This window comes from Hymenobacter sedentarius, from assembly GCF_001507645.1.
Taxonomy (GTDB): domain Bacteria; phylum Bacteroidota; class Bacteroidia; order Cytophagales; family Hymenobacteraceae; genus Hymenobacter; species Hymenobacter sedentarius.
The window spans coordinates 4,017,089-4,247,774 of sequence record NZ_CP013909.1 but is presented as its reverse complement, the minus strand read 5'-3'; the positions used below and the strand labels follow the sequence as shown (position 1 = coordinate 4,247,774).

Genomic DNA, 230,686 nt, shown 5'->3' with positions numbered 1-230,686 from the left:
GGCGTGTCTTGCTCAACTTGTTCACGAATGCTTTCTACGCCGTGCGCCAACGCCAACTCAGCGGCGAGCCCGGCTACCAGCCGCAGGTGGGTGTGCGCACCGTGCTGCTCCACCAGCAAGTCCAGATTCAGGTCACCGACAACGGCACGGGCATGAGCCCGGCCGTGCAACAGAAAATCTTCCAGCCCTTTTTTACGACCAAGCCCACGGGCGAGGGCACGGGCCTGGGGCTCTCCCTAAGCCACGACATCATCGCCCAAGGCCACGACGGAAGCCTCAGCGTGGACAGCCAGGAGGGCCAGGGCAGCATCTTCTCCGTGGCCTTGCCCCTGAACGGGGCAACTCCCCAGTCCGCAACCTAAACCCTCCGGTGGCGAATAGGACCGTGGCTGTTGCAGAACTCGGGTTCGTAGAGGGAAGATGCAAGGCAAAAAGCAATACCTCGACAAGGAGGTGGTCCGCTTTCGACTTTCCGAGCGGGTCCCGCCCCATAATCTGTACCGGCGGCTGGCCGAGCTGGTGGATTGGTCCTTCCTCTACGACGAGACGCGGGGCCTTTACAGCCACACCGGGCAGCCCTCGCTCGACCCGGTCGTGTTCTTCAAGCTCGTGCTCGTCGGCCGGCTGGAAAACCTCATCAGCGACCGCCGCTTGGTCGAGCACTGCGCCCTGCGGCTCGACATTCTCTTGTTTTTGGGCTACGAGGTGGACGAGGAGTTGCCCTGGCACTCGACCGTGAGCCGCACCCGCCAGCTGTTTCCGGCCGCCGTCTTCGAGCGCCTGTTCGACCACGTCTTTGCCCAGTGCGTGGCCCGGGGCCTGGTCGCCGGCGACACGCAGGCCGTCGATTCGGCCCCCGTCAAGGCCAACGCGGCGCTGGAAGCGGTGCTGGAAAAACAAGCCGCCGGGCCTGCCGGGCCCCACCTGAGCGGCCGCGAGGAGACACCCGCCGCGGGCTCGGTGGTGACGGCTCCGGCCCACCAGCTGCGCCAGCTGGCCACGGGGCAGCGCCGGCGGCAGGGCGCGCAGACCGGCGCGCTGGGCGCGCGGCACGAACAGGCGCGGCTGCTGAGCAACAAGACCCACTACAGCCCCACCGACCCCGACGCGCGCATCTCCGTTAAGCCCGGCAAAGCCCGGGCCTTGAACTACCTCTGCAGCCTGGCCGTGGACACGGCCAAGGGCGTCATCAGCCATGCGCAAGCGGACCTGGCTGACAAGCGCGACAGCCTGCACTTGCCCCGGCTGCTCACCGGCCTGCAGCGGCGCTTGCGCGCGAACGACTTGCCCCTGCGCGCGCTGCTGGCCGATGCCGGCTACGCCAACGGCCCGAACTACGCCTTGCTCGAAGCCGCCCACATCACGGCCTGGATTCCCGTCTTCGGTCAATACAAACCCGAAATCGAGGGCTTCGTGTACGACCGCCGCACGGACGCCTTTACCTGCCCCAAAGGCCAGGCGCTGCCCTTTCAGAAATACGACACCAACCAAGACGGGGGCTGGCATAAGATTTACTGGGGCCCGTGCCGCACCTGCCAGCAGTGCCCGCGCAAGCCCACGTGCGCCCCGCGGGCCAAGCGCAAGCAGATCAACCGCACCATTTACGACGCCGCGTACCGCCGGGCCTGGGAGCGGCAGCACACCCGGCGCGGGCAACGGAAACGCCGGGTCCGCCAGGGCACGGTCGAGCCCGTGTTTGGCAACCTGCTGCACCACTACGGCCTGCGGCGCGTGAACGTGCGCGGCCACGCGGGGGCCCACAAGACCAGGCTGCTCACCGCCATCGCCTTCAACCTCAAAAAGCTGCTCAAGCACCGCCCCAACCGGCACGTAAGCCTGGCCGTGGCCCTGCCACGGCCCGTGTTAGCGGCCAATAGGCGCGCCAGGCGGCGGAACAGGCGCCTCGAAGCGCCCACTCGAGCACGCGCCCAGCCGCTAACCGGAAAGGGAACTCCCTAACCCGGGTTCTGCAACAGCCACGACCGTTATCGTGAATAGCGGCGGTTTGAACCAGATGTGGATGGCAAAGAAATGCGGCTGCGGTGGTAGCCATGCTAATGGGCTGGCTTTGGGAGGATGAGCTATTCGTCCGAAACGGGTGTAGCTTGCTTCACCGGCCCAGCACCCGCTGCCCCAATTCCTTTATGCGCTACCTGCTTGCCCTCTTCTGCTGCTTCGTACTTGTCCCTCACCCGCAAGCGCGGGCACAGGGCGTCACCCGCCCAGCCCGCCCTGTAGCCGTCGACACGGCTTTTTTACTGCCCGTCAACGGGGTGAAGCAATACCTGGAAATCAAGGGCGCCTCCCGAACCAAACCGGTGCTGCTCTTCATTCACGGGGGGCCGGCGTGGCCGGCGACGCCGATGAATCGCAAATACAGCCAGGACCTGGCCAACGACTTTATTTTCGTTTCCTGGGACCAGCGCAATTGCGGCAAGTCGCAAACCGACACGACCGTGGCCTTGACGCCGGACCTCTATATCGAGGACGCGCATCAGGTCACGCGCTTTTTACAGCAGACGTTCCACCAGCGAAAAATTTTCGTCGTTGGCCATAGTTGGGGCAGCTTTGTGGGGGCGCAATTGGTGCAACGCTACCCCCAGGATTACGCCGCGTACATCGGGGTGAGCCAATTCATCGACGCCGGCCAGTCGGCGCTGCTCACCCGCACGCACGTGCAACAGCAGGCAGCTTTGCACCACGACACGGCCACCGTGCACGCGCTGGCCCGCATCCCGCTGTCGGAAGCGAAGGGGTTCGCGCGGGGCGTCAACGACTGGTTCGCCTTCCTGACGCTGACGGGTCCCTACCGCTCCAGCCCCGACGCACCGGAGTTGTCTAACCCCATGCAGCTCTACGGCGATTATCCGCCGCAGCAGTGGATGGCCCCGGTGATGCGCACCCTGCCCCCGCTCTTCCCGTACTTAAATGGCGGAAAAACGAAGGTCTTGCAGCACTCTGTATTCAAATTGCCGGTGTACTTTTTTGTCGGCAAATACGACCACAACACCGAGCCGGAACTCGCCCGCCACTACTTTGCAGAGCTCAAGGCCCCCAAAAAGCAGTGGTTTGAGTTTGCGCACAGCGGCCACGCGCCCAACTGGGAAGAACCCGCCCTGTTCCACCGCCGGCTCGTGCAAATAGCGGCCGAGAACAAATCGAAATAACGACGGCCACAACCGTTCCCATCCCTAGAGGGGCGACGCAAGGGTAATCGGCAGCCCGTACGTACCGACTAGGGTGTCTACCTAGTGCTCGTTTTATGATTCGGACCGTTTTCTTAAACGTTTCTTGCTCCCAAAAAACAGCCCTCTGCGGAGCGTGGTTATTGGGCGCTCGCTTTCGGAGCGGCCGGCCGCACCGTGGGGTAGGCAATGCCCAACTGCTCCAGGTAAGTTTTATACTTGGCCGGGTTGTAGTAGAATTTCGTCATCTGTGGCCGGTACTGGGCCATGATGCCTTGGTTAAGGGTGATGGCGGGCTTGTCGGTGTCCGAAATCAAGGGGGTGTACTTGGTGTTCTTGGTTTGCACGTCGTTGAAGTATGCCCAGGCCTCTTTAATGATTTCGGGTTTCACCAGTAGGTCGAGCAGGGTCAAGGCCTCGGCCTTGGCGCCGGCCGTCACCCCTTTGTGGGCAATGGGGGTGGCCATGGCAATGGCGTTGGCCCAGTGGTGACCGGGCAGGCCGGGGATGTTGGCCGGGTAGTGCAGCACCACCGTGGGCACGCTCCAGGAAATGTCGCCGATGTCATCCGAGCCCCCGTAAGTCGAAGTCGCGGGTCCCACGAGCGTATCGAGGCGGGTGGCCAGGCCGTCAAGGGGACGGTTGAGGCGGTCGGTTTTGGGGGCGTTGGTTTCGGCCTGCGCGGCGCGGGCCAGCACCTGGTCGGCCGCGCTCCACTGGGGCAGGCCCACGCGCCGGATGTTCTGGTACATGGCCTGGGCGATGGCCTTGTTCAGGTGGATGGGCCAGGCGCTGCCCAGCACTTCGTGGGTCACGGTGGTTTTGGTCATCAGCGTGGCCCCTTCGGCCATTTTCAGGGCGTCGGCGTACATCTCCCGGATTTTGGGGTAGGTGCGTTCGCGAAAGTAGTACCACACGGCCGCCTTCGACGGCACCACGTTGGGCTGGTCGCCGCCGTCGGTGATGACGGAGTGCGAGCGTTGGCTCACGTCCATGTGCTCGCGGTGGAAATTCCAGCCCACGTCCATCAGCTCCACGGCGTCCAGTGCGCTGCGGCCGCGCCAGGGAGCCGCCCCTGCGTGCGCCGCTTGCCCCTCGAAGGTGAACTTGACCGACATCAGGCCCGTGTAGCCATTGTCGCCCCACGACACCTTGAGGTTGTCGCTCACATGGGTAAAAATGCAGGCATCGACGTTCTTGAAATAGCCGTCGCGCACGAAGTAGGCCTTGGTGGCAACTAACTCCTCGGCAGCGCCGGGCCAGAGCATGAGCGTGCCCGGCAGCTTCTCGCGCTCCATGATTTTCTTGAGCGCCAGCACCGCCGTGATGTTGAGCGGCACGCCCGAGTTGTGGCCCTCGCCGTGGCCCGGCGCGCCCTCCACAATGGGGTCGTGGTAAGCCACGCCAGGCTTTTGGGAGGCCTTGGGAATGCAGTCGATGTCGCTGCCAATGGCAATAACCGGCTTGCCCGACCCCCACGTAGCCGTCCAGGCAGTGGGCACACCCGCAATGCCGGTTTGAATCACAAAGCCGTTTTTCTTCAGAATGCCCGTTAGGTAGCGCGACGTCTCGGTTTCCTGAAAGCCCAGTTCCCCGAAGCTGAACACCATGTCCACCATTTGCTGGGTGGCCTTTTGCTGCTGGTCGATTTCCCCGATGAGCTCCCGCTTCAGGGCTTCGAGCTTGGCGGGTGGCAGCGGGGTTTGGGCCGGGGCGACCCGCGGCGTCAGGGCGAGGCCGCCCAAAAGTCCCAAGAGAGTAGAAATACGAGTCATGCAACAGAAAAAAGGGAAAGGTGCGGAAATGCGCCGGTGCGTACGGGCAGCAACTTCGATGTTCAGAGCCGGAAATATACACTGTTTGGACGCCCGCTTGCTACCCTGATACCCCGGATGGAATGGCAAATGCGTGGTGCGGCATCAGTCGCCGAAACGTATCCCTCGTTTTGGAATTCGGATCCTTTCGATGGACAGCTTTGGTGAGGACCGAGCGCTTGGGCAGGAATGATCATTTGTTCTCCACACGCGGAGGCGGAGTGGGGTAGGAGTGGTTTTTACCTGGTTAAAACCACGACCGAAATGGCATTAACCTGGTTAAAACCACCCCTTAAATGGCGTTTACCTGGTTTTAACCAGGTTAAAACCAGGTAAACGCCAGGGTTAACGCCACCAGGAAGCGAAAAAAGCGTGCTAAAAAGGCCCATGGAAGCCGCGTTTGGGGCCGGAAGCTGCAGCAGATGGTCTTATTTGCACGCGAAAGCCCTGACGAACCGATTCAGGACAGCACCCATTTTCGCTTGCGATTCGGACCCTTTTCTTGAACTTAAAGCTTCCGTTTTAGGCAGTCTGTTCGAGGGCTGTCGGTCCAGCTGTTTTCCAGCTTTCATCCGGTGGGCAAGGACCTCGGTCGCCGGCGTCCCGGTGCCTTACTTCCCCGGAGGCGTTTCGGGCGCCCGTTGCAAATCCAGGTCTTGAAAGATGTTGCGGGGCCCGGCAATATTGTTCAGCTTGATGGCGGTGGCCCGGCCTTGCGCACCGAGGGTGAACAGGGCAAAGGCGGCGGGGATGCTGCGGTCGTTCCAGCGCACCACGAAGGTGTGGTCCCGGTAGGGCAGCAACTGCCCCATCAGGCGCCGGGAGCGCGCGGCCTTCACCCAAAGCTGAGCGCCCTGCTCATAGACGCTCATGTCCCCGAACAACGCGTCGTGGTAGCGGCCGCGGTACGGCGCATAGTCCGGCCGCTTAAGTACCGATTTTTGAGTAGTCGCCACTTGCTGCCACACGGCCGTGGTGCGCTGGGCCTCCGCGGCCGCCAGCACGTTGGCCGGATCGCGCAGTTCCTGCACCCGGTCCCGGCCGCTTACGCCCATGTAATGGTCTTCAATCTGGTTGGTCACGGCCGTGTAAGCGTCCCGGCTGGCTTGGTTGGTGAGCACGACGATGCCCAGATGTAGCTCGGGCAGCAACGTGATTTGGCTCACCATGCCTGGATTGCCCCCGGTGTGCCACACCTGCTGATAGCCGCGCACGTCGTTCAGCCGCCAGCCCAGGCCGTAGGCCGCGAAGTGGGTGGGGTAAGGCGTCGGCCACGCGCTGACGGGTACCAGGGTTTGCGGCGTCCACAGCTCGCGTTGGGTCGCGGGCTTCAGCAAGGGCGCCGGCCCCCCCGGCCCGCCCAGCAACATCCGGACCCACTGGCTTAGGTCGTTCGCGCTGCTGTAGATGCCGCCGGCGCTCAACAGGGCCCCCGTCGGGTCGGTGGTGCTCTCCAAATCGCGCCGCAGGACCTGCACCCGGCCCTCGACCGGCGTGTGCGCCTCCGCGACGTTGGTCGGGTCGGGAAGCCGGGCAAAGCTGGCGGCACTGCGGCGCATGCCCAGCGGCTGGAGCAGACGGGTTTCGACAAATGTGGTCCAGGGCTGCTTCGCCACCCGCGCCACTACCTCGCCCGCCACGAGGTACAGGCTGTTGTTGTAGGCGTACTGGCTGCGAAACGACGACACCGGTTTAATATAGCGCAGGTTATGCAGCACCTCTTGGATGGAGAAGTTCGTCGAGTCGGGGTACCGCAGCAGCAGGTCGCCCGCGCCCGCGCCCAAACCGCTGCGGTGGGTGAGCAGGTCGCGCACGGTGAATTCTGCTGTCACGTTGGCATCGTAGAGCTGGAATTCCGGGATGTAGGCGGTTACCTTGTCGTCCCAGCGCAGCTTACCCTCGTCCACGAGCAGCCCCAGTGCCGCCGCGGTAAGGGCCTTCGTGTTGGAGGCAATGCCGAACAGGGTGTTGGCATCCACCGGCGCCCGAGTTTTGAGCGAACTGACGCCGTAGCCCTTGCTGAGCACGACTTGTCCGTCCTTGACCACGGCCACAGCCATGCCGGGCACGTCAAAGGCGGTGAGGGTGCGGGCCACCACGGCGTCCAAGGCCGCCACGTCGAGCGGGGCTGTAACGGGGGGGGCGGTTTGGGCCAGCGCAGGTAGCGAAATAAGGCAGGCCAACAACCGACACCAGGAGTGGGAAAGGAGCATACGAACAAGAAGTGGTCTAAGCAGGTGGGTAAAGCTAGGCGCTTTAAGCCTCAACCCGCCTAAGCTGTGATCAACTGGTGGCCCAATAGACTCTCCGCCATTCAAAGGCTCCTTCAACTGAACAGAACTCGTTTACCTTGCTACCGTTAAAATGAACTAGCGCTGCCCGTTACCGCACAGATTTCAGAAATGTTGAGTGCCAATCGGCTAGCTGAGGAAAAGAGCCGGGTTGGGTCGTAGCTTGCCTGCCCATCGCCCAACTTTTGCTTTAATTAATTCCACCCCCGCGCAGGGCTTGCGGCGTGGCCCCGGTTTGTATGCGCTTCTTTATTTTGCTGGCCCTGCTGGGGCTGTCGGCCGTTTCGGCGGCGCTGGCCCAAACGACGGCCCAACGCCTGGTCCGCTACCGCTACTACGAAGCCAACCCCGACTCACTGCGCCGGGTGCTGGCCACCCAACGCACCGACACAGCCCGCCTGCGCCTGTTGCAGCACCTGGGGGATGGGGACAACTTCGCCTCCCCGGCGGAGGAACGCGCGGAGCACGGGGAACTCGCTCGGCTGGCCCACCGGCTCCGGCGGCCCGAGGCTCCGGCCTACCGGCTGTACGCGGCCGGTTTGACCCTGGCCGAGGCAAAGGCGCCCCCGGCCCAACAACTCGACACGGCGCGGGCGGCGCTGGCCGCGTTTGACCGGCTGGGACGACCCGCGCCCGGGGTGCTTGACCTAATCGGGGGGCTGCTCGGGCTGCTCGAACCCCCCGAGGCGCGCCGGGCGTTCTACCAGGCCAAGGCGGCCTACTACCGCCGGCGCGAAATGCCGCAGAATCTGTACGTGTGCTACCGGATGCTGGGGGGCTATTACACGTCGCGGGGGGATTACAACCAAGGCATCAGCTACATCCTGCGGGCGGCCGACCAAGGCCGCGCCTACAACCGGTACCACCAGTTTAACGAGCTAGGCGTAGCCGGCTCCTACTACGCGGAATGGGGCAACCCGGCCAAGGCCCTGCACTACCTGCGCCAAGGGCTGGCCCTGCAACACGCGCTGCCGCACCTGAACGGCTATACCTGGGACGCCTACCCGAACTGGGCCATCGCCCAGGCCTACCGCCAGCTGGGCGACTACCCCGCCGCCCTGCGCCACGCCAACTTGTCCATGGTGGACACCCCCACCGACACGACCCGCAGCTATGCGGCCTTGGTGCCGCGGGTGCAGGCCTACGGACGGGTGGTCAAAAGCGCCGTGTTGCTCGACCTGGGACGCGTGGCCGAGGCCGGGCCCCTGCTGGCGTACGCCCAGCACCTAGCCGATTCGCTCCACCTGGGCCTGAAAAACCCCTCCCTCCGCTACATGGAGCTGGACGCCACCTGGGCGCGCTACTACGCCGCCCGCGGCGAGCCCGCCCGGGCCGAAACGGCCTGGCTCGCGGCCTACGGCCAGGCCCGCGCCACTAAGGTGGTGCCGCTGCGCCTGGCCTACCTGCGCGCGCTGGCCGACTTTTACGCCCAACAGGGACAAACGGCGCCGGCCGGCCGCTACGCCCGCACCGCCCTGGCCCTGAGCGACTCGCTCGGTGCCCGGCAAGGCGCCTTTCACGTGGCCCAGTACGAAGCCGAGCAGGCTACCGAAGCCCAGAACGCGCGCATCGCCGCCCTGCGCGAAACCCAGCTGCTCGAGGCCGCCCGCGCCCGCCGCCAGCGCCTGCTGCTCGGCGTCACGCTCGCCGGGCTGGCCCTGCTGGCGGGCCTGGGGTTCGTGCTCTGGCGCAGCAACCGGCTCAAGCAGCGCGCCAACGACCAATTGAACCGGCTGCACGCGGCGGTCACGGCCCAGAAAGGCGAGCTGGAAGCCCAACGCGACCAGCTCGACGCTTCCCTCACCGACCTGCGCGCCACCCAAGCCCAGCTCATTCAAAAGGAAAAGATGGCGAGCCTGGGCGAGCTGACGGCCGGCATTGCCCACGAAATCCAGAACCCGTTGAACTTCGTCAACAACTTCTCGGAAGTGAGTGCCGAGCTGTGCGAGGAAGCCCGGGAGCTGCTGGCCGCCACGAGCCTGCCCGCCCCCGAAAAAGAAGAGTTGACCGAGCTGCTGGCCGACCTGGGCCAGAACCAGGCGAAAATCAGCCAGCACGGGCAGCGGGCGGCCGGCATTGTCAGGGGCATGCTCGAGCACAGCCGCACGAGCGCCGGCGAACGCGCGCCCACGGACCTCAACCGCTTGTGCGAGGAGTACCTGCGCTTGGCCTACCAGGGCCTGCGCGTCAAAGACAACAGCTTCCACCCCGAGCTCACGACCGACTTGGCGCCGGACCTGCCGCTGGTCAGCGTGGTGAGCGGCGACGTGGGCCGGGTACTGCTGAACCTGTTCAGCAACGCCTTCTACGCCGTGCAGCAGCGCCAGCAGACCGGCGAGGACGGCTACCGGCCCACGGTAAGCCTGACGACCGCGCGCGTGAACGGGCACGTCAAAATCCGGGTAGGGGACAACGGCACGGGCATGTCCGAGGCGGTGCAGGCGAAAATCTTCCAACCCTTCTTCACCACCAAGCCCACGGGCGAGGGCACGGGCCTGGGCCTATCCCTCTCCCACGACATCATCGCCCAAGGCCACGGCGGCTCTTTGACGGTCGACAGCCAGGAAGGCCAGGGCACCACCATCCACGTGGGCCTGCCCTTGAGCGGACCGGCCTAACGGGGGCACGCTTGAGGCTTCTTTCGCCACGTGAGGAGAGGTTGTCTGGCAGCGTCTGTCGTGCTCTTTGGAAGTGCGAAGGGACTGAAGACGCGGCTTCGAAAAGAGTTCACGAAACTCATCTCCCTTTTGAGTTTCGTGAACTTTGATTAGTGAAAGAGTTTCTTAAACTCCATCTGGACCGTAGGGCCCCTCCGCTAGGCCAGTAGGCACCCACAGGCAGCGGTTCAGGGAAAGGAGGGTTCAGCGGAACGGTCGGAATTAGATAACGAGGGTTCAGCGGAACGGTCGGAATTAGATAACGAGGGTATAAGTAAGTAATGGTATGGCGTGATGGAATACGGACCCCATCAGCCTACCTTTCCGGATGCGAAATTTCTTCCGTCTTCTCCGCACCAGCCGCACTGCCGGCGTGTGCGGGCTGCTGGCCCTGGCAGGCCCCCGGCTCGCGGCAGCCCAAACCACCAACTCGGGCACCGACAAGTTTGCGCAGCTCGAAACGCTGCTGCCCACGCCCAACTCCTACCGCACGGCCAGCGGGGCCCCGGGCAAGGACTACTGGCAGCAGCGCGCCGACTACGACATCCACGTCACGCTCGACGACGCCAAGCAGGCCATCCGCGGCCGCGAAACCATTACCTACACCAACCGCTCGCCCGACGTGCTGCCCTACCTCTGGCTGCAGCTCGACCAGAACCTCTTCGCGAAAAACTCCATTACCAAAGCTACCCAGGTGGGCCAACTGCAGGAGAAGGTGTCTTTCCAGACGCTGGAATTGCTGCTGAACGATTTCGACGGCGGCTTCAAGATTGAAAGCGTGACCGGCGCGGGCGGCAAAGCGCTCCAGACGGTGACCAACTACACCATGATGCGCATCGACCTGCCCACGCCCCTGCGCCCGGGCCAGTCGTTTTCCTTCCACGTGAAGTGGCACTACAACGTCAACGGCTACCGGACCAACCGCGAAGGCTACGAGTACTTCCCCGAGGACAAGAACTACATCTACGAAATCGCGTGTTTCTACCCGCGCATGGCCGTGTACTCCGACAACCAGGGCTGGCAACACAAGCAATTTCTGGGCAACGGCGAGTTCACCCTGCCTTTCGGCGACTACCGCGTGAGCATCACCGCCCCGGCCGACCACGTGGTGGCCGCCACCGGCACGCTCCAGAATGCCAGTCAGGTGCTGACCGTGGCCCAGCAGAAGCGCTTAGAGCAGGCCAAAAAGGCCACGAAGCCCGTGCTGATTGTCAGCCAGCAGGAAGCGGTGAAAGCCGAAGCCGGCCGCGCCACCGGCACCAAGACCTGGACGTATGCCGCCAAAAATGTGCGCGACTTTGCCTGGGCCAGCTCGCGCAAGTTCCTCTGGGACGCCATGCAAATCCGGCAGAACGGCCAGCCGGTCATGTGCATGAGCTACTACCCCAAGGAAGGCAACCCGCTCTGGGGCCAGTACTCAACGGAAGCCGTGGCCCACGCCATCAAGACGTACTCGAAGTTCACCATTCCCTACGCCTACCCGGTGGCCATTTCGGTGCACGGCCCCGTCAACCCCGGCGGCATGGAATACCCGATGATTAGCTTCAACGAAGGCCGCCCCGAGAAAGACGGCACGTATTCGGCCCAAACCAAGTACAGCATGATTTCGGTGATTATCCACGAAGTGGGGCACAACTTCTTCCCCATGATTGTAAACTCCGACGAGCGCCAGTGGACGTGGATGGACGAAGGGTTAAACAGCTTCGTGCAGTTGCTGACCGAGCAAGAATGGGAGCGCGACTTCCCGTCCCCGCGCTGCGGGCCCGGCGTCGCGGCGGCCTACATGCGCACGGATAAGAGCCTGCAAACGCCCATTATGACCAACTCGGAGTCAGTGCTGCAGTTTTTCAACAACGCGTACCTTAAGCCGGCTACGGCCCTGAACATCCTGCGCGAGACAGTGATGGGCCGCGAACTCTTCGACCACGCCTTCAAGACCTACGCCCAGCGCTGGGCCTACAAGCACCCCACACCGGCCGACTTCTTCCGCACCATGGAAGACGCCTCGGCCGTGGACCTGGACTGGTTCTGGCGCGGCTGGTTCTACACCACCGACCACTGCGACATCAGCCTCGAGGGGGTGAAGGCCTACCAGGCAAGCACCGCCGACCCGGCCGTGGAAAAGGCCCGCGCCCAGCAGCTGCTGGCCACCGCCGCGCCGTCTCTCTCGGCCCAACGCAACGCCACCGATATCAAGTCCACGGCAATCGACGAGAAGCCCGAGCTTAAAGACTTCTACAACAGCTACAACCCGCTGGCCGTGACGGACGCCGACCAGCAGCGCTACACCACCTACCTGGGCACGCTCACGGACGAGCAGCGCCAGCGACTCGGCGACTCGCAGAATTTCTACGAGCTGAGCCTGCGCAACGTGGGCGGCCTCGTGATGCCCGTGATTGTGCAAATGACCTACGCCGACAACACGACCGAAGTGCAGACCATCCCGGCCGAAATCTGGCGCAAGAACAACGCGCAGGTCACCAAAATCATCGTGACCAAGCAGCCCGTGGTCAGCTTCGTGCTCGACCCCTTCCAGCAGACGGTCGATACGGATGTGAGCAACAACGCCTTCCCCCGGCAGCCGGCCTATTCCCGCTTCGAGCTGTTCGAGCAGCAGCAAGCCGCCGCGCCCAACCCCATGCAGTCGGCGGCCCAAACGCTGGGCAGCCCCCGGCAAACGCCAGAGCCGAAGCCCGTGGGCGGAACCCGTTAAATGCCCTCCGGGGTCCTTTCCGTTCACGAAAACGGTGGTGCCGTAAACGTGCTATGTTCAGCTGAAGGAGGCATTATATTGCGCACGTTTCCATTTCAACTACCTGGTAATGAAAATATTTGCCGTACTGCTCTTCTTTGGGTGGCTCCTTGGGAGTGCCGGCGCTGTTTCCGGGCAAGGAACGGGCTTCAGTGCCGGGCAAAGCAGCGGGACGCACGTCGTACACCCCGCCACCCTGCGCTTTTATTGCACCCCCGCCAATACGCAGTGCCAGCAGTTGGACGCGGACGGGGACGGCGTGGTTGATTTTGACCTGCTGGTGCAATACGGGGGAAGTATTTACACCCTGGCGCGTTCGTTGTTCCCCGCGGCCTGGCAGGTGCTGGCCGACAGCACCGGCGCCCCGGCCGCCTACGCGCCGGCCGCGCCGCTCCCGTACGGCGAACCCATCGGCCCGCGCACGGCGCGGCGCACCTGGACGGGCGAGGGCCAGTTGGTGCAGGTAACGACCTACGCGGGCCAGTTCCGCGAGAGCGGCAACTGGGCGCAGGACACGCTCACCCGCTACCTGGGCATCCGGCAGTGGCAGGGCGGCGCCTGGCGCTACGGCTACCTGCAGACCCGGCGGCAGGCGGCAACGCCCCTGAGCCCCATCTACGTCACGGCCTACGCGATGCAAACGGTGGTAACGGCGACGGCGCCGCCTTCGCTGGCCGGATTCGAGGCCTATCCCAATCCGGCGAGCGACGTGCTGACGGTGGGCCTGCCCGCGCTCGCCGCCGCGGAAGTGCAGCTGCGGGACCTGACCGGCTGGTCGGTCTACCGGCAAGTGGTGAGCCAGCAACGAACGGTGCGGGTGCCGCTGGCCGGGCTGCCACCGGGGATTTATCTCGTGCAGCTGCAAACGGCCGCCGGCATCGCCACCCGACGCATCGCAAAGGAATAATTGCTACTTCTGGAAGTGGTCCAGCTCAGCTGGGCAGAACCAAGACGTTGTTTGGCGTTGCGCATTGCGCAGTAGTCCACCACGCCGTAGCGTTCAGGAAAACGGTCCGAGAAACAACAAGAGCACTTGAAGCCCGTGTGCTTCGGTGCCCGGCGGGCGTACCTTTCCCCGGAAGGCGGCCTAGTTTCGTGCCCGCTTCCCCGTGGTTGTTTTCGCCCAAAGCCCCTGCTGTGCCCATGAATGCGCCCATCTCCCCAGACCTGTTTGTGCATCACGTGCTGTTTTACGTGCCCGCGACCGCCAGCGAATCCGACCAGGCCCGCCTGCTCGAAGGCCTTCGCACCTTGCGCGGCATTCCCGCCATCCACTGGTCGCACATTGGCACGCCGGCCGCGACGGACCGCGCCGTGATTGAGCGGACGTACGCCTATTCCTGGCTGTGCCTCTTCCAGAGCGCGGCCGACGAGGAGCACTACCAGCGGCACCCCATCCACGACGCATTTCGGGACACGTACGCCCGCTACTGGGAGAAAGTAGTGATCTACGACGCGATTGGCCCCATGTCTTGAGGCCCGTCGGCGAGCCGGGGCGACGGCCACCGCCGGGCCACTCCCTGTGCCCATGCCCTGAAGGACCGTTCACTTAACCGGTCCGAATCGCACAAGGAGCGAATTACTGGTGTATTTCGGAACGGGCCGAACGACTTGTGGTGCGCTGCGCTCTTTCCGCTTGATCGGGAGCCGGGAAACCAGCGCCGCATTGGGAGGTCAACCTTCCTCCTGTGGATGCTTGAGCTGAGCGGGTAGGCCGGTTCACGCAGCGGTCACCCCAGCAAGACGGGCGCGTCCTAGAGCGCCGCGGCGATGCGGCGCACGGAGGCCCGCTGCTTATAGTCCGGGTTGAAGTACACGTACCGGATGCGCCCGTTGCGGCCGATGACGTACGTGGCCGGCACCGGCAGCACGTCCTCCGGCGCGCCGTTGGCCTGCCGTAGGTCCACGCCGAAGCCGCGATATTTCTGCGCCGTGGCCGCGTCCACGGTAAAGGCCGTGTGGTAGGCCGTCATGATGGCGAAGCCCCGGTCGTGCACAATGGGAAACGCCGCCTGGGTCTTGGCCACCGTTTTGCCGATGTTCTCCGGGGTTTCGGGCGTGATCACCACCACCTGCGCCCCTTTGGCCGTGAGCAGCTGCAACGAGTCCTGCAGCTGGCTGAGCTGCTTGCTGCAGTACGGGCACCACTGGCCGCGGTAGAAATAGAGGACCACCGGGCCCTTTTTCAGCAGCTGCGGCAGCTCCACGGGGCGGCCGGTTGCATCCTTTGCTTTGAACGACGGGGCCGCCGTGCCCACCGCCAGGGGCTGCGCGGCGCGGGCCGGCGCGGTCTGGCCCCAGGCCGGCGCAACCGCCAGGACAAAAAGGCTGATAACCAGCGGGAAGAAGGAGTTTTTCATGGGATGAAAGGAAATTAACAAGCGGGCGCCGCGCCGGGGGCGGGGGGTGAGGTTCTGCCCCGTGCCCGGTGCCTGGAAAAGCGCGTTACCCGAGCAGTTGTTTGGCCACGGCTTCCAACGTGGGCCCCACCAGGCTGGGCACCGGGGCCAGCGGGTACTGCGCCTGCCCGGGCCGGGCGATGAAGGCGGCCTGGAGCCCCGCGTGCCGGGCGCCGGCCACGTCCCAGCCGTGGGCCGCCAGCAGCATGGTGTCCGCGGGGGCCACCCGCAGCTGCCGGCAAGCGGCGGTGTAGGTGTCCGGGTGGGGCTTGTAGTGCTTTTGCGGGTCGATGCTCAGTAACTGCTCAAAAAAGGGCGTCAGCTGGGCGTAGGCCATCTGCTGCTGTAGAGTGGGGCCGGGCGAGTTGGTGAGCGTCACCATCCGGAAGCCGGCGTGTTGCAGGGCCGTGAGGCCCGGGATGACGTCGGGATGGGGCGGCAGTTCGGCCAGGAGGCGCAGTAGTTCCTGTTTGCGGGCGGCGGGCCGGGCGGACTGGCCCAGGGCCTGGGCCAGCATGTCGAAGCCGGCGGCGCCAATGGCGGGAAAGTCGTGGTAGTGGCCCGTCACCGTGTCCACCAGGGAATACTGCAGCAAGAGGGCAAACCACTGCTGGAAGGCGAACGCGGACCGGAACTCCTGGTTGACGGCCTGCTGCAGTTTGCTGAGGTCGAGCAGGGTTTCGTTGACGTCGAAAATCAACAGCTGGGGGCGAGCGGGCGCAAAGGCGGCCATGGCGGCGGGGGAATGGGGCAGGGCCGCGACCGCAGCGGCCCGTGCCAGGGTGGAAACGACCGTGCGGCGGGTTGGCACCTGCGTGCTTACGTAGGTGCGCGGCCCCCGGTCCACGGTTCGGCTATCACTAAAATGATCGTTCTAGTTTAACGTAACGGTGGGCTGGCTAGCCGAAGTCTACTTTTTCTCGTTGAAGAAGGCAACCTCATTCCTGTTCCTGCTTCATGGCCATCAATCCAAAAACCACGGGCCTGGCCCACGTCGCGCTGCGCACCACCGACTTTGCCCGCGCCAAGGCCTTTTACCACGACCTGCTGGGCTTGCCCATCGCGCTGGACACGCCCGAAATACTCGGCTTCCTGGTCGGGGCCACCTTCATTGGCTTTAAGCAAGCGCAGCCCACCCACCCCGGGGGCGGCACCTTCACGCCTTTCAACGTGGGCCTCGACCACCTCGCCATTGCCTGCACCGACGAGGCCGAGCTGCACCGCGTGGCCGACGCCCTGCAGGCGGCCGGCGTGGAGAACACGGGCGTCAAACAGGACACGGTGGGACCGATGAAGTACGTGGCCTTCAAAGACCCCGACCGCATCGCCTGGGAATTTTACATGATTCAGGGGTAAGGCCGTCCTGGCGCTGCGACCCAGCTGCGCGGGGTAAAGCCAGTTACCTCGTTCACTTTAACGGTAGCAAGGTAAACGAGCTCTGTTCAGTTGAAGGAGGGTTCTGGCGAAGGCCATACGGGTGACCAATTGACGCACACCCGCTCCGCCCGCGGGCAAACCATGATAACTGCCAGTTGTGTGATAACGCGAATTACCGCTACTTGCGTCTCGTGAGAAGCGCGACCATGCAAGCGGTGCAAGCCGGGCGACACCCAGCTCCTCGCATTCACCAACACCTTCAATCCATGGCACCGCTTCCGTTCCTGCTCTTATTTGCCCTGACACTGGCGTCAACCGTGTTGGGACAAAGCCGAACCACGAAAACAAAAGCCCCGCTACACACCATCGTGGGCACTTGGCGCTTACTGGAGTTCACTGACCTAGACGCCAACAGCGGCAAATGGGTGTTTCGCTACGGCAAGCACCCCAAAGGGTACTTTACCTACACCAAAAGTGGCGTGGTGAACCTCAACATTTCCCGGGAAAATCCGCCGAAAATCTCCGAGGACTCGGCCAAAAAAACGGCGGTCAATTTGTTTGATTTCACCAATACGAACGCCGTGGGGTATTTCGGCACCTATACGGTGGACGTCAAAAAATCAATTGTAACGCACCACATAACCGGGGGCTCGTTGCCTTGGTACCTCGATACGGACCAAGAAAGGCCCTTTCGGTTGAAAGGCGACACGTTAATCATTGGCAATCACAAAAGTTGGCGAAGAGTTCTGGTCAGAGCAGACTAATGCTCAACCAACTGCCGTGCCTATCCCGAGTATTTGCGCTTGCCAAGTTTAAGAAAACGGTCGAGCTGTAAACGCACGCCGTTTAGCTGAAGGAAGGCCACGTGAAATAGAGCACCGCTCCTTGCAGCAGCGTTAGCCCCAGGGTCACGCCCCAGAAAGCCGCTTTGCGGTTTTTATGGTGCAGCAGCAAGATCGCCGCCCACGCGCCGGGCGCCGCGCCCGGCAGCGTCGCCCAGTGCAGCGTTGTTTCGGCAATGCGCCGCTGACCGCGTTGGGCTTTGCGTTTGTCCCAGGCGAAGAGCAGGAAACACAGCAGATTGAACAACAACAGGCCACTCAAGACTATTTTCATCGTGCCCGCAAGTTAGAGAGCTGCGTTCAGCGAAAGTGTCGGAATCACAAAGGAGCGTTTCCTTGCCCACTCAACGTGCGTCCCTTGATCTTCCTTCTGCTGTACCCATGCCCCGCCGAAACTTCTTAGGCTCTTGGCTCCTGCTTCTTGGGTCTGGCGCCGCTGTTACGCTGATGATCCTCCTGTTGGTGGGCTTTTTTGTCCGGGGGACGTGGTTGGACGCTTTGGAGCAACGGCCCCTGGTGCACGCCCTACAGCTATGGGGTAGCCCCGTGGTGCTATTACTATGCGGCCTGGGCCTCGCTTTACGGCCCCAAAAGGCGGCCCAGGGTCTCGCCCTCACCGCCTATCTATTCGGGGCTTTGTGGTTTGCGCTGGTGCTGTTCCACTATTCTGGCGGGACTTTTTGACCCCAGGCCAGCTGCCACACGCGTTCGACGACACTTAAGCGAGGGTGGATGCTGATTTAAGACACCGGGGAAGTGAAATCAAAAGTGCTGCCGGGAGCTGAGCACCAGCTCAGCGAAACGATCGTGGCCTAAACGCGCCCCGTTCAAAAATAGGAGGAATACGACAGACGATTGGTCGCACTGACGCTACCTTCGCTCTGGCCTCAACGTAGAGGCTAACCAGCTCTTTCTATGGGGGTAACCTTTTACTATTCCGCTGTTGTGGCCTTGCTGGCACTGGCCGCCCCGGCCCGCGCCCAAATGCCCGTGCTGCCGCCCGATACCTTACACGTAAGCGAGGCCGCGTTGCGCGCTCAGTTGTTGGCCGACACGGTCTACGCCCGCGCGCATTACCACAAGCAGGAGTTTCGCATACCGATGCGCGACGGGGCCCGGCTCCACACCGTCGTGTACGTGCCCAAGGACGCCGACCGGGTGCGCTACCCCATCCTGCTAAAACGCACGCCCTACTCGGTGGGTCCCTACGGGCCAAGTAAGTACAAGGCGAGCATCAGTCCGAGCAGCGCCATGCTGCGCGAGGGCTACATTTTCGCCCTGCAGGACGTGCGTGGCCGCTATATGTCGGAAGGTGTGTTCGAGGACGTGCGCCCGCAGCGAACGAACTATGCCGGCAAACAAGACACCGATGAGAGCACCGATGCCTTCGACACGATGGAGTATCTGCTCAAGAAAGGCCCTCCGAACAACGGCCGCTTGGGGCTGTGGGGCCTTTCCTACGACGGCTTCTACACGACGGCAGGTCTGCTCAGCCGCCACCCGGCCCTGAAGGCGGCCAGCCCGCAAGCGCCCGTCACCGACATGTTCTGGGACGACGACCACCAGAACGGCGCCTATTCTCTCCCCATGGTGGGCTTTTGGTCGGCCTTTGGCCAACCCCGGCCGCAGCCTACGGCGCAACGGAACGAGCGCTTGCAGGTGCCCGGCAACGACGGCTACGCGTTCTACCACCGCCTAGGCCCGCTCAAAAACGTTAACCCGCAACTCTTTCACGGTCGGGTCAAGCACTGGAACGACCTGGTGGCGCACCCCAACTACGACGCCTTCTGGCAGGTCCGCAACCCGCGTCCGCACCTAAAAAACATCAAAACCGCCGTGCTCACCGTCGGCGGCTTCAACGACGCCAGTGACCTGTTCGGCACCCTGCACACCTACGCAGCCATCGAGCAGCAAAACCCCGGCCTGGCCAACCGCCTCGTGATGGGCCCCTGGCGGCACGTCGGCTGGTCAAACGGCGCTGGCACCGGGGAGATGCTCGGCAACGTGGCGTACACCCCCTCGCCCTCGCTGTGGTACCAGCAGTACGTGGAGGCGCCCTTCTTCAAGGCGTATCTGAAAGACGCGTCGCCCACGGCCGCCGCCCTGCTGCCCGAGGCCCTCGTGTTTGAAGGCGGCACGAACCGGTGGCGCACCTTCGACGCCTGGCCGCCCAAGGCCGCGCAGGCACGCACGCTCTACTTCCAGCCCGGCGGCAAAATTGGGTTTGAGAAGCCAACCGCGGCCCCGGCAGGCACCGGCTTCGACCAATTTCTGAGCGACCCGGCCCGGCCCGTGCCGTACACCGAAGCCACGGTCCCGGGCAAGGTTGCCGCGTACATGACCGACGACCAACGCTTTGCCAGCCGCCGCCCCGACGTGCTCACCTACCAAAGCGACGTGCTCGCCGAGGACCTGACGTTGGCTGGCCCCATCCAGGCGCTGCTGCAGGTGGCCACCACCGGTACCGACGCCGACTGGGTGGTGAAACTCATCGACGTGTACCCCGACAATACGCCCGACGACCCGCGCACCGCGCCGGGCGTGCACCTGGGCGGCTACCAGCAACTGGTGCGCGCCGAGGTGATGCGCGGCCGTTTCCGCGACAGCTTCAGCCAGCCCAAGCCCTTCGTGGCGGGCCAGGTCACGGCCGTGCCCTTCACGGTGCAGGACCTAATGCACACGTTTAAAAAAGGCCACCGGCTGATGGTGCAGGTGCAAAGCACGTGGTTTCCGCTCTTCGACCGCAACCCGCAGCAGTACGTCGAGAACATCTTCGAGGCCAACGAGTCGGATTTCCAGGCCGCCACGCACCGCCTCTACTTCAGCCCCGAGCACGTCTCGCAGCTGACGGTGAAGGTGCTCTGACGGCCACCCGCAACGGTTTATTCGGAAGAAATGAAAAAGCAAAGAGGCGAGCGAAAGGCCGCCTCTTTGCTTTTCTAAGCATACCCCTGCTCGCGTGGAATTATGTTCTCACACGCATGCGCCGTGGTACTCCTGTCTGCTAACAGAATTTGTGTTCAATAAAACGGTCGGAATCGATTACAGAACGGTTCGTTAAGCGTTTGCAAACGGGTCGGAAAGGCAAAGGAGAGGTTTGCTAATAGATGAGACACAGTTGACGTTATTTGCTGGCATGAGACACGGTTATCTTACCATCGATCCCACGGCGGTGCGGCCTGCAGCCGGCACTTTCCTATTGGGTGCCAACCGTGCGCTTATGCGCAGTGGAAAGAAACTGGGCTTGCTTAGCCTGCTGGTCCTGCGATCCGTGTTCAGCCACGGCCAGCAAGCCACGACGCTGACCCGCCCGAATCTCTTCGTGGAGTACCTCACGACGTTCGAGGTGTCGGAAAAAATACAGCAGGGGTACACCACCGTGCTCGTTTACAGCGGGGGACAAGAAGCCACCGGCCCCCACGTGGCCCTGGGCAAACACAACTTTCGGGTGCCGGGCTACGCCCAGCGCATTGCGGCCCGGTTGGGCCACACGCTGATAGCACCCATCATTCCATTTGCCCCGAACTCGCCGGCGCTCCAAAAGTGGGCGGGCACCGTCACTCTCGACAGCCTCACGTTTTCCAAGGTCAACGAAGCCCTGGCCACCAGCATGATTACCAGTGGCTTTACGCGCATCATCTTGCTGGGTGACCACGGCCCCAGCCAAGCCCCCCTGGCGGCCTTGGCCCGAAAAATGGAGGCCCGGTACCGGGGACAAGGCATTGATGTCTACTACGCCGCGGACGGCTACACCACCGCTCGGAAGCAAATCGAGGCCTCCCTCAAACGCCAGGGCCTGGTGGGCGGCGGCCACGGCGGGAACTGGGACGTGTCGGAAACGATGGTGGTTTCCCGCCGTTTGGTGCGGCCCCGGCTGTTTGCCGCCGGGGACACGGCCCGAAACGGCAACACGCCCATGAATGCCCGGGGCCTTTCCGGCGACCCGACCCGGGCCAGCAAAAAGCGGGGAAAGCAATTTGGTGAGGTACGGGTCGGCGCGTATGTGGACGAAATAAAACGCCATTTAGCCGCGCTTGGCGCAGGCAGTGTAGAGAGCAAGTAGGCGGACCGTGCTGCACCGACGTAACCCGTTCGGTGCTGCTCGAACGACCGGGACGAGTGAATAAGGCAGATTAAACGTTACACCCGAACCGCGTTCGCCTTGGTTCGCATTCCTTTGCAGCGAAAGGGCGGTGTGGGGTACACAAAGCCCCGGGTACCGGCTAATGGAGCTACACCTAAGCGTTCAGCCAAACGGTGATTTCTGTCATCGGGGCCAAATTATGCCCAGCGCAAACTACACCCGTCGTCAGTGTGCTAGGGCCGGTATCGCTTTCGCTTGAAAGAACTCGTCCACCTTTCGATTGAACTCGTCGGCCTGATCCCGGAGCGTGGCGTGGCCGCTGTTGGGCACGATCCACAGCCAGGCGCGGCGCAGGTGGCGGTAGATAGCCACCGTATGGGCGTGCGTAATCATATCCCGGTCGCCAGCGATGATGAAGGCGGGCGCCGTAATCCGCCGCAGCGTCGCCAGCGGAATGTTGGGCTGCAACACATCCAGCGTGAACACCTTCCATTGATTGCGCTTCCCCGGGTCGGGCAAGGCCTTGCCCTTATTCGCTTGGTAGTACCGCTGTTGCGCTTTCCACACCGCCGGCACGAGGGCCGCGGAGTCGGGCGAGAGGTTGGCCCCTGTGGACGCTAGGCGCCGCACTTTGCTGGGGTGCCGGAGCGCGAGCACCAGGGCGTTGATGCCGCCGTCACTCCAGCCCAGCACATTCACCGAATCCAGGTGCAAGGCGGTGAGCAGGCCAGCAAAGTCATCGGCCATCATCTCAAAGCTCAGCGAGTCGCCCGGGTCCACCGACTTGCCGTGCGCCCGGCTGTCCACGGCAATCACCTGGTAGTGTTGGGCGAAGTAAGGAATATTGGCCTTGAACTTTTCGATGCTGCCGGCATTGCCGTGAATCAGCAGCAGGGGTTGGCCTTTGCCGTACACCTCGTAGTAGAGCTTGACGCCCCGCACCAGTTGGTAGTGGCCCGCGGCCGCGTTATTTCCGTACGGCACGGGTTGGCCCACGGCGAGCAACCCGGAGAATAGCAAACAGAATAGGAGTAGGAAAGGGCGCATGGGTGGGGTGGTAAGAGCGGGTTCACGTTTGGCACCCCAAATATGACGGGAGAATACGGCGATTAAGCCCTGCGTTGCTTTGTTTACGAAAAGGGTCCGACTAGCAAAACCACATTATTTAGGGTTTAAGGGGGAGGGATGGGTAAACAGGGCGGCGGGCCAGATGCTAAGTATTTACCTGGTTGAAACGTGTCCCCAACCCCGTGCGGGGCACCTGCCCTTCATCCATTCCTCAGCCGCCCACCCGAAGTTGGCGCCATGAAAACCCTTCTCTTCTGGTGCGCCTGCTTCGTGGGGTGGGCCGCTGGCCCGGCCCAGGGGCAAACCACCTCCCCGGCGGTGGTGGTCGTCCGCCTATTTGACAATGGCAACAACTTGATTATGGACATTGCGCGGCCAACGGGCGCGCCTGAACACCGCGAGTTTAAGCCGCGGGACTTACGCGCGCCGGGCGCGGCAGCCGAGCGGACCCGTCAACTCCTGGCCCAGCTCTACCAAGAAGGGTATGGCCTGACCAGCACCTACGGGGGCGGCGACCACCTGGGCAGTACGACCACGCTAGTGTTCACCAAACGAATGTAAGCGGCCGGCCCTGCCGGGCGCCCCCGCTCGCTGGCCAGGCAGGCACGCTAGCGGGCCAAGACCGGAGATGAATGACTCGCACAGAGCTACCCTAAACGGTCCGGACAGTAAAAGGAGCGTCCAACGCTACCGGCAGCACCTGCTGAGTGCGCTCACGCAACAGCACGATTGACCGGGTGGGCTGGGCATGGTTTTATGCTTGCGCTGCTAGCTAGCAGACCTCTTCGCCAGTACCTTTCACCCAGCAAAAAGACTGTTTTCACCTCTATTATCTGCAAAGCCTGTGCACAAGTCTTTACTTTCGCTTCCTCTTGCTAGCATTGGACTCCTGACGGCGGCATCCGCCCAGCAGTTGCCCGCCCTTACAGCGCAGGACTACGCCCGGGCCGAGCGCTTCATGGGGTACAACACGCTGCCGCTGGTTGACCGCAGCATGAGCCCACCCACCTGGCTGGCAGGCGACCGCTTCTGGTACCGGGTGCTCACGCCGCAGGGCAGTGAGTTTGTTCTGGTGGACCCGGTTCGCAAGACCAAAACGGCCGCCTTCGACCCGGCCAAGCTGGCGGCGGCCTTGGGCACGGCCGGCGGCAAACGCTACGAGGCGACCCGCCTGCCGTTCCGCACCTTTACCTTCTCGCCCGATGGGAAACAGGTCCGCTTCGCGGCCGAGGACAAGAACTGGCAATACGACGCGGCCAGCGGCCACGTCAGCGCCGACCCGATTCCGGCCCTCAGCCCGAGCGCCGCGGCCAGCGCCCAGAACGAAGTCGAGTCGCCCGATGGCCGGCGGGTGGCGTTTCTGCGCGACTACAACCTGTGGGTGCGCGATACCAAAACCAAGGCCGAAACCGCGCTGACCACCGACGGGATTAAGGATTTTGGCTATGCCACCGACAACGCCGGTTATGCGACCACCGACAAGCCCGTGCTGCGCTGGTCCCCCGATTCGCGTAAAATCGCGACTTTCCGGCAGGACCAGCGGCGGGTGGGCGACATGTACCTGGTGACCACCAACGTCGGCCGGCCGACGCTAAAAACCTGGAAGTACCCGCTCCCCGGCGACCCGGACGTCATCGCCATCGAGCGGGTCATTCTGGAAGTGGACCAGCCCAAGATGATCCGGCTGGCGCTGGCGCCCGACCCGCGCCGCAGCTCGAGCTGCTCCAACCTGGCGTGCGAGGGCCGGGGCATGGGCGACGTGGAGTGGAGCCCCGATGCCACCCAATTGGCCTTTGTGTCGAGCTCGCGCGACCGCAAACAGGTAACCTTCCGCGTGGCCGACGCCGCGACCGGCCGCGTGCGGGACGTCTTTTCCGAAACGGTGGCGACCTTTTTTGAATCGGGCCGCGAAGCCATGAACTGGCACTACCTGCCCAACACCAACGAAGTACTCTGGTGCTCGTCCCGCGACAACTGGGCCCACTTTTACCTCTACGACGCCACCACCGGCCGGCCCAAGCACCGGATCACCGCCGGCAAGTGGGCGGTGCGGCAGCTGGTGCACGTGGACGAGAAAGCGCGCCAGCTCTACTTTCTGGCAGGGGGGCGGGAGCCGGGCAATCCCTATTTCACCTACCTGTACCGGATGGGGATGGACGGTAAGCACCTGACCCTGCTCACGCCCGAGGCCGGCCACCACCTGGTCACGTTTGCGCCCTCTGGCCGCTATTTTGTCGACAGCTATTCGCAGCACGACGCGCCGCCCGTAAGCCAGTTGCGCACCCGCGCCGGCCAGGTGGTGCTGCCCCTGGAAAAAACGGACATTTCGCGGCTCGCCGCCACCGGCTGGAAGCCGCCCACGGCCATCACCGTCAAGGCACAGGACGGGCAATTCACCCTCTACGGCCTGATGTACACGCCCACCCACTTAGACCCGACCAAGAAGTACCCGGTGATCAACTACATCTACCCCGGCCCCCAGACCGGCCCCCTGTCGGCCAACACGGGCGCTGGCTGGTCGTTTAACGCGGGGCGGGGCGACCACCAGGCGCTGGCCGAACTGGGCTTTGTGGTGGTGCTGATTGAAGGCAGCTGCAACCCCTTTCGCTCCAAGGGTTTTCAGGACGCGTGCTACGGCAACATTGCCGAAAATACCCTGTCCGACCAGGTGAGCGGCCTGCGGCAGCTGGCCCAGCGCTACCCTTACCTCGACCTAAATCGGGTGGGCGTTTGGGGGCATTCCGGCGGCGGGTACGCGGCCGCGGCGGCCCTGTTCCGCTACCCGGATTTCTACCAAGTGGGCATCGCCGAATCGGGCGACCACGACGTGCGCAGCTACCAAGACGCCTGGGGCGAGCGCTACCTCGGCCTGCTCACGCCGCAAGCCGATGGCGCGTCCAACTACAGCTCGCAGGCCAACGCGCCGTTTGCCAAAAACCTCAAAGGCAAGCTGCTGCTGGCCCATGGCTTAATGGACAACAACGTGCCGCCTACCAATACGATGCTGGTGGTAGACGCCTTAATCAAAGCGAATAAAACCTTCGACCTGGTGGTGTTTCCAAACGCGCAGCACGCTTACGGCCCGGATGCGCCCTACATGACCCGCCGCCGCTGGGATTACTTCGTACGCCACCTGGCGGGCATCGAGCCGCCGCAGGACTATCTGATGAATGCCAAGACCGACCCGCGCGACGGGGTGCTCTAAAAAAAAGCGAGGCAACTGGCCACTCTTTGAACGTCCCTCAGAAAGAAAACGATGCTACATAACGTCTCGGCCCTTTGTTCAAGAAAACGGTTCCGAACAGCGAAAGGAGCGAATCGCAAGAAGGTGCCCCAGACGGTTTTGCCCATCGCCACGTGTGCCCCTCCGAGTGGTCGAAGAAGTTGCCCCGATAAGTGAAATGCCTTTGTTAACTTGGGCCGTCGCCGGCTCTTTTTCCGACCACACTCGCACAACGGCCTTCCTCCACTTTTCCTTACCGTCCCATGACTGGTTTTCCTTTCCTCCGCCGCGCACTGGGCCTGGTTGGCAGTGCGTTGTTGCTGACCATTCGCGCGGTTAACTGGGTTTTTCTCAGTCAATCGCCCGACAATCACTAATTACCGGGGCCCTCGCGCTGCGGGCCGATTAGCACCAGGTGCTGGACACGTCCTGGCGCAGGTAGAATAAAAAAATCCCCGGCATCAAGGAGTACTGGGAGGTTGAAAAAGAAGTAGACCGTTCCGTTCACTCTAACGGTAGTGGCTTGAACGCGCTCCGTTCATTCACAGGAGGGTATAAATATGTGTGGGCGTGGCAGCATACGGACATCCTTGGACTACCTTTCCGGATGCGAACTCCCTTCTGTCTTCTCACTAACTGCCTGACCGCCGTCGCATGCGCGTTGCTGGTCCTGGCCGCCACCGGACACGCCCCGGCGGCTCCCGCCCCCAGCCCAGATACCCGGTTCGACGCCTTCAAGCGCCAGTTTCTGCTGGCGCTGTGGCGCCAGGACCCGGAACTGGCAACCACCAAGGGCTACCACAAGTACGACTCGCTGCTGGTAATTCCCGACGCGGCCCAGCGCCAGCGCGACGCCGCATTTGCCAAGAAGAACCTGGCCACGCTCGGCACGTTTGAGCTGGCCCGCCTCTCGCCCGCCAACCAGATTGACCTGCGCCTGCTGCGCAACGAGCTACGCGCCCGGCGCTGGTACGCCGACACGCTGCGGGAATGGCAGTGGAACCCCGCCACCTACAACCTGGGCAGCGTCGTGGCCCCGCTGCTTAACGGCCGCTACTACCGCCTCGACCGGCGCCTGCGCAACATTTCCGACAAAATCAGCCACGCCGCTGACTACTACGCCGCGGCCCGCGCCAACATCAGCACCCCCACCAAGGAGCATACCGAATTGGCGCTGCAACAGCTGGCGGGCGGACTGGCCGTATTTGGCCCGGCCCTGGCCGACTCGGTGCAGCGGTCGGGCCTGCGTGCGGCCGAAAAGCAAGCCTTCATGGCCCGTGTGGCCGCCACCCGGCAAGCCATGCAAGGGTACCTGGATTTTCTGAAAAACGAGGTCTTGCCGGCGGGCCAGTTCCGCTCGTTCCGCATTGGCCAGAAGCTCTACGACCAGAAGTTTGCCTACGACATTCAGTCGCCGTTCCCCGCCGAGGCGGTGTACCGGCAAGCCCAGCAGCACAAAACCGACTTGCTGCACGACATGGGCCGGCGCGCCGCCCGCCTCTACCCCACGTACCTGCCCGGCCAGAAGGCCCCCGCCGACACGCTGGCCCTGATTGCGGCCGTCCTCGACCAGCTCAGCCGGAAACATGCCTCACGCGAGGGATTGGTCGACGCCGCCCGGGCCCAGATTCCCACGCTGGTGGCGTTTGTGAACGAGAAGAAGTTGCTGACGCAAGACCCCACGAAGCCGCTGGTCGTGCGCGAAACGCCGCCCTACCTGCGCGGAAGCGGCGTGGTCGCCGGGGTGTTGCCCCCGGGTCCGTACGACCCGGCCGCCGCCACCTATTACTACATCACGCCGATTCCGGGGGAGTGGACGGCAACCCAGGCCGAAAGCTTCTTACGCGAGTACAACGACTACACGCTGCAAATTGTGAACATTCACGAGGCCATTCCCGGCCATTACACCCAGCTGATGTACGCCAACCGCTCGCCCTCGCTCGTCAAAAGCTTGTTTTGGAACGGCGCCATGGCGGAGGGCTGGGCCGTGTACGCCGAGCGCATGATGCTGGAGAATGGTTACGGCAACAACGCCGACGAAATGTGGCTGATTGAGGACAAGAACAACATGCGTGTAACGCTGAACACCATTATTGACCGCGCCATTCAAGTCAATAACATGAGCGAGAACCAGGTTGTGGCCATGCTGCGCCGCGAGGGCTTTCAGGAAGAAGCCGAAGCCCGCGGCAAGTGGCGGCGCGCTACCCTGAGCCAGGTGCAGCTCAGCAGCTACTTTGCCGGCTACTCCGCCATTCTGACCCTGCGCGACGAGCTAAAGCGGCAGCAAGGCCCGGCCTTTGGCCTCAAGGCCTTCCACGAACAATTCCTGAGCTACGGCACCGCGCCCGTGAAATACATCCGCGAACTCATGCTGGCCCCGAGCGGGTCTCGGCCCTGAGCGGCTGGTGGCCGACCGGTACAGCGAAACTGTCCAAAGGGTAACGCGCTCCGTTAATTAAAACGAGGGTTAAATAAAAGAAGGCCCTCATGCTGAGCTTGTCGCAGCATGAGGGCCTTCTTCCAATTAAAAGGGCTTTGGCCGTGCCCGGGGCATGATGTAATCTACTTCACCAGATTATCCCGCAGAAACAGCATCATGGCGCCGTAGGTGTAGTCGCGGTTGGCCTTTTTGGCCAAACTGTGGCCTTCGTCTTTGGCCATAATGTACCAGACCGTATTCCCCTGCTTTTTCAGCCCGGCCACCATTTGCTCGGATTCCGAGAGGGGCACGCGGGGGTCGTTTTTGCCCTGGTACACCAGCATGGGCTTGGTGATGTTCTGGATTTTGTTGATGGGCGAGATGGTCTCAAACGCCTTCATCATGGCCGGGTCGCGCTCGTCGCCGTACTCCACGCGGCGCAGGTCGGCGCGGTAAGAGCTGGTGTTTTTGAGGAAGGTGGCGAAGTTGCTGATGCCGAACAAGTCGACGCCGCAGCGCATCCGGGCGTTGTAGTTGGTCATGGTGGCCAGGCACATGTAGCCGCCGTAGGAGCCGCCGTACACGGCCACGCGGGAGGCGTCGAGGTTGGGCTGGGTGGCAATCCAGTCGAGCAGGGCGCCGATGTCCTTCACGGAGTCTTCGCGCTTGGGGCCGTTGTCGAGGGCCACGTAGGTCTTGCCATAGCCGATCGAGCCGCGCACGTTGGGCACGAGGATGCTGATGCCCAGCTCGTTGGCCAGCAGGGCGTAAAGCGGGACGAAGCTGGGGAGGGACTGCCCCTCCGGCCCGCCGTGAATGCTGAGCAGCACCGGGGTTTTGCCGGTGGCGTTCTTGGGCCGGTACACAAAGGCGGGAATCAGGCGCGGCTTGCCGTTCACCTGGTCGAAGGTGGGGTACTGAATCAGGGTCGGCTCGGGAAAGGTGGCGGGGTTGAGGCCACCGGTTTCACTGGTGGTCCAGCGCGTGAGCCGGTTGCCGGTCAGGTCCAGCACGTAGGCGTCGGCGGCGCTCGTGCCCGTGCTCAGGGTCAGGGCCAGGCGGCGGCCGTCGTCGTTCATCTTTAGTGCGCCGATGAGGCCCTTTGGCAGGTTGGGCACGGGCTTGTAGGCGCGGGTTTTGGTGTCGAGCACGTACAGCTTGGAGAAGCCGCCCTCGTTGGTGGTGAAGACCAGCTTGGAGCCGTCCTTGCTGCGCTCCATCCCGGTCACGTTCCAGGGAATCTGGGCCGTGAGCGGGGTAAGTTTGCCGCTCGCCAAATCCAGGTGGCGCAGGGTTTGAAATTCGCTTGCCTCGTCAGAGGTCAGAAACAGGCTTTTGCCATCGGCGCCGAACGTGATGCGACTAGCAAAGTCGCCGTAGGCCACGGGCTTCTTGGTTGGGTGCAGCAGCTCCAGCTTGCGGCGGGCCACGTCGAGGTGGAACAGCTCGCTCTCGTTTACGGACTTGAAGTTCTGTAAAATCATCTGCCGGCCGTCGTCCGACCACGCCACCACGCCCCAGCCGCCGCCCTTCAGCTCCAGCAGGGCCGTGGGCTTGGTGGTGCCTGCGGCGGCGAAGTCTTGCACAAACAGGTCGACATCGGTGCCGTTGCGCTGGTTGCTCATGTAGGCCAACTGGGCGCCAGCCGTATTCCAGCCCATAAATTTGTTGCGGCTTTTGCCGTCGGTGAGCAAGCGGGAGCTGCCGGTGCCCAGGTCGTAGAAATAAACCTGGAAGTTTTCGTTGCCGCCCTCGTCGCGGCTGTAGATGAAGCCGTTGTGCTTCTTGTCGGGGCTGACGGCCACGCTGGCCAGCGGCTCCTTGAAGGCGGTGATTTGCCGCCGTTCGGCGCCCGGCGCGGCCACGTGGTGAATCTGGGGCACCTCGCCGGCGCGGGTGCTGATGAACAAGCCCTTGCCCTCGCGGTCCCAGTCGGCCACACTCGCGCTGCCCACGTTCTGGTACTGGTCTACCCGCGCCAGCAGGGCGGCGGGCAGGGCGAGGATGTTTTCCACCGTCAGGTTGCCGATGTCGCGGCGGGCACTTGCGTCCGTGGGGGTTTGGGCCAGTGTAGGCACACCCGTCACGGCCATTAGGATAGTGAATAGAAAGTTTTTCATTAAAAGTTGAACAGGAATGAGTCTACAAGATAGGCGCGTTTAAGAGTACCTAACAAAACCGGTTGACGGCCTTCCAGGTGATGAGCGCACACCCGAGCAGGGTGAAGGCCAAGTGGATGTCGCTGCGTTGTTCGTAGCGCACGCGCAGGCGGCGGAAACGGTTGAGCCAGGCGAACGTGCGCTCGACCACCCAGCGGTGGCGGCCCAGCCGTTCGCTCGACTCGATGCCGCGCCGCGCGATGCGGGATTGAATGCCGCGTTGGCGTAGGGCCAGGCGGCATTTGCGGTAATCGTAGCCTTTATCAGCGTGCAGCTTGCCGGGCCGTTTGCGCGGGCGGCCGCGGGCCTGCCGCACGGGCGGGACCGCGTCGAGCAGGGTGCCGAACACGGTGGAATCGTGGCAATTGGCCGCGCTCAACTGTACCGCCAGCGGGGTGCCGCGCCGGTCGACCAGCACATGGCGCTTCGTGCCCGGTTTGCCGCGGTCCGTCGGGTTTGGGCCCGTATGTGCCCCCCTTTTGCGGCCGGGATGCTTTGCGCGTCCACGCTGGCCCGCGACCAGTCCAGTTGCCCGGCCCGGCCCAGGCGGTCAAGCAACACCTGGTGCAGCCGCTGCCACACGCCCGCCGCGTGCCAGTCCCGCAACCGACGCCAGCACGTCATGCCCGAACCACACCCCATTTCCGCCGGCAGCATTTCCCACGGCAGGCCGCTGCGCAACACGAACAGAATGCCCGTCAGCGCAGCCCGGTCCGCCACCCGCGGCCGGCCCCCTTTCGGGTGCGCCGGAGCCGGCGGCAGCAAGGCCGCTATCACCGCCCACAACTCGTCTGTAACCAACTGCTTTGCCATGCCTCTTGCATACGAAACCCGGTTTTGTTAGGTGCTCTAAGCAAACGGTCCGAAAAGTAAAACACGGGAAAGGCTAGAAAGACAGAAAGGAAGCCATGCACTGGCTCAGGAAAATGCGGATTTGCTGGCAGTTAAGTGATTGGCCGCGTTTTGGAAAAGGATGCGCAACATGTCAAACACAAGCCGGGTCAGCAGGACGGCATGGGAACCAAAGCCCATGAAGTTGCCGGACAGCCCGAGCGTAGTAGGGTTCAAGGGGTGTGACATATTTGGGCTACATAGGTTGGTAAACCCCCATGCTCCTCCCGGGGCTCCCCCTGACTAAGGCTCCATTATGTCGCCCAAATGTGTCACGCTTTGCTGGGCTTTGTACAGTTATCAGGGGCGGACGAAACTAAATTACTGCAGGTACCAGAAGGGGGAAAGGATGAAGTAGTTTAATAAAGACCAACTGCTCAGGGCAGCCGCGCCCCAGCGTATTTCAAGGCCGTGGCTGGCTTTCGTATTAGTGGGGGAAGCAGGTGATACCACCTTCTTGGCAACGAAAACCTAGCTACCCAGTGCACCCCGTAAACAACATCCTGCCAGAATTCATACGCCACCGCGATGGCCGTCTACTTCCCCTCGCTCATGATGGAAGCCTACGGCTGTCCGACGAACAAAAACACCTCTACAATTCAAAGGCCGCTCGTGCCCGCCAGCGGCAGGCTAAGTCGCGAGCTGCGCGCAAGGCAGCAAAACCCGACTTCTTTATCGTTCCTACCGAGGCCATCGCTCGATTAGCCGAGTTGGGCATCATGGGTAAGGCCCTGCTCAAGCACTACCTATTCCTCCACCTTATCTACCAGGCTCACCACAAGCACGAACTCGACCAGAGCGAGTACATGGAGCTGAGTTCTGATATTCTACGCGTTCACCTTGGCAAGACTGGTAGGGTGACGTACGTGACCTTTCGGACTACCCTGGTGGCCTGGGGCATGATTGAGGTCAACAACTCGTATCTGACCGGGGCTAGCGCTAAGGAAGCTCAGGAGAGCAACCCTGGCGTGACGGCCGAAGCCTTTTGTAAATCTTACCGGTTGAGCGCATCATGCCGCAGCGGAGGTTTTGAGGTTGTTTCGGGCATCGGGCTTAATTTTTACAAGAAGGCCCAGGCTGATAAGGCCAAGCGTCACCAACTCGAGGGCGGTGGCCAGCATATCGATGCCTCCCTGCCTCATTTCTCTTGGCTGGAAAACTGCCTGAAGCGGCTTACAATTTCCCAGGAAGCCTACGCCTGGATTGATGAGCAGGAGCGCCAGCAGGCCCCGTTGAAAGATAAACGGGTGAAGACCAAAGCAGGATACGAGTCCAGGACCAACCGGAAATTCACCCGCGAAATAGCTCAAGGCTATAAGCTCACGGTGGATGAAATCAACGCCCGGCAAAGGGCCGGTGCTCCCACCTTTACCTTCAGCCCCACCAACGGCCGGCTCAACAATGCCTTCTCCTCGTTGGCCACAGGGCTGCGCCAATTCCCCGAAATCGACGGAGTTCCCACAACGCTCTCCGGCCTAGACCTGTCCTGCAGCCAGGTTTACCTGCTGCTTCCGCTACTTCAGAAAACCAACGCTGCCCAGAATGCAAGGGAGGATTTCTACCGATTTTTCAATTTGGTCTTCACCGGTTCTTTTTATGAGGAAGTAGCCAAGCTTGTGACCGCACGAGATAAGACTTTACTTCTGGAAGGCGAGGAGAAGCAGGCTTTTTTTATGCACGTTCTTTTCTCGACCATTCACGCTGCTTATGGCTATCGCCGGGCCTTCAACAAGGAATTTCCTACCGTCAACAGGGCCATCCTCGAATTGGTAACCAGCGAAGTAGTGGACCCGGCCACGGGCGAAGTACGAAGAGTAATAGATTCACTGGCTGTGCGTCTCCAGCGGCAAGAGTCGCACTTGTTCTTGGAGCGCATCGCGGCCCAGCTACACCATGAACTCGGCGACACCGCTTTCGTGGTGACCCTTCACGACAGCATCTACTTCGAAAAACATCACTACCAGGTGGTCCACCGCGTCATGACCGACATCCTTTTTGAGGCTACCGGCTACGTTCCAAACCTTAAGTCTACCAACCCCATAAACCACGACAAGTGGCTAGTAGCGGTCATCGAACACAAAGCCACGCTTGCTCACGTAATCGAGCTCTTCGAGGAATCAGAAAACGCGGTGGCCGAAACCCAGCGCGAAGTTCATGCCCTTCTTTTCGCAGGGCTCACACCGGCTGCTGTCATATCCAGCGTTATGCCCAACTCCCAGCTGTCGGGCGATAGTTGGAAACTTCGACAAAAGCCAGTTCCGGAATACCTCGCCATGGGGGCCCTGGCTTCCGCCCAGGAACTGGCGCTTTTCGAACGGGGTCCCTGCCTGAACTAAGTTGGGGTGGCCCGCAACTACAGCCGGTCGGCGGCGGACTGGCTGATGAGGAAGCCGGCATCGCGCAGTTCGCGCACGAGCTTTTGTTGCCAGTTAATGTTGCCTGGCTGGTAGATGATGCCGGCTAGGTCGCTGGGTTGCTCGATGTTGCCGGTGTGCAGCATGAAAACCTTGTCGCGCCCGAGGCGGCCAAGGAAGTAGCCGAGCTCGAGGACGACGTTTTGGCGGGCGCGCGGACGCGGGCTATCGGCGGCAGCGGCCGTTTTGCGGCCCTTGGTGCGCAGGCGGCCTTCATCGTCGGGTGAGCAAAGGATGATGGCGTATTCGCACCGGGCAGCCTCGCGCTCAAATTTCTGAATGACGGTTTGGCCGGCGTCGCCTTCTTTCTCGAGCACGATGGTGGGGATGCTCAACGAGTGCAGCACGCGCTGCACCTCGTTGCGGGTGTCGTGGTCGCGGCCATGGACAATGAAGATGTTGCGGCACTCGGTGTCAACCTTTTTAACCAGGCCGAGGAATTTGGTTAGGGCTTTCTTGTAGTCGGCAAGGATGAGTGTCGGGGCAGCCCGGCGCCCGAAACTGGGCTGCTTGGAAGGGAGCTGGGCACGGGTGGCCTGCAGCGCTTTCTGGTAGGAGGCGCCTTTGGCCAAGGGGTAGCTATTGAGCCACTTTTCGAGGGTGCCGCAGGCAGCGGCAAGCGCGGTGACTGGGAAATCCTTGTAGGTGTTGTGGGCAAGTTCGTCGTCGCGGAGGACGAGGAGGGCGGCTTCGGTTTGCTGGCGGAGCTTGCGCAGCGGGGCTTTGTCGTAGGGCTTCATCCGGGCAGGCTAGGCGGTGAGGAGCTGCTGCTCGGCGGGGGTGAGGCCGTAGAGGGCGGCCACGAGGGTATCAATCTGCTGCTCCAGCTCGGCGGTGTCGGCCGTGGCGTCCGCGGCTTTGGCGGCCAGAACCTGTTCGACTAGGGCAGCTATTTCGGCTTGCTGCGCGGGTGTGGCGATGGGGATGGGAAGTTGGGACACCTGTGAAAGCTGCATGGCCATAGCATTATCCTTCATCTTGGTAGTAATCTGCTGCAGGACATAGAAAATAGGGGCTGAATTGAGCACCCCAAGCAGGTATAAATCTTTGCCAGGAACAAAGAAGGTCTTGTTGTTGGCATAAGTGCCTTTGATATCAAGAGTAAACTCCTGGTAAACGGCTATCTCCTTCCACATTATTTTATCCTCAGCAAACAAATCATAGTAGTCGCAAGCACGCAACTCCCACCAGTACTGCCCTTTGTCGGAACGTTTAGAGGCGGCTGCTTCGAAGGTCAGCAAATACCTAGCAATTGCAGGATACCGGGTTTCCAGTGCCTCCCAAGGGGAAGCATGTGCGGGTGTGGCCGGCGGCACGGCGTAGGAACCTCGCTTGTCTTTCTGCCAACCCAACTGACGCCGCGTCCAGCCGCTGGGCAGCAGAATCAGGTAATTTTTGCTATTAGGTATTTGGTAACGCTTCAGGTCGCGGCCTGCCAGAAAAGGCTTCAGAATTTCCTCCGAAGCGGGGTCTTCCGCTATAAGCTGCTCGCGCGTCGAAGCATCTACTACAAAAGCTTCATTGAGACCAGTCTTGATGCCGTAAAAAAAATTGCCCTTTACATATTCCTTCAAGGGTATCCCAGCTGCCATCAATGCATCAACCCGCTTTTGCTTGGGTGCTTCAGACAGGCTCCAGCCAGTTTCGCGGAGGGTGCTTTGCAGTACGAGGCGGACGTGCTCATCAACGAGCTCATCAAGGGAAGATTCGGGCAGCGTGGGAATTAAAGCTGTGCGAAAAGTCGTGCTGGTGACTGGCGGTTGCCGTTTAAATGAAAGGATGGCGGGATAGGCTTTGACCTGTGGAAACACGTACAGGTCGCCAAAATCAATGAATTCTACTAAGGTGTGCGAAGCGGGTAGCCAGCGCCGTAGTGGTTCTCCAAAGCCAGTGTTCAGCCATTTGTTGGATGTGATGAACGATAATTCGCCTCCCGGAGCCAGCAGCTTAGCTCCTAATTCCATGAAGTAGATGTAAAGGTCAGCACCGCTGGAACCGGTTTCGTAGTGGTCCTTCAGGTGCTTTTTAGCGGCCGGTACCAGCTCTTCCTGCCGGATATAGGGTGGGTTGCCCACCACCACGTCGAAGCCCCGAAACTGGCCCTGGTCGTCGAGGATTTCGGGAAACTCGAAGCGCCACTCGAAGGCTTCGCGGAAGAGAGCGCCCTGCTCGTGGGCAGCAATTTCTTTTTCAAGCTGGTCACCGTACAGCTCCAGGCGGCGCATCTCGACTTGGCGGGCCTCGCGCTGCTTGGGCGTTTCGGGGATGAGGAAGTGCTGGGTGTCGAGGGCGGCAAACTGGCCGCGGAAGCGGCGCAGGGCTTCGCGCTTCTTGTCCTTCTTGTGCAGCACGGCGGTGAACTGCTGCTTGATTTGCTGGAGGTAGCCCTGCAGGTCTTCTTTGGCTTCGCGGCCGCGACTGTTGAAGTAGGTGTGAACCGTTTCGCGGTAGGTCTTAAGCGAAAACTTGCCCTGCTTGAACACGTCGGAGAGGTCGGCATCGAGCGGGAAGCGGCTGAGCAGGGAGTTGCCGGGCTTGATGTTGAGGTCGAGGTTGGGCAGGGTTTCAAGCTCCTGGTACCCGGTGTCGGGGCGGTAGTAGGCGTGCTTGAGCAGCTCAATCCAGAGGCGCAGGCGGCAGATGCGTACGGAGTTGGGGTTGAGGTCGACGCCGAACAGGGCGTGCTCCATGAGGTGGCGCTTCTCACGGAACAGGGCGCTTTGCAGGCGGGTGTGCTCGAGAGGCACGGTGCGGCTGCCGTCGGAGCCCAGGGTGGCGCGGTACTGCACCAAGCGCTCGTCTTCGTCTTTCACCACCAGCTCGTCTCGGGCCACCACGAGGGAGTAGCGCAGGCGGCGGCCTTCGTCGTCGAGCAGCAGCGACAGCTCGCTCTTGATGGCCAGCAGCTCGTTAAGGGCCGAGACCAGGAAGTGGCCCGAGCCCACGGCCGGGTCGCAGACGGTGAGCTGGTTGAAGTGCTCGCTGTAGGCGGGGCGCTGCTTGCCGTCGAGGGCATCGGCGAGTTGGGCAATAGTGTCGGCCCCGAAGCTGTACTGCTTGTTGAAGTGTTGCACCACGGCCCGCCGCAGGGTCTGGCGGCAGATGTACATGGTGATGAACCCCGGGGTGTAGAAGGAGCCGTCCTTGTAGCCGTTGAGCTTCTCGAAGATGAGGCCGAGCACGGCGGCCGAAATCAGGGTCTTGCCGTCTTCCTGCACCTGCTCTTCGCCTTCGGAGGCGAAATCGTAGGCGTCGAGGAAACGCAGCAGGTAGGCCAGGGCATCGGGGGCGGGGCCGGTGGTGCGCAGCACCGACTTGCGGAGCAGCGGTAGCGGCAGGTGGTCCTCGAGGGCGCTGACCTTGATGGTTTTGTTTTCGAGCAGCGATGGCTCGTACAGCGAGGAGTTGAGGTAGGGGATGTGGGCGTACTGCGTTTTGACTGGCTCTTTGCGCTCGGCGGGCGGCGTGTTGAGCACGCGGAAAAAGAGCTTGTTGAGGGTGTCGTACTCGGGGATGAGTTCCGGGGTAAGGAAGCGGAAGCGCGCGTCGTGGCCCGGGTGGTAGCGGCGAAGCTGGCCTTCGAGGAGCTTGAGGAAGAGCAGGCGGTTGACCCAGGTGAGGCAGAGCTCGAGGGCCACCCCGGTCAGGCGCTCGTCGGCGGTGGTGCCGTAGCCTGCGGCCTCGGCAGGGGTGAGGTTGGTCAGCTCGTTTTCGCTGTCGAGGATGAGCCGGGTGTTTTCGAGCAGGGAGCCGGGCTGCTGGCGCTCGGCGGCGCAGCGCTGGATGAGCTTGCGCCCCTTGTCCTTGATTTCCTCCAGGCCGATGAGGTAAAGCAGCTCTTCGTAGAAGGCCCGGTTAAGGGTGTTGGCGTCCTGGGCGAAGGGCTCCTTGAGCAGGTGGGGCGGCGAGAGGACCTTCGAAATCAGAATCTGGTCGCGCTCCGGGGCAGGGGTGGTGAGGTCGAAATAGGTGAAGGGAATTTCTGCTTCCAGTGCCGCGAGGAAGGGCGCGGCGATGTCGTCGTAGAAGAAGCTGGTTTTCTTAGAGGAAGCAGCCTTGCGCTCAAACTCACGAAACTGGCTTTTCAGGACTGCATTGGACCAGAAGAGGCGGTCGAAGTCGAGGGCATCGAAGAGGTACCACTCGTAGCCGTTGGTGATAACGAGGCGCTTGAGGCTTTTGCTGTCGGTGTCGGCGCGCTTGTCGCGGTCCTGCAGGTAGTAGTAGAGTAGCTCGTGGAAGGCCCGCCGGTTGAGGTTGGCGGGCGTCACCATCTCGCCGGCCGACTGGGGCCGCTTCAGCTCCAGAATGACGCCGACGGGGTCCTGGGGGCGGGAACCGGTGCGGATGACGAGGTCGCGCTTTTGGCGCACGTTTACGTCGTAGCCGCCAAAGTTGGTGTTGGTGAGGAAGCGCACCACCAGGTTTTTGACGTACTCCTCAGTCTCGTTCTGCTCTACGGCGTGGCGAATGTCGTTGAGCAGGGCCGTGCGACCCGCTTCAAATTTGTCGAGCTGTTCGCGGGTGGGCTTCTGGCGGCGGTAAGCGAGGTCGAGGGACTGGGCGGGGGTGAGCAGCTTCGAAAGCAAGAGGGAGCGGGTAGATGGGCGAATCAAAAAGCTCGGCAAGCTATATAGAACGAGGGTAAAAAGGTGTTTGGGATAACCTTAAGCACAGAAAAGCCCCGAACGCCGTGGTCGAGGCTTTTTGTTTTTGCAGAAACGATGAGGTGCAAGAGGCTGGTGAACCACGAAACGGGTCGGGCAACCAGCTTTAGTTAGGTAAAGCCTTCACCTTCGTTTACGGCGCGCCGCTCGGTTATTGTAGAGTTGGAGCTCAACCAAATACCGAATCCCAATCTGCGTCAGTCCAAATCACGGGTGAGCTTGACGGCTCCAGGGCGTTGCTCAGGCACTGGTCACCAAGAGGCTTATCGACGTGGATGTGCTGGCAGGCGCATGATTCAAATTGAGCAACGACTGGCACGTTTAACTCAGGCTTAGCACTACTGGTGGATGGAGCGGTGTAGTTGGGCTCAGATAGTTGGTGCTTTGCTCGCTTGGGCTTAGGGTCCACTTCCAGCAGTTCCGTGTGGGTAAACTGCTGGTGCGCATTCCTCCCGTAAAGCACCCCAAACCGGCCGTAGGTACGCTTATGCGTAACATGCACAGCGTAGAGTTCCCTCGCGGTAAGCGTTTGAAATAGCTCTGGGGCCGTGCCCTTGGTTATGTAGCCCACGGCCCCGTTCACCGCTCGAATGAATTGAGCGGACCCATGGCCTAACCCATGCACGTACTCGTGTTTTATCTTGCCTTCCTTCCAGTAAATGGGCTCCAAGCAGACGCCTCGTTCGTTGGCTCCGGTTCGGCGCGCCCACTCGTCGCGGAGCTGCTGCGTGAAGGATGAATGGCTGCTTCCGACATCCCTGCTAAGGTCTTGCTCGGCCAGGAGTAGGCAGTGGATGTGGACGTGTAAGGAGGTGTCAAGAAAGTCTTTCCTGTTCGCAGCAGGGGGAAGGATTTCGACGGCGTAAATGCCCCCGGTAATGTGGTTGTTCCACCACTTTTGTTGGCGCCTGTCGCCGTTGCTGCCTCGGGTTTCGCTGAAAGCTTCCAGCAACTGTCGAACACAGCCGCTAGTGTCCTTCCCTAACTCGTGAGCGTGCGGCACCGTCAAGGTCAAGAAGTAGATGCGCTGTCCGCGAAGAGCAATTTCATTGACCTTGAAAAAGGTTACAATGTTGTTTCGAAGGCGAACAGCACGAATATGTTGGCACCGGGGGCAGAGCCAACTTTTGCACCGCAACGCATGACGTGCTTTTGAATCGGGCGGGGACTCGTTGCGATATGGATACTCGCACTGGCGCAACCTGCTGGCGAGTTTTAACAAGGAGTGTTGCACCTCGTTGGCGGCTCCGTTGTAGGCTAACCACTCTAAGTGGTCATCCATGCTCCGTGTGTTTTTCAGACCGCGCCTAGAATAGGGCACCCGGGGGATGTTTCCGAGGCAGGGGGGCCTGCAGGGGATAACCCTAAATAACCTAGTAGTACCGAGTTATTAGCGGGTATATTCTTGAGAGGCTGGGATTTGGAGAAAAATTTTTTAATTGAAGAAATCATGAAAAAGGGCAATAGAGTGCTTGGCCTGCTAAGAAGCGGGCAGCGAGTTTTGCTCGCGCACTGTGGCGAGGGATAGTAAGGAGGGGGGATGGTGTAAACACACCTATGTTCATGTACCCAGCCCGGTGCACCAGGCTGGGGGCACGTGACCCGGTGCACCGAGCCAACGAACCATGAACAAGAAAAAAACGAGAAAAAGGTACTCGGGTAACTGAAGCACAGCGGCGCCTGCCCTGCATGAAAAGCAGGGTAAAAACGTAGCTGCCGTGCTGCGGGGCCGCAGACGAGAACTACATTACTTAAGCCAATCTAGTTGGCTCTAAGCGTCGAAGGGTCTATGCCGACTCGGCCCCTAGTCGGCTATCGGGACTGACCGTGTCTCCGAATCCAATATTTCACCTTCAGGTCGTATTGACTTAATTGGTAGCCTTTAAGGCTATATCATTAAGCTAACTCTGCATACAGACTAGATGCGGTTGAAGAATACCGTATTGGTAATCAAATTTACAGGATAAAAAGTCATTCCGGTAGGGCATAAATGCCCCTCAGGATGCTCATCCGGGGACTTCTGAGGGCTCGGGGGAGATGGTTGTTTTGTAATTGAAAAATGAAGTATTATGAGGGAAATGCGCCGGGCCCTCGAATAATTTTTTTTTTAAAATTTCAACTGCATTGAAGAAACGCCACGGCAGTCTACTTGTATACTAAGCCACCGTTGTGCTAAAAATATTTCTGGAAAAATTTGACCCGCACCCATTACATAAAAAGGGGGGAGAGGGCCCCGGGGAAGGGGGGGATGTGTAGGCAGGGGGGAGGGGTTTCCAGGAATCAACTTTCTGCTGAACTCCCGTCAGGGCATGCGCCTGGTTTATCGTCTCACCTGCAGTTGGGATGAAAATGGACTGCGAAAAGCCCGCGTTCCGGTACCACTTTCAGCGCTAAAACGTTGGTATTACCTCGTTAACTTAGCTTTTAGTACTATTAACTTTTGTACTTAGAGGCGGGATAGGCAAGAGAAAATCGGAGCACAACAGAACCTCGACGCCCGACTTTCCTTTCCACCTAGGCAATTTCGTCGGACCTGCAACCGCTGCTGTTCGTGACATCAAGAGATATCTATAAAAGAACGGCCATAATAAATTCGATTCGAGCCATTAACCTTCGACCCATGACGGGCTCTAAGACGAAAGCTTTGCGGCATATCGTGAGCCAAAGTCAGCCCCTGCGTCTTCGTGTAAATCGGTCAGGCCGATATAGCGAGAGAAGGCCGCCAGGGTTCGGTGGCCGCTCCACTGCATGGTGTCCTTGATGGAATAGCGGAGTTCCAGGCACAGCGTGCAAAAACTTCGCCGACTGCTGTGGCTTGAAATCAGCTCCCACTTAGGTGTTTCGATGGTGACAGTCTTATCCCGCTTCTTGGCCTCGATGACTACTGGTTCCCGTAGAGCTGGAATAAGCTGACAGAGCTCCTTGATGTATTCGTTAAATTTTTGATTGCTCAAATTGGGCAATAGCAAGGCTCCGCTTTCGCTGTCGGTGTATTTGTCAAGAACTTCCTGCAAAGGTTGGAAAATGGGAACACGCACCAGCATATCTGTTTTTTGCATGCGCATGACGATGTGCCCTTTCTGGATGTTGTCCTTGCGGAGCCTAATGAGGTCAGAGAAACGCAGGCCGGAAAAGATTTGCGCTATCATTAAGTCCCGGATGCGTTCCAGTTTGCGGCTGAAGTGCAGGTCGAGGTTGCGTAAAGCTTCGATTTCATGCTGATGTAGAACCACGGGGGGCGCCAGCCTTTGAGCATACAAGGGTTTGACTTTGCCCAATTTCACGTTCGGCGCTTCCTTTTCGCGTAGCAGTTGCCGAAGCAGGCGTACCCGCTTTCCCAAGGTGGCGTTGTTGTAGTCGTAGGTTTTCAAAAGCCAGTGCTGCCACTTGGTGAGTTCTTCGTTGGTCAGAGTGGGGAGCAGCCAAGTGGTTTTATTGTCGACCTGATATCGGGTTATGTTATTAATCAGTGTGCCAAACCCCTTGCGCGTGGCAGGGGCCCAGTCCGGGTGTTCTTCGATGAAGCTCCTCAACGCCTCAACTAAGGTCTCCGGGGTTTTCGGAGCTTCATCTGCTTGTTGAAGCGCCTTGGCATCCTCGTTGTAGCCAGCGTTGAGCTGGTCGATGGTTGGGTATAGCTGGCCGTTTTTAACATAGAGCTGGCTAACCCGGTCGTTCAGGCCGGTTAAAACAAACTTCAGGTGTTTGTTATCCTTGCCCACGTCGGGCGTGCCATTGGCCCGAATAAGTTTCTTTTCGTGGTCCCAGTACTTCTCCTGAATCTTGATGCCCGTGGCTACACGCTTGCACTTGCCTAAGTGACGGTACTCGGCGTAGACCGTGACCTCTTTGGTTCTCGGGTTTGGGTTTCGGATTACAAGTTGAGCTTTCACAAGAAGTAATTGGTTGCGAAGGCAAGTTTACGGATTAATACCGCTGTAGTACCAGATTCCAGGGAGCAGGAAGGAATAATTTGAGACAGGGGTGTTATAAAGCGCCTTGAAATGTAATCAGAGGGCATTCTATAGAACGTTAGATGAAAAAGGTGTTATTCCAGTTGGGCCCACCAAAAGCCCCTAGCGATACCGCTAGGGGCTTTTTTTGTCGTGTCTCCGCGGCCGGGCCTCCTCTATCCCTCAGTTGACTGGCCGCCGGGCCTTTGGAGCACCATGTTGGGCTAAAGAACCCCAGGGTCCCTTGTAAAAAACGTCACCCGTCAGGAACTCGAAGCCAATAATAATGCCAGCTTCAAAAGCCGGGGCCAATGACCCCGCTGCTCGACGAATTGAGGAGAATATCCAAACTGGACTTTGAAAACAGGAACTGGGCCGTATTGATAATGTTCAAAATACGGATGAGGTCTGTCGGTGGCAGGTGTTTGCCGGCCAGCAAATATTTTATGGTCGTAATTAATTGAACTTTTTGTCTTTATAAGAACAATAATATTAAATTTCTTATTTAGTCTAAGTGGTTGAGATTAAAATTAATGTTTATTTTCCAGTAAAAAATTATAAACTATGGTGTTTAGTCTGCGTATCTTCGGGTAAGCAGCTGCCTAAATAATCCATTCTCACACTTAATTTTTATAGTTATGCTTACGTTAGAAAATCTTGTGGCCGACCTGCAAGCGCAAAAGGTCGAGTTAATCGTTGCTGGTGGTGGTAGCTATTGTGGCTCTCAGAGCTCTAATAGCTACTCCTGCTCCAGCCAAAGCGGATCAAATAACAACTGTCATCCCACGCCGCCGTGTCATCCCACGCCGCCGTGTCATCCCACGCCTTGCCACTAAACCAGCGCACGCACTAGTTGAATAAGGGCACATATTTCAGTGTTGCGTGAATGCTTAAGTAAAAGCTGGGGAAACAGGAGTCTGTTGTTTCCCCAGCTATTATTTAGCATCGGCTGGGCCACTTTTGCGCGCCGCTACGGAGCGCGGGCATATGCCGGCCGCTCGGCCAACACCACCCCTCACTAGCAGGCACGAAGCGCCTCCTGCCCAAACGCTTGGCTGGGTGGGAGGACCTGGTATGCTGGGGCTGCCCAGCAATGCATGACGGCCGTTTCAGTAGGGGCCGCGCCATATTTTCCGTCATTCTTTTCCCGCTCATCCGGGGTGCCCTTATGCCCGCCATACGATACTACCTTTCGCAAGGGGTACGCGTGCACGAGCGCGCGGAGGACTTCTATATTGCAACCGTCAGGGACGAGTTCAAAGTCAATCGCACGATTGCCACTTTCATCGGCCTGCTCAACGAACCCAAAACGGCTCAAGAGCTAACCATTGGGCTCCAGCAGCTAATCCGCGATGCCAGCGAGGCCGTGGTTAAGCCGTTGGTAGACCAGTTTCTCCAAGACCTGCACCGGCTGCAGGTGGTGCGCCAGGAAGGCGAACCCGACATCGTGCCCATCACCCCGGCTTACCAGGCCGGCGCCCGCCTCGGGCCTTACCGCATCACCGATTTATTGTCGCAGCACAACCACCTGGTGCAGCTCTACCGGGCCACGGAGGGCGAATCCGGCCCGATGGTGGTGCTGAAAATCTTTGCCCAGGCGCCCGAGCACATCGGCGCGAATCCGCGCCTGGCCAGCGCCTTGCGGCAGTTTGAGCAGGAGTTCGACATCATGCGCGCGCTTTCGCCGCATCCCTGCCTGGGGGTGCTGCGGGCGTATCATACCCAGCCGCACCCGTACGCGGTGCTGGAGTACCTGCCGGGCGGTTCGCTGTCGGAGTGCCTGCGCAACGGCTCGTTGCCCGCCGACGGCAAAGCGCACGTCGCCACACAGATACTGTCGGCGCTGGCCCACCTGCACGCCAACGGCGTGGTGCACGGCGACATTCACGCCAGCAACTTCATGGTGAGCGGCGACCGGGTGGCCATGATAGATTTCGGCTTTTCGTACCGCGTAGGGGTTTCTGCCGCCGAGCAAAACATCGACGGCGGGGGCGTGCCCACTTATCTGGCGCCCGAGCGCATCCGGGAGCACAGCTACGAGTTTAGCCAGCGGCCCGCCGATTTTCGGGCCGAGGTATATCAGATTGCCCTGGTGCTTTTTAAGCTCTACCACGGGCAGCTGCCTTTTGTGGGCAACACCTGGCGCGAACGGGCCGCCTCGATTGCTGCTTACGATTTTGGCCAGCACCTGAGCCCGGCGGTGCCCCACGAGCGGGTGCTGCTGCACGCCCTCCAGAAAGACCCGCTGGCGCGCTACGCCGACGCCCGGGAGCTGCTGGCCGCCTGGCAGCAAGCCTTGCTGGTCGAGAACCAGGCGGAATACGCACCCGCTTCTTAGCGAAAGCGCCGCCTGGCCAGCACCCACGCCTGCTCGCAAGCCATTCTTTTTCCGAATTTTATGGTAGACTGCCAGCTCAAAAACAACGACTGCGGGGTAAGCGCGGTGAAGACCATCTTCAATATTTTCGACCAAGACGTGAGCCGAAAATATATCCAGCAGCACATCTTTCTGGATGAGCAAGGCTCCAGCCTCACCGACTTGCAGGCCTTCCTGGAGCAGCACGAGTTCACGACCCGCCTGCGCGTCCTCGACTTTCATTACCTGCAAGCCACGCCCGTGGCCTGGGAATACCTCATGCCCTTTATCATGCCCATTGTGCACCCCAACGGGCTGCACTACGTGGTGGTAGACAAGGTGAAGGGCGACAAGCTGCGGGTGCTGGACCCCGCCAAAGCCAACGAGTACTACGCCACGCCATCCGAGCTGAAGAACATGGCGTACTTCAGCAAGAGCTACTGGGACCTGGTGCAAATGGAGCAAAAGCTTATGCTGCTCTGCAACCAGGAGCTGGCGCAGTACGACGTGAAGCTGGAACAGGCCCTGACCACCAACGACGCCGGGACGCTGTTTAACAAGCTCACGTACTTCTCCTATATCAAAACCAACTTTGGGCTGAAGGACCGCGAGGCCGAGCAGAAGTTCCTGCACGACCTGCTCTTCAACCAGGAGATTGGGGCCCTGCCCAAGCATTTCCGGGCGCTGAAAAACGACGAGTCCCGCATGATGATGCGGGCCCCGCTGGTGCTCACCGTGGCCCCACCCCCGGCCCGGCCGCAGGCCGAGGCCGGCGCCCCCCAAGCCGCCCACCCCGAGGCCTCTGTGCCCGAACCGAGCCCTTACCTGACCCTGCTGCAGGAGCTGGGCACGAACCGCCGCATCTGGTACATCTACATTTTCGCAGCCCTGTTTTCGGCCATGACCACCCAGCTGGCCGTGTTCGTCAACCAGGTGCTGATTGACTACGTGCTGCCTTCTTATCAGCTCAATACGCTGGTGGTGTTTGCCATTGGGCTGGGGGTATTCAAGCTGTTTGACCTGGCCACCAGCCTCAACGTGTCGTTTGTGGGCATCCACATGGGCAACATCCTGGACAAGTACTTTCTGACCCGGTTCGACGAAAAGCTCAACCAATATTCCCTGCCGTTTATCCAGTCGTTCAAGCGCGGCGACCTGACCGAACGCCTCAGCGACGCCTTCAAGCTCAAGGGCTTCTTCCTGCGCTTTTTCACCCGGATTCTGGTCGACGTGTTTGTGTCGCTGTACTCGCTGGCCATCCTCTTCTACATCGATGCCCGGCTCACGCTGGTTATCTGCGGGGTGATGGTGGCGTTCTACGGCTGGTTTCGGCTGGTTACGCCCACGCTCAAGCGCAACGAGCGGCTGCGCTTTCTGCGCAAGTCCGAGTTCTTCACCAAGATGATTGAGAAGCTCGACGGCATCCAGGTGCTGAAGTCCTTCCGCATCGAAGAAGCCTACTCCCGCAAGCTGCTGCAGGTGGTGACGCAGCTGCTCAACGTGCAGCTCAAGAACCGGTACGTCGACTTGCTGAACGGCGCGGTGGTGTCGGTTATCAGCATGCTGGCGTCGCTGCTCATCATTGTGGCGCTCACCAAAAAGGCCATCGTGGGCAATGCCATTTCGTTGGGCCAAATCGTCACGTTCATTGCCTTGTCGGAGCGGGTGTTTTCGTCGCTGCGCGGCATCCTGTCCGAGAACCTGGTGCTGCAGGAAAACGAGGTGGTGCTCCGGCGCTACCTCGACTTTGAGGAAGCGGCGCCCGCGGCCGGGCCCCGCGGCGGCATCGAGGATTTTGCCATCGAGAGCCTCGCGCTGCACGAGCTCGGCTTTGGCTACAACCCCCAGCAGCTGGTGCTGCGCAACCTGTCGCTGGATGCCGAGCGGGGCGACAAAATCCGCATCGAAGGCCAGAACGGCTCCGGCAAAACCACCCTGAGCAAGGTGCTCACCGGCCTCTACGAGCCCGCCGCGGGCCGCATGCTGATAAACGACACCGACCGCCGCTTTTTCGACCCCGAAAAGCTGAAGGAAAAGCTGGTGCTCGTGACCAACGAAGACATCCTGTTCAACGACACCATCGAGTTCAACATCGCCTTCGGCCGCAAAGTCTCGCCAGCGCGCATCATGCAGATGGCCAAGAAGATTGGCTTGTATGAATTCATTGCCTCGAAAGAGGACGGGCTGGCGTTTCTCATCAATGAAAACGGCCGCAACCTCTCCACGGGCCAGCGCAAGAAGATACTGCTGATGCGGGGGCTGTTCTCCACGGCCGACGTGCTGATACTCGACGAAGTGCTGTCCGGCATCGACGCCGCTTCGCGCATTCAGATTGAAGGCCTGCTCAACGAATTCACCAACAAAATCCTGATTGTGATTTCGCACGAGGCCATCGACTACCTCTGTTTCACCAAGCATTATTCGCTCGAGCATGGAACCCTTATCGTACCGGCATAGCACGGCCATCTGGCTCATTCAGGTGTTTTGCGGCCTGTTGGTGGGCTTTTTGGTCCTCGGCATTGGGCTGCTGTGCTTCCTGCACATTAACGAGACCGTCGATTTTCGGGAAGGCGAAATCTACTCCCGCAACCCGCAAACGGTTATCCGCACGCCCACCGATGTGCGCGTGCTGAAGGTGCTGGCCCGCGAGGGCGACGCCGTGCGGCAGGGCGACACCCTGTTTGTGCTGGAAAACAAGCGCGTGCAGTACGACTACGCCACCACCCGGCAGGAAGTGGGGCTCACCCAAAACAAAATTGCGGTGGCCGAGCGCATGCTGGCCTACACCCGCGAGCGCCGGGCTGCCATGGAGCGGCAGCGCACACTCTACGAGCAGATGTACGCCGCCGACCGCCAGCAAAACCAGCGCGAGCTGCGCACCCTGGCCGCCGCCCGCCGCTACGCCGAGGAGCAAAGTGCCATCAGCCGAGAGCAGTACCGCACCGATTCCATTCTGCATGCCCGGCAGGCGCTGTCCCGCCTGGAGGCGGCCGAATCGAAGAGCCGCAGCCTGCTCAAGCGCAAGGAGGCCATCGAAACCCGCGCCGCCTACGAGGAAAAGCGCGCCCGGCAAACCACGCTGCTCCAGACCCTGCACCAGCAGATTGCCAGCCTGGACATCGACCTGAACACGCTGAAGCAGGACGAACAGGCCAAGCAGCGCGAGCTGCTGGACTTGCGCTCCCAGCTGGGCAGCACGCGCAACTCGGCCGTGGTGCTCGGCGATGCCGCCAACCAGCTCATTGTGCGGGCCCCCGTGGCCGGCACCGTCCTCAACCTCTACAACGACCGCCAGGCCACCGAGCTGCTGGAGCGCAACCAGCCCCTGGCCGTCATTGCCCCCAAACAGGGCCAGTTCTACGCCAAGGTGATTCTGCCCGAGCGCGAGCTGGCCTACGTGCGCCTGGGCCAGCCGGCCAATCTGAAGATAAACGCCTACTACCACTACAAGTTCGGGCCCATCAAGGGCCGCGTGTCCTTTATCTCGTCGGCGAATGTCAACGACCAGTTTTTCACCATCGTGCAGATCACGGGCAAGCCCCGCTTCCCGCTCAAAGCCGGATACAAGCTTAAGGGCGAAATAATTACGGGCAAGTACACCTTGCTGCGGTACGCCATGAAAAAGCTGTTCGATAAAATCGATGCGACCAATGAAACAACATAGTTGTTGGGCTGCGGTGTTCGGGGTGGGGCTGCTGCTGGGAGTGGGGAGGCCCGCCCGGGGGCAGGAGCGGCTTTCGTACGAAGCCTGCTTGGAGCGCGCGTTTCAGCAGAACCTGCAGCTCAAGCGCGCGCTGCTCGACCTGGAAGTGGCCACGGCCCAGCTCAAGCTGCAAAAAGCCGACCGGCTGCCCACGCTCAACGGCGTGGTGCGCAACAACAACTCGGTGGGCCGCAGCGTGGACCCGCTCACGAACGGCTTCATCAACCGCCAGTTCAACTCAGTAGGCGGAACGGTAAACTCCTCGGTTTATCTGTTCGAAGGGCTCAAAACCGTCAACGCTATCAAGGCGGCCAAGCAGCAGGTGGAGCAGAATTCCAGCCAGGTGCAGGCCGTGAAAAACGACATCATGGTGGAAGTGGCGCTGGTGTACATCCGCATCAACTACCTGCTCGAGCTCATCAAGAGCCGGCAGCAGCAAGTGGAGGCCAGTGCCCAGCTCGTGAGCCTGACCCGGCTCAAGCTCAGCGCGGGCCGGGTGGCGGCGAGTGCGCTGTTTAAAATGATGGCCCAGCAGGCCACCGAGCAGGTTGGGCTGGTGAGCAGCCAAAACGAGCTGACCCTGGCCTACCTCGACCTGCGGCAAATCCTAAACGCGAAGCCCACCGAGAACCTGCAGATTGCCCCGCTGGCAAACAGCGGGGGGCTGGCGGATTTTGACATGCACGCCTCGTTTCGGGAAAACCTGGAGCTGGCCGTGGAAGCGCAGCCGGCGCTGGCAGCCAAACGGCACAATGCCTACCGGCTCTACAACCAGATAGACGTGGCCCGCGCGGGCAAGCTCCCCTCGGTGCAGCTTACGGGCGCCCTGGGCTCCAACTACAGCAACACCAACCAGCAGTTTGACTTTGGGAGCCAGCTCAACAACAACATGTACTACGGCACCGGCATCGTGCTGTCCTTGCCCTTGTTCAATAGCTTTCGCAACAACATGGTAATCCGGGAAAGCCGGCTGCGCTACGAGCAGGGGCTGCTGGACGCCGATATCGAGCGCAACCGGCTTTCCCGCGTAATTCAGCAAGCCATTACAGATGCCGAAGCCGCCCGCCAAAGCTGGGAAGCCGCGGTAAAAGCCGAAGAGTATGCGCGCAAAAGCTTCGAAGCCGATAACCTCAAGTACCAGTACGGCACCATCTCCGTGTTTGAGCTCAACCAAACGAAGGCGGTGTTCCTGAATGCCCAAACCGACTTGTTTAAAGCCAAGTACGAGCTGATTTTGCGCTCGAAGCTGGTTGGATTCTACCAGGGCCTGCCGCTGATGCTTTAGGCCCCCGGGCCAGCTGGCAGCCAGCATACGCGCGGGCCAGCCGGCCCGCGGCAGCAAGCGCGCCAACGCCCGGAATAGGACGGGAAAAGAAAAATGGGTTGGCAGGTGGGCTATGGGTACTGCATTGGCCGTAAGAAACTTAGCGGCTGGCGCCACGGCCGTGCTTCGTTCATTTCTATTCTTCGCACCCATGAAAAACCTCCTGGTCCCCACCGATTTTTCGACGGAGTCGCACAATGCCTACGAGGTGGCCTTGCAGCTGGCCAAGCAAACCGGCGGCCGCGTGACCCTGCTGCACGTGCTGGAAACGCCCGAAATGGCAACGGCCAACTTCAGCACCTACGGCGGGCCCGTGAACGGCGTGGACCTGCCCAACTACAATGCCATCGCCGATGAGGAGTTCATCATCCGGCTCATGCAGATGACCAAGCTCCGCATGCACGCCTACAAGGACGAGGCCGCCCGCCTGGCCCCCGGCGTGCCGGTGCAGGACACGGTGGAAATAGCGCGCATCGGCGACGGCATCCTGGCCGCCATCGAAAAGCACGGCATCGACCTGGTGGTGATGGGCGCCCAGGGCCACGGGGCCATGGAGCACTTCTTTGTGGGCTCCAACACCGAGCGCATGATTCGGCTGGCGTCGTGCCCAGTGCTCACGGTCAAGCACCAGCAGCCGGAGTTCAACGTGCGCACCATGGTGTTCCCGTCCGACTTTTCTCCCGAAGCCAGCCGGGCCGTCGCCGGCCTGCAGCGCGTGCGGGTCGCCTTCCCCAATGCCACGCTGCACCTGCTGCACGTGGCCACCCACGACCACGATGCCGTGGACCAGCACCAGCTGCAGGCCTTTGCTACCCGGCACCACCTCACGCATTACAAAACGGCCGTCGTGAAAGCCGAGCGCCTGAGCAGCGGCATCGAGGCGTATGCGCAGCAGGTGCAGGCCGATTTGGTGCTCCTGCCCACCCACGCCCACTCCGGCCTGAGCACCCTGCTGCGCACCAGCATTGCCGAGGCCGTGGCCACCCACGCCTTTCCGCCGGTGCTCACCTACCATTTTCAGTAGCCAGCGCCTGCAGTGGCCGGAGCGTTGCGTGAGGGGAGAGCCTGGTCTGGGTCAGCTCAAGGAGCGAATGCTGCCCGGCCGCCTACTGCGCGGTACCTGTAGATGCGGTTAACGTTAGTGCTGCTGGTTTGGCGTTGTTCCCTGCAAGAGCGGCGATATAGGTTGAAAAAAGTTCGCAGCCTCCGGCGGCCGTCTCCGATAGCCAAAGTGTGAGAATTACGGCCACCAGCCCGGCCCGCGTGGGCCACGACGCGGGCGTGTGGCATCCGGGCGCCCGACAATGCCTCTTAGTGCCTATTTTTTTAATAATGGTTAGCCACAACACTTATAAAATCAACTATAAAATACTTAGCTCGTCATTAAAATAAGATAAAAAATTATTGAAAAAATTTATTATTCATGAAGTTTTGTTGTATATTAGGGTAGATGGTAGCCATGGTTCATAGCCATTAACTCGGCTATGAAGCTTTAGTGTTGCGAGCTTGTGTGTCGCCTCCTGTGAGAGGTGGAGAATCTGGTGAAATTGCCAACGATGGCACCGGCTAGGCCGGTTTTAGAACTGTGCTGTTGAGTCTTTGCAACCTTTGCCTGACTACGATTCAGCTCAATTGTAAGTAGACACCCAATCAAAATTATTCTGGGTTTTTCCCTGGCCTCTGACTAGGGAACGGGATGCTTTTGCCCCGCGAATTCTGGTCTACCTGTACCACGGCCCCTTGTGCTTGGCCTTGGTCGGCTGCTGCCTCAGCAGCCACTCCCGACGAGAATGAATGCCAAATCCTTTCCATCAAATGTCATGAATACAACTTTTAAGACACCCAATTTTATATATGCTGAACTATGTACACGTGCAGTAGCTTCAACCTCTTTTGCAAGGCGAGCCACTGCTAGTTGGCTACACTTTCTGCTGCTATTAGTGGCGGGATTTCTGTTTTCCGGAACTGCATTAGCGCAAGTAACCCCAGCGCACTTGCCTGTGTGCACCAAGGGACAACCGCACTGTGTAGCGCAGGACTTAGAGGTAACCGGGGCTTTTCTTACAACAACTAATGGCCAGTGTGCCTGTACTTCTGGGACTCCAACAACAGCAACGTTGAATTTTAAGTTGTACAACAAAACGGGCTCAGAGCGGACGTCATTCACTGTTTATGCTGTTTTAAATCAGTATGACGCAAGCGGTACGCTAACCTCAAGTCAAGTTTATGCTAGTTGCACTAGTCCAGTCGCTCCAGGTGAAAGATCCACAATTTCATTTCCCCAAACTATTTCGTTCACCTGCGGGTCCAGCTTAACGCTAACAGAGGCCTATATAGCCTATACCGATGCATCCGATGGCACAAGCCGCCAATGCCCATCGGGAACCTCAGCACAGGTGCAAGCTGCGTTGTTGGCAAGGTTCTGTGACATTGCGCCTAAATGCGGAGGCCCGCAGACTATACAAATTGCACCCCTACTGTCAGCTTCGGTCGCTAGCTTCATCAACCCCTGCGCAGGCCAAACGGGTAGCATCACGGTGCGTGCCACTGGGGGCACAGGCCCTTACACCTACACCGTGAACGGCACAGCGACCACGCCTACCTCAACTACGGCAACTACGGCAACTTTTGGTGGCCTTACGGCAACCGCTACCGGCACTCCCTATACCATCATTGTTACGGATGCCGCTAATTGCCAAACCACCGTTTCCCAGACCTTGACTACAAGCCCCGCGCCGACGAGCTTTACGCTCGCGGCTGGCACGTACTGTGCCGGGTCCACGCCGGCTACGGCGGCGGTGACGCTGAGCGGCTCGGAGACGGGCGTCAATTACCAGCTGCAGCGCCTCAACACTGACGGTACCACCTACTCCAACGTGGGCACGGCCGTAGCTGGTACCGGCGCTGCGCTCAATTTTGGCGCGCAATCAAACGGTACATACCGGGTGGTGGCTACTAACACAACCACGACGTGCTCTTCTACCTTTGGCTCGGCCACTGTAGCCGCAACTAGCCTGCCGCAGAGCTTTACACTCGGAGGTGGCGTTTGTAACACGACCACTGGCGTTTCCGGCGCCGTGACGCTGAGTGGCTCGGAGACAGGCGTCAGCTACCAGCTGCAGCGCCTCAACACTGACGGTACCACCTACTCCAATGTGGGCACGGCCGTAGCTGGTACCGGCGCTGCGCTCAATTTTGGCGCGCAGACACCCGGTACCTACCGCATACTGGCCACCGGCACGAACCCAATCACGTGCTCTTCAACTTTTGGCTCGCTGGTGGTGACCACATGTGTTGCACCATGTACCCCGCCGCTGGCGTACTCGCTCTCGGGCGGCACGTGCACCAACGGCGTACGGTCGGCCCTGGTGCTGAGCGGCTCGCAGACGGGCGTGAGCTACCAGCTGCAGATTCTTAACACGACCACCAACGCCTACGACAACGTGGGCACGGCCGTGGCCGGCACGGGCTCGCCGCTGAGCTTCACCGCCACCACGGCCGGGACCTACCGCGTGCTGGCTACTAGCCAGGGAACGGGCACCAACTGCACGATTTACTGCAACGTCGTGATTGTGCCCATCTGCCCCCCCGTCTGCACCCCGTGCATTACGCCCTGCATCCCGCCGCTGGCGTACTCGCTCTCGGGCGGCACGTGCACCAACGGCGTACGGTCGGCCCTGGTGCTGAGCGGCTCGCAGACGGGCGTGAGCTACCAGCTGCAGATTCTTAACACGACCACCAACGCCTACGACAACGTGGGCACGGCCGTGGCCGGCACGGGCTCGCCGCTGAGCTTCACCGCCACCACGGCCGGGACCTACCGCGTGCTGGCTACTAGCCAGGGAACGGGCACCAACTGCACGATTTACTGCAACGTCGTGATTGTGGGCGAGTGCTCCGCAGCGAATGGCTGCACCTTGGGCTACTATAAGAACCATACCGGCAGCGACAGTTGGGGTTGTGGATATACACCAACTACCCTCTACACCACTGTGTTTGGGTCTACCAATGGTCTGCTGGACCCCAACCTTACCTTGCTGGGGGCGCTTCAGCTCGGTGGCGGCAAGCAGTTCAATCTGGCTCGTCAATCAGTAGCAGCGCTTCTCAATATTTGCAGCCCACTGGTAAACTACTCCATCTACGAAGGAAATATTGCAGGCTTTATTGCAGCAGTTCATAATGCCTTCTCAAGCGCTGATGCTGCTGGTGCGTATGCGTCTATACTCGACGGGTATAACAATACCGGCGAATGCCCATTGAGTGGAACGAATACTACAGCCGGGGGGAATCACAATAGTGACTTGACCTCAGCCTCCGGTATTATCTCCGGTACCACTCACGGGGATAAGCTGATGGAGATTTACCCGAACCCCTTCACGGATAAAGCTTCGGTCGAGTTTACCCTTGTCAAGGCGCAGCACTACACGGTGCAACTGTTCGACATGAATGGCCGACTGGTGAGCCGGATTGCGACTGGCATCGCTGATGGCGGCAAGCTCATCCGCCTCCAGATTGCCGGCCACGACTTGCCGGCTGGTATCTACACGCTGCGGCTGACAACCGATTCGTTTACGCAAATGCGTCGTCTGGTTATGAATAAGTAACCCGGTAGAGCACGCATAAAAAAGGCCGGCAACAGACGTTGCCGGCCTTTTTTGCTTCCGGGGCAACATGGGTAGCGGGGTGGGTTTGTGCTCTAGGAATCCAAAGCAAGCTGCATGCCTGCATGCCTGGCTTTCGTTACTACCCAAGGCGCCGCAGCCCGATTACACCAATGATTATCAGGCTGGTGTAGAAGAGGTGGAGCAGCGAAAACGACTGCTTAAGCACGAACACGTCGATAAGCTTCAGCCCAACTACGGCCAGGGCCATCCAGGCGGCATAGGCCGTGGCGGTGGGGATATGGCGCATGGCCATCGACAGGAACATGACGTTGCCGAGCCCAAAGGCCACGTAGGCCACCAGTGGTATCACGGGCGTGAGGTGGGCGGGCTGGGACAGCGAATGCATCCAGTCCACCTCCCGGATTTTCTGCACATTCAGGGCTTTCAGGCTGTAGGTCCAGCAGACCTCTAAAAGGGAAGCCACGAATAAGTAAAACCAGGGCATTGTCGAGGGAGATTAGGAAAGAAAAATGTCGTTTTTCGAGGGCGTTCAGGCCGCGCTGCTATCGGCCAATACCGAGGGGGCTTGGGCTGCGGAGCGCCGTTTTGCCAGGCCCCGCAGGCGCCGCCACAATATCGGGCGCAGCAGGTTGTAGCGCCGCAGCAGGGGAAAGCGTCGCCCCAGCTGGCGCTCGTCGAAGCGCTTCACGGAGAAGACGTGTTGAAGAAAATAGTCTTTGGGAAATGCATAATACAGGCCCCATTTCCGGGGTTTGTGGCCGGGAAAATAGGCGGTCCCGAAGAGCCAATCCCAAACGGCGAACTTGGTGGAGAAGTTCGCGTGAAACACCTCCTGGTGGTCGGCGTGGTGCCAGAGGTGCATTTCGGGCCCGTTGAAGAAATACTGCAGGCGGCCCGATTTCACATCGATATTGGCGTGAATGTAGATGCCCCACACGGCATCAATCAGCGCCTTGATGGGCACCACCACGGGGTCGGCCCCGAGCAGCACGATGGGGGCAAACTCGATGGTCTGGTTGATGAGAATCTCGACGGCGTGGGAGCGCGAGCCCGCCAGCCAGTCTACCTGCTTGCCCGAGTGGTGCGCCTCGTGGGTGCGCCACAGCACGGGGCTGTGGTGCTGCCAGCGGTGAAACCAGTAGATGTAGAAGTCGTGGGTGACCAGGAAAAACAGCACCTGCACCCACACCGGCCAGGCCGTGACGAGGTGCAGCCGGGACAGGGCAAAGTGCTGGTCGAGCGGCTGAATGATGTAATCAAAAATGATAATCTTCAGCAGGTAGCTCTGCACGAAGGTGTAGAGCACGAGGTCGGTCCAGAAGCCTTCCCGGAAAAAGGGCAGCCCCTTGCGGTACGGAAAGCGCCGTTCCAGCAAGATGACCACGGCCACCCAGCCCAGCAGCATGGCCGTGGTGATGATTTCGACCTGTTTCATATCCTCGGCGTGCTAATCGCGGAAACATCCCCCGTAGCAGACGCGGCCAGCCGGCTTTTGTTTGGTCAATGCCGCAATCTTTTGCGTGTTGGGCTAAGCACCCACCGGGCTTTGCTCCCGGCGCAGGCGGCGGCGGGGCTCCAGCTCGCTTTCGTACACGCACTTGATGCCGTCGCCGAAGGCCACTTCTGCGTCGCGGATGTCGCGCACGAGCTTGGCCATGCCGCCCGGCTCCACCGAGGCGGCGTGGTCGGAGCCCCACATGGCGCGGTCGAGGGTGAAGTGGCGCTCTACGAAGCTGGCGCCCAGGGCCACGGCCGCCACGGTGGTAGCAAGCCCGGTTTCGTGGCCGGAGTAGCCGATGGGCGTGGTGGGGAACAGCGCTTGCAGGGCCGGAATCATGCGCAAGTTGAGCTCCTGGGGCGGGCAGGGGTACGACGACGTGGAGTGCGCCACCATTAGGTTATCAAGCCCAACCCAACTCACGGCCTGCGTGATTTCGTTGAGGGTCGACATGCCGGTGCTCAACATCAGGGGCCGGCCGGTGGCGCGCACGCGGTTGAGCAGGGGCCGGTCGGTGAGGGAAGCGGAGGCCATTTTGTAGAGCACGGGCTGAAACTGCTCCATAAAGTCAACCGAGGGCTCGTCCCAGCACGAGGCAAACCAGTCGATGCCCAGGGCGCGGCAGTAGTCGTCGATGGCGGTGTATTCGGCCTGCCCAAACTCGGTGCGGCGCTTGTAGTCGATGTACGTCATGCGGCCCCACGGCGTGTCGCGCTCCTTCTCCCACTGGTCCTTGGGCACGCACAACTCGGGCGTGCGCTTCTGAAACTTCACCGCATCGCACCCGGCGCGCACCGCTTCGGCGATGAGCTGCTTGGCTAGGTCCAAGGACCCGTTGTGGTTGATGCCGATTTCGGCGATGATGTAGGCGGGATGACCGGCCCCAATGAACCGGTTTTTACCGATGGCGACTGCATTCATACGGTGTGGAGTTAGCGCGTTCAAAAAGGTGTGGAGAATGGAGCTAGCCGGCGGGGCGGCTAGGGCAGGCTGCGCAGCATTTGCCGCTCAAGAAATACCCGCTGGCGGCCGGTAGATTCGGGGCTTTGGCTGGCGATGATGAGCTCGGCTAGCTCCCGAAAGCAGCCGTGGCCGCCGGAGGTGGTGCAGTGGTAGTCGGCTACGTGGCGGGCAAAGCGCGTGGCATCGGCCGGGCAGGCCGCCAGCCCCACCAGCTTCATGACTTCCACGTCGTTGGTGTCGTCACCGATGAAGGCGACTTCGTCGGCCTGCAGCTGCAGGCGCGTCAGAATTTCTTGGAGCTTGGCGGCTTTGTCCTTCACGCCAAGGTGCAGCTCGGTGATGTGCAGCTTGAGCGCCCGCTTCACCACCGAGGGCGACGTTTCGCCCGTAACGATGCCCGTGGCAATGCCGCAGTTGCGCAGGCGTTCCACCCCCATGCCGTCGCGGATGGAGAACTGCTTCATCTCTTCTCCCTGGGCCGAATAATACACGCCGTTGTCGGTGAGTACGCCGTCGGAATCGGTGAGTACCAGCTTCACGCGGCGGGCCTTGGCATTGAGGTGGGCAGTCTCCATAGTGGCAGTTGAATAGGTGAACAATAAAGATTATAAAATCGGTGAGGATACCTCTAGATGTAAGTTTATGAAATAGTTATGAAATAAGGAAGGCCGTTTGGGCCGGAAAAATCATATGGCCGTCCAGCCGCCGTCCACAACCAGATTGGCGCCCGTCATGTAAGCGGAAGCATCCGAAGCCAGAAATACCACAGCCCCTTGATAATCCGTGGCGGTGGCCATGCGGCCCAGGGGCGTCTTGGCGCTGTACTGCTGAATAAAAAACCCATCCTGATTATTTTCCACCCCGCCCGGCGACAGCGTGTTGACGCGCACGCCGCGCTTGCCCCAATACGCCGCCAGGTAGCGCGTAAAGCTGATGACGGCCCCCTTGGTGGCCGGGTAGGAGGGCGACTTAAAGAAGGTCTGCTCGCCCTGCGCATTCACGTAAATGCTCTGGTCGGGCCCCACCAGGCCGTAGGTGCTGGCCACGTTGATAATGCTGCCGTGGCCCTGCACCGCCATGGGCGTGCCGAACACCTGCGCCGCCAGAAAAACCCCGGTCACGTTCACCTCCAGCGACTGCTGCCAGGTGCTCAGCGGGAAGTTTTCGAACTTGGACAAGTCCGCCGCCAAAGCCGGGTTCTCAAACATGTCGTTGATGGCCGCGTTGTTCACCAGCACGTCGATGTGCCCAAATTGAGCTAAAATCTGGTCGCGCGCCGTCGCCAGGGAGTCTGGGCTGATGACGTTCACGGCCAGTGGCATGTGGTGGCCGCCCGGCAGTTCCGCAGCCACGGCCGCACAGGCCGCAAGGTCGAGGTCAGCCACTACCACGTTGGCACCAGCCAGCGCCAGGGCGGCGCAATGCTGCCGGCCGATGAGCCCACAAGCACCGGTGACAATAGCGGTTTTATCGAGTAGAGAAAAGAGGTTAACCATAAGGTCCCTAAAAGGCTATCGATGAGAGTTTCTCGTCATGCAGAGCGCAGCGAAGCATCTTTACAGCTTCGTTGAATCGTCTGTCATGCTGACGCAGGAAGCATCTTATCGCCGCTGAACGAATTGAGCTAACCTGAGTAGATACTTCGCTGCGCTCTGCATGACAAACGGCGCTCGGCATGACGTTCTGAAGCTTGAGTTACTTCGCTTTAACCGGCGCGGCGTTGGTCACCTTGCGGAACACGGCTTCCACCGGCTCTCCCAGCAGGCGGGAGGCTACGTCCCCGGCCTCAATGGCGGCTTTCAGCAGCGGTAGCACGTCGCGGTAGGCGGCCAGGGTGTAGGCCACGTCCTCATCCGAATGCGAGTAGCACATGTTGTGAAAGCCGCCCCACAGGATGCCGCGCTTGAACAGCTCCTGCTGCATGAAGGCCTTTAGCTCCATGGGGTTGCCGGCCTGCGGGTCGAAGGTGACGATGGTGCGGCAGTCGTAGCCGTAGCACTTAGTGTACTGGCTTAGGCCCAGGTCGGCGGCTATCAGGTTATAGCCGTCCTTAAGCTTTTTGCCTTGCTGGGCGAGGCGGGCGGGTACGTTATTTTCGCGCATCTCGGCGATGGTGGCCATGGCGGCGGCCATGCTCAGGGCCTCGCCACCGAAAGTGGTGAAGAAGAATACGTCCTGCTCAAACAGCTCCATCACGTCGCGGCGGCCGGTGAGCAAGGCAATGGGCATGCCGTTGGCAAAAGCCTTGGAATACACCGCCAGGTCGGGCGTGATGCCGAAAAACTCCTGCGCGCCGCCCACCGCAATGCGGAAGCCGGTCCACATCTCATCAAAAATCAGCAGCGTGCCGTTGGCCTTGCAGAGCGCAGCCAGCTCGTGCAGGAAGTTGTCTTTGGGCGCATCAAAAATGAACGGCTCCAGAATCACGCAGGCCACGTCCTCGTCCAGCAGCGCTTTCACCGAATCCAGGTTGTTGTATTCGAAAGCGGCCGTCAGGTCCTTTATTTCCTGTGGAATGCCTTTGTCGCGGCTGGTGGTGCCGATGTACCAATCGTGCCAGCCGTGGTAGCCGCAGCACAGCAGCTTGTTGCGGCCCGTGAAGGCGCGGGCTACGCGCACGGCGGCCGAGCACACATCGGCCCCGGTCTTGCTGATGCGGATGCTCTCGGCGTTGGGGATGATTTCGTGAATCAGCTCGGCCAGCTCAACTTCCAATTCGTGCATCATCGAGAAGGTGATACCATCCTGCAGCTGGGCCCGAATGGCATCGTCCACTCGCGGGTAAGCGTAGCCAAGCGAAATCGGCCCAATTCCCATCTGGTAATCGATGAATTCGTTGCCGTCGACGTCCCAGATGTGCGAGCCGGCCCCGCGCTTCACGTACTTCGGCGAGACGCCCTTGGTGTATTGCCCGGGCCCTTTGGCCAGCGTCTGAGTCACGGGCGTCATGATTTTCTGAGCGCGGGCATACAGCTCATCCGACTTCGTGATTTCGGGATAATTCTCGTTGAAGGAAACGGTGTTTGGCATGGGAAAGGATATTTAACTGTTAAACTAGAGCGTCATGCTGAGCGTAGCCGAAGCATCTCGCTCGCATCGTTGCACGATTGGTTTAGTGACAGCACGCGAGATGCTTCGGCTCCGCTCAGCATGACGGTCTATTGATTGTGCCAGGGCGGATTATTCGGCAAACTGATTTTCCAGCACGGCCGGGCCGGCGGAAATAGTTGAGCCATTTTCTCCCAGCGCCGTGGCGATGCGATGGGCAATGTGCTGGCCCGTAAAGCCTTCGTGCTCCAGCACGGCGCTCAGGCGGCCGGGCCGGTACCATCGCTCCTCCAGGGCCAGCGGCAGCACCCGCGCCGTGAGCTGGTTGCGCAGCAGCACTTCGGCCAGAATGGAATAGAGGCCGCCCGTAATAAAATGGTCTTCCACCGTGACGAGGAGGGAGCCGCGGCGCGCGACGTTGAGCAGGGCCGCTTCGTCAATCGGCTTGAGGCTGCGCAGGTTGATAAGGCCCACCGACTTGCCCTGGGCCTGCAGCAGCTCGCGGGCCACCAGCGTCTGCTCGAACAGCATGCCGTAGGTGAGGATGGTAACGTCGGTGCCCTCGGCCACGATTTCGGCTTTGCCCATCTCGAAGGGCGCGTGCTCATAGGTGGCGGGCCGGGTGTTGATGCGCACGTACGCCGGCGCCGGCGAGGCCCAAATGGCGGGCAGCATGGCGAGCATGTCGGCTTCGTCGGCGGGCGCGAAAACGGTCATGCCCGGGATGCCACGCATCAAGCTCACGTCTTCGATGGCCTGATGGGTGGGGCCGTTGCCATCGGATAGGAAGCCGGGCACGAAGCCGCTCAGCTTCACCGGCAGCCCGGCAATGCCCACGTCGGTGCGCACGAATTCGAACGCCCGCAGCGTGAGGAAGGTGGCCAGCGCGTGCACCACCGGAATACGGCCGCGAAGCGCCAGCCCGGCCGCCGCCCCAATCAGCGTTTGCTCCGTGATGCCGGTATCGATGAAGCGCGGGCCCAGCACCGCGGGCAGGTTGCGGATGAGGGCGCGGTTTTCGGCCGTCATCACCACCAGGCGGTCATCGGCCAGGGCAGTTTGCTTGATTAACTCTTCGTAGGTCATAAGTCTGTCCTTTGCAATTCCTTGTCCGTCATGCTGAGCGCAGCCGAAGCATCTCTACTGCGCAAGTAATCATAGTTAGTGGAGTGGTAGAGATGCTTCGGCTGCGCTCAGCATGACGGCCTTTTAGGTTATTTATTATCGTACGGTCAGCGTTTCGGAGCGCAGGGCTACGGGCGTTTCGCCGTGCAGCTCCCGCAGCAATGCCTCCACTTCCTCCGCCGAAAAATTGCAGAACCAACGGTCGGCCCGCGCTTCGATGCTGGGGAGGCCGCGGCCGCGCACCGTGTCGCAGATGATGACGCTGGGTTTCGTGTCCGAAAAGGGCAATGCCGAAAAAGCTTCCTCTAGCTGGTTGAAATTGTGGCCATTGATGCGGCGCACGGCGCAGCCGAAGGCTTCGAACTTGGGCCCCAGGGGCTCCAGCGGTATCAGGTCTTCGGTGGCCACATTGGCCTGAAACTGGTTGCGGTCGACCACCAGCGTGAGGTTGTTGACCTGGTGGGCACTGGCCACGAGCAGCGCCTCCCATACTGAGCCCTCGTTCAACTCGCCGTCGCCGGTGATTACAATGACCTTGTTGTCTTGGCCGCGCATCCGGCAGTCGAGGGCCACGCCCAGGGCCACGCTGGGCAAGTGGCCCAGCGAGCCCGAGTGGAATTCCACGCCCGGCACATTGCGGTTGGGGTGCCAGTAAATGTGGTCGTCGGTGCAGAGGTGCCGGGCCAGGCGTTCCTTGTCCAGGAAGCCCAGCTCCACGAAGGTGCCATAGAGCGCCGGCACGTCGTGGCCTTTCGAGAGGAACAGGTAGTCGCGCGTGGGGTCCTGCAGGTTGTCGGGGTGCACGTTGAGGCAGTCGGCGTAGAGATAGACCAGCAGGTCGGCGCAGGAGAGGGAGGCACCCGTGAAACAGCCGCCGTCGGTGCTCAGGCGCACGATGTGCTCGCGCACGCGCAGGGCCAGGGCTTCGAGTTCTTGGCGTTTTTGGTCGGTCATAAAGTAGGGTGCGGGGCTGGCCCCCGCCCGTCGTTGAACAAATAATGTCGGGGTAACTACTATCAGTATAGGCGTAGGGGCGGGGGCAAGCCCCGCCCCTACAAGGTTCTGGTTTGCGATGCGTCCACGGTTTTTAGCTCGTCGAGGTGGTTGCGGTACCAGTTCACGCCCGCCAGGTGGGCGTTGAGCTGAGCTATTTCGGGGCGCTTGGAAATCAGATTCAGGATGTCATCCAGCCCAAAGGCGGGAATGGTGGGGTACAAGGCGTCGTAGACGGCGCTGATAAAGGCGTAGTCTTCCGGGTAGTCGATGGTCCACCGGTGCGTCATTGAGAAGTCCTGGCCAGTATCCCAGGCCACGTTGCCCACCCGAAACCGGTCGGGGTTTTCCCAGAAAAAGGGCGTGGTGTGCTCGCGCTCCAGCGGCCGTTGGGCCTCACGCCAGGCTGTTTCCAGCGCGGCAAAGGGCATTACTTCCACGTCGTTGCCATCGGGAAAGGTGGCAGGGTGGAGGTTGCTCACAAAGTCGTAGCGGTCGGAGAAATGCAGGTAAAACCCCACCACCTCATCAATAATGGCCGGGTCGATGAGCGGGCAGTCGGAGGGGATTTTTAGTACCACGTCGGCGCCGTAGTGGCGGGCCGCCTGGTAGTGGCGGTCGAGCAAATCGAGGGCGTCGCCGCGGAAACAGGCCAGGCCGTGCGTGGCGCAGCATTCGGCCACGGCGTCATCGGTGGCTTCGGTGGTGGTGGCCACTACCACGGTGCCAGCCAGTTGGGCGCGCTGCACCCGCGCTACCATGCGCGCCAGCAGCGGCTGGCCGGCTAGCGGCAGCAGCACCTTGCCGGGTAGGCGCGAGGAGCCCATGCGGGCTTGCACTACAGTGACGATTTTGGGCAACGACATGGTATAGAGGTGGATATCTGGAGAATTGGTATTAAGCGGTAAACATTTGGTACAAGGAAGTTCTAAAGCAGAAAAAGCGGGACGGTTTTATAGTCTCGTCGTCGTTAATGGACCGCCAGCGAGCCGTCGGCTGGGGCGGAAGAAGAGAGTTCTTCGGGCTGGTACTGGCGGAGGAAGGCCGGTCCACTGCCCTCGAAGCGGCTGAAGCCCCGGCAGATGGCCGCAATGCGCCGGGCCGAGGTGCCGCCGTTTTGCCACGGCTGCTTGCGCTTGAGGTCTTCCACGTCGAAGTAGGAGTGCACGGGTTTGCCCAAAGCCAGCCCCACGTACACCACCGTCGAATACTGCGTGATGAGCTCCACGCAGTTGGCAATCATGTGGTCGGTGTTGCCTTCGGTGTACACCAGGGTGCCGGGCGGGGCATACCGCTTGATTTCGGCCACGGCGCGGTCTACTTGCTCGTTGGGGTGGAGCTTGAAAATCATCGGCCGGCCCGCGGCAATGCGCGTGCAGTGGGCAATGAACTTCTGGCGGTTGTCGGGGGTGAAGGTTTCGCGCAAGTCGGAGGTGGCCACCAGCACGTAGCCGTGGTGCGGGAAGTCGTTGTGGCGCAGCTTTTCGGCGTCGTCAAAGTTGGGAATGCCGGTTACCACCAGCTTGTCGCGGTCGACGCCCACGTAGGCGAAATGCGCTTTGTAGCCTTCCGAGGCCACGCAGTAGATGTCGCAGCAGTTGGCCAGGCCGTTGAGAGCCGTGCCGATGGCCAGAATCGGCATCCAGTTGAGCTTGCGGATAAGGCGCGCCCACCAGTTGAGCGGGTCGGTCATGCCTTCCTGCACGAAGATGGTTTTGGTGCGGCGCACCAGCGGCCAGGGCACTATCACGTCGGAACAGCACACCAGCAGGTCGTAGGTGTTGCCGTATTGGCGGGCTTCGAAGTCGTTGGCGAGGCCGTGCTGGGCCAGGTACTTATCGGCCTTGGCCTTGATGGCCCCGGTCACAATGGTTTTGTCGAGCCCCCCGGTTTTGAGCAGAAACCGGTAGAAGCCGCGCTGCCAGCCGTCGTAGTAGAGCTGGCTGAAGTAAGGGTCAAATTCATCTGCCAGCAGCTGCGCAATCTGGTGCATCTGCGTGGTTTGGTTGGGCGAGCCAATGAGAAAGAGGACCTTTTTTCGGGACATGCAGGAGGATACAATGACGCAACCGGACCACAAACGCACCGCCTCGTTTCACCGCTTACGCATCAGCTCCACCGCTTGCACAGCGGCCGCCGTAGGAAACCAGGCTCGTGGCCAAGGTACTGAAGAAAGGCGAAGTAACCACACCGCCATGTCCCGTCCGAGAAGAGGGAATTAACTAATGGTGAGGATTTCACGCCCTTAGCCAGTCGCAAGGACGGGCCTATTAATCTGATTATTCAGGTTAATGGCTATTCCGCGGGCGTGGGGGCCTCCCCGGCCGCTTCCGAAACCGTGGGCTCGGGCATTTCTTCCACCACCGGCAGCGTGATAGTGGCAATGGTGCCGCGTCCCCGGCGCGATACCAGCTCAAACTGCCCGCCCAGCAGCGCGGCGCGGTTGTAGAGGCTGGTGAGCCCAATGCCCTTGCCCATGCCCACGGTGGTGGCCACGTCGAAACCAGACCCGTTGTCCTCCATGCTGATGTTGACCTGGTGGTTCTCGTGCACCACGTGCAGGGTGGCTTCTTCGGCGCGGGCGTGCTTCATCACGTTGCTCAGCAGCTCCTGCACCATGCGGTAGATGGCCACGGTGAGCACCAGCGGCAGGGGCTGCTCCAGGCCGGAAAGGTAGAGATGCAGGCGCAGCTTGTCGGGCGGAATGTTTTTGCACAGCTTTTGCAGCGCCACAGCCAGCCCAAAATCTTCCAGAATGCTCGGGGTGAGCTCAAACGACACGCTGCGCGTGGCTTTAATGGCCTCTTCCAGCAGGGCGAGGGCGGCACCGGTAGCCGAGGGCGCATCGGCGCTTTCCTCCAGGTGTAGCTTGGTGGCGTAGAGCAACTGGCCCACGCCGTTGTGCAGGGCTTCGGAAATGCGCTTGCGCTCGATTTCCTGCGCCAGCAGCACCATCCGGAAGGTTTCGCGCTGCTGCTGGGACCGGAAATTGGCGGCGGCCGCGTGCAGGCGGTTGCGCTCGGTCACGTCGTGCAGCATGAGCAGGCCGCCCCCGTCGGGGTTCAGCGAGATGGCCGTCAGCTCAAAGTCACGGTCGGGCGCGGTCTGCTTGAAGGGCTGGTGGAAGTGCGGGCGGTGCGCCCCGTGCAGCAAATGGTCGACGATGCGGCCCGGCGCCGAGCTGCGGTCAAACGGCAGGCAGGCAAATACGTCCTGGCCGATGGCGTCGGCTTCGGCCCGGCCGGTGAGGGCTTCCATGGCGCGGTTCCAGGCCGTGAGGCGGCCGGCGGGGTCGAAGGCCGCCACCCCGTCCAGGGAGTGGTTGAGCAGGCTTTTGGTGAATTGCTGCTCCTCGAGCAGTTGCTTCTTCATTTGCTCCGACTCCGTTACGTCGATGGCGAAGAGGACGGCCTGGCGGCGCTGCTGGTCAAAAAAGCCGTAGTTCTGGAAATACAGCTGCTCGCCCTTGACCTCGACGTTGCCCACGAAGTTGACCGGCTCGCCCGCCAGCAGGCGCCGTAGGGGTTCGGAGAGCGTGGGAGAGGTCTTGAAGACGGACTGGCCCACCAGGTCCTTGCTTTCGACCCCGATGCGCCGCAGGCCGGCGCCGGCCACCTCCAGGTACTCGCCCGCGGGCGAGAGGCGCGCAAACAGCATGGGCAGGTTGTCGAGCAGCTGCTGCACCTGGCGGTTGCGGTAGTCCAGCTCTTCTTCCACGGCGCACCGGCCGGTCTCGTCGCGCACCAGCCCCACGAGGCTTTCGGGTTTGCCCTGAGCGTCGTACTGCACCTTGCCGTGGGCCGACAGGTAGTGCACAGTGGCGTCAGGCCAGTTCACGCGCAGCTGCAGGTCGAGCGGGTGGCCGTGTTGCACGGTGGCTTGCAGGGCCCGCTGCACGGCCACCACATCGTCGGGGTGCACGGCGCTTTGCAGCACCGAAAACGAAGTGGGCGCCGGGTCGTGGGGCCGGCCAAAGCAGCGCTGGGCCCGGGCGTCCCACTCCAGCAGGTTGGTGGCCAGCGTCCAGACCCAGACGCCGGTGCCGGAGGCGGCCAGGGCCAGCTGCAGCTGCTCGTCGCTGCGCTGCCGCCGCTCCACCGCCTGGCTCAGGGCCGTCACGTCTACCACGGCGAGCTGCGCAATGGGCCCGCCCGCGGCCGAGGTGGCGGCCGTGCCTTCCAAGTGCGCCACAAAGTCGGCCCCGGCCGAGGTTTGCAGGTGCAGCTCGGCGGTGTGCCGCTGCCGGTTTTGCAAGACGTTATCAAAGAAAGCCCGGAAGTCGTCGCGGCTTTTCGGGCTCACAAACAGCAGGAAGCGCCGGTCGGTGAGGCGCGCGGCCGTGGTGCCCAGCAGGCGACATGCGCGGTCGTTGAGCTGCGCAATGCGGCCATCGGGCCGCAGCGAAAACAGCGCGGCCGGCGCAAAGTCGTAGAGCTCGGCGTATTGCGCCCGCGACGCCTCGGCGGCCAGCCGCGCGGTTTCGGCGGCGGCCTGGGCGGCCAGCAGCTCCTCGTTCTGCATTTCCAGCTCAATCTGGTGCACTTGCAGCTCCTGCACCAGGCGCTGCACTTCGGGCGATGTTCCGGCGTCCTTGAGCTTGGCGGTTAGTTCCTCCACGCGGGGCTGGGCGGCCCAGTTGCGCAGGCGCTGTTGGGCCTGGGTTGCCAGCGTGGGGTCGGGTAGTTTTGGCATTGGGACACAAACAACAGCGGCGGCTCCTACTCTACTTAACTCTTACTTAATCAAGCCATCGGCCAGGGCTATTTTCACAAGCGCGGCCGTATTCTTCGCTTGCGTCTTTTCCAGAATGTTTTGGCGGTGGGTTTCCACGGTGCGCTTGCTGGTGAAGAGCTGGTCGGCAATCTCGGCGTTGGTCAGGCCTTCGGCAATCAGCTGGAGCACCTCCATTTCGCGTTTCGACAGCAGCTGGGATTTCTGGGCGGCGGCCGGCGGGGCGCCGCTGGCGTTCCAGTCCAGCACCTTGTGCAGCATGGCCAGCCCCACTTCCGAGCACAGGAACTGCTTGCCGTCCATCACCATCCGAATGGCGTGGATTATCTCTTCCTTGCCTGTGCTCTTGAGCAGGTAGCCGCTGGCGCCGGCCTCCAGCATGCGCCCAATGTAGAGCTCCTCCACCAGCATGGACAGGGCGAGGATGCGCACGTCGGGGTATTCCTCGCGCAGGCGCAGCGTGGTGGCGTAGCCGTCCATCACGGGCATGTTGATGTCGATGAGCACCAGGTCGGTGGGGATGTTGGGGAGCTGGTCGAGCAGCTCCTGGCCATTGCCGGCCGTGCCTACTACCTCCAGGGCAGGTTCGCGCTCCAGCAACGACCGGATGCCATCCCGAACAATGGGGTGGTCATCAACTAAAAAGACGCGAATCATGGCAGTAGCAGCTTATAAAGTGAGGGGGTGCCAGCAGTGGTTCGGGTAGGGGCCGACTTGCTGTTTGCTATTGCGCAAATTGGTAGAAAGGGTTTGATATTAGTCAATATACGATGATTTTTCAGGAATAAATCTGGTTCAACCAGCTTAATTATGTCCTTTCGTCGGAATCGTCAGTATGGTTGGCGTTAAGCCGGGGCCTGGTTGAGCTATAATATCCTCCGGCCTGGTGCGGGCGCGGGGAGTAAAGCACAAAAGCAACTGGTGACCGAGAAGCTAAAAACTCAGCCCAAGCAGCAGCGCACCCGACTAAGGTATACGCTGCCGCTTGGGCTGAGTTTAAATAACTTTATATAAATCACTTACATAGACACAAGCGATGAGTTGAGCGGGGTAGACGCTCGCGCTCAAACCTTCTTATAGAATAGTGTAACTGACCGCGTGGAAAGGAAGGCAGTGACTAGGGAGAGGGAAACCGGGAGTTATTATGGGAAAGCCAAGCACAGGCTGGCCGGGGCTATTCGTCCTCGTCGGGCAGGGCCTGCCAAAACTCTAGGACCGAAGGGGAAAGCCGGGCGGCTAAAAAGTCGACCAGGGAGTGGCCGCGCTTTTCCAATAAAAAGCGCTTGAAGTCGGGAATGGCGCGGGCCGATGCCAGGCCGCGGGATTCGGCGTGGGCCCGGCGCGAAGCCGGGAGCGTGGCCAGCCAGGCCGCGAAGTCGGCGGGGGTAGCTTCTACCTTGCGGGCTTCGCGGTAATAGAGGTAAGTAGTGAATGCGATGTCGCCGAGGGCCCCTTGGGGCATTGCAAAACTGATATTAGGTGTCATTTTAGCGGGGAAACATTGGCGTTTTCCTAGCCCGCTCCTTGGGCTGGAAAGTCCCACCGTGGAACTATTACAAAGTTGAGTTGGGATTTTCCGAGTTTTATCCCCCTAAATACGGGTTGTCGGTAGGCGTCATACTTAAAAAAGCTACGCACTAATCGCGGCGCGGCCGGCTACATAGGCTGCGCAAAGCCGCAATTGAGCCTACTTCTTCACGACCCGGATACTGACCTGCCGGTTGAGGGCGCGGCCGATGGGCGTATTGTTGGGCATCACAAAGTACTTGGGGCCATAGCCCTTGGCTTGCAGGCGGTCGGGGCTCACGCCCCGCCGGACCAGGGCCAGCATGGCGGCACGGGCGCGGTCGTCGCTGAGCTGGTAGTTCAAATCGGCGCTTCCCGTGCTGTCGGTATAGCCGCCGATTTTGACCACGGCATTGGGAAACGATTTGATGATGCGGGCAATGTTGTCCAGCTGCGGTGCCGACTCGGGGGTCAGCGTGGCCTTGCCGGTCTCGAAGTTGACGCGGTCGAAGTTGATCCAGCCCTTGGTCCGGTTTACCGAATCTACCTCCACCGGAGACGCTAGAAAGGTATAGAGGCGGTTTTCGGTGGAATTAGCGCCCACCTTCAGGGTCGTTCCATTGGCCAGGGTCAGCTTAATGGGGCGGCCGATGTCGTAGATGTATGTGTCGCGGTCCTTGTCGTAGCGGCCCGGCGAGGCCCCGCTGTTGTTAGCAGAAGCGTTAGGGTTGTTGCCGGTGGCCGTAGCCTGGCTGCCGGGAACCAACGAAGCCGATTCCTGGCCCTCGCTCTTGCTGCCATTGCCGGAAAGGGGCCGCGAAAAATAGCCGCTTCCGAAAATGAACCCCAAGCAAACGGCCAGTAGCAACAAGGCGCCCCATTGCCAGCGCAGCCCGGTAGCATCAGGAGCGCCGGTAGTTGCGAAGCCCGGGCCCGCAAGCGGCTGCCCGAGCCAGGGGGCGGGCGAGTGTGCGGAAACCGCCTCATAAGGTGATTTGGGCCAGAGGGGAGGCGCCGACAGGGCCTGCATATTGGCTTCGGGCTGCCGCGATAAGTTGCGTTCGGTTTCGGCAAGCGGGCGGGGGGGCGGCGGGGGCAGCTGCGCCGTTTCGGCGGCATTCTTGAGCAGCGCCAAATCAATGGCATGTTTTTGCGCCCGCAACCAGTCCGAAAGCCCGGCAGCCGAAAAGTTATTCTTGACAACGACTTTCCCCAACGCTCCCAGCACGGCCATGGCTACAACTTGCATAAGCGTGCCGTAAGTAGCGGGCCGCAATCCGGCGCCCTCCGCCATCTGGTTGACCGTGCTGCCATACGCATCGCCCAGTAGCGAATACGGCAGGTTGGTGGTGGGCTCGTGCCATTCGGAAGGCTTCTGGCTCAGCGTCTGCTTCAAGGCCTTGGTGTAGTCCGTGGCGTGCACCAGTTCAAGTAGCGTTTCGGGCGGGTACCCTTGTTCTAGCCGGTTTTGGAGCCCTTTGAGCACAATGGGTACCGATTTAAAAATGGCTTTGCCCACGCTGGCATCGGGTTCACCTAATGCAGCACTAAGATGCGCAATGGCGGGACTGGTAAAATAGGAGTTTGCGGATTCGACTACATTATTTTTCATAATCGTAAAAGGAATATAGGTAGCTGATTATGAGGCTTGTGCTAACAAGCGCCATGCTGCATAAACGACGGCTAGACGCTGATGTGCATTCCTGAGTGCGACGATAGAAATCAATGCCTTCGACCGCTGGAAATATATTGATACTCAGGTAGTAGGCGCCAAGCCATTGTGTGCCCATTCCCCCATTCTTTGCCGCTCACTTGAAGTGGAATCCTGGCTAAACTCTACAATAAGTTTTTAATAAAAAAAGATACGGAATTTTATCAAAAAAATCGTTATTATTAATAAGGAACGTGACGTAGATATAGCTGATAACAAACGGGTTAACCTTAACCTTGCCACCCAAAACTACCTTTGTTATCAACGGAATTATAGGAAAAAGAAAAGAGCAAATAATGCCTAAAAAAGCTTGATTTAATAAGCCTGATAAGCCCATTATTGCGGCGAGCTTTACCCGGATAGCTGCTTGGGTATGTTCGAGGCTGGCCGAGTAACCCCCGGTTTTAGCTGCACAGCGTTAAAGTCACGCGTTTTTGGTGGCGTGGCATTCTGCGCGGTCCAATGTGGAGCTAATTTTGGGGCTGCCATGAACGACCCGGAAATCCGCGCCCTGCTCTACCCGCTGCTCACGGGCGGCGTGTACGTCGACGAGCTGCCCACCGGCACCACCCGCGCCGACGTGGTGCACATCACGCCCGCCTTCATGCACGGCTACGAGGTGAAGGGCGACGGCGACACCCTGCAGCGCGTGGCCAACCAGCTGCGCTGCTACGGCGAGGTCTACGATTTCGTGACCTTCGTGGTGACCGAAAAGCACCTGCTCAAGCTGCTGCCCCTGCTGCCCGACTGGGTGGGCGTGCTGGTGGCCTCGGCCGGGGGCCTGCGCCCCCACCGCGCCGCCGGCTACAACGCCACCGTGGAGCGCGCGCCCATTGCGGGCCTGCTGCTGCTGGAAGAAGTAAAGCAGTTTCTGATGGCCCGGGGCCTGGCCGGCGCGAGCACGCTGCGGAGCCGGGAAGTGGGCCACTACCTGCGCACCACCCACACGGTGCCGCTGTCCTGCCTGGCCCAGTACGTGCGCGACCGGCTCATTGCCCGCCTGCCCGAGCGCCTACTCATGCGGGCCGAGCGCAAGGCCGAGCGGGAACGGCTGCCGCCGCGCAAGAAAAAGGCCAAGCGCAAGAAGCCGGCCCCGCGCAAAAAAGCCCTGGCCGCGTAGCAGCCGGGGCTTTTTAGCTCAATTCAGGGGCTACTTCTTTTTTAAAGCGGCAGCCACGGCTTGGTTCAAGAGCGGCTCCATCACGCGGTAGCCGGCCAGGTTAGGGTGCACGCCATCTTCGCCGTAGGCCTTTTTCAGGCCCTGCTGCTCATCGGCCAGGGCCGAGTGGTAGTCGAGGTACACGCAGCCAGTCTTTGCCGCGTAGGCTTTGATTTGCTGGTTGAGGGCCAAGATTTTGGGGGCGGGGTTCAGGCCTTTGCGCCACGAGAAGTCGGCCGCGGGCGTCACCGAGCTTAGCACCACCCGGATGCCGTGGGCCTGGGCCAGCTCCACCATCGACATAATGTTGCCGAGGGTGGTCTGCGGGTTGTAGGGGCCGTTGTTCTCGGCCACGTCGTTGATGCCGATGAGCAGCACCACCACGGCCGGGCGCAGGTCAATGACGTCCTGCCGGAAGCGCAGCACGGTCTGCCCCGACGTCTGCCCGCTGATGCCGCGCCCAATGTAGCCATAGGGCTTGCCGGCAAAAAAGGCCGAGTCGGCCTTGGGCCAGTTCTCGGTGATGGAATTGCCGAGCAGCACCACCCGGGGCACGCCGGGCTGCGGCGCGGGCAGCCGTCGGTTGGCCGCGGCGTAGCGCTGCAGGTTGGGCCAGTCGTTGTGCAGCAGGTATTCCCGCTGCCGGGTGTAGGCTTCGTCGGCTGCTTTTTTGGCCTCGGCGGCGGTGGGCTGCTGCGCCAGCGCCACGATGGGGGCGAGGAAGGCTCCGCAGAGGAGGAGTGCGACTCTGAATGATTTCGGAAACGTCATAGCAAGGGTATAAACGCTGTCATAAAACAAACGTCTGTTCTGCAGCGCGCCATTTGTCCTGCTGAGCGTAGCGAAGCATCTTATCACGTTTGGACGACTCGTTCGACGGCGATAAGATGCTTCGCTACGCTCGGCAGGACAGGCGATGGCAGGCGATTGACGGGCGAAAGGCCAGCCGGCAGCCAGAGAAAATCAATTTACCACCAGCGTCATAATGGAGTGCGCAGCCGACGTGGTTTTGGCCCCTTGGCCCGCCAGCCACAGCTGGAAATCCAGGGGCTTGTCGGTCTGATTTATTACCACCACGGCTACGCTGCCATCGGGGTTGCGGAAGGCGGTGGTTTGCAGCACGTCGCGGTTAGCGGAGCTCACGATGCGCTTGGCGCCGGGCCGGATGAACTTCGAAAAGTGGCCGATGTAGTAGTAGGCGTTGGTGTAGAGGAGCTTGCCGGCTTTGGTATCGGCGATGATGGGGGCGTAGCAGAAGTTGCCCACGTGGTTGGGGCCGCCGGTTTCGTCGAGCAGCACGTTCCAGTCGGTCCAGCCCACGGTGCCGGCGTTGAAGTCGCCTATCATCGACTGGCCGTATTTCTCGCCCAGGTCCCAGCGGTCGATTTTGGCCAGCTCAAACTTTTCGAGACAGCCTTCGGTGAACAGCAGGTTTTTGTCGGGGTAGGTTTCGTGCACGCGCTTCACGTTGTCGAAGAGCATGCCGCTGCCGGTCCAGGTTTCGTACCAGTGGTAGCCGATGCCCCACACGTACTTGGCGGCCTGCGGGTCGTCGAGCACGGTGCTGGTGCGCTGGTAGAGCAGGTCGCGGTTGTGGTCCCAGGCAATGAGCTTTTTGTTGCCCAGGCCGCCCTTTTGCAGGGTGGGGCCGAGGTAGCTTTTGATAAAGTCCCGCTCGTCCTCGCCGGTGAAAATGCACGACTCCCAGGTTTGGGTGGCCATGGGCTCGTTCTGCACCGTGAGGCCCCACACCGGGATGCCCCGCTGCTCGTAGGCCTGGATGAACTTCACGTAGTAGTCGGCCCAGGCCTGGCGGTACTGGGGCAGCAGCTTGCCGCCGTGCAGCATCTCGCCGTTGGTTTTCATCCAGCCCGGCGGGCTCCAGGGGCTCACGTAGAGGGTGAGCTTTCCGCCGGCCGCCGCCAGGGCCTGCTTGATGAACGGAATGCGAAACTGCTCGTCGTGCTGCACGCTAAAGGTTTTCAGCGCCGCGTCCTGGTCGGTCACGTAGGTGTAGCTCCCGCTCGAAAAGTCCGAGCTGTGGATGCTGGTGCGCGCCAGCGTGTAGCCAATGCCGGCCGTGGGGCTGTAGTAGGCCTGCAGCAACTCCTGCTGCTGGGCCTTGGGCAGTTTGGCGAAGGTTTCGGCCGAGGCATCGGTGAGCGCCCCGCCAATACCGAGCATGGTCTGAAACGTGTGCCCGGGGTCCACAAATACGCACACCTGGGTTTCCAGGGGCTGCCCGGCGGGCTGAAAGGCGAGGGCGTCGCCGGCCGCGAGGCGCTGGGTGGTATTGGCCGCCGTGGTGTAGACCTTGGCCTTTTTGCCGGCCGCCGAATAAGGCGCGCCAGGGGTGGGTTTGCTGGTCTTTTGAGCCGCAGCGCTGCCCACGCTCAGCGCCGACAGTACCAGGAGAGGAAGGAGTTTTTGTGGCATAGGCAGCAAGGTAGGCAAACCGCTATATACACGGTATCCTACCACACGTAAGTGCCCACGGCGCCGGGCGCCAGCTCAGAAGGTAGCCGTTTGCCCTGGTGCCGAATGTTGAAATGTTGGGCTGCTGAAAGGGGGCGAGCAGAAACCCAAGTGGCTTAAAAGCAAAAAGTCCCGGCGCGCATGCGACCGGGACTGTTGCTGTAGAGAGAGGACTCGAACCTCTAATTTTACTAGCGAGATAGGCTAGCGCGTCTGCCAGTTCCGCCACCCCACAAGGTATTTATGTAAAGGTAGACAAACTTTTCGCCGATGTAAAGGAAATGGTCAATATTATTTTTGCGTTAACATCCTGTATATGAGATATATCACCGCAATCGATTGCAGTGGAGAAGGAAGCCCTACCTACCCTGATTTGCTGCAAACGCAGATTCGTCGCTCCGCCCCCGCCGATTTATCTTTGAAGAATAAACAGTAAGAATAGTGAGTGAGAATTTCATTCGCAAAATCATCCATTTGGACATGGATGCATTTTATGCTTCTGTGGAGCAGCGAGATAACCCCGACTTGCGCGGGCGGCCCGTGGCGGTGGGCGGCGCCCGGGAGCGGGGCGTGGTAGCGGCAGCCAGCTACGAGGCCCGCGAATACGGCGTGCGGTCGGCCATGCCGTCGACTACGGCGCTGCGCAAGTGCCCGGAGCTCGTGTTTGTCTCGCCGCGCTTCGACGTGTACAAGGACGTGTCGCGGCAGATTCGGGCCATTTTTGCCGAGTACACGCCACTTATTGAGCCGGTGTCGCTGGACGAGGCCTACCTCGACGTCACCCACAACCTCAAGGAACTGGCCTCGGCCACTCAAATTGCGCGAGAAATCCGGGCCAAAATCCTGGCCGAAACCCAGCTCACGGCCTCGGCGGGCATCTCCTACAATAAGTTTCTGGCCAAGCTGGCTTCCGACTACCGCAAGCCCAACGGCCAGTTTGTGGTGCGGCCCGAGCAGGGGCTGGCGTTTGTGGAGGGCCTGGCCGTAGGGCAGTTCCACGGCGTGGGGCCGGTCACGGCGGCCAAGATGAACCAGCTGGGCATCTTTACCGGAGCCGATTTACGGGAGCAGACCGCTGAGTTTCTGCAGCAGCAGTTTGGCAAGGCCGGGCACTACTACTTTGCCATTGCCCGCGCCCAGGACCACCGCCCCGTGGTGGCCGACCGCCTGCGCAAGTCGGTGGGCTCCGAGACCACCTTTGCCCAGGACCTGACCCTGTTTCCGGACTTGCTGGATGGGCTGCGGCCTTCCCTCGAAGAAGTGTGGGAGTACTGCCAGCGCACCGGCATCCTGGGCCGTACCATCACACTGAAGGTGAAGTACGCCGACTTCCAGCAGATAACCCGCAGCCGCAGCACGGTGAGCTCCATTCCCAGCCAGGCAGCGCTCGAACGGCTGTGCAAAGAGTTGGTCGAGTCCTTGTTTCCGCTGCCCAAAGGCGTGCGCCTGCTCGGGGTATCGCTCTCCAACCTGAGCAACGGCCAGCACGCCGCCGGCCGCCAGCTCACGTTGAGTTTTTAGGAGAGGAGTGCTGCCGTGGAACCTCACCCCCGGCCCCTCTCCAAAAGAGAGGGAAGCCGGACGTTATTCAATCAAACAGAAAACGCCCTGGCTCAAGTGAGCGGGGACTTTTCTATTCAAAATTTAGCTGATTCTTGTGCCGTGGCACCCCTCTCTTTTGGAGAGGGGCCGGGGGTGAGGTTCCACGGGGCGCGTTTCTTCCAGCCCAACGCAACCCTCCTTCAGGAATTTCTGCCTTTCATTTATTGTTTATTTAAATATGCTTCTAGCGTGGTGCCACCCTGCCAAGCCGGAATTGCACTGCTTGTCGATAAGACGTGGTGGATTTAAGATTGTGAATGGGTACTTTTCGCAACCTTATTGGTAGGGTTTTGACTTTAATGGCATACTTGGTGCGATTGTAGCACCGTCGCTGTCACCTTTTGCCCTCAAAGTAGCTCATTCACGTAGCGCGGCCCCAGGCCGGTGCTCTGTTTTTCTCGCTCTGAAATTCTTCTTCGCATGCAAGCTTCCCGTTTGAAAGTAGGATTGTTGTCGACGCTGGCCTTGGTTGGGCTGGCCTCTTATTCCGTTTACCAGGGCACGCCGCCGCGCGACCAGGTGGTGCTGGGCACCATGCTGCAGGGCCTGGGCGTGCTTCACTACCAGCCCGAAAAGCTCGACGACCAGTTCTCGCAGCGCGTGTTCGACCTTTACCTCAAGCGGGTAGACGTGAACAAGCAGCTGCTTCTGGCTCCCGAAGTGGCCCAGCTGCGGCAGTACCAAACCAAGATTGACGACGAGCTGAAGGGCGGCACCCACGAGTTTCTGGACGTGACTAGCAAGCTGCTGAGCAAGCGCACCCTGGAAATTCAGGCGCTGTACCGCCAGATTCTGGCCAAGCCCTTCGACTTCACGGTGCAGGAAAGCCTGGAAACCAGCCCCGATAAAGCAGCCTTCGCGCCCACCGCCGCAGTCCAGCGCGAAAAGTGGCGCAAGCTGCTGAAGTACCAGACCCTGGCCCAGCTCTCGGAGCTGATGGACGAGGAAGCCCGCAAGAAAGACAAGCCGCTGGCGGCCGCTACGCCGGGCACCTCACCTGCCGTAACGTCGGAGCGGCAGCGCACGCCGGCCGAGCTAGAGGCCGCCGCCCGCAAGCGCGTGCTGAAGTACTATGACGAATACTTCGCCGACCAGCTGCAAAACGACGACAACGACCACCTGGCCGAGTTTGCCAACGTCATTGCCAACACCTACGACCCGCACACCGAATACTTTGCGCCCATTGCCCGCGACAACTTCGACATTGCGATGTCGGGCCGGTTGGAAGGCACCGGCGCGCAGCTGCAGGAAGACGAAGGCCACCTCAAGGTAACCGACATTGTGGCCGGGTCGGCCTCGTTCCGGCAGGGCGAGCTGAAGGTGGGCGATATCATCCTGCGCGTGGCCCAAGGCGCGGCCGAGCCCGTGAGCGTGGAAGGCATGCGCTTTGAGAAAGCCGTGAAGCTGATTCGCGGCCCCAAGGGCACCGAAGTGCGCCTGACGGTGCGCAAGCCCGACGGCGCCGTCGTGGTCATCCCCATCATCCGCGACGTGGTGGTGATTGAGGAAACCTACGCGCAGTCGGCCATCATCAAGCAGGGGGGCAAAAACTACGGCTACATTCACCTGCCGGGCTTCTATGCCGACTTTGGCGGCAAAGGGGGCCGCAGCAGCGCCGCTGACGTGAAAACGGAGCTGGCCAAGCTGAGCAAGGAAAACGTGGCCGGCGTGATTCTCGACCTGCGCTACAACGGCGGCGGCTCGCTGCAGGACGCCGTGGAAATGGGTGGCCTTTTCGTGCCCAGCGGCCCCATGGTGCAGGTGAAAGCCGGCCGCGGCCGCCCCACCGCCCTCGACGACAAAGACCCCCAGGTGCAGTACGCCGGCCCGCTCGTGGTGATGGTGAACAAGTACAGCGCTTCGGCATCGGAGATTCTGGCCGCCGCTATGCAGGACTACCGCCGCGCCATCATCGTGGGCAGCACCACCTACGGCAAGGGCACCGTGCAGCAGCTTATTGACCTCGACAACGCGGTGTCGCCCGAGGCCAAGGCCCTGAAGCCCCTAGGCTCGCTCAAGCTCACCATCCAGAAGTTTTACCGGGTGAATGGCGGCTCCACACAGTTCAAAGGCGTGGTGCCGGACATTACCCTGCCCGATGCCCTCACCTCGTTTGCCAAGGGCGAGCAGGAGTCAGAGTACCCCTTGCTGTGGGATGAGATTTCGCCCGCCGCCTACCAGCCCAGCAACACGGTGCCGGCCATTGATAAGCTGCGCGCCGCCAGTGCGGCCCGGGTAGCGGCCAGCCCCGGCTTCCGCCTGATTACCGATGCTACCCAGCGCGCCACCATCCGCCGCAAACAAACCAACCTCTCGCTGAACCTGGCCGCCTACCGCGCCACCCAGCAGCAGGTGCGCGACGCCAACAAGCAGCAGACGGCCGCGCAAAATGCCCTGCCTTCTCTGGACGTAGCCCAACTGACGGCCGATGCCAGCGTAGCTGGCTCCGACTCGACGGCTTCCAAGCGGGCCGCCCGTTTCCTCAAGCCCCTGCGCAAAGACGCGGCCCTGGCCGAAGCCGTCGCCGTAATTGGCGACGAGCTGAAGTAAGCCGTCGGTTTAAGCTCAACTTGGATACCCACGCCCCCGTTGCGGCCCGCAGCGGGGGCGTGTGCGTTCCGGGCGGGCCGCTCTCTGAACGCAGCGCCGGAAGGGGGCCTGGGCTAAAATTGAAGCAGACTTGCTTTCAGCAGGTTCCCGCCATCGAAGCCGCCAGTTCTGCGTATGAATCAGCTCAACATTCCGGTTGTGTTTACCTTCGCCGCATGCCCGATTCTGCCTCCGCGTCTATCCCCGCCGAACTCCGCGACGCTTTTCCGCTTGGCGACTTACTGGAGGGCTTGCTGGATACCTCGCTGCAGGGCGTGGCGCTCTACTCGCCCGTGCGGGCGGCCAGCGGCGAAATCGTCGATTTCACCATCGATTACTTTAACCCCACCGCCCAGCGCATGCTGCAGCAGCCGGCCCGGCCGGCCGGCACGTACCTGGAGTACTACCCACACACCGTCGCGACCGGCGTTTTTGCCTTTCACCGCGAGGCCTTCGAATCCGACGCGCCGACGCGGATGGACATCAACTACCAGGGCGACGGTCTCGACAACTACTTCCGGCTGTCGGCCCGGCGGGTGGGGCGGGGGCTGCTGGTAAGCTTCAGCGACACGGCCCACCATACCCGCACGGCCGTGGAGTTGGCCCTGCGCGAAAGCCAGGCCCGCGAGCGCGCCGCCCTGGCCGAAGCCGAACGCCAGCGCGCCGCCCTGCACGAGACCTTTATGCAGGCGCCGGCCATGATTTGCATCTTCGCGGGCCCCGAGCACGTGTTTGAGCTGGCCAACCCGCTCTACCAGCAGCTGGTGGGCAACCGGCCGCTGCTGGGCCGGCCCGTTCGCGAGGCCATGCCCGAACTGGCGGGGCAGCCCATTTTTGGCCTGCTCGACGAGGTGTACCGGACCGGCCAGACCTTTCGGGCCAACGAGATGCTCATCCAGCTCGACCACGCCAATGCGGGCAATTCGGAGCTGGAAAATCGGTATTACAACTTCAGCTACCAGGCCCGGTACGACACCAGCGGCGCCATCGACGGCATTATTGTGTTTGCCTTTGAGGTGACGCCGCAGGTGCAGGCCCGGCAGCAGCTGGCCACCACCGAGCGGCAAAGCGCCGAGCTAAACGAAGAGCTGGCCGCCGCCAACGAAGAGCTGCAGGCGGCCAACGAGGAAATTCGGTCCAGCAACGACGACCTGTTTCGGGCGCAACTCCGGCTCAACGAGCTGAACCAGGAGCTGGAGGTGCGGGTGGCCGACCGCACCGCCCGCCTGCTGCGCGCCCAGACCGACGCCGAGCGCCAGCGCGCCCGGCTGGAGCGGTTCTTTATGCAGGCGCCGGCCGCTATCTGCATTCTCGACGGCCCCGAGCTGGTGTATGAGCTGGTGAACCCGGGCTACCAGGCGCTGTTTCCGGGCCGGCAGCTGCTGGGCCGGCCGATTCTGGCGGCCCTGCCCGAAATCGAGGGCCACGAAGTGCACCGCACCCTTCAGCGCGTGTTCGAAACGGGCCTCACCAACGAGGAAAACGGCATTCTCATTCCCATTGCCCGGCCCGAAGACGGGGTGCTGGAAGACCGGTACTTTAACTACATCCAGCAGGCCCGCTACGACGAAACCGGGCGCATCGACGGCGTGCTCGTGTTTGCCTTTGAGGTAACGGAGCAGGTGCAGGCGCGCCGGCGCGCCGATGCCCTGCAAGCCGCCACCCTCGAAGCCTCGAAGCAGCTGGTGCAGCAGCGCGAAACCCTTTACCAGGTGTTTGAGCAAACGCCGGCCAGCGTGGCCATCCTGCGCGGCCCCGAGCACCGGTTCGATTACGTGAACCCGGGCTACCAGGCCCTGTTTCCGGGCCGGCCGCTGCTGGGCCGGCCGCTGGCCGAGGCCTTGCCCGAGACGGTGGACTTTGGCTTCCTGGGCCTACTCGACCAGGTGTACACCACCGGCGAGGCGTTTTTTGGCACCGAACTGCCTTTGCAGGTGCGCGATACCGCGGGCAACCTGCTGCCCGAGGTCTACTTCACGTTCACCTACCAGGCGTACCACGACGGCGGCGCCGTGGTGGGCGTGTCCATTTTCGCCTTCGACGTGACCGAGCAGGTACTGGCCCGCCAGCAGGCCGCCGTGCTACAGGAAGAAATGCAGCAGCGCGACGCCCAGCTGCAGGCGCTGTTTGAGCAAGCCCCGGTGGCCATTGCGGTGCTCCGCGGGCCCGAACTGGTGGTGGAGCTGGCCAACCCCGGCATGTGCGCCATATGGGGCCACACGCTGGAAGAAGTACTCGGCAAGCCGCTGATGGACGGCATGTTCGAGCTGCGCGGCCAAGGCTTTGACCTGCTGCTGCAAGACGTGCTGACCACGGGGCAGGCGTATGTGGCCCAAGGGCAAGCCGTGGAACTGCCGCGCCACGGCCGGCTCGAAACCGTATACGCGAACTTCGTGTACCAGCCCCTGCGCGACAGCAACGGCCAGATTACGGGCATAGCTGCCGTGGCCACCGACGTAAGCGAGCAAGTGGCGGCCCGCCAGCTGTTGGCCCGCGCCAACGAGGAAATGACCGCCGCCCACCTGGCCGTGAGCGCCCGCAACCAAGAGCTGGCCCAGGCCAACCTGCAGCTGACCCGCACCAACCAGGACCTGGACAACTTCGTGTACGCGGCCAGCCACGACCTCAAGCAGCCCGTCAACAACCTGGCGGGCCTGTTCGAGGAGTTGCGGCGGTCCACCGTGTTCCAGGACCCCGAGGAAAAGGACCTGCTCGAACCCATGGTGGAAGATGCCCTGCGCCAGCTGGGCACCACCATCGACGACCTGGCCGTGGTGGGGCAGGTGCAGCGACTCCCGGAGCTGGCCGCCGAAACCGTGCTCATGGACGAGTTGACCCAGGAGGTGCTCCAAACCCTGCAGCCCCAGGTGCAGGCGGCCCGGGCGCGCATCACCACCGACTTCTCGGCCCGGCCCACGCTGTCCTACGCCCGCGCCAACCTGCGCACCATCGTGCTCAACCTGCTCAGCAACTCGCTGAAATACGCCGACCCCGCCCGGCGCTGCCGCGTGCACCTCTCCATGTGGGTGCAGGAGGACCGGCCCGTGCTCATGGTGGAAGACAACGGCCTGGGCTTCGACGTGCAGCGGCACCGCGGCGAGCTGTTTCACCTCTTCCGTCGCTTCCACGACCACACCGAAGGTACCGGCGTGGGCCTCTACCTCGTCAACCGCATCGTGCAGAGCAACGGCGGCCATGTGGAGGTGGAGAGCGAAGTAGGGGAGGGTACCACGTTCCGGGTGTATTTGTAAAGGGTGGTTGGGCCAGAACGGTACGTCCTGCCGCGCCTCTTGTCATGCAGAGCGTAGCATCTTTACCCCAGTTGCAATCCAATCGTCCGTCATGCAGAGCGCAGCGAAGCATCTTGTCACCCTTGCACGACCCGTTGAGGAGTGATAAGATGCTTCGCTGCGCTCTGCATGACAAGAGGCGCGACATGACAGGCGATTTCAGCCTATTTCCCTGCTAAAGGCTAAGTCCTGGCCTTAATAGGTATCCAGATTTCCTCTTCTGATTCGGGGGCGTTGTTCTTATACTTTTCTCCCAGCAGTTCGAAGTGGGGCCGGTCGTCTAGCAAGTAGCCCGAGGCAGGCAGCCAGGTTTCGAAGATGTACCGAAACGTTTGGTCGGGGGTGCTGTCGTCGGCGCGGTGTAGGAATACGGCATAGAGGCCGCCGGGCAGCGTGATGGTTTCCATGCCCTGCGGCACGTTGTCAAAGTCCGTTACCGCCACCGTAGCCCATTTCTCAAATTCGGTAATTGGGCTAAAATCCTGGAAATACCCCGGGCCATAAAGTTGCATAGAGTAGAACTCGGGGCCCAGTGGATTAAGAATTTCCCGGCGCCGGGGCATGAAGCTTTGCCACAGCTCGCGCGTTTTATTCTGCGCCAATGACATGGTCATGCGCTTGCCAATTAATTTCTTTTCGGCCAGTTGCTCGATTCTTGGTTTCATGTCGAAAGCTAAAGGAAGGAGCAGAAATTGAGCTGGCCCTGCGCCCGACTTGAGCCTACCGCCACGGAAAAGCGCGAGCTTTGCCCTACGCAACTGCCCGGATTGCCCCGGTTTCGCTTAGCTCAATGTTTCTATGAAAGCCTTTGTTTTCGACCTCAACGGTACCATGATTCACGACATGGAATACCACACCCGCGCCTGGCAATACCTGTTCAATTACGACCTGGGCGGCCAGTTTACCTGGGATGAAGTGAAGCCGCAGATGTACGGCAAAAACCAGGAGGTACTGGTGCGCATGTTTGGCCCCGACCGGTTTAGCGCGGCCGAAATGGACCGACTCTCCCTCGAAAAGGAGCGGCGCTACCAGCAGGAGTTTCTGCCGCACCTGCAGCTGCTGCCGGGCCTGCCCGCGTTTCTGGAAGCGGCCCACCAACGGGGCATACCCATGGCCATCGGCTCAGCTGCTATCCCGTTCAACATCGACTTCGTGCTCGATAACCTGAACATCCGGCACTACTTCCAAACCATTGTCAGCGCCGATGACGTGGTCCTGAGCAAGCCCAACCCCGAAACCTTCCTCAAAGCCGCCGCGCAGCTGGGCGTGGCGCCGGTTGGCTGCATCGTGTTCGAAGACGTGCCCAAAGGCGCCGAAGCCGCGCACAACGCCGGCATGAACGCTGTGGTGCTCACCACCACGCACGAGGAAACCGAATTTGCCCACCTCCCCAATGTGCTGCACTTTGCGCCGGATTTTACCGACGAGTTTATGCAGGCCTTAGTCTAGCATGGTCTGGTTCGGGCGGCCAGTGCTAGAGCGGTTTCTGAGTGAGTGTATGGCAGTAGCGCGGACTTTTAGTCCGCGAGGCCGTAGCGCCAACTGGCTCGCGGACTAAAAGTCCGCGCTACTGTACACCGACTCCGAAACTGCTTTTAATAGTCGAAGGCGGCGCGGTGCTTTTCGATGAACTGCCGCCACCGCACCGGCTCCTGCCCGGCAATGCCGGGAAAGTTGTCGAACACGTCGTCGGCACCCGGCAGGGTGTGGGCGGCGTAGCGCTTGTAGTGGTCGTACACGCAGTGCATGTAGGCCATTTCGGCGCCGGCGGCGCGCATGTTTTCCAGAAATACCTCCGGCGCTACGGGCTCGTAGCGGAAGGGCTTGCCCAGCACCTCGGCCATGACGGCCGCGATTTCGTGGTAGGATTTGGCGTCGTAGCCCAGCCGGTAGGTGTAGCCGGCGTGGCGCTCGGGGTGCAGCAGGGCCTGCGCAGCGGCCAGGGCCACGTCTTCGGCATCGACCCAGCTCAGGCGGGCATCGCCCACAAACTGCCGGATGAGGCCCGCCTGCACCACCTGGGTACCGCCGTAGCTGAGCAGGTTTTGCATGAAGGTTTCGGGCCGCAGGTGGGTGAAGGAGAAGCCGCGCCACTCGATGTAGCGCTCCACCAGTTGGTGCCAGGCCCAGTGGGCCACGGTGGTGTCGTCGGGGCCGCAGGCACCCAGGTGCACCACATGGCGCACGCCGGCCAGGTGGGCCTGGTCGAGAAAAGCCTTGCTCTGGCGCAGCATATCCACGGTGTAGCCGGTTACGAGCAAGGCGCGGTCGATGCCGGCCAAAGCGGGCGCCAGGGTTTCTTCGCGGTCAAAATCGAGCAGCACGCTGCGAACGCCCTGCGCCTCGAAGGCCGCTGCCTGGGCCGGGGAGCGCACGGCTGCTACCAAGGTTATGGTGTCGTCGGCGCGGAGGCGGCGGAGCGTGTCGCCGCCAATCTGGCCGGTGGCGCCGGTAATGAGAACGGTGGGTTTGGAGCTAGGCATTGGGCTGGAAAAGGGAGAGCCCATAACGGAGGAAGCAGGCGGCATGTTTTAGCCCAACCCCGCTCCGGGGCGTGAAGCTAGGGTGCTACCACCTGCACCCGGACCGCCGAAGCCTGCTTGGCATCGTGGTAGAGCCGGATGGTGGCTTTCTGGAAATCCTTGGCCTCGGCCTTGGCAATGGGCACAAATTTCTGTGGGTTGCGGTCTACCAGCGGAAACCAAGTGCTTTGCACCTGCACCATGAGGCGGTGGCCTTTCCGGAAGGTGTGGAGCACGTCGGGCAGCTCATATTTTACTTCGGTGGGCTGGTTGGGCTTGAACGCCTCGGGCTGGGTGAAGCTGTTGCGGAAGCGGCCGCGCATTACCTCGGCGCGCACCAGGCGCTGGTAGCCGGCCGTGGGTTTTTTGCCGGGCGCAAAACCGGTGGCATTGGCGGGCAGCACGTCGATGACCTTCACAATAAAGTCGGCATCGGTGCCGGAAGTGCTCACAAACAGGTCGGCGGTGAGCGGGCCAGCAAGGGTGAGGTCCTCGGTCAGGGGCTCGGTTTGGAAGGTGAGCACGTCGGGGCGCTTGGCGGCGAAGCGCTGGTCTTCAATCATGTACTCGTTTTTACGCTCGGCGTGCACGCCCTCGGTGTAAGGCACGGGGTTGGCCGGGTCGCTGACATATTGAGCTGGTTTAGAGGCCGCAGGAGGCGCCGTAAACCCGAGGCGGCCGGCTTCCTGGAAGTAGAGCGTGCGCGTTTTGGTAGCCGCCGGGGGCCAGGCGGCGTAGGTTTTCCACTCGTTGGTGCCGGTGTTGAAGACCGTGGCTTCGGCCGGGTTGAAGCTGCCTTTGTCCTTGAGGTAGAAGTTGAAAAACGGCGTTTCCAGCGTTTCGCGGAAGGTCTGGGAGACGTTGCTGCCGAAGCTCAGCGGGCCGAAGGTGCTCCAGTCGGGCCGAGCCCAGGCGCCGTGAGTCCAGGGGCCCATCACGAGGCGGTTGGTGGCGCCGGGATTCTGCTTTTCGATGGCCTTGTAGGTGTTGAGCGCGCCGAACAGGTCCTCGGCATCAAACCAGCCGCCCACCACCAGCACCGCGGGCTTCACGCCGGTGAGGGCCGTGCGGATGTTGCGGGCCTGCCAGTAAGCGTCGTAGGTTTCGTGCTGCAGGTACTCGTTCCAGATGCGGGCGCGGTTGTTAAAGTACTTGCTGCTGTTGGCGTTTTTGATGGGCCCCAATTTGAGGTAAAACTTGTACGCGTCTTTGGGCTCAAACTTGAACAGCTCCTCGTATTGGGCCACCGGCTTGGGGCGCGGCACGTCGAAGGAGTTGGTGAAGTCGAAGTTGTCGAGCAGGAAAAACGCGCCTTTGTGGCGGGCATCGTCGCCCATAAACTCATCCGTGACCGGGGCCTGCGGCGACACCGATTTCAGGGCCGGGTGGGCGTTGGGCAGGGCCGCCGTGGCGTAGAATCCGGGGTAGGAAATGCCCACCATGCCCACGCGGCCGTTGTTGCCAGGCACGTTCTTCAGCAGCCATTCGATGGTGTCGAAGGTGTCGGTGCTTTCGTCGTGCGGGGTGGCGGGGCCTTGCACTACTGCCGCTTTAATGCCCTTCAGCGCCGGTGTCATTTCCTCAAACTGGCCCTGGCTCAGGTAGCGCCCGCGCACGTCCTGGTACACGAAAATGTACTTTTCCTGCGATAATTCCCGGCTGGGCCCGGGGCCGCGCAAGCGGTACTTCTGCTCCCCATACGGCCCGGCCGAGTAGGGCGTGCGCGTCATCAAAAACGGGTAGGGAGTGCCGGCCGAAGCATCCTTGGGCACATAAATCACCGTGTATAGCTTCACGCCGTCGCGCATCACAATCTGGCGGTCGAGCTTGGTGTAGTTCTGCCGCACGAAGGCCGAATCCTGGGCGCGGGTAGGGGCTTGGGCCTGAGCTGAAGCGGCTATGCCAGCGGCCAGTAAAGTGGTGGTGATAACGGTGCGAAGCATGCAGGGAAGGGTATAAGCAGAAGAGGTGAGGGTTGGCAGCCCGCAAAGAACGGCAGGATGTTAGGATAGAAGTTTTGGTAGGAATATGATGCTGGTAGACTGTTGCGAAGCTTCCCCTCGCGTGGAACCTCACCCCAGGCCCCTCTCCAAATGAGAGGGGAGCCTCACGTTAAAAAGTGAAAGGCGCGGCTCAATTGAGCCGCGCCTTTTAACTTAAAATTGACCTGAGTCTTGTGCCGTGGCACCCCTCTCTTTTGGAGAGGGGCCGGGGGTGAGGTTCCACGGGAGGTGCTTCGCGGCGTTCTGCATGACGGAAACTATACACACTCACATCAGCGCAGCAGGCGCACGGTGGTATCCAGGCGCTGGGTGAGCAGGAAGTCGCGGTACTGCTGGCGGAGGCTGGCTTCCTCGCGGCGCTGCTCTTCCTTCTGAAACAGGCGAACCTTGTACTTCTCCTTGGGTTCGGTGCGCCGCAGGTTGATGTAGGTGAGCTTGCGGTCGGCATTGCGCTTGGGTTCGCCGTCCTGGATGCGCTCGATGCGCTCGATGCGCTTGTCGTTGTTGCCAAACAGGGCCTGCAAGGGCTTGAGGCCGACGAAGAGGTTGCTGCGGCCATCCAGGCCGTAGCGGCCGCTTACCTGCAGGCTGCTAAGGTTGCTGTTCAGGCGCAGGCCGGGGATGAGCAGCTGCCCATTGGCCAGGATAAACTCGCTGCTCACCGGCTCAAAATACAGGTGACTGGTTCGCTCGGACTTCATGAATTTAAGTGCCTCCATCAGGGCCTCCACATTCAGCAGCTCCAGGTCTCGGAAATCGGCTTTCACGTAGCCCACCGTTTGCGGCAGGCTGGGCAGGAAGGTGCTGCCGAGGTCGGTGCGCAGGTCTACCAAGCCGCGCAGGCTCCCGCGGATATTGTCGCCGCCCAGCACGTTGAGGCCCATGGCCGTGGCAGTACTGAACAGGGCAGGCAGCTGCACATCTTCCAGCCGCAGCTGCGCCTGGGCAGGGTGGTGCTCGCGGTCACCGGTGCTCAGCATGAGGCCGCGCAGGCTGATGTGGCCCTGCAGCGCGTCCAGCGAACAATCGTCGAGCCGGGCCTCGCCCTCCAGCAGGTGCGATACCAGCCGGAACCGGGTGCCCTTGATGGCGGCGTAACGCACCTCATTGGCCTCCACGCGCAGCACCGCGCTCAGCACGCCGCTCGACACCATGGAGGTGCTCTTGGGCGACTGTAGCCGCAGGGCCCGGCGCGTGGCGCGGGCTATGGTGCGGGCCGTGGGCACGGTGTCGACGGGAGTGGTCATGCTGGCAATCCAAGCCAGTAGGCGCTGCACGTCGAGGGTCGCGTAGCGCAGCTTTATCTCGGCATCGGCTGCCTGCAGGCGCATGTTGGCTACCTGGGCGGTGCCGGTGGCTTCTCCCTGGCCGCCCGCGGGTGTGGTAAAGCGTAGAAAGGGCACCTGGAGGAGGGGGCCGGTTTTCTGTAGGCGAAGCTGCACCTGGCTCAGGATTTCGCCGGCGGGAAGCTGCACGTGGTCGATGTCGACGTTCAGCCGGCCATTGGCGGTCAGCAGCAAGTCGCGCAGGGCCGGCATGGCGGCGCCTTTGCCCTTGGCAGGCCGGGGCGTATCGGGTAGGGGGCGGGTGAGGTGGGCCATAAACTGGCGGTAGTTGATGGTGCCAAAACGCACGCCCAGCTGGTATTGCACGGGCGCCACCTCGTTTTGGGGGTCGGTGGGCCATTCCACGTTGCCGCGCACGGCGCCGCCCCACACCTGGCCCGCCAGGTTGCGCAGCTGCACCCGCTGGCCGTCGTGCCGCACGGTCACGGCCAGGTCGTTGAGGGTGTCGCTGGCCAGCAGCAGGCGCTGGCAGCGCAGGCCCACATCCAGCAGCAGGCCTGGCGGAATCAGCTCGCTGCCCAGCGTGGCGGCGAGCTGGGCCTTGTCGCGGGGTGTCCGGCGCTGCCGGTGCCGGCGGCCGGCCGAAGGCACGGCCCCGGCGGTGCGGGGCATGGGCCGCATCAGGGCCCGCAGCCGGTCGATGCGCAGCTCATCCACCGCAAAATTGCCGCTGATGCTAGCCGTGGCGTGCTCGCCAATGAAGTAGTCGTACAGGTAGATGGTGCGGGCCGTGGCCTGAAACCGCATGCCACTCAGCATCCCCGTGGCATTGGAGAGGCGCCAGAGGCTGTCCTGCAGGCCCACCAGCACGTTGAGTTTCGATATGTCGGCCTCGCGCCCCGGCAGGCCCAGGGTGGCATTGCGCAGCGCCATGGTACCGCGCAGCGAGAGGCCTTTGGGCAGCTCTTTGGGGCGGGCGGAGCCGCCGGGGGAGTGCAACAGGCCGCGCACCCGCACGTCGAGGTCGGCTATGCCCTGGCGGGCGCGCCACCGCCCGGGGGCTACCAGCTCCGCCAGCTCGGGCAGTTGGGTACTGCCCCGGAGGTTGGCATTCAGGTAGGGGCGGCTGAAATCGTTCAGGGTCAGGGCCACGTCGAGGCGGCCGGCGGCGGAGTAGATGTGGCAGCGCCGCAAGGTGAGTTGGGTTGATTTGATGCTGTGGGCCCGGCCGTTGTCGTAGGTGCCCTGCAGGTCCCAGCGGCTGATGTGGCGGTTGGCCTCGGGCCACTGCATACTGGCGCCGCGCAAACTAAAGGTCAGCACGTTGCGCGGGCTCACGGTGGGCCCGCTCAGGCCCGTGATGGTGTAGTGAATGTGGGCTTTGCTGGGGCTGGTGGCGCCGGCCAGGTAGGGCTCCAGACGCGGGGGCAGGGCCGCGCGCAGCGTTTCGGTGAGGGGCTGGTTGCCCACAAAACGCAGCTTGAGCATGGTGCCCACCGGCTGCCTTGGGTCCACGGTGTGGGTGCCGCTCACCCGGATGGTGTCGCCGTGGAGGGTGGCGCGGGTGTTCCAGAGCAGGCCCTGGCGGTTTTGGAACGTGTACTTGTAGTGCACCCGGGCATGCACCGGCTCCCGCTCGAAGAGGGTGCCGGCGCGGGTGCGCAGGTAGCTCAACTGCCCATCCAGGGTGCCAGCCACGCGCAGCACCCCGCGCTGCAGCCGCGCCGTGAGCCGGGCCTGCTGCACCTGGGCCCCAAACGCACTGCGCGAATACCCATTGTGCGAGCTAAAGCGAAAGTTGTTCACCAGCAGCTCGTCCAGCTCAAGGTTGAGGGTGGGCGGGGCGCCGGTGCCCTTGCGGCGCTTGCCGCGCAGGCCCCAGGACCGGCCCAATGAATCGACTCGCTCCCGAAAGTCCGCGTCGGTAAGCGCCAGCCGCGTGACCCGAGTTCGGCCGCGCAGCAGGCTGGCCAGCTCCAGGCGCAGGTCGGCTCGCGCAATGCGCAGCACCGGCACCCGCTGCTTAAAAGAAGTGTCAATCAGGGCGATGTGGTGAATGGACGCCGTCAGGTGCGGAAAGTCGCGCCACGGCGACAGCTCCACTTCGAAGGGCGCCAGCACCAGCTCCGAATTGTGCGTGAGCCCGCGCCGCACGGCCTGGGCAATGCGCTTGCGCCCGTATTCGCTGCCCAGCAGCCACACCGCCACCCCCGTCCCCAGCACGCCCAGCAGCAGCAGCGAAGCCAGGAGCCGACGGACGGGGAATGATTTCATAGAAAGAAGCGGCAGGGCAAGATACCAGTGCGCACCAGCAACACCAAAACAAATGAAGGTAGCCGTAATTGCGCCAAAGCCCCTAAAATAATCTCAGCCGTTGGCGAAGTTCCCCTAAGCAAAAGCCCTGAGCTGGACTGCTCAGGGCTTTAGAAAAAGACATATCGGCGTCAGCGAAATAATGGGCGGGGCCAGCAAAGGGTGCCTGGCCGGCGCACTACTTCCCGCCGCTAGCGCCGCTGGTAGGGTTCTTGAGTTGGCCGAGGAGTTCCTGCACAGCGGTATCCAGCTGCACGTCGCGGCCAGTGTAGCTCTCGCCGATGGGCCGGGTCACGGCCACGTCTACCGGGCGGGGGTTCATCTCCATCACCTTGCCATCGCGGGCCGACCGAATGGTGACGAACGGCAGGCGCAAGCTCGAGCCATCGAGCAGCGAGACGTTGGCGGTAAAGATTATCCAGCCGCCGGTGGGCTCGCCCACTATTTTGCCCAGCTTTTCGGCCCGGTAGCCCTCGCTAAAATCTTCGGCATCGGAGAGGGAGTGCTGGTTGGTCACGAGCACCGTGGGCAGCTCCAGGGAGCGCTGGCCCAGGTAGGAGCGGATGGGCTGGAAAGTGGGCTGGCTGCGGTTGGCAAAGGTGAGGTAGCTGCGGCGGGCCAGCACGTCGATGGCGTACACATTCACGAAGCCGCCGTTGTTGTTGCGCACATCCACCACCACGCCTTCGCGGCCCATGTTCTCGGCGTCGAGGTCGAGGTGCAGCTGGGACAGCGCCCCGGCCGACATGTCGAACATGTGCACGTAGCCCAGGCGGCCGCCGCTGGCTTTGGCTACGTAGGCCCGCCGTTCTTCCACCCACTGCTGGTAGTCGAGGCCTTTTTCGGTGTCGCGGCTCAGGGGGCGCACCACCACGTCGCGCTCGGCTGCCGCGGAAGGAGTGGCCACCGTTTTGGTTTTGGATTTCCGTTTGCCGGTCGCGGCCGTTGGGTTGGCCTGGCCGCTGGCAATGCGCAACGTCACGCGGCGGCCCACTTTGTATTGCAGCAGCTCGTCGAGGTTGGTGGTAGGGGTGAGGGCCTGGCCGTCCACCGCCCGGACTACGTCGCCGGGCCGGATGCCGGCTAGCGCGGCGGCGCTTAGCGGCAGCACGGTGCTTACGCGCAGGCGCCCGTTTTGCTCGTATTCGGGGGCGTCGAAGCGCAGGCCCAGGCGGCCGGTGGCCGCGGGCACCACCGTGCCGGCGGCCAGGGCTGGGTTCAGGCCGGAGTGCGAGGCGTTGAGCTCGCCAATCATCAGGTTGATGAGGCGGCGGGCTTCGTCCACGGTGCGGGCGCCGGCAATGAGCGGAGCGTAGATATCGTGCTGGGCTGCCCAGTTCACGCCATTATAAGTGGGGTCGTTGAAAAAGTCGCGCAGCAGGCTCCACGACTGCTCAAACACAGCCACCTTTTCTTTTTCGAAGTCTACATCCATCTCGGCCGATACGGCCACGCTATGCGCCGCACCCTTGCCCACTTCCACCGGCACCACCTTGATGACGCCCTGGTCGAGGTAGTAGATTTCCTTGCTGTCGCGCGAGAACTGCGCGTCGCGCTTGGCCCCCACGGTAGACGTGAGCTGCCGCACCACGGCCGGCTCCTTGCTCAATTCGTCGAGCGGGTACACGTACAGGTTCGATTGGTTGGCCGAATATGCCGTCAGCAGTAGCCATTTGCCGTCGGGGCTGATGCTGTGCGGGCCCACGTTCACGCCCACTGGCAGCAGACTCAAGCGGCGGCGAATGTCTTCAAACACGATGTTGACGGGCGGCTTTCCGGCTTTGGCGGGTGCGGTGCCGGCCGGGGCAGATTTTCCGTTTTGGGCTGAGCGGGTGCCCAGCGAATCGGTGGGGCCGCCGGGCAGCACCGCGGGCCGCGCTGTAGCGGCGGGCTTCACGGGCGGGGCCGTGTTTTTATCGAGCGTGGTGGGGCTGGGCGCGGGCTGCTCCTTAAACAAGTCGCGGAACTGGTCTTCGCGGAATCGCGGGGTGCGGGGTAGCAAGTCGATGCGGGCCAATTGGGCGTCTTCGGTGCGCTGGCCCGTATCGAAAAGCAGAAACTTGCCATCGGGGCTCCACGAAACCGAATTGGTGTTCGTGTTGGCCACGAAGCTCACCGCCCGCGCAGTCCCGCTGGCCGCGGGTACCACGTTGACGTTGGTAAAGCCGCGGGCGCCGCGGGGCGTGAAGGCCACCCAGCGCCCATCGGGCGACCACACAAAGCTGCGCCGGGCCCGGATGGGCGCCCGGCCAAAAACGCCCTTGGCCAGTACTTTTTCCTGCTGTTGGGCTACGTCCAGCACGCGCAGTTCGGCGGCATCGCGTTCAAAGGCCAGCTGCTTGCCATCAGGAGAAAACGTGGGCGCGGCATCGTTGAGCGGGCTGTTGGTCAGGCGGGTTTCCAGGCCAGTGGCAAAGGCGTAGCTGTAGACGTGCGAAGGCCCGTCGCGCTCCGACACGTATACCAAGCGGCGGCTGTCCGGCGACCAGGCAATGTCGGACTCAGCAGTGGGCGTTTGCGAAATGCGGGTGGCTTCGCCGCCATCGGCCGCCGATGCTGCGAACACTTCGCCGTGCACCACAAAGGCCATTTTGGTGCCATCGGGCGACAGCGCTAGCTCCTGCAGGCGGTCGGTGAAGCGCAGCCGCTCCGTGGCCGGGCCGGCGGGGGCGCCGCGCCGCTGCACCGCTATTTCGCGCACCTGCCCATTGTCGGTGTCCAGGGTCCAGAGCTTGAAGTTGCGCTCGAAGGCAATCAGCTTGCCGTCGTAGGAAATGCTGGGCCAGAGCACGCGCCCGTCCTTAAATGAGGTCACGGCGCGGGCCGGCGCCTTGTCGCCGTTCAGGCCCAGCACCCAGATGTTTTCCTGGCCATTTTGGTCCGAAACGTAGAATAGGCGCTGCCCGCCCTGTCCCCACATGGGCCACAGGGCCTTGCTGCCCGCGGCCGTAATGGCCTCGTAGGTGGGTACGCCGTTGGCCCCCACGCGGCGCAGGGTGATTTCCGATTCGTCGAGGTGGCTGTGGCCGTGGCGCCACCACTGGTTGCTGGCAATGCCCCGGGCGCTGAAGGCCAGGGTTTTGCCGTCGGGGCTGGGCGCGGCAAAGAATTCGTTGGCGTAGCGGTCGGCGCTCACGGCGGTGGGCGTGCCCCCGGTGGCCGGCACCCGGTAGATGTCGTTCATGCCCGCGATGTCGCGGCTGGTCGAGGAAAAGTACAGCCATTTCCCATCGGCCGACCAGCTGTCGAGCTGGTCCGGGGCATCGTCGAAGGTGACGCGGCGCAGCTCGCCGGTTTCCAGGGCCAGCACGTACACGTCGCCGTTGCCGGTGCGGGTCGAGACGAAGGCCAGGGAGCGGCCATCGGGGGAGTACAGCGGGCGGCTTTCGGTGGCGAGGTGGGCCACCAGCAGGCGGGCCTCGCCGCCGGACACGGGACTGGTCCAAATGTCGCCGCCCGACACAAAGGCTAGCTCGGTGCGGTTGGGTGAGATGGCCGGTTCCGAGAAGTACGGCACAGGTGCCGGGGCCGCCAGGGCCGCAGCCGGCAACCCAATGGTGGCCAGCAGTCCCCCTGCCAGCACAGGGGTAAACCATCCCCTCCGGGCAAGAGCGGAAAACGCGTAAGCAAGCATCAGCAAGAAGCGGTTAGGTAAGGGTAATTTCAAATAGTAGGGCGTTTGCCATTATTGGGCTAAGGTATGGGCGTAATGAACATATCTAACATTTTATAGCAATTTATTTTGTAGTCATTTGGGATTGGCCGCCAGCAGAACGGCCCCGCGGTGCTAAACACCACGGGGCCGTTCTGTTTTGAGATGGCTTGCGCCCAGCTATTAGCAAGGGTTATTCCGCTTCTTCGCTCACGGCATCGGCGTGCGTGGTGGCCTCGTAGGTGTCGGCGTATTTGAAATCCTCGAGCCAGTAGGCGGAGCTCACCACGTCAAATGTCACCGAATTGGCTTCGGTTTTTACCGTCTTTAATTCCCAAAGCATGGACTCGGCTTCCTCAAATTTCGGTCCTTCCAATTGCGTCGAGAACAGCCGATTAATTAAGGCTTTATCGGACAGGCCCGGCGCCAGGAGCCGCATGAGCGGAGCCGCCGGCGAATCCGTGAGCATAGCCAGGTCCTCAGGGTTTTCAGCCGTGCATTTTACCTGGAACTGCACGGCCTGGGTGCGCGGAAAAGTGCCGTTGTAGGCCGTGTGCAGCAATTCAGTGGCTTTGTAAAAGCCTTTGTGCAGCGCTAATTCGGGGTTTTCTTCCCAGAGTTTTTCGGTGAGCATCTGGTGGCCCAGGTTCTCAATTTGGCCGGCATTTAATTCCTCTGGAAATAAATAGCCCAACACGATTTCGGCGGCTTCGCGCGGCTCCATATCGGTGAAGGACATGAGGCACATGTCTTTTAATTCGGCTTCCTTTATTTCATCCGGATTATCATAGTTCATCTTCTTCAGAAGCTCTTTGTAATCCGCGTTCTGCCAGGAGTTGGGCAGCTCAGTAAGGGAGGTAAAGGATAAACGCTCGACGGTGAATTTCGACATGGTATTGACTTATGGTAATATCTCGGGGAATGCGCTGATTTGCTGAGGGAAAGCACCAGCGGTAGTCGGGTTTACGCGCAAAGCCTGTAAACAACCGGAAAGTATGGCTTTTTGAAATTAAACCGCCTGTTACGGTCAACGCAGCCTCTCGCTTCGTTGTCATGCAGAGCGCAGCGAAGCATCTTATCGCCGCGGAACGACTCGTTCGAACGTGAGAAGATGCTTCGCTGCGCTCTGCATGACAGGCGATTAATGGAAAGGCGATTGAGTTAGCACTGAGGTAGAGATGCTTCGGCTGCGCTCAGCATGACTGTTCTTCTGTATCAGCATGACCGTTACTTTTTATTCGCCTGAGCGGCCCCGTTTATTTAAAAACAACTTACCTATCCCGCTATAGGCAAGGTGAATAGAAAGCGGCTGCCTATTTCTGGCTGGCTTTCTACCCACAGCTGGCCGCCCTGCGCGCCAATAAACTCCCGGGAGATGCTGAGCCCCAGGCCCGAGCTGCCGGCCTTCTGCGCGGTTTGGCCCGGCACGCCTGCAAACCGTTCGAAGATGCGCTTGTGGTAGGCGGCGGGGATGCCCGGGCCGCGGTCTTCCACGCTCACGCGCACCATTTCGCCCCACTGCACCACCCGGATGGTGAGCGGCGCGGCCACCGGCGAGTACCGGATGGCGTTGGAAAGCAGGTTGATGAGCACCCAGGTGGTTTTTTCCACGTCGCCGTGCACGTCGGGCAGGGCGTCGGATACGTGTACGTCGAGCTGCAGCTGCTTGTCGTTGAGCTGCGGGCGCACGGTTTGGGTGGCGAAGCAGATGACCTCGGCCAGCTTCATGGGCTGGGCGTTGAGTTTGATGCCGGCGCCGGCATCGAGGCGGGCCACGTCGATGAGCTGGCCCACCATGTTGAGCAGGCGCTGGGTTTCTTCGCCGATGCCCGTGGCCAGGCGCTGGCGTTCGGCGGCGTCGGTGCGCTCGTGCTGCAGCAGCATCAGGCTGAGCTTGATGCTGGCCAGGGGCGTTTTGAGCTCGTGCGAAATGGTGGCCAGGAAGCCCGACTTTACTTCGTCGAGCTTCTTGAAGTCGGACACGTTGCGGAGGCAGAAGATGTGCCCGCCGGTCTTGGCATTCGTGCGGTCGAAGGCCGAAATTGGGCTGATGCTGAGCTGGTAGTGGGGCGCCTCGCCTTTGTGCGGAAAGGTGAACACGGGGTCGGGCACGGCGTCGCCGGCCAGGTTGGCTTCGGCCAGGGGCACCAGCATCTCGCGCAGCAAGCCATTAGTGGCCGCCACGGCATCGGCCGATTTTCCGAGCAGGTCGGTGGGGGCGAGGCCCAGCAGGTCGCAGGCCACGGGGTTGGCCAGCACGATGGTGTTTTGCTCGTCGAGCAGCAGCAGGCCTTCGTCCAGGCTGCGTACCAGGCTGTCCATGCGGTTGCGCTCGGTGAAGAGTTCGGCTAGGGTGGCGCGGCGCTGGTCCTGGGCCTGGCTCAGCACGCGGTTGACGGCGGCGGCCACGCTGCCTACTTCGTCGTGCCGGCCCACGGCCACGCGGGTGGCGGGGCCGGGGCCGGCCACCCGCTCCATGTCCACGGCCAGGCGGTGCAGGGGGCGCACCACCATGCGCGGCAGTCGCACCATCATGGTGATGCCCACCACCGTGCCGGCCGCCAGAAAGGCCAGCACCGCCAGCCGCGCCGCGTTGAAATCGGCCTGCTCAATGCCGTGGGCGCCGTGCTCCAGGTAGCTGATGGTGAAGAAGGCATACCCGCCCAGCCCCAGCAGCAACAGCAGCAGCAGGAAGACGCTGAGGCGGATTTTAAGTTTGAGGGACATGGTTTCAGTTAACAATTAACAGTGAGCAGTTATCAGTTGCTCGTTGTCCGGTGTCAGTGCTTAAAAAGGCCGTCATGCTGAGCGCAGCCGAAGCATCTCGCTCGCATCGTTGAACCGAAGGTCAGCGCAACTAACGATTGATTTACTACCACACGCGAGATGCTTCGGCTGCGCTCAGCATGACGTTCAGGGAAGTTGACTACGCCTCCAGCCCGTACTCCTGCAGCTTGCGGTAGAGCGTGGTCAGCCCAATTCCCAGGCGTTTGGCTACGTCGGGCTTATTGCCTTCCAGCTCGCTCATCAGCTTGGCTATGTGGCGGGCTTCCATGGCGCGCAGGCTTTCGTCGGCGGCATTGGCGCCGGGCTTCACGGGGCGGCCCAGGGCGTGGAATTCGTCGGGCAGGAAGTCGGCGGCCAGGGGCTCGCCGGCGGGGGAGAGGATGGCGGCGCGCTCCAGCACGTTTTTCAGCTCGCGCACATTGCCGGGCCAGGGGTAGCGCTGCAGCAGCGCCAGGCACTCGGGCTCGAGGCCGGGGAGGCGCTTGCTGAGCTTGGCGGCGAAGTATTGCAGGAAGTGGTGGGCCAGGGGCGGCACGTCGGCGGGCCGGTCTTTGAGGGGCGGCACGTTGATGACGAACACCGAGAGGCGGTAGTACAAATCGGGGCGGAAGCGGCCTTCGTCGGCTTCCTGCTTGAGGTTGCGGTTGGTGGCGGCCACCAAGCGCACGTTCACCTTGGTGGGCTTGGTGTCGCCGAGCTTGGTGAACTGCTGCATCTCGAGCACCCGCAGGAACTTGGCCTGCACGTTGAGCTCCAGCTCGCCGATTTCGTCCAGAAACAGGGTGCCGCCGTTGGCTTCTTCCAGCAGGCCTTTCTTGTCGGTGAGAGCGCCGGTGAAGGCACCTTTCTTGTAGCCAAACAGCTCCGATTCGAGTAAATCCTTGGGGAAGGCGCTGCAGTTGACGGCCACGAAGGCCTTGCCCTTGCGCCCGCTGGCCTGGTGAATGGCCTGGGCAAAGAGCTCCTTGCCGCTGCCGGTGGGCCCTTCCAGCAGCACCGTAGAGTCGGTGGGCGCTACTTGCTGGGCCAGTTTCTGCACCCGCTTCAGCTCCGCGGAGTCGCCTATCATGGACTCGAAGCGGTACTGCTGGCCCACGCGGCGCTCCAGCTCGGCCACGCGCTTGCGGAGGCGGGCTTTTTCGGCGGCGCGGTCCACCACCACCACCAGCTGCTGCTCAAAATCGCCCTTGGTGAGGTAGTCGAACGCGCCGAGCTTCATGGCCTTCACGCCATCGGGGATGGTGCCGAAGGCGGTGAGCAGCACCACTTCGGCATCGGGGGCGGCGGCTTTGTAGCGGGGCAGCAGGTCCACGCCGTGGCCGTCGGGCAGCTTCACGTCGGATATCACCAGGAGCACGTCGTCGGCGTGTTGCTGCAGCAGCTCCAGACCGCGGTGGGCGTCGGGTGCTTGCAGCACAGTGTAGCCTTCCAGCTCCAGTACCTGGGCCAGCAGCTGGCGCAAGCGCGCTTCGTCGTCGATGATGAGCAGGGTACCGGTGGGCATTGGTTGCGTTAGAAGGTTGAATTGAGCGCTCAAAGAACGCCTGACTCTAATGAGGCAGCAAGGGAAACTGGAGTGACTAAGAGCAACCCATTGTCATGCCTAGTTTTGATGACGCCAATTATCCATTCTGCTGTATGTCTGATGTTGCTTTGAAGCTTGCTGAAGCTGTTGAATTATTAAACAACTCAATAGCTCTTAAAAGAGAGTCAGGAGCAAAGCGACTCCGTAAATTAGGCTTGCCCGAATCAGGGGAAGCACTATTAGATGCTTTAAAAAAGGAGGTTAAAGACAAACGAACCTGGTCTGCTCGATACCATTTAATTGCGGCTTTGGGTGTAGTTAAATATCAGCCAGCATTGCCTTTTCTATGGGAATTAACGCACCAAGATTTTGACGCGACAATGACTTATTTAGGGCTTGGCGATGCAGTCTTACGCTTATCTGTTTTAGAGAAGCCCCTTGCGGAAGTTTGGGCTGAAGTTTTGAAAACGCAAAATGCAATGTTCATAGACGGTGCGTTGCGAGCAATTGCTTTACTTAAACTAGTGCCTGACGATGAAACGATTCAAAGCATCATTGCCGTAGCGAGACAACCGAAGTTTATAGATGGCGTCCGTGGATATCCAGGTGACCAATCCGGGCTTAGGTACTGGGTTGCGGCTGCTAGTGGAGGCTGGAAGAAATCATTGACACATGAGTTTCTTTTAGAGTGTCAACTCATCAAGGACACCAGTTTAAAATTTGCTGCTGAACAGGCGTTGAAAGCAAGTACATCAAGTGGGATTATTAACTCCCCCGAATCTCATTCTTGATGTGCTCCACGAACTGGGCGAATTCCGGTTCGGCTTCGACGTTTTCGTGCCAGGCGAGGCCCATTTCGGCCAGGTTGTATTGGTGCTGGGGGCTGATGGTGGCGCCCGGCACGAGGGCCCCGGCCGCATCGTGCTCGTAGCCGAGAAGCCAGAGGCGGTCGGCCAGGGCGGTGGTGGTCACGATGTCGTGCGAGACGATGATGACGGTGTTTAGCTCGTCCATGGTCGTCACTTCGACGATAATGCGTTTCACCTCGTCAATCATCGCTACGTCGAGGCCGGAGAAAGGCTCATCGAGCAGGATGAGGTGGTCGGAGCAGAGCAGCTGTTGGGCGATGGCCGCCCGCTGACGCTGCCCGCCCGAGAGGTGGGCCGGGTACTTTTTGCGGTGCGGCGCGAGGCAGAACCGCTCCAGGTAGATTTCGACGTGCTGGCGGGCCACTTCGGGGGCGTGCTTGCGCTCGGCGGCCACCAGCAGGTTGTCGAGCAGCGTGCGGTGGTCGAACAGCGGGTATCGCTGCTGCACGAAGCCCACCATGCCGGGTGTCACGGGCTGTTGGGCCTGGCCCACTTCCACGGTGCCGGCGGTGGGCGCAATCAGCCCGGCCATGATGCGGCACAGCACCGACTTGCCGATGCCCGAGCGGCCGTAGAAGCCCACCACCTGACCTTGGTTCATGCCGGGGCGCGTCACGTCGAGGACCTGGGCGTTGATGTCGCGCAGGACTTTTTCCCCGTTGAAGGAAATGGAGACGCCATTCAGAGTGAGGATGGGGTCTTTGTAGGAGTAGGCGTGAGCAGTCATGGCGGATTGTAGCGTGGACTCTGCGAGTCCGCGTATGTAAGGGTTGTTGGGATTGCGCGGTAGGGCGCGGACTCGCAGAGTCCACGCTACATTGCGGGCGTGTCGGACTTGATTCATTATGAGCGGAACCTGCCGCACCGGTTGCCGCCGGGTGAAGTGGTGTTTCTCACCTTTAGGTTGGCGGGGTCGCTGCCGCGCACGGTGGTGGAGCACCTACAGGCCGAAATTGAGCTGGCCCGGCAACGCTTTGAGGTAGAACCTGCGCAGCTTTATGCGGCGCAGAAACGGTACTTTGGTCGCTTCGATGCCCAACTAAACAAAGGCGAGTACGGCCCTACATATTTGCGGCAGCCCGCCGTCGCGGCCTTGATAGCGGAGTCCTTGCGCTATTTCGATGGCATGGGCTACGACCTGCGGTGCTACTGCCTGATGCCAAACCCTGTGCATCTGGTGATGCGGGTGCTAGAAGAAGCTCCACCGCTTGTGAAAACGCTGCAGCGACTGAAAAGCTATACCGCAACACAGGCGAACAAACTACTTGGGCGAATAGGCACTTTCTGGCAGGCAGAGAGCTACGACCATGTGGTACGCAAAGGAGAATTGGAGCGGGTGTTGGCTTATGTGGTGGAAAATCCGGTGCAAGCGGGACTGGTAGAAGACTGGGAGCAATGGCCATACACGTATCAGGCCCCGCTGTAGCGTGGACTCTGCGAGTCCGCGCCTGGCAGGATGGTGGCTGTCGTTCGCCCCGGCGCGGACTCGCAGAGTCCACGCTACTTCGCGGTAGTTAGCGCCGAGTAAGGGAAAAACACCCGTCGCAGCAGCACAAACACGTAGTCCTGCACCGCCCCGGTCGCCAGAATCACTAGCTGAATAGCCAGCACGCCATCGAGGTGCAAGTAACGGTTTTGCTTGTAGAGCAACAGCCCAATTCCGCCCTCGCTCTGGTACAGCGTTTCGACCAGCGTAATCATGGTCCAGATGATGGCGAAGTTCTGGCGCACCACTTCCAGCATCTCATCGAGCTTGCCCAGCACCACCACTTCCCAGAAGCTACGCCACTCGCCCATGCCCAGGGTGCGGGCGTGGTCCATTTCCTCCTGCGTGGTGGTCAGAATCACGCTCGTCATGCCCGTGACCAGGTACACCGTGGCGCCGAAAATGAGCACCGAGAGCTTCACCTGGTGGCCGGAGCTCATCATCAGGGCCATGAAAAACGTGAGGCCCGTGAGGGTGAGATAGCGCATCTTGCTAGCCGCGTAGGCAATGGGCCGGAAGAAGGGCAGTGCCGTGAGGTAGGAGATGCCCAGTGCCAGCAACGTGGCCACGGCCAGGGCTTGCAGGGCCGTGGTCATGCTGGCCCACAGCTCCTGAATGAGGCCCTGCGTGGTGATGAGGTCGCCCAGTGAGCGAACCACTTCGCCCAGGCTGGGGAACAGCTGCATGGGGTAGAACAGCCATATTAACAGCAGCAGAGCCACTTGAGCTACCACCATGGTGGTGAACACTAGGCGGTGCGGCTGGGCGTTGGGGGCGAATAGAGTTTTCATTTTTGGGGAGAGAAAAAACCAGAACGTCATGCTGAGCGCAGCCGAAGCATCTCGCGTGTATTGCTAATTAAATCGTTGTGGCGGTATTGATTACTGCCTCACGCGAGATGCTTCGGCTGCGCTCAGCATGACGTTCTTTTATGGTTCGGGCATAGAGCTTAATTGCCCAGCACGATTTCCACGCGGCGGTTTTTGGCTTTGCCGTCGGGGGTGGCGTTGCTGGCTACCGGCTCGGTGGCGCCGTGGGCGTACACCTGCACCCGGCCGTCGGGGAAGGCACTGCGGCTTTTGGCTTGCAGCCAGTGCTGCACGGCCATGGCGCGGTCTTCGGAGAGCTGCTGGTTGCGGCTGGGGTCGCCGGTGTTGTCGGTGTGGCCGTGCACGGCCACTTTCAGGCGGCCGGCCACCACGAGGTCGTTGAAGAGCTGGTTGAGGTCGCGCTCGGCGGCGGGGGTGAAGGTGCTCTGGCCCGAGTTGAAGGCGATGTTCCAGGCCCGCTTGCTCACGCTCTGGCGGATTTCGTCGTCGGCGGCAAACTGCTGGGTTTCGGCTGGGGCCACGGTTTTGCCTTTGTATTGAGCCTGCAGCTTCTTGAGAGGTGTCAGGTCCAGCATGTCGGCCAGGGGCACGTAGCTGGGCAGCTCTTTGGGGTAGAGCTTGCTTTGCACGTCGCCGAAGGTTTTGTACACGGCGGCGTAGATGTTGGTGCCGCCTTCGTCGAGGCCGAACAGGTTCAGGTTGTCGCTGAAGTTGAAGGCTTTGCTGCCGCCCAGCTCCACTACGTCGCCGTTGCGGTCGGCTTCGCTCACGCTTTTGTAATACTTTAGCCAGTAGGCGCCGGGCTTGTCCTGGTCGCCGTACACGGTGGCCGAAATGTCGGCGGCACGGGCCAGGGCTTCGGGGTGGCTTTTCACCTGGTCGCCGGCCACGGCGAAGGCCGTCATCAGGCCCAGCACTTCCTTGGGGTGGGCATCGTACCAGCGCTTGGTGGTCACCATGATGTTGGGCATCTGGTTGGAGTAGTCCTTCGTGCTCACGATGTTGACGAGGCCGCCGCGCTGCTTGGCGATGTTCACGTCGCCGGGCGTCCAGGTGGCTACGGCGTCGGCCACCACGTCCACTATCACGCCGGTGTTCTTGCCGTTCACCACTTTGGTGCGGGCTTCCGGCTTGCCGAGGATGTACTTTTCAGCGGCTACCAGGAAGTCGGAGGCGGCCATGAAGTTCACTGCTTCGGGGTCGTAGGTGGTTTCGTCGGGGTTCACTTTCAGGCCGTTGTCGGCGCACCATTTCAGGGCAATGTTCTGGTCGCCGTCGCGCAGGTAGCAGGCAATGGTTTTACCCAGGGCCGATTTCGGGCTGTCTAGCCATTCTTTCGGGCCCATCAGCTTGTCTTCGCCAAAGCTCTTGCCCACCGAATAGGGGATGATTTGCAGGCTGGTGCCGGCCTTCTGCAGCTGCGTTTGCACGGCCGAGAAAGCAGGCAGGCCGTCACCCATGATGCTCACAATCAGGCCCGGCATGGCGGGTTTGTTTTGCAGGTCGAGGGCGTTTTTCACGAGGTCTGCCTGCATTTTGCTCACGTCGTCCTGCCGCACAATCTGCAGGTCGAGGCCGTTGGCGGCCATGCTGGAGCCCATGGTGCTGCGCGGGCCGCCGTTGGCCAGCATGCCGGCCATCTGGCTGTTCCAGGCCATCACCTCCCACACCACGGGAGTACCCTTGTCGGCCGGGGCCGTGCCCGGCAGCGGCGCCAGCGGCACCACAATGGTGGCCCGGCTGCCGCCCGTGGCGGCCGGCAGCTCAATCGAGTTGAGCATTACCGACTGCGTTTCGGCTTTCTTGAACACGGCACCGCTGGAAACCAGCTTATTGATACCGAAGTAAAGGGCCGCTACCAGGAGCAGGCCGATTACGATTTTACCACGTGTTGTCATTTTAGTAAAGGCAAAAGAGGAGTGGGGCGCCCGTTTCGGGCGCAAGTGTTTTGAGTTGCTTTGGTAGGGGTGGTGGCTGCTCCTGGCCTATCAGTTGGTCCTATCAGTTGGTCATGCCGAGCGTAGCCGAGGCATCTCGCTTGGGCGACCCAGAACAGTCATGCTGAGCTTGTCGAAGCATCTCTACCGCTTCGTTGTAGCGGCATTGATTACTACCGCACGCGAGATGCTTCGGCTCCGCTCAGCATGACGTTCTTTTTGTGTGGGGTGATGTTGCGCCACCAGAGTCGGTTGGCTCAGCAAGCTCACCAGGCAGGCAGCCAGCAAAAAGCTAATCAAGCAGGCTAGAATAGGCATCATCGGAGGCTTTTTTGGTGGTGGCGAAGGATTGTTGGGCTTGCGGTTTTTCGTTGAGCACGGCGTTGAAATCGCCGTTTTGGTACTTGGTGAGCAGGCGCTGGCCCTTCTCGCTCATCACGCCATTCTGGATGTCCATCTCCTTCACGAACTCCTGCGAGTAGCGCATGGCCTGCTTGATTTGGCCGAGCTGCTGGGCCATGTCCTGGGCCACGCGGTCGGTGGCCAGGTCGAAGAAGTACTTCTTGTCGGGGTCGCCGCGCAGGATGTTCATGGCGGCGCGCATGCCCGAGCTGGTGCGTTTTACTAGCTCGTACTCGTCTTTCAAGAGGTTGACCTTGAACTTGCTGCCGTCAATCTGGCGCAGGGCGGCTTTCAGAATCTGACGCATCACTACCGAGACGTTGGCCGTGGTGGTGGCCATGGGCTGCAGGCGCTTGTTGTAGTCTTCCAGCTGCGCGGCGCGGCTGGCGTAGCTCTCGGCCATGTCCTTTTCGCCCTGGCGGGTGGCGGAATTGGCCAAGGCCAGGTACTCCTTCATCTGGGTGGTGTTGGCGGCCAGCTTGCGCTTCACCAGCTCGTGGGCACCTTCAATGTTGGTTACTTCGGCGTCCATCTTGCGGGCTTCCTGCTCGGTGTTCTTGATGTAGTCCTGCATGATGCCGATGGGGTCGGTGTTGACGAAAATCCCGGCCAACGTGCGCAGAATGCGCTGCCCAGCATACCACAGCCCGGCGTGAATGCGCTTGTTCGTGACCAGCAAAAACAGCACGAACAGCACGCCCAGCCCAATTCCCAGCTTCACGCTGTTGAAGACGACGTCGACGAGAAAGGGCAGTATTTTGCCCCAGTAGTACACGGCTGCGCCCGCCAGCCCGAGGAGCACCACGCGGCCGGCAATCTTTTCCGGCTTTTGCCACTTGGGCAGGCCGGTATCGGTGTCTGAGGAAGTTGTTAGTAGCGTGTTCATCGCTGAAATAGTGAAATGGTGAGGTGTGATGCGTTAAAGAGTGCGAAGGGGCGAAGCGGCGGAAATAGGCGTGAGCGCATGGCGACTCACCATCTCACTATTTCGCCACCTCACCGCTGAGGAAGTTTTGCGCGGCCTGGCGGTGTGCCTGCAGCTCAGCGGCGGCCGCGGCATTGGCCAGCTCGTAGGAGGCCAGTGCGGCCTGCGTTTTCTGCTTTTCTGCCTGCGCCTGCTGCTGGATGTCGCGTAGCTGCTGGCTCTTTTCGGTGAGCTGCTGGGTGAGCGCGGCTACATCGGCTTGCAGCTGAGATTCGCGCTGTTGCAGCAGTGCCAAGGGGCCGGGCGCGGCTTTCGAGGTGGCTTCGCCCAGCTTTTCGCGGTGGCGCTGCAGCACCCGGGCCCGGTCGTCGGCCAGCCTGTGGGTGAGCTGCTCGGCCGAGGCCAGTAGGGCGGGGCGGTCCACGCCGGTGAGGGCGGAGAAGGCGTTGAAGGCCGTTTGGTAGAGCAGCGGGCCCGTGAGGCCGCTGCTGGCCATACTGCTCACCATCTTGGTGTAGGCGCCGAAGTCTTTGCCGTCGCCTACCAGCAAGCTGGCGATGTGGTCGAGGTGGCGCTGCTCGGCTTGGGTGACGAGCGGCGCCGGGCCGGCGGCTCCAGTGGTAGCCGGTGTGGCCAGCGCCGGGGCTACTGGTGCAGGAGTTGCAGCGGAGGCCTGTTCATCTTCTTCGATGAAAAAGCCCTTGGCGGCTTTGGTGAGGTTATCAAGAATGGCCATGGCAGCGGGTGGTTAGTGACTTCCACCCTATGCCAATACCAGTGCCGTTTCGATAATTAATTTTCGGAATTGCCGTCTGTCGATTGATATTGAGCTGATTAAATGAAAAATCCCCGCCGAGCATTTAGCTCAACGGGGAGATATTTTTCCAAAATGGAAAGGCTATTTTTTCAAATCAGCAATGGTAGACTGTTAACCTAGCTTATTGCCTAGGGCATTAACTCAACCGTCTGTCATGCAGAGCGCAGCGAAGCATCTTCTCCCGGCTCAACGATTCGTTCCGCGGTGATAAGATGCTTCGCTGCGCTCTGCATGACGACCATTTACCAAGCACTAAAAAAATGCCTGTATTAAATACTCAGACTAAACGAGTCGCCCTTACCTTTCAATGAGGAGCCGCGAATAACCAAATCGCCGGAGATGACGAAGGTGCGGGGCTGGAAATCCTCCTTTTCGCGCACCTGCTCCAGGAACAGCCGGGCGGCCTGCTGGCCGATGCGGTAGGGGTGGAGGTTGACGGTGGTGAGGCCCGGCTCTATCATGGAGGCCATGAATTCGTCGCCGAAGCCCACCACGGCAATGTCGTCGGGCACGCGCAGGTGGCGCTTTTTTAGGGCCACCAGCAGGTCGAAGGCGTTGGTGTAGTTGATGGCGAAAATGGCATCGGGGGGCTCGGGTAGGGCCAGCCAGTTGTCGAGCGCGGCCACGGCCTCTTCCGTCTGGAACTCGATGTGCACCTCATACTCCGGGCGCAGGTCGAGGTTGTAGCGCTTCAGGGCGTGCTGGTAGCCGGCCAGGCGGTTGCGGCTGATGAGCAGCGTCTCGGGCCCCGCCAGAATGGCGATGCGGCGCGCGCCCTGCTGAATGAGGTGCTCGGTGACGTTGAAGGCGCCGTTCCAGTCGTCCAGAATCACCTTGGCGCTGTCTACTTCGTCGCTCACGCGGTCGAAGTGCACCACGGGCACGCCCCGGCACGCCTCGGGCTTCACGTGGTCGAAGTTCCTGGTTTCGCGCGAGTGGCAAATGAGCAGGCCGTCGACCCGGCTGGCCACCAGGGCCTGCACGTTGCTCACCTCCGTTTGGTACGATTCTTTTGACTGGCAAATCATTACCCGGTAGCCGGCCTCGGAGGCCACGTCCTGAATGCCGCTGACTACGGTGGCAAAAAACGGCCGCTCAATGTCCGGAATGATAACGCCGAGGGTGTGGGTTTCGCGGCTTTTTAGGCTCTGGGCCAGCAGGTTGGGGTGGTAGTCCAGCTGCCGGGCCGCGTCCAGAATGGCCTGGCGGGTGGTGGGGCTGATGTCGGTGTGCCCGTTCAGGGCCCGCGACACCGTGGAGGAGGCCACGCCCACGGCCTTGGCCACGTCGCCGATGGTGGTTTGGCGGCGGCGGCGCTCGGTGAGCTGGCCGGCGGGCTTCTCCTCCGTGAAGTGGTAGTCGCAGGCCTTGCACAAAAAGCGCTGACGGCCCCGCACGAAGCCGGCTTTCAAGACCGAGCTACTCTGTTTGCATTTGACGCAGGTTATCATCTTAGTTTGTACTTTTTGTGGAAAAGGACGAGTTTAGATACGGCCGGTTGCTCCTGCTTTGTCTTGTTATTCAAAGGTAAGACACAAAATATTTTTTTTGCTACCGCACAGCCAAGATAGCTATCGGCAACGATTCCGGAATCGTTGCCGATAGTTTTTCCCTGAAAACAAGTTGTTTAAGCTGTTTTTCGGGTATTGACTATAGGTAATCATTATGTACTTTCGGTAAGTAGTCCAGCAAATAGGTTTCCGGTAGCTTTTTGAGACTCGAGCGTTACCCGCCGGATTAGTGTATGGATAAATTGTATTCTGAAGAAGCGTCTTATGCTACACACCATGCGTTGGTTCGGTCCGCACGACCCGGTTTCGCTTTTTGATATTCGGCAGGCTGGGTGCGCGGGCGTGGTTACGGCGCTGCACCAGATACCAGTAGGAGCGGAGTGGCCCGTTACGGATATTCGGGCCCGCCAGCAACTCATCGAAGCCGACAACGCCACCCACTCCCCCCTGCACTGGGAAGTGGTGGAGAGCCTGCCGGTGCACGAAGACATTAAGAAAGGCCGCCCCTCGCGCGAGCAGTACATAGAGAATTACAAGGAGTCGCTGCGCAACTTGGCGGCCTGCGGCATTCGCACCGTGTGCTACAACTTCATGCCGGTGCTGGACTGGTCGCGCACCGACCTGAGCTACGAAATGCCCGACGGCTCGCGCGCCCTGCGGTTTGTGTGGCAGGATTTCGCCGTATTCGACCTCTTTATTCTTAAGCGGCCCGGCGCCGCAAACGATTACGAACCCGCCGTGGCCGAAGCCGCTCGGCAGCAGTTCGCCGCCATGAGCCCCGAGGCCATTGCCAGCCTCACCAATACCGTGCTGCTGGGCCTGCCCGGCTCCGAAGAAGCGTTTGAACTGGCCGGCTTTCAAAGCTTGCTCGATGAGTACGCCGCTATCGATGCGCAGGCCTTGCGCGAAAACCTGCACTACTTCATTCAAGAAGTAGCTCCGGTAGCTCAGGAACTCGGCATCGGCCTCTGCATTCACCCCGACGACCCGCCGTTTCCCTTGCTGGGCCTGCCCCGCGTGATGAGCACCGAAGCCGACATTGCCCAGCTGATGGCGGCCTGCGACGTGCCAGCCAACGGCCTCACGTTCTGCACCGGCTCCCTGGGCGTGCGGCCCGACAACGACCCCGCCGCCATTGCGCGCCGCTTCGGGCCCCGCATCCATTTCATCCACCTGCGGACTACTAAGCGCGAAGACAATCCGCGCAACTTCCACGAAGCTGACCACTTGGCGGGCGACGTGGACATGTACGCCGTGGTGCGCGAGCTGGTGCTGGAGGAGCTGCGCCGCGCCGAGCACGGCGGCCGCGCCATCCCCATGCGCCCTGACCACGGCCACCAGATGCTCGACGACCTCAAGAAGAAAACCTACCCCGGCTACTCCGCCATCGGCCGCCTACGCGGGCTAGCCGAGCTGCGCGGCCTGGAATACGGCATCCGCCGCAGTCTGGAAGCCGAGGACGCGCCGCCCAGCGTGCGCGCCGAAGCCCAGCAATACTCCTAACCTCCTCCCCCAAATCCCACCCACATGTCGCTCCGGTCTTTATTGCTCCTGTTGGTATTCGTTGCCGCCGCGCACCGCGGCTTGGCCGACGATGGCTACCGGCTGTGGCTCAAGTACGACCCGATTACGGATGTGGCCCAACGCAACGCCTACCGGCAAGCAGCCCAGTACATTGCCGCCGATGGCAGCTCAATAGTGCTTAAGACAGCCGCGAAGGAACTACAGCGCGGCCTGCAAGGGCTATTGGGCCAGCCGGTGCCGGTGGTGGCAAAGGTGGAGTCAGGTAGTACAAAACGCGGGATTCTTTTAATAGTAAGCCCGACCGCAAACGTTTCCGTAACCGGGCACAGCCAGGACGGCTACCGCATTTTAGCCCAAGGCCGCAACCTGGTGGTGACGGGTAGGAGCGGAGCCGGCGTACTCTACGGTGTGTTTGCTCTGCTGCGGGAACTACAGACCGGGCAGCCAGTTTCTAACCTGGCTCAGGCCAGCAGTCCGCGCATTCAGTACCGCCTGCTCAACCATTGGGACAACCCGAACGGCACGGTGGAGCGGGGCTACGCGGGCTCGTCCATCTGGAAATGGTACGAGCTGCCCAACAACCTCGACCCGCGCTATACCGACTATGCCCGCGCCAATGCCTCGATTGGCATAAACGGCGTGGCTATTAATAACGTGAACGCCAGCGCGCGCTACCTCACGCCCGAGTACCTGCAGAAGGTGAAGGCCCTGGCCGGCGTGTTTCGGCCCTATGGCATCCGGGTATACTTGTCGGTGTTTTGGGCCGCGCCCAAGGTGATAGGCGGCCTGAAAACCTCCGACCCGCTCGACCCGCAAGTGAAGCAGTGGTGGGCCGCCAAGACCGAGGAGATTTATAAGGTAATTCCCGACTTCGGCGGCTTTCTGGTGAAGGCCAACTCCGAGGGCGAGCCCGGCCCGCAGGACTACGGCCGCAACCACGCCGACGGCGCCAACATGCTGGCCGACGCCTTGGGCCAGCACGACGGCATCGTGATGTGGCGCGCCTTTGTGTACAAGGCCAACAGCAACGGCGACCGATTTAAGGAAGCCTACGAGGAGTTTAAGCCGCTCGATGGCAAGTTCTTGCCCAAAGTGCTGGTGCAGGTGAAGAACGGGCCCATTGACTTCCAGGCCCGCGAGCCGTTCCACCCGCTGTTTGGGGCCATGCCCAAGACGCCGCTGGTGCTCGAAGTGCAGATTACCCAGGAGTACCTGGGCTTTGCCACGCACCTGGTGTATCTGGCGCCGCTTTTCAAAGAGTGCCTCGATTCGGATACCCAAACCAAGGGCCCCGGCTCCATGGTGGCGAAGGTGGTGGACGGCAGCCTCGACCAGCACCGTATCAGCGGCATTGCGGGCGTGGCCAACATCGGTTCCGACCGCAACTGGACCGGCCACCCCATGGGCCAGGCCAACTGGTACGCCTTCGGCCGCCTGGCCTGGGACTACCACCTGACCTCGGCCGCCATTGCCACCGAATGGGCCAAGATGACCCTGACCCGCGAGCCCAAAGCCGTGGCCACCATCGTGGATATGATGGATAAGTCGCGCGACATCTACGTGCGCTACACCACACCGCTGGGCCTGCACCACATCATGGGCGAGAGCATTCACTACGGCCCCCAGCCCTGGCTGGCCAAGGCCGGCCGCCCCGACTGGACGGCCGTGTACTACCACAAAGCCGACTCCCTGGGGCTGGGCTTCAACCGCACCGCCACCGGCTCCAACGCCCTGGCGCTGTACTCCCCCGGCGTGCAGAAGCAGTGGGGCGACCCCAAAACCTGCCCGCTCAACTACCTGCTCTGGTTCCATCACGTGGGCTGGAAGCAGCCGCTGCCCACCGGCCGCACCCTCTGGAACGAGCTGGTGACCCGCTACTACACCGGCGCCGACTCCGTGACCTGGATGCAGCAGCGCTGGGCCAGCGTGAAACCCGCCGTGGACCCCGCCGTGCACGCCGACGTCACGGCCCGCCTGCAAATCCAGCGGCAGGAAGCCCTGTGGTGGCGCGATGCCTGCGTGCTCTACTTCCAGACCTATTCGCGCCAGCCCATTCCGGCGCCTTTTGCCCCGCCCACCCGCACGCTGGCCGAAGTCAAAAGCCTGGTGGACCTCTATCAGCTCAAGTAATTCTTTCCCTGCCAATCTCATCGAAATCAACACTATGCCGATTTCTATTAATCTCGCTCCCAACGGCCAGCCCGAACCTGTGGGGGTAGCTGTGGCCCAGCCCCAGCCCGAAAACGTGTTTTCGCTGGACGGCAAGCTGGCCCTCATCACCGGCGGCGGCACGGGCATTGGGCTCGAAATCGCGCGCTGCATGACTGCGGCCGGGGCCACGGTGGTCATCACGGGCCGGCGCGAAGAAGTGCTGCGCGACGCCGCGGAGGGCCTGGGCCGGTCGGCTCAATACATCGTCAACGATATCAACGACCTCTCCTCCATCGAAGGGCTGGTGGCGCAGGTTGAAGCCAGCTACGGCCCCCTGGACATTCTGGTCAACAACGCCGGCATCAACATGAAGAAGCCGGCGCTGGAAGTCACGGACGAGGAATTCAGCCGCATTCTGCACACCAACCTGCACTCCGTGTTTGCCCTCACCCGGGAGTGCGCCCGGGGCATGGTGGCCCGCAAGAAGGGTGTCATCCTCATGATTTCGTCGATGGCTGCCTACTACGGCATCGACCGCGTGGTGGCTTATGCAGCATCCAAGTCGGCGGTGGAGGGCATGGTGAAGGTGCTGGCCTCGGAGTTCTCGGGCCAGGGCGTGCGCGTGAACGCCATTGCGCCGGGCTTCATCGAAACCGAGATGAGCCGCAAGGCCATGAACTCCGACCCCGAGCGCCGCGACCGGGCCATGCGGCGCACGCCCATGGGCGCCTTCGGCCAGCCCGCCGACATCGGCCACGCGGCCGTGTTCCTGGCCTCGCCGGCCGCACGCTACATCACGGGCGTGTCGCTACCCGTGGACGGCGGCAATTCCATTGGCTTTTAAGTACCTGCCTTATAAAACAACATTCTCACCAAACCACAAAAAACCCACTGAATATCATGCGAGTACATTTATTGAAATCCGCACTGTGCCAGGTCCGGCTCTGTGCGCAACTCATGGGGGCCGGCTTCCTGCTGGCGGGGGGGCTGGTGCCCACCAGTGCGTGGGCCCAGGTTGGGCGCACGGTGACGGGCAAGATTACGTCGGACAAAGGCGAAGCCCTGCCCGGCGTAACGGTGCTGGTGAAGGGTACCACCAACGGGGCCACCACCAACGCGGACGGGGTGTATACCCTGACCGTGCCGGAAGGCCAAAACACGCTCGTTATCAGCTCCATTGGTTTCGAGCGCAAAGAAGTGCCCATCGGCGCTTCCGGCCCCACGGATGTTCGCCTGGCTCCTGAGGCCCAGACGCTGAATGAGGTGCAGGTGGTGGGCTACGGCGTGCAGAAGAAAAGCCAAGTGACGGGCGCCATCTCGTCGGTGAGCGAGGAGCAGCTGCGCGACGTGCCGGTGGCCAACGTGGGCCAGGCCCTGCAAGGCCGCGCCGCGGGCGTGACCATCGCCAGCTCGAGCACCACGCCGGGCCAGGCGCCGGTGATTCGCATCCGGGGCAACCGCTCGTTTTCGGGCAGCAACGACCCGCTGCTGGTGGTGGACGGCGTGCCCTTCGACGGTAGCCTCAACGACCTGAACCCCGACGACCTGACGTCGGTGGAAGTGCTGAAAGACGCTTCCTCGACGGCCATCTACGGAGCGCGCGGCGCCAACGGCGTAATCCTCATCACCACCCGCCGCGGCAAAGCCGGCGCCCCCAAAGCCACCTATAGCGGCTACTACGGCGTGAAAAAAGCCTACGGCCTCTACGACGTGCAAAACGGGCAGCAGTACTACAACTACCGCCTCGAAGCCTACCGCGCCCAGAACCCGGGCTACGACCCCAACACGGCCACGTCGTTCCTGACGGCCGACGAGCGGGCCAACTACGCCGCCGGCAAATCAACCGATTACCAAAGCCTGATGTACCGCAACGGCCACATTCAGAACCACGTGCTGGGGCTGAGCGGCGGCACCGAGCAGACCCAGTACTCGGCCTCGCTGGGCTACTACGACGAAACCGGCATTGTGCCGGTGCAGCGCTTCCAGCGCTATTCGCTGCGCGGCACCCTCGACCAGAAAATTGGCGGCCGGGTGAAAGTCGGGCTCAACACGCTCAATACCTTCAACCGGGCCGATGACCCCAACATCAACATCCTGTACAGCATCATCACAACCAGCCCCTTGGCCTCGCCCTACGACGCCAACGGCATTCCGATTCTCTACCCCAACACCGACACCGGGATGTCGAACCCGCTGACGCTGTACACCACCGACGCCCACAAAGACCAGAACCGCCGGGTGCGCACCTTCAACAGCCTCTACGGGCAGGTGAACATCCTGAAAGGACTGGACTACCGGCTCAACCTGGGCCTGGACGTGCGCTCGGAAAACAACGGCAACTTCTTCGCTTCGCTGACGCCGCAGAACGGCGGCGGCCCCGCCACGGCCGGCCGCTCCACCAGCCTGGCCTTCAACCTGCTGGCTGAAAACATCCTGACGTATAACCGCACCTTTGGCCAGCACGACCTGAACTTCACGGGCTTGTACAGCGCCCAGGAGTTCCGCACCGACAACTTCGGCACCGGCGTGCGCAACCTGCCCACCAACTACCAGCTCGACAACAACTTGGGCGCCGGCTCGCCCACCAACGCCTTCAGCGGGCAGCAGCAGTGGGACATCGTTTCCTTTATGGGCCGCGTCAACTACGCCTTCGCCAACAAGTACTCGGCCACGCTGACCCTGCGCACCGACGGCTCGTCGCGCCTGGCGCCCGGCAACAAGTACAAATCCTTCCCCTCGGCCGCCGTGGCCTGGAACGTTGCCAACGAGGATTTCCTGAAAGACTACTCGTGGGTGAACACCCTGAAGCTGCGCGCCAGCTACGGCCGCGTGGGCAGCACCGCCGTCAACCCCTACCAAACGCTTGGCTCGCTGCAGTCGGGCATCGGCGCGGGCTATTACAACTTCGGGCCTACCGGCGCCGTGGGCGTGGTGCCGTCCAGCATCCCGAACCCCAACCTGGGCTGGGAATACACCGCCACCACCAACTTCGGCCTCGACTTCGGCTTCCTGGAAAACCGCCTGTCGGGTAGCGTAGAGGTGTACCAGCAGCGCACCAGCGACCTGCTGCTGCCCGATGCCCTGCCCACCTCCAGCGGCTACGGCTCGTTTGTGCGCAACGCCGGCGAGACCCAGAACCGCGGCCTGGAGGTGTCGCTGAGCACGGCCAACGTGCGCTCCAAACAGGAGGGCGGCTTTGAGTGGAGCACCGACTGGAACTTCACCGTGAACCGCGAGAAAGTGCTGTCGCTGGCCCGGGGCAAAGACGCCCAAGGCAACGAGCGGAGCGACGTGGGCAACCAGCGTTTCATCGGCCAGCCGCTCTACGTAATCTACGACTACAAGAAAATCGGCATCTGGCAGACCTCGGAGGCCGATGAAGCCAAGAAGTACGGCTCGAAGCCCGGACAAATCAAGGTGGAAGACCTGGACAAAAACGGCGTCATCAACGCCAACGACCGCCAGATTATCGGCTCGCGCCAGCCCAAGTTTGAGGCCGGCCTCACCAACCGCTTCCGCTTCAAAGGCTTCGACCTGAACGTGGTGGCCCTGACCCGCGTGGGCGCCACCGTGGTAGACCCCACGTTGTTTGGCCCGGCTTACTTCGCCACCAACACCGGCCGCCGCAACCAGGTAAACCTGAACTACTGGACGGCCAGCAACCCCACCAACGACTACCCGCAGCCCGACCAGAGCGCCCGCGCCACCGAGTGGCCCACCTACGGCCAGACCTTGGCCTACCTCAGCGGCACGTTCGTGAAAGTGCGCAGCATCGACCTGGGCTACACCATCCCTTCGGCCTGGGCCACCAAGGCCTTCATGAGCTCGGCCCGCATTTACCTGCAGGTGCAAAACCCGCTCATCTGGGCCAAGGCGCAGTACTTCAAGGACAACAAAGCCATTGACCCCGATGCCTTGTCGTACTCCAGCCGCTTTAACGCGGGCAACCCCGGCGGCATCGAGTTCACGGGCGGCAACCCCAACAGCTCCAGCGCGGGTCTGGCCGGCGTGGGCGTCAACTACCCCGTTACGCGGGCCTTCATCGCCGGCATCAACGTGGGCTTTTAATCTCACTGCGTGACTTAGCGACTGAGTAGCTGAGTGATTGAGGGAAGCAAATCCAGCTCAACGCCAAAGCAACCCGCTTTCACTCAGCTACTCGGTCACTCTCCCCATCAACCTCAACTTTCCAGCGCATCGCGCTACGCACATATGAAAAAGATAGTATTAGTCACGTTAGGAACTGCCGTGCTACTGGGTGCTGGCAGCTGCAGCAAGACCATTCTCGACGAAAACCCGCAGTCCATCCTTACGCCGGGCTTCCTGGCCACGCCGCAGGGCGTAGAGGCCGGCGTAACGGGCGTGTACTCGGGCCTGCGCCAGCTCTACGGCAACGACTCCGGCTTTTTCACCACCGAAGCCGGTACCGACCTGTGGACCAACGGCATCACCTCGAGCAGCGGCCTCAACGATTACAACACCTCGGACCTGACCCCGGTCAATGCCGGCGCCACTTCCTTTATCTGGAGCCTGAGCTACCAGTACATCAACACCGCCAACGGCGTGCTGAAGTACGCGCCCACCGTGCAGGGCCTGAGCGCCGCCCGCATTCAGCAGCTGATAGCCGAAACCAAGCTGCTGCGGGCCCAATATTACTTCGTGCTGGTGCAGCACTTCGGCGACGTGCCCCTGATGCAGAGCTTCGTGGATGTGCCCACCAAGGACATCACCCGTGCCCCGCAGGCCGACGTGTATAAGGCCATCATCGCCGACCTCACCGACGCCATGAACACCATTGCCGACAAGCCCGCCCAGCCCGGCCGCGTGACACGCGCCACGGCCCTGCACCTGCTGGCCAAAGTGTACCTGACACGCGCCACCTCCTCGGCCAAGGACGCCAGCGACTACGCCAACGCCGCCAAGTACGCCAAGGAGCTCATCGACAACCAAAGCCGCTACGGCCTGGGCCTGGAAGCCGACCCCGCAAAGGTATTTGAAGAAGGCAACGAGAACGGCAAAGAGGTTATCATGAACGCGCAGTTCAACGGCGACGCCACCTTCTCCCGCGTCGACGGCTTCACCTTTGGGGGCGAAAACGTGGCGGGCTTCAACTTCCGCAGCCGCTACGACCTGCTGCCCAACATGGTGCGCGACATCAACAACGGCCGCCCCTTCGCCCGCCACTCGGTGACGCACTACCTGGAAGACTCCTACATCCTGCGCAACGCCAGCGGCGCGCCACAGGAATCGGGCAAGTCGCTGCGCACCACCGACACGCGCTACGGCAAGTGGTTCACGACGGTGTACCGGGTGAACGCGCCGGGCAACAACAGCGGCAGCGCCAAGGCCGTAATCGGCGACACGGCGGTCTGGTACCCCGGCCGCGAGCTGTCGGCCGCCGAGCTGGCCCGCATTGCCAACCGCCAGCCAGTGGCCTACCGCGTGATTCAGCCCAGCCAGTACACCACCGAATACTTCCCCACCCTCAACAAGTTTGACTCGCGCAACCGCGCGTCGGTCAACGGGTTCTCGACCCGGCCCAACATCGTGTACCGCCTGGCCGAAACCTACCTGATTGCGGCCGAGGCCTATTTCTACCTGGGCGATGCCGCGCAGGCCGCCAAATACCTCAACGTAGTGCGGGAGCGCGCCGCTGCTGCCGGCAAGACCACGCAGATGGACATCACGGCCAGCCAGGTAAACATCGACTTTATCCTGGACGAGCGGGCCCGCGAGCTGGCCGGCGAATTCACGCGCTGGTACGACCTCAAGCGCACCGGGAAGCTCCTGGACCGTGTGAAAGCCTACAACCCGCCGCTGACGCGCCTCGCCACCGGCATCTACGGTTCCAACGCGGCCATCAACATCCAGCCCTACCATGTGCTGCGGCCCATCCCGCAAACGGAAATTGACCGCACCAGCGGCAAAATCACGCAGAACCCCGGGTACTAGTAATTGCTAGATAATCCGGAAGAGACCATAAGAACGTCCTGCTGAGCGCAGTCGAAGCATCTCTACCGCTTCGTTGAGCTAGCATTGATTACTCCCGAGGTAGAGATGCTTCGGCTGCGCTCAGCATGACGTTCTTTTTTATTCTGTCGCCCTTCTTTCTGCCACCATTTCCACCATATCTAACCGAACCTTTTGTTACACAGAACTCTCCTGTTTTTCCTGCTCGTAGCAGCGGCTTTCCCGGCGCAAGCCCAAGGAACGGCCAGCGGCATACCGCGCTTGGTGAAAACCGGCTCAAGCACCCAACTTCTGGTAGATGGCAAGCCCTACTTTGTGCTGGGCGGCGAACTGGGTAACTCCACCGCCTCCAGCACGAAGTACATGCAGCCCGTGTGGCCCAAACTCAAGGCCATGCACCTGAACACGGTGATTGCGCCGGTGTACTGGGAGCTGATGGAGCCCGCCGAAGGCAAGTTCGACTTCACGCTGGTGGACGACCTGCTGCACGACGCCCGCAAGCATCAGATGAAGCTGGTGCTGCTTTGGTTCGGTGCCTGGAAAAACAGCATGTCGTGCTACGCCCCGGCCTGGGTAAAAACCGACCTGAAACGCTTCCCCCGCGTGGAAGACGACAAGGGCGTACCGCAGGAAATCATGACCCCGTTCAGCCCCGCCAACCTGGAGGCCGACCGCAAGGCGTTCGTGCAGCTCATGCAGCACCTCAAAGCCACCGACGACAAGCAGCACACCGTGATAACGGTGCAGGTAGAAAACGAAATCGGCATGCTGCCCACGGCCCGCAGCTACGACGACCGCGCCAATGCCGCCTTCAAGCAGCCCGTGCCTGCCCCGCTGCTCACGTACCTGCAGCGCGAGCGCAAAAACCTAAAGCCCGAGTTTGCGGCCATCTGGCAGCGCCAGGGCGCCAAAACCAAAGGCACCTGGGAAGAGGTGTTCGGCAAAAGCCTGGCCACCGATGAAATCTTCATGGCCTGGTACTACGCCACGTTTACCAACGCCCTAACCGTTGCCGGCAAAGCCGCTTACCCCTTGCCCATGTACGTGAACGCCGCCTTGAACCGGCCGGGCGTGGCGCCGGGCAAATACCCCAGCGCCGGCCCGCTGCCCCACCTGATGGACGTATGGCAAGCCGGAGCCCCGGCCATCGATATTCTGGCGCCCGACTTCTACAACCCCAATTTTGAGCACTGGTGCAACCTGTACACCCGTGGCGGCAACCCGTTGTTCATCCCCGAGCACCGCTTTGAAGAGGGCGTGGATGCCAAAGCTTTTTTCGCGTTTGGCAACTATAACTGCCTCTCGTTTTCGCCCTTCGCCATCGAGGGCAGCGACACACTGAAGGCGGCGCCAATTGGCAAGGCTTACGAGCTGCTGCAGCAAGTGAGCTTCTTGTTGGGCAAGCACCAGCCTACTGGCCAGGTGCGGGGCTTTCTGCTGCAGAAGGACTCGGCCGCCCGCACCGCCACGCTTGGCAATTACCGCTTCACGGCCAAGCACGAGTACACCCTGGGCTGGTCGCTGGGCGCGAAAAAAGCGGAGTGGGCGCCGGGTGGCGGCCTCGTCATCGCGGTGGCGCCCGACGAGTTTTACGTGGTGGGCACCGGCCTAGTCCTCACCTGGGAGCCCACCGCCAAGGACAAGCGCGCCGGCTACGTGAGCGTGGACGAAGGCAGTTTTGAAGGCGAGAAATGGGTGCCCGTCCGCCGCATGAACGGCGACCAAAACCACCAGGGGCGCCACGTGCGCGTGTCCGGCGGCGAGTACAGCATTCAGCGGGTTAAACTCTACACCTACTAAAATCTGGTCCATGACCTGTATACTTTCCCTTGGTGCGTTCCGGCCACAGCCCTCCATCGCAGGTTGGCGGGGCCTGCTGTGCACCTTAGTAGTGGGCAGTGCGCTGTTAGCGCCGGCCCGTGCCGTGGCCACCGTGCGCCTGCCGCGCTTGGTGAGCGACGGCATGGTGCTGCAGCGCGACGCCAACGTGAACGTGTGGGGATGGGCCGCGCCCCAGGAAGCCGTCAGCGTGACCTTCCTTAGCAAAACCCACCGCACCACCACCGGCGCCGATGGCAAGTGGAGCATCAAGCTGCCGCGCCTGAAGGCCGGCGGGCCTTTTGAGATGACCATCGCGGCCAGCAATAAGCTGGTCATCAAAAATATCCTGGTGGGTGACGTGTGGCTGTGCTCGGGCCAGTCGAACATGGAAACGCCCATGAGCCGCCTGCGCGACAAGTACCCCGAGGTAATTGCCCAAGCTACTAACCCGCGCATCCGGCAGTTTGACGTGCCCCTGACCTATGCGTTCGACAAGCCGCGCGCCGACTTCACGGGCGGCAAATGGATGGAGGCCAATCCCCAAACGGTGCTTCAGTTTTCGGGCGTCGCCTACTTCTTTGCGAAGGAAATCAACGCCAAGTACCAGGTGCCGGTAGGCATTATCAAGGACGCCGTCGGCGGCTCGCCCGCCGAAGCGTGGCTGAGTGGCGACGCGTTGAAGCAATTTCCAACCTACGAACAGCAGGCCGCCAAGTACAAAGACAGCACGCTGGTAGCCAGCATCAAGCAAAAGGAGCAAGCTGCCACCGCGGCCTGGTACCGCCAGCTCTACCAGGCCGATAAAGGTGAAGCGCCCGGCCAAACGCCCTGGTACGCGCCCACGTTTGATGCCTCCGGCTGGAAAACCATGCAGGTGCCGGGCTATTGGGCTGACCAGGGCCTGGGCCCGGTGAACGGGGTGGTGTGGTTCCGCAAGGAGTTCGACGCGCCGGCCGCCATGGTGGGCCCGCCGGCCCGAATTGAGCTGGGCACCATCGTCGATGCCGACTCGGTGTACCTGAACGGCAAGCTGGTGGGCACCACCGGTTACCAGTACCCGCCCCGCAAGTACGAGCTGCCCGCGGGCGTGCTAAAACCCGGTAAAAACGTGCTGGTAGTGCGCGTGATAAACAGCAGCGGCAAGGGCGGCTTCACGCCTGAGAAAAAATACGAACTCCGGGCCGGTGGCCAGACGGTGGATTTGCGCGGGCCCTGGCAGTACCAATTGGGTGCCACCGCGGCGCCGGCGCCGGGCACGACCACCTTCCAATACACGCCCGGCAGTTTGTTTAACGGCATGATTGCGCCGGTGCGGCCGTATGCCATCAAGGGCGTTCTGTGGTACCAGGGCGAGTCGAACGCCGGCCGCCCGGCCGATTACCAGGCGCTGCTCACGGCCCTGATTGCCGACTGGCGCAAGCACTTTCAGCAGCCCAACTTGCCGTTTATCTACGCGCAGCTGCCCAATTTTATGGCGGCGAAAAAAGAGCCGGGGGAAAGCGGCTGGGCCGTGATGCGCGACATCCAGCGCCGCGGGCTGGCCGTGCCCCACACCGGCATGGCCGTGATTCTAGACGCCGGCGAGTGGAACGACATTCACCCGCTCGACAAGCAGACACCAGGCCACCGTCTGGCGCTGGCCGCTCAAAAGGTGGCTTATGGAGAGAAAAACTTGGTGGCCTCGGGCCCCCTGTACCAATCCATGCAGGTGGCCGGCAACAAGGTCACACTCAGCTTCGCTAGTGCCGGCAGCGGCCTGGTAGCCAAAGGCGGCGGGCCGCTGATGGGGTTTGCTGTGGCCGGGACCGATAAGAAATTTGTGTGGGCGCAGGCCAAGATTGAGGGCAACAAGGTGGTGGTGTGGAGCGACCAGGTGACAGCCCCGGTGGCCGTGCGCTACGCCTGGGCCGACAACCCCGAGGGCGCCAACCTCTACAACAAAGAAGGCCTGCCGGCTTCCACCTTCACCACCGAGCCCGAAGTGCCCCTGGCCACTAGCCGCCTCTGATTCAGCCCAACTTCAGCTCAATTTTAGCACCTCTAGCCGCACCATTCCCATGTCACGCCCCTTCGCCCGCCTGCGCCGCCAAAGCCTGTTGAGTGCCGCCCTATTTCTGGGGTTGCAGGGGGCGGTCCACGCACAGGCCACGGCTGCTTCGGCGGTATTTCTTGACCCCAAGCAGCCCATCAATGCCCGCATCAAGGACCTGATTTCGAAGCTCACGCTGGAGGAGAAGGCCGACCAGATGATGTACAACAGCAAGGCCATCGAGCGGCTGGGTATCCCGGCCTACAACTGGTGGAACGAGGCCCTGCACGGCGTGGGCCGGGCCGGCGCGGCCACGGTGTTTCCGCAGGCCATAGGGCTGGGCGCCACCTTCGACGACGACCTGGCCAAGCGCGTGGCCACCGCCATTTCCGACGAAGCCCGCGCCTCCTACAACGCGGCCGTGGCCAAGGGCTACCGCCAGCAGTACAGCGGCCTCACGTTCTGGACGCCTAACATCAACATCTTCCGCGACCCGCGCTGGGGCCGCGGCCAGGAAACCTACGGCGAAGACCCCACGCTCACCGGCCGCATGGGGGTGGCCTTCGTGCAGGGCCTGCAGGGCGACGACCCCCAGCACCTCAAGACTGCTGCCTGCGCCAAGCACTTCGCCGTGCACAGCGGCCCCGAGCGCCTGCGCCACGAATTCAACGCCGTGGCCACGCCCCAGGACCTGCAGGAAACCTACCTGCCCGCCTTTCATAAGCTAGTCGATGCCAAAGTGGAAGCCGTGATGTGCGCCTACAATGCCACCAACGGCGAGCCCTGCTGCGCCAATACCTACCTGCTGCAGGACGTGCTGCGCAAGCAGTGGGGCTTCAAGGGCCACATCGTGAGCGACTGCTGGGCGCTTGTCGACTTCTACCAGGGCCACAAAGTGGTGAAAACCCCCGCCGAAGCCGCCGCCCTGGCCCTGGACCGCGGCGTGAACCTGAACTGCGGCAGCGTGTACCCATCCCTGCCCGAGGCCGTGAAAAAAGGCCTCACCACCGAGGCCAAGATGGACAGCTCTCTGGCCGTGCTGCTGCGCACCAAGTTCAAGCTGGGTTTGCTCGACCCCAAGGGCAGCAGCCCCTACGACAAGCTTGGGCCCGAAGTCATTAATAGTACCGAGCACCGCGCCCTGGCCCGCGAGGCAGCCCAGAAGTCCATTGTGCTGCTGAAAAACAACGGCGTGCTCCCCCTGCGCAACGACTTGCCCAAGTACTTTGTGTGCGGCCCCAACGCCGCCAACCTCGACGCGCTGCTGGGCAACTACTACGGCGTGAACCCGGAGATGAAAACCATCCTGGAAGGCCTGGTGGGCGGCGTGCAGCCCGGCAGTCAGATGCAGTACCGCCAGGGCGCCATGCTCGACCGGCCCAACGCCAATACCATCGACTGGGTGAGCGCCACGGCCCGCACCGTCGATGCCACCTTCGTGGTGTTGGGCATCACCGGCCTGCTGGAAGGGGAGGAGGGCGAGTCCATCGCCTCGCCCACCTTCGGCGACCGGCTCGATTACAACCTGCCCAAGAACCAGATTGACTTCCTGAAAAAGCTGCGCGAAAACAACAAGCAGCCCCTCATCGCCATCATCACCGGCGGCAGCCCCATGAACCTGGCCGAAGTACACGAGCTGGCCGACGCCGTGGTGCTGGCCTGGTACCCCGGCCAGGAAGGCGGCAACGCCGTCGCCGACGTGGTGTTTGGCAAAGTCTCGCCCTCCGGCAAGCTGCCCATCACTTTCCCCAAATCCCTGGACCAGCTGCCCGCCTACGAAGACTACCACATGGCCGGCCGCACCTACCGCTACCTGGCCGCCGAGCCGATGTACCCCTTCGGCTACGGCCTGAGCTACGCCAAATTCACGTATCCCTCGGTGAAGCTGGCCAGCAGGCGCGTGGCCAAAAACAAGCCCGTCGATGTGACGGCCACCGTCACCAACACCGGCAAAACGGAAGGCGAAGAAGTGGTGCAGCTTTACGTGACGCACGCCGCCAAAAAGGGCACCCAGACCCCGCTGTATTCGCTGAAAAACTTCCGGCGCGTAAAGCTGGCACCGGGCGCCAGCACCACCGTCAACTTCACGCTCACGCCCGATATGCTGGCTTTGGTGAACGACAAAGGGCAGTCGGTAGCGGCCAGCGGCCCGGTAACGGTGTGGGTGGGCGGCTCGCTGCCCAGCGCCCGCAGCGTGACGTTGGGCGCCAGTCCGGCCGCCTCGGCCGTCCTTACCATTAAGTAAAATTCTAGAACGTCATTGTAAAAACGATTAAAAGACCATCATGCTGAGCGCAGTCGAAGCATCTCGCTCGCGCAACTAATCAATGCCATTGCAACGAAACACGCGAGATGCTTCGACTGCGCTCAGCATGACGGTCTTCTTTAACATGACGACTTCTATCAATCTGTATCAACTATGAAATACCTCCTCGGCTACGACATCGGTAGCTCTTCCATCAAAGCCTCCTTGCTCGACATTCATACCGGCAAGTGCGTGGCCGCGGCCATCTCGCCCAAGCAGGAGATGGAAATCACCGTGCCCCAGCCCAACTGGGCCGAGCAGCGCCCCGAGCGCTGGTGGCAGGAAGTCGTGAACGCCACCGCCCAACTCAAGGCCGACTACGGCTTCGATACGGACCTGGTGGCCGGCATCGGCATCACGTACCAGATGCACGGGCTGGTCTTGATTGACAAGGACGGCAAGGTGCTGCGCCCGGCCATCATCTGGTGCGATAGCCGGGCCGTGGAATACGGTGATAAGGCATTTGAGGAGCTGGGGGAAGAGTATTGCCTGAGCAACTTCTTGAATTCGCCCGGCAACTTCACGGCTTCTAAACTGAAATGGGTGCGGGAAAACGAGCCCGAGATTTACGCCCAGATTCACAAAATTCAGCTGCCCGGCGACTACATTGCCTTCAAGCTGAGCGGGCGGCTGCAAACCACGGTGTCAGGCTTGTCGGAAGGCGTGTTCTGGAATTTTAAGAAGCAGGCCATTGCCCAGGATTTGCTGGACTACTACGGCATCAGCGCCGACCTGCTGCCCGAGGTGGTGAACACCTTTTCGGTGCAGGGCCACTTAAGCCCCGAGGCGGCGCAGGAACTGGGCCTCACGGCCGGTACGCCCATCAGCTACCGGGCCGGCGACCAGCCCAACAATGCCTTCTCGCTCAACGTGCTGCACCCCGGCGAGGTAGCGGCCACGGGCGGCACGAGCGGCGTGGTGTATGGCATCAACGAAACCAACACGCCCGACCCGCGCTCCCGCGTGAACTCTTTCGTGCACGTAAACAGCACGGCTGCGCAGCCCCGCAACGGCGTGCTCATGTGCCTGAACGGCACGGGCATTCTCAACAGCTGGCTGCGCAAAATCGTGGGCGAGCTGCCCTACGACCAGATGAACCAGCTGGCCGCCCAGGCGCCGGTAGGAGCGGAGGGCCTCGTATTCCTGCCCTTCGGCAACGGCGTGGAGCGCATCCTCGAAAACCGCCCGGCCGACGCCGCGCTGCGCGGGCTCAACTTCAACATTCACCACCAGAAGCACGTGCTGCGCGCCGCCCAGGAGGGCATCGTGTTCGCCCTGAACTACGGCATGGACATCATGCGGGCCTCCGGGGTGCAGGTGCGCCAGGTGCGCGCCGGCAACGCCAACATGTTCCTGAGCCCGGTGTTCCGCGAAGCCTTCGTGAACAGCGGCAACGTGGAGCTGGAGCTCTACAACACCGACGCGGCCCAGGGCGCGGCGCGCGGCGCGGGCGTCGGGGCCGGCGTGTACGCCAGCCCCACCGAAGCCTTCATTGGGCTCGAACGCATCCTGACCGTGGAGCCCACCGACCGGCTGCGCGAACAATACCACGCCGCGTACGGCCGCTGGCAACACGCTTTAGCTCAACTTATTCCTAACCCAACCACTCCTTCCCATGTCAAGCAGCACGCTTTCTAAAACCGAATTTTTCACGGGCATCGACACCATTCGCTTCGAAGGGCGCGAGTCGGACAACCCGCTGGCCTTTAAGTGGTACGACGAAAACCGCATGGTGGGCGGCAAGTCCATGAAGGAGCACTTGCGCTTCGCCGTCTCGTACTGGCACACCTTCACCGGCACGGGCGGCGACCCGTTCGGGCCCGGCACCAAGCAATTTGCCTGGGATACGCACCACGAAATCATCGGCCGTGCCAAGGACAAGATGGACGCTGCCTTCGAGTTTTTCACCAAGCTCGGCACGCCTTACTACTGCTTCCACGACATTGATTTGGTGGAGGAAGGCGACTCGCTGGCCGAGTACGAGCGCAACCTGCAAACCATCGTCGACTATGCGAAACAGCACCAGCAGGAGACCGGCGTGAAGCTGCTCTGGGGCACGGCCAACGTGTTTTCGAACCCGCGCTACATGAACGGGGCCAGCACGAATCCCGATTTCCAGGTGGTGGCCCACGCGGCCACGCAGGTCAAGAATGCCATCGACGCCACTATTGCGCTCAACGGCGAGAACTACGTGTTCTGGGGCGGCCGCGAGGGCTACATGACCCTGCTCAACACCGACATGAAGCGCGAGCAGGCGCACATGGGCCGCTTCCTGACCATGGCCCGCGACTACGCCCGCAAACAAGGCTTTAAAGGCAAGTTCTTCATCGAGCCCAAGCCGGCCGAGCCCACCAAGCACCAGTACGACTTCGACGCCGCTACCGTCATCGGCTTCCTGAAGGAGCACGGCCTGGAAAACGACTTCATGCTGAACCTGGAAGTGAACCACGCCACCTTGGCCGGCCACACCTTCCAGCACGAGCTACAGGTAGCGGCCGACGCCAACATGCTGGGCAGCATGGACGCCAACCGCGGCGACTACCAGAACGGCTGGGACACCGACCAGTTTCCTAACAACCTCAACGAACTGACCGAGTCGATGCTCATCATCCTGGAGCACGGCGGTATAAAGCCCGGTGGCATCAATTTCGACGCCAAAACCCGCCGCAATTCCACCGATTTGGAGGATATTTTCATCGCCCACATCTCGGGCATGGACACCTTCGCCCGCGCCCTGGTGGTGGCCAATGACATCCTGGAAAAGTCGCCCTACCGCAAGTTTCGCCAGGAGCGCTACGCCTCGTTTGATTCGGGCGAAGGCGCGGCCTACGAGCGCGGCGAATTGAGCCTGGAAGACCTGCGCACCATCGCCATGAAGAGCGGCGAACCCACGCCCCGCAGCGGCAAACAGGAGTGGCTGGAAGCTATTATCAATCAGTACATCTAGGGCTTATAAAAGTAACGTCATGCTGGGCGAAGCCGAAGCATCTCGACTCCTTCGTCTGTCATCCTGAGCAGCGCGAAGGACCTTCTCACGGCTGAACAAATTGCTCGGACGTGAGAAGATGCTTCCTTCGTCAGCATGACAAAAGGCGCACGCGAGATGCTTCGGCTTCGCTCAGCATGACGTTCATCTGCAAAAAACTGAACCAGCCGGCCGCCAGGTGGTGGGAACAGCAAGGCGGCTGGCTGGGGAGGTTGGTGCCGACTGCGACAGGCCTGCAAGAGCTCGCCTGCCAGTAGGCGGCTTCGGCGTTCCGGCACGAAGCACAGGTCCGTTCGTGAGCGGGGCTGGGCTTCACGCAGGCCATTGGCCTGCAGGCCGGAACGCCGCTTTGCCGGCTGGTTCGTTTGCGGCTTCTTTTGGGCCATTCGTTCACATATGGTGCATTTCTACTTTTTATGACCTTCTCCAAGCGCCTGGCCGCTTTTGCCACTACCCTGAGCCTCGTTGCTTCTACCGGAGCCGCGGGCCAAACCGTTCAAATGGTCGTGCAGGCCGGCGACCCCAAGCTGCAAATCAGCAAGCACATCTACGGGCATTTTGCCGAGCACCTGGGCCGCTGCATCTACGGCGGATTTTGGGTCGATGAAAAGCTGGACGTGCCCAAGCAGGGCCGCATCCGGATGGACGTGGTGGAGGCGCTCAGAAAAATCAAGGTTCCCAACCTGCGCTGGCCCGGCGGCTGCTTCGCCGACACCTACCACTGGCGCGACGGCGTAGGCCCTACAGCCCAACGCCCCAAAATGCTGAACATGTGGTGGGGCAATAATTTGGAGGATAACAGCTTCGGTACCCACGAATTTCTGGAGCTGTGCAGCCTGCTCGGCACCGAGCCTTATCTGGCCGCCAACGTGGGCAGTGGCACGGTGCAGGAAATGGCCAGCTGGATGGAGTACCTCAACTCCAACGACGACACCCCGCTGGTGCTCGAGCGCCGCAAAAACGGCCATTCCGAACCTTATAAAGTGAGCTGGTGGGGTATCGGCAACGAGAGCTGGGGCTGCGGCGGCAACATGACGGCCCAGTACTACACCGACGTGTACAAGCGCTACGCCACCTTCGCCCACAGCTACCCGGCCTCGCCGCCGCTCAAGAAAATCGTGAGCGGCGCCAACGGCGACGACGCCAACTGGACGGAGACGTGCATGAAAAACATCCCGCTCAACCAGATGTGGGGCCTCACCCTGCATCAGTACACGCTGCCCACCGGCAGCTGGAGCGGCAGCAAAGGCTCGGCCACAAACTTCGACGAAGCCCAGTACTTCAACACCCTGAAAAACTGCCTGAAAATGGAGGCCGTCGTGACCAAGCACGCCGCCATCATGAACAAGTACGACAAGGATAAAAAGGTGGCGCTGCTGGTAGACGAGTGGGGCGTGTGGACCGACGTGGAGCCCGGCACCAACCCGGGCTTCTTGTACCAGCAAAACTCTTTGCGCGACGCCCTAGTGGCCGGCACCACGCTCAACATCTTCAATAACCACTGCGACCGGGTGCGCGGCGCCAACCTAGCCCAGGCCGTGAACGTGCTGCAGGCCGTCATCCTCACCGACAAGGAGAAGATGCTGCTCACGCCTACCTACCACGTGTTTGACCTCTACCAGGTGCACCAAGACTCGCAATATCTGCCCCTGCAATTCACCAGCCCCGACTATGCTGTGGGCAGCGACAAAATCCCAGCGCTGAATGCTTCAGCCTCTAAAGACGCTAAAGGCGCGGTGCACATCTCTCTAGTGAACCTGGACCCGCATAAGATGCTCAAATTGGAAACAGCGCTGGCGGGTGTGAGCTGGAAAAACGTGACCGGTCGCATTCTGACCTCTGGCAAAATCAACGATTACAACACCTTCGACAAGCCCAATACAGTGAAGCTGGCCAGCTTCGCGGGCGCCAAAAAGCGCGGCGATAAGCTGGCCGTGGAACTGCCGCCGAAGTCGGTGGTGATGCTGGAGCTGAAGTAAACCGCTTTCTGCCCAACCGGACGTTGAAATCAACAGCACGTCATGCTGAGCGGAGCCGAAGCATCTCTACTGCAACACTAATCCAACGGACCCAACGAAGCGGTAGAGATGCTTCGGCTCCGCTCAGCATGACGTTCTTTTTCAATAATATGAAGTCAAATAACTTTTCACAAAAGGCTATTAACAGGTTAGTTGCTGCCAGCCTAGTAGTAGGCGGCGCTGCCTTGCTTACAAGTCAGGCGCCCGCTCCCCAAAAAGGCCTAAAGGACTATTACAAAGACTATTTCCCCATCGGCGTGGCGGTGTCGCCCCAGGGCCTGAAAGGGGCGGAAGGCGAGCTGATTAAGCAGCAGTTCAACAGCATCACGCCGGAGAATGCCATGAAAATGGGTCCGATTCACCCGGAGGAAAACCGCTACTTCTGGAAGGATGCCGACGAAATCGTGCAGTTTGCCCAGACCAGCAAGCTGCGCGTGCGCGGGCACAACCTGCTCTGGCACGAGCAGACGCCGAAGTGGCTGTTCAAGAACGCCGACGGCACCACCGTGAGCAAAAAGGTGCTGCTCAAGCGTCTCAAGAGCCACATCGATACCGTGGTAAAGCGCTACAAAGGCAAAATCTACGCCTGGGACGTGGTCAACGAAGCCATTGCCGACGACAGCACGCAGTTTTTGCGCAACTCGGAGTGGTACAAAATCTGCGGCGAGGACTTCATTGCCAAAGCCTTCGAATATGCCCACGCGGCCGACCCCAAGGCCCAGCTGTTTTACAATGACTACAACACCGAGCGGCCCGAGAAGCGCGAGCGCATCTACAAGCTGCTCAAGCAGCTGAAGGACGCCAAGGTGCCGATTGATGGCGTGGGCCTGCAGGGCCACTGGTCACTGCAGGAGCCCACCGAAAAGGAGCTGCGCGCGGCCCTAGACCGGTATAAGTCCCTGGGTTTGAAAATCCAGATAACCGAGCTGGACGTGTCGATTTACCCCTGGGAAAAGAACCGCCGCGAAAAGCGGCCCGGCGAGTCGGACGCCTACACGCCCGAGCTGGAGCAGAAGCAGGCGGACCATTACAGGATGTTTTTCAAGGTGTTCCGCGACTACAAGAACGTCATCACCGGCGTCACCTTCTGGAACATCTCCGACAAATACACCTGGCTGGATACCTACCCCGTGGCCGGCCGCAAAAACTACCCGCTGCTCTTCGACCAGAATCAGAAGCCCAAGAAGGCCTTCTACGAGGTGGTGAAGTTTTAGCAAGTAAAAGCTATTTGAATCCAATGTTCTATGGCCATTATATAAAACGTCATGCTGAGCGCAGCCGAAGCATCTCGCGTGCAGCAGTAACCCTGATGATTACAACGAAGCGAGCGAGATGCTTCGGCTGCGCTCAGCATGACAGCCTTTGTTAACTACATTAATTGTTGGTGAATCTTATGAAGACACTATCCCTCAAATTTCACCTGCTATTGCTCCCCTTGGCCGTGCTGTTTGCCTTCAGCAATGCGCTGGCCCAGACGCTGCCCGTGGGTACTTTAACCGTATCAGCTACGAAAGGCAAAGGCGACTTCACGCTGGCCGCCAACGGCAAAGGCGCCGCCATCTACGCCAGCGCCAGTGACTGGCCCGGCGTGTTGCGCGCTGCCAAGGACTTGCAGGCCGACGTGCAGCGCGTGACGAAAATTGAGCCGCGCTTTGGCACGGCCAAGCCGGCCGGGGCAGAGGTCGTGCTCATCGGGACTATCGGCAAAAGCCCGCTTATCGACCAACTGGTGCAGCAAAAGAAGCTCGATGTGAAGGCGGTGGCCGGGCGCTGGGAAGTCTTTGTGCGGCAGGTGGTGGAGAACCCCATGCCCGGTGTGGAGCGGGCGTTGGTGATTGCTGGCAGTGACAAGCGCGGCACCATTTTCGGGATTTATGATTTGTCGCAGCAGATAGGGGTGTCGCCCTGGTACTGGTGGGCCGATGTGCCCGTGAAGCCGCAAAACGCGCTGTACGTGAGCCCGGCTCGGTACACCTTGGGCGAGCCGGCGGTGAAGTACCGCGGTATTTTCCTCAACGACGAAGCGCCCGCGCTTTCGGGTTGGGCCAAGGAGAAGTTCGGCGGCATTAATTCCAAGATGTATGTCCACGTGTTTGAGCTGATTTTGCGGCTCAAGGGCAACTACCTGTGGCCCGCCATGTGGGGCAACGCCTTCAACGACGACGACAAGCAAAGCCCCGTGCTTGCCGATGAATACGGCATCGTGATGGGCACCTCGCACCACGAGCCCATGCTGCGCGCCCAGCAGGAGTGGAAGCGCTACGGCAAAGGCCCGTGGAACTACCAAACCAACGACAGCACCTTGCGCGAGTTCTGGCGCCAGGGCATCAAGAACATGGGCACCCACGAAAGCATCGTGACCGTGGGCATGCGCGGCGACGGCGACGAGCCCATGAGCGAGGGCAGCAACATTGCCCTGCTCGAAAAAATAGTGGCCGACCAGCGCAAAATTCTGGCTCAAGAAACCCACAAGCCCGCCGCCCAAACGCCCCAGCTCTGGGCCCTCTACAAGGAGGTGCAGGACTACTACGACAAGGGCATGCGCGTGCCGGACGACGTGACCCTGCTGCTATGCGACGACAACTGGGGCGACATCCGCAAGCTGCCCAAGGCGGGCGAGAAGCCCCGCAAGGGCGGCTACGGCATCTACTACCACTTCGACTACGTGGGCGGCCCGCGCAACTACAAGTGGGTAAACACCAACCCGCTGCCCCGCATCTGGGAGCAGATGCACCTGGCCAAAGCCTATGGCGCCGACCAAATTTGGATTGTGAACGTGGGCGACCTCAAGCCCATGGAACTGCCAATCAGCTTCTTCCTCGACTACGCCTGGAACCCCGAGCGCATTCCCGCCAGCGGCGTGGCGGCCTACACCCAGCGCTGGGCCGCCCAGCAGTTTGGCCCAACCCGTGCTTCCGAAATAGGCGACATCCTGGCCAAATACGCCAAGTACAATGCCCGCCGCAAGCCCGAGCTGCTGACCCCCGAAACCTACAGCCTGGCTTCCGGCGAGTGGGCCACCGTGGTGAGCGACTACAACCAGCTGCTGGCCCGCGCCGAGGCCATCAACCAGAAAATACCAGCTGGCAGCCGCGATGCTTACTATGAGCTGGTGCTACACCCGGTGCAGGCCTGCGCCAACCTCAACGAGCTCTATTACACTGTAGCCCTGAACCGCCAGGCCGTTCAGAAAAGCCAGCCCAACACCAACGAGCTGGCCGAAAAAGCCAAAGCGCTGTTTGCAAAAGACGCGGAAATCATGCGCCGCTACCACGCCGTGGCCGGTGGCAAGTGGAACCACATGATGGACCAGACCCACATAGGCTACACCAACTGGCAGCAGCCCCCGGTAGACAAAATGCCCGAGGTGCAAACCCTGGCCGGACCCGCCACGGCCGCAGCTTCCGCGGCGCCAGTGGCCCCGGCCACCACCGCTAAGCCAGCCGTTTCGGGCGGGCCCGGAGCTGGCTTTGTGGAGAACGACGGCTATGTATCCATGGAAGCCGAGCATTTTACGAAAGCGGTGGGTGCCGGCCCCGTGACCTGGCAGCGTCTGCCGGACCTGGGCCGGACGCTGGGTGCGGTAACTACTTTTCCGGTCACGGCCGCGCCGCAGGCCGCGCCTGGTGGCCAGTCGCCTCACCTCGAATACCAAGTAACCCTGAAGCAAGGCAGGCCTGTCACCGTGCGCGCCTACTTCGCCCCAACCCTTGACTTCACCAATACCCAAGGCCTGCGCTACGCTGTTTCTATTGACGACGAAGCGCCGCAAATTATCAACCTGCACACCGGCCTGAAGCCCGACAACGGCAACCGCCCCTGGGAGCAGGCCGTGGCCGATAACATCATCATCAAAACCTCGCAGCACAACATTGCGGGGGCAGGCCCGCACGTGCTCAAGTTCTGGCGCATAGACCCCGGCGTGGTGCTGGAAAAGCTGGTGATGCACCGCGGCGAACTGCCCGCCAGCTACCTCGGTCCACCCGAAAGCCCCCAAAGCCCGGCACCCGCGCCGGCCACCGGCAAAGGCAGTGTGGGCCGCCGGTAGCTTTTACGTGGATTGGGCCCTGCCCAATTACTGAACGGATGGCCGGTAAAACAGCGGACTTCAAAAACGCTACTGCCAACCCATAATGCAGGGCGCAGCTTCAAAATAAGGCGATTGTCAGCGCGGCTACATAGTGAAATGCCGAGAAGCGGCGGCGTCCGGCCTTGCAAGCACCACACTATAATAGGGTTGGCATGTTGCTTTTATCCGAGAAATCGGTGTAACCTTGCTTTGCTCAATTCTCAGCAAAGCCCAAGCAATATGAAGATTTATACCTTTTTACTGGTCGGCGTACTAGCCTCGCGTGCGGACTGCTATGGCCAGGCGGCCAAGCCTGCCGCCAAGGCCGCTGCGATGTCCCAACCGGCTGCCTCGCTGGCCTCCATGACCAAAGGCCTGCAGAAATTCGATGGCTACTTCCCCTTTTACTATGACCCGAAAACGGGCAAGGTGCTGCTGGAAGTCAGCCGCTTGAACGAAGACTTTTTGTACTTCGGGTCGTTGGCCAGCGGCGTGGGCAACGGCATTGAGCGGGGGCAAAGCTCGTCGGCCATTGCCCGGTTTGTGCAGGTGGGGGGAAAGGTGCTGCTGATTGAGCCCAACCTCGATTACCGGGCCTCGTCGGGCAATGCCGATGAGCAGCGGGCCGTCGACAATGCCTTTGCCAAGTCGGTGATTTGGGGATTTGTGCCGGTGGCCACGGAGGGCAGCAAAGTGCTGCTGGACCTGACGCCGTTTTTGGTGCGCGACAGCCAGAAAATCGGCGAGCGCCTGAGCAGCAGCGGGTTTCAGGGCCCCGGCGCGGGCCTGATGAGCCCGGGCGGAGCCAGGCCGTCGGTGAGCTACCGGTTCGATGAATCCCGCTCGGCTGTGTACCTGGAAAACACCCGCAACTTCCCCAAGAACAGCGAGTTCGAGGCCATGATAACCTTCACTGGCGGGGCCAGCAGTGGCGGCTACGACGAGTCGTTGGCGCCGGACCCCAGCGCGGTGACGGTGCAGATGCATCAGGCCTTTATTGAGCTGCCCGACAACAAGTTTCGGGCCCGCAAATTCGACCCTCGTTCGGGCTTCAATCAGTTCAGCTTCGTCGATTTTTCCGCACCCATCAATCAGCCCCTGGCGCAGCGCTTTACCGTTCGCCACCGGCTGGAGAAGAAGGATCCGACGGCTGCCACAAGCGAGGCCGTGAAGCCCATCGTGTACTACGTGGACCGGGGCGCCCCGGTGGCCATTAAAAAGGCGCTGATTGAAGGCGGCTCGTGGTGGAACCAGGCGTTTGAGGCCGCCGGCTACATCAATGCCTTTCAGGTGAAAGAGCTGCCGGAAGGGGCCGACCCCATGGACATCCGGTACAACGTGGTGAACTGGATAAACCGCTCCGGCAGCCCCCGGGCCTTCTCGTATGGCGCCTCCTACGTGGACCCGCGCACCGGCGAAATCCTGAAAGGGGTGGTGTCGCTCGGCGCCGACCGCCACCGCCAGGACTACCTCATTGCCGAAGGCCTGCTGCAGCCCTACGAAGACGGCAAACCCGTGAGCGACCAAATGGAGCAACTGGCCCTGGCGCGCATCCGGCAGCTGTCGGCGCACGAAATCGGCCACACCCTGGGCTTGTACCACAACTTCACGGCCAGCACCAAGGAGCGGGCGTCGGTGATGGACTACCCGTTTCCGCGGTTCAGCCTGCAGCCCGACGGCCACATTGATGTCTCGGACGCCTATGCCACCGGCATAGGCTCCTGGGACAAGCGCGCCATCCTGTGGGGCTACTCCGCATTCGCCAAGGGCACCGATGAAAACACGGCCCTCGACAATATCATGAAGGAAACCCTGCAGCAGGGCTTCCGCTTCATCCCCGACATTGGGGGCTACGTGCACCCGGCCGCCAACCAGTGGGACGAAGGCGCCGACCCCGTGGCCCAGCTCACCAAGCTGATGGCCGTGCGGCGGCACGTGCTCGATGGCTTCTCGGAGAAAGCGATTCGGGCAAACGCGCCCATGGCTACCCTGGAGGAAGTGCTGGTGCCCATCTATCTGCTCCAGCGCTACCAGATTGAAGCCGTGGCCAAATCCATCGGCGGGCAGTATTTCACCCACGCCCTCAAAAACGACGGCCAGGCGCCCACCAAGATGGTGGAGCCCGCCGTGCAGCAGCAGGCCCTGGATGCGCTGCTCGCCACCATCACCCCGGCCGCCTTGCAGTTGCCGGAGGCGCTGATTGCTAAGGTTCCGCCCCGCCCTTCGGGGTACCCGGGGTCGCTGGAAACCTTCTCGGGCTTTACCGGGCCCACGTTTGACCCGCTGGCTGCGGCCGAGGTGGCGGCCGGCCCCACCATTGCGTCCATCCTGAATCCGGAGCGCGCCGCCCGCTTAATTGAGTACCAGGCCCGCGACAGCAAGCAGCCCGGCTTTGGGCCGGTAGTGGAGCAGCTGCTGGCGCACACCTGGCGCGCTCGGCCTGAGACCGGCTACGCCGGGGCTCTACAAACCGTAGTGAACAACCTCACCCTGAAATACCTGCTGCAGCTGGCAGCCGATTACCGCGCCGCCGCTAGTGTGCGCGGCCAGGCGCTGCTGGAAGTGGAGGGCTTGCAGAAATGGATGCAAACGCAAGCCAAACGAGCCCATCCGACACAAAAAGCCAACCTGTTGTTCGGCTTGTCGCAAATTGACCGCTTCAAGGCCGACCCGAGCAAATTCACGACTCCGCCAGCCGTGAACATGCCGCCCGGAGCCCCCATCGGCATGCCCAACATGGATTTTATGGACTAGGGAAAGGTTGAGCTGCGCCAGGCAAAGCGGAAAAGAAACCATCCATTTTGCCTCGTTTAATTCCAGCCAAATTTATTCAAACCGCTTCACTAAGAGCCTCATGCAGCATCCTGCATGAGGCTATTTTTCATTTGGTTAACTCTTAGTTTCAGCTCAATGAACGGGCGCGAGGAGCGGCATGGTCTGGAGCAGCCACTGGTACAGCCGCTCGGCATCGCGGGCGTGAAACAGCTCGGTGCCGGAGTTCATGGTTGCGGCCGAGCCGCAGGCCACGCCCATGCGCACGGCCTCGCGCACGGGGCGGCCCTGGCACAGCGCGTACACCATGCCCGCCACCATGCTGTCGCCGGCGCCCACGGTGCTACGTTTCTTAACGGCCGGGGCCGCAATGTGCTCTTCTACCTCGCGGGTGACGAAGCAGGCTCCCGCCGCGCCCAGCGAAACCACAACGATTTCGCACTTGCCGGCTTCCACGATGGACCGGGCCGCCGCGGCCGCCGACTCGCTGTCGAGCGCATCGGTGCCGGCCAGCATGGCCAGCTCGCCCAGGTTGGGCTTGAGCAGGTACACGCCTTCGTGCACTGCGCACCGCAGGGCCTCGCCCGACGTGTCGACGATTAGCTTGGCCCCGACGCTGCTGGCCCACCGGGCAATTTCGCCCATAAATTCGGGGGCCACGCCGGGCGGCAGGCTGCCGCTGGCCACCAGCACATCGGGCACCGGGCTAAGGCCGGCCAGGGTGGCCAGCACCTGCGCCTGCTCCGAGGCAATGAGCTCGGTGCCGGGCATGCCAAAGCGGTACTGCTGGTTGTTGGACGCATCCACTACGGTGAAGTTTTCGCGGGTCCAGGCCTCGGTGGGCACGGGGTGCTGCTCGATGCCTTCGCGTGCCACCAACTGCTTCAGGACTTCGCCGGGAGGGCCACCGGCCACAAACACGGCCTGGCAATCCAACCCCAGCCGCTTCAGAGCCCGGGCCACGTTGATGCCGCCGCCGCCGGGCTCTACTTTGGGCTGTTCGCAGCGAAGCTTTTGCTCGGGCACCAGCTGGGGCACCGACGTGCTCTTGTCGATGGCCGGGCTTAGCGTAAGGGTGACAACATGTTTCATGGCGAAGGCGGATAATAAGGCTTTGGGTATAACGCAGGGTGTGAGTTCTTTGATGTGCTTTTCTGGCTTTTCCCAAAGCCTGGCTACGAATCCGAGGGTAGCTCAGCTGCTTCGCGTTGCCTTGAGCTTATCTCGGGCAAGGTTCGTTGGCAAGGCTATGCCGCAAATCGGGTACACAATCCAGACGCTAACACCACATGGAAGCGGGGAGTGCCGGCCGCCGCTTCCAGCCAACACCAGCTGCTCCGGCTGCTGTCGGCTCCTACGCGTCGCAGCCTTATTGCACCAGAATCATGGCCGTGCTGGCGGGCAGCTGCAGCGCGGCGCCGGCCTGCTCCACTTTGCCCAGGCCCTTCTCGTTGAGCTGGTCGCCGCGCAAAATCACTGTGTATTTGCCATCCGGAATCGGCATGTTTACTGCCGTGCGGTTGCCATTAAACAGCACCACAATATTCTGCCATTTATCGCCGCCGGCGTGGTCTTTCAGGCGGTAGGCAATGGTGCCGGCGGGCAGGTTGGGCAGAAACTCCAGGTGCTCCTGAATCAGCTCCGCGGTGGGCAGGCGAAAGGCAGGGTGAGCGCTGCGCAAGGCAATGAGGCGGCGGTAGAACTCAAACACCGCCTGGTACTTGGCCTTCCGGCCCCAGTCGAGCTGATTGACGCTATCCGGCTGATTATAAGAATTGTGTGAGCCGCCTTTGGTGCGCAAAAACTCATCGCCAACTGGCAAAAACGGCACTCCCTGCGAGGTAAACACAATGGTGTTGCTCAGCAAATCCATCTTGATGAGCTCCGCTTCGGAGGCGCCGGGGTTCGATACGGTGAGCTTGTCCCAGAGCACCCGGTCGTCGTGGCAGGCCACATAGTTGATGGCCTGGGCCGGCGACGATGCCCAGGGCGCTTTGGAGTAGTTCACCTTGGCATAATTGAGCTGCGGGTGCTGGGTGGCGGCCACGATGCCGAACTTCACGCTTTCCTCCAGCCCAGGCTGGCCGCTGGCAAAGCCCGGCTCGTTTTGGCGGGCGTAGTGGCCCTTCACGCCGTCGCGCAGCTCGTCGCCAAAGGCTGCGATGCGGGGTAGCTTGGGCATGTTGGCTTTCACGGCGCGGCGGGCTTCGGGCAGGGGCGAGGGGCCGGCGGTCCAGCCTTCGCCGTACACGAAAATGCTGTGGTCCTGCAGGTCGAGGGCCACGCGTAAGGCGCGCATGGTTTCAATGTCGAGCACGCCCATCAGGTCGAACCGGAAGCCGTCGGCGTGGTATTCGCGGGCCCAGTACGCCACCGATTCCACGATAAGCTTGCGCACCATGGGCCGCTCGGAGGCCACTTCGTTGCCGCAGGCGGTGGCGTTGCTCAGGCTGCCGTCGGGGTTGTGGCGGTAGTAGTAGCCGGGTACCAGCTGCTCGAAGGCGCTGCGGGCAGCGTTAGACGTGTGGTTGTACACCACGTCGAGTACCACGCGCAGGCCCTGGCTGTGCAGGTTCCCCACCAGCTGCTTGAACTCGCGGATGCGCACGGCGGGGTCGGCGGCATCGGTGGCGTAGGTACCTTCGGATACGGTGTAGTTCAGCGGGTCATAGCCCCAGTTGTAGCGGTTGGCACTGGCGGGCGCGGCTTCGTCGATGGAGGCAAAGTCGTTAGTCGGCAGCAGGTGCACGTGGGTTAGGCCCAGCTCCACGAGGTGGTCGAGGCCGGTGGTCACGCCATTCGGGCCGCGGGTGCCGAGTTGGGCCACGCCCAGAAACTTGCCCTTCTCCCGGATGCCCGACTGCGGGTGCATGCTCAAATCGCGCACGTGCACTTCGCCAATCACAATGTCGGTGGGCTGCTTCAGGGCCGGGCGTAGGTCGTCGGACCAGCCGGGGGGCTGCGCGGAGGCGGGGTTGAGCACGGCGCCGCGCTGCCCGTTCAGGCCCACGGCGTGGGCGTACGGGTCGGCCACTTCGGCCATGGCCTTTCCCTTAATGGTGGCCTGCACCGAGTAGAAGCCGGTGGTGCCGGCGGGCAGGGTGCAGGTCCAGGTGCCGCCTTCGGCCTTGCGCATGAGATGGTCGGCTGTGGGGGCACCGCCCGTGCCCGCGGTGTAGAGGCGCAGGTGCAGCGCCTCGGCGGTCGGCGCCCACACGCGGAGGGTGGCCTGGCCGGCTCGCCAGGTCAGGCCCAGGTCGGGGCCGTTGTAGGTGGGGTACTTCGCGTAGTCGGGGAGGGACTGGGCCGGAGCGGTGGGAGCGGCAAAAAGTAGCACAAGCAGCAGGAACTGACGAATCATGGCCGCAAGTTCGGGGTTTCTGTGTTGGACTTTGCCCCACACTCCCCTCCTTACTAAGGAGGGGATGTTCAGCCGCAGGTTCGGACGGGGGTGGTTGGATTCGTTGCACGATACCCGAACGACTCCAGCCCAAGTCGTTCTGCTATTATGCTTCCATCGTGCAACGCCCACAACCACCCCAGCTCAACTTGGCAGTTGAGCGTCCCCTCCTTGGTAAGGAGGGGAGTGTGAGGGCTGGGCTGAACGGTAAAACCTTACCCGCGGTCGATAGATTACCGCTTGCGGTCGGTTTGGCCAGGCGTTGGGTTCGGGCCTTTGGTATGTTTGCTTCGATTCTTTGCTTTCCTATGGCCGTTCTCACTCCCCGACGTTTCCTCACCCCGCTGATTCACGTGCTGGTGTGGGGGCTGTTCGGGCTCACGTTTTTGTTGTTTCAGCCCCTTACGGGCCGGCTCACCATGCCTCCGCAGTTTTGGCTGAAGCAGGGGCTGATGTTCTGCGTCTGGATTGCCACGTTCTACTTCACTGCCAAGGTGAGCGTGCCCCGGTTTCTGTTTCAGGGGCGCACCGAGTTATTTGTGCTGGCGCTGGTGGCCACCACGGTGGCGGTGCTGTTTTTCAGCAAGTTTCTGGAGTCGGCCCTGAACCTGCCCGAGCTGATGGACAAGGCGTTTCGGGCCGCCGCGGGCCGGCCCCGGCTGGGCCGCAACGGCCCGCGCATCGACACGATGGGCCTGCTCACCACCATGTTTGTGCTGGGCATCAGCACCAGTACCACAGTGGTTCAGAAGTGGCAGAAAGACGCTCAAATCCGCCAGATGCTGGAGCAGCAGCGGGTTAGCTCCGAGCTGTCGGTGCTGAAGGCTCAGATCAACCCGCACTTCTTCTTCAACACCCTCAACAACATCTACGCCCTCACGCTGCTCGACGGCGAGCAGGCCCGTACGGCCATTCACCGGCTCTCGCGCATGATGCGCTACGTGCTCTACGACACCGCCGGCGGCTTCACGTTGTTGAGCCAGGAAATTGCCTTCGTGCAGGACTACATCACGCTAATGCAGCTACGGCTCGACGACCGGGTGACCGTCACCTTCGAGCGCCCCGAGCCCGTGCGCGACGTGCCCGTGGCGCCCATGCTGCTGCTACCGTTCCTCGAAAATGCCTTCAAGCACGGCGTGGCCGCTACGCAATCCAGCTCCATTTACATTGCCCTGCGCCAGCCTGCGCCCGACGTAGTGGAGCTGGAAGTGCGCAACACCCGCCTCACGTTGCCCTCCACCGACTTGTCGGGCAGCAACGGAATTGGGCTGGCCAACACCCGCCGCCGCCTCGATTTGCTGTATCCCGGCCAGTTCAACCTGCTGGTCGACGACCACACGGCCACCAACGAGTTTCGGGTTCACTTAACCTTACACGTCGCATGAGCAGCCTGCCGCCCCTCAAATGCATCGCCGTCGACGACGAGCCGCTGGCCCTGGGCCTGGTCGCGTCGTTTATCGAAAAAACGCCGTTTTTAGACCTGGTTGGGCGGTTTGGCAGCGCGGTAGAAGCCCTGAAGTACCTGCACGAAAACCCCGGCGTGGTGGAGCTGGCGTTTCTCGACATCCAAATGCAGGAGCTCAACGGCCTGGAGCTGGCCCGCGTGCTGGGCCCCACCGGCCCGCGTGTCATCTTCACCACCGCCTACAGCCAGTACGCCCTCGACGGCTACCGCGTCGACGCCCTCGACTACCTCGTGAAGCCATTCAACTACGAGGAATTTCTGCGGGCCGCTGGCAAAGCCCGCGCCTACGCCGAGCTCACGGCCCAGCACGCCACCGGCGCCCCTACGGCCGGCCCTGAGGAAGAAGAATACCTCTTTCTCAAAGCCGAATACCAACTGGTACGCGTGGCCCTGAGCGACATTCTCTACGTCGAAGGCCTGAAGGACTACGTCAAAGTGCACCTCAAAAGCACCCCCCGTGCCCTGCTCTCCCTCATGAGCCTCAAGGCGATGGAAGAGAAACTGCCCGCCCGGCGCTTCATGCGCATCCACCGCTCGTTCATCGTCGCCCTGGACAAAATCGAGGCCGTGCGGCGCCTCACCGTCCAGATTGGAGCGGTTACCATCCCGGTGGGAGACCAATACAAAGACGCGTTTCTGCAGTTCCTGAGCCGCTGGAGCTGATTTCCTGAGCTACTGTTACCGCGTGCCTGCCACGCCCCATTGCGGCCCGTTTGGGCCGCAATGGGGCGCTGCTTTGCCCAATTCTACCGGGTGCTACCGGCCCGGCACCCGCGCTCTACTCGTTCTCTCCTGCCTTTCCTATGAAATACCAAACGGAATTCGAAAGCTTACTTGGCCAACATGCCGAGCACGAAGCCACGCCGCAACTGGCCGTACTCTGCCTCTCCGGAAGCTTGGGCGGGCTGGAACTGAATAGCTTAAAATTTGCGGGTTGGATGCAGGAGCGCGGCTGGCGCATCACCTTTTTTGCGCCGCCCGCTACGCCCTTGGCCAAGTTGTCCGAAGAATGGTTTGTGCCGATGGAAATATTGGCCGTGCGCCGCGGCTTGAAGCTGCCGCTCACCGCCTGGGCCCTAAAGGAGCAGCTTGAGCGCCTGCACATTGAGGTGCTGGTCGTGACGCAGAACAAGGACCTCGCGCTCGCCACCTTGGTCAAAACCTTAATGGGTGGCCGGCTGCGGGTGATATACCAGCAGCACATGCAATTGGGGCGACCCAAGCGCAGCCTGGTGCACACGCTGCGCTTTCGTCTGGTCGATGCCTGGCTGACGCCTTTGCCGGGCCTGGCGCAGGAAGTAGCCCGCCTCACCCGCTTCGAAACCCAACGCCTGCACATTGTGCCGCTGGGGCTGCCGCTGGAGCAGTTTGCCGCGCCCACCCGCACCACGGCCCAGGCCCGCCAGGAACTGGACCTGCCCGAGCACGGCCGCCTGCTGGGCATCCTAGGGCGCCTCGACGCCGGCAAAGGGCAGGCCTTTGTCATTGAGGTGTTGCACCACTTGCGCACCCAACTCAACCACGACGCGAGCCTGCTCATCATGGGAGAATCTACGCGCAACGAGGGCGAAGCTTACTATGAGCAGCTCAAGCAGCAAGTGGTCCGGTTGGGGCTGCAAGACCGGGTGCATTTCCGGGGCTTCCGCGCCAACCCCAGTGTTTTTTATAAAGCCATTGATGTGTTCGTGCTGGCCTCCGAAAACGAAACCTACGGCATGGTCACCCTCGAAGCCATGGCCGCCGGCGTGCCTGTAGTGGCCACCGCCACCGGCGGCACCGTAGAGCTGGTGCAGCACGGCAAAACCGGCCTGCTGTACCTGCGCGGCGACGTGGCCGCCTGCGCCCGCGCCGTGCGGCGCTGCAGCGACGAGCCGGCGCCCACCCGCGCCCGCGTAGAGCTAGCCCAACTCGAGCGCTGGCGCTACTCGCACCACCGCCAGTGTGCCCTTACCGAGGATATCATCCGGGCGCTCAGTCCCGTCCCCGCCGCAGCGGCCCCAGCCTTGCCCCGGCTGAAACTGCCAATAGCCATCAATGCGGCCTTTAGTAAAGTGGCTGCGGGCGGTCAAAAACCTTTAATCTTACGCCATTCCTGACCTAAGTCTTGTCATTCTTACCCGGTTTAAGCGAACTGGTTGTGGCCATCCACCCAGCAGGGTTCGCCCGCTGGTAGCAGCACCCAGCCCCCGCTACCGATGCGGAATGACAGGCACTAATTTTTCGGAGACTTGAGCTGGCGTAAGAATACCTACAGTCCTGACCGAATATTTTTTAGGCTGAAAGTTCAGATTCTGCTTGCGGATCTAAACGCCACAGTTGCAGCTCAGCATCGGAGCATGTACTCGCACTTGCAGGCCAGTGCGACAAGTGGTTTTCTAGTTGTTAAAAGACAGAGAAATAAGAGGTTTTCTTCTTTAAAATAGCATCGTTGCTCAATAATTTTCACTTTCCTTAGGAGCCTCCGGGTATTGCCTCTTCGTAACCTGCAAACTGATTAAAATGCTGCAGTGAACAAGCAGTGCGGTGCTGGATGGTCGTATCGCTATATGGCTTGCTTCGGAACTTTTCATAACCATATAATAATTGCACTATCACAAATAAAAGACTCAAGTGCCTGTTGTAATTCAAGGTGTTTGCCTGCCGGTGTCCTTTTAAAAACATTAAACGCTTTCTATGCAGAGTACGTCAACCACTTTATTTAGCCAGGCCGGCCGATGCGTCGTGCTGTACTTCGGTATTCTATTTCCACTTTTGGCTTGGTCGTCGCCAATTGAAACAGAGTCGCCATTCAGCTCAAGCATTAGCAATGCTACTTTAACTACCTCAACTACTACTTACACCTGGACTGGCGCCACTGCTGATGGCTCATGGGCTACGCCTGGGAATTGGCAACCAGCCCGTAGCGCGCCCCAAGCCACAGATATATTAGTGTTTGACGGTGCTGTGACACCGGCCGCCAAAGTCACATTAGACTTTGTCTCGCCCGAAACCGTTGGGCAACTGCAGTTCATTAGTAATGTGAACGCAACGTTCAGTATCGATGCTGACCGTACGCTGAACATCAACAACATTGCTTCGGGTGCTGATTTCATTATTGCCGCCGGTTCCTCTCTGACGGTGACAAACATCGGTGTTGCCGCAGCAGGCGCCGTAATGCTATTGAATGCTGGTGCCACGGCTACGATTGCTGGTAAATTGGTTTTTGAGGGGGTGAATAACGTTAATGCAGCGCATCATCTGCAGGGCAGTGGTACCAACAGCATCGAATTTGTAAGCGGCAGTGTGTTCACCGGCGGGCAGAACTTTTCTGGTTATGCTTTTGGGAATTCAACTGCTCTGCAAAATTCCGTAGTGTTTCACAATGGCTCACGTTACGAGCAATATTCCGGTTCGGCGCCCTTCGCGTTAGGTCAGCCCAGTAGCGTTACGACCTTCGAGCCAGCTAGCTATTATTTATTTGCTCCAACCGGGTACACCCAGGCAGGATTCAGCGGCCGTACGTATGGCTCGTTCGAATACAATATCGCCAACACGAATACCGCAACTATATCATTTCCTGTGACTTTTACGGGCAACCTAATTGTTGCAAAAGGCACTATTGCCATCAATGCGACCGGCGGCGTTAACATCAAGGGCAATGTGCTGGTAAACGGCACCAGCACCCTTACATTCGGTCCAGCTAGCGCTACGGTGGTCCAGTTCAATGGCACCACCGCGCAGACAATTGGTGGCACCGCTGGGGCAGCAGCCCTTACACTCGGCGATTTTGCCCAAGTGACAATTGACAACCCAGCTGGTGTGGTGCTTCAACGGCCTATTACCCTGAAAAATCAGCTCACCCTTGCCAATGGCAAAGTGACCACGGATGCAACTAACCTGTTGACGCTGAGTAGCACCGCCTTGCTAAGTGGCGGCAATGATAACAGCTTTGTGAACGGCCCGTTAGCCCGTGTCATTGGTGTAGTAAGTACAAACACCGATTTCCTGATGCCAATCGGTAAAGGGAATGCCTACCGCCCGCTAACGTTCCGGCTTACGCAAACGGCCGAAAGCACTTACACCGCCGAGCAGATGGAGGGGAGCCCCGGAGGGGCAATGTCCGGATTTAGCCTTATAAATCTTACGCCCCTCAAACGCGTTTCCCGGGTGCGGTGGTACCGGCTCACCTCATCGAACCAAGCTAACAGCAACACCAGTGGCAAAATCACGCTCTCCTTCGGGCCCGACGATGGGGTAAACGACCCCACTGACCCAGGTTTTGTGGTGGCGTCCCGTTCCTCCATTTCTTCTAACTCCTGGATTAATCTCACCAATACTGCTGATACCGGTTCCCCTAGTTCCCCCTTTGGCTCGTTTGTATCGGGCACCGTGTCGTCTAAGTTTTTTGATGTTCTGACAAGTCCTGCGGATTTTGCTCTTGGCTCCACCAGCAGTAACACCAACCTCGGGACTGCTATAAATCCACTACCGGTGGAGCTCACCAGTTTCACGGCCCGGCGCCAAGCAAACGCCGTTGCCGTGCGCTGGGCTACGGCTAGTGAGAAGAACAGCGCCTACTTCGAGTTGCAGCGCAGCCTTACCGGCAGTGAGTTCGTCACGGTTGGCAAGGTGGAAGCTCATGGTAACAGTACGGTACCAAACACCTACGCTTTCCACGATGAAAAGGCCCCGGTCGGTGTGCTCTATTACCGCTTGCGGCAGGTGGATAACGATGGCAAAGTGGCATTTTCGCCAATTGTTACCGTGAGTTCGCCCGGCGTCAGCACTGAGGTGGTTCTTTACCCCAACCCAGCAAAGAGCCTGGTTAGCTTCATGGCAACCACTACCACTCCTTACCACGTACTCAACCAAGTAGGGCAAGTGCAGATGAGGGGCATTGCCGAAGCCGGCACCGCTGTTGTGGAAGTAAGCAAACTACTGCCTGGCGTCTATTTGCTCGAACTGCAAACTGCCCAAGGGCGGGTGGTGCGCAAATTCATTAAAGAATAGACCAGCTTACCTCAAAACAAAACGGCCCCGTGCATCATGCACGGGGCCGTTTTGTTTTGAGGTAAGCTAGCTCTTATGCGGAGGCCGCGAGGCTTAAACCGAGAAACTCTCGCCGCAGCCACACTCGCGCGAGGCGTTGGGGTTGTTGAACTGGAAGCCCTTGCCGTTGAGGCCGTCGGAGAAATCCAGCTCGGTGCCGGCCAGGTAGAGGAAGCTCTTCATGTCCACTACCACGCGTACGCCTTTGTCTTCGAACTCCTGATCCATGGGCCGCACTTCGTTGTCGAAATCCAGCTTGTAGCTCAGGCCCGAGCAGCCGCCACCGGCCACGGAGGCGCGCAGGCGATAGGTAGCGTCAAGGTGCGCGTCTTGAATCAGGCGCGTCACTTTCTCTTTGGCTTTATCAGAAACGGTAATCATGGCGGTAGCAGTAGCGCAAGGCTCAACTCACTGGTAAGTCAAACGGAGGCGCAATTTAGACACATTATAAACAAGCTCCCGCATTTCTTTGTTCACTGGCCCGTCAAAGAAGTGATTTAGGCGCTTAGGAACTCGGGTTCAAGACCACGCTGAATACGGTGATGGTATTCAGGTCGCGGCCGAAATAGAGCTTGTCCAGTGCTTCATACGCATTGTGTGCCCGGAAGTAGGAGGTGTGCAGCTCCTTGTCGCCGCGAGCCCGCCACTGGAGCGTGTAGGAGCTTTCGTTGTCGCGAAAATTGCGCACGTAGTCCTGCATTTTTTGGAGGCATTCCACCTCGTCGCGCCCGGTTTCGTAGCGAAACAGAAAACTTTGGTGGTGCCGTGGGTTCACGGTAATCAGGTCAAGGCGCGTTTGCCCGTCTACTTCCCGGAACTCAAACCGCAAGTTACCGGGCTCCATGCCCAGATGCTGTTCAATTTCGCGCTGTAGGCGGGCAACTTCGAATTCGTCGGTCATGCTATAAAAAATGAGGAATGAAGAATGCGGAGTAAAGAATTGGCCCAACCGACCAATTCTTTACTCCGCATTCTTCATTCCTCACTTAAAACTAGTGGTGGGCGAGCTCCAGTGCAGGCAGACCGTTTTTCACACGGTAGTCCGAGATAGCCGACTTAATGGCATCCTCGGCCAGTACCGAGCAGTGAATTTTTACGGGCGGCAGGGCCAGCTCTTCCACAATCTCCATGTTGTCGATGGCCAGGGCCTCGTCGATGGATTTGCCTTTCAGCCACTCCGTAGCGAGCGACGAAGAAGCAATGGCCGAGCCGCAGCCGAAGGTCTTAAACTTGGCGTCGGTGATGGTATTAGTGGCTTCGTCTACCTCAATTTGCAGGCGCATTACGTCGCCGCACTCAGGAGCACCCACCAGGCCGGTGCCTACGTTCTTTTTGCTTTTGTCCAGCGTGCCCACGTTGCGGGGGTTGCTGTAGTGGTCAATTACTTTATCGGAGTAAGCCATGGCTTTTTATTTCAATTAACAGTTAACAATTATCATTTAACACTCAACGGTTCAGAAACAATTGCTAATTAACACCTTCAGCCAAGAACAACTGATAAATGTTAATTGCTAATTGTTAAATGACCTAGTGTTCCGCCCACTCGATTTTGCTCAAGTCGACACCTTCCTTGAACATCTCCCACAGGGGCGACATCTCGCGGAGCTTAGTTACGGCCTCTTTTACGTGGTTGATGGCGTAGTCGATTTGCTCGTCGGTGGTGAAGCGGCTCAGGCCGAAGCGCAGCGAGGAGTGGGCCAGGTCGTCGCTCAGGCCCAGGGCCTTGAGCACGTAGCTGGGCTCCAGGGAGGCCGAAGTACAGGCCGAACCCGAAGATACGGCCAAGTCTTTCACGCCCATCATCAGGCCTTCGCCTTCCACGTACTTGAAGCTGATGTTGGTAACGTGTGGGAGGCGGTGCTCAATTGAACCATTCACGTAGCTTTCTTCCAGCGTGGTCAGTTCCTTTTCGAGGCGGTCGCGCATGGCGCTCAGGCGAGCGGTGTCGGCAACCATTTCGTGCATGGCCAACTCACAAGCCTTGCCCAGGCCCACGATGCCGGGTACGTTGAGCGTGCCCGAACGCATGCCGCGCTCGTGGCCGCCACCGTCCATCTGGGCGGTCACTTTTACCCGGGGGTTCTTACGACGCACGTACAGCGCGCCTACGCCCTTGGGGCCGTACATCTTGTGAGCCGTGAAAGCCATGATATCGATGCCGTCGGCCATCACGTCGACCGGAATTTTACCTACTGCCTGGGTGCCGTCCGTCATAAACAGGGCGCCGTGCTTGTGGGCAATCTTGGCGATTTCGCGGATGGGCTGAATGGTGCCCGTCTCGTTGTTGCCGTACATGATGGTGACCAGGACAGTCTCCGGCGTCATAGCGGCTTCAAGCTCTTCGAGGCTGATGAGGCCCTGCTCGTTCACGGGCAGGTAGGTCACGCGGCCGCCGAGCTTCTCGATGTGCTTGCAGGTGTCGAGCACGGCTTTGTGCTCGGTGGTGGCGGTGATGACGTGGTTGCCTTTCTGGCTGTACATCTCAAACACGCCCTTAATGCCCAGGTTGTCCGACTCGGTAGCGCCCGAAGTGAAGATAATCTCCTTGGGGTCGCAGTTGATGAGCTTGGCAATCTGTTCGCGCGAGTAGTCCACGGCTTCTTCAGCAGCCCAACCAAAGGGGTGGTTGCGCGAAGCCGCGTTGCCGAACACTTCGGTCAGGTAAGGCATCATGGCCTCCAGTACCCGCGGGTCGAGGGGCGTGGTGGCGTTGTTATCGAGGTAAATAGGGAGCTTAAGCATTGCGCGCAGCGGTAAAGCAGAGTGTTAGGCCAGCGAATAACTGGACCCTTGTAGAACACGGTTACAAGGCAATCAGTTTTCTTTGGTCCTACAAAAGTAGATACAATCTAAATAAGGAATTGCGCGGACTTTCGGCAGTGGCGCAAAAAGCTCGGTAAAACTGCGTTATTTCCATGGCCAGCGGCTTTTGCCTCCGCATTTTCGTTTCCATTTTCTTCTATGTTCACCAACCTCGAACATCTCGGCTTTGCCGTAACCAACCTGGAGGCTGCCACCGACCTCTACACCACGCTGCTCGGCGTGGCTCCTTATAAGATGGAACACGTGGCCAGCGAGGCGGTCGATACGGTTTTCTTTAAGGTGGGCGGCTCCAAAATTGAACTGCTGGCCGGCACGTCGCCGGATAGTGCCATCACGAAGTTTCTGGCGAAGAAACCGGAGGGCATTCACCACGTCGCTTTCGAGGTGGATGACATCCGGGCCGAGATGGCGCGGCTGAAAACGGAGGGCTTCGTGCTGCTAAATGAAAAGCCCAAGCGCGGCGCCGACAATAAGCTTGTTTGCTTTGTGCATCCGAAGAGCGCCGCCGGCGTATTGGTCGAACTATGCCAAACCATTCACCCATGAAATATTTCCAGCAAGAAGTAGATGCTGCCGTCGATGCCCTGCTGCTCCAACAGGTCATTCTGTACCCCACCGATACCGTGTGGGGCCTGGGCTGCGACGCCGAGTCGCCCCCAGCCGTGAAGCAGCTCTACAAGCTGAAGGGCCGGCCCGAGGGAAAGCCCAGCATTGTGCTGGTGGCCGATATGGCCATGCTGCAGCGCTACGCCGCCCAAGTGCCGGAAGAACTGGAGCAGCTGCTGGCGGCCGATACCCGGCCCACTACCTACATCCTGCCGGCCAGCCGCGCCGTGGCGCCCGAGCTGGTAGGCCCCGATGGCACGGTGGGACTGCGCATCACGAAAGACGAATTTTGCCACAAGGTGGTGCGGCGGCTGGGGCACGGGCTGGTGTCCACGTCGGCCAACAAGGCGGGGGAGCCGGCCCCGGCCGTGTATTCCGAAATCGATGCCACAATCCTGCGCGGGGTCGACTATGTAGTGAACTGGCGGCAGGACGATGAAACCCGCGTGGCACCTTCGCGGGTGGTGCGCCTGGGCGAGGGTGGCAAGCTGGAAGTGGTGCGGGAGTAGAATCTTTGATACTGTCATTGCGAGGAGGCACGACATTCCAGGTATCAAGCAGCGTCAATCCGTCCTGGTCTCAGCGACCAGCCCTTCTAATGTGAAAAGCCCTGGCTCTGTGCAGAGTCGGGGCTTTTTGCTTTAAAAAGGTTTATCACAACTCTAGGTTGGTCGCAGGGAGAGGACGGATTGCCGCGTTCCGCTGCGCTTCACTCGCAATGACACCAGCCTTGCTGTACAACGCACAGCACCGAACTTTGCGGCCATGAAGACGCCCCAACTGCCCGAATTGCCCATCTTTCGCACCATTGCCGAAGCAGTTGCTGAGCTCCAGCAGCCGGCTTATGTTATAGGGGGCTACGTGCGGGACTTGGCCTTGGGCCGGGAAAGCAAGGACATTGACGTGGTGACGGTGGGCGACGGCATTGCGCTGGCCCAGGCCGTGGGCGCCAAGCTGCCGGGCCGCGGCCGGGTCACGGTGTTCAAGAACTTCGGCACGGCCATGCTGCCTACCAAGGAGGCCGGCGAAATCGAATTTGTAGGGGCCCGGAAGGAAAGCTACCGCGCCGACTCGCGCAAGCCCGAGGTGGAAGCCGGCACGTTGGAAGAAGACCTCGCCCGGCGCGACTTCACCATCAACGCCATGGGTCTGAGCCTGAACCCCGAGGACTTTGGCGCGCTGGTGGACCGCTACGAGGGCATGAAGGACCTAGCTAGCAAAACCATCCGCACGCCGCTGGGGCCCGACGTGACGTTTTCCGACGACCCACTGCGCATGATGCGCGCCATTCGGTTTGCCAGCCAGCTCAATTTCGATATTGAGCCGGATACGTTCGACGCCATCATCCGGAATAAAGACCGGATTAAGATTGTGTCGCAGGAGCGGATTACGGTGGAGCTGAACAAGATTATCGAGTCGCCCACGCCGAGCTACGGCTTCAAGCTGCTGTTCCAGACCGGGCTGCTGCAGCTCATCTTTCCGAAGATGGCGCTGCTGCACGGCGTGGAAAAAGTGGGCACGCACGCCCATAAAGACAATTTCTACCACACCCTTCAGGTGCTGGACAACGTGGCCGCGGCCGGCGGCGACCTCTGGCTGCGCTGGGCCGCCGTGCTCCACGACATCGCCAAGCCCGCCACCAAGCGCTACGACCAGCGCGTGGGCTGGACCTTCCACGGCCACGAGGACAAGGGCGCCCGCTGGGTCCCGGGCATCTTCGCCGAGCTCAAGCTGCCCCAGGGCGAGGAGATGCGCATGGTGCAAAAGCTGGTGCGGCTGCACCTGCGCCCCATTGCGCTGGTGAAGGAAACCGTGACTGACTCGGCTGTGCGCCGCCTGCTGTTCGAAGCCGGCGAGGACATCGACCGGCTGATGCTGCTGTGCCGGGCCGACATCACCAGCAAGGACCACACGCGCAAGGAGCGGTACCTGCGCAATTTCGGGCAGGTGGAGGAGAAGCTCAAGGAAGTGGAAGAGAAGGACCACCTGCGCAGCTTCCGCCCGGTTATCACCGGCGAAATCATTATGGAAACCTTTGGCCTGAAGCCTTCGCGGCAAGTGGGCGAGCTGAAGGAAGCCGTGATGGAAGCCATTCTGGAAGGCACCATTAAAAACGAAATGGAGCCAGCCCTGGCCTTCCTGTTGCAGCAGGGGGCGACCATGGGACTGGCTCCGGAAGGAGGCGTGATTCACTCACCAAACCAAGCCTAACTTCTTTATTCAGGATATAGAGGTAATCATACGGCGAAAGTTGCGTGAAGGCTGGTTAAATACCTGAAAATTAGTGATGCGCCTCCCGGATTGGGCCAGCCAGCCCACTGGTAGCAGCTGGCCGGCCAGGGGGTTGCCACGCTCTACAGTCGCTTGATGCTGGAGGGGCCGGTGGCGTCTACTTTCACGCTGTTGGGCTTGCCGCTGTAGGCAATTTCGCTGGCACCCACGGCGTCGCCGCGCAGGCTTTCGCTCACGTTGAGGCGCGCTTTGCACACGCCGGCCAGGTCCACGGTGGCGGTGCGGGTTTGCAGGTTGGCACCGGCCAGCTCGCAGGCACCGGCGGCGTCGAGGTCGAGCACATCGGCCCGGCCGGTGGCGGTGGTGCGGCAGGCCCCGGCCTGCTCAATTTTCAGGGTGCCGTAGTTGCCGTTGAGGCGCAGGTGGCTGGCGCCAGCCTGCTGCACATGCAGCCGGTCTTGCCGGTCGAAGCCGCCGAGGTCGGCCTCCACGCCACCGTTCAGCTCCAGGTTTTCCACGTTGGGCATGTCGATGCGGATTAGCACCTTTTGTTCGCGCCGGTTCCAGTTGCGGCCAAAAAAGGAAACGCTAGTGCGGGGCTTGATTTTTATGGTGTTGCCGTCGCGCTCCACCCGCATGTCGTTGAGCACGCCTTCTTCGCCGCCGGCTTCTACTTTAAAGCCATTGCTGTGGCGCACCACCACCCGGTAGCCGCCGGCCACATCCACTCGCGTGAAGCCGGCTTCTGAGAACGTGCGGCGGCCGCTGCCGTAGCTGTTCAGGTCGGTGTCGAAGGAGGGAGCGCCGCCGTAGTTGAGTGTGGTGCCGCTGTTGTTGGCGTCGGAGTCGCCGTCGTTGTCATTGTCGTCGTCATCATCGGAGTCAATGTTGATGTCGGAATCATCCTCGTTATCCGTGCGGCCCAATTCCTTTTCGGTGCAGCCAACGCACTCCAGGCGGTTGCCGCGCAGGCGGTAGCGGTAGTTTTCGGGGTCGTTGGGCCGGCGGTCGTTCACAAAGTTCTCGTCGTTGAGCATGTTGTGGGCAAAGCGGGAGCTGATGCGGAACGTGCGGTCGCGGGGCAGGCGGATGGTGAGGGCCAGCTCCTGCTTGCGGTACTTGGCACCGGGCAGGAAGGAAAAATGGTCGTCGAACACCAGCGAGGAGTCGCCGCTGGCGCGCACCGTGTAGTCGATGGACGAGAGGGCGTTGCGGCGGGCCGTTTCTTCGTTGGGGCCTTTGGCGCTCAAGGTGCGGAGTACTTCCACGGCGCGGCCGCTATCGGCGGCGGCGAGACGCACGTCTACGTGCTGCTCCCACTCGCGGTCCACGTTGCGGGCGTCCAGCATCACGACCGGGGTGCTGATGGCGGGGTAACGCTCCAGCTGCTCTACTTCGGCGTCGTACTGAAACTGGCGGCTTTGCTGGGCAATGGCCATCGTGACGCCCACCACGCTGAGCAGCCACAGCCCCAGCAGCGACAAGCTCACGGTACGGGACATCAGGGAGCGGCGCAGCAGCAGGTTCAGGCCGGCGAGCAGCAGCGCCAGGGCCGGAATGGCGGCGGCAAAGAAGCCGGCCAGCAGGCCCCAGGTGGGCACGCCGTTCAGCAGCACGTGGGCGGGCACGTCGCCGGCCACAATATTCTCGGAGTTCGGAATCAGCCCAATGCCGGCACCCAGCATGATGGCCAGCGCGAGCAGCAGCGAGAAGCCGCCAATGGTGAGGAGCACGCCGGCAACAATGCGAATGGCCGAGCCAATAAAGTCAACCAACGGGCGCAGGCTGCGGGCAGCGTCTTCCACGAAAGCCCCCACGGGGCGGTTAGTGGTTACGGGGTCGTCGGCGGCCAGGGCATTGTTGCGCAGGCTGCTGTCGTAGCCTTCCAGGGTCACGGCGTCGCCGCGCATGCGCATCTTGTCCGAAACCGTTTTGGCTTCGGGCAAGACAATCCACATGATGATATAGAGCAGGAAGGTGAAGCCGCCCGCAAACAGGCCGGCCAGGAGAATCACCCGCACCAGGGTCACGTCAATGTTGAAGTAGGCGGCCAGGCCACTGGCCACGCCGGCAATTTTTGCGGTGCTGGTGTCGCGAAACAACCGGCGGCCGGCCAGCGGGCCGCTGTTCACCATGGTGTCAGTCGGGGTGGGAGCATCGTAGCGCTTGGGCAGCGCAATCCACAGCACGATGTAGGTCAGGAAGGCAAAGCCCGACAAGCCGTCGTTGTGGCTCATGTGCACGGTGCCGAAGCTGATGGTGCTCACCACCGGGCGGAAGAGCAGCAAGGCCAGGAAGCCCAGACGCACCCACAGGGGGTTGATGAGGAAGTACTGGGCAATGCCGGCGCACACCCCCGCGATTTTGCGGTGGGCCATGTCGCGGTACAGGCGCTTGGGTTCGGTAGCGGCCGGTGCGGCGGTAGCGGTGCCGTAGGCACTGGTCTGGCCATACGTGCTGCCGGTGGTGTAGCCGCCGGCGCCCAGGGGGCTGCTGGTGGTTTCGGTGGCTTCGTCGTCCTCGTCGGCGTCGGGAGCAAAGTCGCTCACTCGGCCCATTTTGGCGGTCATGGCCTCCACGTCGTCCAGGCTGATGACCTGCTTGATGGGGGAGAGGCGCGCCGAAAAAATCTCTGCAATCCGCCCTTCGATGTCGGCCACAATGTCTTCGTGGCCTCGGTAGTTGGCGAAGTGCGCTTTCACCTCAGCCAGGTAGCGGCTCAGCACTTCGTAGCCGTCTTCCTCGATGTGAAAGATAATCCCTTGCAGGTTAATACTGATGTTCTTTTTCATGGTAAAAGGCTGAAAAAAAGCCGTTTAAATCTTGGTGAGTGAAGAAGGAAAAAGAAGGCGATAATCAAGCAACGGGCTTCGGCGGAGCGCTGTGCCGGATGATGCCCACCGAGGTGGCCATTTCCTCCCAGGTGTCGCGCAGCTCGGCCAGAAACTGGCGGCCGGAGTCCGTGAGGGTGTAGTATTTGCGGGGTGGGCCGCTGGTGCTTTCCTTCCAGACATAGTCCAGCAGCGAAGCGTTTTTAAGGCGGGTGAGCAGCGGGTAGAGCGTGCCCTCCACCACTATCATGCGGGCCGAAGTCAACTCCTCCAGCATGTCGGAGGCGTAGGCTTCGCCGCGGGCGATAATTTCCAGGATGCAGAATTCAAGGATTCCCTTGCGCATCTGAACCTGGGTGTTCTCGAGTTTCATGGGCGTTGCGATTAGCTAGTGGGTGAGAAACAGTACAAATGTATGGTAGGTACTTTGTAACGCAAGGTACTGGATAAATAATTCCAGCATAATCGCGGATAAATTTCGTTAATAATTGATAATCAGCAAGAAAATTTTAAGATAGAGAAAGCTGAATATCTCTTATTGCCCTCTGAAATTTTATTGAGCCACGCTTTGGTCGGTCGATTTCATCCGAGAAGAGGCCCGGCAACAGAAGGCTATTGGCCCAACCCGGTCCGGGCCACGGCCCGCGCAAAGCCCGGCTGCCGCCAGCAGAATGCTGGCCGGCACCGCCGGTTTGGGGCGGGGCCCGGTATTTGCGGGCGCGGGCCACTTTAGTGCCGCACGATAATGAAGTAACTTGCGTTCCGTCGGCGCTATTCTAACCCGCCGTCTTGCATATGCTCCAACTTTCCTCTACCGCCCGTAGGCTGCTTTTTATGGGCGCTACGGCCGCGCTGGCAGTCCCGGCCGCCGCGCAATCCACCAAAACGCCCAAGTACAGCAATGAATTTCTGAACATTGGGGTGGGGGCCCGGGCACTGGGCATGGGCAAAGTGCAGGTGAGCCTGGCCGATAATGCCACCGCCGGCTACTGGAACCCCGCGGGCCTGGTGAACCAAACCCACAAGTACGACGGCGTGCTGATGCATTCCGAGCTGTTTTCGGGCGTGGTGAAAAACGATTATGCGGCGTTTTCCATGCCCCTGGACGACAAAAGTGCCATCGGCGCGAGCGTGATGCGCCTTGGCGTCGACAACATTGCCGACACCCGCAACCTCATCAACGAGTACGGCTACGTCGACTACAGCAAGATTGAGTTCTTCTCGGTGGCCGACTACGCCCTGCTGCTCTCGTACGCCCGCAAGCTGGGCAACGTGGAAGGCCTGAGCCTGGGGGCCAACGGCAAAATCATCTATCGCAACATCGGCAAGTTTGCCCACGGCTACGGCTTTGGCATCGACGCCGGCCTGCAGTACAACCACAAGGGCTGGAACCTGGGCCTGATGGCGCGCGACATCACCACCACCTTTACCCAGTGGAACATCAACGCCGACGAATACCAGAAGGGCGTGAGCAGCACCATTGCCAATGGCAATGACCCCACGCCCAAGAACAGCGCCGAAATCACGCTGCCGCGCTTTGTGCTCGGGGCGGGCCGCCGCTTTGCGCTCCCCAAGGAGTTTTCGGCCCTGGTAGCCGTCGACCTGGAAACTACCACCGACGGCCAGCGCAACACGCCCATCTCGACCAGCGCCGTGAGCGTGGACCCCCGCATCGGCCTGGAATTGGGCTACAAAGACCTGGTGTTTTTGCGCGGCGGGGCCGGCAACTACCAGAAGATTCAGGATTTCACCGCCAATGCCGGCGGCACCTATGGCAGCAGCTGGAAGGGCCAGTACAGCCTCGGCGCGGGGGTGGCCGTAAGCGGCTTACGCATCGACCTGGCGTTGTCGCGCCTGGCGGTCGAAAAGCTCGGCAGCGCCTCACAAACCAACTCGCTTATCGTGTCGTTGGGCTACGGCCTCAAATAATAATTACCCGAGCTGGCCTGCTTGCGCATGGGTGCCAAGCTGGTTGATATGCGCTCTAAAAAAGACTATATAGTTAAGAATGGAAAACATACCTACTACTAAAAAAAAGGGGTTGGGGTGGTTGATTTGGTTACTGGTGTTGGCCCTGAGCGGGCCGGCGGCGCTGGCGCAGTCGGGGCCCTACGGCAACGAATGGATAGTGCCCAGCCAGCAGTACTACAAGGTGCGCGTGACGCAGGACGGCATTCACCGCCTGAGCTACCAGTACCTGACCCAGGCTGGCCTGAGCAACATTGACCCCAGCCGCCTGCAACTCTGGCGCCGGGGCCGCGAAGTGGCCGTGTACCAAGGCGGTGCCCGCACCGTGTTCGATGCCAATACCTACCTGGAGTTTTACGGCCAGCGCAACGACGGCCAGCTCGACCGCGACCTGTACAAGAACGCCTCCGACCAGCCCCACAAGCTCTACAGCTTTTACACCGATACCGCCGCTTACTTCCTAACCTACCCCGGGCCCACCGCCCCCGCAGCCAAGCGCATGGCCGAGCCGGTGACCGCCGGCGGCACGCCGCACGCCTGGCGCCTGGCCAGCAGCCTGAAGCTGGAAACCGAAGCCTTTGGCGACGCCCCGCGCGACGTGACGTTTCTGCCGTGGGTAGAAGCCGGCGAAGGCTATTTCTCGAGCCAGCTCAACGGGGTGGCCACCACTTCCACCGACACTGTACTGCGGGCCGTGCCCGCCACGGGCCCCGCCCCCGCGCCCAGCCTGGAGTTGCGAATAGTAGGGGCCACCAACGCGCCGCACAACGTGGAAGTGCTGGTGCTCAACACCGCCACGAATACGTACCGCTCCCTGGCCCGACTAGTGTTTAACAGCTACGCCCACGCCGGCGGCAAGTACGCGCTCCAACGCGCCGAAATTGGGCCAAATGGACTGGTCACCGTCCGGCTTTCGGGCAGCACGGCGGGCACGGGCACCTCGGCTGATAAGTTCCGCCGGGCCTTCATCCGGGTGGTGGCGCCCCAGGCCAACCGCTGGCTGGGGCCCCGCCGGCAGCTGGCCTTCGCCAACGATTCGCTGCTGGGCGGCCCGGCCACGTTTGAGGTCGACAGCATTCCGGCCTCGGTGGTGGGCTACGACATTCAGGACCCTTGGAACGTGCAGCGCATTGCGCCCACTGCCGCCCAGACCCTCGGGCCGCTGGGCCGTCGGTTTGTGTTTCCAAGTGCCACGCAGGCTCAGTCGCGCCGGCTGCTGCTGGCCGATGCGCAGCGTCCGTTTGTGCCCCCGGCCGCTACCAAGGTGCGGTTTCGGATTATCAACCAAGCCACGGTCAACTTCGCCATTGTATCGCACCGCCAGCTCTACGGCCCGGCTACCGATGGCGGCACCAGCGTGGCCAACGCGGCCAAAGAATACGCCAAATACCGCGCCTCCACGGCCGGCGGGGGCTACGATACCCTGCTGATTACCACCGCGCAGCTCTACGACCAGTTCCACTACGGCGAACGGTCGTGGCTGGCCATGCGCCACTTTGGCCTCTGGCTGGCCGCCGGCGCCCCCGCCAATGCTAACCGTTACCTGCTGCTGCTGGGCAAAGGCATTGTGCCGTCGGAGCCGCTGATTGGCGGCAGCAACCGCAACGAAACTTATACGCGCACGACAGCCCGCGGCACCGGCGAACGGGGCCTGGACCTGGTGCCCACCAGCTCGCGGGCGGTGTCTGATAACCTGATTACGGCCAATTTCCAGGCCAACGATTTTGTACCCAAGCTGCGCACCGGCCGCCTCACCGTGACTACGCCCCAGCAGATAATCAACTACTTGGGCAAGCTGCGCACCCACGAAGCCCTGGGCCCGGAGCCCTGGCGCAAAAACGTGCTGCACCTGATTGGGGGAAAGGATGCGAGCGAGACCGCCTATTTCACGAGCATAATGGACCGGAATAAGCACCGGGTAGAGCGTCCTTTTTTTGGTGGCCGGGTAACCACCATATCCCGGCAGTCAACCCTGCCGGTAAGCGTTAATATTTCTAACGAACTGAACGCCGGCATCTCCCTGATGACGTATTTTGGCCACGGCTCCAACAACACCTTCGCGCTGAATTTCGGCACTCCGGCGGACCCCTCTTACAATAACCCCGGCAAGTACCCCTTCTTCTTCATGAACGGCTGTGCTGCCAACCACACCTTTACCGCGGCGCCCACCATCATCGAAGACTGGCTGTTTGCGGACCGGAAAGGGGCGTTGGGCTCGTTAGGCGAGTACGGGTTCAGCTACCCCGACCGGCTCGAAATTGCCTTGGATACCATGTACACGCTGCTGTTCAACAACCCGCAGTGGTACGGCAAGCCCATTACGGCGGTGCACAATGAGGCGGTGCGCCGCCTGCAGAACACCCCGTATTTTAGCGACGACATCGGCATTGAGCAGCTGCTGGCCACCGGCTGGCAGGGCGACCCGGCCCTGGCGCTGTTTGCGCCCGAGCGGCCCGACTTTATTGCCAGTGCCGCCACGCTGTCCATCACGCCTTCGCCAGGGCAAGGGCCCGTTAAGGGCTCCTCCACCGATTTTATTCTGAACGTGGGGGTGTCGAACCCCGGCAAGATTACCTACGACCCGGTGGAGATAAAGGTGACCCGCAAAATAGCCGGCCGTCCCTCACTGGTTTACCAGTTCTCGCGCCGGCAAGCCTGGGTTCGCGATACCACGTATGCCCTCACGCTGCCCAATACGCTGGCCGACGCCGGCAACAGCACCTTCCTGGTGGAGCTGGACCCCAACAACCGGGTAGCTGAAATCAGTGAAACCAACAACTCGGCGCAGATTGACTTCACCTTCCTGCAGGGTGGCCTCACGGTGCTCAAGCCCTACGAATTTGCGATTGTAACCACTAATCAGCCCAAGCTGCTGGTGCAAAGCAACGACCGCAATGGTCCGCAGCGCGGCTACGATTTTGAGCTGGATACCGTGCCCACTTTCAACAGCGGCCTGGTGCAGCGCGCCCCCCTCATCACGGCGGGCGTGGTAGCTGAATGGCAGCCCACGCTGCCCGCGGTGGCCCCGCGCGACAGTGTGGTGTGGTACTGGCGCGCCCGCTTTCATACGCCGGCCCCCGGCGAAGACGGCAGCTGGGTTACTTCTTCGTTCCGCGTTATTCCCAGCAGCCCGGGTGGGTGGTCGCAGAGCCACTACGGCCAGTTTCAGCGCACCACCCGCACCGGGGTGGATGTGACTGTGCCCTCGGGCGCCTGGACGTTTGTGCCCAACCAAATACCCCTCCTGATGCGCACCCGGGGTGGGGGCGTGCCCCGCAGCGCACCCACGTTCACGGCCCAAAACACTTCGCAGAACGCCTCTGGCATCTACCTGCAAACGGCGGGAGCGGCCATGCCGGCGGTAGTAGGATGCGGCGTAAACTCGCCCAACCTGCTGCTGGCGGTGTACGAAGCGGGCAGCCTGCGCTCCGTGACGATGCCCAGCACGTACCAGCGTTGCGGGCAGGCGCCCAATTACTTCTACTATTTCTCCGCCAGCGACCCCACCGGCACCACGCCACTTGATACGCTGGATAACCTAAACTACAGCGCCACGCGCCAGCAGCAGCTGGCCAGCTTCCTGGCGGCAGTGCCAGCTGGCTCGTATGTGGCCTTGGTATCGGCCAACCGCCTGCGCTATTCGCTGCTGCCGGCTTCACTGAAAGCCACCCTGCAAACCCTGCTGGGCTCGCGGCTAATTGCCCAGCTGGCCGATGGCGAGCCGCTGGCTCTGGTGGGCCAGAAGCTTACCGCTACGTCGGGCCGCCTCATCAGTGAAGTGGGGCCGGACCGCAGCCTGGCCACCCCGACCTACAATCAACTTATTGAGCTGCGCGGTTTGCTGCAGCAGCCCGCATCAGCCGGCCGCATCGTGTCGCCCCGCATCGGGCCGGCCAAAGACTGGCTGAATCTGTACTCCACCATTCGCAATGCTACGCCCAGCGGCTACCACACCCTGAGCGTGGTGGCCATTGACCCGCTCGGCCGCGAAACGGTGGTGCTGCCCAATGTCACGTCGTCGGCCCAGCCGCTGGCGGTTTCGGCCGCTCAATACCCGTACCTGCGGCTTGAGCTGGCCCTCGGCGACTCCGTGACGCGCATCCCGCCACAGCTGCGCCAGTGGCTGGTTACCTACCGCGGCCTGCCCGAAGGCATCGTGCGGCGCGACCTGGAGCCGGCCATCAGCTATGCCCCCGCCACGCTGGCCCAGCAAGCGGTCGATAAGGGCATCATTACCTTCAACGTGAAGTTTCAGAACGTGTCGGATGTGGATTTCTTGGCCCCGCTCAAGGCCCAGGTAAACCTGCGCAACACCACCACCGGAGCAGTAGTGAAAACCCTCGACGTAACCTTCCCGGGCGTGCTGGCCGCCGGCGCCACCGCCACCATTCCCGTGAGCTTGGATGTGAAAAAGCAGTATGGCACCTTCGTTATCGAGGTATTTGTGAACCCGCGCACTCAGCCCGAGCAGCTGTACACCAACAACGAACTGATACTGGACCCCTTCACGGTGGGCGACAACAACGTGCCGCCCACCCTGGACGTGGCGTTTGACGGCCGCCACATCCTCAACGGCGAGCTGGTTTCTTCGACCCCGGTTATCAACATTCAGCTCAACGACGAAGACAAGCTTAACCCGTTCACCGACCGCACCGTGTTCACCGTTACGCTGCTTAAGCCCGGCTCCAATACTCCGGTAGTAGTGGACCTGAACGGCCCGGAAATAAACTTCAGCGTAGACGCCACCCAAGGCAGTGTGGCTAAGCTGGAGTACCGCCCTGGTGCGGGCAAGCCGCTCGATGACGGCATGTACACGCTGCGCGTGCAGGGCCGCGACCCCCGCAATGCCAACGCCGGCTCGCAGGATTTCCAGGTGAAGTTTGAGGTAGTGAAGGCGTCGAAAATCACCAACGTTTACCCGTATCCCAACCCGGTTATCAGCAAGGCCCGCTTCGTATTTACCGTGACCGGCAATGAGCTGCCGCGCAATATGAAGATTCAGATTATGACCCTGACGGGCCGGGTGGTGCGCGAGATTTATAAGGAAGAATTGGGCCCCCTGCACATCGGCAACAACATCACCGACTTTGCCTGGGACGGCACCGACACCTACGGCGACCGGTTGGCCAACGGCACCTACCTCTACCGGGTGTCACTGGATGACCCGGCCGGGCAGTTTGGCCGCCGCGAAACCGCCGGAGACCAAGCCTTCAAGAACGATTGGGGCAAGCTGGTGCTGATGCGCTAGCGCCCAGGTTCAGGACCCGTTTTCGCAAACGCGGCCATCGGCAACGATGGCCGCGTTTATTTTGCACGATACCCAAGGGCGGTACACCTTCTTTTTCCAGCTTTACTATGCCTATTAATGCCGCTCCCGATACCATGCACGCCCTCTATTTCTCTGAATTCGGAGGCCCGGAAGTGCTGCAATACGGCACGGTGCCGCGGCCCGAAGTGCTGCCTGGCACGGTCCTGCTGCGCACCCGCGCCATCGGCCTGAACTACGCCGACGTGTACCGGCGCCGCGGCAACTACCACCTCGTGGGCCAGCCGCCCTACCTGCTGGGCTACGAAGCAGCCGGCGAAGTAGTAGCCGTGGGCCCCGGCGTGACCGGCGCCCACATGGGCCAGCGCGCCGCCTTTGCCGACGTGCCGCACGCCAACGCCGAATTTGTGCGAGTGCCCCAGGAGCACCTCATTCCCCTGCCCAATGACGTGAGCTTTGAGCAGGCCGCGGCCGTGCTGCTGCAGGGCCTCACCGCCCAATACCTGACCGCCGACAGCTACCGCCTGCAGCCCAACGACCTGGCCGTGGTGCACGCCGTGGCCGGTGGGGTAGGCCTAATGCTCACGCAGCTAATCCGGGCCAAAGGCGGGCGCGTCATTGGCCTGACTTCGAGCGAAGCCAAGCGGCAGGAGGCTCTGCGCGCCGGGGCCGAAGCCGTGTTCCTGTATACTGAGTCCTGGGAACAGCTGGTGCTGGAATACCGGCCCGAGCGGCCTGGGGCTGATGTGGTGTACGAATCGGTGGGCAGCACCCTGCCCCAGAGCCTGGCCGCCACCCGCGTGGGCGGCACGGTGGTATTCTTCGGCATGGCCGGCGGCGACCCTGCTCCGGTAGACCCGCGCTACCTCATGGACACCTCCAAGACACTGACCGGCGGCGACCTGTGGAGTTACCTCACTTCCCGCGAGGAGCGCACTGCCCGGGCCAACGTGCTGTTCGACTTAATACGCAACGGCCAGCTCACGGCCAGCATCGGTGCCGCCTTCCCGCTGGCTGATGGAGCAGCTGCGCACCGCCTGCTCGAAAGCCGCAAGAGCACGGGCAAAATCCTGCTGCTGCCTTAAACAGCAATTGGAATTGGTATCTGCAGTCTCCAGCACGCTGTAGAGACGCGACACTTCGCGTCTCGGCGTTGAACGATGCGCGGCTCAATAAGCGCTATGCAACGCGGACGCCGAGACGCGAAGTGTCGCGTCTCTACAGCGTGCTGGCATCCCTATAAATAATCTCAACAGATTCTTAAGCCCGACTTAGCGGCGGCGCAACGTTACGAAGCTGAACGGGTAGGCGTGCTGCTCGTCGGCTTCGTGGCGCTCACGGCTTTCTTCGCGCCACTCGGAGGGGTTGAGGGCGGGGAAGAAGGCATCGCCTTCGAAGGGGTGGTGCACTTCGGTGAGGTAAATGACGTCGGCGTAGGGCAGGGCTTCGCGGTAGATTTCGCCGCCGCCAATAACGCACACTTCCTCATCCAGCTCGCGGGCCCGGTCCAGCGCGGCGCTTACCGAAGGGGCGGTTTCGCACCCGGGCGCGGTCCAGTTGGGCTGGCGCGTGACTACAATATTGGGACGCTTGGGCAGGGCGCGGCCCAGGCTGTCGTAGGTGCGGCGGCCCATCACCACGGGGTGGCCCAGGGTGAGGCGCTTGAAGTGCTGAAGGTCGGCCGGCAGGCGGCCCCAGGGCAGCTCGCCTTTCAGCCCAATTGCGCCATTTTCGGCCACGGCCACAACGAAAGAAACCATACGGATACTAAAAAATTCAGCTAAAATAGACGGGGACAAAAGGCTCCGCTGTCAGTTGTGTTATAAAACCAGTGACCGGCGCAGATGTCCTAGCCTTCCTTTCTACTGCAGCTTAAAGCCGAGCAGTAGCTCTTTTACGGGCAGCCGTTTCTTGCCTTCGAGCTGCACATCCAGCAGGTCGAGCCAGGCATCGGCGGCGGCTACGCGCAGGTAGTGCCGGCCATCCGACGCCCAGGTGCCGGGTGCGGCCAGCGGTTGAGCCACCGGGTCGGGGGCTACGGCCTGGGCCCGGAAAATCTTGATGGTGCGGTCGTCGGGCAGGGTGGCGAAGGCGGTGGGAACGGGCGAGAGGCCCCGCACCCAATTCACCAACTCGGCGGCGGGCCGGGTAAAATCGAGCCGGCCCGTTTCCTTTTGAATTTTGGGAGCGGCGCGCAAATCGTCGCGCTGCTCCTGGGGCGTGCTGGGCGCGTTGCCGGCAGCAATGGCTTCGACGGAGCGCCGTGCCAGAGCTGCGCCGGCAACCTTCAGCTTGTTGTATAAGCTGCCGAAATCGTCCTCCGGCGCAATAGCTACCCGGTCCTGCAAAATGAGGTCGCCTGTATCAATCTCATGGCGCAGAAAAAAGGAGGTAACGCCGGTTTCGGTGTCGCCGTGCATTAGGGCCCAGTTAATGGGCGCGGCGCCCCGGTACTGCGGCAGCAGCGACGCGTGGATGTTGATTGAGCCCAGGCGCGGCATGTTCCACACCGCCTCAGGCAGCATGCGGAAGGCCACCACCACCTGCAAATCTGCCCCGTAGGCTTTCAGCTCTGCCTGAAACTCCGGCGACTTCAGGTTGGTGGGCTGCAGCACGGACAAGCCGTGGGCCTCGGCCGCCACCTTCACGGCCGAAGCCTGCAGCTGGCGCCCCCGCCCCGCGGGCCGGTCGGGCGCCGTCACCACGGCGACCACGCGGCCGCCCGGCCAGGCCAGTAAGCTTTCCAGGGTGGGCACTGCAAAATCGGGCGTACCCATGAAGACGATGTTCAGCATGAAAGAGAAGTCAGGAGAATCTTTATTTATAAATAAGGTGTGTCATGCAGAGCGCCGCGAAGCATCTTGCCCGCGCCTTTTGTCATGCTGACGAAGGAAGCATCTTATCACGTTGAAACGATTCGTCCGAACCTGATAAGATGCTTCCTTCGTCAGCATGACAGCCGATTAATTAGCACGACAAGCGGAGTTATGCTACCGCTCCGGGTACAGCAGATACTTGCGGCGCAGAGTTTTGAATTTATCCAGGCCCGGCTGCCAGGAACTGCGGATTTCCGCTTCGCTTTTGCCGGTAATAATTTGCTGGCGCAGCGCCGGCGTGCCCGTAAGCTGTTCGAAGTACTTGCCGAAGAAATTCGCCTTGTCGGTGCTTTGCTGGTAGAAATCGAGCAGGTATTTAAGCACGAGGCCCGACGATTCGCGCGCGGGCGCATCTGCCAGATTCAGGCCGTAGCAAAGCTGGCCGTTGAGGGGCGGCGCGGGCGAGCCGGCGTTGGGCTTGGGGGTGAACGAAAACGGCCGCGTGGCCGGCTGCGACGGGCTGCCGATGACTTCAAACGGTGTGCTGGTACCCCGGCCCACGCTCACGTTGGTGCCCTCAAACAGGCAAATGCTGGGGTACAGCCGTATCGATTGGTCGGTAGGTAGGTTGGGGGAGGGGCGCACGGGCAGGTGGTAGGCCGTGGCGTGGGTGTAGCCCGCCGCTACGGGCACCACCGTGAGGCGGCAGCGCTGGCCGCCCGCCAGCCATTTTTCGCCGTTTATCATATTGGCCAACTCACCCACCGTCAGGCCATGGGCAATGGGCAGCGGGTCGAGGCCGACGAAGGATTTGTGGGCCGGCTCCAGAATGGGCCCATCCACCAGGTCGCCGTTGGGGTTGGGGCGGTCGAGCACCAGCACCGGCTTGTTTTGCTCGGCCGCGGCCTCCATCACATAGTGCAGCGTGCTGATGAAGGTGTAGAACCGGGCGCCCACGTCCTGAATATCGAATACCAGCACGTCGACATCGGCCAGCATCTCGGGGGTGGGCTTTTTGGTTTTGCCGTACACCGAGCGCACGGGCACGCCGCTGCGGGCATCGCGCCCGTCCTTAATGGTGGCCCCGTCGGCTTCTTCGCCGCGGAAGCCGTGCTCAGGGGCGAAAATGGCCGTCACGTTGACGCCCCGTGCCCGCAGCGTATCGACCAAAAAGGCATTGCCCACCCGCGAAGTCTGATTGATAACCAGCCCAACGCGCTTGTTTTTCAGCTGCGGCAGGTATTTCTCCAGGCGCTCGGCCCCTACCACGATGCGCGAAGCGGCGGGCGGCGTTCTCCCGGGCGTAACTACCGGCTGAGCAGCAGGTGCTTCCGGAGAAACAGCTGCCGTAGCAGCGGGCCGCGTGGTGCCGCAAGCCGGCAGAGCCAGCAGCAACGACAAGGTGATTTTAACTGAAATACTGAGCATATAGGGGGTGGGAAGGGCTAAAAATACGGCGCAGCTTGACGCCGCGCCGGGCTAGCAGGACAGTAGCGTGGCCGGTACGCGTTCAAAACGTAGCTTTACAGTCGAATAATGAACGTCGCCCGCTACATTTCGCACAAGATTGACGGAGGAGCCGATTCCGGTTCGTTCACGTCTTCGGTCACAAAAATAGCCATCATCAGCATTGCCATGGGCTTGGCGGTGATGGTGGTGTCGTTTGCCATCCTCCAGGGGTTTCGCAACGAGATTCAGAATAAGATTTTCTCGTTTGGGGCGCACCTGCAAATCACGCGCTACGACACCAACAACTCCCTGGAAGTGGCGCCCATTGCCGGGCCGCGGCTGGTGGCCGAGCTGCATGGGTTTCCGGAGGTTAAGGCCACGCAGGCCTTCGCGGTGAAGACGGCCATCATCAAAACCAAGGAAGAGGTGCTGGGGGTGGTGCTGAAAGGCATTTCGGAAAGCGACGGAAAGTCGCCGATGCGCGCCAACCTGGTGGCGGGCAAGTTCCTCAGCTTTCCCGACTCGGCGGCCAGCGACGACGTGCTGATTTCGCGCAAAGTGGCCGACAAGCTGCGCCTGGGGGTGGGCGACAAGGCCTTGTTTTACTTTATTCAGAACCCGCCCCGCATTCGGCAATTCCGGGTCAGCGGCATTTATTCCACTGGCCTCGACGAGTTTGACGAGGTGTACGTGATTGGCGACATCCGCCAGATTCGGGAGCTCAATTCCCCCGCCTGGCCCGACTCGCTGGTGGGCGGCATGGAAGTGGTGCTGAAGGACTTCAAAACCCTGGACAAAACCGCCGATAAATTCTACGAGCGGCTGCCCTATGACCTTAAGATTGATAAAATCACGGACCAGTACGCCCAGCTTTTCGACTGGCTGCAGCTGCTCAACCGCAACGTTATTATCTTCTTGATACTGATAATTTTCGTGGCCACGTTCAACATGGTGGCCACCATTTTTATCATGATTCTGGAGCGCACCAACATGATTGGGGTCCTCAAGGCCCTGGGCGCGACCGACAACCAGATACGCCGAATGTTCTTCTACCGCGGCCTGTCGCTCACGGTGCGCGGCATGCTCATTGGCAACGTGATAGCCGTGGGCTTCTGCGCCCTGCAGTATTACTTCCACGTCATTCCCCTCGACCCCGAGAACTACTACATGGACCGGGTGCCGATTTCCTGGGACCCGCGCATGCTCCTGATGATGAACCTGGCCACCTTCGTCGCCTCGCTGCTGGCCGTGCTGATTCCGACTTATTTGATTTCGCGGATTAAGCCGGTGGTGGCTATTAAGTTCGACTAAGGATTTTCAGCTCGTTTTGCTGGGGAACCTCACCCCCGGCCCCTCTCCCGCGGAGAGGGGAGCCACGGCGGCTCAGGTTTTAGCTCAAGTTCATCGAATGGAAAGCCCCAGCTCAAAATTGAGTTGGGGCTTTTGATTGGTTAACGTTCGGCTCCCCTCTCCGCGGGAGAGGGGCCGGGGGTGAGGTTCCGCCGGATTGAGCTAGCTCAGCAGAACAGCAGGCCTAGGCCAACACGCTACTCTGCAGCACCAGATTTGGGTCGGGGCACAGCGCGGCCCACGCCTCCCGCTCCGAGGGCCGGGCCACGCCCGGGAAGTCGCCTACCCGGCCCTGCAGGTCGGCCATTATCTGGAAGTGGAGGTGCGGGGGCCAGTCGCCGTTTTCGGGATACGGGCCAACGGAGGCGAAGGCCTGGCCTTGCTCAAGGCGCTGGCCCACGCGCAGCGCCGTCCACTCCAGGCGGCTGAGGTGGCCGTAGAGGGTATAAAAAATGGTGCCTTCCAACTCGTGCTGGAGGATGACGGTGATGCCGTAATCCCCGAAGCCGGCGTTGTCGGCCAGGCTGTGGACCTGGGCGGGCAAGGGCGCCAGCAAGGGCGTGCCCGCCGGAATCCAGACATCGACGCCCAGGTGCAGGGAGCGGGCTTCTTCGGCCTGGCCGGGGCCGAAATGCTGGCTGCGCCGATAAATAACCCGGTTTTCGAGGTAGCCGCCGATGCCGATGGTGGCGCCAGCCTGGGCCAGCATGGTGTTTACCAACTGCTCGAAGGCGGCCGTGTCGCGCAGGTCGGCTTGGGCTAACAGCGGGTTGTTATCTGTGAAATCGAGGCGGGTGACAGCGGGGCCGCTGAGGTCGACGGGCAGTACGGGACCGAAGCTGGCCTGGTGGCGCAGTAGGAGGGAGGCGAGGGACAAGGGCGCGGAGTGGAGTGAGTGGAAACGTTGCGGAAGCCCATCAACAGTTTCCAGGAGATGACTGTTAATCGGCAGCCGCGTGGCAAGTTACCTTTGCGGCCGAAGTTGGGCTGCCGGTGCCGTGGCCTGCGCTTGTTTTTTGTCATTTATAAAGTTCGGGAGCCTGCCGGCTGCGTACATACGTAGACTCCTCAATACCTCCATCTCTTCCCCGCATGAGTTACCAAAACCTGACTGTTGTTGCGCTGACCCAGGAAACCGCCGATTCTATCACCATTCACTTGGAGCGGCCCGACCGCCAGCCCATTGCCAGCCGGCCCGGCCAATTTCTGACGCTGATTGTACCCTGCGGGGCCGGCGGTAAAAAAGAGCGCCGCGCCTACTCCCTGAGCAGCACGCCGCACGAGGCCCCACGCCTGTCGGTCACGGTGAAGCGCGTACCGGGCGGTTTGGTGAGCAACTATTTGCTTGATACCGTGGAGGTGGGCCAGCAAATCGAAGTGATGGAGCCGCTGGGCAACTTCACCCTCAGCCCCAGCCCCAAGGCGGCCCGCTCGTTGGTACTCATTGGGGCGGGTTCAGGCATCACGCCGCTCATGTCCATCCTCAAGGCGGTGGTGAATACGGAGCCCAACAGCCACGTGCTGCTCATCTACGGCAACCGCAACGAGGAATCGGTGATTTTTCAGAAGCAGCTCGATGACCTGGAAGCCAGCACCAAGGGCCGCGTGCAGGTAGAGCACGTGTACAGCCAGCCCCTGAAGCCCGGCGGGGCCCACCGCCACACCGGCCGGCTCAATCGCACCATGATACTGCGCATTCTGGAGCAGCGCCACCAGTTTCCGGCCGAGCAGGCCGAATACTTCATGTGCGGTCCCGAAGGCCTGATGGCCGAAGCCCGCGCCGCCCTCGACCTGCTCAACGTGCCCGAGGCCCGCATCCGCCGCGAAAGCTTTGTGGCCAGTGCCGATACCGCCGAGGCCGCGGCCGGCCAGCCCAACGGCCACGGCGACGTCTCCGACAGCCCCGGCGACGACACCAAGAGCACCCGCTCCGTCACGATTCAGTACGAAGGCAGCGAGTACGTTATCGAAGTGCCCGCCGGCAAAACCATCCTCGAAACCGCCCTCGACCAGGACATCGACCTGCCGTATTCCTGCCAGGCCGGCCTGTGCACGGCTTGCCGCGGCAAGTGCTTGAGCGGCAAAGTGCATTTGGACGAGCGCGAAGGCCTGTCCGATTCGGAGATGAAGCAGGGCTACGTGCTGACCTGTGTGGGCCATCCCATGACGGACGACGTTGTGATTGAAATTGGTTAATTTAATAGCCTTAAAAAGCTCGGCCGGCCCGGGTGTTTTTACGCCCGCGCCCCAATCCATGAGGGAAAACTTTCGTCCGGTGCGTTAATTGTTTCGTAAGGTAAAGGCTATGGCCTCGGCACTCCCCGCCCGGGTCCATTCTACTACTATTGTATCATGATGCTACTTGCTGAACCTACCGCTGCGTCGGCTACTGACACGAGCCGGCCGCCGCGCCAATACTTGCCCGAGGATTTTCTGGTAACCGATTGGGCTGCCATTGAGCCTTTTTTCCAGGAGCTGCAGGACCGGCCGATTCACACCCCGGCGGAGCTTGAGCGCTGGCTGCTCGACCGCTCGGAGCTGGAATCCGTGCTTAGCGAAGACCTGGCCTGGCGCTACATCCGCATGACCTGCGACACGCAGGATGCCACCCGGGCCGAAGCCTTCCAGTATTTTGTGAACGAGGTGGAGCCCCAGGTGGCGCCCTTCGACCACGCCCTGAACGAGAAGATGCTGGCCTCGCCGCACCTGGCCGGGCTCGACGAGCGCCGCTACGGCGTGTTTCTGCGCTCGGTGCGCCGGGCCTCGGAAATCTACCGGGTCGAGAACATTCCGCTCAAAACCGAAATCAGCACCAAGCAGCAGCAGTACGCGGCCACGGTGGGCGCAATGAACGTGACGCTGGATGGCGAAGAACTTACCTTGCCCCAGGCCGCCGACCGGCTGAAAAGCCCCGACCGCAACGTGCGCGAAACCGCCTGGCGCGCCATTCAGGCCCGCCGCGTGCAGGATGCCGAGCCCCTCGACCAGCTCTTTACCGAGCTGGTGGGCCTGCGCCACCAGGTGGCCCTGAATGCGGGTTTTGCCAACTTTCGCGACTACATGTTTGCCGCCCTGGGCCGGTTCGACTACACGCCGCAGGACTGTTTTGATTTCCACCGGGCCATCCGCGAGACGGTGGTGCCACTCATCGACGACTTTGACCTCGAGCGGCGCCAGGACCTAAACCTGCCAGCGCTCCGGCCCTGGGACCTCGACGTGGACCCCAGCGGCCAACCGCCACTGCGCCCCTTCGGCACCGGCGAAGAACTGCTGGAAAAAACCATCACAGTTTTTCAGAACCTCGACTCCTACCTCGGCGACTGCCTGCGCACTATGCGCCACATGGGTCACCTCGACCTGGAAAGCCGCAAGGGCAAAGCCCCCGGCGGCTACAATTACCCGCTGGACGAAACCGGCGTGCCCTTCATCTTCATGAACGCCACCAGCTCCCTGCGCGACGTGGTGACCATGCTGCACGAAGGCGGCCACGCCGTGCACTCCTTCCTCACCCGCGGCCTGCCGCTGGGCGCCGACAAGCACCCGCCGTCGGAAGTAGCCGAGCTGGCCTCAATGAGCATGGAGCTGATGAGCATGGACCAGTGGCACGTGTTTTTCCCCGACGCCGAGGACCTGCGCCGGGCCAAGAAAACCCACCTCGAAAGCGTGCTCGAAACCTTCCCCTGGGTGGCCACCATCGATAAATTCCAGCACTGGATTTACGAAAACCCCGCCCACACCGAAACTGAGCGCCATAACCGCTGGGTGGAAGTGTTCGACGAGTTCAACCAACGTACTGTGGATTGGACGGGGCTGGAAGACTTCAAGCCCTACCTCTGGCAGAAGCAGCTGCACCTCTACGAAGTGCCGTTCTACTATATCGAGTACGCCATGGCGCAGCTCGGGGCCATTGCCGTGTGGCGCAACTACCGCCAGAACCCGGCCGAAGGCCTGGCCGCCTACAAGCGTGCCCTGGCACTGGGCTACACCGCGCCTATCGGCCAGATTTATGCGGCCGCCGGCATTCGCTTCGATTTCAGCACCGATTACCTGCGCACCCTGGCGGACTTTGTGCGCGAGGAAATGGCAGCGTTGTAAGCAGATGATTTTTCGCTAAACGCAAGAAGGCCGGCAAATTTGCCGGCCTTCTTGTTGTTGGGCTAATTGGTGAAACGGGTCTGCTGAAACCCGGCTCAATTAAGAATTCCCGGCTGGGGGCGTCGTAGTGGGCGCGGCGGTTCCGCACTTGCGCTTGGGCTTGGGGTCGCAGTCTTTGCGGTGCTCACAGGAGCTGAGGGCAAGGCCAGCCAGCAGCAGTGCAGGCATCAGCCGACGAAAAAGAGAAGCGGTGGGCATAGCGGTTGAGGTTATGTGGCTGATTATTTAGTAGCTGATACTGGAATATACGTAATAGTTGCATCCCGTTATTATCCAGCTCAATTTTCAATATCCTTCATCCAAAATGCTCACGCGCAGGCTCACCAGTATCCCGTAATCGTCAAGAATGCATTGAAGTGAGTGTTTGCAATTACCAATCAGGGTGTAGAGACGCGACACTTCGCGTCTCCTGGTTGAGCGAAGCCTGGACAGCACGCATGCGAGGAGACGCGAACCGAAGGTCGGCGTAGCCAAGTGTCGCGTCTCTACACCCTGATTGTATCCCAATAATTAATGCAAATAGCTGCTTAGTGCTGCAGTTCAAACAGCGGCAGCGGCTTCAGTTTCGCATATTTGCCGCCCAGCGACTCCAACTCGGCCTGGTGGAGCTTGAGGTAGTCGTTGTATTGGCGGGCGGCCTGGTCGTACTGCACGCGGTAGCCAATCACGCCGGCGTCGAGCTGCTGCAGGCCTTCCACGTAGTTGCGGGCGGCCTCGGTTGGAGCGGTTCCGTTGGGAGCCGCTACGGGCATAAGTGCCCGCATTAGGGAGTCCTGAGCGGTGTCGTACTGGTCAATCAGGTCCGAGCTGGCCATGGTTTGCTGGCTGTAGCGGCGGGTTTTGAGCTTGGCGTTGGCGCTTTCCAGGCCTTTCAGTTGGGCGGCGTCCATGCCGGCGCGGCCCTTTAGCTCGTGCAGCAGCATCCGCGTGACGCCAATGCGCTGGTCGTCGCTGGCCGTCATGGTGTTCCACTTCACGTTCACGGAGTCGCGCAGCACGTCGAACTGCGTTTTCACGGCCGCGGCCGAAGCCGGGTTGAGCACGACGGCTTCAGAGCCTGCCCGCTTGCACGAGGCCGCGCAGCCCGTGAGTATCAGGATGCAAAAAATTGCTGATTTCACCGGAGAAACTAGGGGAGTAGGCATTGCAAAAACAGAATGGGGTAAACAGCCAGTTGGGCAAAGCTACACCGGCTTAAATTGCTCAAACAGCTGGCGGCAGTCGTGGCAGTAGTGCACGGCGCGGCACAGCGTAGCCCCAAACGGCGTACGCAGCTCCGTATTGTTGCCGTGGCAGTTCGGGCACTCCGCATACTCCAGAAAATCCAGGTCGAGCACCTGGTTGCCGAGCACTGGCGGCGGCGAGAGCTTGTGCTGGCGCAGGGCCTGCCGGCCGGCTTCGGTGAGCATGTCGGAGGTCCAGGCTTCGCGCATGCTGATGTCGACTTCCACGGCGGGCACGCCGTGCGCCAGCAGCGTGCGCTCCACGTCGCGCTTCATGTAGTCCATGGCCGGGCAGCCCGCAAACGTAGGCGTGAGGTGCACCGATACCTTGCCCGTGGCCTCGTCGACCTCCACGCCGCGCACCACGCCCAGGTCAATCAGTGAAATCGTCGGAATCTCCGGGTCATTCACAGCTTGCAGCCAGTCGAGAATTTGGGCTTTATCAGGAGCGGTAACGGGCATGAAATCAGGGTTTACCAATCGGCAGTGGGGTCGAGGCGAAACACCTCGGCCATTTCATCCAGCAGCGGCTGCAGAAACTCGGTGTGCTGGCCGTGGCGCCCACCAAACACGGGTGTTAGGGTGTTTACATCGGGCATGTCTAGGGCAGTTTGGCCCAGTACTTTGCTGATGCTTTCCAGCCACCGGTTTTTCAGCTCATCCTCCCCAACAAACAGCCCGGAGCTAATAATTTCCGGCTCGGTTTCCGTCTTTTCAAAAATGCCCAAGGCATAGGGCAGCGTGAAGTTCAGCGAGCGCTGCATGCGCTCAATGGCCTCTTCCGTGGCCGTGCCCAAGCGTTTCATCCACGTGTTGGCGTGCAGGGCGTGGTACTTGAGCTCGCCGCGTAGTTTGCGGGCTACCTGGGCCAGCGGCTCGTAGCTGCTGCTGGCCAGCGCCTCGAAGCGCAGCAGCTCGGCGTGGTCGAAAAGGAAGTGGCGGGTGAGGCTGAAATCGTATTCGCCAATGGGCAGCTCCACCAGCTGGCAGCAGTGAAACTGCGGCGCGTTGCGCGTGAAGGCTACCGTGTCGGGCTCGGGCTCGCCCAGCGCGTGCAGCATGGAATACATTTGCAGGCTATGACCAAGCTTGTCCTGGGCCATGCTCGAAAAGGCAATGTCTTCCTCCAGAATGGGGCCCAGGCCGTTCCATTCCGAGTTGCGGTGGCCCAGAATAAGCTGGTCGTCGGCGAGGCGATACAGCAGGTCGATTCTCGGGTCTTGGAAAGTCAGCGACATAGGGGTTAACTAATGATTCGGAGAGGGCAAGGAAGTAGAAGAGGTACAACAAGCAACTGCCAGTTGCTTACGCTTCCGCCTGCCTGAGCCCTTCTTGCTTAAACTTTTCGATGCGGTCCTGCACCTTGTACGAAATGGCGTCGCGGTACTTTTTTTCCGGAGTGGTGGCCCAGATGTCGCGGTCCTCGTCGTCGGAACGCAGAAAGTCAGCGGAGCGCGCCACCCAGACGTTCACCACGGGCCGCTGCTCGCCAAAAACCGCCTTGGCTACTTGCAGCGCGTCGGCTGGGGAACTGGCCCGCACCTTACCCACGTGCTGGTGGGCCTTGCCGCGCTTCTTGAGGTGGAAAACGTCGTAGTCCTCCTCGCCAGCCGCGTAGGCAGCTTCCTCTTCGGCGGTGTCGTCGATGGGAGGAGTGGTAGGCGCCTGGCTGGTGGGCAGCAGTGGCAGCGTGTCATACGCCGATTCCTGGTCGCCTACATAAGCCGTCACGGTGATGGCCGAGGTGGGAACTACCCACAGGCCGGTGCAAGCAAAACGCCGGCTGTACTGCTCCTTCGCAAACAGAAAGGCCACGTCGGCAGAGGGCGCGTGCACCGGCCCCACGTACACATACGGCGTGCCTTCCTTCTTCTGGTGAAACACCTCATAGGTGCCAAACTGGTCGAGGGCCTCTTTGGCAGCGGCCGTGGCGGGCGCATCGGGCAGCCCCAGCCGGTTCATGCGGGGGTCGAGGGAGTGTATCATTCCAGGCAGGGTTGAGTGTTGAGGGGGTGAGTGTTGAGTTAGGATGCTGAACCAGGCATTCAACATTCACCCCTCAACATTCAAAACTTCATTAAGCCAGCGGGCGCACGTACTGCGTTTTGGGTGTGAGCAGGGCGCGGCGCACCCAGGCGCCGTTTTCCTCGGCGGCGCGGCGCACGGCAATGCGCTCGGCGTTGCAGGGGCCGTCGCCGTTAATCACGCGTTTAAAGTCTTCCCAATCAGGCTCGGTGAATTCCCACTGGCCGGTTACCTCGTTTTTGCGCAGGTTGGGGTCGGGCAAAGTCAGCCCAATTTCCCAGATTTTGGGCACGTACATGTCCAGGAACTGGTTACGGCACTCGTCGTTCGAGGCCATCTTCACCTTCCAGCGCATCAGGATTTCGGTGTGCACGCTCATCTTGTCCGAGGGGCCGAAAAAGGTCATGATGGCGGGCCACCAGCGGTTGAGGGCCTCCTGCATCATCTTGCGCTGAATGGGCGTGCCGGTGGCCATGTGTACCACGGCGTCGTGCCCATACTTCAGGTGGAAGGCTTCCTCGGCGCAAATCCGGTCGAGGGCGCGGCAGTAGGGGCCGTAGCTGCCCTTGGCGTTGGCGAGCTGGTTTACGATGGCGCCGGCGTCAATCAGCCAGGAAATAACGTTGGAGTCAGCCCAAGTCGGCGTGGGGTAGTTGAAGACGTTGGAGTACTTGCTCTTGCCGTTAATCAGGTCGATGAGCATCTGCTCGCGGGTCTTGCCCAAGGTTTCGGCCGCCGAGTACAGTAGCTGCGCGTGGCCCACTTCGTCCTGCACTTTGGCCATTTGGGCCATTTTGCGGCGGAAGCCGGGCGCCCGCGTAATCCAGGTGCCTTCAGGCAGCGAGCCGATGATTTCGGAGTGCGCGTGCTGCTCAATCATGCGGGTGAGCTGCTTGCGGTAGAGGGCCGGCATCCAGTCGCTTGGCTCAATTTTCTCGCCCCGCGCAATGCGAGCCTCAAACTCGGCCAGCAGGATGGGGTCTTCGTTTTCCAAGCCGGTAGTGGCGGTAGTCGGCTGGTCGTGGGTGCTGGCGGAACCGTACATTTTTAATGAAGAATTAAGAATGAGGAATTATGAGAACAGGAAAGAGAAAAAAATGAAGGGTGAAATCGAAAGTAATTCCTCACTCTTCATTCATAACTCCTCATTCCATTGAGCAACTGCTCAGCTAGGCGGTGGGCAATTTCATCGGGCGACAATTTTCCGTCGGGCCGGTACCAGGCCGGGAGCCAGTTGAGGCTGGCCAGCAGGGTGAGCGCAGCAAAAGCCGCATCGGGTGCGTGCAACTCGCCAGCGGCAATGCCCTGCTGAATCAGCCCGCGAAAGGCAGCTTCGTACCGGTCGCGCAAGGCCAGGAATTCGGTGCGGGCGGGCTCGCTCAGGTGGCGCCACTCCTGCAAAAACACCGCCGAGGCCGCGCTGTCGCGGGTAAGCACCCGCACGTGGGCTTCGATGGCCAGCCGCAGCTGCGTTGCAATGGGCGCCGCCGAGTCGAGAGTAGCCGCGGCAAAGCCCGCGAAAAACTCCTCGGCCAGTCCAAAGCACACGCGGTGCAGGATTTCCTCCTTCGACTTGATGTGCGAATACAGGCTGCCGGCCTCCAGGCCGAGCTCTGTGGCCAGCTCGCGCATGCTGGTGGCCGCAAAGCCGCGCGCCCGGAACAGGGCCGTAGCAGTGCGGTCTATCTGGGCTTTGCGCGAACGAGTGGGAGCGGTAGTAGACATCAGCAGGAACAAAGGTATACTTGCTAACGCTCGTTAGCAAACGAAAGTTGCTTTTAGCGTCCTATTTTGTCCAGTGCTGGAGAGCTGAATGTCATTATATTGAGCTTAAATAAGCTGTTGGTGGTAAGCAGATTTTAAGCTCGGCAATCACCCTTAACGCGCATGTCTTTGCCGATGCTGATGGCTTTTTACCGCAACTTTTTATGAAAAACATTACTATCTGCTTTCGGCCGCATTGCCGTTTTGCGGTGCTGCTCACGCACAACAGGGTACCGAGCTATTCTTTTTCGAATACGACGAAGGCGCCCACCAGACGGGCGTGAACTACGGCGGCGCTACTACTTCGACCGGCAGCGAGCGCGCCATCGAAATCTTCAACCCGACCAATAACGTGGTCAGCCTCAATCCTTATTCCATCCGCCGGTACTCCAATGGGGGCACCTCCGTGGCCGAAGAGGAGCGCCTGCTGCGCAGCGATGCGTCGCAGCAGCCTGTGGGCGCAAACAGCATGAACGCCCACACCACGTTCGTGATTGCCAGCGGCGAGGCCATCCTGCCCGATATCCGCAATGCGGCCAACCAGTTCAGCGTAGGCCATTCGCCCGTGAGCGGCCCCACGGTAATCACAGGCGGCGGCACGGTGCACATCAACGGCAACGATGCCATGGCCCTGGTGCGCTACATCAGTGGCACGGTCGGCGTAGGCCCGGGCGTCGTTGTTGACCTGATTGGCGTAATCGGGGAAGACCCCCTGCTGCAGTCGTGCACCACCACCAGCAGCGGCAACTGGAGCGGCACCAACCTGCTCGACGGTACCGGCGCCAATGCTATTTACGTGTCGTCGACCAACCAGTCGCTGGTTCGTCGGCCTACTGTATCGGGCGGCGTGCGCTACAACCCACAGTTTCAGAATACGGTGGGTTCCTGCCCGCCTGTGCGCCAGACCGGCGGCTACAACATCGCCGATAAGTGGATGATGTACTCCACCGCGTTCAACGGCCCCATCATTGCGCCGGCTACTACGCCCAGCAGCAACCCCGGCGGCCAGTCGTATAAGCAGCTCGGCCAGCACATCGACTACACCGGTCCTTTTGGGGCTTATCAAGCCACCATTACCGGCACGCTGGCTAAGTTCGACGCCAACATCAGCGTGTACCCCAACCCGGCCCATGGCACCGCCACGGTCGAAATCAAGGACGCCAAGGTGGCCAGCGTAACGGTGATGAACAACCTGGGCCAGCGCATCAGCGCCCAGGCCAAAGGCCAGGGCCAGGAGAAACTTATCCTCGACATATCGCGCCTGAAAGCCGGCCTGTACTTCGTGCAGATTGTGAGCACCGACGGCCAGACCAAAATCTATAAGGAGCTGGTGGTGCAATAAGCACGCATCGGTTTCAATAGTAAAAGGAGGGAAGCAATTCCCTCCTTTTTTTGTGGGTGTACTTTTGTGGCCCCGCCGGGCGCTGCCCGGCGGCTTTGTTTTCCTGATTTCGAAGTTATGTCCGAACTGACGCCCCTCACCGCCATTGGCGAATTTGCCCTCATCCGCCGCTTACAGCAAGGCATTAGCACGCGCCAGCCCAGCACGGTGCTGGGCATCGGCGACGACGCGGCCATCATTGCGCCCACCCCGGGCACCGAGCTTGTGATGACCACCGACCTGCTGGTGGAAGGCATTCATTTCGATTTGGCGTTTTGCCCGTTGCGGCACCTAGGCTACAAGGCCATTGCGGTGAACGTATCCGACGTGGCCGCCATGAATGCCCTGCCCACACAGCTGGTGGTGGGCGTGTCGGCGGGTCCGCGCTTCACCGTGGAAGCCATTGAGGAGCTGTACGCCGGCATGCGCCTGGCCTGTGAGGCCTACAACGTGGACCTGGTGGGCGGCGACACCACCGCCAGCCGGGGCGGCCTCACGCTGGCCGTGACGGCCCTGGGCGAAGCCCCCGCCGGCGATGTGGTGCGCCGCAGCGGCGGCAAGCCCACCGATTTGCTGTGCGTGAGCGGCGACCTGGGCGCGGCCTTTCTGGGCCTGCAGGTGCTGGAGCGCGAAAAGCAAGCCTTCCTGGCCGACCCGGAAACGCAGCCCGAGCTGGCCAACTACGAGTACGTGGTGCAGCGCCAGCTGCGGCCCGAAGCTCGGCTCGACATCATTCACGAGCTGCGCGAGCTGGGCGTGCGGCCCACTAGCATGATTGATATTTCCGATGGGCTGGCCTCGGAGGTGCTGCACCTATGTGAGGCCAGCGGCACGGGCGCCCGCATCTTCACCGAGTTCCTGCCCATCGCCAACCCCACGCTGGAGGCTGCGGCCGAGTTCAACCTCGACCCCATTACCTGCGCCCTGAACGGCGGCGAGGACTACGAGCTGCTGTTCACAGTGCCCGTAACCGACCACGAAAAGCTCAAAAACCATCCCGATATCACCATTATCGGGCACCTTGCCGCGAAAGAAGAAGGCGCCAACCTCGTAACCAAAGCCGGACAGGCTGTGCCGCTCCAGGCACAGGGTTGGACGAGTTTTTAGCCCAATTCATCGTGCGTTAGCCAACTTGACGGCATTTCGGCCGTTAAAACCGCCATTGGGGAAGCTCGAGTGGCACGCTAATTGTCTTCCTGTTCTCAAACGTGAGCATTTTCCCTTCAATTTTAAATCTCTTGTCATGAATAAGCTTCCCTATTTCTTCGCTCTGATTGTGCTGCTGAGCACTGTATTTGGCTCCCGTTCGGCCCAGGCTCAGTGGAGCCCGCAGGCCAAAGGCGCCGTTATTGGTGGCCTGGGTGGTGCCGCTGCGGGTGCCCTAATCAATAAGCGCAACCGTGCTGTAGGTGGGGTAGTAGGCGGCGTGGCCGGTGGTGCTATCGGCTACGGTGTAGGCAAGCACATCGACAACAAGCGGAAAGAGCGGGCCCGTATTGCCGCTGCCAACCGCGCTGCGGCCATTCGCGAACAGGAATACCGCAACTCGCTGCGTCGCTCGGAGTCCCGCCGCGAAACGCTGGTGGCTTCCCGCACGCAGACCACCGCTGTACCGGTTAACAGCCTGACGGCTTCGACCGTGAGCATGACTCCTGCCATGCAGCTCAATGCACAGCCTACTGCTACGAATGTCAACTACCTGCCCAACGATGCTTACGGCAACCCGTCGAACCCATATTCGACCTCGGAGTACCGTCGTAAGAGCTGGTAATAGCCCAACTTATCTGATTTCTAAACCCCGGGCGTACCTGCCTGGGGTTTAGCCATTATAGCCCGTTGTAGTGAGGGGTCATTGTGGCTGTTACATTTACTTTTTCTTCACCAACTCCTCTTTCACTTTATGAAAGCCATTCTGTGTAGTTTGCTCCTGGCGGCAACGCTTACCTCTTGCACCAAAACGGACGAAGCGGTAAACATTCAAAGCCTGAACCAAGAATTTATCAGCGCTTGGAATAACAAGGACTCGGGCAAGATTACCGGTTTCCTGGCCGACGACGTGAGCTTTGTGCAGGGCAATGCCCGCTGGAAAGGCAAAGGAGAAGTCTCCCAGAAATGGGTGAGCGAAACCCTGCCCACCATCAGCGATTTGAAGACCAGCGTGGTGAGCTCTTCTACCGATGTCAATACTGCCTACGAAGCCGGTACGTTCTCGGTAGACGTGCTGCCGGCCGGCCCCAACCAGCCCCACGGCTTTGGCGAAGGCAATTACATTTTCCTCTGGAAAAAAGGCCCCGATAAGACCTGGAAACTGAGCTACGCCCAACTGGAAGACTTGCCGGTGCAGCGCCGGAATTAGTAGCTGCTGAGGTAGCGCTGCCGGGCGCAAAACCAGAACGTCCTGCTGAGCGAAGCCGAAGCATCTCTACCGTGGAAGTAAATAATTACTCTCGCGGTAGAGATGCTTCGGCTTCGCTCAGCAGGACGTTTTTTTGTTCAGTTTTCTCTCTGCGGGTTAATCCTCCGGATACGGCACGAAGACGAAGTTCGTGAACTCCTCATCGAGCACGAAGAGGCAGCAGAATTCGTCAGGGTCTTTGTAGGTAGCCTGGAAGGCTTCGACGCCGTCGACATCAATGATGCCTTGCTGCACAAACAACTCCATGTAGCTGGCGAAAACGTGCCACTCCAGGTTCAGCTCATCGGCATTTACAAGGAGGCCGCCGAGCGGCACTTCCTGCTTGGCAAACACGAAGATGGGGTATTTGCTGAAGTCACCCTTACGGATTTGGGAAGAGGCTTCGAGCAGGGTATCGCACACGACGACGAAATCCTTGGTGATGGTGCCAAGGTATTTGCCGTTGAGTTCGGGGTCGTTGAAGTAGTCCATTTTTGGGTTATGATATTCTGCCGTTTTTCTTCAAAAAATATGAAACGGCAATGACGGACAAGCAAAGGCCAATTATGTAGTAGCCTATGGTGTTTTGCTTTCCCCGGATAAAATAAGGCTTGCCATCCTTATCAATAAAATGGGCCAAGCGCGAAACCTCGGCATCGCCGCCTAAACTAGTTTCGTCATAATAAACGGTAATGGTGTCATCGACTTTAAGCTTGTCAATTTGCTGAAAAGTTGGCTTAGAGCCGTCTATATCTTCGCCAATAAGCAGTTTAAAGTATTTCGGGTAGTCCTCAATCTTTAGGTAACGAATTGGCTCATTATTAGGGTTTAAATGACCTTGTATATCTAATGAGTTAGATATGCTGGTGATTTTGCTTGTCAGATGAAAGAAGTTATCTTTTGGCTTTTGGTTTCGATATAACGTGATAAAGCAGAGAAGCAATGTGAACAGCATTGCGGAAATGAGTTTCCAGAAAACAGGTGCTTTATCAGCCATAAAATGTTCCGAAACCTACTTCAGCTCCAGCGCCACCACATTCTCTACGTGATGCGTGTGCGGAAACATATCTACCGGCTGCACGCGGGTGACTTTGTAAGCAGCGTCGAGCAGCTCTAAGTCGCGGGCCTGGGTGGCGGGGTTGCAGCTGATGTACACGATGCGGGGGGCGCGCAGCTCTAGTAGGCGGGCCACTACGTCGGGGTGCATGCCGGCGCGGGGCGGGTCAGTGATGAGGACGTCGGGGCGGCCATGGCGGGCGGTGAACTCGGCGGTGAGGATGTCCTTCATGTCGCCGGCGTAGAATTCCGTGTTGGTGATGTTGTTGATTTCGGCGTTCACGTGGGCGTCGGCCACGGCCTGCTCCACGTACTCTACGCCGATGACTTTGCGTGCCTGGTGGGCCACGAAGCTGGCGATGGTGCCGGCGCCGGTATAGAGGTCATACACCAATTCATCGCCTTTCAGCTCGGCGAAGTCGCGGGCCACTTTGTAGAGCTGGTGGGCGCCTTCGGAGTTCGTTTGGTAGAACGACTTGGGGCCGATGCGGAAGCGCAGGCCTTCCATTTCTTCCTCGATGTAGGGCTTGCCCTTATAGGTCACCACTTCCAGGTCGTGGAAGGTTTCGTTGCCCTTGCTGTTGAGCACGTAGTTGAGGGAGGTGATGCCGGGGAACTTGGCGTACAGGGCGTCGAGCAGCGGCACAATGGCCTCGTCGGCGTGGTAGCATTGCAGAATCACCATTAGCTCGCCGGTGCTTTGGGCAATGCGGATGATGAGGTTGCGCAGCAGGCCGGTTTGGCGCACCAGGTTGTTGAAGGCCAGGCCGTGCTGGTGGGCGTAGTCGCGCACAAACAGACGGATTTCGTTGCTAGGCTCGGGCTGCAGCCAGCAGTGCTCCACGTCGATAATCTTGTCGAAGCGGGTGGGGGTGTGGAAGCCCAGCACCTCGCGGTTGTAGGTGCGCGAGTCGTCGTTTATCTGCTCGGTGGTGAGCCAGCCGTTGTCGCTGAAGGTGTATTCGAGCTTGTTGCGGTAGTAGGTGCGCTGCGGCGAGGAGAGGATGAAGGGAATCTCGGGCAGCTCAACTTTGCCGATGCGGGTGAGTTGGTCGACCACCTGCTGCTGCTTGTAATGCAGCTGCGAGTCGTAGGTGAGGTGCTGCCACTTGCAGCCGCCGCACACGCCGAAGTGCTGGCAAAACGGCGTGGTGCGCAGCTCCGAATACTCGTGGAACTTAACCGGAACGGCCTCGAGGAAGCTCTTCTTGGCCTTGGTCACTTTGAGGTCCACCACGTCGCCCGGGGCGACCTGCGACACGAAGATGACCAGGTTCTCGACGCGGACGAGGCACTTGCCCTCGGCCACCATGTCCTGAATTTTGACGTTGCGAAGTAGTTCCGCGGGGATATTTTTAGCTCTGCTCATAAGTAGCCGCAAAGGTAGACCACGGATTGGCCCGGATTTAAGCGGATTATCCGGATTTTGTAGTAGGTGGCAACCGGCGTGTTTTGGAAAAAGAAAAAGGCCTACCAAGTGGCAAGCCTTTTTCTTTTTGAAAGCGAATCGGCTACAAAAGCCGGGCAATCCGTGGTCTATTTTACCACTTCAAACCAGTTTTTGAGGCTGCTGCCGTTGGGCAGCTTCAACAGGTAGAAGTAGGTGCCAGCCGCGGTGTTGGCGTCGCCGCCCCAGTTGTTCTGGTAGTTGGTGGTGCTGTACACTTCGCGGCCCCAGCGGTTGAAAACAGTGAACGTATTGCCGGGGTAGAGCTGAATGTTGTCAATCACCAGCACGTCGTTCTGGCCGTCGCGGTTGGGGGTGATGATGTTGTAGGTCCGGAGGGCGTTGGCAAAGTTTACGCTGGCCTCATTCGAGTTGGAGAGAATAGAGCCTGGGCTCACGGCCACCACCCGGAAGTTCTGGGTAAATCCTGCCCCGGTCACGGAGCCGGCATCTGCGTTGGGCACCGTGGCCTGCAGCGTGCTGCCGGGCACCGTGGTGATGAGAACCGGGGCGCCAGCATCGGCGCGGCGGTAGATGCGGTATTCCGTTACCGGGAAGCCCACGTAAGCGTTCCAGCTGAGGGTGGTGCTGCCCTGGTTGCGGCCCCCCGTGCCGGGAGTGGCCGAGTTGCTCGCCACCAGGCGGATGGTTTGCGCCACGGTGCTGAGCACCGGCGTGCCGCAGCCATTGGTGAGGCTCAGCTGGTACTCATACGAATTGGCCGAGGCGTCCAGCGCGGTGTTGTCGGTGTAGGTGATGGCCGAGGAGGCCACCGTGCCCACCTGGGCAAAGGTGCTCGAGCCCGCCACCCGCCGCAGAATGCGCACCGGGTTGAGGGTATTGGTGCTGTTGGGCGAGGTGAAGGTGAGGATAACACGGTTGTTGCTGGTGGCATCCACCGAGGCGGCGGTCAGTGTCAGGCCGGGGTTATCGAAGGTGATGGTGCGGGTGGCGGCGGGGCCGGCGCAGGAGGCCGGGCTGGCGCTGGTTTCCACGGCGCTCACGCTATACGGGCCGGTGCTGTTGAAGAGCACCGTGACCTGGCTGCTGTTGCCGCCGGCCGTGATAGTGCCGCCCACCACCGTCCACTGGAACGTGGCGCCGGCAGTGGGATTGGCAATGGTGTATTGCTGCGGCGTGGCCGTATTGCACACGAAAGCCGAGCCCGAAATGGTGGGCGCTACCGGAAGCGGGTTCACCGTGAAGGGAGTGCTGAGCAGTGGCCCAACGCAGCCCCCCGCCGTGGTTTCCTGTACCGTGAGCGAGTAGGTGCCGGGCGCGGGCAAGGTGTTCAGCACGCGGGTGCTGCCGGTGCCGGCCAGGGTGCTGCCATTAAGCTGGAATACATAAGTGGAGCCGGTGAAACCGCCGGGCACCGAGAACGTGACGGGGCCGCTGTTCTGGCACACCCGTACCGGGCTCACAATGGCCAGCGTGCGAGGCGAGGGGTTAATCAGCATCTTCAGCGTATCCGAAACGCCACGGCAGATGCCGCCAGCGGGGTTGCTGGTTTCGGTAGCCACAATTTTGCCGATGGTGGGCACCGAGACCGGCGCCCAGTTCACGGTCACGGTGTTTTGCGCGGTGCTTACCTGCGTGCCGCCGATTATCTGCCAGGAGTAGCTGGAGCCATTGGCAAATGCCCCGCTGCTGTAGGTAAAAGGGCCGTCGGCCTGGCACACGGCGCGCGGCAGGGGCGCCGCGGCGAGGATGTCGCCGGGGCCGGTGGGCCGCACCGTTTGCAGGCGCGGGTTGATGATGACAGGCAGCGTGGTGGTGTCGGAAGAGCAGCCTTGGGCATTCAGGCGGAATACCTTGAGGTAGGCGCCGCTGCTGGCTCCGCCCCAATCGATGGTCACGGCCGGTGTGCCCTGGCCGCTGGCAATGGTGCCGCCGCTAACCAGCCATGTGTAGGCCGTGGCAACTGGAGTGGGCACCGAGTAAGCAATGCCCGTGACGGTGGGGCACACCGAAACCGGTCCGATAATGTCCTCGGCAGCCGGACGGGGGTTTACCGTCACGGTCACGGCGTCGGTCTTCACGCAGCCATCGGCCGAAGTAGCCGTTAGGGTATAGGTAACGGTCAGAGGCGCTGCGGTGGTGTTGATGCCTCTCAGCACGGGCTGCGCTACGGTGCTGCTGCTCAGGCCAGTGGCCGGGCTCCAGCTATAGGTGTAGCCGGCTTGGGCGGGCGTACCCAGCGTGGTGGGCTGGCCCGCACACGCGGCCCGGGCCGGTCCTGCGTTGGCAATGGCTTCCGGGTTAACGGTCACGCGCACGGAGCCGTTACTGGAACAGCTGGCGCCCGAAACCACAGTGAGCACATACGTCTGGATGATGGGGGCGCCGGTAGTGTTGGTGAGCGTGACGGTGGGCTGCGCTACGGTGCTGCTGCTCAGGCCGGTGGCCGGGCTCCAGCTGTAGGTGTAGCCGGCTTGGGCGGGGGCGCCCAATACAGTGGCGGTGCCGGAGCAAACGCTCCGGTCGGCTCCAGTAGAGGCAATGGGCGGGGGCGTTACGGTCACGGTCACGTTGGCCGAGATGGTGCAGGTACCGTCGGTACCCGTCACGGTGTAAGTTGTGGTGGCAGTGGGCGATACTGTGAAGGTGGGGCTGGTAGATGTCTGCCCGCCGCCTGACCAAGTATAGCTCAAGCCGGGCTGGCCATTCACTCTCAGAATAGTGGAACTGCCCTGGCAGATACTGGCCGAGCTGGCCGTAGCCGTGAGTTGGGACAGGGGCCGAATGTCCACGGTTTTCACAACCGAGTCGGTGGGGCAGCCCTGCGCCGAAACACCCTTGAGGACCAGGGTGCCAGTAGTGTTGGCATTGGCCCATACCACTTGCACGGCACCCGTGCCCTGGCCCCCGGTGATGGTGCCGCCCACGGCGCGCCACTTGTAGGAAGCCGGCACGGGGCCGCTGGCCGTGTAGGTGCGCACCGTGGCGGGGTCGCACACGGTGGCGGGGCCGTTGATGGCGTTAGGGCCGGCGGCGCGGGTCACGGTGATGCGGAAAATATCGGAAGCCAGGCGGCCGCCACAGCCGTTGTCTTTCACGGTTACGCCGAGGTCATAGGCCGTAGCCCGCGCAGTTCCGCAGGCCGACTTGAAGACAAACGTGCCACTCACCAAGCCCGTGCCCGAGGCCGTGGCCGTACCGGTCAGGTTGCCGGGCTGCACCGTGCCGGTGCTGCCGTTGAAGGTGGTGTTGAAGGGGCCGCTGCCGTCGAGCAGGGCGCTGTTCACAGTGAGCACCAGCGGGTGGTTGCTGGCTTGGGTGGCCGTAATCGGGATGCTTAAGGACTGGCCTTCCTCAATGGTGTAGTTGCGCGGGGTGGTCAGGGTGGGCGGCAGCACGGGCGGCGGCGTGGGCGGGCAGGTAGACACTACCAGCTGCAGGTCGCGCCGCGTGGTGCCAATGAGCACCTCCCGGCCGTTGATGGTGCGGTATTCCGATACGTCGACTGCAATTACATACAAGCCGTTGTTTTTGGCGCCGTACTTCGCCACGCCAGTGCTGGCGTTGATGGTGGCAAAGTTGCCAGTGCCCTGGCCAAACGGGTTGGTGGCGCTGTAGCCAGAGAAGTAGGGCACGGCCTGAGGCAGGGGCGGAAAAGTGGCCGTAGAGGTGCGCTGGCCGTAGGGGCTGCCAAAGGAGTACACGAGGCGGTCGCCGTCGGCGTCGAAGGCGTTGTTCAGCGTGATGGTGGTATCGTTCTGGCATACAATGGCCACGGCCGTGTCGGAAAATACCGGCGAGCGGTTGGGTATTAGCGGCGGGGCCATGCTAACGTACAGCGTCAGCGGCTGGCCGTTGCTGGCTGGGGCGTTGAGGTTGGTGAGGGTGTAGTTGCGGGCAGCCAGCGAGAACACCGCGTAGTAGCCATCGAACGACACCGGCAGGTTTACTGTCTGCACGTATTTCAACAGGTAAAACGGCTGGTTGGGCCCCACTACCGCGCAGCCCTGCGGCACCGAGGGCCGGATGGGCTGCGGGTTGAAAACCCCCTGCCGGGGCGCCGAAACGGCGGTGATGCGCGCGCCGCTGGTCTGGTTATACAGCTCAATCGTGACGTTGTTGGGGTACATGGCCACGCTTGGGTCGGTGGGGTACAGGCCGTTGCTGTACAGCGTCACCGTTATTTCGTAGCGAAAGGGAGTCGCCGCCGGGCCGTTGGCGTCGAGGTAGCGGTAGTTCATCTCACCGCCCAGCAAGTGCGATGCCTGCGCCGGGCGGGCCCCCAGCACAAGCAGCATCAGCAGTAGTATCGACCCAAGAAAACGCTGTAGTATGGTTGTGGACATATAAAAAAGTAAAGAGAAGCAAAAGGGAAGCACCGGGCCCGCGCCCGCTGGCAGGCCCCGGTTTGGTTAAGCACCAGGGGCGCGGCTGACTGCTGCGCGGCAGCTTACTCCCGCACCACGCGGCGCAGGGCGGTTTGGCCGTGGGCGTCGCGCAGGCGCAGCACGTACACGCCCGGAGCCAGGCGGCTCAGGTTCAGGGCCGCGTCGGCGGTTGCGCTCAGGCGCAGGGCCGCGGTGAGCACGGTGGCGCCCAGTAGGTTCTGCACTTCGGCGGAATAGGCGCCGGCGGCGTTGGCGTCGGTCAGGCGCAGCCGCATCTGGCCGGTAAGGGTGGGGTTGGGGTAGAGGCTGAGCGAGGGCAGGGCCAGAGCGTCGCGGGTGGCCAGCAGGGGCGTCACGCGCAGCTGGTAGTCTTCCACCTCCGCATTAAACTGGTTTATCTGGCAAGGAGAGGGCGTATTGGTATTCACCACGCTGAGCACCCGCATGCGGGTATTGAGCACGGTGGTGCGAATTGGGGCCGCAAAGCTTGCTGTAAACGTGTTGGCGCCGGCGCCGGTTTGCGTTATGCCGATAGCCACCAGCTCAGTAGATTCGAATGTGCCGTTGGCGTTTAAATCCACCCACACGGCGGTGCGATGCACCACGGCCAAGTTCGTAACTACGGTGAGGTTGACCAGGCTGCCGGAGGTTACGTTAATCGGCTGCGCCGTGTAGTTGGCGTAGCCGCCGGGGGCATTGCCGGTTGCATTGCTGTAGGCCGGCTGCGCGTTAGAAACGCTCACCAGCGTCATCCAGAACTGGCTGGGCAACTGGGTGCCCCCTGGGCCACCTCCGCCCGAGCCATTGGAGGGGCAATAAGTGAAGCACGGCACCGACACTGCTATCGCGTCAGGGCGCGTAATGCTGGCTGACCCGAACGAGTTGGTGGCCGTGAGCGAGACGGTGTAGGTGCCGGTAGCGGCGTACTGGTGCGAGGGGTTCTGGGCCGTGCTGGTGGTGCCATCGCCAAAGTTCCAGAGCCAGGAAGTAGGCAGGTTCTGGCTGGCATCGGTGAACTGAATGGGGTTCACGCAGCCCCCGGGCACGTAGTTGCTCGTGAAGTCGATGCTGGGCGGCGAAGTGTTGGGCCGCGCTATCACCGTATAGTCTTCCACCTGACCGCTGATGGGGCTGGTGCAGGGCCCCGGGTTGTTGCCCACGGCATCGGCCATCACGCGCAGGCGCAGCGGCTGGTTGAGGGGGGTGCTGGCGGGCAGGTTGAGCCGGGCCGTCACGCCGGGAGTGGGAGTGTTCAGGCTCTGAAACACCTGCTCGGCGGTGGTGAGAACGCCGTCGTTGTTGGAATCGAGGTACACCCGGATATCGTGCGCATTCACGCCGCCGGTAGTGATGGTCATCGAGTTATTAACGCTCACCGTAAGCTGCGTGCGCTTGGCGCAGGTGAAATCCTGGTAGCCGGCGCTGCCATCGGCCGAGGCATTGTCGATGGTGCCGAGCTGGAAGCGGGTGATGCCGTATTTGGCGAAGTAATTGATGGTTTGGGGCGAGCAGTTGGCCGGGAGCGGTATCTGCGTGTTGTACTCGATGCTGGTGGCCGCGCTGGTGTTGGCGCCCGCCGAATTGGTGGCTTGCAGCGTCACGGCGTAGGTGCCGGCCGCGGCGTAGCAGTGGCTGGGGTTTTGGGCGGTGCTGGTGGTGCCGTCGCCGAAGGTCCACAGCCAGGACGTGGGCAGGTTCTGGCTGGCATCGGTGAACTGCACGCAGCCCGAGCACGTGATGGTGCTGCTGGCGCTGAAGCTGGCTACCGGCGCGCTCACGTTCCCGGTCAGGGTCACGCTATAGTCTTCATCCTGCGAGTATTCGGGGGTGGAGCAGGGGGTGGGGATGGTGCCGTTGGCGTAGTCGGCCGCTACGCGCATCCGCAGGCGGGTGCCCAGGGTAGCCACGGCGGGCGGCGTAATGGTGCCCGTGTGCAGCGTGGCGCTGTTGGAGCTGAATACCAGCTCGTTGTTGCCGGTGAAGGCCCCGTCGTTGTTGTAGTCAATCCAAACCCGCACGTTTTCGGCCGCGTTGGTGCCCGTCCGCACGCTGATGGCGTAGCTCTGGCCCACTACCAGGGCCGCATTCTGCGTGCAGCTGTAGTCCTTGTAGCCATCCAGCTGCCCGGGTGTGGTATTGTTAATGAGGTTGTTCCCCAGCGTTACGTTGAGGATGCCCATATTGTAGGTAGCGGCCTGGGGGCTGCTGGCCCGGCCCGGCGTGCACGTGGCCGCAATGGGGCAGGTGGTGCTCTGGGCCAGAACCGGAAACGTGCCCAGCGCCACCAAAACGGCCACAATTCCGGGGGCAATGCGGGACCAAGAACGTAAGAGTGGGATCATAGGGTATGCTAAGAGAAAACCATAGAATTCAGTGGATAAATGTAAGCAAGAAAAGGCACGAAGCCGCCAAAATAGCCCACTTTCGCGCAGCAATTGGCCAGTTACCAGAGCGTTCAGCTCAACCCGCGGTTCCGGCTCTCACGGCTGAGCCCACGAGGGCGTGCCTGGCACCTGCTGGCCCTGCGGAAAAGGTCACGCAGAAGTCGCTCAGCGCGGCCGTAAGTTTGTTGCCTCAATAACTGGTCTCAAGCTTTTCAGTGGCGCTGCGGTGCCATTATTTCCACTGCTATGCCTTCTCATTCAGTTCTTATCACAGGTGGTACCTCGGGCATCGGCCGGGCCTGTGCCCTGGCCTTTGGTCGCGCCGGCTACCAGGTGGCGTTTACGGGCCGCGACGAAGCCAAGCTCGCCGATACCGCCCAGGCCCTGGCTGCGGCCGGCATTGCTCACCTGGCTGTGCGCGCCGATGTGGGCGACGAAGCCGCCGCCGAACGGGCCGTGCGCGAAACCGTAGCTCAATTTGGCGGCCTCAACGTGCTGATTAACAACGCGGGCATTTCCATGCGCGCCCGCTTCCAGGACGCCGACCTGGATGTCATCAAGCGGCTCATGCAAACCAACTTCTTCGGCACCGTCTTCACCACCAAGTTTGCCCTGCCCAGCCTGCTGGCCAGCAAAGGTACCATTGTGGGCATTAGCAGCATAGCGGGATACCGGGGCCTGCCGGGCCGCACCGGGTACTCGGCTTCCAAGTTTGCCATGAACGGCTTTCTCGAAGCCTTACGCACCGAGCTGCTCGACCAGGGCGTGAACGTGCTCACGGCCGCCCCGGGCTTCACGGCCTCCAACATCCGGCAGGTGGCGCTCGCGGCCGACGGCTCCGCCCAAGGCGAATCGCCGCGCGACGAAGGCGCCATGATGAGCAGCGAAGCCGTGGCCGATGAAATCCTAAAAGCCGTGCAGCAACGCCGCCGCTCCCTCGTGCTCACCAGCCAGGGCAAACTCACGGTCTTCCTCAACAAGTGGCTGCCGGGCCTAACGGATAAGCTCGTGCTCAACCACTTCCGCAAGGAAGAAAAAGGAGTTGTGGTGGGGTAGGGGTTGTGTTATAGCCTCACGGCTATAACCTCACCCCCGGCCCCTCTCCCGCGGAGAGGGGAGCCATTCGTCGCCTGTCATTGCGAGCGCAGCGCAGCAATCTTTCCTCTGTCTGCACTTACCCCTGAGAAGTAACAACGTCTTTCATCGCAAAAGCCCCGACTCGTAGCAGAACCGGGGCTTTTCACATTAGAGGGCTGGTCGCATTGTCAGGACGGATTGCCACGGCCTGCGGCCTCGCAATGACAGGCGACGAATGGCTCCCCTCTCCGCGGGAGAGGGGCCGGGGGTGAGGTCCCCGCCGTGAGGCTACAGCGACGCCTTCTGCGCCAGCCGCACCGCCTCGTACAAATCCACCACGCCGCCCGTGACGGAGAGCGTGGAGAAGTCAACCATTTTATCGGTGCCGGGCACCTGCACTTTGGTATGGTGCACCCGGGCCGATTGCATGATGATGCGCTTCAAATCGGCAGCGGTGAGCTTGGGGAAGTACGATTTGAGCACCGCGGCCACGCCGGCCGTGACAGGCGAGGCCATGCTGGTGCCGCTTTCGTTGCCAAACTTGCTGCCGGGCAGGGTGCTGAAGATGCTCATGCCGGGGGCAAACACATCGACGGCGCGCTTGCTGTAGTTCGAGAAATTGGCGGGCAGCTGGGCGTTGTCGCGCGGGCCGGAGGCGCCTACGGTGAGCAGGTTGGGCACCGTGGTTTTGTTGATGTAGAACGAAGCCGGATAGTTGCTCGTCACGTCGAGGTTGGCGTTCTCGTTGCCGGCGGCGTGCACCAGCAGCACGTTTTTGCTGGCGGCGTATTTAAAGGCGGCTTCCACGGCCTGGCGCTGGGGCGAGAATTCTTTGCCGAAGCTCATGTTGATAATCTGGGCGCCGTTGTCCACGGCGTAGCGGATGGCGTTGGCCACGTCCTTGTCGCGCTCGTCGCCGTCGGGCACGGCCCGCACCACCATGATGCGCACCGGGTTGGGCGCAATGCCCTGCACCCCCAGCTGGTTGTCGCGCACGGCCGCGATGATGCCCGACACGTGGGTGCCGTGCATGGGGTCGGGGCCGTGGAGGTCGTTGTTGCCGTAGTAGCGCTCGGTCACGTCGTTGGGGTTGTCCTTTACGATGTCGGCGCGCGGATTAAACTTCAGGTTGAGCGAGTTATCCAGCATGCTGCGCTCCTGCTTGGCGCCTTCGCTCAGTTCCTTGAGCAAGGCATCGGTATCGGCGGCACCGGTCTGGCGCATCATCTCGAGCATGCCGGCCGTGGCGCGGCGCAGGTTGGGGTCGTCGGTCTTGATGGTGCGCAGCGCCGTGGTGTCGAGGGTGGTCACGCCCAGGGCCTGCTTCAGGTTGTCGACCATCATGGTGAGCGGTCCGGTCATGCTTTCTACCTGCTCGCTGCGCTCGGTTTCTTCCTTGAGGCGGGCGGAGTAAGCTTTTTCGGCTTTGGTATACAAGGCGAAATCGGCCCGCTCGGTGGGCTTCACGGTGGCGGCCGTCTTGCCCTTGAAGCGCTTGCGGCCAGCGGCCACAATGCGGGTCATTTCCAGGGTTTCGGCGTTGACGTTGCGGCCATCGGCCCCGCCCAGGAAGTTCCAGCCGTGCACGTCGTCGACGTAGCCGTTCTTGTCGTCGTCGATGCCGTTGTTAGGTATTTCCTTGGGATTGGTCCACAGCATGGGCTTCAGGTCGACGTGGGCCGTGTCGATGCCCGAGTCAATCACGGCCACTACCACGGGCTGGGGCGTCAGCGTTTTCAGTATCTCATCGTACACCCGGGTAGCGCCCACGCCAGGTACTTTATCCAGCGTGGGGTCTTTCAAATACCACTGCGAACTGCTCAGGTCGCCGATGGGAGCCGGGGTAGGTGCGGGGGCGGGCTTGGTTTCGGGGGCGGTGAGCACCTCCGGTGCCGCGGCGGGTGCACTAACGGCAATAGACGCCACGGGAGAGCTGGCCTGGGGCCGGCGGGCACAAGACGATAGCAGCGTAACCGCCAGCAGCACTGGCATTGATACGCGGGAAAGGGATAGTGTCATAAAGTAAGAAAAAGCCGTGTGAGACGACTGAGTAGCAAAGGAACCGGTGTCGGGGCTGAGAAAGCTGAGAAACACTAGCGGCCCTAAAGACGTGCCCGGTACGGGCATTGTTGCGCCTGCACAGCCGCCGCGCGTTTATTTACTTGGGTATTTGCTATTGTGGCTGGCTTGCTTGGCGCTCCGGCTCGGCGCATTTATAATAAATGGCAAGCTCAAGGAAGTTGGGCTAACAAATAATGAAGCGGCTGTCATGCAGAGCGCAGCGAAGCATCTTATCACGTTGGCACGACTCGTTCCGCGGGGATAAGATGCTTCGCTGCGCTCTGCATGACAGACGATTGGTAAGATACTTGGCTACGTACTAGTAGGCTCAGCAAGTTGAGCTGAATCAGGTGCTGCTAGGCAGCCAATTAGCCGTAGGGGAGGGCTTGCGCTTAACTTCACGGCCTCATTCTGGTTTCTCTGCACATGTTCCGTCACCTTCGCCCGCTGCTTGCGGCGCTGCTGCTGCCCCTGGCGGCCCTGGCCCAAACGCCCAAAACCTACTCCTCCTCGGATATCCTGCTGGGACTCAAGAAGCTCAACGTGCTGGGCTCGGTGATGTACATCGCCGCCCACCCCGACGACGAAAACACCCGCCTCATCGCCTACATGGCCAACGAGCGCCTGCTCGAAACCAGCTACCTGAGCTGCACCCGCGGCGACGGCGGCCAGAACCTCATCGGCCCCGAGCTGCGCGAAGGCCTCGGCGTGATTCGCACGCAGGAGCTGCTGGCGGCCCGGCGCCTCGACGGCGGCCGGCAGTTCTTCACCCGCGCCAACGACTTCGGCTTCTCCAAAACCTCCGACGAAACCTTTCGCATCTGGGACAAGGAGCAGGTGCTCGCCGACATGGTGTGGGTCATCCGCCAGCGCCGGCCCGATGTGCTCATCACCCGCTTCCCGCCCGATGCCCGCGCCGGCCACGGCCACCACCAAGCCAGCGCCATCCTCGCCGCCGAAGCCTTCGACGCCGCCGGCGACCCCAAGCGCTTCCCCGAACAGCTCCAGTACGTGCAAGCCTGGCAGCCCAAGCGCCTGCTCTGGAACACCGGCAGCTTTTTCGTGAAGCCCGGCGAAGACATGAGCGGCTACCTCAAGCTCGATGCCGGCGGCTACAACCCGCTGCTGGGCCAGAGCTACGGCGAAATCGCGGCCCGCAGCCGCTCCAACCACCGCAGCCAGGGCTTCGGCTCGGCCGCCCAGCGGGGCGAGGCGCTGGAGTATTTCCAGCCCGTGAAAGGCGACAAGGCCACCAAAGACCTGTTCGAAGGCGTGGACCAAACCTGGAACCGCGTGCCCGGCGGCGCGGCCGTGGGCAAGTTGATTCAGGAGGTGATTCGGAAGTATGATGCGAGCAACCCAAGCGCGAGCGTGGCGGGGCTTATGAAATCGAATAAGTTGATAATGCAGCTTCTCTCAGCGAAGCAAGCCAATTCTAAGATACCATATGTTGGGGCAGGGAGGGAGCAGAGATTAATTCTAGTTGAGAAGTCGCGCGAGGTACACAAGCTGATTGCTGCTTGCCTCGGCCTTAGCATAACAGCAACTGCTAGTGAATCTTCGGTGGTAGCAGGTCAAAAAATGACTGTTGCAATCGCCATATTGAACCGCTCGCAGAAAGAGATTACCCTCAAACGGGTGAGTGGTTTTCTGACAATGTTTGATACTGTGATGCAGACGCCACTTCTTACCGGGAAAGTAGTGAGCTTCAGCGCAGCGCTTACTATTAATAAAAAAGTAGGTACCTCCCAACCGTACTGGTTGAGGCTGCCTAGCAGCGTAGGCATGTATCAGGTGCCGGATTCTGTGCTTGTCGCAGAAATGAGTAAGAGTACCAGCTTTTTGGGCTCTACAAATGGAGAGCCACTCAAACCAGGTAAGGGGGTAACCAAGAATTTTATTAAACTGACTAGGCAAGAGCTAATAGGGATGCCGGAAAATGAGTCTAACGCGTCTGTTTTGACCTCATTGGAAGTGGAAGGCCAGCAGTATTCTATTTACGTTCCCGTCCAATACAAGCACACCGACCCCGTGCTGGGCGAATTATACCAGCCGCTGGCCGTGGTGCCGCCCGTGCTGGTGAACCTGCCGCCCGCCCGTTCCTACGTCTTCGCCGATGCCCAGCCTAAGACCGTGCCCGTCACGCTGCGGGCCGGGCGCGCCGGGGTGAGCGGCAGCCTGGCCCTGGCCCTGCCCGCCGGCTGGAAGTGCGAGCCCGCCACCGCCGACTTCGCCCTCGCCGCCAAAGACGAGGAGTTGACCGTGAACTTCCAGGTGCAGCCCCTGGCCGGCGCCGCGCCCGGCCGCGCCGAGCTGCGCGCCACCGCCACCGTGGCCGGCCAGGCCTATGCCCGCGGCATCCAGAAGATTGAGTACCCGCACATCCCCACGCAGTTCCTCTTCCCCGAGGCCGTGGCCCCGCTGGTGAAGCTCGACCTGAAGCGGCGCGGCCAGAACGTGGCCTACCTCATGGGCGCCGGCGACGAAGTGCCCGATGCCCTGCGCCAAATCGGCTACAACGTGACCCTGCTGAAACCCGAGGAGCTCACCGCCGCCAACCTGAAGAAATACGATGCCCTGGTGGTGGGCGTCCGCGCCTATAACACCGTCGAACGCCTCAAAACCCAGCAGCCCGAAATACTCAAATACATGGAGCAGGGCGGCAACGTGGTGGTGCAGTACACCGTGAACCGCGGCACTGTGCTGCCCCAAATTGGCCCGTACCCCATGACCATGAGCAGCGACCGGGTGACGGTAGAAGACGCCCCCGTGACCCTGACGAAGCACCCGTTGCTGAACGCGCCCAACAAAATCACCGCCCAGGATTTCAACGGCTGGGTGCAGGAGCAGGGCCTGTACTACCCCTCGCAGTGGGACCCCAAGTACCAGACCGTCATCAGCAGCCACGACCCCGGCGAAACGCCCAAGGAAAGCGCCATCCTGGTCACGGACTACGGCAAGGGCCACTACATCTACACGGGCCTGTCGCTGTTTCGGGAGTTGCCGGCCGGTGTGCCCGGGGCGTACCGAATTATCACGAATATGATTTCCTACGGCAAGGAGCCCGCGCAGTAGTACCACTATCACGGCTGACTTACTTTAAAACGTCATGCTGAGCTTGCCGAAGCATCTCTACCACGAGAGTAATTAAATTACTTCCCCGGTAGAGATGCTTCGGCAAGCTCAGCATGACGTTCTTTTGTGTCTTAATAATCATCCTCAGGCTCCTGCGCCTTTTGCTAATTACCCAGTGCTCACAGTAGAAAAAATCGGCGGCACCTCGATGACCGCCTTCTCCGATGTCTTAGAAAACATCATCTTCCACGGCCGCCAGGGACCGGAATTATACAACCGCATTTTTGTGGTTTCGGCCTACGCCAACGTCACCAACTGGCTGCTGGAGAACAAGAAAACCGGTGCCCCCGGCGTGTACCACCACATCACCCAGAACCAGGAGTTTCGGCAGGCGCTGCAGGACGTGGCCACCAAGCTCAAGGACCTGAACACGCACTACGAGCCCCTGGGCCTCGACCTGGCCGCGGCCGATGCCTTCATTCAGCAGCGCATCAACCAGGCCCAGACCTACCTCGAAAGCCTCACCAACGTGCTGGCGTCGGGCTACGTGAACAGCACCAACATCCTGCAGGCCGCCCGCGAAATCCTGGCATCCATCGGCGAGTCGCATTCGGCGTTCAACTCCGTGAATATCCTGCAAAACCGGGGCGTCAACGCCACCCTCGTCGACCTGAGCGGCTTCGACGACGCGCACCCACTCACCATTGATGAGCGCATCAAACAGACCTTCTCCGGCATCGATTTCGCCAATACCATCTGCATTGCCACCGGCTACACCAAGGGCACCGAAGGCATCATGCGCGAGTTCGACCGCGGCTATTCGGAGGTGACGTTCAGCAAGATAGCCGTGGCCGTGCGGCCGCAGGAGGCCATCATTCACAAAGAATACCACCTTTGCTCCGCCGACCCCAACCTGGTCGGCATTGAGCGGTGCCACCCGGTGGGCTTTACCAACTACGACGTGGCCGACCAGCTCGCCGACGTGGGCATGGAAGCTATTCACCCGAAAGCCTCGAAGCCGCTCGAAATCAATGCCATCGATTTGCGCATCAAAAACACCTTCGAACCCGAGCATCCCGGCACACTCATCACCCGCGACTACGTGAGCCCGCGCAAGCACATCGAAGTCATCACCGGCACCGATAAGGTGGTGATAATCGACATCCACGACCCGCTGATGGTGGGCACGGCCGGCTTCGACCTGCACCTCATGCAGGTGTTCTTCGACCTCAACGTCAGCTACATTTTCAAGGCAACCAGCGCCAACAGCATCACGCTGCTCATCTGGCAGAAAGACCTGCAGGCGGCCTTGCTCGACGAGCTAAACGCCAAGTACGAGAAGGTAACCATCGAAGACGCGGCCCTGGTTTGCCTCATCGGCTCCAACATCGACGAGCCTGGGCTGCTGGCCCGCGCCGCCGGCGCCCTGGCCGATGCGGGAATCAATATCCGCAGCGCCGGCTTTGCCCTGCGCAAAGTAAATATTCAATTTATAGTGGGCCGGGACGAATACAAGGCGGCTATTGTCGCCCTGAACCAGGCCATTGGATAAGCCGTAGCCTGGACTCGGCGAGTCCGTGCGGGTAGAAGAACGTTCCGCCACGCGCGGACTCGCCGAGTCCACGCTACTTATTTAGCATGACGCTCCGCCAATTCCTTGCTTTCTCGACCCTTACGCTGCCGTTTTGTGCGTTGCTTATCCTGTTTCTCGACCAGCCGCTGGCGCTGTTTGCGCAGCAGCAGTTGAGCTGGGCCGCGCAGTTTTTTAGCTCAATTACGGCTGCGGCCGATGCCGTGCACAATGCGCTGATGGTGCACGTGGTGGGCATTCCCATTATTTTTCTGGCGCTGGGGCTGGCCTTCGCCATCGGGCGGTATGCGCTGAAGCGGCGCGGCGCGACGCTGTTTCTCATTCTGCTGCTCACCCACGAGTGTAGCATGGTGCTGGCCAACGTGCTGAAGGGCGCCGTGCACCGCCTGCGGCCCGAAGTGCAGTTTGCGGGCGGATACCCGGGCACGGGCTTGTGGGCAGTTGGGCCGCACAACGACTCGTTTCCGTCGTACCACACGGCCGTTTATTTCAGCTTGTTTTTGCCGTTGGCCGTGGCATTTCCGCGCTGGCGGGTGCCGCTGCTGGTGCTGCCGGGGCTCATTGGGCTGGGGCGGCTGGTGCTGGGCGCGCACTACCTCAGCGACGTGTGGGCCAGCCTGTGGCTGGTGGTGGCACTCACGTTCCTGTTTGGGCGCTTGGACCAGGCCACCCGCCCCGCCGAGCTGGCGGTGTAGCCCCTCATATTCGTTGGCCCTGCCAACTTCGGCTGCTGTTTGTCGTTCAGAAGGCCACTGGTGCGTGCCAGCATTCCCTTTTGATGAGAAACTACTCCGCGCTTTCCGGGGCCGTCCGGGCTCTTTTTGTGGTGTTGCTGGCCGCCTGCGCGGCCCCCAAGCCTGTTGCCAATCCCAAGCTGGTGGTGCTGGGCCACGCGGGCTCGGGCTTTTTTACCCCCATCAGCCCGTTCAACTTCCGGCCCCCGAGCAGCTGGCGCGGCGTGCGCCACGCCCTGCGGCTGGGAGCCGACGGCTCCGAAATTGACCTGCAGCTGAGCCAGGACAGCGTGGTGATGCTCTACCACGACCAGAAACTCGAAAACAGCAGCACCGGCCACGGCTGCGTGAGCCAGCACCCGGCCGCCGAGCTGGTGCAGCTGCGCTACCGCGGCGGCTGGCCCTACGACTGGTTCCAGCACGAGCGGCCCGTCACCTTCGATACCCTGCTGGTGCGCCTGAGCCGGCGCCCCAGCTTCCCGCGCCTCCACCTCGACCTGCACGAAGACGACCTCTGCCTGCCCGCCGGCCACCAGCATGACCGCACGCCGGCCTTCATCCGGCAGATTGCCCGGAGCCTGAGCCGCTACCATGTGCCGCCGCAGCAGGTGCTGCTGGTCACCCAAGAGGCTGGCACCATCCCGCTGGTGCGCGCTGCCATGCCCCAGGTACGCATCGGCCTGGAAATAGCGTCCGACGAATTCGGCACCGGGCTCCGCCTGGCCAAGTCCGAAAAAGTACACACCATCGTGCTGGATGCCGACCGGGTAACACCCGACCAAACGGCCCAGGCCCGCGCGGCGGGCTTGTCGGTGGTGGTTTTTGGCGGCCGCTCGGCCAAGGATATCCGGCGGGTGCTGGCCACCCAGCCCAACGAGATAGAGGTGGATAACGTGAAGCGCCTGCTGATACTGCAGGGGAGGGGCAAGAAGCACTAGCAGGCGCCGGGCTGGCCCACGGAAATAAGCCGGCCCGTTGGCCTAACAGATTAGCAGCGCGGCTACTACCTTCGCTCCGGCCGCCGCGTGGGGGCCAGCCAGCTGCTTTGCTATGAAAAACACTGTTTACCGCTCCGCTGCATATGCCTTGCTGGGCCTGCTGCTGGCCACCCGGGCCGCCGCCCAAGCCTTGCCCCAGCCCGTGGCCGTCACCGATGCCGAGGCGGCCGCCCGGGCCGCCGCCGATACGCTGTACATCCACGAGCATTACACCAAGACGGAACACCAGATTCCGGTGCGCGACGGGGTGAAGCTCTACACCGTGGTGTACGCGCCCAAAGATGCCGATAAGGTGCGCTACCCCATCATGCTCAACCGCACGCCCTACTCGGTGGGGCCGTACGGGCCGGGGCGCTACAAAACCAACATCAGCCCCAGCAGCACCATGCTGCACGAGGGGTACATTTTCGCGTTTCAGGATGTGCGCGGGCGCTACATGTCGGAAGGCCAGTTTCTGGACATGCGCCCGCAGAAGGAAAAGCACACCGGCAAAACCGACACCGACGAGAGCACCGATACCTTCGACACCATCGAGTACCTGCTCAAGAAGGGCCCAAAGAACAACGGCCGCGTGGGCCAGTGGGGTATTTCGTACCCGGGCTTCTACACCTCCACCGGCCTGCTCAGCCGCCACAAGGCCTTGAAAGCCGCCTCGCCGCAGGCGCCCATCGCCGATTGGTTTTGGGACGACTTCCACCACAACGGCGCGTTTTTTCTGCCCCACGCCTTCAACTTTCTGGCCAGCTTCGGCCTGCCCCGGCCCGCGCCCACGGCGGTTAAGAACCCGGCCTTCCAGCACGGCACCCCCGATGGCTACGACTTCTTTCTGCGCATGGGCCCGCTCAAAAACGCCGACGCCCGCTATTACAAGGGCCAAGTTGGCTTCTGGAACGACCTGATGCAGCACCCCAACTACGACGCCTTCTGGGAGGCCCGCAACCTGCGGCCCCACCTGCACCACATCAAAACTGCCGTGCTCACCGTGGGAGGCTTCAACGACGCCGAGGATTTGTTTGGCGCCCTGAACACCTACCAAAGCATCGAAAAGCAAAACCCCGGCACCGCCAACCGCCTCGTGATGGGCCCCTGGATACACGGCGGCTGGGCCCGCGGCACCGGCGAGATGCTGGGCAACGTGAATTACGGCCCTTCACCGTCCTACTGGTACCAGCAAAACGTAGAGGCTCCGTTCTTCAAATCGTACCTGAAAGACGACAAGCCCGCTAAACTGGCCGAAGCCTACGTCTTTGAAAGCGGCACCAACCAGTGGCGCACGTTTGATGCCTGGCCGCCCAAAGCCGCCCAGGACCGCACCATCTACTTCCAGCCCAACGGCAAAATCAGCTTCGACCAGCCCACCGCCGACACCGAGTTTGACCAGTTCCTGAGCGACCCGGCCCACCCCGTGCCCTTCACCGAAGCCACCGCCACTGGCATGACCAAGGAATACATGACCGACGATCAGCGCTTCGCCAGCCGCCGCCCCGATGTGCTCACCTACCAGACCGACGTGCTCACCGAGGACCTCACCCTGGCCGGTCCCATTCAGGCGCTGCTGCAAGTGGCCACCACCGGCTCCGATGCCGACTGGGTAGTGAAAATCATCGACGTGTACCCCGACAACACGCCCGACGACCCGCGTACCCTGCCGGGCGTACACTTGGGCGGCTACCAGCAAATGGTGCGCTCCGAAGTAATGCGCGGCCGCTTCCGCAACAGCTTCGCTAAGCCCGAGCCGTTCGTGCCCGGCCAGGTGACGGCCGTGCCCTTCACCGTGCAGGACCTCATGCACACCTTCCGCAAAGGCCACCGCCTCATGGTACAGGTACAAAGCAGCTGGTTTCCGCTTGTTGACCGCAACCCGCAGAAGTACGTCGATAACATCTACCAGGCCGAGGAAAGCGACTTTCAGCCCGCCACGCACCGGCTCTACCATTCGCCCGCCCACGCCTCCAAGCTCACGGTAAAAGTGCTGTAAAGACAACTTGAAGGCTTAATCCAGCTGGGTAAAAAACACAAAGAGGCGGCCGAAAGGCTGCCTCTTTGCTTTCCTGGGCATTGTACCGGGTTGGCAAAGTGCGTTGCAGCCAATACCGGCGAAGTGGGTCTTTGGAATGAATTTGTAGGGATGATGGGCGGCACCCACTCACGCCGTTCTTGGGAAGCGTAAGTGCGGATAATGAACAAAAATTGTGTAAATTATACAAGCTGCAATTGCTGTAGTAAAGCGGCACTTGTTTGCTTCGGGCAACCAAGGGAACCCGTGTAACCCGCTCCCTTGGCTTAGCATGACGAGTAACTGCTTGCTTTTGGTATGAAACGTTACACTTAACCTCTTACAGCCATGAACGACCAAACCGCATTAATTACTGGCGCCTCAAGTGGCATCGGTTTCGAACTGGCCCGGTGCTTCGCCCGCGACGATTATCGGGTAGTGCTGGTGGCCCGCCACCTCGACGAGCTCAAGGAAGCGGCCCGCCTTATACATCAGGAGTTTGAGGGCATTGATATTGTGCTCCTGCCTTTCGACTTGAGCCTGCCCGAATCGCCAACCGAGCTATACGCCGAAACTACGGCGCTCGGCCTGCAGATAGACGCCCTGGTTAACGACGCCGGCTTTGGCGAAACCGGCTACTTCTCCGATACCGACATGGCCACCGAACTGGCCATGATACAAGTGAACGTGTCCGCGCTGGTGCACCTCACCAAGCTCTACCTGCGCGACATGCTGGCCCGCAACTCCGGCCGAATCCTCCAGCTGGGGGCCATATCTTCTTTCACGCCCAGCCCCTGCCAGGCCGTGTACGCCGCCACCAAAGCCTTTGTGCTCAGCTTCACCGAAGCCGTGCAGCACGAGCTCAAGCAGCAAAAGACGGCCGTTACCATGACGCTGCTGTGCCCGCCCAACACCGATACCAACTTCTTCCACGTGGCCCACGCCGACAATACCCGCGCCGCCAGGCACACCGTATCGGCCCGGGCAGTGGCCGAAGAAGGGTACGATGTGCTCATGGAAGGCGGCGCCCGTAGCCTGCCCACCATGGCCGCCAAGGTCAACTTCTTCTCCAGCCTGGTGCTTCCCGATTCCATGCTGGCTACCATCATGAACAACCAGCTGCATCCCGCGCAGCGCTAAGGCCATTGGGGCTGCCCCAACCTCAGCTCAACCCGCCACAAAAAAGGCCGCAGCACTTATGCTGCGGCCTTTTTAAATAATTAAATGGGGGTTTCCTGTAAGTGGAAACCCGGTGGGGAATGCCTTCGTGATTTTACTTGCCGGCCTTCTTGGCTTCTGCCATCAGTTCTTCGTTCATTTTCACGTACTCACCGTTGGGCGGCGTGGCCGCCAGCGCGGCTTTCTTCGAGGCTTCGGCAGCCTTGGTAGCACCGGCATAATCCTTCATCTTGAGCCGGATTTTAGCTTCGGTGTTCAGGTTCCAGTACTTGGCATCGGTGGCGTTGGCTTTTTCCATCCAGGCCAAGGCTTGCTTCAGGTCCTTGTTGTTGTCGAGGTAGTACACGGCGGCCGCCGCGAGGTCGTTGGCCGAGGGGTTGGCGTTTTTGGTGATTTTCTCGTCAATCTGCGCCATCACCTTGCTGTCTACGTCAGCCGTGATTTTGAACTTGACGCCGGTGTTGGCCCATTCCATGGCTACGTTGGCGGTGCCGGGGGTGATATCCGCGAAGTTGATGGTGAAGGTCTCCACTTTGCTGGCCACTTTGTAGGGCTTCACGGTGAGGCGGGCCACGTCCTGGTCCTCCTTGAAGCCTTCCACGTCGGCGCCCTGCTTCAGGCTTTTGTTCAGCACCACCGTCCACTCGTTGGCGCGGGGAATGGTGTAGATGCCGTACTCGCCGGCGGGTACTTTTTTGCCGTCAATGGTCACATCATCCGAGAACTTGATGCTGGTGGTGGCATTGGCGCCCGTGCGCCAGCGCTGGCCCAGGGGAGCCAACGGCGTTTTGTCGCCAAACACGGCCCGACCTTTCAGGCTGGGGCGGGAGTACACAATGGTAATGTCAGTCAGGCCCACGCGCTGCGTAACGGTGCTTTTGGGGCTGGCCTGCGGCGTCGTGATTTGGGCTTGGGCAGAAGGAGCCGCCAGCAGCGTAACTGCGGTGGCCAGGGCAACGGGAAGATTCAGCAAATGCTTGCTCATCAGAAGGGGAGAAGTTGGTGAGGTGATTGTGGGGCTAAAAATACGAAACCCGCGCTGGGGGCGCGGGTTGTATTAAATATTTATGTTACGGCGAAACAAGGCAAAGCCTGAAACTGTCGGACTGCTGCTTGGGGTTAACAGTTCGCGACCATTGACTTGCCCCTCGTTCGAATGGCTTATGCGGTCATCCGACGCCCAAAGTGTCAAAAATATTAAATGGAAGGTTATTGCTCCTGCCGTTTCTCGCTACCTGACATGCTATGGTACAGCGCACCTTAAATTCGGACCCTTACCTCACCCTAACCTACGACCCCGACCACGACTGGCTCTACGCCGATTGGCACGGCCAGGTGGATAGCGAAGACGTCATGACGGGTTCAGTAAATTTGTTGAATGCACTGCGAAGAGCGCAGTGTGCCAAAGTGCTCAACAACAACACCAACCTGTCTGGTCTCTGGGCCGATGCGGCGATATGGGGCGCCGAAGAACTGTTGCCCAAACTTTACGAAGCCGGCTGCCGCTATTTTGCGTGGGTGTATTCTCCCGAAACCTACAGCCGCCTTTCTACCGAAATCATCATTGAGCACACCAGGGCCGGGATTGTGATACGAACCTTCGACGACCTCGACGCCGCCGGCACCTGGCTCGACCAAGTGCAACCAGCGCCGCAATTTGAGGCCCACACCCAAGCTTAGCTCAACTCAAACTGCAGCTTCAGCAGATTGGCATACAGCCCGTTCTCGTTGTCGGCCAGCTCCTCGTGCGAGCCTTGCTCCACGATGCGGCCGCCGTCAATCACCAGAATTTTGTCCACCTTGCGGATGGTGCTCAGGCGGTGGGCAATGATGATGGACGTCCGGTTTTTCATCAGCTCATCCATCGCGCCTTGCACCAGCTTTTCCGACTCAGAATCGAGCGCGGAAGTAGCCTCGTCGAGCAGCAGAATGGCGGGGTTTTTCAGGATGGCGCGGGCAATGGCCACGCGCTGGCGCTGCCCACCCGAGAGCTTGATGCCGCGCTCGCCCACTACCGTATTCAGGCCTTCGGGGAAGGAGTCGATGAACTGCCAGGCATTGGCCTTGCGAGCGGCGGCAATGATTTCCTCGTCGGTGGCCGCGGTGTTGCCATAGGCGATGTTTTCGCGGATGCTGCCGCCAAAGAGCAGCGTTTCCTGGGGCACGATGCCGATGTGGCGGCGCAGCTCCGTGAGGTCGTACTCGCTGATGGGACGCTCGTCAATCAGGATTTGGCCGCCGCTCAGGTCGTAGAACTGCATCAGCAGCGACACAATGGTGCTCTTGCCCGCGCCGCTGGGGCCCACCAAGGCAATTTTCTCGCCCGCGGCAATCTCAAAGTTGATGTCCTGTAGCACCGGCAAATCGGGCCGGGTGGGGTAGCGGAAGGCCACGTGCCGGTACTCGATGTCGCCGTGCAGCTGCAGGGGCGCCTGGTCAGCCGGGCGGGGCAGGTGGGTGGGCTCGCTCTTCTCGTCCAGTATTTCCAGGATGCGCTCGGAAGCGCCCAGCGTGCTTTGCACCTTGCCATACAGTTCGCCCAGGCCCGCCACCGAGGCACCGATGAACATGGTGTAAAGTGCAAACGAGGTGAGGTCGCCGATAGTCATCTGGCCCGATTGGGTGAGCGTGGCCGCCCGCCACAGCACCAGAATAATTCCGCCAAACAAGCCGATGATGACGAAGGAGACAAAGGCGCCGCGGTACAAATTGCTTTTCAGGGCCGCGCGCACGGTGTTGGTGAGCGAGGCCGTGTAGCGCCGCGTTTCAAACTGCTCGTTGGTAAACGCCTTCACGGTGTTGATGCCCTGCAACGTCTCTTCCACGATGACGTTGGCCTTGGCCAGCTCATCCTGCGTGGTTTTGGCCAGCACCCGGATTTTGCGCCCGAACACCATGGCCAGCACCACAATGGGCGGGAACGTGGCCAGCATGAACAGCGACAGCTTCACCGACACCACCATGATGAACACAATGCCCGCCAGCAGCGTGGTGACCTGTCGAAACAGCTCGGCCAAAGTCAGGGAAAACGTATCCTGAATCTGAGCTACGTCCGAGGTAATGCGAGAGGTGATGGCGCCCACCCGGTTTTTCTCGAAAAACGGAATGGGCAGCGACACAAACTTGGCGTAGAGCGCCTGCCGAATGTCGCGCACGGTGAACTCGCTCACGCGCGTGAAAAACCAGATGCGCCCGAACGAAAACAGGCCCTGGAACACAATCACAACAAACAGGCCGATGGCAATGCGGTTGACACCCACCACCATGCCGCCGGGCAGGGCCACGGGCTTGCCGTTGGCCACGTCCACCAGCTTGCCGATTATCCACGGAAACATCATGGTGGTGCTGCTGCTGAGCGTGAGCAGCACCATGCCCACAATGAAATTGCCTTTGTAGGGCAGCACGTAGCGGAACACCCGCAGGCTGCGCCGAAAAGCTTCTTTGGTAAGCTTGGGCTTGGGGACGTCGGCGCCGACGTCGCCGCTGGTATTCAATCCACTACGGGCCATTCAATAAATAAAATCAGGGCCCTGTGGAAACAAGGCTCTCACGAAAAATAATCTTAACGTCTCGGTTTTGGCTGACGACGGTTTTGCTCCACTTTTATTTCACCGGCGCCGCCAAAAGGCACGGGCAATTGAATGAGCACCGGCAGCGGCCGGCCGCGCCGCATGGCGGGCTGCCAGCCCGTGAGCAAGGGCACCACGCGCAGGGCCTCGGCGTCGCACTCGGGCGAGAGCGACTTGGCCACCATGGGGTTGGTCACCGAGCCATCGGCATTCACGGTCGCATTTACGAGCACCGTGCCGCTTAGCTGCTTGGCGCGGGCCGCGGCGGGGTAGTTGATGTGCTCCAGAAAAAACAAGCCCAGCGCCTGCTCGCCCCCGGGGTACACCGGGGCCCGGTCGGGACGGTTGGGGGCGGAGTGGGCCTGCACCTGCATGTGGCCGGGCTTGAGCACAATGGGCTCCTGGGTAGCGGGAGCGGGCTGCTGGGCCAGGGCCACCGGCGCGGCAGCTACTAGCAGCAGGAAAGAGAAGATAGTATTGGTCATAATGCCTTAAACCGCAGCTTGGGGTATCGGGTTCACCACGGCGGGGCGCGAAATGGCCAGCAGGCCCAGGTACACCAGCGCGCCGTTGAGCAGCAGAATTTCGAAGCCAAACTTGTAGCCGTTGAGCCACTCTACCGAGTGCGACACAATGAGCCAGGTAAGCAGCACCGCCGTCACGCAGGTGGGCAGCACCAGCCGGTCGCGCAGGCTGCGCCGGGTGAGAATACCAAAGGCAAACAGCCCCAGCAGCGGCCCGTAGGTGAAGCCTGCGGCCTTGTACACGGCATCAATCAGGCTCTGCTCGTTGATGACGCGGAAAATGAGGATGATGCCAATCAGCACCACCGACCAGCCCAGGTGCGTGAACTGGCGCAGCTGCGCCTGCCGCTTCTCAGGGTACTGGTTGATGCCGAGAAAGTCGACACAAAACGAGGTGGTGAGGGCCGTAAGGGCCGAGTCGGCCGAGGCGTAGGTAACGGCGATGATGCCCAGAATGAAGATGATGCCGGCCGTGAGCGAAAACTGCGTGGTGGCCAGAAACGGAAACACTTTGTCGGTATCCAGGCCGCCTTTCAGGTTCAGAAGCTGGGGCAACTGCTCGAGGTGCAGGCCACGGGCGGCGGCGTATTTGTACATGAGCACGCCCAAGGTCAGAAACAGGATGTTGACGCACACGATGACCGGGGTAAACCAGAACAGGTTTTTCTGCGCCTCTCCCAGGCTGCGGCAACTCAGGTTTTTCTGCATCAGGTCCTGGTCGAGGCCGGTCATGACGATGGTGATGAACATGCCCGAGGCGAATTGCTTCCAGAAGAACTTATCGTCCCGGAAATCAGAGAAATACATCTTCGACATGGGGCTGTCCGTCACGGAGGTCACCAACTGCTTGAAGCCCAGGTTCAGCGCATCCGACATAAAATAGATGCTCAGGCCCACGCAGCTCAACATGGCCAGGGTCTGGAAAGTATCGGTCCACAGAATGGTTTTCAGGCCCCCCTTAAAGGTGTAGAGGTAGATGAAGAGGATGCTGACCACCACCGTGACGGCAAACGGTATGCCCATGGCATCGAACACCGCCAATTGCAGCACGCCCGCTACCAGATACAGCCGCAAGGCCGAGCCCAACGACCTAGAAATCAGGAAGAACAGCGCGCCGGTCTTGTAGCTCCAGTAGCCAAATCGCTGCTCCAGATACGAGTAGATGGACACCAGCCTCAGCCGGTAGTACAGCGGCAGCAGCACGGTGCCAATGACCACGTAGCCGGCCACAAAGCCCAGTGCCACCGCTAGGTAGCTCCAGCTTTTGCCGTACACGTTGCCCGGCACCGAAATGAACGTGACCCCCGACAGGGAGGTACCAATCATGGCAAACGCCACCATGTACCACGGCGCGTTGCGGTTGGCCACAAAAAAACTTTCGCTCGTAGCCCCCCGCGAGGTGAGGATGGCAATGACGATGAGAACGGCAAAGTAGCCCGCAACGAGGCTCAAAACTAGAGTTGGCGACATAAGGGGCAAAGGTAGCGCCCATAAGCGCTGCGGTGTACCATGGAAGTTGAGCCGAGAGCGAATGGCGAGCAGCCGGCCGGGCTCCGCTAGCATAATAAATACCCTATATTTAAGCTTCAAGGGCTTGGGACGATTCCACCCGGCGGCAATCCTTCCTAATCCTACCTTCTCTGACCTGATGCGCTACCTCTTCAACTTGATTATGCTACTGTGCTGCAGCACGGCGGCTTTTGGGCAAACCACTGCCGTTAACTTTCGAAGTGGAGGCTGGGCGCAGGTGCTGGCGACGGCCAAAAAGGAGCATAAACCCATCATGTTATATGTCTGGTCTCCCAGTTGTGGCCCCTGCAGAGAGATGGCGCGCGATGTCTTTCCTGACCCTGCCGTGGGTCAGTACTACAATGCCACTTTCATCAATTACAAGGTGAACCTTGATGAAGGCATTGGAAAGCAGCTAGGTACCCAATACGGCATCGTTTCGCTGCCCGCGTACCTGTATTTCAATTCCGAAGGCAAACTGATGCACCAAACCGGCAGTGGAAAAGCTGCGGCAGCGTTTATTCAGGATGGCAAGGATGCATTTGACCCTCAGAAGACCTTCTTTGCCTTAAAAAAGAGGTACAAAGCGGGTGAACGCAATTCGGACTTTTTATACAGGTTCAGCGAGTCAAGTGGCCTACACCAAGATATGGCACTAGCTAGGCAAGTGGCCGAGGAGTACCTGAAAAGCCAGCGACCAGCCGATTTGACATCTGTTAAAAACCTGGATTTCATTTTCAAATTGAGCACTGATTTTACGTCTCCAATGACTCAGTTTTTTCTTTCCCACCAGCCAGATTTTGCTACCCATTTCGGGCAGGAAGCCATCACAAACAAAACGCGCAACATGGTGGGATGGACCGCTGCTGAACTTGGACAGAAAAACGACTTGCCAGGCTTGCGCAACTTTCAGGCATCGCTAGCCCAACTCATGCCTAAGCAAGCCGAGCAGTGGCAGGACTTGGCCACAATTAAGTACCTGTTGGGCCAGCCGCAGCGGAATTGGCCGGCTTACGTTAATGCTACCCTGGCCTATGGGCAAAGGTTTGCTGCTCAAGACAACTATACCTTGTACGAAGCAACGGCATACCTCGCCGCGTTCGTAAACGACAAAGCGCTGCTAGCCAAAGGAGACCAGATAATTCAACAAGCCATTGCCGCTGACAGAAGCCACTTTTATCTGCTAACGCGGGCCAAACTGCTGCACAAGCTGGGCAACGATGCCGAAGCTACCACTGCGGCTACCGAAGCAATAGCAGCGGCCACCAAAGCGGGCGCGAATCCCGATGAAGCCACTGCGTTTCTGGCCGAAATCAAGAAGTAACGCCGGGGCGCTATTCCCACTCGCGCCAGCGCAGCACTTCGCCCACGGCGGGCGTGTGGAGCTCGCCGCGCAGCATGCCGCCCGCGGCCACGTCGGTGAGCTGGCGCAAGGGCTCCGAAGCGGGCTCGTCGGACAGGTCGAAGGTGCCGTAGTGCATGGGCACGATGTGGCCGGCCCGCAGCACATTCACGGCCTTGGCGGCCTCGTGCGGGTTGACGTGGCTCCTGGCCATCATGAAGGCGGGTTTGTAGGCTCCGATGGGCATTAGCACGATGTCGAGGGGCCCGAACCGCTCTTCGATGGTTTCGAAATGCTCGGCATACGCGGTGTCGCCGGCAAAGTAGATGAGCTTATCGGCGGCCCGAATGAGGAAGCTGCCCCAGAGCACGCGGTTCAGGTCGGCTAGGCCCCGGCGGTGCCAGTGGGACGCGGGCAGGTAAAAGATTTCCAGCGGCGCTTGGGGCTCCAGGTCGTATTGCTGCCACCAGCCGGCCTCCTGCACGGGCAGGCCCGGCGCCATGTCTTGCAGCAGCGGCCCCATGCGCAGAGACGACAGCACCCGCATCTGCGGGTTTTGCCGGGCCAGCAGGCGCAGGGATTTTTCGTCCAGGTGGTCACGGTGGCCGTGCGATAGCAGCAGGTAGTCAATGCCCGTGATGGCCTCTGGCGCGCAGGGCAGGGCGTGGCGGTGGCGTAGCCCAATTGAGCTGAACAGGACGGGGTCAAACAGCAGCGTTACGCCCGCCGCGCGCAGCAAAAAGCTGGAGTGCCCCAGCCATACCAGCATATCTTCCTGGGCTGAAAAAGCGGCCGTGCAGTCTACCACGGCAGGGGCCCAGGTGTCGGCTTTCTTTTCGGCTTTTTGGGGGTTGGCGGTGAGCTGCCACTTGAGCACGGTGGAAAATGCGGGCTCAAACAGCTCCTCGCCGTTGGCGAATTCATCGCCGAAAAGCTTGTTGCCGGGGTAGCCGGGCCGCACGGTTGGCAGGGCTTCGTTGCGGAGGTAAGAAATGCGTTTGGCCATAACCGGGAAGATAAAATTGCCCGATTACGCGCGGTAACCGGGCAATTTGTGTTGCTTAACTAACGAAACCCTACGCCGCGGGTTTAATTGGCCACCTGGCTGGCCAGCCACGCCTCGCGCAGCGCTTTCTGGCTGGGCGAATACACCATTTTCTCTACCGCTTCCACGGGCTTTACTTGCACGTTGGGGTCTTCGGAGAGGATGAGCTGGGTGGTTTTTTCGGCGCCGCCGCGGGTTCTTACCTTCACAAACACCACATCGTTGGGCGAGTGCTTGCGCAGCACGCCGTCGAGGTCGGCGGGGCTTTTGAGGTCTTTGCCATCGAGGGTCACCAGCTGGTCGCCGCGGTCGATGCCGGCTATGTAGAGGCCCGAGCCAACCTGGGTATTATAAGCCACTACGCACCGGCCGGCCTCGTCGAACGCCACCTGGTGGGTCAGCGCCACGCCCGGCGTCCGGGCCGGCACCAGGGCCAGGCCCGCCCCGAGCAGGCTTTCGCTGAAGCGGGGCTGCTCGTGGCCGTACACGTACTGCCGGAAGAAGCGGTTGGCAAATACCGTGTCTTTGCTCACCTCGCCCAGCACCCGCTGCAAATCCTTTACAGTGTAGGGGTTAGCCGGCGCGTAGCCTGCCTGCTTCTTGCCGTATTGCTGCCACATGGCCTGCATAAACTTGTCGAGCGTGGTGCGGTAGTTCTGGCGCAGCTGCAAATCGAGCACCAGCGCAATGCCCGCGCCCTGGTCGTAGTACGAGAGGTAGGTGTTGCCGGAGTTGAGCGGATCGATGCTGGAGGCGGCGTCCATGAACGCAGCTTGGCGGCTCATGTCGATGGGGGAGGCGAAGCGTGCCCCAGGGCTGTTCTGGCGCAGGTTTACCCAGCGGCCGATGTCGCCGAGAAACTCTTCGTCCTCAATCAGCTTGGCCCGGCGCAGGGCCAGGCGGCCGTAATACTGCGTGAAGCCTTCGGCGAACCATAGGGCGTCGCTCATGTTGGCCCGCTGGAAATCAAACGGTTCCAGGTCGCGGGGGCGCAAGCGCTCTACGTTCCAGGCATGGAAGAACTCGTGCGCCACCGTGCCCAGGTTGCGCGCGGCTTCCTCGTTGTGCAGGGAGCGCGGGCTCGTGACGGAAGTGGAGTTGCGGTGCTCCATGCCGTCGCCGGTGGCCTGGGGCAGGTAGTCGGCCAGGAAGGTGTAGCGGCCAAAGTCGTAAGTGGGCAGCTCGCCGAAAATCGACTTTTCTTCCTTCACCACCTGCTGCACTTTCTTGGCGTAGGCATCTACCTCGGCCACGGGGCCCTGGTAGAGCACGGCCAGCTCAATGGTCTGGTCGCCCTCGGGCCAGGTGCGCACCTGCTGGGCGCCCAGCGAAACAGGGCTGTCCATGAGGTACTGCAGGTTGGGGGCAGTGTAAGTGGTTTTGTCGGCGCTGGCCCGCAGCTGGGTGGCCACCTGCCAGCCTGCGGGCAGGTCAAACTTTACTTCGGCAGGGCGGCCTTCCAGGCCCGTGGCGTAGCATAGCGTGGCGGGCATATTGAGGTGGGCGTGCTGCTGGTCGATGCCAGCATAGGTGCCGTCGGTGCGGTCGCCGTAAAGGGTGTAGTTGAACACCACGGTGCCATCGACGCCAGGCTTCACGTCCCAGCCATACGGGTCGGGCCGGTTAAGCGATAGAGGCTGGTTGCTGCCATTGGTGGCCACCACGTAATACACGTTCTTGGCAAACTCGTGCAGCGAGTAGCGCCCAGGTGAGCTGCGGGCCATGCGCACGTGCAGCACCTGGCCGCTGGGGACCCCCGAAAACGTGGCCGTAACCCGGGCCTCGTGGTGCACGGCATTGGGAAACGCCACCAAGTACCGCACGGCCGGGCCTGCATCGGCCTTCGCCTTTACCTGGGCTTGTGCCTCTGTCGCTAGGCTCAGCGTCAGTAAGATAGTAGCGGTAATAACCTGTTTCATGAGCAGAAATTATAGCGAACTGAGGAATTCAAAAACCAAGCTGAACCAGCTAGGCGCACAAAGTTGCTGTAAACCTGCAATACGAACTTGGTTGGTGCGCTATTAATTGGGTTCGGTACTGCTAAATTGATGTTTCAGCCCTTTGCAGCGCCTGCAGTAGCTTGCGCCATCAACCTTGCGGAATAGCTTCAATCCCCCTAAAAACTGCAGCTTCCATGGCCCCGCCAAAAAACACGGCGCTGCTCGTTGGGCTAAGTCCTAGGCGGCCCAACGCCGGGTGCAGATCGGGCAGCTCCCGCGCCTGCAGGTCCGTCGTGAGCCGAAAAAAAGCATACATGAGCGTGAGCAGCACCCGGCGCCAGCCCCGCCGCGCCGGGCGAAAATCTGCCAGTAGCCACGGCGCCCCCGGCCGCTGGGCGGCCCGCAGCTGCGCCAGGGCCGTTTCAATCTCGGAAAGCGCAATGCAGTCGAGCACGAAAAAGGTGATAATGGCGTCGAATTGCTCCATCGGGCCTAGCGCGGCTTGCGTACCGTGGCGAAACTCTACCTGGGCAGCTGCTTGTGGGCATTCCTGAGTGAGCCGGGAGCGGGCGCGGGCCAGCATATTCGGCGACGCTTCAAGGTAGAGCACTGTGGCCTGGGGCCGGCGCTGCAGCACCTCCGTGAGTATCCAGCCCGTGCCGCCACCTAGGATGAGCACGCGCGGGGACCCGGCCGGCAACCCCGCCAGCGCCGCCCGCTGGGCCTTTTTCAGGGTGGGCCCAAACACTAGGCCGGTGAGGGCATCGTAGCACCACGCCACACGGTCGAACCCCGTGAGTGGCTCGGTGGCCGCAGAGGCTGGAAGTGGGGCAGTAATTGGGTCGGGCATGTAAAAAGAGGGGAGGGAAGAAAAAAAATGGCTCTGCAAGTAACTGAGAAACAATTATCGGTGGCGCAATACACCCGGGCGCTGCGAAAAAATTGGGCTGGGTGTTGTTTGGCTGCAAAATGGGACTGTATCTTTGCACCATCAAAAGGCCGCACTTCTTAACGGAGAGCGGCTTTTTGCCCACTGCATGCGCTTGTGGCGAAATTGGTAGACGCGCTGTCTTCAGGCGGCAGTTCCGCAAGGTGTGGGAGTTCGAGTCTCCCCGAGCGCACGTTTTTGAAAAAGCCAGCCCAATTGGGCTGGCTTTTTTGGTTTTGCGTATTTGGGTTACCAAAACCCACCCACGCATTTTAGCGGCCCACGTGCCTATGAACCGCTTTACCTCCCGCTTGCTGGCCCTGGCCGGCCTGCTCACCCTCGAAATCGTGTTTGGGGCGGTGCTTTTTGTGGCAGCGTTTGCGGTGTTTTTTTACCTGGCCCGGGTCGTATTCGTGCACCATTCCATGGCGCTCGACAACTGGGCGTCCAGTATTGTCGACGACTGGCGGCACGCCATTCCCGGTCTTACGGGGCCGGTGCGGTTCGTGACCTTCTTCGCGGCGCTGCCGTTTTTGCTACCGGCCAGCATCATAGCGCCCTGGCTGATTCGCCGCGCCGGCCACCCGCGCGAAGGCTGGGAGCTGGTTCTGGCTATGTTCGGCGGCATCGTGCTCAACCAGTTGCTGAAGTGGTACTTCGGGCGGCCGCGGCCCAGCAATGCCCTGCTCCACACCTTGGGCCTGAGCTTTCCCAGCGGGCACGCCATGCTGGGCATGACGTTCTACGGCTGCCTGGCATGGCTGCTGGCCCGGCACTTTGCGCGGCCCGGCTGGGTCGCGCCCCTGCTGATATGGGTGGGGCTGATTGGGCTGACCCGCGTGTACCTGCACGCACACTACGCCACCGACGTGCTGGCCGGCTTTGCTGGCGGCGCGGCCTGGCTGGTAGTCTGCCGGGCCGGGCTCAAGCTGTTCTGGAAGGAAGAGGAAGTGGTGTTGGGCGCCAAGGAGTAAGGCGCAGACACTTCTTCCTGCGGCTGGCCCAACCGTTGCCCCCAAGCCTACAGTTTTACCTGCACGCGCAGGGCCAGCAGGCCCTTCACGCCCTGCAGCTCTTCCAGCTCCAGCTCCTCTACGCCGGGCTCCAGCAGGCCGCGGTCCTGCAGGTAGTCGATGTACTCGACGTACTCCACGGCCTCGCGGGTTTGGGCGTACACCAGGGCAATGGTGCCGGGCTGGGTCAGCCGCTCGCCGGTGCCTTGCACGGTGGCCTTGTCGATGCGCTTCTTGATGATTTCGTAGCGGATGTTGTAGGCCCCGTCCACGTCAAACTGGCGCTCGTCCTGCCGGAAGCGGATGCTCAGGGCCTGGCCGTGAATGAGAATGAGCTGCGTGGTTTCGAGCGGCACGGGCAGCGTATCGCGCAGGGCGGCGGTGCGGCGCGTGATTTCCACCATCGTCAGCAGCTGCCACAGCCGCAGGTTTTTCAAGAAAACCAGGTCGAAGGGCTTATTCTCCACCAGCGTGCCGCCCACGTAGATGTTGTACTCCACGCCATCGGTTTTGTAGCGCTGGAAGTAGTGCGGAAACATGTGCTGCGCCTTGTACTCTTCCTCATCGAGGAAGGCACTCACGGCATCGTTCAGGGTGGTCACGCTCACTTCAAAGTCCTTCCGGCGCTTGTAGAGAATGCCAAGCTTGTCGTCGATATTATCCCAGTACTTCGTGATGACGGGGCGCAGCTCCGGCGTGTGCGTGGCCAGGTACTCAAACAAGGGCTCTACTTCGCGGGTAAGCGAGTCGTAGATGTTGGCTTCATCGCCGGAGAGCATGCCCTCGTGCAGGCGCTTCAGGTTCTTGGTCACATAGAACTTGAGCTCGTCGAGGATGGGCAGGTGCTGGTACTCAGAGGCCTTTTTCAGGACCTTGTTGGCCAGGGTGAGGTGCTCAATCAGGTCGCCCTGAATGGCTTCGTTTCGCGCCGTGCTGCTGCCCCGAATGTCGCAGGAGCCGTGCAGCGGGTACACGTCCTCAAACACAATGGCTTCCATCTCGGCGTTGCGGTTGCCAGCATCGAGCTCGGCGAGCAGGTTGCGGGCCGCGTCCATAAAGCGCCACTCCATGGTGGGGTGAATGGCCGTAAACTTCTCGCGGATAATGGCGTGCACGCGCGCCTGCAAATCCTCGGCGTTGCGCTTCACGGCTACCGCAAACAGGGGCATGAATTGGGCCACCTTGTCCATGTCGAACTCATCGAGCCCGCCCACCGCGGGCGTGCCCAGTTCCAGCAGGCCCACCGTGTCGTTGCCATAGGGCAGCAGCGCCAAGATGGTGGAATGGATGCCCAGCCCCAAGATTTGCTGGCGCAGGTCTTCGGGGATGTCGGCCGTGGCCACGTCCTTCATTACCAGGGGCTCACGCTCGCGCAGGAGGCGGTCGTAAATCAGCCGGAAGCTGCTGCTGGCCGACTGGTGCTGCACCTGCTTGGTAAGGAAGCTGTGGTTGATTTTGCGCCCAAAATCCACAAAGGCGCGCTTTTTCTCATCGTAGGCCGCGATGCCGAGCTGTAGCGCCGGCTCCGCAAACAGCACCCGCAGCTTTTCCTGAATCTGCTCGAAACGGGCCGGGGTCTGCAGTACGTCGCGCTCCAGCAGGTCGTACTTCAGCTCCGACAGTATCTCCTGCTCAGTCACATCCACCAACTGGATGATGTTGAAGCCTTCCAGCTCGAAGTGCTCGGCGGGCAGCAGCTGGCTCCAGAGCTCGGGGCGGTGGCGGTTGTGAATGAGCGTTTCCACCTGCTCGGGCGTGAGCACCGGCGGCTCGCCCACCACTTTTACCCGCACAAAGTCGGAGTTGAACACCACCCCGTAGTGGCGGTACAGCCCAATTTTGTAATCCGGCACCGTGAAAATAATGGTGCCCAGGGCCGGCAGCTCGGCTCCGTACACGCGGTGCAGCACGAGGTGGTAGGCCATCAGCCCCATTTGCCGCTCCATGGCCGCCATGTCGATGTTGAGCGGCTGCTTGATGGTGCGGTCCTTGTTGAGCATCACCGCTTCAAACAAGCGGGTAGAGTAGAAGCTGCGCCGCTGAAACGGCCCAATTACGCCGCTGATGTCGGAGGCAAACGAGGCGGGCGGAAACACCGCCATCATGAGCGTTTCAATCAAGTCGCAGCCGCACTCCACCACCGAGTGGTCGGTGAGGGGGCCGCGGCACCAGGGCTCCTGCGCTACCTGCTGGGCAATGGCATGGGCCAGTAAGGCCACCCCGGAATTGGTGGACTGCTCACGCTCCTGCCAATAGGCAATGAGCGGTTCCAGGCTGAGCGTGGAACGGAACGGGAAAAGCGAGGGGGCGGCGTTTTGGCGCGACTCGGGCAGCGCCGGGGCTACCGGAGTGGGGGTTTCAGCAGGCATGGTAACGAAAAACACGAATTCCCGGCCAAACGTTGCAGCGCGGTAGGTACTATACGCGAGCCACTTCCGGCGCGACTACTTGACTAGCTCGATGTACGGCTTTTGCTTGAGGTCAATTACAAACGCACTGTCGGCCGCCGCGCTGTTGCGCTTGGGCCGGGTGGCATAAACTGTTTTTTGGGTATTGGTGTAGCAGGTGCAGCAGCCATTGCCGTCGAGGCTGCCGGCCAGCCGGATGCTGTCGATAACCAACACCGTGGTGGGCACGGGCTTGCTTTGCGGCGCCTGCCCCAGGTATTGCACCACGTAGCGGTACTTGTTGAGCTTGGCGGTGCCGGCCTGGGCAAACGGCGTGGTGTTGTTGATGACCACACTGTCGCGGACCCGGGCCGCCGTGCGAACCAGCGTGACCGTTTCCGGCTTGGTCGTGGGGCTGTAGGGCAGCGGCGAGCGCTGAATGATAATGGTATCGAGGTCGGCGGTGGCAAAGCGCGGGGAGAACCGCAGCTTGATGGCATCCGCCTGCTCGTCCTGGCAGTTGCAGACGTTGTTGGCGCAGCAGCCGCTCAGCAGCAGGGCCACGGTCAGGAAACAAGCAGTAGAAACTCGAAAGGGCAGGAGGTGAGCCATAGCAGCCCAAAGGTAAGGCCCGTAGCACCCACCTCGGCCGCCGTGGGCCGAAGCTGGGCACTACGGGCCAGACGGTATCAAAAATTGAGCTGAGGCAGGGCTCCGCCCGAGCTTAGCGGCTTAGCGGCTGCCGGTAACCACCGACGACGAAGGCAGGGTGGGGTTCTCGACGGTACCGCCCGAGAGCAGCAGCGGGCGCAGGCGAGCGGCGGCCGTATCGAGCTGGGGCCGAATTTGGGCCATGGCGCCGCGCAGGGCAATGACGTCGGCCAGGCGCGGAGCGGTGGTTTGGGAGTAGCCGTGGTACATGGCCACCTTCACGGCGGAGGTGCCGGTGCCCGCGTAGGAGCCCAGCAAGTTGCCGGCGGCGTCGCTCACTTCCACTTCGGCCTGCAGGGTGGTCTTGTACCACTCCAGCGGAATGCCCAGGATGGCCGGCACCATAAACGTGAGCACCTGAAGGCCCTGCAAGCCGCGGCCTGTGCGCACGGTGCGCACTTTCTTCACCACCAACTTGGCGTAGCCATACGTCGCGGTATCGGTGGCCTCCGTCAGGTTCACACGGCACTCTTGTTGAAACAGCTTGAGCGGGTCCTCGGGCAGTGCGCCGTCGTTCATCGCCAACGGGCCTTGGTCAGCCATGATTTCCAGGGCGGGCAGGCGCTTGGAAATACTAGCCGTGGGCGTGCTTTTCATCATGGACTTCACCGACACACAGGCCGGCGCAGCCAGCAGGGCCGGAGCAAGTGCCAGCAGGGCGAGTTGACGAGTGAGCTTCATAGCTGTAAATTAGTGAGAATAAGGGTAAAGGGAAAGCAGGGCTTCAAAAAATGCCATAATGTCGGCCAATGTGATGTAACCTGAGCTAAGAGAAGCTAAATTACCTGATATAGGTGGCAAACATGTTGTTTCTCGGTGAACGGAGCAAAAAAACCTGCTACCGTAGGCAATTTGGAAGGTCAACTTTACGGGCTTTCCCCTGCTCAAAAATTACAATAAATAAAAGTTGACTATTTATAAATAGGCTCTTCTATTGCGGTTAGCTCCGGGTTGTGGTAGTCATCGATAAACTCGCCTTCCCAGCGGGCCACTACCGCCGAGGCCAGGCAGTTGCCGAGCACGTTCACGGCGGTCCGAGCCATGTCCATCAGGGCATCGATGCCCAGGATGATGAACACCGGCCAGGCCGGCAGGTTGAAGGAAGCCACCGTGGCCAGCAGAATAACCAGCGATGCCCGGGGCACGCCGGCCACGCCTTTGCTGGTGAGCATCAGGGTGAACACCATCAGCAACTGCTGCCCAAAGGTGAGCGGCACGCCCGCGGCCTGGGCTACAAACACCGCCGCCAAGGACAAGTACAGCGTGGTGCCGTCGAGGTTAAAAGAGTAGCCCGTGGGCATCACGAAGGCCACAATGCGGCGCGGCACCCCGATGGATTCCATGGCTTCCATGGCGCGGGGCAATGCCGCCTCCGAGGAGGTGGTGGCGAAGGCGATGCTTACCGGCTCGGCCACGGCCGCCAGGAAGCGGCGCAGCGGGAGGCGGGCAATGAGAGCCACCGGCAGCAGCACCAGCACGGCAAACGCAATCAGGGCCCCGTACAGCGTCAGGAGCAGTTGCAGGGCGTTGAGCAGCGGCGCAAAACCCATTTTGCCCACCGTGTAGGCCAGGGCCCCGCCCACGCCCAACGGCGCGAAGTACATCACCACGTTGGTGAACTTAAACATTACTTCCGAGAGGCTTTCGCAAAATTCCAGCATCACGCGGCGGGGCCGCTCGGGGGTGAGGGCCAGGCCAATGGCGAACAGGATGGCAAAAATCACGACCTGCAACACCTGGCCCTCGGCTACCGACTTGGCAATGTTTTCGGGGAAGATGTGCAGGATGATGTCTGCCGCGGTTTGGGGCGGGGCGGCGGCCAGCGCTTCTTCCTTCACACCCGCCTGGCTGATGCCCACGCCGGCTTTGGTGAGGTTGATGGCCGCCAGCCCAATAAACAAGGCGAACGTCGTGACAATCTCGAAGTACACCAACGCCTTCAGGCCCATGCGGCCCACTTGCTTGAGGTTGGCGTGGCCGGCAATGCCAACCACCAGCGTCGCAAAAACCAGCGGCGCAATAATGGTTTTTACCAGCCGTAGGAAGGCGTCGCTCAGCACCTTGAGGTTCATGGCCACGCCGGGCGCATCGTGGCCCAGCTCAATGCCGACCAGCATGCTGACCACAATCCAGAGCGTGAGCGAGCGGCGAGGGGCCACGGCACCGGCCACGGCCGCCAGCGCCAGCCAGCGGGCTGCCACCGGAACGGCGTGGGGCAGCGCAAGTAAATTATTGGCGGTCAGTACGGTGACAATGAGCGCCAGAAGTAAAAGCGTAACCGCAACGAGGAGTAAGCGAGATTTCGTCATGCAACTAAAAAGGCCGGGATAACGGATTGAAGGCCTAAAGAACGGCATTATCCAGCCAGCAAGCTCGCCGGCGCCCCAAGCGCGGGCGCCAGACCAAACGAAAACGCCTCGTAACCAATGATTACGAGGCGTTTTGGGTAGGCCAAAGGCAGCGCTAGAGCGACAGTAGGTAGCCAATGGTGAAGTTGGTATCGTAGCCGAACACGAATTGCTGGCAACCCGTAGCCGCGGCCACCGTCTCGTAAATATTGAGGCCGGCCTTGGCTAGCATGTCGCCTTCCTGCAGCACCACCCGCTTGCCGCTGGTAAGCACCACCGACTGGGTGCGGTACTCCACCCGCACGCCGTTGGGCAGGGTGATGTCCTGGCTCAACGGCTTTGACTGGTTGCCAGTCTGCAGCACCATGGCCTGGTTCTGCACCTTAAACCACGGGATGTAGCCCCGGGCTCCCGTGGCTTTGGACTGGGCAGCTGCCTGCTGGAGGCTGCTGGCCAGCAACATGGCGCTGAAAAGGAGGGAGGCAAGTAGCGGTTTTTTTATCGGAGTGGGTGCGAAGCAGATTTCGGCGGTTTAGATGGACCGGAGAAGAATTATAACGCTGCAAAGCTCAGCCTCACCGTCCAGCTTGCCCTTTGCCATTAGGCCAAAGGCTAAAATTGCTGGCTTAGTTGTCCGATTTGCCCGGCCACAACGTAGGTGGTTGGTTTTTTGGCCCCATCTTGGGGCACGCCCCAATGGCGGCTGCATTCCCCCTCATGCTAACCTGGACCCTGACCACCCACGAGCTGCACCTGCGCTACGTTTGGAAAATTTCCCGCAACGCCTCCAGCACCAAAACCAATCTGCTCCTGCGCGTATCGGGGGGCGGCCAGAGCGGCACCGGCGAGGCCGCACCCAACGTGCGCTACAACGAAACCCCCGAGCTGCTGAAGCAGCAGTTCGATGCCCTGCAAGCCAATGGATTAACCGCCGTCACCTCCCTGGTTGAGCTGGATGAGCTACTAGCCACCCAGCCCGTGGCCCATGCCCTGAGCTTCGCTCTGGAATCGGCCTTGGTGCAGTGGTTGGCAGCTTGTGCCGGGCAGCCGGTGTGGCAGTGGCTGGGCGTGCCGCCGCCCGCCCGCACCGTCCCCACGGCCTTTTCACTGCCCATTATGGAGCCCGGCGCCGTTGCCGGGTTTTTGCAGGAGCAAAACGCCGCGCGGTTTCAGCTGCTCAAAATCAAAGTCAACCAGGCTGAAGGACTTGAGCTGATTCGGGAGGTGGCCCGCGTCTTGCCCGGGCACGGCCTGCTGGTAGACGGCAACGAAACCTGGACCAACGCCGACGGCGTGCTCGGCTTCCTTGAGAACGCCACGGCGCTGCCCGGCGTGCACCTGCGCTTTCTCGAGCAGCCCATGCCCGCGGCCCTGGCCGAAGATTACCGCTACCTGCGCCCGCGCAGCACGGTGCCGCTGCTGGCCGACGAGTCGGTGACGGACACTGCCGACTTTGCTGAAATCGCCCGGCAGTTTCACGGCGTCAACGTGAAGCTGATGAAAGCCGGCGGCTTTCGGCGTGGCGTTGAGTTGCTCCGGCGCACAAATGCCCACGGCCTGCTCCCCATGCTGGGCTGCATGGTGGAGACGACGGTGGGCATTGAGGCGGCCATGCAAATCAGCGCGCTGGCCGACGTGCACGACCTGGACGGCTTCCTGATTGTGAAGGACGAGCCGTTTGGGCTGGTGGGGGAGGAGGCCGGGCAGCTGTTTCTGCCTGCCTAATCCCGGCCTTATTTCGGGGCCGTCAGCTGCGCATCGAGCTGCGCGATTTGGGCGTCGATGGATTTGGTGTCGGGCAATTCGGTGCGGCCCTGGCTCAACAAGCTTATCTTCTGGGTCAGCAGCTCAATTTTTTTGGTGAGGAGCGAATTCTGCATTGCCGGGTCGGAGAAGCCGGGGCCGCGCTGCACGTATGTATCGAACTTGCCGCTCGGGCCATTGGGCGCTTCGCCCCGGGCCGCCGCCGCACTGCCGGGCGTGGCAAACACCACCCCGCCGTCGGCCCGCACGTAGTCGCCTTCGCGCAGCGTCAGCTTTTTGCCCTGCGGATTAACCTTGTCGGCGGGCATCTCCACGATGCCGTTTTTGTAGTTGATTTTGACGCCGCTTTCCAGCTTCACGTTTTGGGTGAGGGGCGTGAGTACTTTGCCCTCGCGGCGCATTACCTCGCCGTTCTTAAACACAAACTGGGTGCGGGGCGTGGTCTTAACGGGGAAACCGCCCTCCTGCGCGGCGGCGTGGCGGGGGGCGGTGGCCAGGCAGGCGGCCGCCAGCAATACGAAAACAAAACGAAGCATAGAAATGGGAAAAGTGGTTGAACCTGCGAGGATACGCATTTTGCGGCGTTAGGGAGAAAGCCCGACCAGTAAGCCTAAAAATAATTTTAAAATAATTGGGAACAATGTTGCGACATTAAATGTACCTACATAAATTTGCAACTGATTCCACTGCCTACCATGCGCATCGAAGACGAAATCAAGCAGCCCATTTTTCGCGACGAGTTTCAGAAGGCCCACATCAACCTGCTGTACACGGCGGGGTGGCTGCAGCTGCGCCAGGCGGCGGCGTTTAAGCCCTTCGGCCTCACGCTGCCGCAGTTCAACATCCTTCGCATTTTGCGGGGCCAGCACCCGCTGCCGGCCACCGTGGCCTTGCTCATCGACCGCATGCTGGACAAGACCAGCAACGCCTCCCGTATTGTGGACCGGCTGGAGGAAAAGCAGTTGGTGACGCGCACCGTGTGCCCCGCCAACCGCCGCGCTGTGGACATCCGCATCACGAAAGCTGGCCTCGACCTGCTCGACCGCATCGAGGAAGCCGGCGTTACCAAGTCCGGCGGCATGAACCAACTCACCGCTGAAGAAGTGCACCAGCTCAATACCCTGCTCGATAAAATTCGAACGGAAGAATAATTGATTTTACCTAAGTAATAGGAAATGCCGTTCTGGCACATTTTTTCGTTGCGGCCGGGCCGTAGCATTCTCTCAATTAGTTATTAAATTTCCCCAATTCCCTTTTTCAGATGAAAAAATTCCTGTTGCCCGCATTGTTTGCTGTTGCCGTCCTCGGCGGTGCCCCTGCTGCTTCGGCGCAAAAAATGAACAGCGCCAAAATGGCCACCAACGCCCCGGCTTATAAGCTGCAGCCGCAGCTCAGCACCTTGGGCTGGGATGGCAAAGCCGTAACCCACGGCCACAACGGCACCATGCAATTCGCCAACGGCGACCTGCTCGTGAAAGGCAATGCCATCGTGGGTGGCACCGTAACCGTGGACATGAAGACCATGAAAGCCACCGACATCACGGACGCCGAGAACCAGGCCAAGTTTGTGGGCCACATGAGCAGCGACGACTTCTTCGGCGTGGCTACGTACCCCACCTCTACCTTCAAAATCGTGAGCGTGGCCCCCATTAAAGGCGCCGCCAAAGACGCTAACAACGCCACCATCACCGGCGACATGACCATCAAAGGCGTAACGCAGCGCCTCAGCTTCCCCGCCAAAGTAGGTGTGAAAGACGGCGTAGCCGCCGCCACTGGCAAGATGACCATCGACCGCACCAAGTTCGGCCTGAAATACGGCTCGAAGTCGTTCTTCGAGAGCATCGGCGATAAGGCCATCTACGACACCTTCGACCTGACCTTCAACGTTATTGCCAAGAAGGCTTAATTGCCCAGGCAGTCCGGTTTACGGGCCTTTCCGCAGTAGCCCACGCGGTTGCTGCCGTTGAAATGCCCTCTTCCAACAAAAAAGCCCGCCAATATTGGCGGGCTTTTTTTATTCCGGTATGCTGAAGTGCCGGGGCAGCTCAAATTTCAAATGCCGACTCTTGCTGCGGTTGTGCAGGTTGCTCAGCATCTCATCCAGTTCTTCCTTGTACTCGAGCCACAGGTCCTCGTGCAGGTTCTTCAGAATCATGGCCGGCAGGCGGGCCGCCAACCGCGCCGTGGCGTTGAAAAACCCGTCGTACACGCTGTCGAATTGCCCGGAGTAGTTGTCGATGCACTGCCGCAGGATGTACACCAGCAGGTCCACTTCCAGCTGCTTGCTCTTGGTGATGCGGCGGGCGCGGGCCGCCTCCTGCACACTCGCCCGCAGCGCCTTCACCAAGCTCCGATTGAGCAAGCGGCCCGATACGGCCACGTTGAACAGCTCGTGAATGCGGTCGGCGGCTTCCTCCTGAATCTGGGCCAGGGTCACGTCGGCCAGCAATTCGAAGCGGTAGGTTTCGTACAGCTCGGCGTCGCGGCGCACGGCGCGCAGCAGCAGCGCTTCCTTATCGCTTTCGGGCAGGCGCTTGAGGGCTTTTTTGAAATCGGAGGAGGGGACGGGCATTATGGGGCTGATTTTTAAACGATTATCGGCAAGTCCTTATTTGTTTGATAACCATAAGTAAGCAAACGTAACGCATGAGTTTGACAAAGGTTATCTCATGAAAACATTGTGAATATTATTGGTTTAAATGGGAAATATATTATTACTTAGTAGAAAGATTCATTATTTTCTTGGTAAAACCTGGTAACAATTCACTTATTTCATTTTTATATGAAGGTTTTCTCCTCTCTTTTCTACTCATTGGGGGCAACGAGTTTGCTGCTGCTGGCCACGCCGGCAGCGCGGGCCCAGACCGGCATTGGCACTCTTAACCCCGATGCCTCGGCGATGCTTGATATAACCAGTGCAAGCCGAGGGTTGCTTATCCCGCGGGTGGCGCTCACAAGTGCAACCGATGGGGGAACAATTACAAACCCGGCCACTTCGTTGTTGGTCTACAATACCAGTGGCGCTATCGCCGGGCCAGGTTTTTACTTTAACTCTGGTACGAGCAGCGCGCCCAACTGGGAGCGTTTCGTGAGTTCAGCGGCTCCGGTCGGCCTCGATTTTTGGCGCACTACCGGCAACGCCGGTACCAATCCATCTTCCAGCTTCCTGGGCACTACAGACGCCCAGGACCTTGCCTTTAGAGTAGGTAACACTGAGCGGATGCGGCTTCGCCAGGACGGTACTCTCAATCTTCTTAATGCCTTGACCGTGGGTGGCCCAGCTTCATTATTTTCAGCTATTGTAGCCAATGGGCTGACCGTGGGCAGCACCTTGGGGGTATCGGGGGCTACCACCCTGGCCGGCCTATCGGCCGGGGCCACAACGGTGAATGGTACGCTGAATGTTTCCGGCGTACCTACTTTCGGCGCGTTGGGCGGCACCGGCAACCGCTTAGTGGTAGCAGATGGGTCAGGTAATCTGAGCACTCAAGCAATTCCTGCTCCTGGAGATGCTATTCTCAACCAGAACACAGTTGACCAAATTGCCAATTTCCGCATCACTGGGTCAGGCCGACTTAATGGCGCGCTTTCCGTGGGTTCTACGTTAGGCGTAACCGGCGCCACTACGCTAAGCAGCACCCTTGGGGTCACGGGCAACACAAGCCTGAGCACGGTGGGCACGTCGGGCCTGGCCACCCTGAACACAGCCCGGGTTACGAGCCTAGTCGGGGCTGGCAACCGTGTTGTGATAACAGACGCCAACGGCAACCTTATCACGGGCGCTGCTGCTTCAATTGGTACGGGTGAATTCATTCAGAACCAGACCGCGGTAGCCCAGCCTGCTAACTTCCGCATTAGTGGCTCTGGCGAAGTGGGTGACGGCTTTAAGGTGTTTGGCAAAACAGTCTTAACTGGCGACTTGAAAGTGGCGGGAAGAAACAGCGTCACCAATTTATACGCCACAATCGTTGGCAACCCAAGCGAGAAAACCTACTTGCAAGTAAACGGGGAAGCTACTATTACTGACCTAGTTGGTACCGGGACCCGTTTGGTAGTAGCCGATGCAACCGGTAAGCTTGGTACACAGACCGTTGCAGCATCAGATTATTCCATTCTGAACCAGAACGCGGCCGACCAAATCGCAAATTTCCGCATTAATGGTACTGGGCGGATTGGTTCTACACTAAATGTAGCCGGTGCAACTACTCTAGCCGGCCTCACAGCAGGCACTACTTCGCTTGGCTCTACTAGCATAGGGACACTCGGAGTAACGGGCGGTACTACCCTTGCCGGACTTACCGCTGGGGCTGCCACGCTAAATTCGGCTTCCGTCACCAATGTGTTGAGTACTGGCACACTTAACTCCTCGGGTTTGGCTACGCTGAATTCGGCCCGCGTGACAACCCTGGGCGGCTCCGGGAACCGTTTGGTGGTAACCGATGACTTAGGCAATCTAACCACACAAGCTATTCCCGCGCCAGGAGATGCCATCTTAAATCAGAGCGCTATAACACAACCCGCTAATTTCAAAATCAGTGGCTTGGGCCAAGTAGGGACCACGTTTGGTGTGGGCACTGACTTAACGGTGGGCAATACGTTGACGGTAGCTGGTGCCAGTACGCTTAAATCGGTAGGTGTAACCAATAACGCGACGGTTGGGGGTACACTCGCAGTAACGGGCAATACGACCCTGTCTGGTGCTAACACGTTCAATAGTGCCACCGTCACAAACGATTTGACCGTGACAGGCAACGCCGGGCTGAAGACGCTTAGCACCTCCGGCCTAGCTTCGCTAAGTGCTGTGCGCATCGGCACATTTGTCGGAGGCAGCAGCAATCGAATGGTTATCGCTAACAGTACCGGAGACCTATTAGCCGTTGACTTACCAGGCAGCTCTGGCGAGTTTATTAAAAACACCAACACAGCTGCAGCACCTGCTTTTGCCGTGAGCAACGGATTGATTAACGCCAACCTGACCGTTGGGGGAACTTCGGCGCTGGGCGTCCTCAGCGCTGGGGCTACTACGCTAGCTTCGGCTAACGTCACCAATGCCGTGAGCGCCGGTTCGCTAGGCGTTACGGGTACGACTACGCTCAACAATTCCTTGGTAGTAGCAGGGCCCACTCAGTTAAGCAGCCTGGGCATAAATCAAGGCACCCGCTTGGTGGTAACGGATGGCTTGGGCAACTTGTCTACGCAGGCTATTCCGGCAACAATTGACCCTATCTTAAATCAAGTCTCTACGCAGAATGCTAGCTTTAATCTGAGCGGGTCGGGTGAGCTGAACTCGCTGAGAGTGAACGGTAACACCTCCATGGGCGGAAGCAATACAGTTGGTGGTGCATTGGTTGTGATGGGCACTAGCACTTTAAGCACGGTCACTGTAAATTCCAATGCGACCGTAGCCGGCGCACTCGGTGTAGGAGGCACTACTACCATGAATGACCTCAATACCTCCGGCTTGGCTTCACTGGCTTCGGCCCGGGTAGCTAACCTGAAAACGGCTGGCATGGTAGTCAACGACGCCAACGGAGTTTTAACCACTCAGCCTCTGCCTACCCCAATCAACGCCATTCTAAATCAAACTGGGAACACCCAAACGGCTAATTTTCAAATTAGTGGCTCCGGTGCCTTAGGCACTTTGACCGTAAGCGGTGTTTCCACGCTGGCTGGGCTAAACGCCGGGGCCACAACCCTAAGCTCGGCCACAGTGGCGGGTAGCTTGAGTGCTGGAACTACCACCCTGAACTCTGCAGCTGTAGCCGGTCCGCTGTCGGTGGATGGCGCCACTACCTTGAAAAGCTCCTTGGATGTAAGCGCGGCAACCAAACTTTCTGGACTTACTGCTGGCTCAACAACGCTGGCCATGGCACAAGTAACGAACTTGGGCGGCACCGGCACCCGGCTTGTTGTGGCTGATGGCTCAGGCAACTTGGGCACTCAGGACTTTCCCTCGCCAGGTGTTGCCGTTTTGAATCAAAGCTCGACTGCCCAAGCCGCTAACTTTAACATCAATGGCTCTGGTCAAATTGGTACAACGCTGAGCGTCGGCACTGCCATGAGTGTAGGTGCCACGTTGGGCGTAGGCAGCAATGCTTCAGTAGGTGGAGCGTTAAATGTGACGGGCACCACCACGCTCGGCAATGCGCTAACTGTAACCGGCAATATTGTGCCGAACTCTGATGGCAACAATACGCTTGGTACTTCGGCTTTGCGGTGGGCGAACGTGTATTCCACCAATGGAACTATACAAACCTCTGACGCCCGCCTGAAAACTAACATCATGGGCCTGGGCTACGGCATGAGCACTGTAATGGCCATGCGCCCCGTGCGCTACGCCTGGAAGAAAACGCCAAGCCAAACCAACAAAATCGGCTTTATTGCCCAGGAGCTGCAGAAGGTGGTACCCGAAGTAGTTTCCGTTGGCACCGATGCCAACCAGACCATGGGCGTGAACTACGCCGAGCTGGTGCCCGTGCTGGTGAAAGCCCTGCAAGAGCAACAAGCTCAACTCGACACCATGCGCGGCCGGGCCGAGAAAGCAGAAGCTGCCGTGCAGACGTTTGAGTCGCGTTTGCGGGCGCTGGAGGCCGGTACTCCGGTTAATGCCACGGCCCAGGGCCAGCGCTAAGTGTCTTACTCCCTTATGCGTACCATGATGGCCAATTTTAACTTTCCGCGGCCGGGACGCTTAGCCGCGGCCCTGTTGCTTGGCGGCCTGTGGCTTTCTTCGGCCGCCCGGGCCCAGACGCTCTACAATGGCCCCAATGGCATGGTGGCGGTAACTGACTCGCTGCTGTACGTGCGTGGCGATGCGACCGGTAAAGCCTTCAAAAACGAGGGCCAGTTTAACCAGACGGCCACGGCGCCGGCTAGGCCCCGGCTGTTTCTGGACGAAGGCGACTTGCTCAATACCGGCACTTGGGTGCCGGGTTTGGGCACGGTGGTCTTCAACGGGGCCAGCGGCACCCAGCGCAATCTGACCTTGAACGGCGCCATCCTGCACCACCTGCGCATCGACAATCCGGCTGCGGGCAGCAACCCCGGTGGGGTACTGCTGGGCTCCAGCGGCCAGGTTGATGGCGTGTTGCGGATGAAGAATGGTCATTTGCTCACCACCACCAACTACCAGCTGCGCCTCACGGCCACGGGCAGCGTTTTTGGTGAGACCGATGCCTCCTATGTGAAAGGCAGCCTGGTGCAGCAGCAAAGCGTGCCTGCGATTACTTCCGACGTTGATTTTGGCGGCATGGGCTTTCTGGTGAACCCGCAAAGCCAAGGCTTTACCCTGGAAGTAGACCGCCGTACCGGGCTGCTGCTGGCAAATTATTCCTTCGGCCAAAATCCGGTGCTTGGGAGCAACCAGGGCATCGACCGCATCTGGCGCCTGACTACACCAGCGCCTCCAGCCGCGCCCGTGACCCTGACGCTGAAATGGCTGGCCGACAACGACCACGGCTTGAATTTCAACAACAGCCAGGCCCAGGTGTGGCGCAGCACCGACAATGGCCTTACCTGGGTGCGCCAGGGCCCGCTCCAGCCGGCTGCTAACCGTTCCGTTACGGTTAGCACCACGTTGGAAACCGGGGCGTGGTACACGGTGAGCACCTACGAAGTGCCGCTGCCAGTGGAACTTACCTCGTTTGCTGCCACGGCCCGTGAGCTGGATGCTGTGCTGAAATGGAGCACTGCCTCGGAGCACAACAGTGCCTGGTTCGCAATTGAGCGCGCGGAGGATGGCAAGAACTGGATGGAAATCAGCCGCAAACCGGCTGCGGGAAACAGCAGCTCAACGCTGTCTTATACGGCAACTGACCTCGGAGCCGGCCGCAAAGCGGCGGCTTTCTACTACCGCTTGCACCAGATTGATTTGGATGGCACTTCCAACTACAGCGGCGTGCAGTACGTCCGGTTCAACAAAACCATTGTGTTCTCGGTGGAGGCTTACCCGGTACCCATGCAGGCCTACCTGACGTTGGATTTGGTGTCGCCCGCCGCGGGGCCGCTGCAAATTGAGCTTTATGACATGACCGGCCGAAGGGTAATCAGCCAGAAGGAAATGGCACCGATGGGCAGCAGCCGGTACCAGGTGGACGTACGCTCGCTGGCCACCGGCAACTACACCTTGCGCGCCGTGCAAGGCGGCCAGCAAATTACCCGCAAAGTCTTGCGCCTGTGAGGTTAACCCCGAGCCACCGGCCTGAGTTGAAAGTGTAATAACCCGAGGCTGGGCTGGTGATGGATGCTGCTCCAATCGCCGCGAAACCAGAATCTCGGTTGTTCGGGCCCGTGTCCTGCGGGTTTACTTCGAGATTGCACAGTTAGCCCAACCACGTTTGGGCGAAAAGCCCCGCTGCCCAGAAAGAGGACAGTGGGGCTTTTTCATTTTTATATGAAAATTATTGCGAGTAAGTAATGGTGCTTGAGGTCCGGCACTGAATAGTTTTGCTTAGATCACCTTGATGCGCCCAATAAGTGTGATTGCCGGCGCCCAACAAGCTCCGCCATGGGTTAATAAAATCAGTGGAAATAAGGAAACGAATCAGGGATATTCATAGTTACTACAAGCTACCCCCACGCGGGCTTTCCTGCGTAATTTTGCCCTATGAACACCCGCCCGCAAATTGAGCACGATGAGGACGTACTGCTGCTCGAAGAAGAAGTTGAGCTGCGTAACCTCGTTGTGTACAACGACGACGTCAACACGTTTGAGCACGTCATCAAAACCCTGATTGACGTGTGCGGACACCAGCCGGAGCAGGCCGAGCAATGCACGCTGCTCATCCACTACAAGGGCCAGTGCGCCGTTAAAATAGGCACGTACGAGGAACTGGAGCCGCTGTGCACGGCCATCCACGACCGCGGCATCTCGGCAGACGTGGTCTAGTTGTCAGTTGCTCGTTGTCAGTTGTCAGGTTGCACTGGCAATTCACAACCTTCGACTAACAACCGACAACCATCAACTAACAACCTGAATGGAGTTCCCCTCAAAACTGATTGAAAACGCGGTGGGCGAGCTGGCGCGCCTGCCCGGCATCGGCCGCAAAACGGCCCTGCGCCTGGCGCTGCACTTGCTGAAGGCCGAGATGGATACCACCGCTTCATTGGCCGAGGCGCTGGCCAAAATGCGCTTCGAAATAACCTACTGCCGCACCTGCCACAGCATTTCCGATGCCGAGCAGTGCGACATCTGCGCCAACAAGCTGCGCGACCACAGCCTGGTGTGCGTGGTGTCGGACGTGCGCGACGTCATTGCCATTGAAAACACGGGCCAGTACAAGGGCGTGTACCACGTGCTGGGCGGCGTGATTTCGCCCATTGAAGGCGTGGGCCCTTCCGATTTGCACATCGATTCGCTGGTGGAGCGGGCCAGCACCGAAGACTCCGAAATCCGGGAAGTCATCCTCGCCATCAGCCCCACGATGGAAGGCGACACCACGGCCTTCTACCTCTCGCGCCGGCTGCGCGACCTGCCCAACGTGCACATCAGCACCATTGCCCGCGGCATTCCGGTGGGCGGTGAGCTGGAATACGCCGACGAAATTACCCTGGGCCGCAGCATTGTGGAGCGCCTTCGGCAAGCCCGGTAGATTGCGAGTGAAGCGCAGCGTAGCTATTCCGTACTGTTCTCATCGGTTAGCCTAATAATGTGAAAAGCCCCGGCGCTGCGCAGTGCCGGGGCTTTTTTGCGTCCAGTGAAATGGCTGTCACGGCTCAGACCCTGTCGCGTTGGAAGGACGGATTTCCGCGTTCTGCTGCGCTTCACTCGCAATGACCGTTCTGCCCGTAATTTCGCCGGCTGTGGTGAAGCTCTCCGTCATTATTGTCAATTACAACGTCTGCTATTTTCTGGAGCAGGCGCTGCTGTCCGTTCGCCGGGCCGTGGAGAAATTGGCCCAGCCGGTAGAGGTGTTCGTGGTCGACAATAATTCCGTCGACGGCTCGGTAGCCATGGTGCAGGCGCGGTTTCCGGAGGTTATCCTGATTGCCAACCGCCACAATCCCGGCTTTTCGAAAGCCAACAACCAGGCCCTGCGCCGCGCCACCGGCCAGTACCGGCTGCTGCTGAACCCTGATACGGTGGTGGAGGAAGATACCTTCCGCGCCTGCTGCGAGTTTATGGACGAGCACCCCGAGTGCGGCGGCCTGGGCGTGAAAATGCTCGACGGCCAGGGCAATTTCCTGCCCGAAAGCAAGCGCGCGTTGCCCACGCCCAAGGTGGCGTTTTACAAAATGTTTGGGCTGGCGAAGCTCATGCCCAAGTCGCGCACCTTTGGGCGGTACCACCTCGGCTTTCTGAGCCAGGAAGAAACCCACGAAGTGGAGGTGCTGAGCGGCGCCTTCATGCTGCTGCGCCAAACCGCCCTCGATAAAATCGGGCTGCTCGACGAAGACTATTTCATGTACGGCGAGGACATTGACCTCTCGTACCGCCTCACGCAGGGCGGCTGGAAAAACTATTATTTCCCCGGCACACGCATCATTCACTACAAGGGCGAGAGCACAAAGCGCACCAGCGTAAATTTCGTGTTTGTGTTTTACCGGGCCATGGTGATTTTTGCCCGTAAGCACTTCGCCCCGGGCCAGGCAGGCTTGTTTTCGCTGCTGATAAATGCGGCCATCTGGCTGCGGGCCGGCGCGGCGGTACTGGAGCGGCTGGCTGTGCGGGTGGCCCCGCTGCTACTCGATGCCGGCCTTATTTGGGGCGGCATGTACTTCCTGAAATCGTATTGGGAACGCAACCACAAGTTTGTGCCCGGCGATTACCCGCCGCAGTACATGATGGTGGCCGTACCGGCGTACATCCTGGTCTGGCTCACCTCGGCCTACCTGAGCGGGGCCTACGACCCGCCCGTGAAAACCGCCCGCGTAGCGCGCGGCATCTTTGTGGGCACGCTCTTAATCTCGGCGGCTTCTAACTACCTCGATGCCTGGCGCTTTTCCAAGGCGCTGATTATCTTGGGCGGCGGGTGGGCCGTGGTGGCCCTGATGGGCCGGCAGCTGCTGACGCACTTTATCAAGTACCGCGACCTGCGCCTAAGCGAGCAGCGGCATAAGAACATTGCCATCGTGGGCTCGGGGCCCGAAACCCACCGCGTGCGCCAGCTGCTGGAAGCCGCCGGGGTGCAGGCGCACGTGATTGGCTACGTGAGCGTGGCCCAAAAGGGCAGTCACCCCGCCCCCTCGGCACCGCTGTTTAGCAACGCGTCTGCCCCGGGACCGGATGAGCCCTTGGGCGAGCTGCGCCAGCTCGCCGACATTATCCGCCTCTACGCGCTGGATGAGCTGATTTTTTGCGGCAAAGACCTGCCTGCCAGCCAGATTATTGCCCTGATGCTGAGCCTACCGGCCGCCCCGCGGGTGGCCTACAAGATTCTGCCCGAAGACAGCCAGTACATCATCGGGAGCAGCAGCAAGGACACGCCGGGCGACTATTACACCCTGGATATTGCCCTGAACCTCTACCAGCCCCGGCAGGCCCGGGCCAAGCGCCTGCTCGACGTGCTGAGCAGCGCTGGGCTGCTGCTCTTGTCGCCCGTGCTCATATGGCTGCAGCCCCAAAAAGGCCGATTCCTTCGCAATTGCCTGGCGGTGCTGCTGGGCAACCGCACCTGGGTGGGGCTGCGGCACACCCACGGCTCGGCCCGGGCGGTGCCCGCCGTGCTGTCGCCGGCCGATGCGGCCGTGTCGGCCGCTCCGCTGAACGAAGTCACGCGGCGGCGGCTGGAGCTGCTTTATGCCAAAGATTATGAGCCCAGCACGGATTTGAGCGTGCTTTGGCGCTGCTGGCGCCGGCTGGGGCAGTAACTTAATTCGGACAGCATCGATTCTGCGTCGTAATTTGGGCATCTCTGCCGGCAAAGGCAGATGTTCCTGAACGCTGCTTCGACCAATGCTTGGGGCGGCGGCACCTTCGGTTAGCTACTATCACTTTCACTGCATTATGTCCAGCACTACCACCATCGCGCCCGCTTCGCCGCTCTCCAGCCGCATTCAGGCGATGCACGAATCGGCTACGATTGCCATGGCCAAAAAGTGCCGGGAACTCATCGCCAAGGGGTTCGACGTTATCAACCTG

At 61.0% G+C, this 230,686-nt stretch carries 160 protein-coding genes and 2 tRNA genes (2 of these 162 cut by a window edge); 79 read left to right on the top strand and 83 right to left on the bottom strand.

The window, feature by feature from the left end; translation table 11 throughout:
- From AUC43_RS20695 to AUC43_RS17380, 3 genes are all read left to right on the top strand, one after another.
- Positions 1-362 carry the final stretch of an ATP-binding protein gene (locus tag AUC43_RS20695; protein WP_233254042.1) on the top strand. The gene continues 1,435 nt to the left of window position 1, outside the view, so the window shows 362 of its 1,797 coding nt (coding positions 1,436-1,797); its start codon lies off the left edge, out of view; it ends in the stop codon at positions 360-362.
- Between the two features lie 58 nt (positions 363-420).
- The gene (locus AUC43_RS17385) at positions 421-1,959 is read left to right on the top strand and encodes an IS1182 family transposase (protein ID WP_068196582.1); all 1,539 of its coding nucleotides are present in this window, start codon (positions 421-423) and stop codon (positions 1,957-1,959) included.
- A 185-nt stretch (positions 1,960-2,144) separates the two neighbouring features.
- Positions 2,145-3,167 carry an alpha/beta fold hydrolase gene (locus AUC43_RS17380; RefSeq protein ID WP_068196579.1) on the top strand — a complete coding sequence of 341 codons (1,023 nt, stop codon included), beginning with the start codon at positions 2,145-2,147 and terminating at the stop codon, positions 3,165-3,167.
- A gap of 158 nt (positions 3,168-3,325) precedes the next feature.
- On the opposite strand, the gene AUC43_RS17375 is transcribed toward AUC43_RS17380, so the two are convergent.
- Entirely contained in the window at positions 3,326-4,960 is a 1,635-nt protein-coding gene (locus AUC43_RS17375; protein ID WP_082685174.1) for a peptidase dimerization domain-containing protein, read from the bottom strand.
- 650 nt (positions 4,961-5,610) lie between these two features.
- On the bottom strand, positions 5,611-7,212 hold the full coding sequence (locus AUC43_RS17370; RefSeq protein ID WP_068196575.1) for a serine hydrolase: 1,602 nt from the start codon (positions 7,210-7,212) through the stop codon (positions 5,611-5,613).
- A 317-nt stretch (positions 7,213-7,529) separates the two neighbouring features.
- On the opposite strand from AUC43_RS17370, the gene AUC43_RS20505 reads away from it, so the two are divergent.
- The 4 genes from AUC43_RS20505 (at position 7,530) to AUC43_RS17350 (ending at position 14,175) form a co-directional block, all read left to right on the top strand.
- Positions 7,530-9,908 carry an ATP-binding protein gene (locus tag AUC43_RS20505; protein WP_068196572.1) on the top strand — a complete coding sequence of 793 codons (2,379 nt, stop codon included), beginning with the start codon at positions 7,530-7,532 and terminating at the stop codon, positions 9,906-9,908.
- A 367-nt stretch (positions 9,909-10,275) separates the two neighbouring features.
- Positions 10,276-12,660, top strand: a complete 2,385-nt coding sequence (locus tag AUC43_RS17360; protein WP_082685173.1) for a M1 family metallopeptidase — start codon at positions 10,276-10,278, stop codon at positions 12,658-12,660.
- A 109-nt stretch (positions 12,661-12,769) separates the two neighbouring features.
- Entirely contained in the window at positions 12,770-13,606 is an 837-nt protein-coding gene (locus AUC43_RS17355; RefSeq protein ID WP_068196571.1) for a T9SS type A sorting domain-containing protein, read from the top strand.
- Between the two features lie 236 nt (positions 13,607-13,842).
- Entirely contained in the window at positions 13,843-14,175 is a 333-nt protein-coding gene (locus AUC43_RS17350) for a Dabb family protein (protein ID WP_082685303.1), read from the top strand.
- 278 nt (positions 14,176-14,453) lie between these two features.
- On the opposite strand, the gene AUC43_RS17345 is transcribed toward AUC43_RS17350, so the two are convergent.
- Together AUC43_RS17345 and AUC43_RS17340 are read right to left on the bottom strand one after the other, a co-directional pair.
- Positions 14,454-15,059 carry a peroxiredoxin-like family protein gene (locus AUC43_RS17345; protein ID WP_068196565.1) on the bottom strand — a complete coding sequence of 202 codons (606 nt, stop codon included), beginning with the start codon at positions 15,057-15,059 and terminating at the stop codon, positions 14,454-14,456.
- A gap of 85 nt (positions 15,060-15,144) precedes the next feature.
- Positions 15,145-15,909, bottom strand: coding sequence for a haloacid dehalogenase type II (locus tag AUC43_RS17340; protein ID WP_233254041.1), 765 nt, complete (start codon positions 15,907-15,909; stop codon positions 15,145-15,147).
- Positions 15,910-16,055: 146 nt separating this feature from the next.
- Between AUC43_RS17340 and AUC43_RS17335 the strand changes: the two genes are divergently transcribed.
- A complete protein-coding gene (locus tag AUC43_RS17335) occupies positions 16,056-16,454 on the top strand; it encodes a VOC family protein (protein WP_068196562.1) in 399 nt (132 codons plus the stop codon).
- A gap of 287 nt (positions 16,455-16,741) precedes the next feature.
- Complete coding sequence (locus AUC43_RS17330) at positions 16,742-17,239, top strand: lipocalin-like domain-containing protein (RefSeq protein ID WP_082685172.1); 498 nt, start codon at positions 16,742-16,744, stop codon at positions 17,237-17,239.
- Positions 17,240-17,321: 82 nt separating this feature from the next.
- Here AUC43_RS17330 and AUC43_RS17325 read toward each other — a convergent pair whose 3' ends face one another.
- Positions 17,322-17,591 carry a DUF1294 domain-containing protein gene (locus AUC43_RS17325; RefSeq protein ID WP_068196557.1) on the bottom strand — a complete coding sequence of 90 codons (270 nt, stop codon included), beginning with the start codon at positions 17,589-17,591 and terminating at the stop codon, positions 17,322-17,324.
- A gap of 641 nt (positions 17,592-18,232) precedes the next feature.
- On the opposite strand from AUC43_RS17325, the gene AUC43_RS17315 reads away from it, so the two are divergent.
- The gene (locus tag AUC43_RS17315) at positions 18,233-20,182 is read left to right on the top strand and encodes a CocE/NonD family hydrolase (RefSeq protein WP_068196552.1); all 1,950 of its coding nucleotides are present in this window, start codon (positions 18,233-18,235) and stop codon (positions 20,180-20,182) included.
- Between the two features lie 355 nt (positions 20,183-20,537).
- Positions 20,538-21,380, top strand: coding sequence for a creatininase family protein (locus tag AUC43_RS17310; protein WP_068196549.1), 843 nt, complete (start codon positions 20,538-20,540; stop codon positions 21,378-21,380).
- A 246-nt stretch (positions 21,381-21,626) separates the two neighbouring features.
- On the opposite strand, the gene AUC43_RS17305 is transcribed toward AUC43_RS17310, so the two are convergent.
- Entirely contained in the window at positions 21,627-22,448 is an 822-nt protein-coding gene (locus AUC43_RS17305; protein ID WP_068196547.1) for an alpha/beta fold hydrolase, read from the bottom strand.
- Between the two features lie 258 nt (positions 22,449-22,706).
- On the opposite strand from AUC43_RS17305, the gene AUC43_RS17300 reads away from it, so the two are divergent.
- The 3 genes from AUC43_RS17300 to AUC43_RS17290 all read left to right on the top strand — a co-directional run bounded on the left by AUC43_RS17300 (position 22,707) and on the right by AUC43_RS17290 (position 28,090).
- Positions 22,707-23,030: a hypothetical protein gene (locus tag AUC43_RS17300; RefSeq protein ID WP_068196544.1), complete on the top strand. Its 324-nt coding sequence runs from the start codon at positions 22,707-22,709 to the stop codon at positions 23,028-23,030.
- A gap of 283 nt (positions 23,031-23,313) precedes the next feature.
- Entirely contained in the window at positions 23,314-25,674 is a 2,361-nt protein-coding gene (locus tag AUC43_RS17295) for a S9 family peptidase (RefSeq protein ID WP_082685170.1), read from the top strand.
- Positions 25,675-26,299: 625 nt separating this feature from the next.
- Positions 26,300-28,090 carry a DUF885 domain-containing protein gene (locus tag AUC43_RS17290; protein ID WP_068196530.1) on the top strand — a complete coding sequence of 597 codons (1,791 nt, stop codon included), beginning with the start codon at positions 26,300-26,302 and terminating at the stop codon, positions 28,088-28,090.
- 164 nt (positions 28,091-28,254) lie between these two features.
- On the opposite strand, the gene AUC43_RS17285 is transcribed toward AUC43_RS17290, so the two are convergent.
- The 3 genes from AUC43_RS17285 to AUC43_RS21090 all read right to left on the bottom strand — a co-directional run bounded on the left by AUC43_RS17285 (position 28,255) and on the right by AUC43_RS21090 (position 31,338).
- The gene (locus AUC43_RS17285) at positions 28,255-30,231 is read right to left on the bottom strand and encodes a S9 family peptidase (RefSeq protein WP_068196528.1); all 1,977 of its coding nucleotides are present in this window, start codon (positions 30,229-30,231) and stop codon (positions 28,255-28,257) included.
- Between the two features lie 49 nt (positions 30,232-30,280).
- Positions 30,281-31,083, bottom strand: a protein-coding gene (locus AUC43_RS20195; protein WP_099092905.1) for an IS5 family transposase whose coding sequence is annotated in 2 segments (ribosomal slippage) — positions 30,281-30,741 and positions 30,741-31,083 — 804 coding nt in all. Because the reading frame shifts where the segments join, the coding sequence is not laid out codon by codon here.
- 105 nt (positions 31,084-31,188) lie between these two features.
- The gene (locus AUC43_RS21090; protein WP_157781147.1) at positions 31,189-31,338 is read right to left on the bottom strand and encodes a hypothetical protein; all 150 of its coding nucleotides are present in this window, start codon (positions 31,336-31,338) and stop codon (positions 31,189-31,191) included.
- Positions 31,339-31,643: 305 nt separating this feature from the next.
- Between AUC43_RS21090 and AUC43_RS17270 the strand changes: the two genes are divergently transcribed.
- Positions 31,644-33,497: a hypothetical protein gene (locus AUC43_RS17270; protein WP_068196524.1), complete on the top strand. Its 1,854-nt coding sequence runs from the start codon at positions 31,644-31,646 to the stop codon at positions 33,495-33,497.
- Positions 33,498-33,514: 17 nt separating this feature from the next.
- Here AUC43_RS17270 and AUC43_RS20500 read toward each other — a convergent pair whose 3' ends face one another.
- The 4 genes from AUC43_RS20500 to AUC43_RS17250 form a co-directional block, all read right to left on the bottom strand.
- Positions 33,515-34,315 carry a TIR domain-containing protein gene (locus AUC43_RS20500; RefSeq protein WP_068196522.1) on the bottom strand — a complete coding sequence of 267 codons (801 nt, stop codon included), beginning with the start codon at positions 34,313-34,315 and terminating at the stop codon, positions 33,515-33,517.
- A 9-nt stretch (positions 34,316-34,324) separates the two neighbouring features.
- A complete protein-coding gene (locus AUC43_RS17260) occupies positions 34,325-38,164 on the bottom strand; it encodes a type IIG restriction enzyme/methyltransferase (RefSeq protein WP_068196521.1) in 3,840 nt (1,279 codons plus the stop codon).
- 247 nt (positions 38,165-38,411) lie between these two features.
- The gene (locus tag AUC43_RS17255; RefSeq protein ID WP_157781146.1) at positions 38,412-39,524 is read right to left on the bottom strand and encodes a rep family protein; all 1,113 of its coding nucleotides are present in this window, start codon (positions 39,522-39,524) and stop codon (positions 38,412-38,414) included.
- Between the two features lie 1,348 nt (positions 39,525-40,872).
- Positions 40,873-42,135, bottom strand: coding sequence for a tyrosine-type recombinase/integrase (locus tag AUC43_RS17250; RefSeq protein ID WP_068196519.1), 1,263 nt, complete (start codon positions 42,133-42,135; stop codon positions 40,873-40,875).
- A 1,228-nt stretch (positions 42,136-43,363) separates the two neighbouring features.
- Here AUC43_RS17250 and AUC43_RS17245 point away from each other — a divergent pair.
- The 6 genes from AUC43_RS17245 to AUC43_RS20495 all read left to right on the top strand — a co-directional run bounded on the left by AUC43_RS17245 (position 43,364) and on the right by AUC43_RS20495 (position 54,182).
- On the top strand, positions 43,364-44,533 hold the full coding sequence (locus AUC43_RS17245) for a serine/threonine-protein kinase (protein WP_068196517.1): 1,170 nt from the start codon (positions 43,364-43,366) through the stop codon (positions 44,531-44,533).
- Between the two features lie 60 nt (positions 44,534-44,593).
- Positions 44,594-47,008 carry an ABC transporter transmembrane domain-containing protein gene (locus tag AUC43_RS17240; RefSeq protein ID WP_068196515.1) on the top strand — a complete coding sequence of 805 codons (2,415 nt, stop codon included), beginning with the start codon at positions 44,594-44,596 and terminating at the stop codon, positions 47,006-47,008.
- Positions 46,983-48,215 (top strand): putative HlyD family type I secretion protein, encoded by a 1,233-nt coding sequence (locus tag AUC43_RS17235; RefSeq protein ID WP_068196513.1) that lies wholly within the window; start codon positions 46,983-46,985, stop codon positions 48,213-48,215. Before AUC43_RS17240 ends, AUC43_RS17235 begins: the two co-directional genes overlap by 26 nt.
- Positions 48,202-49,539 (top strand): TolC family protein, encoded by a 1,338-nt coding sequence (locus AUC43_RS17230; RefSeq protein ID WP_199243465.1) that lies wholly within the window; start codon positions 48,202-48,204, stop codon positions 49,537-49,539. The genes AUC43_RS17235 and AUC43_RS17230 overlap by 14 nt, the downstream gene beginning before the upstream one ends.
- A 190-nt stretch (positions 49,540-49,729) precedes the next feature.
- On the top strand, positions 49,730-50,602 hold the full coding sequence (locus tag AUC43_RS17225) for a universal stress protein (protein WP_068196509.1): 873 nt from the start codon (positions 49,730-49,732) through the stop codon (positions 50,600-50,602).
- Between the two features lie 1,693 nt (positions 50,603-52,295).
- The gene (locus AUC43_RS20495) at positions 52,296-54,182 is read left to right on the top strand and encodes a T9SS type A sorting domain-containing protein (RefSeq protein ID WP_157781145.1); all 1,887 of its coding nucleotides are present in this window, start codon (positions 52,296-52,298) and stop codon (positions 54,180-54,182) included.
- A gap of 139 nt (positions 54,183-54,321) precedes the next feature.
- Here the strand turns inward: AUC43_RS20495 and AUC43_RS17215 are convergent, their stop codons facing one another.
- The 14 genes from AUC43_RS17215 to AUC43_RS17150 all read right to left on the bottom strand — a co-directional run bounded on the left by AUC43_RS17215 (position 54,322) and on the right by AUC43_RS17150 (position 69,679).
- Positions 54,322-54,666: a DMT family transporter gene (locus AUC43_RS17215; protein ID WP_157781144.1), complete on the bottom strand. Its 345-nt coding sequence runs from the start codon at positions 54,664-54,666 to the stop codon at positions 54,322-54,324.
- A 66-nt stretch (positions 54,667-54,732) separates the two neighbouring features.
- Positions 54,733-55,638 (bottom strand): sterol desaturase family protein, encoded by a 906-nt coding sequence (locus AUC43_RS17210; RefSeq protein ID WP_068196503.1) that lies wholly within the window; start codon positions 55,636-55,638, stop codon positions 54,733-54,735.
- 93 nt (positions 55,639-55,731) lie between these two features.
- Positions 55,732-56,622 carry an N-acetylneuraminate synthase family protein gene (locus AUC43_RS17205; protein ID WP_068196501.1) on the bottom strand — a complete coding sequence of 297 codons (891 nt, stop codon included), beginning with the start codon at positions 56,620-56,622 and terminating at the stop codon, positions 55,732-55,734.
- 59 nt (positions 56,623-56,681) lie between these two features.
- Positions 56,682-57,239, bottom strand: coding sequence for a KdsC family phosphatase (locus AUC43_RS17200; RefSeq protein ID WP_068196499.1), 558 nt, complete (start codon positions 57,237-57,239; stop codon positions 56,682-56,684).
- A gap of 111 nt (positions 57,240-57,350) precedes the next feature.
- Positions 57,351-58,160: an SDR family oxidoreductase gene (locus tag AUC43_RS17195; protein ID WP_068196497.1), complete on the bottom strand. Its 810-nt coding sequence runs from the start codon at positions 58,158-58,160 to the stop codon at positions 57,351-57,353.
- 199 nt (positions 58,161-58,359) lie between these two features.
- A complete protein-coding gene (locus AUC43_RS17190; RefSeq protein WP_068196494.1) occupies positions 58,360-59,694 on the bottom strand; it encodes an aminotransferase class III-fold pyridoxal phosphate-dependent enzyme in 1,335 nt (444 codons plus the stop codon).
- 150 nt (positions 59,695-59,844) lie between these two features.
- Positions 59,845-60,798, bottom strand: coding sequence for a transketolase family protein (locus AUC43_RS17185; RefSeq protein WP_068196491.1), 954 nt, complete (start codon positions 60,796-60,798; stop codon positions 59,845-59,847).
- A 135-nt stretch (positions 60,799-60,933) separates the two neighbouring features.
- Positions 60,934-61,791, bottom strand: coding sequence for a transketolase (locus AUC43_RS17180; protein WP_068196489.1), 858 nt, complete (start codon positions 61,789-61,791; stop codon positions 60,934-60,936).
- Between the two features lie 98 nt (positions 61,792-61,889).
- Complete coding sequence (locus AUC43_RS17175; RefSeq protein ID WP_068196488.1) at positions 61,890-62,696, bottom strand: cytidylyltransferase domain-containing protein; 807 nt, start codon at positions 62,694-62,696, stop codon at positions 61,890-61,892.
- Between the two features lie 104 nt (positions 62,697-62,800).
- Positions 62,801-63,877, bottom strand: coding sequence for a hypothetical protein (locus AUC43_RS17170; RefSeq protein ID WP_068196487.1), 1,077 nt, complete (start codon positions 63,875-63,877; stop codon positions 62,801-62,803).
- Between the two features lie 248 nt (positions 63,878-64,125).
- Entirely contained in the window at positions 64,126-66,522 is a 2,397-nt protein-coding gene (locus AUC43_RS17165) for a PAS domain-containing sensor histidine kinase (RefSeq protein ID WP_068196486.1), read from the bottom strand.
- A gap of 42 nt (positions 66,523-66,564) precedes the next feature.
- Positions 66,565-67,218, bottom strand: coding sequence for a response regulator (locus tag AUC43_RS17160; protein WP_068196484.1), 654 nt, complete (start codon positions 67,216-67,218; stop codon positions 66,565-66,567).
- A gap of 517 nt (positions 67,219-67,735) precedes the next feature.
- The gene (locus tag AUC43_RS17155; RefSeq protein WP_068196482.1) at positions 67,736-68,023 is read right to left on the bottom strand and encodes a hypothetical protein; all 288 of its coding nucleotides are present in this window, start codon (positions 68,021-68,023) and stop codon (positions 67,736-67,738) included.
- Positions 68,024-68,248: 225 nt separating this feature from the next.
- The gene (locus AUC43_RS17150) at positions 68,249-69,679 is read right to left on the bottom strand and encodes an OmpA family protein (RefSeq protein ID WP_082685165.1); all 1,431 of its coding nucleotides are present in this window, start codon (positions 69,677-69,679) and stop codon (positions 68,249-68,251) included.
- Between the two features lie 586 nt (positions 69,680-70,265).
- Between AUC43_RS17150 and AUC43_RS17145 the strand changes: the two genes are divergently transcribed.
- Positions 70,266-70,898 (top strand): sce7726 family protein, encoded by a 633-nt coding sequence (locus AUC43_RS17145; RefSeq protein WP_068196477.1) that lies wholly within the window; start codon positions 70,266-70,268, stop codon positions 70,896-70,898.
- Between the two features lie 30 nt (positions 70,899-70,928).
- On the opposite strand, the gene AUC43_RS17140 is transcribed toward AUC43_RS17145, so the two are convergent.
- The 3 genes from AUC43_RS17140 to AUC43_RS17130 form a co-directional block, all read right to left on the bottom strand.
- Positions 70,929-71,708, bottom strand: coding sequence for a GDSL-type esterase/lipase family protein (locus AUC43_RS17140; RefSeq protein WP_071885955.1), 780 nt, complete (start codon positions 71,706-71,708; stop codon positions 70,929-70,931).
- 192 nt (positions 71,709-71,900) lie between these two features.
- The gene (locus AUC43_RS17135; RefSeq protein ID WP_068196475.1) at positions 71,901-73,373 is read right to left on the bottom strand and encodes a glycoside hydrolase family 30 protein; all 1,473 of its coding nucleotides are present in this window, start codon (positions 73,371-73,373) and stop codon (positions 71,901-71,903) included.
- A gap of 198 nt (positions 73,374-73,571) precedes the next feature.
- A tRNA-Asp gene (locus AUC43_RS17130) sits at positions 73,572-73,647 on the bottom strand.
- A gap of 206 nt (positions 73,648-73,853) precedes the next feature.
- On the opposite strand from AUC43_RS17130, the gene dinB reads away from it, so the two are divergent.
- The 3 genes from dinB to AUC43_RS17115 all read left to right on the top strand — a co-directional run bounded on the left by dinB (position 73,854) and on the right by AUC43_RS17115 (position 80,854).
- Entirely contained in the window at positions 73,854-74,933 is a 1,080-nt protein-coding gene (dinB, locus tag AUC43_RS17125; RefSeq protein WP_068196474.1) for a DNA polymerase IV, read from the top strand.
- Positions 74,934-75,434: 501 nt separating this feature from the next.
- The gene (locus AUC43_RS17120) at positions 75,435-77,564 is read left to right on the top strand and encodes a carboxy terminal-processing peptidase (RefSeq protein WP_068196472.1); all 2,130 of its coding nucleotides are present in this window, start codon (positions 75,435-75,437) and stop codon (positions 77,562-77,564) included.
- 215 nt (positions 77,565-77,779) lie between these two features.
- Complete coding sequence (locus tag AUC43_RS17115) at positions 77,780-80,854, top strand: PAS domain-containing protein (protein WP_068196470.1); 3,075 nt, start codon at positions 77,780-77,782, stop codon at positions 80,852-80,854.
- Between the two features lie 221 nt (positions 80,855-81,075).
- Here AUC43_RS17115 and AUC43_RS17110 read toward each other — a convergent pair whose 3' ends face one another.
- Entirely contained in the window at positions 81,076-81,558 is a 483-nt protein-coding gene (locus tag AUC43_RS17110; protein WP_068196468.1) for a GyrI-like domain-containing protein, read from the bottom strand.
- Between the two features lie 133 nt (positions 81,559-81,691).
- Here AUC43_RS17110 and AUC43_RS17105 point away from each other — a divergent pair, with 133 nt between their 5' ends.
- Positions 81,692-82,342, top strand: coding sequence for an HAD family hydrolase (locus AUC43_RS17105; RefSeq protein WP_068196466.1), 651 nt, complete (start codon positions 81,692-81,694; stop codon positions 82,340-82,342).
- A 146-nt stretch (positions 82,343-82,488) separates the two neighbouring features.
- Here AUC43_RS17105 and AUC43_RS17100 read toward each other — a convergent pair whose 3' ends face one another.
- The 7 genes from AUC43_RS17100 to AUC43_RS17070 all read right to left on the bottom strand — a co-directional run bounded on the left by AUC43_RS17100 (position 82,489) and on the right by AUC43_RS17070 (position 96,960).
- Entirely contained in the window at positions 82,489-83,376 is an 888-nt protein-coding gene (locus AUC43_RS17100) for an SDR family oxidoreductase (protein ID WP_068196460.1), read from the bottom strand.
- Between the two features lie 77 nt (positions 83,377-83,453).
- Positions 83,454-85,358: a CocE/NonD family hydrolase gene (locus AUC43_RS17095; protein WP_068196458.1), complete on the bottom strand. Its 1,905-nt coding sequence runs from the start codon at positions 85,356-85,358 to the stop codon at positions 83,454-83,456.
- A gap of 332 nt (positions 85,359-85,690) precedes the next feature.
- Positions 85,691-88,978 carry an AsmA-like C-terminal region-containing protein gene (locus AUC43_RS17090; RefSeq protein WP_068196454.1) on the bottom strand — a complete coding sequence of 1,096 codons (3,288 nt, stop codon included), beginning with the start codon at positions 88,976-88,978 and terminating at the stop codon, positions 85,691-85,693.
- Positions 88,979-89,195: 217 nt separating this feature from the next.
- On the bottom strand, positions 89,196-92,600 hold the full coding sequence (locus tag AUC43_RS17085) for a S41 family peptidase (protein ID WP_233254040.1): 3,405 nt from the start codon (positions 92,598-92,600) through the stop codon (positions 89,196-89,198).
- 262 nt (positions 92,601-92,862) lie between these two features.
- On the bottom strand, positions 92,863-93,561 hold the full coding sequence (locus AUC43_RS17080) for a hypothetical protein (protein WP_068196443.1): 699 nt from the start codon (positions 93,559-93,561) through the stop codon (positions 92,863-92,865).
- Between the two features lie 383 nt (positions 93,562-93,944).
- Positions 93,945-95,396, bottom strand: a complete 1,452-nt coding sequence (locus AUC43_RS17075) for an ATP-binding protein (protein WP_068196440.1) — start codon at positions 95,394-95,396, stop codon at positions 93,945-93,947.
- A gap of 199 nt (positions 95,397-95,595) precedes the next feature.
- The gene (locus tag AUC43_RS17070; RefSeq protein WP_068196437.1) at positions 95,596-96,960 is read right to left on the bottom strand and encodes a sigma-54-dependent transcriptional regulator; all 1,365 of its coding nucleotides are present in this window, start codon (positions 96,958-96,960) and stop codon (positions 95,596-95,598) included.
- Between the two features lie 134 nt (positions 96,961-97,094).
- Here AUC43_RS17070 and AUC43_RS21085 point away from each other — a divergent pair, with 134 nt between their 5' ends.
- Positions 97,095-97,772: a hypothetical protein gene (locus AUC43_RS21085; RefSeq protein ID WP_157781143.1), complete on the top strand. Its 678-nt coding sequence runs from the start codon at positions 97,095-97,097 to the stop codon at positions 97,770-97,772.
- Here AUC43_RS21085 and AUC43_RS17065 read toward each other — a convergent pair.
- Positions 97,747-98,577: an ATP-binding cassette domain-containing protein gene (locus tag AUC43_RS17065; RefSeq protein WP_068196436.1), complete on the bottom strand. Its 831-nt coding sequence runs from the start codon at positions 98,575-98,577 to the stop codon at positions 97,747-97,749. The two genes, AUC43_RS21085 and AUC43_RS17065, sit on opposite strands and share 26 nt — an antisense overlap.
- Before the next feature lie 99 nt (positions 98,578-98,676).
- Here AUC43_RS17065 and AUC43_RS17060 point away from each other — a divergent pair, with 99 nt between their 5' ends.
- Positions 98,677-99,276, top strand: a complete 600-nt coding sequence (locus tag AUC43_RS17060; protein WP_071885954.1) for a transposase — start codon at positions 98,677-98,679, stop codon at positions 99,274-99,276.
- A gap of 74 nt (positions 99,277-99,350) precedes the next feature.
- Here AUC43_RS17060 and AUC43_RS17055 read toward each other — a convergent pair whose 3' ends face one another.
- The 5 genes from AUC43_RS17055 to AUC43_RS17035 form a co-directional block, all read right to left on the bottom strand.
- Positions 99,351-100,127 carry an ABC transporter permease gene (locus AUC43_RS17055; RefSeq protein ID WP_071886124.1) on the bottom strand — a complete coding sequence of 259 codons (777 nt, stop codon included), beginning with the start codon at positions 100,125-100,127 and terminating at the stop codon, positions 99,351-99,353.
- A gap of 158 nt (positions 100,128-100,285) precedes the next feature.
- Complete coding sequence (locus AUC43_RS17050) at positions 100,286-102,064, bottom strand: OmpA family protein (RefSeq protein WP_068196427.1); 1,779 nt, start codon at positions 102,062-102,064, stop codon at positions 100,286-100,288.
- A gap of 331 nt (positions 102,065-102,395) precedes the next feature.
- Entirely contained in the window at positions 102,396-103,391 is a 996-nt protein-coding gene (locus tag AUC43_RS17045) for a hypothetical protein (protein WP_068196424.1), read from the bottom strand.
- Between the two features lie 97 nt (positions 103,392-103,488).
- Positions 103,489-104,166, bottom strand: coding sequence for a hypothetical protein (locus AUC43_RS17040; protein WP_068196422.1), 678 nt, complete (start codon positions 104,164-104,166; stop codon positions 103,489-103,491).
- Positions 104,167-104,516: 350 nt separating this feature from the next.
- Positions 104,517-105,698: a LacI family DNA-binding transcriptional regulator gene (locus AUC43_RS17035; RefSeq protein ID WP_068196419.1), complete on the bottom strand. Its 1,182-nt coding sequence runs from the start codon at positions 105,696-105,698 to the stop codon at positions 104,517-104,519.
- 336 nt (positions 105,699-106,034) lie between these two features.
- On the opposite strand from AUC43_RS17035, the gene uxuA reads away from it, so the two are divergent.
- The 14 genes from uxuA to AUC43_RS16965 all read left to right on the top strand — a co-directional run bounded on the left by uxuA (position 106,035) and on the right by AUC43_RS16965 (position 133,385).
- Positions 106,035-107,261 carry a mannonate dehydratase gene (gene uxuA / locus AUC43_RS17030; protein WP_082685164.1) on the top strand — a complete coding sequence of 409 codons (1,227 nt, stop codon included), beginning with the start codon at positions 106,035-106,037 and terminating at the stop codon, positions 107,259-107,261.
- A 24-nt stretch (positions 107,262-107,285) separates the two neighbouring features.
- Positions 107,286-109,412, top strand: coding sequence for an alpha-glucuronidase family glycosyl hydrolase (locus AUC43_RS17025; protein WP_068196414.1), 2,127 nt, complete (start codon positions 107,286-107,288; stop codon positions 109,410-109,412).
- 34 nt (positions 109,413-109,446) lie between these two features.
- Complete coding sequence (locus AUC43_RS17020; RefSeq protein WP_082685163.1) at positions 109,447-110,277, top strand: SDR family NAD(P)-dependent oxidoreductase; 831 nt, start codon at positions 109,447-109,449, stop codon at positions 110,275-110,277.
- A gap of 56 nt (positions 110,278-110,333) precedes the next feature.
- The gene (locus AUC43_RS17015; RefSeq protein ID WP_082685162.1) at positions 110,334-113,501 is read left to right on the top strand and encodes a SusC/RagA family TonB-linked outer membrane protein; all 3,168 of its coding nucleotides are present in this window, start codon (positions 110,334-110,336) and stop codon (positions 113,499-113,501) included.
- Positions 113,502-113,681: 180 nt separating this feature from the next.
- Positions 113,682-115,385, top strand: coding sequence for a RagB/SusD family nutrient uptake outer membrane protein (locus AUC43_RS17010; protein WP_199243464.1), 1,704 nt, complete (start codon positions 113,682-113,684; stop codon positions 115,383-115,385).
- Positions 115,386-115,577: 192 nt separating this feature from the next.
- Complete coding sequence (locus AUC43_RS17005; protein ID WP_068196404.1) at positions 115,578-117,203, top strand: GH35 family beta-galactosidase; 1,626 nt, start codon at positions 115,578-115,580, stop codon at positions 117,201-117,203.
- 10 nt (positions 117,204-117,213) lie between these two features.
- Positions 117,214-119,232, top strand: coding sequence for a sialate O-acetylesterase (locus AUC43_RS17000; protein ID WP_082685161.1), 2,019 nt, complete (start codon positions 117,214-117,216; stop codon positions 119,230-119,232).
- A 49-nt stretch (positions 119,233-119,281) separates the two neighbouring features.
- Complete coding sequence (locus AUC43_RS16995; protein WP_082685160.1) at positions 119,282-121,498, top strand: glycoside hydrolase family 3 N-terminal domain-containing protein; 2,217 nt, start codon at positions 119,282-119,284, stop codon at positions 121,496-121,498.
- A 174-nt stretch (positions 121,499-121,672) separates the two neighbouring features.
- The gene (locus AUC43_RS16990; RefSeq protein ID WP_068196395.1) at positions 121,673-123,196 is read left to right on the top strand and encodes a xylulokinase; all 1,524 of its coding nucleotides are present in this window, start codon (positions 121,673-121,675) and stop codon (positions 123,194-123,196) included.
- Positions 123,174-124,505 (top strand): xylose isomerase, encoded by a 1,332-nt coding sequence (gene xylA, locus AUC43_RS16985; RefSeq protein ID WP_068196393.1) that lies wholly within the window; start codon positions 123,174-123,176, stop codon positions 124,503-124,505. The genes AUC43_RS16990 and xylA overlap by 23 nt, the downstream gene beginning before the upstream one ends.
- A gap of 455 nt (positions 124,506-124,960) precedes the next feature.
- Entirely contained in the window at positions 124,961-126,523 is a 1,563-nt protein-coding gene (locus AUC43_RS16980; RefSeq protein ID WP_068196391.1) for an alpha-N-arabinofuranosidase, read from the top strand.
- Between the two features lie 224 nt (positions 126,524-126,747).
- Positions 126,748-127,776, top strand: coding sequence for an endo-1,4-beta-xylanase (locus tag AUC43_RS16975; protein ID WP_233254038.1), 1,029 nt, complete (start codon positions 126,748-126,750; stop codon positions 127,774-127,776).
- Positions 127,777-127,955: 179 nt separating this feature from the next.
- Complete coding sequence (locus AUC43_RS16970; RefSeq protein WP_068196389.1) at positions 127,956-130,610, top strand: glycosyl hydrolase 115 family protein; 2,655 nt, start codon at positions 127,956-127,958, stop codon at positions 130,608-130,610.
- A gap of 354 nt (positions 130,611-130,964) precedes the next feature.
- A complete protein-coding gene (locus AUC43_RS16965) occupies positions 130,965-133,385 on the top strand; it encodes a zinc-dependent metalloprotease (protein WP_233254037.1) in 2,421 nt (806 codons plus the stop codon).
- 153 nt (positions 133,386-133,538) lie between these two features.
- Here AUC43_RS16965 and AUC43_RS16960 read toward each other — a convergent pair whose 3' ends face one another.
- Together AUC43_RS16960 and pulA are read right to left on the bottom strand one after the other, a co-directional pair.
- Positions 133,539-134,495 carry a 1-phosphofructokinase family hexose kinase gene (locus tag AUC43_RS16960; RefSeq protein ID WP_068196384.1) on the bottom strand — a complete coding sequence of 319 codons (957 nt, stop codon included), beginning with the start codon at positions 134,493-134,495 and terminating at the stop codon, positions 133,539-133,541.
- A gap of 277 nt (positions 134,496-134,772) precedes the next feature.
- Complete coding sequence (pulA, locus tag AUC43_RS16955) at positions 134,773-136,764, bottom strand: type I pullulanase (protein ID WP_068196381.1); 1,992 nt, start codon at positions 136,762-136,764, stop codon at positions 134,773-134,775.
- A gap of 347 nt (positions 136,765-137,111) precedes the next feature.
- Here pulA and AUC43_RS16950 point away from each other — a divergent pair, with 347 nt between their 5' ends.
- From AUC43_RS16950 to AUC43_RS16935, 4 genes are all read left to right on the top strand, one after another.
- Positions 137,112-138,188 carry a sensor histidine kinase gene (locus AUC43_RS16950; protein WP_068196377.1) on the top strand — a complete coding sequence of 359 codons (1,077 nt, stop codon included), beginning with the start codon at positions 137,112-137,114 and terminating at the stop codon, positions 138,186-138,188.
- Positions 138,185-138,931, top strand: a complete 747-nt coding sequence (locus AUC43_RS16945; protein ID WP_068196372.1) for a LytR/AlgR family response regulator transcription factor — start codon at positions 138,185-138,187, stop codon at positions 138,929-138,931. The genes AUC43_RS16950 and AUC43_RS16945 overlap by 4 nt, the downstream gene beginning before the upstream one ends.
- A gap of 140 nt (positions 138,932-139,071) precedes the next feature.
- Entirely contained in the window at positions 139,072-140,364 is a 1,293-nt protein-coding gene (locus tag AUC43_RS16940; protein WP_068196369.1) for a glycosyltransferase family 4 protein, read from the top strand.
- Between the two features lie 832 nt (positions 140,365-141,196).
- Entirely contained in the window at positions 141,197-143,257 is a 2,061-nt protein-coding gene (locus AUC43_RS16935) for a T9SS type A sorting domain-containing protein (RefSeq protein WP_157781142.1), read from the top strand.
- 93 nt (positions 143,258-143,350) lie between these two features.
- Here AUC43_RS16935 and AUC43_RS16930 read toward each other — a convergent pair whose 3' ends face one another.
- The 4 genes from AUC43_RS16930 to AUC43_RS16915 form a co-directional block, all read right to left on the bottom strand.
- Positions 143,351-143,677: a HesB/IscA family protein gene (locus AUC43_RS16930; protein ID WP_068196363.1), complete on the bottom strand. Its 327-nt coding sequence runs from the start codon at positions 143,675-143,677 to the stop codon at positions 143,351-143,353.
- Between the two features lie 124 nt (positions 143,678-143,801).
- Positions 143,802-144,197 carry a hypothetical protein gene (locus AUC43_RS16925; protein WP_068196361.1) on the bottom strand — a complete coding sequence of 132 codons (396 nt, stop codon included), beginning with the start codon at positions 144,195-144,197 and terminating at the stop codon, positions 143,802-143,804.
- A gap of 91 nt (positions 144,198-144,288) precedes the next feature.
- Positions 144,289-144,699 (bottom strand): Fe-S cluster assembly scaffold IscU, encoded by a 411-nt coding sequence (gene iscU / locus AUC43_RS16920; RefSeq protein ID WP_046244756.1) that lies wholly within the window; start codon positions 144,697-144,699, stop codon positions 144,289-144,291.
- Between the two features lie 124 nt (positions 144,700-144,823).
- Positions 144,824-146,038 (bottom strand): IscS subfamily cysteine desulfurase, encoded by a 1,215-nt coding sequence (locus AUC43_RS16915; RefSeq protein WP_068196359.1) that lies wholly within the window; start codon positions 146,036-146,038, stop codon positions 144,824-144,826.
- A 219-nt stretch (positions 146,039-146,257) separates the two neighbouring features.
- Between AUC43_RS16915 and mce the strand changes: the two genes are divergently transcribed.
- From mce to AUC43_RS16900, 3 genes are all read left to right on the top strand, one after another.
- A complete protein-coding gene (gene mce, locus AUC43_RS16910; protein WP_068196356.1) occupies positions 146,258-146,665 on the top strand; it encodes a methylmalonyl-CoA epimerase in 408 nt (135 codons plus the stop codon).
- Complete coding sequence (locus AUC43_RS16905) at positions 146,662-147,234, top strand: L-threonylcarbamoyladenylate synthase (protein ID WP_068196353.1); 573 nt, start codon at positions 146,662-146,664, stop codon at positions 147,232-147,234. The genes mce and AUC43_RS16905 overlap by 4 nt, the downstream gene beginning before the upstream one ends.
- Before the next feature lie 256 nt (positions 147,235-147,490).
- Positions 147,491-148,936, top strand: a complete 1,446-nt coding sequence (locus AUC43_RS16900) for a CCA tRNA nucleotidyltransferase (protein WP_068196351.1) — start codon at positions 147,491-147,493, stop codon at positions 148,934-148,936.
- A 143-nt stretch (positions 148,937-149,079) separates the two neighbouring features.
- Here AUC43_RS16900 and AUC43_RS16895 read toward each other — a convergent pair whose 3' ends face one another.
- Both AUC43_RS16895 and AUC43_RS16890 read right to left on the bottom strand, forming a co-directional pair.
- Entirely contained in the window at positions 149,080-151,749 is a 2,670-nt protein-coding gene (locus AUC43_RS16895) for a PspC domain-containing protein (RefSeq protein WP_068196348.1), read from the bottom strand.
- Positions 151,750-151,813: 64 nt separating this feature from the next.
- A complete protein-coding gene (locus tag AUC43_RS16890) occupies positions 151,814-152,161 on the bottom strand; it encodes a PadR family transcriptional regulator (RefSeq protein ID WP_068196345.1) in 348 nt (115 codons plus the stop codon).
- Positions 152,162-152,583: 422 nt separating this feature from the next.
- On the opposite strand from AUC43_RS16890, the gene AUC43_RS16885 reads away from it, so the two are divergent.
- The 3 genes from AUC43_RS16885 (at position 152,584) to AUC43_RS16875 (ending at position 160,107) form a co-directional block, all read left to right on the top strand.
- Positions 152,584-153,717 (top strand): putative type IX sorting system protein PorV2, encoded by a 1,134-nt coding sequence (locus AUC43_RS16885; protein WP_157781141.1) that lies wholly within the window; start codon positions 152,584-152,586, stop codon positions 153,715-153,717.
- A gap of 79 nt (positions 153,718-153,796) precedes the next feature.
- On the top strand, positions 153,797-159,004 hold the full coding sequence (gene porU2 / locus AUC43_RS16880) for a putative type IX secretion system sortase PorU2 (protein ID WP_082685158.1): 5,208 nt from the start codon (positions 153,797-153,799) through the stop codon (positions 159,002-159,004).
- 107 nt (positions 159,005-159,111) lie between these two features.
- The gene (locus tag AUC43_RS16875) at positions 159,112-160,107 is read left to right on the top strand and encodes a quinone oxidoreductase family protein (RefSeq protein ID WP_199243463.1); all 996 of its coding nucleotides are present in this window, start codon (positions 159,112-159,114) and stop codon (positions 160,105-160,107) included.
- A gap of 186 nt (positions 160,108-160,293) precedes the next feature.
- On the opposite strand, the gene AUC43_RS16870 is transcribed toward AUC43_RS16875, so the two are convergent.
- The 3 genes from AUC43_RS16870 to AUC43_RS16860 form a co-directional block, all read right to left on the bottom strand.
- A complete protein-coding gene (locus AUC43_RS16870; protein ID WP_068196337.1) occupies positions 160,294-160,782 on the bottom strand; it encodes a dihydrofolate reductase in 489 nt (162 codons plus the stop codon).
- A gap of 102 nt (positions 160,783-160,884) precedes the next feature.
- Positions 160,885-161,817, bottom strand: coding sequence for a methionyl-tRNA formyltransferase (fmt, locus tag AUC43_RS16865; protein WP_199243462.1), 933 nt, complete (start codon positions 161,815-161,817; stop codon positions 160,885-160,887).
- 195 nt (positions 161,818-162,012) lie between these two features.
- Positions 162,013-163,266 (bottom strand): exo-beta-N-acetylmuramidase NamZ family protein, encoded by a 1,254-nt coding sequence (locus tag AUC43_RS16860; RefSeq protein ID WP_068196336.1) that lies wholly within the window; start codon positions 163,264-163,266, stop codon positions 162,013-162,015.
- Positions 163,267-163,374: 108 nt separating this feature from the next.
- On the opposite strand from AUC43_RS16860, the gene AUC43_RS16855 reads away from it, so the two are divergent.
- Positions 163,375-164,598 carry an ABC transporter permease gene (locus AUC43_RS16855; protein WP_071885953.1) on the top strand — a complete coding sequence of 408 codons (1,224 nt, stop codon included), beginning with the start codon at positions 163,375-163,377 and terminating at the stop codon, positions 164,596-164,598.
- A 223-nt stretch (positions 164,599-164,821) separates the two neighbouring features.
- Here the strand turns inward: AUC43_RS16855 and AUC43_RS16850 are convergent, their stop codons facing one another.
- Complete coding sequence (locus AUC43_RS16850) at positions 164,822-165,514, bottom strand: peptidoglycan DD-metalloendopeptidase family protein (protein WP_068196335.1); 693 nt, start codon at positions 165,512-165,514, stop codon at positions 164,822-164,824.
- A 215-nt stretch (positions 165,515-165,729) separates the two neighbouring features.
- Here AUC43_RS16850 and AUC43_RS16845 point away from each other — a divergent pair, with 215 nt between their 5' ends.
- Positions 165,730-166,833, top strand: a complete 1,104-nt coding sequence (locus AUC43_RS16845; protein WP_068196333.1) for a ferredoxin--NADP reductase — start codon at positions 165,730-165,732, stop codon at positions 166,831-166,833.
- A 156-nt stretch (positions 166,834-166,989) separates the two neighbouring features.
- Entirely contained in the window at positions 166,990-168,732 is a 1,743-nt protein-coding gene (locus AUC43_RS16840; RefSeq protein WP_233254036.1) for a M3 family oligoendopeptidase, read from the top strand.
- Between the two features lie 99 nt (positions 168,733-168,831).
- Here the strand turns inward: AUC43_RS16840 and AUC43_RS21080 are convergent, their stop codons facing one another.
- From AUC43_RS21080 to AUC43_RS16810, 7 genes are all read right to left on the bottom strand, one after another.
- The gene (locus AUC43_RS21080; RefSeq protein WP_157781140.1) at positions 168,832-168,990 is read right to left on the bottom strand and encodes a hypothetical protein; all 159 of its coding nucleotides are present in this window, start codon (positions 168,988-168,990) and stop codon (positions 168,832-168,834) included.
- 329 nt (positions 168,991-169,319) lie between these two features.
- Positions 169,320-169,937, bottom strand: a complete 618-nt coding sequence (locus AUC43_RS16835) for a hypothetical protein (RefSeq protein WP_157781139.1) — start codon at positions 169,935-169,937, stop codon at positions 169,320-169,322.
- A gap of 39 nt (positions 169,938-169,976) precedes the next feature.
- Complete coding sequence (paaD, locus tag AUC43_RS16830) at positions 169,977-170,477, bottom strand: 1,2-phenylacetyl-CoA epoxidase subunit PaaD (RefSeq protein WP_068198797.1); 501 nt, start codon at positions 170,475-170,477, stop codon at positions 169,977-169,979.
- 11 nt (positions 170,478-170,488) lie between these two features.
- Positions 170,489-171,253 (bottom strand): 1,2-phenylacetyl-CoA epoxidase subunit PaaC, encoded by a 765-nt coding sequence (gene paaC, locus AUC43_RS16825; RefSeq protein WP_068196328.1) that lies wholly within the window; start codon positions 171,251-171,253, stop codon positions 170,489-170,491.
- Between the two features lie 67 nt (positions 171,254-171,320).
- Positions 171,321-172,001 carry a phenylacetic acid degradation b gene (locus tag AUC43_RS16820; RefSeq protein WP_068196326.1) on the bottom strand — a complete coding sequence of 227 codons (681 nt, stop codon included), beginning with the start codon at positions 171,999-172,001 and terminating at the stop codon, positions 171,321-171,323.
- 91 nt (positions 172,002-172,092) lie between these two features.
- Positions 172,093-173,085, bottom strand: a complete 993-nt coding sequence (gene paaA, locus AUC43_RS16815) for a 1,2-phenylacetyl-CoA epoxidase subunit PaaA (RefSeq protein WP_068196324.1) — start codon at positions 173,083-173,085, stop codon at positions 172,093-172,095.
- A gap of 86 nt (positions 173,086-173,171) precedes the next feature.
- A complete protein-coding gene (locus AUC43_RS16810; RefSeq protein ID WP_068198795.1) occupies positions 173,172-173,765 on the bottom strand; it encodes a TetR/AcrR family transcriptional regulator in 594 nt (197 codons plus the stop codon).
- A gap of 235 nt (positions 173,766-174,000) precedes the next feature.
- Here AUC43_RS16810 and AUC43_RS16805 point away from each other — a divergent pair, with 235 nt between their 5' ends.
- From AUC43_RS16805 to AUC43_RS16790, 4 genes are all read left to right on the top strand, one after another.
- A complete protein-coding gene (locus AUC43_RS16805) occupies positions 174,001-175,146 on the top strand; it encodes a T9SS type A sorting domain-containing protein (RefSeq protein ID WP_068196322.1) in 1,146 nt (381 codons plus the stop codon).
- 117 nt (positions 175,147-175,263) lie between these two features.
- The gene (gene thiL, locus AUC43_RS16800) at positions 175,264-176,292 is read left to right on the top strand and encodes a thiamine-phosphate kinase (protein WP_068196320.1); all 1,029 of its coding nucleotides are present in this window, start codon (positions 175,264-175,266) and stop codon (positions 176,290-176,292) included.
- A 136-nt stretch (positions 176,293-176,428) separates the two neighbouring features.
- Complete coding sequence (locus tag AUC43_RS16795) at positions 176,429-176,956, top strand: hypothetical protein (protein ID WP_068196318.1); 528 nt, start codon at positions 176,429-176,431, stop codon at positions 176,954-176,956.
- Positions 176,957-177,085: 129 nt separating this feature from the next.
- On the top strand, positions 177,086-177,541 hold the full coding sequence (locus AUC43_RS16790) for a YybH family protein (protein WP_068196315.1): 456 nt from the start codon (positions 177,086-177,088) through the stop codon (positions 177,539-177,541).
- 156 nt (positions 177,542-177,697) lie between these two features.
- Here AUC43_RS16790 and AUC43_RS16785 read toward each other — a convergent pair whose 3' ends face one another.
- The 5 genes from AUC43_RS16785 to AUC43_RS21815 form a co-directional block, all read right to left on the bottom strand.
- Positions 177,698-178,072 carry a hypothetical protein gene (locus AUC43_RS16785; RefSeq protein ID WP_068196312.1) on the bottom strand — a complete coding sequence of 125 codons (375 nt, stop codon included), beginning with the start codon at positions 178,070-178,072 and terminating at the stop codon, positions 177,698-177,700.
- A gap of 7 nt (positions 178,073-178,079) precedes the next feature.
- A complete protein-coding gene (locus AUC43_RS16780) occupies positions 178,080-178,577 on the bottom strand; it encodes a hypothetical protein (protein ID WP_157781138.1) in 498 nt (165 codons plus the stop codon).
- A 15-nt stretch (positions 178,578-178,592) separates the two neighbouring features.
- A complete protein-coding gene (gene rlmD / locus AUC43_RS16775; RefSeq protein WP_068196303.1) occupies positions 178,593-180,005 on the bottom strand; it encodes a 23S rRNA (uracil(1939)-C(5))-methyltransferase RlmD in 1,413 nt (470 codons plus the stop codon).
- A 167-nt stretch (positions 180,006-180,172) separates the two neighbouring features.
- Positions 180,173-184,390: a T9SS type B sorting domain-containing protein gene (locus tag AUC43_RS16770; RefSeq protein WP_082685157.1), complete on the bottom strand. Its 4,218-nt coding sequence runs from the start codon at positions 184,388-184,390 to the stop codon at positions 180,173-180,175.
- 104 nt (positions 184,391-184,494) lie between these two features.
- Entirely contained in the window at positions 184,495-186,774 is a 2,280-nt protein-coding gene (locus tag AUC43_RS21815) for a GEVED domain-containing protein (RefSeq protein ID WP_082685156.1), read from the bottom strand.
- 288 nt (positions 186,775-187,062) lie between these two features.
- Here AUC43_RS21815 and AUC43_RS16760 point away from each other — a divergent pair, with 288 nt between their 5' ends.
- Complete coding sequence (locus AUC43_RS16760) at positions 187,063-187,872, top strand: SDR family oxidoreductase (protein ID WP_068196294.1); 810 nt, start codon at positions 187,063-187,065, stop codon at positions 187,870-187,872.
- A 309-nt stretch (positions 187,873-188,181) separates the two neighbouring features.
- Here AUC43_RS16760 and AUC43_RS16755 read toward each other — a convergent pair whose 3' ends face one another.
- The gene (locus AUC43_RS16755) at positions 188,182-189,912 is read right to left on the bottom strand and encodes a S8 family peptidase (RefSeq protein WP_233254035.1); all 1,731 of its coding nucleotides are present in this window, start codon (positions 189,910-189,912) and stop codon (positions 188,182-188,184) included.
- A 468-nt stretch (positions 189,913-190,380) separates the two neighbouring features.
- On the opposite strand from AUC43_RS16755, the gene AUC43_RS16750 reads away from it, so the two are divergent.
- From AUC43_RS16750 to AUC43_RS16725, 6 genes are all read left to right on the top strand, one after another.
- Positions 190,381-193,029, top strand: a complete 2,649-nt coding sequence (locus AUC43_RS16750; protein ID WP_068196291.1) for a PIG-L family deacetylase — start codon at positions 190,381-190,383, stop codon at positions 193,027-193,029.
- 175 nt (positions 193,030-193,204) lie between these two features.
- The gene (locus AUC43_RS16745) at positions 193,205-194,581 is read left to right on the top strand and encodes an aspartate kinase (RefSeq protein ID WP_068196287.1); all 1,377 of its coding nucleotides are present in this window, start codon (positions 193,205-193,207) and stop codon (positions 194,579-194,581) included.
- A gap of 86 nt (positions 194,582-194,667) precedes the next feature.
- The gene (locus AUC43_RS16740) at positions 194,668-195,315 is read left to right on the top strand and encodes a phosphatase PAP2 family protein (protein ID WP_068196284.1); all 648 of its coding nucleotides are present in this window, start codon (positions 194,668-194,670) and stop codon (positions 195,313-195,315) included.
- Between the two features lie 83 nt (positions 195,316-195,398).
- Positions 195,399-196,292, top strand: coding sequence for a glycerophosphodiester phosphodiesterase (locus AUC43_RS16735; RefSeq protein ID WP_082685154.1), 894 nt, complete (start codon positions 195,399-195,401; stop codon positions 196,290-196,292).
- 112 nt (positions 196,293-196,404) lie between these two features.
- A complete protein-coding gene (locus AUC43_RS16730; RefSeq protein WP_068196279.1) occupies positions 196,405-198,330 on the top strand; it encodes a CocE/NonD family hydrolase in 1,926 nt (641 codons plus the stop codon).
- Between the two features lie 366 nt (positions 198,331-198,696).
- Positions 198,697-199,488, top strand: a complete 792-nt coding sequence (locus AUC43_RS16725) for an SDR family NAD(P)-dependent oxidoreductase (protein ID WP_068196276.1) — start codon at positions 198,697-198,699, stop codon at positions 199,486-199,488.
- A gap of 133 nt (positions 199,489-199,621) precedes the next feature.
- Here the strand turns inward: AUC43_RS16725 and AUC43_RS16720 are convergent, their stop codons facing one another.
- Positions 199,622-200,512: a DUF2911 domain-containing protein gene (locus tag AUC43_RS16720; RefSeq protein WP_068196274.1), complete on the bottom strand. Its 891-nt coding sequence runs from the start codon at positions 200,510-200,512 to the stop codon at positions 199,622-199,624.
- A 260-nt stretch (positions 200,513-200,772) separates the two neighbouring features.
- Here AUC43_RS16720 and AUC43_RS16715 point away from each other — a divergent pair, with 260 nt between their 5' ends.
- A complete protein-coding gene (locus tag AUC43_RS16715; protein ID WP_068196271.1) occupies positions 200,773-201,207 on the top strand; it encodes a hypothetical protein in 435 nt (144 codons plus the stop codon).
- Here the strand turns inward: AUC43_RS16715 and AUC43_RS16710 are convergent.
- The 3 genes from AUC43_RS16710 to AUC43_RS16700 are packed head-to-tail and all read right to left on the bottom strand — an operon-like array spanning position 201,204 to position 205,090.
- Positions 201,204-203,036, bottom strand: a complete 1,833-nt coding sequence (locus tag AUC43_RS16710) for an ABC transporter ATP-binding protein (protein WP_068196269.1) — start codon at positions 203,034-203,036, stop codon at positions 201,204-201,206. The two genes, AUC43_RS16715 and AUC43_RS16710, sit on opposite strands and share 4 nt — an antisense overlap.
- Before the next feature lie 53 nt (positions 203,037-203,089).
- Positions 203,090-203,581: an energy transducer TonB gene (locus tag AUC43_RS16705; protein ID WP_068196266.1), complete on the bottom strand. Its 492-nt coding sequence runs from the start codon at positions 203,579-203,581 to the stop codon at positions 203,090-203,092.
- 6 nt (positions 203,582-203,587) lie between these two features.
- Positions 203,588-205,090: a sodium:solute symporter gene (locus tag AUC43_RS16700; protein ID WP_068196263.1), complete on the bottom strand. Its 1,503-nt coding sequence runs from the start codon at positions 205,088-205,090 to the stop codon at positions 203,588-203,590.
- Between the two features lie 178 nt (positions 205,091-205,268).
- Between AUC43_RS16700 and AUC43_RS16695 the strand changes: the two genes are divergently transcribed.
- Complete coding sequence (locus AUC43_RS16695) at positions 205,269-206,453, top strand: thioredoxin family protein (protein ID WP_068196260.1); 1,185 nt, start codon at positions 205,269-205,271, stop codon at positions 206,451-206,453.
- A 10-nt stretch (positions 206,454-206,463) separates the two neighbouring features.
- On the opposite strand, the gene AUC43_RS16690 is transcribed toward AUC43_RS16695, so the two are convergent.
- From AUC43_RS16690 to AUC43_RS16680, 3 genes are all read right to left on the bottom strand, one after another.
- Complete coding sequence (locus AUC43_RS16690; protein ID WP_068196257.1) at positions 206,464-207,477, bottom strand: MBL fold metallo-hydrolase; 1,014 nt, start codon at positions 207,475-207,477, stop codon at positions 206,464-206,466.
- Between the two features lie 83 nt (positions 207,478-207,560).
- Positions 207,561-209,435, bottom strand: a complete 1,875-nt coding sequence (locus AUC43_RS16685; protein ID WP_068196253.1) for a M61 family metallopeptidase — start codon at positions 209,433-209,435, stop codon at positions 207,561-207,563.
- A gap of 169 nt (positions 209,436-209,604) precedes the next feature.
- Positions 209,605-210,306, bottom strand: a complete 702-nt coding sequence (locus AUC43_RS16680) for a class I SAM-dependent methyltransferase (RefSeq protein WP_071886122.1) — start codon at positions 210,304-210,306, stop codon at positions 209,605-209,607.
- A 189-nt stretch (positions 210,307-210,495) separates the two neighbouring features.
- On the opposite strand from AUC43_RS16680, the gene AUC43_RS16675 reads away from it, so the two are divergent.
- A tRNA-Leu gene (locus AUC43_RS16675) sits at positions 210,496-210,577 on the top strand.
- 97 nt (positions 210,578-210,674) lie between these two features.
- On the top strand, positions 210,675-211,358 hold the full coding sequence (locus AUC43_RS16670; RefSeq protein ID WP_068196247.1) for a phosphatase PAP2 family protein: 684 nt from the start codon (positions 210,675-210,677) through the stop codon (positions 211,356-211,358).
- A gap of 47 nt (positions 211,359-211,405) precedes the next feature.
- On the opposite strand, the gene AUC43_RS16665 is transcribed toward AUC43_RS16670, so the two are convergent.
- The 5 genes from AUC43_RS16665 to AUC43_RS21950 form a co-directional block, all read right to left on the bottom strand.
- The gene (locus AUC43_RS16665; protein ID WP_157781137.1) at positions 211,406-213,766 is read right to left on the bottom strand and encodes a GAF domain-containing protein; all 2,361 of its coding nucleotides are present in this window, start codon (positions 213,764-213,766) and stop codon (positions 211,406-211,408) included.
- A 75-nt stretch (positions 213,767-213,841) separates the two neighbouring features.
- Positions 213,842-214,396, bottom strand: coding sequence for a hypothetical protein (locus tag AUC43_RS16660; protein ID WP_157781136.1), 555 nt, complete (start codon positions 214,394-214,396; stop codon positions 213,842-213,844).
- A gap of 120 nt (positions 214,397-214,516) precedes the next feature.
- Positions 214,517-215,176 (bottom strand): hypothetical protein, encoded by a 660-nt coding sequence (locus AUC43_RS16655; protein ID WP_068196240.1) that lies wholly within the window; start codon positions 215,174-215,176, stop codon positions 214,517-214,519.
- A gap of 230 nt (positions 215,177-215,406) precedes the next feature.
- The gene (locus AUC43_RS16650) at positions 215,407-216,804 is read right to left on the bottom strand and encodes a dicarboxylate/amino acid:cation symporter (protein WP_068196237.1); all 1,398 of its coding nucleotides are present in this window, start codon (positions 216,802-216,804) and stop codon (positions 215,407-215,409) included.
- 154 nt (positions 216,805-216,958) lie between these two features.
- On the bottom strand, positions 216,959-217,210 hold the full coding sequence (locus tag AUC43_RS21950; protein ID WP_417999861.1) for a DUF6799 domain-containing protein: 252 nt from the start codon (positions 217,208-217,210) through the stop codon (positions 216,959-216,961).
- Between the two features lie 350 nt (positions 217,211-217,560).
- Here AUC43_RS21950 and AUC43_RS16640 point away from each other — a divergent pair, with 350 nt between their 5' ends.
- Positions 217,561-218,568: an enolase C-terminal domain-like protein gene (locus AUC43_RS16640; RefSeq protein WP_071886121.1), complete on the top strand. Its 1,008-nt coding sequence runs from the start codon at positions 217,561-217,563 to the stop codon at positions 218,566-218,568.
- An 8-nt stretch (positions 218,569-218,576) separates the two neighbouring features.
- Here the strand turns inward: AUC43_RS16640 and AUC43_RS16635 are convergent, their stop codons facing one another.
- A complete protein-coding gene (locus tag AUC43_RS16635) occupies positions 218,577-219,143 on the bottom strand; it encodes a DUF6799 domain-containing protein (protein WP_157781135.1) in 567 nt (188 codons plus the stop codon).
- A 159-nt stretch (positions 219,144-219,302) separates the two neighbouring features.
- Between AUC43_RS16635 and AUC43_RS16630 the strand changes: the two genes are divergently transcribed.
- Entirely contained in the window at positions 219,303-219,758 is a 456-nt protein-coding gene (locus AUC43_RS16630) for a MarR family winged helix-turn-helix transcriptional regulator (RefSeq protein WP_068196225.1), read from the top strand.
- 110 nt (positions 219,759-219,868) lie between these two features.
- The gene (locus tag AUC43_RS16625; protein WP_068196223.1) at positions 219,869-220,513 is read left to right on the top strand and encodes a YceI family protein; all 645 of its coding nucleotides are present in this window, start codon (positions 219,869-219,871) and stop codon (positions 220,511-220,513) included.
- A 108-nt stretch (positions 220,514-220,621) separates the two neighbouring features.
- Here AUC43_RS16625 and AUC43_RS16620 read toward each other — a convergent pair whose 3' ends face one another.
- The gene (locus AUC43_RS16620) at positions 220,622-221,179 is read right to left on the bottom strand and encodes a hypothetical protein (RefSeq protein ID WP_068196220.1); all 558 of its coding nucleotides are present in this window, start codon (positions 221,177-221,179) and stop codon (positions 220,622-220,624) included.
- A 327-nt stretch (positions 221,180-221,506) separates the two neighbouring features.
- Here AUC43_RS16620 and AUC43_RS20490 point away from each other — a divergent pair, with 327 nt between their 5' ends.
- From AUC43_RS20490 to AUC43_RS16590, 6 genes are all read left to right on the top strand, one after another.
- Complete coding sequence (locus AUC43_RS20490; protein ID WP_157781134.1) at positions 221,507-225,238, top strand: tail fiber domain-containing protein; 3,732 nt, start codon at positions 221,507-221,509, stop codon at positions 225,236-225,238.
- A gap of 24 nt (positions 225,239-225,262) precedes the next feature.
- On the top strand, positions 225,263-226,786 hold the full coding sequence (locus tag AUC43_RS16610) for a T9SS type A sorting domain-containing protein (RefSeq protein ID WP_068196214.1): 1,524 nt from the start codon (positions 225,263-225,265) through the stop codon (positions 226,784-226,786).
- Positions 226,787-227,212: 426 nt separating this feature from the next.
- The gene (locus AUC43_RS16605; RefSeq protein ID WP_068196211.1) at positions 227,213-227,494 is read left to right on the top strand and encodes an ATP-dependent Clp protease adaptor ClpS; all 282 of its coding nucleotides are present in this window, start codon (positions 227,213-227,215) and stop codon (positions 227,492-227,494) included.
- Positions 227,495-227,582: 88 nt separating this feature from the next.
- The gene (gene recR, locus AUC43_RS16600; protein WP_068196208.1) at positions 227,583-228,197 is read left to right on the top strand and encodes a recombination mediator RecR; all 615 of its coding nucleotides are present in this window, start codon (positions 227,583-227,585) and stop codon (positions 228,195-228,197) included.
- 181 nt (positions 228,198-228,378) lie between these two features.
- Positions 228,379-230,415, top strand: a complete 2,037-nt coding sequence (locus AUC43_RS16595; RefSeq protein ID WP_068196204.1) for a glycosyltransferase family 2 protein — start codon at positions 228,379-228,381, stop codon at positions 230,413-230,415.
- A gap of 136 nt (positions 230,416-230,551) precedes the next feature.
- On the top strand, positions 230,552-230,686 hold the 5' portion of the coding sequence (locus tag AUC43_RS16590; protein WP_068196202.1) for a pyridoxal phosphate-dependent aminotransferase. The gene runs 1,086 nt beyond the window's last position; the window shows 135 of its 1,221 coding nt (coding positions 1-135); it begins with the start codon at positions 230,552-230,554; its stop codon lies off the right edge, out of view.

Bases quoted from the DNA above. Each gene is read 5' to 3' on its own strand.
- thiL (WP_068196320.1), top strand. From the start codon at position 175,264: ATGTCCGAACTGACGCCCCTCACCGCCATTGGCGAATTTGCCCTCATC.
- AUC43_RS16875 (WP_199243463.1), top strand. From the start codon at position 159,112: ATGCCTATTAATGCCGCTCCCGATACCATGCACGCCCTCTATTTCTCT.
- AUC43_RS17020 (WP_082685163.1), top strand. From the start codon at position 109,447: ATGCCGATTTCTATTAATCTCGCTCCCAACGGCCAGCCCGAACCTGTG.
- AUC43_RS16840 (WP_233254036.1), top strand. From the start codon at position 166,990: ATGATGCTACTTGCTGAACCTACCGCTGCGTCGGCTACTGACACGAGC.
- AUC43_RS16780 (WP_157781138.1), bottom strand. From the start codon at position 178,577: ATGGCTGATAAAGCACCTGTTTTCTGGAAACTCATTTCCGCAATGCTG.
- AUC43_RS17210 (WP_068196503.1), bottom strand. From the start codon at position 55,638: ATGAAACAGGTCGAAATCATCACCACGGCCATGCTGCTGGGCTGGGTG.
- AUC43_RS16725 (WP_068196276.1), top strand. From the start codon at position 198,697: ATGAACGACCAAACCGCATTAATTACTGGCGCCTCAAGTGGCATCGGT.
- AUC43_RS17035 (WP_068196419.1), bottom strand. From the start codon at position 105,698: ATGATAACCTGCGTCAAATGCAAACAGAGTAGCTCGGTCTTGAAAGCC.
- AUC43_RS17080 (WP_068196443.1), bottom strand. From the start codon at position 93,561: ATGTCGAAATTCACCGTCGAGCGTTTATCCTTTACCTCCCTTACTGAG.
- AUC43_RS17225 (WP_068196509.1), top strand. From the start codon at position 49,730: ATGAAAAACCTCCTGGTCCCCACCGATTTTTCGACGGAGTCGCACAAT.
- AUC43_RS17070 (WP_068196437.1), bottom strand. From the start codon at position 96,960: ATGCCCACCGGTACCCTGCTCATCATCGACGACGAAGCGCGCTTGCGC.
- AUC43_RS21085 (WP_157781143.1), top strand. From the start codon at position 97,095: ATGTCTGATGTTGCTTTGAAGCTTGCTGAAGCTGTTGAATTATTAAAC.
- AUC43_RS16705 (WP_068196266.1), bottom strand. From the start codon at position 203,581: ATGACCAATACTATCTTCTCTTTCCTGCTGCTAGTAGCTGCCGCGCCG.
- AUC43_RS16940 (WP_068196369.1), top strand. From the start codon at position 139,072: ATGAAATACCAAACGGAATTCGAAAGCTTACTTGGCCAACATGCCGAG.
- AUC43_RS16650 (WP_068196237.1), bottom strand. From the start codon at position 216,804: ATGACGAAATCTCGCTTACTCCTCGTTGCGGTTACGCTTTTACTTCTG.
- AUC43_RS17205 (WP_068196501.1), bottom strand. From the start codon at position 56,622: ATGAATGCAGTCGCCATCGGTAAAAACCGGTTCATTGGGGCCGGTCAT.
- AUC43_RS16730 (WP_068196279.1), top strand. From the start codon at position 196,405: ATGAAAAACACTGTTTACCGCTCCGCTGCATATGCCTTGCTGGGCCTG.
- AUC43_RS16930 (WP_068196363.1), bottom strand. From the start codon at position 143,677: ATGATTACCGTTTCTGATAAAGCCAAAGAGAAAGTGACGCGCCTGATT.
- AUC43_RS16685 (WP_068196253.1), bottom strand. From the start codon at position 209,435: ATGAAACAGGTTATTACCGCTACTATCTTACTGACGCTGAGCCTAGCG.
- AUC43_RS16860 (WP_068196336.1), bottom strand. From the start codon at position 163,266: ATGCTCAGTATTTCAGTTAAAATCACCTTGTCGTTGCTGCTGGCTCTG.
- paaA (WP_068196324.1), bottom strand. From the start codon at position 173,085: ATGTACGGTTCCGCCAGCACCCACGACCAGCCGACTACCGCCACTACC.
- AUC43_RS16870 (WP_068196337.1), bottom strand. From the start codon at position 160,782: ATGGTTTCTTTCGTTGTGGCCGTGGCCGAAAATGGCGCAATTGGGCTG.
- AUC43_RS17255 (WP_157781146.1), bottom strand. From the start codon at position 39,524: ATGGATGACCACTTAGAGTGGTTAGCCTACAACGGAGCCGCCAACGAG.
- AUC43_RS16625 (WP_068196223.1), top strand. From the start codon at position 219,869: ATGAAAAAATTCCTGTTGCCCGCATTGTTTGCTGTTGCCGTCCTCGGC.
- AUC43_RS16795 (WP_068196318.1), top strand. From the start codon at position 176,429: ATGAATAAGCTTCCCTATTTCTTCGCTCTGATTGTGCTGCTGAGCACT.
- AUC43_RS21815 (WP_082685156.1), bottom strand. From the start codon at position 186,774: ATGATCCCACTCTTACGTTCTTGGTCCCGCATTGCCCCCGGAATTGTG.
- AUC43_RS16640 (WP_071886121.1), top strand. From the start codon at position 217,561: ATGCTAACCTGGACCCTGACCACCCACGAGCTGCACCTGCGCTACGTT.
- AUC43_RS16695 (WP_068196260.1), top strand. From the start codon at position 205,269: ATGCGCTACCTCTTCAACTTGATTATGCTACTGTGCTGCAGCACGGCG.
- AUC43_RS16690 (WP_068196257.1), bottom strand. From the start codon at position 207,477: ATGGCCAAACGCATTTCTTACCTCCGCAACGAAGCCCTGCCAACCGTG.
- AUC43_RS16665 (WP_157781137.1), bottom strand. From the start codon at position 213,766: ATGCCTGCTGAAACCCCCACTCCGGTAGCCCCGGCGCTGCCCGAGTCG.
- AUC43_RS17310 (WP_068196549.1), top strand. From the start codon at position 20,538: ATGCGCAGTGGAAAGAAACTGGGCTTGCTTAGCCTGCTGGTCCTGCGA.
- AUC43_RS17315 (WP_068196552.1), top strand. From the start codon at position 18,233: ATGGGGGTAACCTTTTACTATTCCGCTGTTGTGGCCTTGCTGGCACTG.
- AUC43_RS16855 (WP_071885953.1), top strand. From the start codon at position 163,375: ATGAACGTCGCCCGCTACATTTCGCACAAGATTGACGGAGGAGCCGAT.
- AUC43_RS16820 (WP_068196326.1), bottom strand. From the start codon at position 172,001: ATGATACACTCCCTCGACCCCCGCATGAACCGGCTGGGGCTGCCCGAT.
- AUC43_RS16925 (WP_068196361.1), bottom strand. From the start codon at position 144,197: ATGACCGACGAATTCGAAGTTGCCCGCCTACAGCGCGAAATTGAACAG.
- paaC (WP_068196328.1), bottom strand. From the start codon at position 171,253: ATGTCGCTGACTTTCCAAGACCCGAGAATCGACCTGCTGTATCGCCTC.
- AUC43_RS17325 (WP_068196557.1), bottom strand. From the start codon at position 17,591: ATGAAAATAGTCTTGAGTGGCCTGTTGTTGTTCAATCTGCTGTGTTTC.
- iscU (WP_046244756.1), bottom strand. From the start codon at position 144,699: ATGGCTTACTCCGATAAAGTAATTGACCACTACAGCAACCCCCGCAAC.
- AUC43_RS20505 (WP_068196572.1), top strand. From the start codon at position 7,530: ATGCGCTTCTTTATTTTGCTGGCCCTGCTGGGGCTGTCGGCCGTTTCG.
- AUC43_RS16750 (WP_068196291.1), top strand. From the start codon at position 190,381: ATGTTCCGTCACCTTCGCCCGCTGCTTGCGGCGCTGCTGCTGCCCCTG.
- AUC43_RS17380 (WP_068196579.1), top strand. From the start codon at position 2,145: ATGCGCTACCTGCTTGCCCTCTTCTGCTGCTTCGTACTTGTCCCTCAC.
- recR (WP_068196208.1), top strand. From the start codon at position 227,583: ATGGAGTTCCCCTCAAAACTGATTGAAAACGCGGTGGGCGAGCTGGCG.
- AUC43_RS16770 (WP_082685157.1), bottom strand. From the start codon at position 184,390: ATGTCCACAACCATACTACAGCGTTTTCTTGGGTCGATACTACTGCTG.
- AUC43_RS16970 (WP_068196389.1), top strand. From the start codon at position 127,956: ATGAAGACACTATCCCTCAAATTTCACCTGCTATTGCTCCCCTTGGCC.
- AUC43_RS17040 (WP_068196422.1), bottom strand. From the start codon at position 104,166: ATGGCCATTCTTGATAACCTCACCAAAGCCGCCAAGGGCTTTTTCATC.
- AUC43_RS16990 (WP_068196395.1), top strand. From the start codon at position 121,673: ATGAAATACCTCCTCGGCTACGACATCGGTAGCTCTTCCATCAAAGCC.
- AUC43_RS16610 (WP_068196214.1), top strand. From the start codon at position 225,263: ATGATGGCCAATTTTAACTTTCCGCGGCCGGGACGCTTAGCCGCGGCC.
- AUC43_RS17240 (WP_068196515.1), top strand. From the start codon at position 44,594: ATGGTAGACTGCCAGCTCAAAAACAACGACTGCGGGGTAAGCGCGGTG.
- AUC43_RS16735 (WP_082685154.1), top strand. From the start codon at position 195,399: ATGAGAAACTACTCCGCGCTTTCCGGGGCCGTCCGGGCTCTTTTTGTG.
- AUC43_RS16755 (WP_233254035.1), bottom strand. From the start codon at position 189,912: ATGACACTATCCCTTTCCCGCGTATCAATGCCAGTGCTGCTGGCGGTT.
- AUC43_RS17345 (WP_068196565.1), bottom strand. From the start codon at position 15,059: ATGAAAAACTCCTTCTTCCCGCTGGTTATCAGCCTTTTTGTCCTGGCG.
- AUC43_RS16655 (WP_068196240.1), bottom strand. From the start codon at position 215,176: ATGAAGCTCACTCGTCAACTCGCCCTGCTGGCACTTGCTCCGGCCCTG.
- AUC43_RS16885 (WP_157781141.1), top strand. From the start codon at position 152,584: ATGCTCCAACTTTCCTCTACCGCCCGTAGGCTGCTTTTTATGGGCGCT.
- AUC43_RS16720 (WP_068196274.1), bottom strand. From the start codon at position 200,512: ATGAGCAAGCATTTGCTGAATCTTCCCGTTGCCCTGGCCACCGCAGTT.
- AUC43_RS16960 (WP_068196384.1), bottom strand. From the start codon at position 134,495: ATGAAACATGTTGTCACCCTTACGCTAAGCCCGGCCATCGACAAGAGC.
- AUC43_RS16700 (WP_068196263.1), bottom strand. From the start codon at position 205,090: ATGTCGCCAACTCTAGTTTTGAGCCTCGTTGCGGGCTACTTTGCCGTT.
- AUC43_RS17145 (WP_068196477.1), top strand. From the start codon at position 70,266: ATGAACGACCCGGAAATCCGCGCCCTGCTCTACCCGCTGCTCACGGGC.
- pulA (WP_068196381.1), bottom strand. From the start codon at position 136,764: ATGATTCGTCAGTTCCTGCTGCTTGTGCTACTTTTTGCCGCTCCCACC.
- AUC43_RS20500 (WP_068196522.1), bottom strand. From the start codon at position 34,315: ATGAAGCCCTACGACAAAGCCCCGCTGCGCAAGCTCCGCCAGCAAACC.
- AUC43_RS17330 (WP_082685172.1), top strand. From the start codon at position 16,742: ATGGCACCGCTTCCGTTCCTGCTCTTATTTGCCCTGACACTGGCGTCA.
- AUC43_RS17200 (WP_068196499.1), bottom strand. From the start codon at position 57,239: ATGGAGACTGCCCACCTCAATGCCAAGGCCCGCCGCGTGAAGCTGGTA.
- AUC43_RS17285 (WP_068196528.1), bottom strand. From the start codon at position 30,231: ATGAAAAACTTTCTATTCACTATCCTAATGGCCGTGACGGGTGTGCCT.
- AUC43_RS17175 (WP_068196488.1), bottom strand. From the start codon at position 62,696: ATGTCGTTGCCCAAAATCGTCACTGTAGTGCAAGCCCGCATGGGCTCC.
- AUC43_RS17155 (WP_068196482.1), bottom strand. From the start codon at position 68,023: ATGCCCCAAGGGGCCCTCGGCGACATCGCATTCACTACTTACCTCTAT.
- AUC43_RS17170 (WP_068196487.1), bottom strand. From the start codon at position 63,877: ATGTCCCGAAAAAAGGTCCTCTTTCTCATTGGCTCGCCCAACCAAACC.
- AUC43_RS17055 (WP_071886124.1), bottom strand. From the start codon at position 100,127: ATGAAAACTCTATTCGCCCCCAACGCCCAGCCGCACCGCCTAGTGTTC.
- AUC43_RS16900 (WP_068196351.1), top strand. From the start codon at position 147,491: ATGAAGACGCCCCAACTGCCCGAATTGCCCATCTTTCGCACCATTGCC.
- uxuA (WP_082685164.1), top strand. From the start codon at position 106,035: ATGCGTTGGTTCGGTCCGCACGACCCGGTTTCGCTTTTTGATATTCGG.
- AUC43_RS17025 (WP_068196414.1), top strand. From the start codon at position 107,286: ATGTCGCTCCGGTCTTTATTGCTCCTGTTGGTATTCGTTGCCGCCGCG.
- AUC43_RS16635 (WP_157781135.1), bottom strand. From the start codon at position 219,143: ATGCTTCGTTTTGTTTTCGTATTGCTGGCGGCCGCCTGCCTGGCCACC.
- AUC43_RS17110 (WP_068196468.1), bottom strand. From the start codon at position 81,558: ATGAAACCAAGAATCGAGCAACTGGCCGAAAAGAAATTAATTGGCAAG.
- AUC43_RS16905 (WP_068196353.1), top strand. From the start codon at position 146,662: ATGAAATATTTCCAGCAAGAAGTAGATGCTGCCGTCGATGCCCTGCTG.
- AUC43_RS16965 (WP_233254037.1), top strand. From the start codon at position 130,965: ATGTCCCAACCGGCTGCCTCGCTGGCCTCCATGACCAAAGGCCTGCAG.
- fmt (WP_199243462.1), bottom strand. From the start codon at position 161,817: ATGCTGAACATCGTCTTCATGGGTACGCCCGATTTTGCAGTGCCCACC.
- paaD (WP_068198797.1), bottom strand. From the start codon at position 170,477: ATGCCCGTTACCGCTCCTGATAAAGCCCAAATTCTCGACTGGCTGCAA.
- AUC43_RS16620 (WP_068196220.1), bottom strand. From the start codon at position 221,179: ATGCCCGTCCCCTCCTCCGATTTCAAAAAAGCCCTCAAGCGCCTGCCC.
- AUC43_RS17195 (WP_068196497.1), bottom strand. From the start codon at position 58,160: ATGGTTAACCTCTTTTCTCTACTCGATAAAACCGCTATTGTCACCGGT.
- AUC43_RS17045 (WP_068196424.1), bottom strand. From the start codon at position 103,391: ATGAACACGCTACTAACAACTTCCTCAGACACCGATACCGGCCTGCCC.
- AUC43_RS17115 (WP_068196470.1), top strand. From the start codon at position 77,780: ATGCCCGATTCTGCCTCCGCGTCTATCCCCGCCGAACTCCGCGACGCT.
- AUC43_RS16715 (WP_068196271.1), top strand. From the start codon at position 200,773: ATGGTACAGCGCACCTTAAATTCGGACCCTTACCTCACCCTAACCTAC.
- AUC43_RS17235 (WP_068196513.1), top strand. From the start codon at position 46,983: ATGGAACCCTTATCGTACCGGCATAGCACGGCCATCTGGCTCATTCAG.
- AUC43_RS16890 (WP_068196345.1), bottom strand. From the start codon at position 152,161: ATGAAACTCGAGAACACCCAGGTTCAGATGCGCAAGGGAATCCTTGAA.
- AUC43_RS17100 (WP_068196460.1), bottom strand. From the start codon at position 83,376: ATGCCTAGCTCCAAACCCACCGTTCTCATTACCGGCGCCACCGGCCAG.
- AUC43_RS16605 (WP_068196211.1), top strand. From the start codon at position 227,213: ATGAACACCCGCCCGCAAATTGAGCACGATGAGGACGTACTGCTGCTC.
- AUC43_RS17105 (WP_068196466.1), top strand. From the start codon at position 81,692: ATGAAAGCCTTTGTTTTCGACCTCAACGGTACCATGATTCACGACATG.
- AUC43_RS16945 (WP_068196372.1), top strand. From the start codon at position 138,185: ATGAGCAGCCTGCCGCCCCTCAAATGCATCGCCGTCGACGACGAGCCG.
- AUC43_RS17305 (WP_068196547.1), bottom strand. From the start codon at position 22,448: ATGCGCCCTTTCCTACTCCTATTCTGTTTGCTATTCTCCGGGTTGCTC.
- AUC43_RS17150 (WP_082685165.1), bottom strand. From the start codon at position 69,679: ATGAAAAATAATGTAGTCGAATCCGCAAACTCCTATTTTACCAGTCCC.
- xylA (WP_068196393.1), top strand. From the start codon at position 123,174: ATGTCAAGCAGCACGCTTTCTAAAACCGAATTTTTCACGGGCATCGAC.
- AUC43_RS16995 (WP_082685160.1), top strand. From the start codon at position 119,282: ATGTCACGCCCCTTCGCCCGCCTGCGCCGCCAAAGCCTGTTGAGTGCC.
- rlmD (WP_068196303.1), bottom strand. From the start codon at position 180,005: ATGAGCAGAGCTAAAAATATCCCCGCGGAACTACTTCGCAACGTCAAA.
- AUC43_RS16660 (WP_157781136.1), bottom strand. From the start codon at position 214,396: ATGGCTCACCTCCTGCCCTTTCGAGTTTCTACTGCTTGTTTCCTGACC.
- AUC43_RS17095 (WP_068196458.1), bottom strand. From the start codon at position 85,358: ATGCTTCGCACCGTTATCACCACCACTTTACTGGCCGCTGGCATAGCC.
- AUC43_RS17185 (WP_068196491.1), bottom strand. From the start codon at position 60,798: ATGACCTACGAAGAGTTAATCAAGCAAACTGCCCTGGCCGATGACCGC.
- AUC43_RS17180 (WP_068196489.1), bottom strand. From the start codon at position 61,791: ATGACCGACCAAAAACGCCAAGAACTCGAAGCCCTGGCCCTGCGCGTG.
- AUC43_RS17135 (WP_068196475.1), bottom strand. From the start codon at position 73,373: ATGCCACAAAAACTCCTTCCTCTCCTGGTACTGTCGGCGCTGAGCGTG.
- AUC43_RS16630 (WP_068196225.1), top strand. From the start codon at position 219,303: ATGCGCATCGAAGACGAAATCAAGCAGCCCATTTTTCGCGACGAGTTT.
- AUC43_RS17000 (WP_082685161.1), top strand. From the start codon at position 117,214: ATGACCTGTATACTTTCCCTTGGTGCGTTCCGGCCACAGCCCTCCATC.
- AUC43_RS16740 (WP_068196284.1), top strand. From the start codon at position 194,668: ATGACGCTCCGCCAATTCCTTGCTTTCTCGACCCTTACGCTGCCGTTT.
- AUC43_RS17370 (WP_068196575.1), bottom strand. From the start codon at position 7,212: ATGCTCCTTTCCCACTCCTGGTGTCGGTTGTTGGCCTGCCTTATTTCG.
- AUC43_RS17355 (WP_068196571.1), top strand. From the start codon at position 12,770: ATGAAAATATTTGCCGTACTGCTCTTCTTTGGGTGGCTCCTTGGGAGT.
- AUC43_RS17090 (WP_068196454.1), bottom strand. From the start codon at position 88,978: ATGAAATCATTCCCCGTCCGTCGGCTCCTGGCTTCGCTGCTGCTGCTG.
- AUC43_RS16760 (WP_068196294.1), top strand. From the start codon at position 187,063: ATGCCTTCTCATTCAGTTCTTATCACAGGTGGTACCTCGGGCATCGGC.
- AUC43_RS16670 (WP_068196247.1), top strand. From the start codon at position 210,675: ATGAACCGCTTTACCTCCCGCTTGCTGGCCCTGGCCGGCCTGCTCACC.
- AUC43_RS17300 (WP_068196544.1), top strand. From the start codon at position 22,707: ATGAAAACCCTTCTCTTCTGGTGCGCCTGCTTCGTGGGGTGGGCCGCT.
- AUC43_RS21080 (WP_157781140.1), bottom strand. From the start codon at position 168,990: ATGCCCACCGCTTCTCTTTTTCGTCGGCTGATGCCTGCACTGCTGCTG.
- AUC43_RS16710 (WP_068196269.1), bottom strand. From the start codon at position 203,036: ATGGCCCGTAGTGGATTGAATACCAGCGGCGACGTCGGCGCCGACGTC.
- AUC43_RS17015 (WP_082685162.1), top strand. From the start codon at position 110,334: ATGCGAGTACATTTATTGAAATCCGCACTGTGCCAGGTCCGGCTCTGT.
- AUC43_RS16790 (WP_068196315.1), top strand. From the start codon at position 177,086: ATGAAAGCCATTCTGTGTAGTTTGCTCCTGGCGGCAACGCTTACCTCT.
- AUC43_RS21950 (WP_417999861.1), bottom strand. From the start codon at position 217,210: ATGGTGCTGCAGACTGGCAACCAGTCAAAGCCGTTGAGCCAGGACATC.
- AUC43_RS17375 (WP_082685174.1), bottom strand. From the start codon at position 4,960: ATGACTCGTATTTCTACTCTCTTGGGACTTTTGGGCGGCCTCGCCCTG.
- AUC43_RS17050 (WP_068196427.1), bottom strand. From the start codon at position 102,064: ATGACAACACGTGGTAAAATCGTAATCGGCCTGCTCCTGGTAGCGGCC.
- AUC43_RS17075 (WP_068196440.1), bottom strand. From the start codon at position 95,396: ATGTCCCTCAAACTTAAAATCCGCCTCAGCGTCTTCCTGCTGCTGCTG.
- AUC43_RS17065 (WP_068196436.1), bottom strand. From the start codon at position 98,577: ATGACTGCTCACGCCTACTCCTACAAAGACCCCATCCTCACTCTGAAT.
- AUC43_RS16950 (WP_068196377.1), top strand. From the start codon at position 137,112: ATGGCCGTTCTCACTCCCCGACGTTTCCTCACCCCGCTGATTCACGTG.
- AUC43_RS17140 (WP_071885955.1), bottom strand. From the start codon at position 71,708: ATGACGTTTCCGAAATCATTCAGAGTCGCACTCCTCCTCTGCGGAGCC.
- AUC43_RS16810 (WP_068198795.1), bottom strand. From the start codon at position 173,765: ATGTCTACTACCGCTCCCACTCGTTCGCGCAAAGCCCAGATAGACCGC.
- AUC43_RS17190 (WP_068196494.1), bottom strand. From the start codon at position 59,694: ATGCCAAACACCGTTTCCTTCAACGAGAATTATCCCGAAATCACGAAG.
- AUC43_RS17165 (WP_068196486.1), bottom strand. From the start codon at position 66,522: ATGCCAAAACTACCCGACCCCACGCTGGCAACCCAGGCCCAACAGCGC.
- AUC43_RS16980 (WP_068196391.1), top strand. From the start codon at position 124,961: ATGACCTTCTCCAAGCGCCTGGCCGCTTTTGCCACTACCCTGAGCCTC.
- AUC43_RS17335 (WP_068196562.1), top strand. From the start codon at position 16,056: ATGGCCATCAATCCAAAAACCACGGGCCTGGCCCACGTCGCGCTGCGC.
- AUC43_RS17245 (WP_068196517.1), top strand. From the start codon at position 43,364: ATGCCCGCCATACGATACTACCTTTCGCAAGGGGTACGCGTGCACGAG.
- porU2 (WP_082685158.1), top strand. From the start codon at position 153,797: ATGGAAAACATACCTACTACTAAAAAAAAGGGGTTGGGGTGGTTGATT.
- AUC43_RS17120 (WP_068196472.1), top strand. From the start codon at position 75,435: ATGCAAGCTTCCCGTTTGAAAGTAGGATTGTTGTCGACGCTGGCCTTG.
- AUC43_RS20490 (WP_157781134.1), top strand. From the start codon at position 221,507: ATGCTTGATATAACCAGTGCAAGCCGAGGGTTGCTTATCCCGCGGGTG.
- AUC43_RS16595 (WP_068196204.1), top strand. From the start codon at position 228,379: ATGACCGTTCTGCCCGTAATTTCGCCGGCTGTGGTGAAGCTCTCCGTC.
- AUC43_RS17290 (WP_068196530.1), top strand. From the start codon at position 26,300: ATGCGAACTCCCTTCTGTCTTCTCACTAACTGCCTGACCGCCGTCGCA.
- AUC43_RS16785 (WP_068196312.1), bottom strand. From the start codon at position 178,072: ATGGACTACTTCAACGACCCCGAACTCAACGGCAAATACCTTGGCACC.
- AUC43_RS16835 (WP_157781139.1), bottom strand. From the start codon at position 169,937: ATGCCTACTCCCCTAGTTTCTCCGGTGAAATCAGCAATTTTTTGCATC.
- AUC43_RS16915 (WP_068196359.1), bottom strand. From the start codon at position 146,038: ATGCTTAAGCTCCCTATTTACCTCGATAACAACGCCACCACGCCCCTC.
- AUC43_RS16895 (WP_068196348.1), bottom strand. From the start codon at position 151,749: ATGAAAAAGAACATCAGTATTAACCTGCAAGGGATTATCTTTCACATC.
- AUC43_RS17360 (WP_082685173.1), top strand. From the start codon at position 10,276: ATGCGAAATTTCTTCCGTCTTCTCCGCACCAGCCGCACTGCCGGCGTG.
- mce (WP_068196356.1), top strand. From the start codon at position 146,258: ATGTTCACCAACCTCGAACATCTCGGCTTTGCCGTAACCAACCTGGAG.
- AUC43_RS17230 (WP_199243465.1), top strand. From the start codon at position 48,202: ATGAAACAACATAGTTGTTGGGCTGCGGTGTTCGGGGTGGGGCTGCTG.
- AUC43_RS17385 (WP_068196582.1), top strand. From the start codon at position 421: ATGCAAGGCAAAAAGCAATACCTCGACAAGGAGGTGGTCCGCTTTCGA.
- AUC43_RS16680 (WP_071886122.1), bottom strand. From the start codon at position 210,306: ATGCCCGACCCAATTACTGCCCCACTTCCAGCCTCTGCGGCCACCGAG.
- AUC43_RS17350 (WP_082685303.1), top strand. From the start codon at position 13,843: ATGAATGCGCCCATCTCCCCAGACCTGTTTGTGCATCACGTGCTGTTT.
- AUC43_RS16845 (WP_068196333.1), top strand. From the start codon at position 165,730: ATGAGTTACCAAAACCTGACTGTTGTTGCGCTGACCCAGGAAACCGCC.
- AUC43_RS17160 (WP_068196484.1), bottom strand. From the start codon at position 67,218: ATGATTCGCGTCTTTTTAGTTGATGACCACCCCATTGTTCGGGATGGC.